Annotated in this window: 197 protein-coding genes, 6 tRNA genes, 3 rRNA genes and 2 pseudogenes (2 of these 208 running past the window's edge); 137 read left to right on the forward strand and 71 right to left on the reverse strand. The window is 40.6% G+C overall.

Going from position 1 to position 230,686, the window contains the following annotated elements; genetic code table 11:
• The 3 genes from NDN11_RS02955 to NDN11_RS02965 form a co-directional block, all read left to right on the forward strand.
• A protein-coding gene (locus tag NDN11_RS02955; protein WP_251110727.1) for a response regulator crosses the window boundary here: on the forward strand, nucleotides 1–162 show its final stretch. The gene continues 474 nt to the left of window position 1, outside the view; only the last 162 of its 636 coding nucleotides appear in the window; its start codon lies beyond the left edge, outside the window; it ends in the stop codon at nucleotides 160–162.
• An 8-nt stretch (nucleotides 163–170) separates the two neighbouring features.
• Nucleotides 171–3,788: a transporter substrate-binding domain-containing protein gene (locus NDN11_RS02960; RefSeq protein WP_251110728.1), complete on the forward strand. Its 3,618-nt coding sequence runs from the start codon at nucleotides 171–173 to the stop codon at nucleotides 3,786–3,788.
• A 423-nt stretch (nucleotides 3,789–4,211) separates the two neighbouring features.
• The gene (locus NDN11_RS02965; protein WP_251110729.1) at nucleotides 4,212–4,496 is read left to right on the forward strand and encodes a hypothetical protein; all 285 of its coding nucleotides are present in this window, start codon (nucleotides 4,212–4,214) and stop codon (nucleotides 4,494–4,496) included.
• Between the two features lie 199 nt (nucleotides 4,497–4,695).
• Here the strand turns inward: NDN11_RS02965 and NDN11_RS02970 are convergent, their stop codons facing one another.
• Together NDN11_RS02970 and NDN11_RS02975 are read right to left on the reverse strand one after the other, a co-directional pair.
• Nucleotides 4,696–5,889, reverse strand: coding sequence for an MFS transporter (locus NDN11_RS02970; protein ID WP_251110730.1), 1,194 nt, complete (start codon nucleotides 5,887–5,889; stop codon nucleotides 4,696–4,698).
• 19 nt (nucleotides 5,890–5,908) lie between these two features.
• Nucleotides 5,909–6,329, reverse strand: a pseudogene (locus NDN11_RS02975) (RidA family protein).
• 867 nt (nucleotides 6,330–7,196) lie between these two features.
• Here NDN11_RS02975 and NDN11_RS02980 point away from each other — a divergent pair.
• From NDN11_RS02980 to NDN11_RS02995, 4 genes are all read left to right on the forward strand, one after another.
• On the forward strand, nucleotides 7,197–8,324 hold the full coding sequence (locus NDN11_RS02980) for a Re/Si-specific NAD(P)(+) transhydrogenase subunit alpha (RefSeq protein ID WP_251110731.1): 1,128 nt from the start codon (nucleotides 7,197–7,199) through the stop codon (nucleotides 8,322–8,324).
• Between the two features lie 11 nt (nucleotides 8,325–8,335).
• Nucleotides 8,336–8,659 (forward strand): proton-translocating transhydrogenase family protein, encoded by a 324-nt coding sequence (locus NDN11_RS02985; RefSeq protein ID WP_004655717.1) that lies wholly within the window; start codon nucleotides 8,336–8,338, stop codon nucleotides 8,657–8,659.
• Between the two features lie 3 nt (nucleotides 8,660–8,662).
• Entirely contained in the window at nucleotides 8,663–10,117 is a 1,455-nt protein-coding gene (locus tag NDN11_RS02990; protein ID WP_004655715.1) for an NAD(P)(+) transhydrogenase (Re/Si-specific) subunit beta, read from the forward strand.
• Between the two features lie 216 nt (nucleotides 10,118–10,333).
• Nucleotides 10,334–10,912, forward strand: coding sequence for a hypothetical protein (locus NDN11_RS02995; RefSeq protein WP_251110732.1), 579 nt, complete (start codon nucleotides 10,334–10,336; stop codon nucleotides 10,910–10,912).
• A gap of 92 nt (nucleotides 10,913–11,004) precedes the next feature.
• Here the strand turns inward: NDN11_RS02995 and NDN11_RS03000 are convergent, their stop codons facing one another.
• The 7 genes from NDN11_RS03000 to NDN11_RS03030 all read right to left on the reverse strand — a co-directional run bounded on the left by NDN11_RS03000 (nucleotide 11,005) and on the right by NDN11_RS03030 (nucleotide 18,722).
• A complete protein-coding gene (locus NDN11_RS03000) occupies nucleotides 11,005–11,826 on the reverse strand; it encodes an SDR family NAD(P)-dependent oxidoreductase (protein ID WP_251110733.1) in 822 nt (273 codons plus the stop codon).
• Between the two features lie 180 nt (nucleotides 11,827–12,006).
• Entirely contained in the window at nucleotides 12,007–12,627 is a 621-nt protein-coding gene (locus tag NDN11_RS03005) for an NUDIX hydrolase (RefSeq protein ID WP_251110734.1), read from the reverse strand.
• A gap of 180 nt (nucleotides 12,628–12,807) precedes the next feature.
• Entirely contained in the window at nucleotides 12,808–13,206 is a 399-nt protein-coding gene (gene rsfS / locus NDN11_RS03010) for a ribosome silencing factor (protein WP_004655709.1), read from the reverse strand.
• A gap of 81 nt (nucleotides 13,207–13,287) precedes the next feature.
• Nucleotides 13,288–14,082, reverse strand: a complete 795-nt coding sequence (locus NDN11_RS03015; protein WP_167251215.1) for a hydroxypyruvate isomerase family protein — start codon at nucleotides 14,080–14,082, stop codon at nucleotides 13,288–13,290.
• 23 nt (nucleotides 14,083–14,105) lie between these two features.
• Complete coding sequence (locus tag NDN11_RS03020) at nucleotides 14,106–14,972, reverse strand: NAD(P)-dependent oxidoreductase (protein ID WP_167251213.1); 867 nt, start codon at nucleotides 14,970–14,972, stop codon at nucleotides 14,106–14,108.
• A gap of 21 nt (nucleotides 14,973–14,993) precedes the next feature.
• Nucleotides 14,994–15,782, reverse strand: coding sequence for a crotonase/enoyl-CoA hydratase family protein (locus NDN11_RS03025; RefSeq protein WP_251110735.1), 789 nt, complete (start codon nucleotides 15,780–15,782; stop codon nucleotides 14,994–14,996).
• A 129-nt stretch (nucleotides 15,783–15,911) separates the two neighbouring features.
• Nucleotides 15,912–18,722 (reverse strand): GacS-like sensor histidine kinase, encoded by a 2,811-nt coding sequence (locus NDN11_RS03030; RefSeq protein ID WP_251110736.1) that lies wholly within the window; start codon nucleotides 18,720–18,722, stop codon nucleotides 15,912–15,914.
• 148 nt (nucleotides 18,723–18,870) lie between these two features.
• Between NDN11_RS03030 and cysM the strand changes: the two genes are divergently transcribed.
• The 4 genes from cysM to NDN11_RS03050 all read left to right on the forward strand — a co-directional run bounded on the left by cysM (nucleotide 18,871) and on the right by NDN11_RS03050 (nucleotide 24,477).
• A complete protein-coding gene (gene cysM, locus NDN11_RS03035) occupies nucleotides 18,871–19,794 on the forward strand; it encodes a cysteine synthase CysM (RefSeq protein WP_005184808.1) in 924 nt (307 codons plus the stop codon).
• 104 nt (nucleotides 19,795–19,898) lie between these two features.
• Nucleotides 19,899–20,720, forward strand: a complete 822-nt coding sequence (locus NDN11_RS03040) for a 3'-5' exonuclease (protein ID WP_251110737.1) — start codon at nucleotides 19,899–19,901, stop codon at nucleotides 20,718–20,720.
• 9 nt (nucleotides 20,721–20,729) lie between these two features.
• The gene (gene rlmD, locus NDN11_RS03045; protein WP_251110738.1) at nucleotides 20,730–22,139 is read left to right on the forward strand and encodes a 23S rRNA (uracil(1939)-C(5))-methyltransferase RlmD; all 1,410 of its coding nucleotides are present in this window, start codon (nucleotides 20,730–20,732) and stop codon (nucleotides 22,137–22,139) included.
• Nucleotides 22,140–22,170: 31 nt separating this feature from the next.
• Complete coding sequence (locus NDN11_RS03050) at nucleotides 22,171–24,477, forward strand: RelA/SpoT family protein (RefSeq protein ID WP_167251203.1); 2,307 nt, start codon at nucleotides 22,171–22,173, stop codon at nucleotides 24,475–24,477.
• Nucleotides 24,478–24,523: 46 nt separating this feature from the next.
• On the opposite strand, the gene NDN11_RS03055 is transcribed toward NDN11_RS03050, so the two are convergent.
• Complete coding sequence (locus NDN11_RS03055) at nucleotides 24,524–25,297, reverse strand: SDR family oxidoreductase (protein ID WP_251110739.1); 774 nt, start codon at nucleotides 25,295–25,297, stop codon at nucleotides 24,524–24,526.
• 102 nt (nucleotides 25,298–25,399) lie between these two features.
• Here NDN11_RS03055 and mazG point away from each other — a divergent pair, with 102 nt between their 5' ends.
• The 9 genes from mazG to yjgA all read left to right on the forward strand — a co-directional run bounded on the left by mazG (nucleotide 25,400) and on the right by yjgA (nucleotide 32,058).
• Complete coding sequence (gene mazG / locus NDN11_RS03060; protein ID WP_251110740.1) at nucleotides 25,400–26,206, forward strand: nucleoside triphosphate pyrophosphohydrolase; 807 nt, start codon at nucleotides 25,400–25,402, stop codon at nucleotides 26,204–26,206.
• Nucleotides 26,175–26,603: a ComEA family DNA-binding protein gene (locus NDN11_RS03065; RefSeq protein WP_251110741.1), complete on the forward strand. Its 429-nt coding sequence runs from the start codon at nucleotides 26,175–26,177 to the stop codon at nucleotides 26,601–26,603. The genes mazG and NDN11_RS03065 overlap by 32 nt, the downstream gene beginning before the upstream one ends.
• Before the next feature lie 140 nt (nucleotides 26,604–26,743).
• The gene (gene pcnB, locus NDN11_RS03070) at nucleotides 26,744–28,201 is read left to right on the forward strand and encodes a polynucleotide adenylyltransferase PcnB (protein WP_167251195.1); all 1,458 of its coding nucleotides are present in this window, start codon (nucleotides 26,744–26,746) and stop codon (nucleotides 28,199–28,201) included.
• On the forward strand, nucleotides 28,198–28,686 hold the full coding sequence (gene folK / locus NDN11_RS03075) for a 2-amino-4-hydroxy-6-hydroxymethyldihydropteridine diphosphokinase (protein ID WP_251110742.1): 489 nt from the start codon (nucleotides 28,198–28,200) through the stop codon (nucleotides 28,684–28,686). The genes pcnB and folK overlap by 4 nt, the downstream gene beginning before the upstream one ends.
• A gap of 39 nt (nucleotides 28,687–28,725) precedes the next feature.
• A complete protein-coding gene (gene panB, locus NDN11_RS03080) occupies nucleotides 28,726–29,535 on the forward strand; it encodes a 3-methyl-2-oxobutanoate hydroxymethyltransferase (protein ID WP_005184787.1) in 810 nt (269 codons plus the stop codon).
• A gap of 3 nt (nucleotides 29,536–29,538) precedes the next feature.
• Complete coding sequence (gene panC / locus NDN11_RS03085; RefSeq protein ID WP_251110743.1) at nucleotides 29,539–30,384, forward strand: pantoate--beta-alanine ligase; 846 nt, start codon at nucleotides 29,539–29,541, stop codon at nucleotides 30,382–30,384.
• Nucleotides 30,385–30,404: 20 nt separating this feature from the next.
• A complete protein-coding gene (rapZ, locus tag NDN11_RS03090; protein WP_251110744.1) occupies nucleotides 30,405–31,256 on the forward strand; it encodes an RNase adapter RapZ in 852 nt (283 codons plus the stop codon).
• Nucleotides 31,253–31,522: an HPr family phosphocarrier protein gene (locus NDN11_RS03095; RefSeq protein ID WP_004637957.1), complete on the forward strand. Its 270-nt coding sequence runs from the start codon at nucleotides 31,253–31,255 to the stop codon at nucleotides 31,520–31,522. The genes rapZ and NDN11_RS03095 overlap by 4 nt, the downstream gene beginning before the upstream one ends.
• 2 nt (nucleotides 31,523–31,524) lie before the next feature.
• Nucleotides 31,525–32,058, forward strand: a complete 534-nt coding sequence (yjgA, locus tag NDN11_RS03100) for a ribosome biogenesis factor YjgA (protein ID WP_167251187.1) — start codon at nucleotides 31,525–31,527, stop codon at nucleotides 32,056–32,058.
• Nucleotides 32,059–32,123: 65 nt separating this feature from the next.
• On the opposite strand, the gene NDN11_RS03105 is transcribed toward yjgA, so the two are convergent.
• The gene (locus NDN11_RS03105) at nucleotides 32,124–33,194 is read right to left on the reverse strand and encodes a hypothetical protein (RefSeq protein ID WP_167251185.1); all 1,071 of its coding nucleotides are present in this window, start codon (nucleotides 33,192–33,194) and stop codon (nucleotides 32,124–32,126) included.
• A 266-nt stretch (nucleotides 33,195–33,460) separates the two neighbouring features.
• Nucleotides 33,461–35,104 (reverse strand): acyl-CoA synthetase, encoded by a 1,644-nt coding sequence (locus tag NDN11_RS03110; RefSeq protein WP_251110745.1) that lies wholly within the window; start codon nucleotides 35,102–35,104, stop codon nucleotides 33,461–33,463.
• A gap of 264 nt (nucleotides 35,105–35,368) precedes the next feature.
• On the opposite strand from NDN11_RS03110, the gene thrS reads away from it, so the two are divergent.
• From thrS to NDN11_RS03145, 7 genes are all read left to right on the forward strand, one after another.
• Complete coding sequence (thrS, locus tag NDN11_RS03115; RefSeq protein WP_167251181.1) at nucleotides 35,369–37,291, forward strand: threonine--tRNA ligase; 1,923 nt, start codon at nucleotides 35,369–35,371, stop codon at nucleotides 37,289–37,291.
• Nucleotides 37,292–37,296: 5 nt separating this feature from the next.
• Entirely contained in the window at nucleotides 37,297–37,848 is a 552-nt protein-coding gene (gene infC / locus NDN11_RS03120) for a translation initiation factor IF-3 (protein ID WP_081400781.1), read from the forward strand.
• 159 nt (nucleotides 37,849–38,007) lie between these two features.
• On the forward strand, nucleotides 38,008–38,328 hold the full coding sequence (locus tag NDN11_RS03125) for a DUF7709 family protein (RefSeq protein WP_167251179.1): 321 nt from the start codon (nucleotides 38,008–38,010) through the stop codon (nucleotides 38,326–38,328).
• A 127-nt stretch (nucleotides 38,329–38,455) separates the two neighbouring features.
• Nucleotides 38,456–39,076: a glutathione S-transferase N-terminal domain-containing protein gene (locus NDN11_RS03130; RefSeq protein WP_251110746.1), complete on the forward strand. Its 621-nt coding sequence runs from the start codon at nucleotides 38,456–38,458 to the stop codon at nucleotides 39,074–39,076.
• Nucleotides 39,073–39,516: a hypothetical protein gene (locus NDN11_RS03135; RefSeq protein WP_167251174.1), complete on the forward strand. Its 444-nt coding sequence runs from the start codon at nucleotides 39,073–39,075 to the stop codon at nucleotides 39,514–39,516. Before NDN11_RS03130 ends, NDN11_RS03135 begins: the two co-directional genes overlap by 4 nt.
• Nucleotides 39,517–39,636: 120 nt before the next feature.
• The gene (locus NDN11_RS03140) at nucleotides 39,637–40,488 is read left to right on the forward strand and encodes an arylamine N-acetyltransferase family protein (protein ID WP_251110747.1); all 852 of its coding nucleotides are present in this window, start codon (nucleotides 39,637–39,639) and stop codon (nucleotides 40,486–40,488) included.
• A 64-nt stretch (nucleotides 40,489–40,552) separates the two neighbouring features.
• Nucleotides 40,553–40,978, forward strand: a complete 426-nt coding sequence (locus NDN11_RS03145) for a YqaA family protein (RefSeq protein WP_251110748.1) — start codon at nucleotides 40,553–40,555, stop codon at nucleotides 40,976–40,978.
• A gap of 33 nt (nucleotides 40,979–41,011) precedes the next feature.
• Here NDN11_RS03145 and NDN11_RS03150 read toward each other — a convergent pair whose 3' ends face one another.
• Nucleotides 41,012–42,265: an MFS transporter gene (locus NDN11_RS03150; protein ID WP_167251169.1), complete on the reverse strand. Its 1,254-nt coding sequence runs from the start codon at nucleotides 42,263–42,265 to the stop codon at nucleotides 41,012–41,014.
• A gap of 237 nt (nucleotides 42,266–42,502) precedes the next feature.
• Here NDN11_RS03150 and rpmI point away from each other — a divergent pair, with 237 nt between their 5' ends.
• The 5 genes from rpmI (at nucleotide 42,503) to NDN11_RS03175 (ending at nucleotide 44,762) form a co-directional block, all read left to right on the forward strand.
• Nucleotides 42,503–42,697, forward strand: coding sequence for a 50S ribosomal protein L35 (rpmI, locus tag NDN11_RS03155; RefSeq protein WP_004804484.1), 195 nt, complete (start codon nucleotides 42,503–42,505; stop codon nucleotides 42,695–42,697).
• 11 nt (nucleotides 42,698–42,708) lie between these two features.
• Nucleotides 42,709–43,068 (forward strand): 50S ribosomal protein L20, encoded by a 360-nt coding sequence (rplT, locus tag NDN11_RS03160; RefSeq protein ID WP_004664213.1) that lies wholly within the window; start codon nucleotides 42,709–42,711, stop codon nucleotides 43,066–43,068.
• Between the two features lie 92 nt (nucleotides 43,069–43,160).
• Nucleotides 43,161–43,739, forward strand: a complete 579-nt coding sequence (gene ybiA, locus NDN11_RS03165) for a riboflavin biosynthesis intermediates N-glycosidase (protein ID WP_251110749.1) — start codon at nucleotides 43,161–43,163, stop codon at nucleotides 43,737–43,739.
• Between the two features lie 342 nt (nucleotides 43,740–44,081).
• Nucleotides 44,082–44,459, forward strand: coding sequence for a hypothetical protein (locus tag NDN11_RS03170; RefSeq protein ID WP_251110750.1), 378 nt, complete (start codon nucleotides 44,082–44,084; stop codon nucleotides 44,457–44,459).
• A gap of 105 nt (nucleotides 44,460–44,564) precedes the next feature.
• Nucleotides 44,565–44,762, forward strand: a complete 198-nt coding sequence (locus NDN11_RS03175) for a hypothetical protein (RefSeq protein WP_167251163.1) — start codon at nucleotides 44,565–44,567, stop codon at nucleotides 44,760–44,762.
• Between the two features lie 61 nt (nucleotides 44,763–44,823).
• Here NDN11_RS03175 and NDN11_RS03180 read toward each other — a convergent pair whose 3' ends face one another.
• Complete coding sequence (locus NDN11_RS03180) at nucleotides 44,824–45,825, reverse strand: hypothetical protein (RefSeq protein WP_251110751.1); 1,002 nt, start codon at nucleotides 45,823–45,825, stop codon at nucleotides 44,824–44,826.
• Nucleotides 45,826–46,100: 275 nt separating this feature from the next.
• On the opposite strand from NDN11_RS03180, the gene pheS reads away from it, so the two are divergent.
• From pheS to NDN11_RS03195, 3 genes are all read left to right on the forward strand, one after another.
• Nucleotides 46,101–47,081, forward strand: a complete 981-nt coding sequence (pheS, locus tag NDN11_RS03185; RefSeq protein ID WP_005146537.1) for a phenylalanine--tRNA ligase subunit alpha — start codon at nucleotides 46,101–46,103, stop codon at nucleotides 47,079–47,081.
• 129 nt (nucleotides 47,082–47,210) lie between these two features.
• Nucleotides 47,211–49,592: a phenylalanine--tRNA ligase subunit beta gene (gene pheT / locus NDN11_RS03190; protein ID WP_251110752.1), complete on the forward strand. Its 2,382-nt coding sequence runs from the start codon at nucleotides 47,211–47,213 to the stop codon at nucleotides 49,590–49,592.
• On the forward strand, nucleotides 49,589–49,885 hold the full coding sequence (locus NDN11_RS03195) for an integration host factor subunit alpha (protein ID WP_000126166.1): 297 nt from the start codon (nucleotides 49,589–49,591) through the stop codon (nucleotides 49,883–49,885). Before pheT ends, NDN11_RS03195 begins: the two co-directional genes overlap by 4 nt.
• A 97-nt stretch (nucleotides 49,886–49,982) precedes the next feature.
• Here NDN11_RS03195 and NDN11_RS03200 read toward each other — a convergent pair whose 3' ends face one another.
• From NDN11_RS03200 to trxA, 3 genes are all read right to left on the reverse strand, one after another.
• Complete coding sequence (locus NDN11_RS03200; protein WP_251110753.1) at nucleotides 49,983–50,225, reverse strand: hypothetical protein; 243 nt, start codon at nucleotides 50,223–50,225, stop codon at nucleotides 49,983–49,985.
• Between the two features lie 386 nt (nucleotides 50,226–50,611).
• Nucleotides 50,612–51,880: a transcription termination factor Rho gene (gene rho, locus NDN11_RS03205; RefSeq protein ID WP_167251157.1), complete on the reverse strand. Its 1,269-nt coding sequence runs from the start codon at nucleotides 51,878–51,880 to the stop codon at nucleotides 50,612–50,614.
• Nucleotides 51,881–52,209: 329 nt separating this feature from the next.
• Complete coding sequence (gene trxA, locus NDN11_RS03210; RefSeq protein WP_251110754.1) at nucleotides 52,210–52,536, reverse strand: thioredoxin; 327 nt, start codon at nucleotides 52,534–52,536, stop codon at nucleotides 52,210–52,212.
• 273 nt (nucleotides 52,537–52,809) lie between these two features.
• Here trxA and ppx point away from each other — a divergent pair, with 273 nt between their 5' ends.
• The 5 genes from ppx to NDN11_RS03235 are packed head-to-tail and all read left to right on the forward strand — an operon-like array spanning nucleotide 52,810 to nucleotide 57,940.
• Complete coding sequence (gene ppx, locus NDN11_RS03215; protein ID WP_167251155.1) at nucleotides 52,810–54,330, forward strand: exopolyphosphatase; 1,521 nt, start codon at nucleotides 52,810–52,812, stop codon at nucleotides 54,328–54,330.
• A gap of 28 nt (nucleotides 54,331–54,358) precedes the next feature.
• Nucleotides 54,359–55,183, forward strand: coding sequence for an acetyl-CoA carboxylase carboxyltransferase subunit alpha (locus NDN11_RS03220; protein WP_005146510.1), 825 nt, complete (start codon nucleotides 54,359–54,361; stop codon nucleotides 55,181–55,183).
• 56 nt (nucleotides 55,184–55,239) lie between these two features.
• A complete protein-coding gene (gene tilS / locus NDN11_RS03225; RefSeq protein ID WP_251111479.1) occupies nucleotides 55,240–56,511 on the forward strand; it encodes a tRNA lysidine(34) synthetase TilS in 1,272 nt (423 codons plus the stop codon).
• Between the two features lie 3 nt (nucleotides 56,512–56,514).
• A complete protein-coding gene (proC, locus tag NDN11_RS03230) occupies nucleotides 56,515–57,354 on the forward strand; it encodes a pyrroline-5-carboxylate reductase (protein WP_251110755.1) in 840 nt (279 codons plus the stop codon).
• Nucleotides 57,355–57,370: 16 nt separating this feature from the next.
• Nucleotides 57,371–57,940, forward strand: a complete 570-nt coding sequence (locus NDN11_RS03235) for a YggT family protein (RefSeq protein WP_005184711.1) — start codon at nucleotides 57,371–57,373, stop codon at nucleotides 57,938–57,940.
• Nucleotides 57,941–57,982: 42 nt separating this feature from the next.
• On the opposite strand, the gene NDN11_RS03240 is transcribed toward NDN11_RS03235, so the two are convergent.
• Both NDN11_RS03240 and polA read right to left on the reverse strand, forming a co-directional pair.
• On the reverse strand, nucleotides 57,983–59,113 hold the full coding sequence (locus tag NDN11_RS03240; RefSeq protein WP_251110756.1) for an acyltransferase family protein: 1,131 nt from the start codon (nucleotides 59,111–59,113) through the stop codon (nucleotides 57,983–57,985).
• Nucleotides 59,114–59,240: 127 nt separating this feature from the next.
• Nucleotides 59,241–62,006: a DNA polymerase I gene (gene polA / locus NDN11_RS03245; protein ID WP_251110757.1), complete on the reverse strand. Its 2,766-nt coding sequence runs from the start codon at nucleotides 62,004–62,006 to the stop codon at nucleotides 59,241–59,243.
• Nucleotides 62,007–62,194: 188 nt separating this feature from the next.
• Between polA and NDN11_RS03250 the strand changes: the two genes are divergently transcribed.
• The gene (locus tag NDN11_RS03250; RefSeq protein ID WP_251110758.1) at nucleotides 62,195–65,062 is read left to right on the forward strand and encodes a DUF2339 domain-containing protein; all 2,868 of its coding nucleotides are present in this window, start codon (nucleotides 62,195–62,197) and stop codon (nucleotides 65,060–65,062) included.
• Here the strand turns inward: NDN11_RS03250 and NDN11_RS03255 are convergent.
• Both NDN11_RS03255 and NDN11_RS03260 read right to left on the reverse strand, forming a co-directional pair.
• A complete protein-coding gene (locus tag NDN11_RS03255) occupies nucleotides 65,059–65,976 on the reverse strand; it encodes a mechanosensitive ion channel family protein (protein ID WP_167251145.1) in 918 nt (305 codons plus the stop codon). The two genes, NDN11_RS03250 and NDN11_RS03255, sit on opposite strands and share 4 nt — an antisense overlap.
• A gap of 9 nt (nucleotides 65,977–65,985) precedes the next feature.
• The gene (locus NDN11_RS03260; RefSeq protein WP_251110759.1) at nucleotides 65,986–66,807 is read right to left on the reverse strand and encodes a DUF432 domain-containing protein; all 822 of its coding nucleotides are present in this window, start codon (nucleotides 66,805–66,807) and stop codon (nucleotides 65,986–65,988) included.
• 93 nt (nucleotides 66,808–66,900) lie between these two features.
• On the opposite strand from NDN11_RS03260, the gene gspE reads away from it, so the two are divergent.
• The gene (gene gspE / locus NDN11_RS03265; RefSeq protein WP_167251141.1) at nucleotides 66,901–68,391 is read left to right on the forward strand and encodes a type II secretion system ATPase GspE; all 1,491 of its coding nucleotides are present in this window, start codon (nucleotides 66,901–66,903) and stop codon (nucleotides 68,389–68,391) included.
• Between the two features lie 59 nt (nucleotides 68,392–68,450).
• On the opposite strand, the gene NDN11_RS03270 is transcribed toward gspE, so the two are convergent.
• From NDN11_RS03270 to NDN11_RS03300, 7 genes are all read right to left on the reverse strand, one after another.
• Nucleotides 68,451–68,885: an organic hydroperoxide resistance protein gene (locus tag NDN11_RS03270; protein ID WP_251110760.1), complete on the reverse strand. Its 435-nt coding sequence runs from the start codon at nucleotides 68,883–68,885 to the stop codon at nucleotides 68,451–68,453.
• Nucleotides 68,886–68,972: 87 nt separating this feature from the next.
• On the reverse strand, nucleotides 68,973–69,410 hold the full coding sequence (locus NDN11_RS03275) for a MarR family winged helix-turn-helix transcriptional regulator (protein WP_167251139.1): 438 nt from the start codon (nucleotides 69,408–69,410) through the stop codon (nucleotides 68,973–68,975).
• A 141-nt stretch (nucleotides 69,411–69,551) separates the two neighbouring features.
• Nucleotides 69,552–69,914 (reverse strand): DUF4951 domain-containing protein, encoded by a 363-nt coding sequence (locus tag NDN11_RS03280; RefSeq protein WP_167251137.1) that lies wholly within the window; start codon nucleotides 69,912–69,914, stop codon nucleotides 69,552–69,554.
• Nucleotides 69,915–70,126: 212 nt separating this feature from the next.
• Nucleotides 70,127–70,951 carry a carbon-nitrogen hydrolase family protein gene (locus NDN11_RS03285; protein WP_251110761.1) on the reverse strand — a complete coding sequence of 275 codons (825 nt, stop codon included), beginning with the start codon at nucleotides 70,949–70,951 and terminating at the stop codon, nucleotides 70,127–70,129.
• Nucleotides 70,952–70,979: 28 nt separating this feature from the next.
• The gene (gene gigB / locus NDN11_RS03290) at nucleotides 70,980–71,501 is read right to left on the reverse strand and encodes an anti-anti-sigma factor GigB (protein ID WP_167251133.1); all 522 of its coding nucleotides are present in this window, start codon (nucleotides 71,499–71,501) and stop codon (nucleotides 70,980–70,982) included.
• 102 nt (nucleotides 71,502–71,603) lie between these two features.
• Nucleotides 71,604–72,572, reverse strand: coding sequence for an RsbU family protein phosphatase GigA (gigA, locus tag NDN11_RS03295; RefSeq protein ID WP_005184685.1), 969 nt, complete (start codon nucleotides 72,570–72,572; stop codon nucleotides 71,604–71,606).
• 137 nt (nucleotides 72,573–72,709) lie between these two features.
• A complete protein-coding gene (locus NDN11_RS03300; RefSeq protein WP_167251131.1) occupies nucleotides 72,710–73,597 on the reverse strand; it encodes an MlaA family lipoprotein in 888 nt (295 codons plus the stop codon).
• Nucleotides 73,598–74,161: 564 nt separating this feature from the next.
• On the opposite strand from NDN11_RS03300, the gene NDN11_RS03305 reads away from it, so the two are divergent.
• The 10 genes from NDN11_RS03305 to hisG all read left to right on the forward strand — a co-directional run bounded on the left by NDN11_RS03305 (nucleotide 74,162) and on the right by hisG (nucleotide 84,019).
• A 16S ribosomal RNA gene (locus tag NDN11_RS03305) occupies nucleotides 74,162–75,699 on the forward strand.
• Between the two features lie 59 nt (nucleotides 75,700–75,758).
• Nucleotides 75,759–75,835: transfer RNA gene (locus NDN11_RS03310), tRNA-Ile, on the forward strand.
• A gap of 55 nt (nucleotides 75,836–75,890) precedes the next feature.
• Nucleotides 75,891–75,966: transfer RNA gene (locus NDN11_RS03315), tRNA-Ala, on the forward strand.
• A 364-nt stretch (nucleotides 75,967–76,330) separates the two neighbouring features.
• Nucleotides 76,331–79,221 (forward strand): 23S ribosomal RNA (locus NDN11_RS03320).
• Between the two features lie 159 nt (nucleotides 79,222–79,380).
• Nucleotides 79,381–79,495, forward strand: a 5S ribosomal RNA gene (gene rrf, locus NDN11_RS03325).
• The 16S, 23S and 5S rRNA genes sit together here with 2 tRNA genes alongside, the layout of an rRNA operon.
• 219 nt (nucleotides 79,496–79,714) lie before the next feature.
• Nucleotides 79,715–81,163: an RNA polymerase factor sigma-54 gene (locus NDN11_RS03330; RefSeq protein WP_251110762.1), complete on the forward strand. Its 1,449-nt coding sequence runs from the start codon at nucleotides 79,715–79,717 to the stop codon at nucleotides 81,161–81,163.
• A 171-nt stretch (nucleotides 81,164–81,334) separates the two neighbouring features.
• Nucleotides 81,335–81,676 carry a ribosome hibernation-promoting factor, HPF/YfiA family gene (gene hpf, locus NDN11_RS03335; RefSeq protein ID WP_004655596.1) on the forward strand — a complete coding sequence of 114 codons (342 nt, stop codon included), beginning with the start codon at nucleotides 81,335–81,337 and terminating at the stop codon, nucleotides 81,674–81,676.
• A gap of 139 nt (nucleotides 81,677–81,815) precedes the next feature.
• The gene (gene ibaG / locus NDN11_RS03340; protein WP_005228821.1) at nucleotides 81,816–82,067 is read left to right on the forward strand and encodes a BolA family iron metabolism protein IbaG; all 252 of its coding nucleotides are present in this window, start codon (nucleotides 81,816–81,818) and stop codon (nucleotides 82,065–82,067) included.
• Nucleotides 82,068–82,073: 6 nt separating this feature from the next.
• Nucleotides 82,074–83,333: a UDP-N-acetylglucosamine 1-carboxyvinyltransferase gene (gene murA, locus NDN11_RS03345; RefSeq protein WP_251110763.1), complete on the forward strand. Its 1,260-nt coding sequence runs from the start codon at nucleotides 82,074–82,076 to the stop codon at nucleotides 83,331–83,333.
• Nucleotides 83,330–84,019 (forward strand): ATP phosphoribosyltransferase, encoded by a 690-nt coding sequence (hisG, locus tag NDN11_RS03350; RefSeq protein WP_005151374.1) that lies wholly within the window; start codon nucleotides 83,330–83,332, stop codon nucleotides 84,017–84,019. Before murA ends, hisG begins: the two co-directional genes overlap by 4 nt.
• A 45-nt stretch (nucleotides 84,020–84,064) precedes the next feature.
• On the opposite strand, the gene NDN11_RS03355 is transcribed toward hisG, so the two are convergent.
• Nucleotides 84,065–84,937 carry a sigma-70 family RNA polymerase sigma factor gene (locus tag NDN11_RS03355; RefSeq protein WP_251111480.1) on the reverse strand — a complete coding sequence of 291 codons (873 nt, stop codon included), beginning with the start codon at nucleotides 84,935–84,937 and terminating at the stop codon, nucleotides 84,065–84,067.
• Nucleotides 84,938–84,942: 5 nt separating this feature from the next.
• Entirely contained in the window at nucleotides 84,943–85,374 is a 432-nt protein-coding gene (locus NDN11_RS03360; protein WP_251110764.1) for a carboxymuconolactone decarboxylase family protein, read from the reverse strand.
• Nucleotides 85,375–85,627: 253 nt separating this feature from the next.
• Between NDN11_RS03360 and hisD the strand changes: the two genes are divergently transcribed.
• On the forward strand, nucleotides 85,628–86,917 hold the full coding sequence (gene hisD / locus NDN11_RS03365) for a histidinol dehydrogenase (RefSeq protein ID WP_251110765.1): 1,290 nt from the start codon (nucleotides 85,628–85,630) through the stop codon (nucleotides 86,915–86,917).
• A 61-nt stretch (nucleotides 86,918–86,978) separates the two neighbouring features.
• Nucleotides 86,979–88,064, forward strand: a complete 1,086-nt coding sequence (hisC, locus tag NDN11_RS03370) for a histidinol-phosphate transaminase (RefSeq protein ID WP_251110766.1) — start codon at nucleotides 86,979–86,981, stop codon at nucleotides 88,062–88,064.
• A gap of 14 nt (nucleotides 88,065–88,078) precedes the next feature.
• On the opposite strand, the gene pabB is transcribed toward hisC, so the two are convergent.
• Complete coding sequence (pabB, locus tag NDN11_RS03375; RefSeq protein WP_251110767.1) at nucleotides 88,079–89,422, reverse strand: aminodeoxychorismate synthase component I; 1,344 nt, start codon at nucleotides 89,420–89,422, stop codon at nucleotides 88,079–88,081.
• Between the two features lie 509 nt (nucleotides 89,423–89,931).
• Here pabB and filA point away from each other — a divergent pair.
• The 6 genes from filA to filF all read left to right on the forward strand — a co-directional run bounded on the left by filA (nucleotide 89,932) and on the right by filF (nucleotide 98,328).
• Nucleotides 89,932–90,981 (forward strand): putative pilus system protein FilA, encoded by a 1,050-nt coding sequence (gene filA / locus NDN11_RS03380; RefSeq protein ID WP_251110768.1) that lies wholly within the window; start codon nucleotides 89,932–89,934, stop codon nucleotides 90,979–90,981.
• Between the two features lie 360 nt (nucleotides 90,982–91,341).
• Nucleotides 91,342–92,175, forward strand: coding sequence for a putative pilus system C39 family peptidase FilB (gene filB / locus NDN11_RS03385; protein WP_251110769.1), 834 nt, complete (start codon nucleotides 91,342–91,344; stop codon nucleotides 92,173–92,175).
• A 45-nt stretch (nucleotides 92,176–92,220) separates the two neighbouring features.
• Nucleotides 92,221–93,369 carry a putative pilus system protein FilC gene (gene filC / locus NDN11_RS03390; protein WP_251110770.1) on the forward strand — a complete coding sequence of 383 codons (1,149 nt, stop codon included), beginning with the start codon at nucleotides 92,221–92,223 and terminating at the stop codon, nucleotides 93,367–93,369.
• Nucleotides 93,370–93,384: 15 nt separating this feature from the next.
• Nucleotides 93,385–95,049: a putative pilus system OmpP1/FadL family transporter FilD gene (gene filD / locus NDN11_RS03395; RefSeq protein WP_251111481.1), complete on the forward strand. Its 1,665-nt coding sequence runs from the start codon at nucleotides 93,385–93,387 to the stop codon at nucleotides 95,047–95,049.
• Nucleotides 95,049–96,320: a putative pilus assembly protein FilE gene (gene filE / locus NDN11_RS03400; RefSeq protein ID WP_251111482.1), complete on the forward strand. Its 1,272-nt coding sequence runs from the start codon at nucleotides 95,049–95,051 to the stop codon at nucleotides 96,318–96,320. The genes filD and filE overlap by 1 nt, the downstream gene beginning before the upstream one ends.
• A 19-nt stretch (nucleotides 96,321–96,339) precedes the next feature.
• Nucleotides 96,340–98,328 carry a putative pilus system protein FilF gene (gene filF, locus NDN11_RS03405; RefSeq protein ID WP_251110771.1) on the forward strand — a complete coding sequence of 663 codons (1,989 nt, stop codon included), beginning with the start codon at nucleotides 96,340–96,342 and terminating at the stop codon, nucleotides 98,326–98,328.
• Nucleotides 98,329–98,364: 36 nt separating this feature from the next.
• Here filF and NDN11_RS03410 read toward each other — a convergent pair whose 3' ends face one another.
• Nucleotides 98,365–98,913 carry an NUDIX hydrolase gene (locus NDN11_RS03410; protein ID WP_167247886.1) on the reverse strand — a complete coding sequence of 183 codons (549 nt, stop codon included), beginning with the start codon at nucleotides 98,911–98,913 and terminating at the stop codon, nucleotides 98,365–98,367.
• 129 nt (nucleotides 98,914–99,042) lie between these two features.
• On the opposite strand from NDN11_RS03410, the gene NDN11_RS03415 reads away from it, so the two are divergent.
• The 8 genes from NDN11_RS03415 (at nucleotide 99,043) to NDN11_RS03450 (ending at nucleotide 105,749) form a co-directional block, all read left to right on the forward strand.
• Complete coding sequence (locus NDN11_RS03415; protein WP_032864536.1) at nucleotides 99,043–99,648, forward strand: CoA pyrophosphatase; 606 nt, start codon at nucleotides 99,043–99,045, stop codon at nucleotides 99,646–99,648.
• 23 nt (nucleotides 99,649–99,671) lie between these two features.
• Nucleotides 99,672–100,199 carry a gamma carbonic anhydrase family protein gene (locus NDN11_RS03420; RefSeq protein WP_251111483.1) on the forward strand — a complete coding sequence of 176 codons (528 nt, stop codon included), beginning with the start codon at nucleotides 99,672–99,674 and terminating at the stop codon, nucleotides 100,197–100,199.
• A 132-nt stretch (nucleotides 100,200–100,331) separates the two neighbouring features.
• Nucleotides 100,332–101,030 (forward strand): tRNA (adenosine(37)-N6)-threonylcarbamoyltransferase complex dimerization subunit type 1 TsaB, encoded by a 699-nt coding sequence (gene tsaB / locus NDN11_RS03425; RefSeq protein ID WP_167247887.1) that lies wholly within the window; start codon nucleotides 100,332–100,334, stop codon nucleotides 101,028–101,030.
• 8 nt (nucleotides 101,031–101,038) lie between these two features.
• The gene (locus NDN11_RS03430; protein ID WP_167247888.1) at nucleotides 101,039–101,860 is read left to right on the forward strand and encodes an undecaprenyl-diphosphate phosphatase; all 822 of its coding nucleotides are present in this window, start codon (nucleotides 101,039–101,041) and stop codon (nucleotides 101,858–101,860) included.
• Complete coding sequence (locus NDN11_RS03435) at nucleotides 101,860–102,669, forward strand: class I SAM-dependent methyltransferase (RefSeq protein ID WP_251110772.1); 810 nt, start codon at nucleotides 101,860–101,862, stop codon at nucleotides 102,667–102,669. The genes NDN11_RS03430 and NDN11_RS03435 overlap by 1 nt, the downstream gene beginning before the upstream one ends.
• A 209-nt stretch (nucleotides 102,670–102,878) precedes the next feature.
• Nucleotides 102,879–104,324: a C13 family peptidase gene (locus tag NDN11_RS03440; protein WP_251110773.1), complete on the forward strand. Its 1,446-nt coding sequence runs from the start codon at nucleotides 102,879–102,881 to the stop codon at nucleotides 104,322–104,324.
• On the forward strand, nucleotides 104,293–105,132 hold the full coding sequence (fghA, locus tag NDN11_RS03445) for an S-formylglutathione hydrolase (protein ID WP_251110774.1): 840 nt from the start codon (nucleotides 104,293–104,295) through the stop codon (nucleotides 105,130–105,132). The genes NDN11_RS03440 and fghA overlap by 32 nt, the downstream gene beginning before the upstream one ends.
• 143 nt (nucleotides 105,133–105,275) lie before the next feature.
• Nucleotides 105,276–105,749 carry a VHS/ENTH/ANTH domain-containing protein gene (locus NDN11_RS03450; RefSeq protein ID WP_251110775.1) on the forward strand — a complete coding sequence of 158 codons (474 nt, stop codon included), beginning with the start codon at nucleotides 105,276–105,278 and terminating at the stop codon, nucleotides 105,747–105,749.
• 198 nt (nucleotides 105,750–105,947) lie between these two features.
• On the opposite strand, the gene NDN11_RS03455 is transcribed toward NDN11_RS03450, so the two are convergent.
• The gene (locus NDN11_RS03455) at nucleotides 105,948–106,226 is read right to left on the reverse strand and encodes a DUF2218 domain-containing protein (RefSeq protein WP_167247892.1); all 279 of its coding nucleotides are present in this window, start codon (nucleotides 106,224–106,226) and stop codon (nucleotides 105,948–105,950) included.
• A gap of 180 nt (nucleotides 106,227–106,406) precedes the next feature.
• Between NDN11_RS03455 and rpe the strand changes: the two genes are divergently transcribed.
• The 14 genes from rpe (at nucleotide 106,407) to NDN11_RS03525 (ending at nucleotide 116,188) form a co-directional block, all read left to right on the forward strand.
• Nucleotides 106,407–107,093: a ribulose-phosphate 3-epimerase gene (gene rpe / locus NDN11_RS03460; RefSeq protein ID WP_251110776.1), complete on the forward strand. Its 687-nt coding sequence runs from the start codon at nucleotides 106,407–106,409 to the stop codon at nucleotides 107,091–107,093.
• A 369-nt stretch (nucleotides 107,094–107,462) separates the two neighbouring features.
• A complete protein-coding gene (locus NDN11_RS03465) occupies nucleotides 107,463–107,882 on the forward strand; it encodes a hypothetical protein (RefSeq protein WP_167247893.1) in 420 nt (139 codons plus the stop codon).
• A gap of 76 nt (nucleotides 107,883–107,958) precedes the next feature.
• Nucleotides 107,959–109,857 carry a copper resistance system multicopper oxidase gene (locus tag NDN11_RS03470; RefSeq protein WP_251110777.1) on the forward strand — a complete coding sequence of 633 codons (1,899 nt, stop codon included), beginning with the start codon at nucleotides 107,959–107,961 and terminating at the stop codon, nucleotides 109,855–109,857.
• Nucleotides 109,844–110,740 (forward strand): copper resistance protein B, encoded by an 897-nt coding sequence (locus NDN11_RS03475; protein ID WP_251110778.1) that lies wholly within the window; start codon nucleotides 109,844–109,846, stop codon nucleotides 110,738–110,740. The genes NDN11_RS03470 and NDN11_RS03475 overlap by 14 nt, the downstream gene beginning before the upstream one ends.
• Before the next feature lie 82 nt (nucleotides 110,741–110,822).
• Nucleotides 110,823–111,323, forward strand: a complete 501-nt coding sequence (locus tag NDN11_RS03480; protein ID WP_251110779.1) for a cobalt transporter — start codon at nucleotides 110,823–110,825, stop codon at nucleotides 111,321–111,323.
• A 1-nt stretch (nucleotide 111,324) separates the two neighbouring features.
• On the forward strand, nucleotides 111,325–111,873 hold the full coding sequence (locus tag NDN11_RS03485; RefSeq protein ID WP_251110780.1) for a hypothetical protein: 549 nt from the start codon (nucleotides 111,325–111,327) through the stop codon (nucleotides 111,871–111,873).
• 166 nt (nucleotides 111,874–112,039) lie between these two features.
• Nucleotides 112,040–112,357 carry a DMT family transporter gene (locus NDN11_RS03490; RefSeq protein WP_167247898.1) on the forward strand — a complete coding sequence of 106 codons (318 nt, stop codon included), beginning with the start codon at nucleotides 112,040–112,042 and terminating at the stop codon, nucleotides 112,355–112,357.
• Nucleotides 112,358–112,374: 17 nt separating this feature from the next.
• Nucleotides 112,375–112,863 (forward strand): methylated-DNA--[protein]-cysteine S-methyltransferase, encoded by a 489-nt coding sequence (locus tag NDN11_RS03495; RefSeq protein WP_251110781.1) that lies wholly within the window; start codon nucleotides 112,375–112,377, stop codon nucleotides 112,861–112,863.
• A gap of 349 nt (nucleotides 112,864–113,212) precedes the next feature.
• A complete protein-coding gene (argJ, locus tag NDN11_RS03500; protein WP_251110782.1) occupies nucleotides 113,213–114,433 on the forward strand; it encodes a bifunctional glutamate N-acetyltransferase/amino-acid acetyltransferase ArgJ in 1,221 nt (406 codons plus the stop codon).
• Between the two features lie 142 nt (nucleotides 114,434–114,575).
• Nucleotides 114,576–115,640 (forward strand): quinolinate synthase NadA, encoded by a 1,065-nt coding sequence (nadA, locus tag NDN11_RS03505; protein WP_005151304.1) that lies wholly within the window; start codon nucleotides 114,576–114,578, stop codon nucleotides 115,638–115,640.
• Between the two features lie 133 nt (nucleotides 115,641–115,773).
• Nucleotides 115,774–115,850 (forward strand) — tRNA-Pro (locus tag NDN11_RS03510).
• Between the two features lie 68 nt (nucleotides 115,851–115,918).
• Nucleotides 115,919–115,995 (forward strand) — tRNA-Arg (locus NDN11_RS03515).
• Nucleotides 115,996–116,031: 36 nt separating this feature from the next.
• Nucleotides 116,032–116,107 (forward strand) — tRNA-His (locus tag NDN11_RS03520).
• 4 nt (nucleotides 116,108–116,111) lie between these two features.
• Nucleotides 116,112–116,188 (forward strand) — tRNA-Pro (locus NDN11_RS03525).
• A 138-nt stretch (nucleotides 116,189–116,326) separates the two neighbouring features.
• Here NDN11_RS03525 and NDN11_RS03530 read toward each other — a convergent pair.
• Nucleotides 116,327–116,782, reverse strand: a complete 456-nt coding sequence (locus tag NDN11_RS03530) for a hypothetical protein (protein WP_251110783.1) — start codon at nucleotides 116,780–116,782, stop codon at nucleotides 116,327–116,329.
• Nucleotides 116,783–117,036: 254 nt separating this feature from the next.
• On the opposite strand from NDN11_RS03530, the gene NDN11_RS03535 reads away from it, so the two are divergent.
• Nucleotides 117,037–118,641 (forward strand): GMC family oxidoreductase, encoded by a 1,605-nt coding sequence (locus NDN11_RS03535; RefSeq protein ID WP_251110784.1) that lies wholly within the window; start codon nucleotides 117,037–117,039, stop codon nucleotides 118,639–118,641.
• A gap of 33 nt (nucleotides 118,642–118,674) precedes the next feature.
• Here the strand turns inward: NDN11_RS03535 and ntrR are convergent, their stop codons facing one another.
• From ntrR to NDN11_RS03550, 3 genes are all read right to left on the reverse strand, one after another.
• Complete coding sequence (ntrR, locus tag NDN11_RS03540) at nucleotides 118,675–119,430, reverse strand: ADPR responsive transcriptional repressor NtrR (RefSeq protein WP_251110785.1); 756 nt, start codon at nucleotides 119,428–119,430, stop codon at nucleotides 118,675–118,677.
• A 332-nt stretch (nucleotides 119,431–119,762) separates the two neighbouring features.
• Nucleotides 119,763–121,250, reverse strand: coding sequence for a nicotinate phosphoribosyltransferase (locus NDN11_RS03545; RefSeq protein ID WP_251110786.1), 1,488 nt, complete (start codon nucleotides 121,248–121,250; stop codon nucleotides 119,763–119,765).
• Nucleotides 121,251–121,274: 24 nt separating this feature from the next.
• Nucleotides 121,275–121,985: a phosphoribosyltransferase family protein gene (locus NDN11_RS03550; RefSeq protein WP_251110787.1), complete on the reverse strand. Its 711-nt coding sequence runs from the start codon at nucleotides 121,983–121,985 to the stop codon at nucleotides 121,275–121,277.
• A gap of 353 nt (nucleotides 121,986–122,338) precedes the next feature.
• On the opposite strand from NDN11_RS03550, the gene NDN11_RS03555 reads away from it, so the two are divergent.
• Nucleotides 122,339–123,514, forward strand: coding sequence for a zinc-binding dehydrogenase (locus tag NDN11_RS03555; RefSeq protein WP_167247906.1), 1,176 nt, complete (start codon nucleotides 122,339–122,341; stop codon nucleotides 123,512–123,514).
• A gap of 71 nt (nucleotides 123,515–123,585) precedes the next feature.
• Here the strand turns inward: NDN11_RS03555 and NDN11_RS03560 are convergent, their stop codons facing one another.
• The 4 genes from NDN11_RS03560 to betI all read right to left on the reverse strand — a co-directional run bounded on the left by NDN11_RS03560 (nucleotide 123,586) and on the right by betI (nucleotide 128,309).
• On the reverse strand, nucleotides 123,586–124,365 hold the full coding sequence (locus tag NDN11_RS03560) for a TorF family putative porin (protein WP_251110788.1): 780 nt from the start codon (nucleotides 124,363–124,365) through the stop codon (nucleotides 123,586–123,588).
• Between the two features lie 66 nt (nucleotides 124,366–124,431).
• Nucleotides 124,432–126,126: a choline dehydrogenase gene (gene betA, locus NDN11_RS03565; RefSeq protein ID WP_251110789.1), complete on the reverse strand. Its 1,695-nt coding sequence runs from the start codon at nucleotides 126,124–126,126 to the stop codon at nucleotides 124,432–124,434.
• Nucleotides 126,127–126,217: 91 nt separating this feature from the next.
• Nucleotides 126,218–127,690: a betaine-aldehyde dehydrogenase gene (betB, locus tag NDN11_RS03570; RefSeq protein WP_167247909.1), complete on the reverse strand. Its 1,473-nt coding sequence runs from the start codon at nucleotides 127,688–127,690 to the stop codon at nucleotides 126,218–126,220.
• Nucleotides 127,683–128,309 carry a transcriptional regulator BetI gene (gene betI / locus NDN11_RS03575; protein ID WP_004655490.1) on the reverse strand — a complete coding sequence of 209 codons (627 nt, stop codon included), beginning with the start codon at nucleotides 128,307–128,309 and terminating at the stop codon, nucleotides 127,683–127,685. The genes betB and betI overlap by 8 nt, the downstream gene beginning before the upstream one ends.
• Nucleotides 128,310–128,573: 264 nt before the next feature.
• Between betI and NDN11_RS03580 the strand changes: the two genes are divergently transcribed.
• Entirely contained in the window at nucleotides 128,574–130,181 is a 1,608-nt protein-coding gene (locus NDN11_RS03580; RefSeq protein ID WP_251110790.1) for a BCCT family transporter, read from the forward strand.
• Between the two features lie 120 nt (nucleotides 130,182–130,301).
• Nucleotides 130,302–132,362 (forward strand): choline transporter, encoded by a 2,061-nt coding sequence (locus tag NDN11_RS03585; RefSeq protein WP_251110791.1) that lies wholly within the window; start codon nucleotides 130,302–130,304, stop codon nucleotides 132,360–132,362.
• A gap of 50 nt (nucleotides 132,363–132,412) precedes the next feature.
• Here NDN11_RS03585 and NDN11_RS03590 read toward each other — a convergent pair whose 3' ends face one another.
• The 3 genes from NDN11_RS03590 to mqo form a co-directional block, all read right to left on the reverse strand.
• Nucleotides 132,413–132,868, reverse strand: coding sequence for a hypothetical protein (locus NDN11_RS03590; RefSeq protein WP_167247912.1), 456 nt, complete (start codon nucleotides 132,866–132,868; stop codon nucleotides 132,413–132,415).
• Nucleotides 132,869–132,906: 38 nt separating this feature from the next.
• The gene (locus NDN11_RS03595) at nucleotides 132,907–134,148 is read right to left on the reverse strand and encodes an MFS transporter (RefSeq protein ID WP_251110792.1); all 1,242 of its coding nucleotides are present in this window, start codon (nucleotides 134,146–134,148) and stop codon (nucleotides 132,907–132,909) included.
• Between the two features lie 76 nt (nucleotides 134,149–134,224).
• Nucleotides 134,225–135,865, reverse strand: coding sequence for a malate dehydrogenase (quinone) (gene mqo / locus NDN11_RS03600; RefSeq protein ID WP_251110793.1), 1,641 nt, complete (start codon nucleotides 135,863–135,865; stop codon nucleotides 134,225–134,227).
• Nucleotides 135,866–137,030: 1,165 nt separating this feature from the next.
• Between mqo and NDN11_RS03605 the strand changes: the two genes are divergently transcribed.
• Nucleotides 137,031–138,284, forward strand: a complete 1,254-nt coding sequence (locus NDN11_RS03605) for a DUF8225 domain-containing protein (protein WP_251110794.1) — start codon at nucleotides 137,031–137,033, stop codon at nucleotides 138,282–138,284.
• Between the two features lie 4 nt (nucleotides 138,285–138,288).
• Complete coding sequence (locus tag NDN11_RS03610; protein WP_251110795.1) at nucleotides 138,289–139,515, forward strand: Dyp-type peroxidase; 1,227 nt, start codon at nucleotides 138,289–138,291, stop codon at nucleotides 139,513–139,515.
• 126 nt (nucleotides 139,516–139,641) lie between these two features.
• Here the strand turns inward: NDN11_RS03610 and NDN11_RS03615 are convergent, their stop codons facing one another.
• Nucleotides 139,642–140,487: an aKG-HExxH-type peptide beta-hydroxylase gene (locus tag NDN11_RS03615; protein ID WP_251110796.1), complete on the reverse strand. Its 846-nt coding sequence runs from the start codon at nucleotides 140,485–140,487 to the stop codon at nucleotides 139,642–139,644.
• A gap of 7 nt (nucleotides 140,488–140,494) precedes the next feature.
• Nucleotides 140,495–140,746, reverse strand: coding sequence for a hypothetical protein (locus tag NDN11_RS03620; RefSeq protein WP_251110797.1), 252 nt, complete (start codon nucleotides 140,744–140,746; stop codon nucleotides 140,495–140,497).
• Nucleotides 140,747–141,038: 292 nt separating this feature from the next.
• Here NDN11_RS03620 and NDN11_RS03625 point away from each other — a divergent pair, with 292 nt between their 5' ends.
• The 4 genes from NDN11_RS03625 to NDN11_RS03640 are packed head-to-tail and all read left to right on the forward strand — an operon-like array spanning nucleotide 141,039 to nucleotide 147,503.
• Complete coding sequence (locus NDN11_RS03625; protein WP_251110798.1) at nucleotides 141,039–144,764, forward strand: ATP-binding protein; 3,726 nt, start codon at nucleotides 141,039–141,041, stop codon at nucleotides 144,762–144,764.
• Nucleotides 144,757–145,395 carry a condensin complex protein MksE gene (locus tag NDN11_RS03630; RefSeq protein WP_251110799.1) on the forward strand — a complete coding sequence of 213 codons (639 nt, stop codon included), beginning with the start codon at nucleotides 144,757–144,759 and terminating at the stop codon, nucleotides 145,393–145,395. The genes NDN11_RS03625 and NDN11_RS03630 overlap by 8 nt, the downstream gene beginning before the upstream one ends.
• 14 nt (nucleotides 145,396–145,409) lie before the next feature.
• Nucleotides 145,410–146,627: a hypothetical protein gene (locus NDN11_RS03635; RefSeq protein ID WP_251110800.1), complete on the forward strand. Its 1,218-nt coding sequence runs from the start codon at nucleotides 145,410–145,412 to the stop codon at nucleotides 146,625–146,627.
• Between the two features lie 9 nt (nucleotides 146,628–146,636).
• Complete coding sequence (locus NDN11_RS03640; protein WP_251110801.1) at nucleotides 146,637–147,503, forward strand: DUF7281 domain-containing protein; 867 nt, start codon at nucleotides 146,637–146,639, stop codon at nucleotides 147,501–147,503.
• Nucleotides 147,504–147,715: 212 nt separating this feature from the next.
• Here NDN11_RS03640 and NDN11_RS03645 read toward each other — a convergent pair whose 3' ends face one another.
• The 7 genes and pseudogenes from NDN11_RS03645 to NDN11_RS03675 form a co-directional block, all read right to left on the reverse strand.
• Nucleotides 147,716–149,449 (reverse strand): ATP-binding protein, encoded by a 1,734-nt coding sequence (locus tag NDN11_RS03645; protein ID WP_251110802.1) that lies wholly within the window; start codon nucleotides 149,447–149,449, stop codon nucleotides 147,716–147,718.
• 9 nt (nucleotides 149,450–149,458) lie between these two features.
• Nucleotides 149,459–150,472, reverse strand: a complete 1,014-nt coding sequence (locus NDN11_RS03650; RefSeq protein ID WP_251110803.1) for an SIR2 family protein — start codon at nucleotides 150,470–150,472, stop codon at nucleotides 149,459–149,461.
• Between the two features lie 371 nt (nucleotides 150,473–150,843).
• On the reverse strand, nucleotides 150,844–152,814 hold the full coding sequence (locus NDN11_RS03655) for a TniQ family protein (RefSeq protein WP_251110804.1): 1,971 nt from the start codon (nucleotides 152,812–152,814) through the stop codon (nucleotides 150,844–150,846).
• A 2-nt stretch (nucleotides 152,815–152,816) separates the two neighbouring features.
• Nucleotides 152,817–153,377, reverse strand: a pseudogene (locus NDN11_RS03660) (TniB family NTP-binding protein); the annotation flags it as partial.
• Between the two features lie 135 nt (nucleotides 153,378–153,512).
• Complete coding sequence (locus NDN11_RS03665) at nucleotides 153,513–154,796, reverse strand: ribonucleotide-diphosphate reductase subunit beta (RefSeq protein WP_251110805.1); 1,284 nt, start codon at nucleotides 154,794–154,796, stop codon at nucleotides 153,513–153,515.
• Nucleotides 154,797–154,932: 136 nt separating this feature from the next.
• Nucleotides 154,933–155,064 (reverse strand): hypothetical protein, encoded by a 132-nt coding sequence (locus tag NDN11_RS03670; RefSeq protein WP_004804753.1) that lies wholly within the window; start codon nucleotides 155,062–155,064, stop codon nucleotides 154,933–154,935.
• 93 nt (nucleotides 155,065–155,157) lie between these two features.
• Complete coding sequence (locus tag NDN11_RS03675; RefSeq protein WP_251110806.1) at nucleotides 155,158–158,001, reverse strand: ribonucleoside-diphosphate reductase subunit alpha; 2,844 nt, start codon at nucleotides 157,999–158,001, stop codon at nucleotides 155,158–155,160.
• A 544-nt stretch (nucleotides 158,002–158,545) separates the two neighbouring features.
• On the opposite strand from NDN11_RS03675, the gene bfmR reads away from it, so the two are divergent.
• Together bfmR and bfmS are read left to right on the forward strand one after the other, a co-directional pair.
• On the forward strand, nucleotides 158,546–159,262 hold the full coding sequence (bfmR, locus tag NDN11_RS03680; protein ID WP_000076440.1) for a response regulator transcription factor BfmR: 717 nt from the start codon (nucleotides 158,546–158,548) through the stop codon (nucleotides 159,260–159,262).
• Nucleotides 159,263–159,366: 104 nt separating this feature from the next.
• Complete coding sequence (gene bfmS, locus NDN11_RS03685; protein WP_216076265.1) at nucleotides 159,367–161,007, forward strand: sensor histidine kinase BfmS; 1,641 nt, start codon at nucleotides 159,367–159,369, stop codon at nucleotides 161,005–161,007.
• Between the two features lie 116 nt (nucleotides 161,008–161,123).
• On the opposite strand, the gene NDN11_RS03690 is transcribed toward bfmS, so the two are convergent.
• Nucleotides 161,124–161,480: a hypothetical protein gene (locus tag NDN11_RS03690; protein ID WP_167247917.1), complete on the reverse strand. Its 357-nt coding sequence runs from the start codon at nucleotides 161,478–161,480 to the stop codon at nucleotides 161,124–161,126.
• Nucleotides 161,481–161,572: 92 nt separating this feature from the next.
• Nucleotides 161,573–162,991, reverse strand: a complete 1,419-nt coding sequence (locus NDN11_RS03695; protein WP_167247918.1) for a GGDEF domain-containing protein — start codon at nucleotides 162,989–162,991, stop codon at nucleotides 161,573–161,575.
• Between the two features lie 398 nt (nucleotides 162,992–163,389).
• Here NDN11_RS03695 and ndhC point away from each other — a divergent pair, with 398 nt between their 5' ends.
• The 16 genes from ndhC (at nucleotide 163,390) to NDN11_RS03775 (ending at nucleotide 182,013) form a co-directional block, all read left to right on the forward strand.
• Complete coding sequence (ndhC, locus tag NDN11_RS03700; RefSeq protein ID WP_005292010.1) at nucleotides 163,390–163,941, forward strand: NADH-quinone oxidoreductase subunit A; 552 nt, start codon at nucleotides 163,390–163,392, stop codon at nucleotides 163,939–163,941.
• Nucleotides 163,942–163,947: 6 nt separating this feature from the next.
• A complete protein-coding gene (locus NDN11_RS03705) occupies nucleotides 163,948–164,625 on the forward strand; it encodes a NuoB/complex I 20 kDa subunit family protein (RefSeq protein WP_004655450.1) in 678 nt (225 codons plus the stop codon).
• Between the two features lie 88 nt (nucleotides 164,626–164,713).
• Nucleotides 164,714–166,501 carry an NADH-quinone oxidoreductase subunit C/D gene (gene nuoC / locus NDN11_RS03710; RefSeq protein ID WP_004804769.1) on the forward strand — a complete coding sequence of 596 codons (1,788 nt, stop codon included), beginning with the start codon at nucleotides 164,714–164,716 and terminating at the stop codon, nucleotides 166,499–166,501.
• Nucleotides 166,502–166,513: 12 nt separating this feature from the next.
• Complete coding sequence (nuoE, locus tag NDN11_RS03715; RefSeq protein ID WP_005151248.1) at nucleotides 166,514–167,023, forward strand: NADH-quinone oxidoreductase subunit NuoE; 510 nt, start codon at nucleotides 166,514–166,516, stop codon at nucleotides 167,021–167,023.
• Nucleotides 167,020–168,345 (forward strand): NADH-quinone oxidoreductase subunit NuoF, encoded by a 1,326-nt coding sequence (nuoF, locus tag NDN11_RS03720; RefSeq protein WP_167247919.1) that lies wholly within the window; start codon nucleotides 167,020–167,022, stop codon nucleotides 168,343–168,345. Before nuoE ends, nuoF begins: the two co-directional genes overlap by 4 nt.
• An 11-nt stretch (nucleotides 168,346–168,356) precedes the next feature.
• Nucleotides 168,357–171,041 (forward strand): NADH-quinone oxidoreductase subunit NuoG, encoded by a 2,685-nt coding sequence (nuoG, locus tag NDN11_RS03725; RefSeq protein ID WP_251110807.1) that lies wholly within the window; start codon nucleotides 168,357–168,359, stop codon nucleotides 171,039–171,041.
• Nucleotides 171,042–171,044: 3 nt separating this feature from the next.
• On the forward strand, nucleotides 171,045–172,061 hold the full coding sequence (gene nuoH / locus NDN11_RS03730) for an NADH-quinone oxidoreductase subunit NuoH (protein ID WP_004804775.1): 1,017 nt from the start codon (nucleotides 171,045–171,047) through the stop codon (nucleotides 172,059–172,061).
• Between the two features lie 18 nt (nucleotides 172,062–172,079).
• Nucleotides 172,080–172,622, forward strand: coding sequence for an NADH-quinone oxidoreductase subunit NuoI (gene nuoI, locus NDN11_RS03735; protein WP_004655439.1), 543 nt, complete (start codon nucleotides 172,080–172,082; stop codon nucleotides 172,620–172,622).
• On the forward strand, nucleotides 172,622–173,140 hold the full coding sequence (gene nuoJ, locus NDN11_RS03740; RefSeq protein ID WP_171061079.1) for an NADH-quinone oxidoreductase subunit J: 519 nt from the start codon (nucleotides 172,622–172,624) through the stop codon (nucleotides 173,138–173,140). The genes nuoI and nuoJ overlap by 1 nt, the downstream gene beginning before the upstream one ends.
• Nucleotides 173,140–173,448 carry an NADH-quinone oxidoreductase subunit NuoK gene (gene nuoK, locus NDN11_RS03745; RefSeq protein ID WP_004655436.1) on the forward strand — a complete coding sequence of 103 codons (309 nt, stop codon included), beginning with the start codon at nucleotides 173,140–173,142 and terminating at the stop codon, nucleotides 173,446–173,448. The genes nuoJ and nuoK overlap by 1 nt, the downstream gene beginning before the upstream one ends.
• On the forward strand, nucleotides 173,445–175,340 hold the full coding sequence (gene nuoL, locus NDN11_RS03750; protein ID WP_251110808.1) for an NADH-quinone oxidoreductase subunit L: 1,896 nt from the start codon (nucleotides 173,445–173,447) through the stop codon (nucleotides 175,338–175,340). The genes nuoK and nuoL overlap by 4 nt, the downstream gene beginning before the upstream one ends.
• Before the next feature lies 1 nt (nucleotide 175,341).
• Complete coding sequence (gene nuoM / locus NDN11_RS03755; protein WP_251110809.1) at nucleotides 175,342–176,940, forward strand: NADH-quinone oxidoreductase subunit M; 1,599 nt, start codon at nucleotides 175,342–175,344, stop codon at nucleotides 176,938–176,940.
• Between the two features lie 3 nt (nucleotides 176,941–176,943).
• Nucleotides 176,944–178,440, forward strand: a complete 1,497-nt coding sequence (nuoN, locus tag NDN11_RS03760) for an NADH-quinone oxidoreductase subunit NuoN (RefSeq protein WP_004804782.1) — start codon at nucleotides 176,944–176,946, stop codon at nucleotides 178,438–178,440.
• A 106-nt stretch (nucleotides 178,441–178,546) separates the two neighbouring features.
• The gene (upp, locus tag NDN11_RS03765; RefSeq protein WP_017402053.1) at nucleotides 178,547–179,182 is read left to right on the forward strand and encodes a uracil phosphoribosyltransferase; all 636 of its coding nucleotides are present in this window, start codon (nucleotides 178,547–178,549) and stop codon (nucleotides 179,180–179,182) included.
• 123 nt (nucleotides 179,183–179,305) lie between these two features.
• Nucleotides 179,306–179,596 (forward strand): cold shock domain-containing protein, encoded by a 291-nt coding sequence (locus NDN11_RS03770; RefSeq protein WP_005191262.1) that lies wholly within the window; start codon nucleotides 179,306–179,308, stop codon nucleotides 179,594–179,596.
• Nucleotides 179,597–179,952: 356 nt separating this feature from the next.
• Nucleotides 179,953–182,013: a TonB-dependent receptor gene (locus tag NDN11_RS03775; protein WP_251111484.1), complete on the forward strand. Its 2,061-nt coding sequence runs from the start codon at nucleotides 179,953–179,955 to the stop codon at nucleotides 182,011–182,013.
• A 49-nt stretch (nucleotides 182,014–182,062) separates the two neighbouring features.
• On the opposite strand, the gene gigC is transcribed toward NDN11_RS03775, so the two are convergent.
• The gene (gene gigC, locus NDN11_RS03780) at nucleotides 182,063–182,947 is read right to left on the reverse strand and encodes a LysR family transcriptional regulator GigC (RefSeq protein WP_251110810.1); all 885 of its coding nucleotides are present in this window, start codon (nucleotides 182,945–182,947) and stop codon (nucleotides 182,063–182,065) included.
• Between the two features lie 112 nt (nucleotides 182,948–183,059).
• Here gigC and NDN11_RS03785 point away from each other — a divergent pair, with 112 nt between their 5' ends.
• On the forward strand, nucleotides 183,060–183,821 hold the full coding sequence (locus NDN11_RS03785) for a ferredoxin--NADP reductase (protein ID WP_167247923.1): 762 nt from the start codon (nucleotides 183,060–183,062) through the stop codon (nucleotides 183,819–183,821).
• Nucleotides 183,822–183,843: 22 nt separating this feature from the next.
• Here NDN11_RS03785 and NDN11_RS03790 read toward each other — a convergent pair whose 3' ends face one another.
• Nucleotides 183,844–184,266 (reverse strand): hypothetical protein, encoded by a 423-nt coding sequence (locus tag NDN11_RS03790; protein ID WP_004804795.1) that lies wholly within the window; start codon nucleotides 184,264–184,266, stop codon nucleotides 183,844–183,846.
• A gap of 204 nt (nucleotides 184,267–184,470) precedes the next feature.
• Here NDN11_RS03790 and NDN11_RS03795 point away from each other — a divergent pair, with 204 nt between their 5' ends.
• The 3 genes from NDN11_RS03795 (at nucleotide 184,471) to NDN11_RS03805 (ending at nucleotide 186,888) form a co-directional block, all read left to right on the forward strand.
• On the forward strand, nucleotides 184,471–184,671 hold the full coding sequence (locus tag NDN11_RS03795; protein WP_251110811.1) for a hypothetical protein: 201 nt from the start codon (nucleotides 184,471–184,473) through the stop codon (nucleotides 184,669–184,671).
• Nucleotides 184,672–184,900: 229 nt separating this feature from the next.
• Nucleotides 184,901–186,496 carry a mechanosensitive ion channel gene (locus tag NDN11_RS03800; protein ID WP_167247925.1) on the forward strand — a complete coding sequence of 532 codons (1,596 nt, stop codon included), beginning with the start codon at nucleotides 184,901–184,903 and terminating at the stop codon, nucleotides 186,494–186,496.
• Nucleotides 186,497–186,708: 212 nt separating this feature from the next.
• A complete protein-coding gene (locus NDN11_RS03805; protein ID WP_004804800.1) occupies nucleotides 186,709–186,888 on the forward strand; it encodes a hypothetical protein in 180 nt (59 codons plus the stop codon).
• A gap of 48 nt (nucleotides 186,889–186,936) precedes the next feature.
• On the opposite strand, the gene NDN11_RS03810 is transcribed toward NDN11_RS03805, so the two are convergent.
• Complete coding sequence (locus NDN11_RS03810; RefSeq protein ID WP_167247926.1) at nucleotides 186,937–188,133, reverse strand: BaiN/RdsA family NAD(P)/FAD-dependent oxidoreductase; 1,197 nt, start codon at nucleotides 188,131–188,133, stop codon at nucleotides 186,937–186,939.
• A 141-nt stretch (nucleotides 188,134–188,274) separates the two neighbouring features.
• Between NDN11_RS03810 and NDN11_RS03815 the strand changes: the two genes are divergently transcribed.
• On the forward strand, nucleotides 188,275–188,640 hold the full coding sequence (locus tag NDN11_RS03815) for a DUF4870 family protein (RefSeq protein WP_167247927.1): 366 nt from the start codon (nucleotides 188,275–188,277) through the stop codon (nucleotides 188,638–188,640).
• 43 nt (nucleotides 188,641–188,683) lie between these two features.
• Here NDN11_RS03815 and NDN11_RS03820 read toward each other — a convergent pair whose 3' ends face one another.
• The 4 genes from NDN11_RS03820 to NDN11_RS03835 form a co-directional block, all read right to left on the reverse strand.
• The gene (locus NDN11_RS03820) at nucleotides 188,684–189,550 is read right to left on the reverse strand and encodes a 1-aminocyclopropane-1-carboxylate deaminase/D-cysteine desulfhydrase (RefSeq protein WP_167247928.1); all 867 of its coding nucleotides are present in this window, start codon (nucleotides 189,548–189,550) and stop codon (nucleotides 188,684–188,686) included.
• Nucleotides 189,551–189,616: 66 nt separating this feature from the next.
• Nucleotides 189,617–190,684 (reverse strand): HlyD family secretion protein, encoded by a 1,068-nt coding sequence (locus NDN11_RS03825; protein ID WP_251111485.1) that lies wholly within the window; start codon nucleotides 190,682–190,684, stop codon nucleotides 189,617–189,619.
• Nucleotides 190,685–190,809: 125 nt separating this feature from the next.
• Nucleotides 190,810–192,456 carry an MFS transporter gene (locus NDN11_RS03830; protein ID WP_167247929.1) on the reverse strand — a complete coding sequence of 549 codons (1,647 nt, stop codon included), beginning with the start codon at nucleotides 192,454–192,456 and terminating at the stop codon, nucleotides 190,810–190,812.
• Nucleotides 192,457–192,469: 13 nt separating this feature from the next.
• Nucleotides 192,470–193,018: a TetR/AcrR family transcriptional regulator gene (locus NDN11_RS03835; protein WP_251110812.1), complete on the reverse strand. Its 549-nt coding sequence runs from the start codon at nucleotides 193,016–193,018 to the stop codon at nucleotides 192,470–192,472.
• A gap of 186 nt (nucleotides 193,019–193,204) precedes the next feature.
• Between NDN11_RS03835 and NDN11_RS03840 the strand changes: the two genes are divergently transcribed.
• Nucleotides 193,205–193,882, forward strand: a complete 678-nt coding sequence (locus tag NDN11_RS03840; RefSeq protein ID WP_167247931.1) for a DUF1345 domain-containing protein — start codon at nucleotides 193,205–193,207, stop codon at nucleotides 193,880–193,882.
• A 100-nt stretch (nucleotides 193,883–193,982) separates the two neighbouring features.
• Complete coding sequence (locus tag NDN11_RS03845) at nucleotides 193,983–194,741, forward strand: class I SAM-dependent methyltransferase (protein WP_251110813.1); 759 nt, start codon at nucleotides 193,983–193,985, stop codon at nucleotides 194,739–194,741.
• A gap of 55 nt (nucleotides 194,742–194,796) precedes the next feature.
• Here the strand turns inward: NDN11_RS03845 and NDN11_RS03850 are convergent, their stop codons facing one another.
• Nucleotides 194,797–196,419: an oleate hydratase gene (locus NDN11_RS03850; RefSeq protein ID WP_251110814.1), complete on the reverse strand. Its 1,623-nt coding sequence runs from the start codon at nucleotides 196,417–196,419 to the stop codon at nucleotides 194,797–194,799.
• 401 nt (nucleotides 196,420–196,820) lie between these two features.
• Here NDN11_RS03850 and NDN11_RS03855 point away from each other — a divergent pair, with 401 nt between their 5' ends.
• Complete coding sequence (locus NDN11_RS03855; protein WP_251111486.1) at nucleotides 196,821–197,402, forward strand: LysE family translocator; 582 nt, start codon at nucleotides 196,821–196,823, stop codon at nucleotides 197,400–197,402.
• 62 nt (nucleotides 197,403–197,464) lie between these two features.
• Here the strand turns inward: NDN11_RS03855 and NDN11_RS03860 are convergent, their stop codons facing one another.
• Nucleotides 197,465–198,436, reverse strand: coding sequence for an MBL fold metallo-hydrolase (locus NDN11_RS03860; RefSeq protein ID WP_251110815.1), 972 nt, complete (start codon nucleotides 198,434–198,436; stop codon nucleotides 197,465–197,467).
• A gap of 188 nt (nucleotides 198,437–198,624) precedes the next feature.
• On the opposite strand from NDN11_RS03860, the gene NDN11_RS03865 reads away from it, so the two are divergent.
• Nucleotides 198,625–199,659, forward strand: coding sequence for a hypothetical protein (locus tag NDN11_RS03865; RefSeq protein WP_251110816.1), 1,035 nt, complete (start codon nucleotides 198,625–198,627; stop codon nucleotides 199,657–199,659).
• 49 nt (nucleotides 199,660–199,708) lie between these two features.
• On the opposite strand, the gene metG is transcribed toward NDN11_RS03865, so the two are convergent.
• Nucleotides 199,709–201,766 carry a methionine--tRNA ligase gene (metG, locus tag NDN11_RS03870; protein WP_251110817.1) on the reverse strand — a complete coding sequence of 686 codons (2,058 nt, stop codon included), beginning with the start codon at nucleotides 201,764–201,766 and terminating at the stop codon, nucleotides 199,709–199,711.
• 204 nt (nucleotides 201,767–201,970) lie between these two features.
• Here metG and NDN11_RS03875 point away from each other — a divergent pair, with 204 nt between their 5' ends.
• A complete protein-coding gene (locus NDN11_RS03875) occupies nucleotides 201,971–202,438 on the forward strand; it encodes a hypothetical protein (RefSeq protein WP_251110818.1) in 468 nt (155 codons plus the stop codon).
• 27 nt (nucleotides 202,439–202,465) lie between these two features.
• On the opposite strand, the gene NDN11_RS03880 is transcribed toward NDN11_RS03875, so the two are convergent.
• Nucleotides 202,466–202,963 carry a hypothetical protein gene (locus NDN11_RS03880; protein WP_251110819.1) on the reverse strand — a complete coding sequence of 166 codons (498 nt, stop codon included), beginning with the start codon at nucleotides 202,961–202,963 and terminating at the stop codon, nucleotides 202,466–202,468.
• Nucleotides 202,964–203,072: 109 nt separating this feature from the next.
• Between NDN11_RS03880 and NDN11_RS03885 the strand changes: the two genes are divergently transcribed.
• The 4 genes from NDN11_RS03885 to NDN11_RS03900 all read left to right on the forward strand — a co-directional run bounded on the left by NDN11_RS03885 (nucleotide 203,073) and on the right by NDN11_RS03900 (nucleotide 206,660).
• Nucleotides 203,073–203,609 (forward strand): GNAT family N-acetyltransferase, encoded by a 537-nt coding sequence (locus tag NDN11_RS03885; protein ID WP_251110820.1) that lies wholly within the window; start codon nucleotides 203,073–203,075, stop codon nucleotides 203,607–203,609.
• A gap of 187 nt (nucleotides 203,610–203,796) precedes the next feature.
• Nucleotides 203,797–204,246: a hypothetical protein gene (locus NDN11_RS03890; protein WP_251110821.1), complete on the forward strand. Its 450-nt coding sequence runs from the start codon at nucleotides 203,797–203,799 to the stop codon at nucleotides 204,244–204,246.
• Between the two features lie 158 nt (nucleotides 204,247–204,404).
• Entirely contained in the window at nucleotides 204,405–205,634 is a 1,230-nt protein-coding gene (apbC, locus tag NDN11_RS03895) for an iron-sulfur cluster carrier protein ApbC (RefSeq protein WP_251110822.1), read from the forward strand.
• A gap of 147 nt (nucleotides 205,635–205,781) precedes the next feature.
• The gene (locus NDN11_RS03900; protein ID WP_251110823.1) at nucleotides 205,782–206,660 is read left to right on the forward strand and encodes a 5'-methylthioadenosine/S-adenosylhomocysteine nucleosidase; all 879 of its coding nucleotides are present in this window, start codon (nucleotides 205,782–205,784) and stop codon (nucleotides 206,658–206,660) included.
• Between the two features lie 25 nt (nucleotides 206,661–206,685).
• On the opposite strand, the gene NDN11_RS03905 is transcribed toward NDN11_RS03900, so the two are convergent.
• Nucleotides 206,686–207,243, reverse strand: a complete 558-nt coding sequence (locus NDN11_RS03905; RefSeq protein ID WP_251110824.1) for a DUF2062 domain-containing protein — start codon at nucleotides 207,241–207,243, stop codon at nucleotides 206,686–206,688.
• A 317-nt stretch (nucleotides 207,244–207,560) separates the two neighbouring features.
• Between NDN11_RS03905 and NDN11_RS03910 the strand changes: the two genes are divergently transcribed.
• The 11 genes from NDN11_RS03910 (at nucleotide 207,561) to NDN11_RS03960 (ending at nucleotide 225,494) form a co-directional block, all read left to right on the forward strand.
• Nucleotides 207,561–208,154, forward strand: coding sequence for a LysE family translocator (locus NDN11_RS03910; RefSeq protein ID WP_167247943.1), 594 nt, complete (start codon nucleotides 207,561–207,563; stop codon nucleotides 208,152–208,154).
• A gap of 106 nt (nucleotides 208,155–208,260) precedes the next feature.
• The gene (gene dcd / locus NDN11_RS03915; RefSeq protein WP_003653416.1) at nucleotides 208,261–208,830 is read left to right on the forward strand and encodes a dCTP deaminase; all 570 of its coding nucleotides are present in this window, start codon (nucleotides 208,261–208,263) and stop codon (nucleotides 208,828–208,830) included.
• Nucleotides 208,831–209,210: 380 nt separating this feature from the next.
• Nucleotides 209,211–212,189 (forward strand): two-partner secretion domain-containing protein, encoded by a 2,979-nt coding sequence (locus NDN11_RS03920; protein WP_251110825.1) that lies wholly within the window; start codon nucleotides 209,211–209,213, stop codon nucleotides 212,187–212,189.
• An 86-nt stretch (nucleotides 212,190–212,275) separates the two neighbouring features.
• Nucleotides 212,276–213,979, forward strand: a complete 1,704-nt coding sequence (locus tag NDN11_RS03925) for a ShlB/FhaC/HecB family hemolysin secretion/activation protein (RefSeq protein ID WP_251110826.1) — start codon at nucleotides 212,276–212,278, stop codon at nucleotides 213,977–213,979.
• Between the two features lie 434 nt (nucleotides 213,980–214,413).
• Nucleotides 214,414–216,756: a hypothetical protein gene (locus NDN11_RS03930; protein WP_251110827.1), complete on the forward strand. Its 2,343-nt coding sequence runs from the start codon at nucleotides 214,414–214,416 to the stop codon at nucleotides 216,754–216,756.
• Nucleotides 216,757–216,768: 12 nt separating this feature from the next.
• Complete coding sequence (locus tag NDN11_RS03935; protein ID WP_251110828.1) at nucleotides 216,769–217,521, forward strand: DUF6160 family protein; 753 nt, start codon at nucleotides 216,769–216,771, stop codon at nucleotides 217,519–217,521.
• A gap of 23 nt (nucleotides 217,522–217,544) precedes the next feature.
• Nucleotides 217,545–220,028: a hypothetical protein gene (locus tag NDN11_RS03940; protein ID WP_251110829.1), complete on the forward strand. Its 2,484-nt coding sequence runs from the start codon at nucleotides 217,545–217,547 to the stop codon at nucleotides 220,026–220,028.
• 17 nt (nucleotides 220,029–220,045) lie between these two features.
• Entirely contained in the window at nucleotides 220,046–221,866 is a 1,821-nt protein-coding gene (locus NDN11_RS03945) for a hypothetical protein (RefSeq protein ID WP_251110830.1), read from the forward strand.
• A 78-nt stretch (nucleotides 221,867–221,944) separates the two neighbouring features.
• Nucleotides 221,945–222,808, forward strand: a complete 864-nt coding sequence (locus NDN11_RS03950; protein ID WP_251110831.1) for a DUF4735 domain-containing protein — start codon at nucleotides 221,945–221,947, stop codon at nucleotides 222,806–222,808.
• Between the two features lie 34 nt (nucleotides 222,809–222,842).
• A complete protein-coding gene (locus NDN11_RS03955; protein WP_251110832.1) occupies nucleotides 222,843–224,264 on the forward strand; it encodes a hypothetical protein in 1,422 nt (473 codons plus the stop codon).
• Nucleotides 224,265–224,420: 156 nt separating this feature from the next.
• Nucleotides 224,421–225,494, forward strand: coding sequence for a DUF6160 family protein (locus NDN11_RS03960; protein ID WP_251110833.1), 1,074 nt, complete (start codon nucleotides 224,421–224,423; stop codon nucleotides 225,492–225,494).
• A gap of 75 nt (nucleotides 225,495–225,569) precedes the next feature.
• Here the strand turns inward: NDN11_RS03960 and NDN11_RS03965 are convergent, their stop codons facing one another.
• The 3 genes from NDN11_RS03965 to NDN11_RS03975 form a co-directional block, all read right to left on the reverse strand.
• Nucleotides 225,570–226,499 (reverse strand): tRNA dihydrouridine synthase, encoded by a 930-nt coding sequence (locus NDN11_RS03965; protein WP_251110834.1) that lies wholly within the window; start codon nucleotides 226,497–226,499, stop codon nucleotides 225,570–225,572.
• 74 nt (nucleotides 226,500–226,573) lie between these two features.
• Complete coding sequence (locus NDN11_RS03970; protein ID WP_251110835.1) at nucleotides 226,574–227,077, reverse strand: hypothetical protein; 504 nt, start codon at nucleotides 227,075–227,077, stop codon at nucleotides 226,574–226,576.
• 16 nt (nucleotides 227,078–227,093) lie between these two features.
• Nucleotides 227,094–227,903 carry a cytochrome C assembly family protein gene (locus NDN11_RS03975; protein WP_251110836.1) on the reverse strand — a complete coding sequence of 270 codons (810 nt, stop codon included), beginning with the start codon at nucleotides 227,901–227,903 and terminating at the stop codon, nucleotides 227,094–227,096.
• A 147-nt stretch (nucleotides 227,904–228,050) separates the two neighbouring features.
• On the opposite strand from NDN11_RS03975, the gene ffh reads away from it, so the two are divergent.
• Together ffh and NDN11_RS03985 are read left to right on the forward strand one after the other, a co-directional pair.
• Nucleotides 228,051–229,460, forward strand: coding sequence for a signal recognition particle protein (ffh, locus tag NDN11_RS03980; RefSeq protein WP_167247953.1), 1,410 nt, complete (start codon nucleotides 228,051–228,053; stop codon nucleotides 229,458–229,460).
• Nucleotides 229,461–229,612: 152 nt separating this feature from the next.
• Nucleotides 229,613–230,200, forward strand: coding sequence for an RBBP9/YdeN family alpha/beta hydrolase (locus NDN11_RS03985; RefSeq protein WP_251110837.1), 588 nt, complete (start codon nucleotides 229,613–229,615; stop codon nucleotides 230,198–230,200).
• Here NDN11_RS03985 and NDN11_RS03990 read toward each other — a convergent pair.
• Nucleotides 230,170–230,686, reverse strand: the 3' portion of a protein-coding gene (locus NDN11_RS03990; protein WP_167247955.1) for a pantothenate kinase. It continues 227 nt past the right edge of the window; the window shows 517 of its 744 coding nt (coding positions 228–744); its start codon lies beyond the right edge, outside the window — the gene reads right to left on this strand; the stop codon is at nucleotides 230,170–230,172. The genes NDN11_RS03985 and NDN11_RS03990 overlap by 31 nt on opposite strands.

Here is a 230,686-nt window from a genome sequence, read left to right on the forward strand (position 1 = left end):
CTGCTTTATTTAGCTAAAGGTGAGAAAGTGATTGATATCGGGGTGCTCATGCATATCAGTGATAAAACAGTGAGTACCTATAAGAGTCGCATGATGCAAAAGCTTGAGCTGAAAAATATGATGGAACTGTATGACTTTGCCCAACGTAATCATCTGGACTAAGGAATCATATGCCAAAACTGTGGATATTTGGTTATTTAGTCTTCTGTCTTTTCTGCAGTGCTGTACGGGCAGAGTCGCCGCAACTGATGAAAGTTTTCAGTCGGGAAGCACCGATCCAACTTGAATTTGAATTACACGATAAAGACTGGCGTTCGTTAGGGAAAAAACAAGAAATAAAAGTAGCTGTTTATGACCCTAAAAATCCACCTTTTGCTTTGTTATTAGAACCCGATATTTTTGAAGGTATTGCAGCTGATTATACCTTGTTAATCGCCCATTCTTTAGGCGTTCGCGTTAAGGTTCTACGCTATTCTGATCGAGATGCTGCAATTGATGGGTTGAATCAAGGGCAGGTCGATATGCTGGTTGACTATGCCAACGATATTACTGACGAAGCACATTTTAAAGCAAGTATTCCTTTTACTCCTGATGCAATTGCATTGGTTAGCCGAGAAGAAGTTCTAACACGGAATTTAAAAAAACCTCAGAAGATACGGATCGCTTTGCTGAATGATTCTTTATCTGATGAATGGGTTGCAAAATATTATCCTCAAGCAAAGACAGTGCGTTATGCCTCACCTGCAACAGCATTATCATCTGTCGCTTTCGGAAATAACGATTATTTTATAGGTAGCTTTGCTACCGTTAGTTATTTAGTCGAACGAAATTACGATAATTTGTTATCGATCGCTGAAATCCTGTCAACCGAAGAAACTGGACCGCATTTTTTATTTAGAACAGATGAGAATGTGTTACAGCACACAGTAAATACTGTTTTGGCGGCGATTCCTCCTGCACAGCGAAAAGCGATTTCACATCACTGGAGTTCAGGGTCTGATTTATGGGAATTCCAGTCACGCTTGGCACTCACCGAGCGGGAACAGCGCTGGTTAGACCAAAATCGTGAAGTACGCGTTGTTATTAATCCGCTCTATGCACCATTTACCATGCTTGATGCAAACGGACAATTTTATGGGATTAGTGCGGATGTCCTACGTTTGATTCATTTACGCACAGGCTTGCATTTTAAGGCTGTTGAGGCAGATAACGTTGCTGAGATGTTTCAGAAGGTTAGCCAAAATGAAGGGGATATCATTGCTGCAATGAGTTACAGTGACGAACGAGATAAACAACTTATCTTTACTCGCCCTTACATTCAACCTCCTTTTGTCTTGATCGTCAAAAATAGCACTACAGCACCGAAAGGATTATCGGATGTTAAAAGCTTGGCAATTACGCCAGGTAACTCCTTGTGGGAATGGATAAAAATACAATATCCGCATATTAAATTGGTAAAAGCTGAAAATGCCAGTTTGGCAATGCAGTGGGTTAAAGAGAAAAAAGTAGATGGTGCTGTACATAATCTGATTGGCGCCAATTATATGATTGATAGTTATTTCCGTAATGAACTTAAGATTGCCTCTCGAATCGGAGATAACCTTTCACATATATCCTTTGCTGTACAACGGGATGAACCTGAACTTTATAGTATTCTAAACAAGGCTTTAGCAGATATCTCTCCTCGAGATATTTCAATGATTGCGTACAAGTGGCAAGGAACGCCTACGGTCAAATTAAATACATGGACAGTATATCGTTGGGAGTTTTATTGGCTGGCTGGGATTTTTGTTGCTTTGGTTCTGATTTCTTTGAGTTGGAATTACTACTTACGTCAAAAAATGAGTAAACGTAAAAAAGCACAAATAAAGTTAAAGGAACAGGTCAAATTTAGAGAAACATTATTTAATAGTATGTTGGTACCCGTCTACGTGGTTGATCGAGAAGGAAATATTCTAAGCCGCAATCAGGCTTGGGAGGATTTTTTTAAGTTAGACATAAAGTCTTTAGATAAATTGGCACTTAATTCATCGTCACACCCACTCGCAATCGTATATTCGACGTTAAAAGAGATGCTTAATGATTCATATGGCTCACCGCTATTAAGACATCGTTATAATATTAAAAATGGTGATGAGATGTGTGTAATCATCCATCAGGCAGTTCCGTATAAGGGGTTAAATGGAGAAATTGTTGGATTTATTTGTAGTTGGCAGGATATTACCGAGCACGAGGCATTGTTACTCGAACTGTCATCTGCACGAGAAAGGGCAGAACAGGCAAATCGAACTAAAAGTACATTTCTAGCGACAATGAGTCATGAGATACGAACGCCAATTAGTGCCATTATTGGTCTACTTGAACTTACGGTGACCAATAAAACGTTTACTAAAAATGATATGGAAGCGGTACAGGTTGCCTATGAGTCAGCTAAATCGCTCATGGATTTAATCGGTGAAATTCTAGATATGGCTAAAATTGAGTCTGGAGAGCTTGAATTAGCCCCCAAATGGACTGATTTTGATGAGTTAGTGCGACCTATTGTCAGAGTGTTTGAAGGATTGGCGCGGCAAAAGAATCTGACTTTATATAGTCATATTGATGCTCGGCATCCAGATGAAATATTTATTGATCCGATGCGTGTGCATCAGGTGCTGTCTAATTTAATTAGCAATGCAATCAAATTTACTGAGCAAGGTTCCATTGAAATTGGGATGAAATGTTTACGTAAGAAAGATCAGCATATGATTCTGGAGTTGGTTGTTTCTGATACTGGTGTTGGGATTGCAGAAGAAGATCAAGGGCAAATATTTACACCGTATAAGCAATCTGATGCTGGAAAAATGCAAGTTGGTACTGGATTGGGCCTAGCGATATGTATGCAATTGGTCAAAATGATGGGTGGCGTAATCACTCTACGCAGTGAGCAAGGAAAAGGAACGCATATTACGGTACATTTGCCTGTTGAGCATCGGCAATTTCAGCCTGCATCGACTGAGAGTATTACGACGATCATAGATCGTATGCAACCATTGAAAATTCTTGCTGTGGATGATCATCCTGCGAATCGATTATTACTCAAGTCACAACTCACACGCTTAGGGCATTTTGTTGTAGAGGCTGAGAATGGAGAGCAAGCCTTACAATTATGGCGTAAAAATGATTTGGATTTGGTGATTACTGATTGCAATATGCCCGTTATGGATGGAATCACTTTGACACGTTTGTTGCGTCAGGAAACAGCCAGACCAGTGACAATTTTTGGACTCACCGCAAATGCTCAAGCTGAAGAGCGGGCGCGTTATTTGGCCGCGGGTATGGATGATTGTCTGTTTAAACCATTGCAGTTAGCACAGTTAGAAGCACTTTTAAATAAAGTGGTTCGCCGTGTCATTCAAAATAAACCCACACAGAAGCAATTAGGGAGTTTGGTTGACTTAAGTGCTCTGCGTCATTTAGTGAATGATAATACGGAGTTGTTACAGCAGCTGTTACTGACGACACGAAATGAAAATGTTAAAGATATACAACAGGTCCGTTTATGCATCGAAAAGCAGGATAATGCGGGATTAGCTCGATGTTTTCATCGTATTGCTGGTGCGGCACAGATTCTAGGTGCATCTGATGTAGAAAGACATTGTCGCGAACTAGAAAGTTATGCTGAAAATGTTGCATATTCTGAATCGCTTAGACAAAAATCCGAGCAAGTATTAGAGCTTGTTACGCAGCTCAATGATGCAATAGATGATTTTCTGATTAATGAAAAACCTGATGAAGGACTGATTTAAAGATGGATTCAGTTGTATAACTGAATCTATGCATCAGATACATCGATAAGAGTCAATTGAGTGACTGTATTCAATGATATTTAAAGGGATATAACTGTCATATTTTTCTAGATATTTTTGGTTTTTTTATAAGATGCTGTTTTATATTGATAAAAATAAATATTTGTATGTATGGTGGTATGCTGAAAATTAAAAAATTACTCTAATAGCTTCTACATATCCCAGTTTGTAGTCGAAGCCCTACAGTGAAATCATTATTGCACTACGTGATTTACATCATCGGATGATATATCTCCTCATTTAACCTATTCATAATTTTACTCTTAGTAATGGGGTAGGCATAATCTAACAACCTAATCTATTGCTTCGGGTCGCACATTAGTGCCGTTCAGAAATTCATAGCTAAAATTTCGAGATGCAATAATGGAAAAGTGGGTCTGTAAAGAATGTGGTTTATATCAAAGAGCTAATCATAAAAAGATTAAGGCTGGACAGCGAGTTTATTTTTATAAAAATAAAAATCATATCAATCGATTTTTTGAACAAGTCGAGAGTAATGTAATTAGAGGTGTCGTTTTAAATAAGCGTGGCAATCTTATTACTGTATTAGCAAGTGGAAAGGTATCAAAAGTGCTGAATATTGATGTCTATCCAGAATGCGCTCCAATGCATTTTATTTATAATATGTTTGGTACTTGCGAATGCTAATTTATCTTTTAAATAGAAATATTCCCAATTTATCTTTGCTATTTATTATAACTTACGCGTCATAGCCATAGATTGGCTCCATGAGGTTGCAGAAGAGCTTTCTGATTTTAATTCACACATGATAATAATTTGAATCTTGATATCTATTTACAACGGCGCTCATCTCTAAAGCTGAGTTTTTAGAGATGAGGATTAGTATTCATGAACTTAGGATGCTATTTCTCTTCGTCAAAAGGTAATCAAACAAGCTAAACAACATACAGGCAAAGACTAGACTGATTCCAGCCAAACAAGTCATGCTCCAGCCGCCGTGATTCCAAGCAAAAATACCAAGTGCTGAACCACATGCTCCACCAGTAAAATAGGTAGTCATATAAATCGCATTGATACGAGACTTCGCATCAGGACGTAAACGGAAAATCACACTTTGGTTACTGGTATGGACTAAGGCGAGAGCCAATTGGATGAGTGCAAAGCCGAGAATATAACTTAACAAGAGGCTTTGTCCGAAATAGAAACAAATCCAACTCACGATAAATAAGCCACAGCCGATCCAAGTCAATTGGCTGGTATAACCTTGGTCAGCATATTTACCGACATACTGCGTAGAGAGCGCGCCAAAGATCCCAACCAAAGGTACCATACCAATTAAAAGATCTTGAAGATGATGTGCTGAAGTTAGCAGTAGGGCAATCGTAGAATATAAAATACTGACTGCCGCAAAAGCAAAGCCGCCCGCAAGTGCACGTAAAACTAAACGTTTTTCTTGCTTTAACAGTTGTGCCATTGAAGCGAAGACTTGGCCATAATTCATTTTCATGCGCATGGCATAAGGTAAACGGCTTTTTAAGGCATAAGCCAAAATCAACATTAATATGCCGCTGACCACATAAATCACTTTCCAGTGAAATAAATTCGAAAATAAGCCTGCCAGACTGGTTGAAAGTAAAATACCTACCAGCAATCCACTCATTAAAAAGCCAATTACTTCACCTGTTTTTTCTGGTTTTACGGTCATGGTTGCGAGGGGAATCAACACTTGTGCAGCAACTGAGAATAGTCCAGCCATGACCGTACCGAGCCAAAGCATAGGTAAGTTGATAGAGAAGGCACTAATAAATAGGCCAACAGCACATAACACCATCAATAAGGGAATGAATTTAGTCTTATTGACTACATCGCCCATTGGCACAATAAACAGCAAACCCAATGCATAAGAGACTTGGGCAAAAGTTACAGTTAGTGCAGCTTGACCTTCAGTCACGGCAAAGTACTGTTGAATGGAGTGAATGAGCGGTTGACTATAATAGTTGGCACCCGCACACAAACCACATGCTGCAGCCATAAACCAGAGTAAGGTTTTATTTTGACTAATATCTTTAGGGGCAGACATAATTTTCTCTATTGCTGGTTTAAGCGGTATAGGCCGTTGCTTCAACTTCGATTAGCATGCCTTCCAATGCCAAACGTGGGACAGGAATGAGCGTACATGCTGGGAAAGCATGGTTTTTCCATAAATCTTGCATGATTTGGATCAAAGCCTGATGCTTTTCAGCATCATGCTCCACAATTAGAATGCGTAAAACAGCGATATCCACAATTTGAGCATGGACTGAAGCTAGAGCGTGTTCAATATTATAGAAGACTTGTTGTACCTGTTGGTCAAAATATTCTGAAAGCTCACCATTTTTATTTTCCCCACCTTGGCCTGCGATATGAATGGTACGCATATTGGGGGGGGACAACCGCAATATGACTATAACCATTACCACGTGGATTATACAGTTCATTCGGATTGATGATTTTAAAGATAGGAGTGTTGATCTTATTCATAGCGAAAAACATCATGCTGAATATTGAGATAATTGAGTATCAAAGCTCAAGTTAGCTTGAGGTCAAGCGGATTTTGAAGCTAAAGCAACAATCAATGACCATAAAAAGCCTATTTTTTAGAATTTTAAGTTTTATGCAGATCAAAGGTTGTTTGAACTTAGAGGGGTGGGTATTTATTGCACCAATATTGTGCAATAAAGAAGCTTTTTCTAGACAAAACTATACAAATATCACTTGAAAAAATGCCTATCTAAGTTTTTTTAACTCTTTTTGATTTTTCTGAAGCATTTGCTGAATGCAATTCAGATTAATTGATAAGGAGAAATAAGTGCTCATGCTTATAACTCACTTGAGTTCTATAAATTAACTAATAAAAAGTAGCCGAAAAGACCAATAAAAGTTCAGACAAGCCAATCCCTCCTAACAACTGCATGATTATGATGCCGATTCAACCCATCTATCATTACTAGATAAAAGAAGTGATCCAATCTGGTGAAACGAATTTAGTCTATTGGTAATGGAGATAAGGGCGATCAGTAGGTTTATTGAGTGAATACCGCTTTTATCTTTCTTATGAGAAAGGGAAATGCAAGAAAATAGATGGATTGATTACGAGAATGCTTGAGTTCTCACATTTATGGAATATGAAAAACAAGGTCTGACTGATCAAAAGGCAAACCTGCGGATCATACAAGTTAAAAATGTGAATGTGAATCATCAGTTCAAAATATAGGTATTTATTAAATAAATATTGGGTGGAAATTTAAAATACTTCCATTAGAATCCAAATTTCTACAAAGAATACTCCTGGGGGAAACATTGCTATTTGCGATGTTTACTTAAGAAAAACTAGCTTGAGGAACGCTCATGCAGATCGGAATCCCAACCGAAACTGTTGCAGGTGAAAGTCGTGTAGCGGCTACACCAGAGACAGTTAAGAAGTTGATTAACGCAGGTCATAGTATTGTCATTCAACGTGGTGCTGGTGTTAAAGCTGCATACATTGACAGTGCTTATGAACAAGTTGGCGCAACCATTACGGACGATGCTTATACAGGCAGCCAAATTATTTTGAAGGTACGTGCCCCTAAAGGCGATGAAATTCAAAAGCTTGCGGCGAATACTACTGTCATAGCAATGTTTGACCCTTACCGCAATCCAGAACTAGATCAGTTTGCTAATCAGCAAGTGTCTGCTTTTGCTCTAGAATTACTTCCACGTACGCTTTCTCGCGCACAAAACATGGACGTACTTTCTTCTCAAGCAAACTTGGCAGGTTATAAGTCTGTATTGTTAGCTGCGGCTGAATATCAACGTATGTTCCCAATGTTAATGACGGCTGCAGGTACTGTAAAACCTGCGCGTGTTGTGATTATGGGTGTTGGTGTTGCGGGTCTTCAAGCGATTGCGACTGCGAAACGTTTAGGTGCGGTCGTAGAAGCAACTGACTTACGTCCAACAGCAAAAGAACAGGTTGAATCTTTAGGCGGTAAATGGCTTGATGTGCCAATGTCCGATGAAGAAAAACAAAAAGCTGCGGATGCTGCTAAAAATGGTTATGGCTGGATGCCGGGTGAGCAATACATCAAGGACCAAGCCGCGATTGTAGATAAAGCCGTGTCAAATGCTGACATCGTGATTACCACTGCATTATTGCCAGGTCGTGATGCGCCACGTCTAATCAAAGCGGAAACTGTTGCCAAGATGAAACCGGGTTCTGTCATTTTAGATATGGCAGTTGAAACGGGTGGTAATGTTGAAGGTTCTAAAGAAGGCGAAACAGTCACAACTGAAAATGGCGTGAAAATTTTGGGTATTCCAAACATTCCAGGCACAGTTGCAACTGAAGCATCTGCATTGTATGCACGTAACGTTTTTAACTTCCTTGAGACATTATTCGACAAAGACAAGGCCTTTGTGATCAATCAAGAAGAAGAAATCCAAAAAGCGTTACTCGTGACTCATGGCGGTCAAGTACTGCTCAAGCGCGGTTAAGGAGAGTTCTCATGGTTGAAACGATTACAATTTTCGTCCTTGCCATCTTCGTTGGTTATTACGTGGTGTGGGGTGTAACACCTGCATTACATACACCATTAATGGCAGTAACCAATGCGTTGTCTTCAATTATTGTTGTTGGCGCGATGATCCAAACTGTTGGTATGCCAGCGATTGGTGTAGATGCTAATGTTGCATTCCAAAGTGTAAACGTGGTGAGTATCCTTGGTGCGATTGCTGTGTTTTTGGCAAGTATCAACATCTTCGGTGGCTTTGCTGTAACTGCTCGTATGCTTGAAATGTTCAAGCCGAAGCAAAAGAAAAAAGAGGGCTAAGCAATGGAATTCATTCGAGACTATGCGGATTGGTTCTACCTGATTGGTGCTGTCCTCTTTATCTTAACTTTACGCGGTTTGTCTGGTCCTAAGACTGCAATTGCAGGTAACCGCTACGGTATGATCGCAATGGCGATTGCTGTCGTAACCACCTTCTTTGTTGCTGAACATCCAGTGGTTTGGATGATCGGTGGTGCAATGGTACTGGGTGCTGTTGTTGGTATCGCGCGTGCGAAAACAGTGCCAATGACACAAATGCCAGAGACTGTAGCATTGATGCACTCTCTCGTTGGTTTGGCTGCAGTATTGATTGCAATTGCGGCGATTCTGCACAATAACCAACTCACTGCATTATTTGAACAAAATGAAGCCGCGTTAACAGCTGCTGGTGTTCAACATGCACATATGAGTTCAGTTCATTTATTTGAATTGTTTGTTGGTTGCTTCGTTGGTGCGATCACATTTACTGCATCTGTATTTGCTTACGGTAAATTGGCTGCGAAGAAATGGGCAAAAACAATTTCTGGTGCATGGGTTAAACCAGTTCAAGCAACGATCTTTATTGCGATGCTTGCATGTGGTTTCTACTTCTTCACCACAGGTAACATGACTGCATTTTGGGCAATGACAGCACTTGCACTTGCATTTGGCTGGGTATGGATTGCACCAGTCGGTGGTGGTGATATGCCAGTTGTGGTCTCACTTTTGAACTCATTCTCTGGTTGGGCTGCGGCAGGTATTGGTTTCACCCTTGAAAACAATATGTTGATCGTTGCTGGTTCACTTGTAGGTTCATCTGGTGCGATTCTTTCTTACATCATGTGTAAGGCGATGAACCGTTCAATCATCAACGTTTTGTTTGGTGGTGCAATGGGTGGTGCAGCAGTTGCATCGGCAGATAAGGGTGAGCAAGTTCAACGTAACCACCGTTCTGGTTCAGCAGATGACGCAGGCTTCCTGATGTCAAATGCAGACAGTGTTGTGATTGTACCGGGTTATGGTATGGCGCAAGGTCGTGCACAGAATGCGGTTAAAGAATTGTGTGAAATCTTGAAAGAGCAGGGCGTAAAAGTTCGTTTCGCAATTCACCCTGTTGCAGGTCGTATGCCTGGTCACATGAACGTATTGTTGGCTGAAGCAGATGTTGCTTATGAAGACATCTTGGAAATGGATGAGATCAACTCAGACTTCCCTGCAACAGACGTGGTACTAGTGATTGGTGCAAATGACGTTGTTAATCCTGCAGCGAAAGACGATCCGACATCACCAATCTACGGTATGCCGATTCTTGAAGCGCATAAAGCACGTACCATTATGGTGATCAAGCGCTCTATGGCGACAGGTTATGCTGGCTTAGACAATGACTTGTTCTACAATGAGAAAACTATGATGATCTTTGGTGATGCTAAGAAAGTTGTGGAAGATATGACTAAAGCAATCAATGGTGGTGGTCACTAATCTGACCTCAATCAGGATTGTAAAAGCCACCCTCGGGTGGCTTTTTTATAAAGATATTGTGCTGTCGTAACGTGGAATTTATCTAAGAATAAAGTGATGTGATTACTCTGAATTGATTTAGGTTAATAGGGGCAATAATCTTATTGCTTGAAAAAATAAAAATATCTTATAGACTAAAAATACTGATAATAATGCGCTCATGCATATTTTTACATCATGATTGAAGTCACAGTTCAAGAAGCATATGAAGACTATCCAATAAAAAAGATTATATTGAATGATTTAGATGTTGGTATGGAACGATCTATTTGGGTGTCTTCCAAAATTACCTGCTTAGATAAAGATAATAATTTTATCTATGAAGAAATAACCATAATTAATCGTTTAAATCGTATAGGTACAATTGAAATCTATGCGGGAGAAAAATATAACTTAGTGGCTTATACTGAACAATACTCAAGTCGAGAGGCCAAGAATAACGTTGATGTTTTTACTGTAGATCATTATATTTTAATCAATAATCAATTTGTATTGATGGCTAGAGATATAGATGAACATGATCTAAAGGGCGGTAGAATTAATCATTTCGACAAAAATGGAAATTTGTATTTTTATCGAATTGTTAATTTTGATCTATTCCCCCCTGAATCCCATAAAGAATATGACAAGGATGGTGGTGAGTTAGGTTTTTGGAATTTACACTTTATGGAAAATGAAGATATTTATAGAACTACAGGTAGTGTAACTCGTGAATTAGAACAGGCTGTAATTGAAAAATATAGAATTGATAATTAATTTTTACAGCAAAAAATAATGGATATTACCAAGCTGGTCTCAATCAGGATTGTAAAAGCCACCTTCGGGTGGCTTTTTATTTGGCTTGTTTTTTAAAGAAATTTTTCGACCAGTTGCATAGATTGCTGATATAGGTCGCGTGCCAATTGCTGATTCTTGGCATGTGAAGATTTCCAGTCAGGCATATGTGCGCTGACATATTCTCCATTGCGGTTTGCCCATTCATCTCCAATCGCCATTTTGCTAATGAGATTAGCAGGAACGGAAGTAGGAACTAAGCCTAATTTCATGGCGGCATAGACTGGTTTTGGTAGGTCACGATAAATATCAGAAGCGACGCCACCTGGATGCAGTGCATTATTGGTGATTGTACTACCTGCCAGTTGTTCTGCCAAAGCATTGCTGAACAGTAAATTCGCGAGCTTGGATTGTCCATAATAAAACAGCGGATTATAAAAGCCTTCTGCACGGAATTTATTAGGTTTGATTGAGCCTGCCCAATGTGCAATCGAGGCCAAATGGACAATACGTGCTTGAGGAGATTGTTTTAAAACGGGCAGCAGTTTTTGGGTCAATAAAAAATGACCGAGATAGTTGACGCCAAACTGTTGCTCAAAACCATCAACAGTCAGTTGCTTGGTTTTGGCAAATAAGCCTGCATTATTGATTAAAACATCTAGATTGCCATAGCGATCTGCAATTTCATCAGCTGCTTTTCGAGTCAATTCAAGGCTGTTTAGGTCGAGGGAGATGAGATCGACTTGCCCTTGATCGAGCGCCTGTAATTTGCGTTGTGCTTGTTGTGCTTTCTGTGGGTTTCGGCAAGCTAGAATCACGTGTTGCCCTTGTTTGACCAACTGCTCTGCTGTGGCAAAACCAATGCCTGTATTGGCACCTGTAATCAGTATTTTCACTTCCTGTACTCCAGTTATGCTATTTATTGGTGGGATTGCAAGAATCTGTATAGTGCTGCAATTTTGACAATTTGTCATGTCAAATTTAAAGTTGGGAGATGACTGGCATTTGCTCGTCCTTAGATGGCAAAGATGTTTTCCTTGGGGATTATGCTTGTTGATGGATTTTAGAATTGAGCATTAGTCGAAATAAGTATTCTCAGGTAATCCTTGTAATAACTCAAAAAATTGATGGATTTGTGCTTCGGTAACACGTGCTGTTGAAATTGGAGGTAATTCATCCTTGCCAAAGAAAGCCACCTCTGAGGTTTCGATGCTTGGCTTGAGTTCACCACCAATCAGTTCACACCAAAAAAAGGCTTTATACACGTGCAAGAACATGGCGGGGTGAGGGTGCTTTCTACGATCTGTGAGTGCGAGGAGTCTAACGGCCTTCACCTCTAACCCAGTTTCTTCAAGGACTTCTTTTTCAGCATTTTCTGCAGCGGAATATCCAACATCTGCCCAACCTCCAGGAATAGACCATAAGCCATCCTGTGTCTCTTTGGCTAATAGAAGTTTATCGTCCTTAAAGACAACAGCGCGCACATCGATTTTAGGTGTTGCATAGCCAATATCTTGTAGTACATTGGGGATAAAAAGAGTGGTATCAATTTCTTTTAATTCAATCAAGGTGCGGACATGATCAAGTAATTGCTCATAACGCTCTTTATCGTACACATCTTTGCTGTAGTGCAAACCTGATTGAGCTAATCCTGTAATTTTATTGAGTGTTTCAATCCATGCGGCTGAATCTTTCATCTTATTCTAGCTGTACTTGAAGAGAAGATTTAATACTAGCATTACGATTATATTTTACAACGAATGGTCGGAAATTTAGGGTTAAATCGGCTTGTGCTATGCCCGTATTTAGCGCCACCTCTTTGCTTACATATCCCATATAAAAAAAGCGACCTATTCGGTCGCTTTTTTTGAAGAGATTTACGCTACAGATTCGGGCGCACGCCATAGGCTTTCTAAGTCGTAGAACTTACGCGCGGTTGGTAGCATTACATGTACCACAACGAAACCGAGGTCGATTAAGATCCATTCAGCATCGCGTTCACCTTCGACACCGATTGGGCGGAAACCTGCTTTACGTGCTTCATCAGCAACATTGTCTGCAAGGGCTTTAACATGACGAGTCGATGTGCCGCTTGCAATCACAATTGCATCGGCAACATTACTGATCGTACTTACGTCAAGTTCAAGAATATCTTTGGCTTTTACATCAGTGAGAGCTTCATGTACAACGTTTAGGCACGCTTGTACATCTTTGTTCGCTGTTTTGATTTTTAGGTCGTGAGAATTAGAAGCGCTGGGCGATGGTTCTAAATTCATAGAGGGTATATTTTCCTGACAATTGCTCATTGTCAAATATACCGTTTTTCTCTAAAAAGTTCAAATTTTAGCAGTAACAGTTTATGTATTCACATCATTGGAAAAGTACTTCTTTTTCCATGCAAAAGATTGATCTGACTGAGTTTTTGGTCTGTATTCTGCTGCAATGAGACCTCGATAGTCACTTTGTAGTAACCAGTCAAAGATTTGTTTATAGGGGATATTTCCCGTATCTGGTTCGTGGCGGCCTGGACAGTCGGCAAATTGGATATGTCCAATTTGATGCAAGTTTTCCTGTAAACCAGCCAAAACATCTTCACCCATCATTGCCATGTGGTAACAGTCATATTGCATTTTCAGGGCAGGGTGGTTGATGGCTTCCAGCATTTCTTGTGCTTGAGCAATATTTTGAACTAAGAAACGTGGCATATCGTTGCCATTAATCATTTCAAAAACAGGTTCAATACCTTGTTCAGTTAACATATGACAAGCCAGTTTTAGATTGTTGGATAGGGTGTTAAGACAGGGGAGTAGATCTGCATCAAGAGGCTGTTTACCTGCCAGAATATTCACACGTGGAACATTTAATGCATTGGCATAGGTAATGGCGAGTTCAAGTGCTTGGTGAAATTCGACTTCACGACCAGGTATACCTGCAAGCCCATTGCCGCCTTGCATTAAATCGCCCGCAGGAACATTAATCAGGCAGAGAGATAAATTATATTGTTCAAGTTGGGTTCGAATATCAATAATGTCGAGTTCATAAGGAAATTGAATTTCCACATGCTGAAAACCGTGAGCTTGCGCTAAGGCAAAACGCTCAATTAAAGGGACTTCAGTAAAGATCATGGATAAATTGACTGCAAGATGGCTCATTTTCAGACTCCCCGAATCAATAATTATTGTTCTATATATTGAATGATAGTCGCTAAATCCTTATCGGCAAAGCCATTTTCTTGGTGAGCTTGTAACTGTAATAAGGCTTTTTGTGCCACAGGTATCTTTAAGTTAAAACTTTGCGCTAGATGTAACGCATTGTTTAAATCTTTTGATAAGGTTTGCACTTTCCATTGTACTGGCTCAAAAGTATGAGTTGCCATACGCGGTGCAAGGATTTGAAAGGGTTTAGAATCAGCAAAACCACCTGCGAGTGCAGGAGCAAGTAAACTTGTATCTACACCTGCTTGCTCTGCAAGGGCAACGGCTTCGGCGATCAGTGTGCTGTTGGCTGCAACAATCAATTGATTACAAATCTTGGTGGCCTGCCCCGTGCCTGACTCTCCCATACGGGTAACGCGCTGTGACAAGACATTGTAAATTGGAGTGAGCTGTTGAATAGTTGCAGCATCTCCACCAGCAAAAATAACCAATGTACCTTGTTCAGCTCCCATAGTTCCGCCTGATACAGGGGAGTCAATCCATGTGACCTGTTGTTGTTGCGCAGATTGAGCCAATTGTTGCGTCGCAGACACCGATAAGCTCGAGAAATCAACGATGATCTGCTCAGTTTTTAAATAGGGTTGAATTTGCGAGAAAACACTTTGCACCGCTTGATCGTCAGCTAAACAGGTCAAAATAACAGGATAGCTTGCGATATCATTTAGTACTAATAATGAAGCACCTTGTTGCTGCAAAGGTTCACATGCAAGTGGGCTACGGTTCCAGACCGCCACAGGATAACCTGCTTGCAATAGTCGGCTGGCCATACGTGTGCCCATTAAACCCATACCTAAAAAAGCGATTGGTGTTTTTTGATTCGCATGCATGTGAATGTACTCAAGTCGTGATTATTTATATTGGCGCGGTAAAAATTGAACTTCTGGATTTTTGTCTTTTTTACGTGCCAGGCTGCTGTTTTTACCTAAAATTAGTTTTAATTGCCAAAGTTTTTCTAAGCGTAATGCTTTTTCAGGTTGGTGTTCCATCGCATCCAAAACACGCTTGGCTGCCATAATTGCATCAGGTGAACGTTGTAAAATCTCTTCGGCAATGCTGTTTGCTTTGGCTAATGGATTAGCATCCAAATGTGTCACTAAACCAATTTCTTTGGCGTATTCAGCATCAAATATACGTGCCGTTAAGGTCAATTCTTTAGCCAAATCAACACCAATGAGACCTTTTAATGAGCGTGTCAGTCCCATATCGGGTACAAGACCCCAGCGACTTTCCATAATTGACATTTGCGTACTTGGTGTCGCGATACGGATATCTGCTGCCAGAGCCAGTTGCATGCCTGCACCAAAGCAATAACCTTCAATTGCTGCGATGACTGGGATTGGTAGGTTTTGCCAGATCAAGAATGCTTTTTGGAATAAGCTTTGACCTGGTTTGATTAGTTCCCATGCGGCAAATGCGGTGTTTTTAGGATTGTTTAAATCAGAAAGGTCGATGCCTGCACTAAAGACTTGTGCTTCACCAGTGAGAATGACACAGCGGATTGAACGGTCTTTTTCAATTTTTTTTGCAGTTGCCACCAGCTCTTTGAGTAAGGCAAAGCTCATTGCATTACGTTTATCTGGACGGTTTAAGGAAACTGTTGCGATTCCATTGTTCTTTTCAACGCGTAAAAGTGCCATCTGCCTTACTCTTATTGTGTTTGATGAGGCAGCATAGCATGAGTCTTTAGGTTGAAACATGACAGGCCAGTCACAAAAAGGACTGCCCGTATTTTAATCATTGATTATCCAATATCCCAACTTGCTGCGTTAGGAGTCGTGGGCATGTAGGATTAAGTTAGCAGCTTGTCTCACTTGTTCAATCGCTGTGCTAAGTTCATTGAAACGATGGGTGGTTTCACGAATAAACACATCATCTGCTTTACGGCGTTCTTTGCGTAAGGTCGAGACAAATTGTTCAAATTCACCTGAGACTTGCTGTAAATTTGGGGTACCAACATAACGGGTTGCGCCATAAAGACGATGTAGGACATGCTCCAATTGTGGAAAATCTTCCATCTCAATCAGTTGCTGCATTTCCGCCAATTCCGTATCAAAACTATCCACCAGCATATTTAATAAATCTTGTGCCAGATCTTCTTTGTTGGCTGCAAGTTGCACGCTTTGTTGCCAATTCAGGATTTGAGGGTCAATTGATTCAATTGGTCGCTTAGGTTCAATGCTCGCAGGTTGGGCACTGAAATTATTTTTGGTCCAATGCGTCAGAATTTGAATGATTTGCTCCATCTGAATTGGCTTGGTTACATAATCATTCATACCAACTTTGAGCAGTTTCTGCTTTTCATCCGCCAAAGCATGTGCTGTGAGGGCAATAATTGGCAGTTGCATCCCGTTATCAAGTGTTGATTCCAATGAGCGAATGGCGCGAGTGGTATCAATCCCTGACATCACTGGCATTTGAATGTCCATAAATACCAAATCAAACGGTGGCGATTTTTGTTCTATTCGCTCTTGAATAATGTCGATGGCCTTTTGTCCACTTAACGCTTTGGTGGTGGTGACATTGAGCTCACCGAGTAAGGCCTCAAGTACAATCAAGTTAGGTAGGTGATCATCTACAGCCAAGATGTGTAAACCTTGACCATTAAAGTCTTCTGGTTCTTGTTCAAAAACAGGCTCATTGCCGAGTAGCTGTACCAGCTCACGACGACTTAACGGTTGATAGAGTGGGCGAGCACGATACTCATTGAGCATGTTTGGCTCAAGACTCATCTGATAACCATAAACAGCCAAGTTACCATGATAACGCTGACGAATCTCTTTGAGTAAAGCCTCTGTATCACCACTATGATCTACAATCAGCCACGTATTTTCTTGTTGATTCAGATGATTCAAACGGCTGAATAAATCCAGAATCGATTGGGTCTCAATATGTGAGACATGGTAATTTTCGAGGTATGAACGCAATACGCTGGCCGTTGCTGGGTGGGCAAGATAAGAAACCACTTGCAAATGCTCGAAACGTGGATGCTCCACAAACTCATCTTGCTCCTCAACTTTAAATGAAGCCGTGAACCAGAAGGTTGAGCCTTTTTCGGTTGGAGCACGTTCTTGGTTATCTTCAAAGCCAATTTGACCATGCATCAAATGCACCAGCTGTTTGGAAATGGCCAGACCAAGCCCTGTGCCACCGAATTGACGTGTCACCGATGCATCGCCCTGAGAGAACGATTCAAATAACTTTTTACGATCTGTACCACTTAGACCAATACCGCTGTCTTGTACACTAAAGTGCAGTAGGCATTGTCCGATCTCATCATCTTCCATGCGCACACGAACAATGATTTCCCCATCAGGCGTGAATTTGATCGCATTGGAAATCAGATTGGTCAGAATCTGTTTAAAGCGTAGAGCATCACCGACCACATGTTTTGGAATATTCTCTGCATAGTAGAAGGCCATATTGATATGCTTTTGTGCCGCCAAAGGCGAGAGCATATCCATTACATCAAAAATGGCTTCTTCAAGGTCAAAGGGTGCCGTTTCAAGCTCGAGTTTACCTGCATCAATTTTAGAGAAATCCAACACGTCATTGATCAGTGCCAACAGATGTGCCGATGATTTTCGGATGGTTTGCAGGTAGAGGTTTTGCTCATTGCTTAGGTTTTGCTGACGTAATAATAAGTGAATAAAGCCATCAATACTGTTCAGCGGTGTTCTGAGTTCATGGCTGATGTTGGCCAAAAAAACCGACTTCGATTGATTGGATGAAATCGCTTGGTCACGTGCTTGGCGGTAGGTAATGTTCTGGACTTCTAATGTATCGAGTGTTCGACGTAAATCTTCTTCGGTTTGCTCGGTATGTTCTTTTAATTCTAGGAAACTAAAGTGCAGACGCTTCACCACATTGGCGATATCACGCTGTAGTAAACGCAGTTCACCGGTACTATTCACCACAATATGCTGATCGAGGGTATCGGCATTAAGGCGTTGCATTTGCATGCGGATTTCATACAGTGGCGCAAGCCAGCGACGAGAGAATACATTTAAACAGAACAGTAGAATCAGTATGGTGATCAGTCCAGTCACGACCAAGGACAGCAGAATTTTATAACGGGCCAATTCCAGAGGTTGATTATCTAATTCAATCATCAACCAAACAGAATTTGGGTCGCTACTGTCGAGTTTCGAACCATAAATGCTGTTGTGATTATGCGAAATTGGGCCAAAGAAATTACTGTTTTCTGGAAAATTCGGCCAAAAGCGATTGTTTTGATAGCCAACGCTTAAATAAGTCTGACCACGGTTATCAATCAGAACGGCACGCTGTAAATTTTTTTCATCAAACATTTTCTGCATGATGTTTTGGGCGCGATCATATTGATCAGGCTGTTCTTGTACCAAGCGTAATAAATCATTCGCGGTTTGATGGTAACGTGCCAAAATCGCAGAAGCATCAGAGCGTTGTTGTGATTTTGCAGAGCTAGTGGTTTCGGATAAAACCCAAAGAATGCCAACACCTGTCAAGATGGCAATTGGCACTAAAATAAGTGCAATTAACTGCCCATAAGCATGATTGAGGCGTAAGCGTTTCGATATGGTCTTATTGAAATTTGACATAGTACGGTCAGATTTATCATTCTGCGCAACATCTTAGCACGCTTTGTGAAAATCAAGGACATCTGCTTGCCAATAAAAAGCATAGTGAAAAGGTGCAGTATCTCTATTTTTTTCATACAATAGCGCCACCTTGATATCGGTGTCGATCATGACGAATACGCAAACTGATTTTTTAGCAGATGATTTTTTACTGGATTACTATGTCGGTAAAACCCCTTTGGTGCGTTTGCAGCGTTTAGCGTGTCATACCCAAGCCACGGTATTAGCAAAATTAGAAGGCAATAACCCTGCAGGTTCGGTAAAAGACCGTCCAGCTTATAACATGATTGTGCAAGCGGAAAAGCGTGGACAAATTCAACCGGGTGATACCTTGATCGAAGCGACCAGTGGTAACACAGGTATTGCTTTGGCGATGGTTGCAGCAATGCGCGGCTATAAAATGAAACTGATCATGCCAAACAACATGAGTCAGGAACGTAAAGATGCAATGTTAGCCTATGGTGCCGAGTTGATTGAAGTTACTCAGCAGCAAGGTATGGAAGGCGCCCGTGACCTTGCTTTACAAATGCAGGCGGAAGGCAAAGGCTTTGTACTGAATCAGTTTGGTAATCCTGATAATGTCGAGGCACATTACCTGACCACAGGTCCAGAAATCTGGAAGCAAACAGGTGGCAAGATTACCCATTTTGTCAGTTCTATGGGAACAACTGGAACCATCATGGGCGTCTCTAAATATTTGAAAGAACAAAATCCTGATATTCAGATTGTCGGCTTACAACCTTCTGATGGTTCAAGCATTGCTGGGATTCGCCGTTGGCCTGAAGAATATTTGCCGACGATTTTTGATCGCAGTCGTGTAGACCGTATTATCGATATTCCACAGATTGAAGCAGAAAAAACCATGCGTAAACTGGCACGTACGGAAGGTATTAGTGCGGGGACATCTTCAGGTGGTGCGGTTTGGGCATCGATTAAAATTGCTGAAGAAAATCCTGATGCGGTGATTGTCTGCATTATCTGTGATCGCGGTGATCGCTACTTATCCACAGGATTGTTCTCAGTACAAGATTAGAATCTCCTTTACGGAGCTATAGCCGCTCCTCACCTCTTTTTAAAAGAAGGGGGATTCCTCCCTTTATAAAAGGGAGGTTGGGAGGGATTTGAAGAGATGTTAAGATGAATTTACGGTTCCCAATTTTAGTTTTTGATATTGAGACCCTGACCGATTTAAAGTCTGGTGCACATCTTTATCACCTTGATTTACCTGAAGCAGATGTAGAGCAGGCGCTCACCAAAATTCGTCGCCAAGAGTCGGGGATGGATTTTCAACGTCTGCCTTTGCATGAAATTGTCTGTATTTCTGGCTTATGGATTGATGAAAAAGGCTATCGCCTGTTTTCATTTAGTCAGGAACAGCATAGCGAAGCTGAAATGTTGTCAAAATTCTTATCGATCTTTGATAAGAAACAACCAACACTCGTTAGTTGGAATGGTTCGCAATTTGATTTGCCTGTCATTTTATTTCGTGCCATGTATCATGGTTTGTCTGCACCGAGCTTGTTTGATCAAGGTGAAATCGATCAGCAAAAGCGCTTTAACAACTATCAAAACCGTTATCACCATCGTCATGTTGACTTGATGGATGTGATGGCAATGTTTAATGGTCGTAATTTCCAGAAATTGGATGATATGGCTTGTTTACTTGGTTTTCCTGGCAAGCGCGGAGAAGCAGGGTATCATGTGCCTGAATATGTCCGTAACAAACAATGGTTAGAATTGACAAGCTATTGTGAAGGTGATGTGTTGAATACATGGTTGGTCTATCTTCGCTGGTTATTATTAAAAGGCCAGTTGAATCAACAGGATCACCAATATTTACTGCAATCCACCATTGATTATTTACAAACGCAAACGCAACAAACAGATTTTTTACAGGTATGGCAGCAAACATCGCAATATACTGTATTCACCGCAGATACTTTTGCGCCAAAAAATTAGGTTCATCTTTTGAAACACAAAGCGAAACAACGTCCAACGCAATATCCAAGCTATACCTTTCAAATCGAGGCATTTTCTCATGAGGGGCGAGGCATTGCGCACTATGGAACGCATCCAGATCATCCTAAAGAAAAACACGGCAAGAAAGTTTTTATCCGTTATGCCCTTGTTGGTGAAACGGTGCAGGCCAAGATTACCAATCAAACTTCACGCTTAGAAGAAGCGGACATGGTCAAGCTAGAAAGTGAGGCCGCTGAGGGGCGAGTTGATCCTATTTGTCCACATTTTGGGGTGTGTGGTGGTTGTAGTCTGCAACATATTCATCCTGATGAACAGATTCTATTAAAACAGAATGTTTTAAAATCTCATTTACAACATTTTGCAGGGTTACAGCCTGAACAATGGCTCGATCCGATTCGTTCGGTTAAGCCAGATTATCGTCGTCGTGCCCGAATTGGGGTACGTTATATTGCCAAGCAAAACCGATTGGTAATGGGTTTCCGTGAGCATCATAGTAATCATTTAACTGCAGTACAGCAGTGTAAAGTGCTTGATCAAACCTTATCCGAAAGTTTACCAGAACTTAAAAAACTACTCGAAAGTCTTACAGGCAAAGCCCACATTGGTCATATAGAATTGGCCATGGGAGACAGCGAGGTTGCATTGTTAATTCGTCACTTAGATGAATTAAATGTGTCGGATGTCAACCAATTACGTCAATTTACGTTACTCAAAGGATGGCAATTGTATTTGCAACCAAAAGGGGCGGATAGCTTACATCGCATAGATGATTCACAAGCCGAAATGCGTTTGCATTATAGTTTGGATGATTTTGCAGTCAAATTTGCCTTTTCGCCCTTAGACTTTACCCAAGTCAACAGTGGTGTAAATGCGCAGATGATTCACTTGGCATGTGAATTGCTTCAATTACAGAAAGGGGAAAGAGTACTAGACCTATTTTGTGGGCTAGGTAATTTTTCACTCCCGATTGCACGTTGTGTGGGTGAGGTAGGTCAAGTGGTCGGTGTTGAAGCGAGTGATGAGATGGTTCGTAGGGCAACTGAGAATGCGCAAGCAAATCATTTGTCTCAGGCGGTGTTCTTTTCACAAGATTTAACAAAAGACTTTTCGCATCATTCTTGGGCGAAACAAGGATTTGATGCATTATTAATTGATCCTCCAAGATCGGGTGCGTTTGAAGTTATGCAATATGTACCAAATTTTGGAGCGAAAAGAATCGTTTATGTTTCATGTAACCCATCAACACTGGCAAGGGATGCAGGTGTACTGGCACAATATGGCTATCAACTGAAGAAAGCTGCGGTCATGGACATGTTTACGCATACTGAACATGTTGAATCGATTGCCCTGTTTGAAAAAGTTGAGCGGCTTGAAAAAATCGAAGAGATAAACGATTAAAAAATGAGTTACATATCCAGAGGAGAAAGGTATGGTCACAGTACGTGAGCAGTTACCTGGACGGCTTCAAGAGCTGTCTGAGGAAGCGACTGTAGAACATGCCGCTGAAGCGCAAAGTAGTCTAGTCTCTTGGCTAGATCGAGTGCGTGGTATTTTGGATGGGGCAGAGCTGAAGCAACTTCAACAGGTTGCGGAGCTGACCTTAGCAAAAGAGTTACAAGCGACGGGAAATCATCGTATCAATACCTTTAGTACAGGGATTGGTATGGCGGATATTTTGGCCCATTTACATGTCGATGAAGACACGCTTTCAGCGGCAGTGTTATATCGTAGTGTACGTGAAGGTTTGATTACCTTAGAGGATATTCAACAACAGTTTGGCGAGCAGGTTTTGGGTCTGGTGAAAGGCACACTTGCGATGGGTAAACTGTCTGAGTTGATTGAAAAGAACAAACGTTTAGAAGATCACTTTAATAATAACCAGCGCGAACACTTAAACGGCATTTACAAAATGTTGATTTCTGTGACGGAAGACGTGCGGGTTGTATTGATCAAACTGGCAGAGCGAACCTATGCACTGCGTGAATTGGCAACCGCAAGTAAAGAACGTCAAGAACGTGTAGCACGTGAAATTCTTACCATTTATTCACCACTAGCGCATCGTTTAGGGATCGCCCAGCTTAAGTGGGAATTGGAAGATCTCGCCTTTCGTTATTTAGCCCCAGAACGCTATAAAGAGATTGCTTCTTTACTCAATGAGAAGCGTTTGGAGCGTGAGCAGTATATTCAGTTTGTCATCGATAAATTGAAAACTGAACTGGCGGCCTATGATATTCAGGCTGAAATCACAGGGCGTGTGAAGCACATTTATTCGATTTATCGAAAAATGAAAAGCAAAAATCTAAGCTTCGATCAGCTTTACGATATTCGCGCAGTGCGTGTATTGGTGAAAAGTGTCCCAGATTGTTATCACGCTTTGGGTATCGTACATCAGATATGGCGGCATATTCCGAACCAGTTTGATGACTATGTCACCAATCCGAAAGCCAATGGTTATCGTTCATTGCATACCGCTGTGATTGCTGAGAATAAATCTCTGGAAGTACAAATTCGTACCTTTGAGATGCATAACGAAGCGGAATTGGGTGTGTGCTCGCACTTTAACTATAAAGAAGGTGCCAAGAATACCGATCATTCCTTTAATGATCGGTTACATTCATTACGTGCTGTGCTTGAGCATTATCAAGAGCGTACTGAAACCACACCGCATGGTGAAGATGAAGAATCGAATGGTATTGATCAAATTCAAGATTTTGAGAATTTTGAAAAGATCTATGTATTTAGCCGTGATGGGGATATCAAAGAATTACCACGTGGTTCAACTGTTTTAGACTTTGCGTACCATGTACATACCGAAGTGGGGAACAAGTGCTATGCGGCACGTGTCAACCAACGTTATGTGCCTTTAACCTATACTTTAAAGACAGGTGAGCAGGTTGAGATTTTAACCAAGAAAGATCGTGAACCGAACCGTGACTGGTTGGTGAACTCCTTGGGTTATATCAAGACCGCACGTGCGCGTGACAAGCTACGTCATTGGTTTAGACAGCAAGATCGCAGTAAGAATGTTGAAGTTGGGCGTGAGTTACTCAATAAAGAGTTAGCCCGTTTAGCAATTCACCCAAAAAGTATTGATCTGAAAGATTATTCATCACATTTTAACTTGAAATCTGGTGATGATATTTTGGTTGCATTGGTCAGCGGTGATATCAGTCTGCATGCCTTGATGAATCAAGTGAATCGTCAGATGCACTTGGATCAGGACGAACCAGAGCTGGTATTAAAACCTGCCTTAAACCCGCGTGCTAGTCATACTTTATCGGCACATGGGATTCTGATTGATGGGTTGGATAATGTTGAACTGCATATTGCGCAATGTTGTCAGCCTGTGCATGGTGAGTCGATTGGCGGTTATATTACTTTGAATCGTGGTGTCAGCATTCACAAAATTGCTTGCCCAGATTACTTACGGATGACCACCCAAGAGCCTGAGCGTGCTGTTGAAGCCGATTGGGAAATGCAGCCAACACGCGGACAGAGTGTGCAGATCGTGGTGGAAGCTTATGATCGTCGTGGTTTACTCAAAGATCTGACGCAGGTGATTTTCTCAGACCAAATCAATATTCGTCAGGTCAATACCATTTCTGAGGCAGATGGTATTGCCAATATGAAATTGTTGATTGAAGTCAAAGGTTTGGCACAATTGTCTCGTTTATTGGCTCGTCTAGAGCAGCAACCAGGGATTATCAGTGCTAGACGTTTGGTTCAAGGAAGCTAGACAATAAAATAAAAAAAGCTGCATTTCGATGCAGCTTTTTTTATATCTAACGTTTCGCTAAAAAGATATTTGTGAGTCGGTTTAAGAATTGCGGACTAATGCTCGATAACTGATACATCAGTTTGGTTTTTATCCCCACAGGTGTATGAGTTGGGATTAAGGCGTGATCTTTTTGTTGTGCCAAATGCAGCACTTGTTTTGCGACATCGGCAGGGGTTAAATCCACACCAATATTTTGAATGCTGCCTGCATCCATGTCTTTCACCATATTGGTTTGTACAAATAGCGGCATGACGTCTAAGACACGAATATTATATTTTTGCCATTCCACATCCAAGGCTTCTGTTAAACCACGAACAGCAAACTTACTGGCTGAATACGAGGCAAGATCGGCTTGACCATAAATGGCTGAGGCTGAGGACAGGTTAATCACTCGCGCAAAGCTGGCTTGTTGTAGATATGCTAAGGCTGTGTGACAGCCATTGAGAACACCCTTAACGTTAATATCAATGGTGCGATGATGTGATTGAATCGAGGTATTCTCAAATGCTCCAGAATAGAGAATCCCTGCATTATTGACCAAGATATTCAGTTCACCTGCCCAATTCTTAAACTCCTGTAGTGCGATCTGCCATTGACGGTGATTGCTGACATCGAGGTAGCCTGCTTTGGCATTATCTCCCAGTTGTTCTGCTAAGACCTGAGCTTGTTCTTCGTTGATATCATAGATGCCGACTTTAAAGCCTTTTTGGTGAAATAAACGTGCGATTTCAGCACCAATTCCTTGTGCAGCCCCACTTATAAAAACACTATATTGCATTGCGTTCCCTTGCTTTATATTGATAATTTTTGCGTGCGTGTATATTACGCATAAGCTTGTTCAAGCTGCAACAATTTGGCTAACCTAGTTTTGGAGATCACCATGGAAAAGTTATTGGCAATCATGCAAGAATTAAGACAAAAATGCCCATGGGATCAACAGCAAACACCTGAAAGTTTAACCCGTTATGCCATTGAAGAGGCGTATGAGGTTGAGGCTGCAATTCGCTCAGGGGAGATCGATGACATCCGCAATGAACTCGGCGATTTATTGTTACAAGTGGTTTTTCAATCTCAAATGTTTGATGAGAAAGGATTATTTAACTTTCAAGATGTGGTAGAAGCCATTTGTGAAAAATTAATTCGTCGTCATCCGCATGTATTTCAGGCTGAAAAATATCAAAATTTGGATTCTGAGCAGGTCGGTGAGTTATGGAAACAAATCAAACAGCAAGAAAAACAAGGTAAGATACAGTCAAGGCTAGATGAGATTAAACATGCACCAGCTTTGGTTCAGTCACATGAAATTCAGAACAAAGCAGCTCAGTTAGGCTTTGATTTTGAAAGTGTGGATGATGCTTATGCCAAATTAGATGAAGAGTTAGAAGAATTACAACAGGCGATAACAAGCCAAGATGTTGATCATATTCAAGAAGAGTTTGGTGATTGTTTATTTTCTTTAATCAATGTTGGGCGAAAGTTGGGGCTGTCGAGTGAGACTGCACTACTGGCAACAATTCATAAATTTAGAAGCCGTTTTGCTTTTATTGAACAACAAGCTCAACATCAACAGAAAGACTTGCAAAATATGAGTTTGGCAGAAATGGACGAACTCTGGGAGCAAGCCAAACAACAATTAAAATCTCAGGAGAAAGACAATGAAGTTGCCGCATCAGCGCAGCAAACTTAAATTTTTTATAGGCTTTATTCTCTGCTTGGGAGGTGTTACACACCTCCACGCACAGCAATTTGATCAATCTTATCAGCAGTGGAAGGCACAGCAACAGGCACGTGATCAGCAATTGGCTAAACAGTCTGACAATAATTATTATTTAGCTCGTCCCACACAACAGCAAAATTCTAATCAAGTTTCATCATCTGTAAATATTCAAGGCGGTAAAATTAGCTTAAATCAAGCGAGCTTACAGCAGTTACAGACGCTCAGTGGTGTTGGTGAAAAAAAGGCACAGGCGATTATGGAGTATCGGCAAAAAAATGGTGGTTTTAAAAGCATCGATGAATTAATGAATATCAAAGGGATTGGGCCAAAACTACTTGAAAAAAATAAGAGCAAGCTCATGTTGTAAACTTGAGAATGTAAAAATCGGATTGATTAGATAGACTGAACTGTTGAAACTTCCAACAGAATAAATTGCCCTTTGTGTGTGTTAGAGCTATGATTAGCGACAAATTGTTATTTACGTCCTGACGTAGGAGACAGTGTCTTTTGCAAACTTTGCGTGCGTCAAAATGTGGTTTGTCCACAACTCAACTTCCTTCCTCAATTTTAGATGTGATTGATAGTCTGACGAAAGCAGGCTACGAGGCATATATTGTGGGTGGCGGTGTTCGAGATATGATGTTAGGTCTTAATCCAAAGGATTTTGACGCGGTTACTAATGCTACACCAGCTCAAGTGAAAGAGGTTTTTGGTCGACGTTGCCGAATTATCGGACGACGTTTTGAGTTAGCACATGTATATTCTGGTCGCGAACTGATTGAAGTTGCGACATTTCGCGCCCCACCGAAAAAAGCAGTCACCAGTGCATCTGGTATGATTCTTCGTGATAATAACTGGGGAACGATTGAGCAAGACTTTGCTCGTCGAGATTTTTCGATCAACACATTATATTACCAACCGCGTAAAGGCATCGTTCTTGATTTCTGCCATGCGGTAGATGATATCAATACGCGAACTTTACGTTTCCTCGGCGAACCTGCACAGCGTTTTGAAGAAGATCCTGTGCGGATGTTGCGCGCTTTGCGCTTTGCTGCAAAATTAAACTTCCAGATTGATCAATCCATTCTTGATGTTTTTGATGTTGAGATGACGCAATTATTGCGTGATGTCTCGCCACATCGTTTATATGACGAATCGCAAAAACTATTTACTATGGGACATCTGACGCGTGTTCTGCCGATGTTGATTGAGTTTGGTGTTTGGAAACAACTCTTTGCTGAAATTCCACCAAATCTTACTGCATTTATTGAGCGCGCAGCACGAAATACGGATCAACGAATTCAAATTGGTAAAACCATTAATCCCGCATTTTTCTATGCGGTGTTGTTATGGAAACCTTTCTTGGAACGCTGTGAGTTCTATCTGAACAAAGGCGTTGTGCCAGCGGAAGCACGTGCACAAGCAGGTTTGGATGTGCTTAAGCGTCAAGCAACACGAACCATTATCCCTCGTTTTGCTGAAACTTTTATTCGTGAAGTTTGGGAAATGCAAACGCGTTTGTTGAATCCTAAACCACAGCAGATTGAAGCCTTGGCAGGACATGCACGTTTCCGTGCAGGATTCGACTTTTTGTTATTACGTGAAAAAGCGGGTGATAGCAGTACTGAAGGGATGGGTATTTGGTGGGAAGCTTACCAAGAAATGACCACAGACCAGAAAGAAGCTGCAATTCGTCAATACAACCGTCAACGTAGTAAGACACGCCGTAAGGTGGCAGTTGAGGTGGATGAACCGAAGACAACTGAAATCGAGCCTTTGGTCAATGTACCTGAGCCGAGAAGTCGTCGAGGTAAAAAAGAGCGTGTTAGAGTCGATGAATCAGCGACTCGTTTTATTGAAAAAGCATCTTCGACTTCAGGTCAAATCAATGCTGATCATCCGATTCTCAAGCGTAAACGTGTACAACGCGATTTAAGCCATGTTGTTTTCGGACCGACACAATGACCATTCGTACCTATATTGGTCTTGGTAGTAACTTAGGTGATTCGCAACAGATTCTGAGTGAAGCTGTTGCGAAGTTAGCGGGTTTAGGTCCTGTCACAGTATCTCGACTCTATCAAAGTCCACCGATGGGCCCACAAGATCAACCCAACTATTTAAATGCTGTCGTTCAACTAGATACTACACTTGCACCGCTTGATTTACTTGATCAATTACAACAATTTGAGCAAGAGTCTGGACGTGTCCGGTTACGACGTTGGGGAGAGCGTACGCTTGATCTGGATTTACTGATCTATGGTCAAGAGCAGATTCAAAATGAACGTTTGACCGTGCCACACATTGGTCTTTTGCAACGTGATTTTGTGATCATTCCCTTATTAGATTTAGATGCTCATTTACAATTGAATGGTCATTTTTTAAAAGATTTAGAACTGGTACAGCAAGCAAACTTGACTGTAATAGCAGACCAGTCTTGGGCAACCGCTTAAGACTGTTTCGTTCTGGAAACGCCTGTAGAGGACATCATCATGATTAGTCTAAGTGACTTAAGAAAGTTTAAAGCCGAAGGACGCAAGTTCTCATGTCTTACTTGCTACGATGCAAGTATGGCTAAAGCTATGGAATTGGCTGAAATTGATACGATTTTAATCGGTGACTCTCTAGGTATGGCGATTCAAGGCAGAGACTCTACACTTCCTGTCACTGTCGAAGATATGGCTTACCATACCGCAGCTGTACGTCGTGGTAACTCACATGCCTTAATCATGACTGATCTACCATTTATGAGTTATGCAACGCTTGAAGATGGTTTGAAGAATGCCAAGACTGTGATGCAAGTCGGTGCGCAAATGGTCAAGATCGAAGGTGGTGCATGGTTAAGTGAGTTGGTTACGGTGTTGACTCGCAATGGTATCCCTGTGTGTGTACATTTAGGTTTGACACCACAGTCGGTACATGTGTTTGGTGGTTATAAACTTCAGGCCAGAACACGTGAAGCGGCAGATCAACTGATTGCAGATTGCCAAGCTGTGGTTGACGCAGGTGCAGCGGTTTTATTACTTGAATGTGTCCCTGCTCAGCTCGGTAAAGAAATTGCTGAATTATTCCCAAATACACCTGTGATTGGGATTGGTGCAGGGAATGAAACTGATGGCCAGGTCCTTGTTGTACAAGACATGCTTGGCTTAACCTTTGGCCGTGTAGCACGTTTTGTTCGTAACTTTATGAAAGAGCAAGCGGGTGAAACTGCAATTGTGGATGCATTTAAATCGTACCATGCAGCAGTTCAAGATCAGTCTTTTCCTGCCAAGGAACATACTTTCCAAGTTGAGCTTTAATTCATGAAAACTGAAACAACAATACAAGGCTTAACTGCGTCACTTGCACCTACGCGTAGTTCAAAGAAATTAATTGGTTTTGTACCAACCATGGGGAATTTGCATGAGGGTCATTTGACCTTGGTGCGCGAAGCAAAAAAACTTTGTGATGTGGTCGTGGTGAGTATTTTCGTCAACCCAATTCAATTTGGTGCGGGTGAAGACTTTGATAGCTATCCACGTACTTTAGAACAAGACAGTCGCTTATTGGCAGATGTTGGTTGCGATATCATTTTTGCACCTTCGGTTGAGCAAATGTATGGTACCCATCCGCGTTTGACCAATATTAGTGTGGGTCAAATTACGGATGATCTCTGTGGTAAATCTCGCCCTGGTCACTTTGATGGTGTTGCGGTTGTTGTGACCAAGCTATTCAACATTGTGCAGCCAGATTATGCCTTTTTCGGGCAAAAAGACTATCAGCAACTGGCCGTGATTCGTCAGTTGGTGCAAGACTTAAATATGCCGCTGGAAGTCATTGGTGTGCCAATTATTCGTGCTGAAGATGGTTTGGCTTTAAGTTCACGTAATGGCTATTTAACCGAACAGCAACGCGCAGTTGCACCAACAATTTACCAATTACTCAAACAGGCTGAACAGCAGCTGCATGAAGGGCGGGCACTTACACAAGTGTTAGAAAATATCTCTGCTCAATTGACACAGGCAGGTTTTGTTGTGGATTATGTTGAGGCGCGTCAAACCAACTTGCAACCGATTCAGCAATTTGACCAAAACTTGGTGTTATTTATTGCAGCGAAGCTGGGTTCAACACGTTTGATTGATAATTTGCAAATCGATTTTAAAACATAAAAAATGAAGGTAAAAACGCCATGAAGCGTATTCTTATCGTTACAGGTCAGTCAGGTTCAGGAAAATCATCGGCATTACAAGTACTTGAAGACTTGGGCTACTATTGTATAGATAACTTACCTTTGGCGTTATTGCCTGAAATTGTGGCGAAGTTAGATCATGAGAATAATCTGGAGCAACTCGCACTTGGGGTGGATATTCGAAGCACCCGTGCGGATATGCAAGAGTTTGATCATGTTTTTGAGCAATTAAAAAGACATGGTTCGGTCGATGTGATCTACCTGACCACTCAGGATCAGGATTTGATTGCGCGCTTTAGCGCATCACGTCGACCGCATCCTTTGGCCAGTCGTTTCAATAGTTTGCTGCAATGTATCCAAGAAGAGAAGCAATTACTCATTCCGATACAATTCCGTTCAACAGTACATATTGATACGACTGATAAAAGTGTTCATGATTTAAAACATATTTTATTGTCTAAGCTTGGACAGTCAGATAATTTAATCGTCATTTTACAGTCCTTTGGTTATAAGCATGGTATTCCGTTGGACGCAGATTATGTTTTTGACGTACGACATTTACCAAATCCACATTGGGATTTAGAATTACGCCGTTTTTCAGGTTTAGATGAACCTGTACGCCGCTTTTTAGAAGGTAGTCAACAAACTAATGATATGTTTGAAGATATTTATACTTTTCTAGACAAGTGGTTGCCTGCTTTTGCAGAAGGGCACCGCCATTACATGACTATTTCTATTGGGTGTACAGGCGGGCAACATCGTTCGGTTTATATCGTAGATAGACTCAAACAAGCCCTTGAGGCAAAATGGGCTGTCCAAATCTTACATAGAGAAATGAAGCACTGGTCATGATAGACACAACAATTGATGTAATTAATAAACTCGGCTTACATGCACGCGCATCTGGTAAACTCATTGAGGTGACGACCAAGTTTCGTTCTTCTATCCAAATTGGTAAGGGCGATAAATTAGTCGATGCAAAAAATATTATGTCATTGTTGATGTTGGGTGCTGGTAAAGGCACTACATTGAGATTGGTAATTGATGGTGCTGATGAAGACAAAGCACTAGAAGAAATTCAAACGCTGTTCGCAGCAAAATTTTACGAGGCAGAGTAATAGTGGCACGTGGTACCCAACGTTATACCGATGAAGATTTTGAGTCATTAGAAGGACGTGCGAGTAGGACTGAGCAAAAAAAAGCTGTGCAACGAATGGCAGCTTTAGGTGAGCAATTGGCTCAACTAAATAAAAAACAGATTCAGAAACTTCCTGTTGATGAGCGTCTCATTGATGCTTTACTTGAGATACAAAATATTAGTGCGCATGAAGCACGCCGTCGTCAATTTTTACGTATCGGTAAACTATTGCGAAATGAAGATGAAACTATCATTTTATCTTATTTAACACCTCAACAAGGTGCTAAAAAGCAAATGCAATTAATGCGTTGGGTCGATCGTATGATTGACCAGGGTGATCCCGTTATCAATGAGTTTAGTAAGGTGTTTAATGCATCTGAACGTCATACCTTACGTCAGCATGTATTACGTATTCATCGAGATATGAAACAGCAGGTCAGTGAAGAAGATCTTGCTGCATCTAAGCTTAAATTTGTGAATTACGTACAACAAGTCGCTTTGTTATCTGAACAGTAATAATCAAAGTTTTACTCAATAAAAAAACCTCGCTAGCGAGGTTTTTTTGTTTTAAATGCTAAAGCTTAAAGTACACGATTGAGTGCATCTGCCATGGTCTGTACCGCAGCCTTGTTGAAATAGGTTTCAGACATATCCATACTTTCATCAGGTAGACGCTTCGGATCTTGAGCTAGATCACCTTCTGCAATCAGATAAGCTGCATAGATTTTCCCATCAAGTTGTACACCAGTGTAGGCATCTGTAAATGTAATACGTTTTCCTGTTGATGAGTCGACAGGATAGGTTACGTTGTAATTAGCAAATTTATCATCTTTCCAACGATAGCCTTTAGGGATGTCAGTCCCTTTTTTGAATTGTTCTAAGTCTCGAAAATCAGTTTGGTCAGATTTTGAAAAGAAAATTTCTGGAACTGTAGAAATTTGTTGATCTACATAACTTAGTATTGAACCTTGTGGAAATTTGGTCTGATCATTGAGTAATTTTTTTAACGCATCTTTATTTGTACTTTCTAGGTTATAAACAACTCCTGAACTGATATAACGCTCAGTTTTAGTGGTTTGAGGGAATTCATAATATTTGAATAAGTCACTGATGGTTTTATTTGAAATATCAATTTTCTTAAGACGCTGATTAATTTGTTGTTCGGAGTGAATACTACATGTGTCATTAAAGCGATTCAGTTGTAATGTATTTTCGCTTTGTGAAATAGCATAGCCAATGGGTAAGCCAGAGCTTGTTTTTTTGTATTGGAAAGCAGTCGTAAATGTATTTGGTGTTAAAACATAATCATCTAAATAGGCTGTGTCATTGTTAACAGCAGATCCTTTAATTAAATTAGTTGTATTTTGATACAAGATACCATCGATGATTTTATTCGAATAAAAAACGGCAGCAGCTTCTTCACGATCATCACCTTCTTCTAAAGAAAACCACTCATCATCAAAAATACCTGTTCCTTGTGTTTTTAAGTTCTTGGGAATGCCATTGACACAGGTGATTGCTGATGCTGTGTTGGAAGTGAATGAAGCTGGGCTGGAACTAGAATCAGATGAGCCACCTCCACATGCTGTAAGAGATGCAGCTAATAACAAATAGACTGATAGAGTAATAGGATTAAATTTGAATACTTTCATTTTATAAATTTCTAAAGTAAAAAAAGAAATAAATTTACCATAAAATAATTGGCTGGTTTTGAATCGCCTAGTTCGAATTGTTATTGAATTGTTTAAATTAATATTGAAATTTCAGGAAGTAATGTTGATTAATATACTTGGTTAAATTGAATGTTGATTATTTATAATTTATATTCAAGTTTAATTTTATATGGATAAAAATGTAAAATGAAAAGCTTAAAGTTAAAAAGAAGTTTCTAAGGAAACTTCTTTTTTTATAGCAGGTCTTAATTTCCGAGCTCACTTGTTGCTCGTTCCTTTGCCCATTCTCTTAAAATAAACTTCTGTAATTTTCCTGTCGATGTTTTCGGGATCTCGGTAATCACCACATCTTTGGGTACTTTGAAACGTGCTAGCTCTTGTTGACAATGGGCTATGATTTCTTCAGCGGATGCCGTTGCTCCTTGTTTAAGTTCAATAAAAGCACACGGCACTTCTTGCCAACGTTCATCAGGTTTTGCCACAACCGCAGCTGTGAGTACCGCAGGATGGCGGTAAAGCACATCTTCAACTTCTAGGGATGAGATATTTTCACCGCCTGAAATAATAATATCTTTGGAACGATCGGTGATCTTGGCATAGCCATCAGGATGACTCACTGCTAAATCACCTGTGTGAAACCAGCCACCTTTAAATGCTTCTTCTGTGGCTTGGGCGTTTTTCAAATAGCCTTTCATCACGATATTGCCACGGAACATGATTTCGCCCATGGTTTTTCCATCATTGGGAACAGGTTGCATGGTTTCTGGGTCAAGCACACGCATGCTGTCTTGCAAAGGATAAGGTACACCTTGGCGAGAGTGTAATTGCGCTTGCTCCTGAATGGATAAATCACTCCAGCCAGCCTGTGAAGCACATAAGGCAGAAGGACCGTAGGTTTCAGTCAAACCATAGACATGATTGACGTTAATACCAATATTGCGCATCCCCTCGATGATCGCCACAGGTGGTGCAGCACCCGCTACCATGACTTCGACGTGATGATCAAAAGCGATTTTTTGTTCAGTTGGGGTGTTGATCAGCATAGAGAGTACAATTGGTGCACCGCAGAAATAATCCACTTTATATGCTGAGATGTATTTGAAAATTAATGCGGGGTCGACACGACGCAGGCAAATATTAGTACCGCCACTAGCAGCAATGGACCAAGCAAAGCACCAACCATTGCAGTGGAATAGCGGCAGTGTCCAAAGGTATACCGCACGCGGTTTCATACCGCAGGCCAAAATATTGCTGGCTGCATTCAGGTAAGCACCACGATGATGATAGACCACACCCTTAGGGTTGCCTGTGGTGCCTGAGGTATAACTCAGGCTAATGGCATCCCATTCATCTTGAGGAAGTAACCATTCAAAGGTAGGGTCACCTTGTGCTATCCATGCTTCATATTCAAATTGACCAATTGCAATTTGTTCACCATCAAACTCAGTATCAAAGACGTCAATGACAATAATCTCTTGTGGAGCAAGCTTGAGTGCTTCTTCTGCAACCTGACGAAATTCAGGATCGACCAATAGCACTTTAGCTTCCGCGTGTTCCAGCATAAAGGCAATGGTCTTGGCGTCGAGACGGGTATTCAAGGTGTTGAGTACCGCACCTGCCATTGGCACGGCAAAATGTGCTTCAATCATGGCAGGGGTATTGGGCAATAGCACGGAAACAGTATCGTTCTTTTGGATACCTAAACGGCTTAACTGGTGCGCAAACTGGCGGCAGCGTTGATAAGTCTGCTGCCATGTGATTTGGCGTTCGCCATGAATAATTGCAGCCTGATTGGGATAAATATAAGCAGCCCGTTCTAAGTAGCGTAAAGGTGATAAGGCAACAAAATTTGCTGGGGTTCTCGGTAATTCATCATATGCACTCACCATGTGTCTTGCTCCATTTCTGTTCTTTTGATTTATTGCTATTAAGCTAGTCTGTCATCGAGTCTAAATCATTTAGGCTTTAGTCGGAGATGAATCTGAACTGATCTCGGGTTTTTCTGGTTCAGAGGTTTCATCCATAGCTAAACCCGTGTAAAATCTTGGGTACTTTTTTATCCGCCGTTTTTTATTTTTTGAGGCTTGCCTCAATACATAATCTCGCGGTGATATGCTCCTTCGTATAGGGCATCACTCCTTAAGGATTTTATTATGCCAATCATTACTTTACCAAATGGTGATCAGAAACAGTTTGATCAACCGATTTCCGTAATGGAACTTGCTCAAAGTATTGGTCCGGGTCTTGCAAAGAATACAGTTGCTGGCCGTATCAATGATCGCTTGGTGGATGCTTGTGATTTAATCACAGAAGATGCGACAGTTCAGATTATTACTCCTAAAGATGAAGAAGGTTTAGAAATCATTCGTCACTCATGTGCGCACTTGGTAGGACATGCGGTTAAGCAATTGTTCCCAGAAGCGAAAATGGTGATCGGTCCCGTGATCGAAGAGGGTTTCTACTACGACATCTGGATGCCACGTCCATTTACTTTGGACGATATGGCTGCGGTTGAAGAGCGCATGAAAAAGCTCATCGATCAAGATTATGACGTCATCAAAAAGATGACTCCACGTGATGAAGTGATTGCAGAATTCACAGCACGTGGCGAAGAATATAAGTTACGCTTGATCGCAGACATGCCGAATGAAACCCAAATGGGCTTGTACTACCATCAAGACTATTTGGATATGTGTCGTGGTCCGCACGTACCAAACACTAAATTCTTAAAATCATTCAAACTCACTAAAATCTCTGGTGCTTACTGGCGTGGTGATGCGAAGAATGAACAGCTACAACGTATTTATGGTACTGCTTGGGCTGATAAAAAGCAGTTAGCTGCTTATATTAAACGTATTGAAGAAGCTGAAAAGCGTGACCATCGTAAAATTGGTAAAGCATTAGACCTGTTCCATATGCAAGAAGAAGCACCGGGTATGGTGTTCTGGCATCCGAATGGCTGGACCATTTATCAAGTGCTTGAACAATACATGCGTAAAGTTCAACAAGACAATGGCTACCAAGAAATTAAGACACCACAAATCGTAGACTTTACGCTTTGGGAAAAGTCAGGGCATGCAGCGAACTATGCTGAGAATATGTTTACGACTCACTCTGAAAGTCGTAACTATGCAGTGAAGCCAATGAACTGCCCATGTCATGTACAGGTCTTTAATCAAGGCTTAAAGTCTTATCGTGACTTACCAATTCGCCTAGCTGAGTTTGGTTCTTGTCACCGTAATGAACCATCAGGTTCTTTACACGGTATTATGCGTGTTCGTGGCTTTACTCAAGACGATGCACATATTTTCTGTACCAAAGAACAGATTGGTAAAGAAGTTGCTGACTTTATTAAGCTGACTTTAGATGTGTATAAAGACTTCGGCTTTGAAGAAGTGCAAATGAAATTGTCGACACGTCCAGAAAAACGTGTGGGTGATGATGCGCTTTGGGACTTGGCTGAAAAATCTTTAGCGGATGCTTTAGATGATGCTGGCTTGGCTTGGGACTTACAACCAGGTGAAGGCGCATTCTATGGTCCGAAAATTGAATTCTCATTGAAAGACTGCTTAGGTCGTGTATGGCAGTGCGGTACAATCCAATGTGACTTCAACTTGCCAATTCGTTTAGATGCCTCTTATGTCACTGAAGACAATGATCGTGATCAACCAGTCATGCTTCATCGTGCAATTCTTGGCAGTTTCGAGCGTTTTATTGGTATACTAATTGAACACTATGCGGGCTTCATGCCACCATGGCTTGCACCAATCCAAGCTTGTGTCATGAATATTACTGATTCACAAGCTGAGGCAAGTGAGCAAGTGGTCGCAAAACTCAAAGAAAATGGTCTTCGTGCTATTTCTGACTTGAGAAATGAAAAGATCGGATTTAAGATTCGTGAGCGTACCCTAGAGCGTATTCCTTACCTTCTTGTTCTCGGTGATCGAGAAGTTGAAGAGGGTACAGTTAATGTGCGTACTCGCTCAGGAAAAAATTTAGGTACTATGTCAGTAGATGCATTTATTGACTTAGTGAAATCTGCCGTTGCCGAACGTGGCCGGTATATCGTGGAGTAATAAAGATTAAACAGCCTGACCGTAACCAACAACAAGGTGCTAAAAGTAACCGTCCTGCAATTAACGATGAGATCCGTGCGAAAGAAGTACGCCTCGTCGCTGCAGATGGAGAACAAAAAGGTGTTGTTTCATTAAATGAAGCATTGCGTGCTGCAGAAGAAGCTAATCTTGACCTTGTTGAGATTGTGGCGAATGCAGAACCACCTGTTTGTAAAATCATGGACTACAACAAGCACTTATTTGACTTAAAGCAAAAGCAAAAAGATGCGAAGAAAAAACAGCATCAAGTGCAAGTGAAAGAAATCAAATTACGTCCTGCAACGGATGTAGGTGATTACCAAATTAAATTGCGTGCAATTTTACGTTTCCTTGAAGAAGGAAATAAGGTAAAAATCACTTTGCGATTCCGTGGTCGTGAGATGGCACATCAACAGCTTGGTTTGGCTCAATTGCAAAAAATTGAAGCTGACGTTGCTGAGTTTGGCGTTATTGAACAAGCGCCGAAGATGGAAGGTCGTCAAATGGGCATGTTAATTGGTCCGAAAAAGAAAAAGTAATTTTTCTTACAAAAAAGCACCGCACTTAGCGGTGCTTTTTTATGTCTAAAATAATGCATTGTTCCATTCAAAACTTTCTAAGTGTCATCCACAGGCATCCGAATCAAAATATGATAGGGTAGGTTGAAGATTGATACGAATTAAAAATAGGAAAATGACATGTCGACAATTACAGGTACTGAGCAACTCTCTGAAATTAATCAAAAGGTGGTACAGGACGGAGAGGTACTACCGCAAGTCAAATTGAAAGACGGCAGTCGTGTCCAGACGGGGACTGTCGCGACCATGCTGCATAATATTCATTTATATAACGCAGGGGTTCGAGGTACTGTAGAAGAAGAACTGGCTTTAGCTGTGCCAACCTTATTTAAAGTAGGAATGTTTGATTTATTTTCCGTGGAGGAGTGGATCAATGGCAGTAATGCAGGTCGTAAATTTGTAGGTGAAAAAGCCAAAGAATTCTTGGCAAGTCAAGCTTAAGGTTTTGCAAGATTACCTTTGAAAACACCGCTTTATTGTTTCTTTTCGTGCTTATTTGCTGATCGATATGGGTGAAGTGTGCTATAACGCAACAACAGTCAAGATAACGATGAATAGGACAATATAAATGATTGACTTATATTACTGGGGTACACCCAATGGGCATAAAATAACAATTGCCTTAGAGGAAATGGGGCTCGACTACCAGATTTTTCCCATCAATATTTTGGAAAATGATCAGTTTCAACCCGACTTTTTAAAAATCTCTCCCAATAATAAAATTCCAGCGATTGTCGATCAAAATGGCCCACGTGGTGAACCGATTTCTGTGTTTGAGTCTGGTGCAATTTTACAATATTTAGGCCGAAAAACTGGCTTGTTCTATCCGACTGATGAACAAGAACGTGTAGAAGTGGAACAATGGCTGATGTGGCAAATGGGTGGTTTTGGTCCGATGTTGGGACAGAATCACCACTTCAACAAGTTTGCGCCTGAGCATATTCCTTATGCGATTGATCGTTATATTAATGAAACCAAACGTCTTTATAATGTTTTAAACAAACAGTTGATTGGTCAGAAGTTTGTGGCAGGTGAATACTCGATTGCGGATATGGCAATCTTACCATGGGCATTACGTTACGAATGGCAGAGCATTCAGCTTGAAGACTATCCCTATGTGAAAGATTATATTGAACGCTTAACAGCTCGCCCTGCGATACAAACAGCCTTATCGATCAAAGTTGGATGAATCAAGGGGTTGAGCGAAACAGCTACTTAAAGCATTGGGCGATTGCGATGGGATTGTTGTTGATCACGGCAATTTCATGCAGCCTCATGCAGTATTTTCTTGGAATTGATATTTTCTGGTTTATTGTTTTAGCCTTTATCGGAAGTCTCAGTTTAATTTTTTCATCTTTATTTGCGTGGTTGCAGCTTGAAACTGGAAACTCGTATTTTAGTTCAGGGGTGTTTGTTGGATTTTTAAGTGTATATCTATTGTTATACATTTATCTTGACCTTACTGTGTCTATTGACTGGGCAGCAGTCTCTGCGGGTGAAATGCAGCTGACGTGGTACCAAAAAATGGTCAAGTCTGATCTTACATTTTGGATCGCATTTCTTTTTCCATTCATTTTTTCAGTCGTGCATTTTTCCATTCGATCTCAAGTGGCTAAAAGAAAAAAATAATCCTTGGCCAAGCCATGCTTTCAATCGTGTAAGCCTGACTATTTTATAATTGTGTAATTTTTCATCTAGTCTATACATGTTCAAGCTACGATAATTCAAGTTCATCAAAGATAAAGCATCATGCAAGCAAAAATATCAGCCCTTTATTTAAAAAAGCTTGGTTTTGAAGGAGATTTCTCTCCAACTTTGGCTAATCTAAAAAGCCTATTAAGTCGTCATGTGCAAGCTATCCCTTTTGGTAACTTATCCTCTTTTTTAGGAGATGAGGTTTCATTAGCGTCAGACCAACTTGTTCAAAAATTATTGATTGAAAATCGTGAAGGCTATTGTCTAGAACACAGTACCCTAACCAGAATTGCCTTAACTGAACTGGGTTATGAGGCATATAACGTACTCGGTCGAGTGTATTATCAAAGCTCGCCTTCCAGTACTCCAGTGAGAACTCATTTGGTCACACTGGTATGTATTGATCAGCAATTGTTTTTGTATGATCCTGGATTTGGGGGGATGACCCCGACCACGGTTTTATCACTTGATCAAATTGGTGAAACACAGCAGACACCACTAGAACCTTTTAGATTTGTTGAAGCTGCACAGAGTGGTTTGGATACGACAGTGCTGACGGAAATGACATATATGCTGCAAGTCTATATTCATGGTCAATGGGTAAATGTCTATGCGATTAACTCCGAGCAGCAAATTGCAGATGCAGATGCTCTCGTTGCAAATTGGTACATTTCGACCTCGCCTGAATCCTTATTTACTCAGTATTTAATGTTATCTACTGCTAATGCAGAGGTGCGAATTACCTTAAAAGATCGTGTTTTAAGAACGCATGGTAAAGGAAATTCTGATAAGAAAGAGTTATTCACTTTGGATGAGTTTGAACAAAGCATTAAAAGCGTTTTTCGGATTGATATTTCACAGGAGATGCTTGAAGCGACTTGGGCAAAATTAACCTTGAATCTATAGCATTCACGTTATATGGTCTGCTCTTGATGCTGTGTTGCTGCCTGTTTGAGAGAACCTTGTTTTGATGTCTTATTTGTTATTATTTCTCTCTGCCTTTGGCGCTGCTACCTTATTGCCTTTACAGTCTGAAGCAGTATTGATGACATTATTGGTACAAGGGCTTTCTAATCCTATTTACCTGATTTTGCTTGCGACGATTGGCAATGTCTTAGGTTCCTGTGTGAACTGGTGGCTTGGGCTAAAAATCGAACACTTTAAAGATAAGAAATGGTTTCCTGTTTCAGAACAACGGTTGTTACAAGCACAGCAGATTTATCATAAATATGGCTTTTATTCTTTATTGCTGAGTTGGACCCCTGTGATAGGTGACCCAATTACTTTAATTGCAGGTTTGATGAAGGAGAATTTCTGGCGATTTCTATTGATTGTCACCATTGCCAAAGGTGGGCGTTATTTGACGTTATATGTATTGTATTTGGGTGTTTTTTAAAATAGGGAAAGGAGAGAGCCTCTCCCCATTGATTTAATGTTCTGAGCCTTTGGTAATATCGACTTTGAATAAATCACTGGTTTTAAACCAGCAATAACTTACTACTGCTAAGGTCATACATCCACCGAGAATTGTTGCACTAATAGTGCCTAAGTATTTGGCAGCCAGACCTGATTCAAAGGCACCCAATTCATTACTCGATGAAACGAACATTCCATTTACTGCTGCAACGCGACCGCGCATATTTTCGGGTGGGAAAATTTGCAACACAGTTTGACGAACCACCACGGAAATACTGTCACAAGCACCTGTCATTGCGAGCGCAAACAGAGACAGCCACATATTGTTTGAGAAAGCGAACAGGATGGTAAAAATACCAAAACCAGCTACAGCCAATAACATATTCCGCCAAGCATGTTGCATTGGAGGGAATTTGGTCAACACGATCATGGTGAGTAGTGCACCGATTGATGGTGCAGCACGTAAATAGCCTAAACCTTCAGGACCAACTTTTAAGATATCTTCTGCAAAAATGGGCAGGAGTGCAATCACGCCACCAAATAACACGGATACTAGATCAAGCGAGATCGCCCATAAAACGATTTTGGTTTTCCAGATAAAACGGAAACCATCAGTCAGGCTTTGCAGTACATTTTCAGTTTCCATTTTTGGGAACGTACGTTGCTGTAAGCAGTTAATGAGAATAAAGCAGATCGACAACAATACTGTAACTGCAAATAGACTATTTTCTCGACCAAGATAAGCCAGCATAAAACCACCCAGCATTGGGCCAATAATGACTCCACTTTGCCAGCCAATCGTGGTCCATGTCGCACCATTGGCATACAGTTCTCGTGGAATCAAAAAAGGCTTGAGTGAAGTTGCAGATGGATTATAGAAGCCGCGAATGGTTCCTAATGCAAAAATAACAGCATAGATGCCCCAAGAGAGGGTGCTAATCCCAATTTTCTCTAAACCATGTAAATGGAACAGTCCCCAAAGGATCAAAGGCAAAGGAATAGAGAAAAATAAGCAGACCTTCATGATGCTCTGTTTATTTAGCTTATCCGCAAAATAACCACCCCATAACGAGAGTGTGATGAATGGGATAGCCTCTGCCAGACCAATGAAACCTAAGGTGAGCGGATCACGAGTAATTTGATAGAGTGAATAAGCGACAATAATTTCCTGAATCAAGATTGCTAGGGTTAAGCAGAATTGATTGAGGGTAACGATAGAGAAATCCCGATACCGCAACGCGGCGAAAGCATCATTCTGTATATTCATATAGATTGAGATTTAAGAATTTGTCATTATTATATGCGCTTATTTTGTGCATATTTCTCATAATTTGAGAATTAATTATGGAAAATAACGTTTGGCGAAAATAATGGAGTTGCTATCAAAAAATGAGCATTTTGCTTTTGTTTTGAATGAAGATGCTTTAGAATATCGGCTCCCTTACCTGCAGGTCGTTTTTGCAATGGTGCAAACGTTCCGAACAGGTGTTCAAAAGAGGTTGTTATGCCTAAGATGAAAACTCGCCGTGGTGCAGCTAAACGCTTCAAAGCGACTGCAAACGGCTTTAAGCGTAAACAAGCGTTCAAACGCCACATTTTGACCAAAAAATCTGCTAAGCGTATCCGTCAATTGCGCGGCTGTGTAATGGTTCACGTAAGTGACGTTGCATCAGTTCGTGCTATGTGCCCATACATCTAAGGAGATTATAAATGGCTCGTGTAAAACGTGGTGTAGTGGCTCATCGTCGTCACAAAAAAATTCTTGCTCGCGCTAAAGGTTACTATGGTGCTCGTTCACGCGTTTACCGCGTAGCGTTCCAAGCGGTAATCAAAGCTGGTCAATACGCTTACCGTGACCGCCGTCAAAAGAAACGTCAATTCCGTGCTTTATGGATTGCGCGTATCAATGCTGGTGCTCGTCTTAACGGTTTGTCATACAGCCGTATGATCGATGGCTTGAAAAAAGCTCAAGTGATCATCGACCGTCGCGTATTAGCTGACATCGCTATGCATGATGCAGTTGCATTTGCTGCTTTAGCTGAAAAAGCTAAAGGCGCATTAGCTGCATAAGCTTAGAGATTCAAAGAAGACCGCTTTTTAGCGGTCTTTTTTATTTTTAGTGAATTGGTTTTTTAATAATAGATAATAATCAGAGATAGATAATGCAAGACGAACAATTTTTAAATGATTTAATTCAACAAGTCCAACAAGGCTGCCCATTTAAATATTTATATTTCTGGGGGCATACCCCAAAGCAAACCGATCATGTAGACAAAAGCTGTTTTAGCCAGTGGTTTCCATCGCCATTCAAACAGGATGGTGTTGAATATCTCACAGCGGAACATTATATGATGGCGCAAAAAGCAAAACTCTTTAATGATGATGAGAGATTTAATCAGATTTTGAAGGTCACGCATCCGAATGAAGCAAAACAGTTAGGTCGAAAAGTAAATAACTATGACGAACAACTGTGGCAGGAAAAGCGTTTTGATATCGTGGTACAGGCAAATTTGGCTAAATTCTCACAGCATCCAGAATTAAGAGATTTCTTGATTGCCACGCATGATCGTATTTTGGTTGAAGCATCGCCTGTCGATAAGATTTGGGGGATTGGTATGGCACAAGATCATCAGCATATCCAAGACCCGAGCCAATGGCAGGGATTAAACTTACTTGGTTTTGCACTCATGCAGGTGCGCGCTCAGTTGCTACATGCACAAAATAACAAGGCCGCTTTTTAGCAGTCTTGTTATGCTTTGTATTCTACTTTCTGGACCAAATCATCAGAAAAATAATTACGCCGAGCGTTATTACCATAAATTTGGCGAATTCATAATGGTTAACCAGCCAGAACACCCCGTAAAGTAGCCCGATGACAATAGCTAGAAAGAAGATCAGATAAAGCGTCGAGGCCGTAGCAGATGTTGGCTTTTCTTCTGTATTGTTATCATTATTAAGTTCAGGATTGGTCTGAGGTTTTTGTTGAAGCGAGTGTGGAGGAATATAAGAAAAATCTTCTTTTACATATGTTTCTTGATAACTATAAGCTAATGATCATAGCTGAAATATACAGAGGTTAAAACGTGCGTAGACAATATCACTTTAGACAAGTTGGCGAAGATACATATATTTGGGATGTTCATCGCTTGGTTGCATTGACAAATAATTTCGTTACCAAGAAAGTTGCGCTTGCTGATATTCAAGAACTCAATGAAGCCTATTGGTTTCCAGATCAGTATCCGACCACACAGCAAATCATTGAGCACTTTCAATTGGTGCAAGATGCTGATCTGCATTATCCGATTATTCTATGCGCGCAAGGGCGAGTGATGGATGGTATGCATCGTGTTGCTAAAGCAAGTTTACTAAAGCAAACTGAGATTCTAGCGGTACGATTTGAACAAACCCCTGAACCTGATTTTATCAATATTGATGAAGATGACTTGGATTATAATGAGTAAATCAAGTTGTTGATTGATTGTGAAATTACATAACCCAAACATGTTTAATTAGACTTTTGTTCGGAAATCTTTTTACAGTAAAGAAAACAGCATCAGGATAAAAATATGTTAGTCAGTGTAGAAGGATTGCAGCAAGGTGCATTTGAAACAGAACTGAGTATTGTGCCTAGAAAGGGTGAAACCATCCGAATTTTCTATGGGCCAGACGCTGAAGTTGAGGGTGAAATTGAAAATGTGCATCACATCGTCAATCAACATGATGGTGGGCATAAAGTGATTATAAAAATTAGACCAACTTTTTAATCGATAAAAGTAAAGAAACCTAGACGTTGGGATTTAGGTTTCTTTATGCATAGCGGTATTGTTATAGACCAAAATAATAAGCAACCAGACAGATAATCACCGTAAGAACAATCAATTTAATCACGCCGGATGTGCCAACCTTGTGATGTTGAGTCTTATCAGGATGATGTGGCACTTCCATGGTCCGGTCAATGATTTCTGGCTCCTCTGCTGTCAGTTGGGCAGTCTGATAATGGTTTGCTGTTTTGACGATCAGCTTGGCAAATAAATCATCGGTCTTCTGTGAAAAATTACGTAAATTAATTTGTTCTTCTGGGCTAATCAATTGACCAGTAGCACTGTAAGGATGCTGTCTTTGTTGCTCCAAATAATCAGCCAAAGCTTGGGTGCGGTGTAATAAGCGATGTGCGCAATCCGCAGGGTAGTCTGTTGGAATTAATGCAAGCTGTTGTTCTGATAGCACTGTTGGATCAATGTCGTGTCCGTAAAATGGAAGGTCTTGTTGTTCTGGTTCTGAAAAATGTTCCGCATATTTACTGTCAAAAAGCTCTTTTTCCAAGAAAATCGCAACCTGATTCCAATTCACTTTCTGTAAGTCAGCATCAATTTTCTTTGTAAACTTATCACTTAACTCATAACGCCAAAGCACCTCTTGGTGGGTTGTACTTTGTTGACTTTGAGGTGTGATAAATTCTTGATCACTGTTATACCATTCAGCCAGTTCATGCCCGCAGATCCAAGCTATTTTTTTGTTGGCTTGGTGGCTGACAATAAAATGAGCGAAGGGGAGTAACTCAACATTGGCATTTGGGTTTTGTTCGTCATTTAATACGCTTGAGAGGTGTAGGCTGAGTTTCTTCACACCTTGTTTTTTCAAGCCTTCAAGCCAAATTTGGAAATGTTGTGCCAACAGGTGTTGGGAGAGTAAATCCCGAAAAATTAGTCGATTTTGATTAAAAATCGGATGCTCAACCCAGCGGCTAAAATTGAGATCGCCCGCAAGAAATTCATTGCCATAGGTGACAAGTGTAAGCTGTTGTTTCCAGATTTGATTAAGCGCCATCGTTATTCTTTCTCATTGACGAATTCGGGTTTATTGATATTTCATAGATGCTTGAAATGTCAATAGACCTTAGTATCTTATACATTTTATCCAATTATTGATTAATTTTTAATAAAAATTAAGCCATCTGCTTCATATTCTTGTTGTTTTATCTTTAAATTAAAACTGAAAAAGTACTCTATTTAAGCAGTCGTTTATCTTCATTAAATAGGTAAAAAGCTGATAAACTATAGCGTTTTATTCTATTTCTATATTTTGTTGCTTTGAGAGTTACTATGTCACTGGAAGCCCTGACCACTGAAGCGCTTGCTGCCATTGCAGCGGCTCAAGACCTTGCTGCACTCGATCAAGTCCGTGTGCAATTTACAGGGAAGAAAAGCCAGCTTGCAGAGCAGTCGAAAGCACTTGGAAAAATGGATCCTGAAGAGCGCAAAGTACAAGGTGCTGCGATTCATGCTGTTCGTGAAGCAATCAATACGGCTTTGACTGAACGTCAACAAACATTACAACAAGCTGAGCTTGCAAAAAAATTAGCAAGTGAAACGATTGATATTACTTTACCTGGTCGCGGTCAGCGTATGGGAAGTATTCATCCTGTTACTCAAGTACAAGAACGGATTTGCCAGTTCTTTACTAAAGCTGGCTTCCAAATTGCTTATGGTCCAGAGGTTGAAGATGATTATCATAATTTTGAAGCCTTAAATATTCCGGGTCACCATCCAGCTCGTGCTATGCATGACACCTTCTATTTTGATGCAACACATTTGCTTCGTACTCATACCTCGGGCGTACAAATTCGTACTATGGAAACTAGTCAACCGCCAATTCGTATCGTGTGTCCGGGCCGTGTATATCGTTGTGACTCGGATCAAACCCATTCGCCAATGTTCCATCAGATCGAAGGTTTATACGTTGCAGAAAATACCAGCTTTGCTGAATTAAAAGGTTTATTGATTAACCTACTCAATGAATTTTTTGAAAAAGATTTGAAAGTACGTTTCCGTCCTTCTTATTTCCCATTTACTGAGCCAAGTGCTGAAGTAGATATTATGGATGAGCGTGGTCGTTGGTTAGAAGTTTTAGGTTGTGGCATGGTGCATCCAAATGTACTACGTGCTGCAGGGATTGATCCTGATAAATACAAAGGCTTTGCTTTTGGTTTAGGGGTAGAGCGTTTTGCAATGTTGCGTTATGGCATCAATGATTTGCGTATGTTCTACCAAAATGACGTGCGTTTCTTACGCCAGTTTGCCTAAACAGTTTATAGATTATTGATTAAAATCCCCCTAAATCCCCCTTTGTGAAAGGGGGACTTTCACGAATTGATGTTTTGTGTTTCCCCTCTTTGTTAAAGAGGGGTTAGGGGAGATTTAAGGAAGAAACAAATGAAAATTAGTGAAAATTGGTTACGTACGTGGGTGAACCCAGCAATTGATAGCGAAGCACTTTCTGATCAATTGACCATGCTAGGTTTAGAAGTTGATGAATTAGCACCTGTAGCAAAACCATTTACAGGTGTGGTGGTTGGAGAAGTTCTGACCGTTGAACAGCATCCAGATGCCGATCGTTTACGCGTCACCACAATTAATATTGGTTCTGGTGAGCCATTACAAATCGTATGTGGCGCGCCAAATGTTCGTGTCGGCATGAAAGCACCTGTTGCGACGATTGGCGCTGTACTGCCAGGCGATTTTAAAATTAAAAAAGGCAAACTGCGTGGTGTGGAATCACAAGGGATGTTGTGTGGTGCTTCTGAAATTGATTTAGAAGACAAAATTGATGGTTTGTTGGAATTACCTGCTGATGCACCAGTCGGCGCAAATATTCGTGACTATTTAAAGCTTGATGACAATGTCATTGATATCAGTATCACACCAAACCGTGGTGACTGCTTTAGTATTCGTGGAATTGCACGTGAAATCGCAGTGATCAATCAGTTGAAGATGAATGAGCCTGAGATTCAGTCTGTACCTGCATCAATTAATGATGAGAAAACAGTAACGATTAGCACAGAAGGTACGCCACGTTATTTGGGTCGTATTATCAAAAATGTGAATGTTAAAGCGGCAACTCCTGAGTGGATGGAACAAGCTCTCGCACGTTCAGGTATTCGTACACATAGCATTTTGGTCGATATTACCAACTATGTGTTGCTTGAGTTGGGCCAACCAATGCATGCCTTTGATTTGGCAAAAATTGAAGGTTCAATCCAAGTTCGTCAAGCCAAAGCTCAAGAAAAATTGACGCTGCTCAATGATCAAGAAATTGAATTACAAGATGACATGATGGTCATTGCAGATGATCAAAAAGTTTTGGCCATTGCAGGTATTATGGGAGGCTTGGATACTTCTGTAACAGATGATACCCAAGACATCTTCCTTGAAAGTGCATTCTTTGCGCCTTTAGCGATCGCAGGTCGTGCGCGTCGTTTTGGTTTACATACGGATTCATCACAACGTTATGAACGCGGTGTAGATTTTGAATTGCCAATGATTGCCATGCACCGTGCTTCTGAGCTGATTCAAGCCTTTGCTGGTGGTGAGTTTGGTCCAGTAACCGTTGCTGAGCAAGTAGCTTTGTTGCCAAAGCGCGAAGCAATTGAGTTAAAACAAGCTCAAGTAGACCAATTGCTCGGTTATCAAGTGGCAGGTGATTTTATTGCCGATGCTTTGACGCGTCTCGGCTGTGTGGTTGAAAGTAAAGCTGAAGGTGAGTGGAGTATCGTCCCTCCATCACATCGCTATGATATGGCAATCTATCAAGACTTAATTGAAGAAGTTGCCCGTATTGATGGTTATGACAATATTCAGATTAGTTTGCCGAAAACTGATGCGAAATTAGAGAAATATCAAGACCGTTTTGAAGTTGCGCAACTACGTCAAACCGTTGCAACATTAGGCTATCAAGAAGCGATTAGCTTTAGTTTTGCCGATGCAAAACTTGAGAAGCAATTGAATCCAAATGTACAGCCATTGATGTTGGCGAATCCAATTTCAAGTGATTTGGCTGCAATGCGTAGTACGTTGTTATCAAGTCTGATTCCATGTGTACAGTACAACTTAAATCGCCAACAGCAGCGTGTACGTTTCTTTGAATTAGGTTTACGTTTTGATTATCAGAATGCACAAAGCATTCACGACCTTAAACAGATTCCGACTTTGGCATTGATTGCTGTAGGTTCACGTACACCAGAATCTTGGCATGCAAAACCACAGGCAATGGATTTCTTGGATTTCAAAGGTGAGGTTGAAGAAATTTTAGCAGCTGGACGCATCAGTGTTGAATTTGCTCGTACTGAGCGTGCATGGTTACATCCAGGGCAATCTGCAGAGATTTTAGTGAATGGACAATCGATTGGTTATTTAGGTCGCTTGCATCCATCATTGGAAAATGAACTGAATTTGGGCATAACCTGGGTTGCAGAGCTGGATCAACAGGCAGTTTTGCAATCTTATGTATCTAATTTTACAGAATTATCACGTTTTCCATCGGTTAGACGTGATATTGCGCTTTTAATCTCTGATAATATTGAGGTAAGAGATATTCAGCGGTTAATTGAGCAGACTGGTGGTGAGTTACTCGACTCAACATGGTTGTTCGATGTGTATACGGGGCAAGGGGTTGAACAAGGCAAGCGCTCTTTAGCTTTTGCAGTGTTATGGCAACATCCAACTCGTACGCTTGAAGATGCTGAAATTAAATCTGGTATGGATAACATTATTCAAGTGTTGGAAGACACTTACCAAGCGACATTGAGGGCCTCATGACAGCATTAACTAAAGCAGATATGGCGGACCATTTAAGTGAGCTTACTAGCTTAAATCGCCGCGAAGCAAAACAAATGGTCGAATTATTTTTTGACGAAATCAGCCAAGCATTAATTGCGGGTGAACAAGTCAAACTTTCTGGCTTCGGTAATTTCGAGTTACGTGATAAACGTGAACGTCCAGGACGTAATCCAAAGACAGGTGAGGAGATTCCGATTTCTGCACGTCGAGTGGTGACCTTCCGAGCAGGGCAGAAATTTAGACAGCGTGTTGGGAATGAGCAGATCGATTGATCTGCTTTTTTATGCCTAAATTCCATGAGCATGGATAAAACTTAGGCATAAAAAAAGAGAACCGCGAGGTTCTCTTTTTTTTAATCTAAAAAATAGATTAGTGTGCAGCAGAAGCTTCAGTAGTAGCAACGTCAGAAGCAGCAACAGCAACGTCAGAAGCAGCAGCAGCAACGTCAGAAGCAGCAGTTTCAACAACAGCAGTAGCTTCAGAAGCAGCTTCTACAGCTTCAGAAGCAGCAACAGTAGCGTCAGTCGCTGGAGCTTCTTCTTTCTTAGAGCAACCAACGAAAGCTAAAGTAGTAGCAATAGCAGCAACAACAGCGAATTTTTTGAATAACATGGCATCACTCTCATAAAATTGTGAGATTAAAAAAAACCTGAGCTAGTCTGTTTGTGCTTTTATTATTCCTAAACGCTTTAGGTAACAACGCAGGGAGCAGCCTAACTGGTCTGTAGCTATCCTATCAAAGCAATTCATGAATTACTACTGTTCTGTCCAACAAAACGACAAAAATGGGTAGAATTTGGCTATTTTTTGATAGAAAATAACTATAGATTATATAATTTGAATCGGTAAGTTGAAAAAACAACACCTGTTCTTTTAATATAATTATATAAATCAATAAATTATTTATCGTGATGTTTTTTTGAAGAATATGTAAATATTCTGTAAGTATGTCAACCAAATAAAAAAAGCTACCATTAAGGTAGCTTTTTAGTTGAAATTTAAGTTGATGCCTTTCTTTTCATTTGATCGAAGAAGTCATCATTGGTTTTGGTTTCTTTCATGCGATCCAATAAGAATTCCATCGCTGCAAGTTCATCCATTGGATGTAATAATTTACGTAGAATCCAAACCTTACGAAGATTTTCTTCGCTCATGAGGCGTTCTTCACGGCGAGTACCTGATTTCTTGATATTCATTGCAGGGAATACACGTTTCTCAGCAATACGACGATCAAGGGTAATCTCTTGGTTACCAGTACCTTTAAATTCTTCGTAGATGACATCATCCATTTTACTGCCTGTTTCAATCAAGGCAGTTGAAATAATGGTAAGTGAACCACCTTCTTCGATATTACGTGCAGCACCAAAGAAGCGTTTAGGACGTTCTAAAGCATGAGCATCTACACCACCAGTTAATACTTTACCTGATGATGGAATTACCGTGTTGTAAGCACGTGCAAGACGGGTAATTGAGTCAAGTAGAATCACCACATCTTTTTTGTGTTCAACTAGACGTTTCGCTTTTTCAATTACCATTTCAGCAACTTGAACGTGACGGGCTGGTGCTTCATCAAATGTAGATGCAATCACTTCACCACGGACTGTGCGTTCCATTTCTGTTACTTCTTCAGGACGTTCGTCAATGAGAAGCACAATTAGGAATACTTCTGGGTTATTACGCACAATTGACTGAGCAATGGTTTGTAATAACATTGTTTTACCCGCTTTCGGTGGTGCAACAATAATAGAGCGTTGACCTTTACCGATTGGTGCAATCAGGTCGACAACACGGGAGGTTAAATCTTCTGTTGTACCGTTACCAAGTTCCATAACCAATTGCTCAGTAGGGAATAATGGAGTGAGGTTTTCAAAGAGAATTTTATTACGTGAATTTTCGGGCGTATCGTAGTTAATTTGGTTTACTTTTAATAAAGCAAAATAACGTTCACCTTCTTTTGGCGGACGAATGGTACCTGTTATGGTATCGCCTGTACGGAGGTTGAAACGACGAATCTGTGATGGGCTGACATAGATGTCATCTGGCCCAGCTAAATATGAACCAGCTGCAGAGCGTAAAAAGCCAAAACCATCAGAAAGAATTTCGAGAACGCCATCACCAAAGATTTCTTCGCCATTCATGGCATGGCGTTTTAAAATGGCAAAAATAATATCTTGTTTACGGTTACGTGCCATGCCTTCAAGGCCCATAAACTCCGCAATTTTAATGAGTTCGCCAATGGGTTTTTTCTTGAGTTCAGTTAAGTTCATAAGTGGTCAGACAGAATGGAATAAGTGGAGGACTACGTTAGGGAAAGAATAAAAAATCGACCGCATACATACATGCTGATGTAATTGTATTTACACAACCACGATTCAGTAGTCTGGTTCATTGTTTCAGAGAGAAATGTGAAAACAATTGTTATTGCCGAGCGGCGATCTTATGTTTTGTGTCTTTTAAGAAGCGCAATGAAGTAGATTCCATTCAAAGCTTCTTGATCCAGAAATATAGAGGAAATCAAGCAAATTGTCAATTTTTACTAAGAAATACGCTATTCAATAAGTAGCGTATTTCTCAGATTGACCATTTAACAATTGTATTAGATGTTTTGGTCAATGAATGCTGCAAGTTTTGAACGTGGTGCTGCGCCAACTTGTTGAGCAATAACTTCGCCATTTTTAAACATCAATAATGCTGGAATATTACGAATGTTGTATTTTACAGCAGTATCTTCACATGCAGTCACGTCAACTTTAACGATTTTTACTTTTCCTGCATATTCAGTTGATAGGTCTTCAAGAACAGGTGCAATTGCTTTACAAGGTGCACACCAGCCAGCCCAGAAATCAACAAGTACAGGGGTTTCAGCATCTAAAACATCTGCTTGGAAGTTTGCATCAGTTGTATTAACAATAGTCGCAGACATAAGGTTGCTCCAAATTTAAGAAATAAAGTGCGAATTTAATCATCATCACGATGAATATTACATTGCCGCTTTATTCAATGTAAGGGTTTGTTCTGATTATTCAAGTTTGAAAATGAAAAGTCTAATGGATGCTCACGATGTTGATCATCGACTTCTACAATCATTTATCAAGTAAAAGCGCAAATACAGTACTTTTATTGCTTAAAATGACTTTAAAATTGTAAGCATGTGAATTACTCTAATGCGTGAATTGAGCATGGGTTTATATGAATAATGTCTGATTTTCTGATTGATGAAGAATTACTTGCTGCGATTGATATGGGATCGAATAGTTTCCATCTGGCAATCGCTCGTGTTGATCACGGTGAAGTTAAGAAAGTTGCTTCAATGTCAGAAAAAGTACAGTTAGCAGCTGGGCTTGATGAAAATAAAAATTTAACAGAGGCAGCACAACAACGTGGACTGGCTTGTTTGGCGCGTTTTGTTGGGCGTTTAAGTTCAGTTCAACCTAATCGTTTACGTATTGTAGCGACCAATGCCTTAAGACAAGCAAAAAATGGTCATGAATTTATTCAAAAAGCAGCTGAAATTTTACCAAAACCAATCGAAATTATTGCAGGACGTGAAGAAGCACGTCTGATCTATTTAGGTGTTTCACATACCATGGCCAATGGTGGTCGCCGCTTAGTTGTTGATATCGGTGGTGGCTCAACAGAATTTATTATTGGTGAAGAATTTGAGCCATTGCATACAGAATCTTTGCAAATGGGCTGTGTAGCATTTAGTAAAACTTATTTCCCAGATGGTGAAATTACAAGTAAAGCCTTTGATAAAGCAGTGGTTGCTGCCCGTAAAGAACTCTCTGCGATTGCCAATACCTATAAGTCTGAAGGCTGGGATACGGTTGTTGGTTCAAGTGGAACTATCAAAGCTTGTCGTCAAATTTCAGTTAATTTAGGTTTAAGTGACGAACAAGAGAATCTGACTCGTGACGGTTTATATAAATTAAAAGATCGATTACTTAAATTTAAACATATCACTGAAATTGATTTTGAAGGTCTACGTGAAGACCGTCGAGCAGTTTTGCCAGCTGGTCTTGCCATTTTATATGCGATTTTTGAAGTCTTAGATATCGATAAATTGGCATATTCTGATGGTGCATTACGAGAAGGTGTGATGTACGACTTGCTAGGTCGTTTCAAGCATGAAGATGTTCGTGACCGTAGTGTACAGGCGTTAATGGGGCGTTATAATGCAGATCCCAAGCAAGCTGAACGTGTGGTCAATACGGCACAAGAATTGTTTGATGGTGTTGCTAATGCATTAAATTTAACGACTGAAGACAGTGACTTACTGCGTCGTGCTGCATATTTGCATGAAATTGGATTGGCAATCAGTCATGGTGGTTATCACCGTCATGGGGCCTATTTATTGCAACATTCAGATATTCCTGGTTTCTCACAAATTGATCAAAATCATCTCTCGCATTTGGTTTCACACCATCGTCGTAAGTTACGTGCAGATGCAAAAAATGACGTTTTAAAGGTTGGCGGTAGCCATTTACTTTATCTTTGTTTATTGCTCCGCCTTGCAGTTTTGCTGAACCATAGTCGTAGTGATCAGATGCTTCCTGCCATTGAACTGAGTGTTGTAAATGATCAACAATGGCAACTCAGCGTTTCTGGCGATGCTAAACAATGGCCTTTATTGGTTGCAGACTTGCATGATGAGCAGGTGCAATTTAAGCATTGGGACATTGAGTTAAATATTCAGTCAGACAAATTTGTTGATTAACCATATTATTATGGACCATTCTTGACTTATGAAAAATAAAGCGACTCAGTCCAAGGCTTGGGCTACGGTTCAAATTGCACGACACCCTGAGCGTCCGCAATTTCTAGATTATGTCAGTGAAATTTTTACTGAATTTGATGCACTTCATGGCGACCGTCTATTTGGTGATGATGGTGCTATGATCGGTGGTTTGGCGCGTTTTGACGGACAACCTGTAATGGTGGTTGGTCAACATCGTGGTCGCAGCACACGTGAAAAGTTACAGCATAACTTTGGGATGTGTAATCCAGAAGGGTATCGTAAATCACAACGTTTGCTTGATATGGCGGAACGTTTCAATTTACCTGTGTTCACCTTCGTCGATACCATGGGTGCATATCCAGGTGTAGGGGCTGAAGAACGTGGTCAAGCAGAAGCGATTGCAACCAGCTTGGCACAACTTTCAAGTTTGAAAGTGCCTGTTATTGCGACAATATTGGGTGAAGGCGGTTCAGGTGGTGCGCTCGGTATTGGTGTAGCCGATCGTGTGATTATGCTGTCACATAGTATTTATTCGGTGATTTCACCTGAAGGTTGTGCGTCTATTCTATGGAAAACCGCAGATAAAGCAGCACAAGCGAGTGAAGCACTTTCTTTAACTGCAGATAAACTTCAAGCTTTAGGCATTGTTGAATATGTTGTGGATGAAGGTGACGGTGCGCATTTGCAGCCTGAAAAAGTCATGCATGATTTGAAAGATGTGCTAAAACAGGCTTTAGATGAATTGCAACCGATGGATGCACAAGAACGATGCGACGCACGTTATCAACGTTTAATGAAGTTTGGCAGCAGCAATTTAGGCATCGCGTCTTAGCACAAACTCAGCATTTTTCTGAACAAACTCAATTCTTGATTGGGTGTAGCGGCGGCATGGATTCCATGCTGTTGCTGTTTCTAATGTCTGAACTTTTTCCCACGCAAGCCCGTGCGATTTATGTTGATCATCAACTTCAAGCGATGAGTGCTGAATGGGGCCGTGTTGTACAGCAGCAGTCCGATGCCTTAAATATTCCGTGTATTATTCAGCAAGTAGACGTTGCGACAGGTAATTTAGAGCAGCAAGCGCGGCAAGCACGTTATCAAGCATATCAACAGCATTTACAATCCAATGAAATTCTAGTCTTGGCGCATCATCAGCAAGATCAGGCTGAAACGCTATTATTACGTTTGTTTTCTGGAGCAGGTGTACATGGATTAGCTGCGATGCAGCAAATTGATATCCGTCAAGACATGACCATTTGGCGACCATTTTTAGATTTGAGCCGTGAGCAAATTGAACAATGGTCGAAGCAACTTGGTTTTGACTATGTGACAGACCCAACCAATCACGATACGCACTATGATCGGGCGTGGTGTCGAGAAAAATTATGGGATGTCTTACAAAAACGCTTCCCAAAGATGCAGGCTGCTGTGACACGAACCAGTTCTCTGATGCAGGATGCTGCGGAAATACTGGATGAAGTGTTGCAGAGGGATTGGAAACAATGTGCGACCGATCGTGTACTTGATCTGATCAAGTTGCAGCAACTCTCGGCTGCACGACAACGTCAATTGTTATCGACTTGGATGAAGGGGGCGGATCAATATCGACCAAGTTATGATATGGTGCAGCGATTGCAGCATGAGGTCATTCTTGCAAAGCCTGATGCGCAGGCAACCTTACATATCAATCAACATTATTTCGTTCGCTATCAGAAGACGTTATATCGTTTAACTCATGATGAGCTATACGCAGAAAAATTATTCTCCTTTTCAGATACGTTGTCACAACAGTTTGATATGGGCGAAACCATCCATGTTGCGGCTGGACAATTTAAGATTGAACCTCAAACGATTGGTCTTTCTTCACAGCTTTTAGGGCGAGAGTTAACGTTGCTTAAACGACAGGGGGGTGAGATAATTCATCTTTATGGTCGTGTTGGACATTGGCCTCTGAAAAAAGCCATTCAAGAGCTACAGATTTTGCCTTGGTTACGTCATACAATTCAAATATTAGTCGTAGATAATGTTATGCTTGGGGTTTTTAGCCCAAAGGGTTTTTGGTTGGCGCAATCTGATTATTTAGAGCAGGGCGGTTGGCAACCAAGTTTAATTTCTGACTGTAATGACGTTTTTCAGCAGTCTTTTTCGTATGATGAGTAGGACATGGCGACAACATTGAACCAAAATATTTGTTTTATTGGCGGCGGTAACATGGCACAAGCCTTGATTGGCGGGCTGCTATCTCGTGGTTTACCCACAACCCGTATTACGGTTTCTGATCCTGTAGAACAAATTCGTCACATCTTAGAAGAAAAAAATATTCAAACCACAACTGATAATGTAGACGCAATTAAAAATGCGGACGTTGTGGTATTGGCAGTCAAACCCCAAGTTTTGGCAACGGTATTACAACCATTAAAAGGTTTATTGTCAGATAAACTCGTGATCTCAATTATTGCGGGTGCTGAAATTCAAACGATTTCAGATTTAATTGGTGGTAGTCAACGCGTTGTCCGTGTCATGCCGAATACACCAGCGTTAGTCCAAACAGGTGCACATGGTATTTATGCATCTGAAGCGGTGAATGCTCAAGATCGTGAGTTAACCAGTCAAATTTTAGCAGCGACAGGTTTAACCATTTGGGTGGAAAGTGAAGCTCAAATTGATGCAGTAACAGCAGTTTCTGGTTCTGGCCCAGCATACTTCTTCTATTTGATGGAAAGTATGATTCGTGCTGGCAAAAACTTGGGGCTCGATGAAAAAGTGGCGACGGCATTGACCTTGCAAACAGCGTTGGGGGCGGCACAAATGGCGATTACCAGCTCAAATTCTCCAGCAGAATTACGTAAAAATGTGACCTCTCCAAATGGCACAACACAAGCAGCTTTAGAGGTGTTTGATCGTGCGCAGATTTCACAAAATATTCAAGCAGCGCTTGCAGCAGCTCAGAAGCGTAGCCAAGAGCTAGCGCAAGAGTTGAGTGACAAGACTAAATCGGTTTAAGTAGGATAAGACAATTATGGGTGCAAGTTCTGCGCTAATTTTTGGTGTTTTGATCAATGTTGCAATTTTATTGGTCTTTTTCCGTTTTTTAATGCAATTGGCAGCAGTCAGTCCATACAATCCAGTGGTGCTTTCAACCGTGAAAGCTACCAAGATTGTGGATGTGTTTAGCCGCATTTTTCCGACGATAGGTAAAGGCCGTGTCAATTTAGCGGCAGTTGCTTTGTTGGTGGTGCTGTATCTCCTGAAAATGTTTGGTCTGATGTATTTGTCTGGACAGATGCCGCATAGTGCGGTGTATCTGGTGATCACAACATTTGTGACCATGATTCAAGATTTGATTCGTTTCTGTCGTTATTTGATTTTTGCAACGATTATTTTAAGTTGGGTGGTGATGTTTACACAGTCGCGTTCACCTTATATTGAAGTGATTCAAGAGTTGGCTGAACCATTGCTTGCACCATTCCGTCGCTTATTGCCGAACATGGGGATGATTGACTTGTCTCCAATTTTGGCGTTCTTGGCTTTGTACGTGGCTGAAATTTTGATGAATGAAGCAGCTAAAGTCCTGTTAACGGGTCTCTAAGCAAATCTGATTCAATAAAAAATGGGCGTAATGCCCATTTTTTTATTTCTTGATCAAACGTTGCCGTATTGCTCGATTTAACGGATTCGAAAAATAGTGCGCAATGAAAGCACCCAGTGCAATTGCAAGGACGAAATAAATCAATAATAAGACCAGTTTAATGTTGCCCTCGGTAAGGGCTGGTGTGTAAAACAGTTTAAAGAAACCTAAAATAATCAGATGGAATAAATAAATTTCATAACTGTTCTTACCAATTTCTTGTAACCACTTAAAACGCTGTGTTTGCACGGTGGTGTGTTCATTTGCCACATTTGCAACAATCACGATCGCTGTCGCAAGTGCAAATAGACTGATGCCCCAAATACAGTTTTGTTTAATCGGTGCAGAAAAATAAATGATCAACATTGTCGCAATTGCAATATATTTCAACCCCAACCAGGTTTGGGCTTGCAGCTTAACTTGCGGTGCAATCAGTGCTGCAATACAGCCAAAGGCAATCCCATCAAAACTAGAGAAGTAATGATAGAGGTACGCACCACTTTCTTCACCAGAATGTAAATATCTAAAATACGGTGCAAATAGAATCAGCGCGAAACAGACAAATAGAAAGTAGGGCTTCTTGTTAAATAGCAGTGCTGTCAGTGGGAAAAGTAAATAAAACACTTCTTCCACAGATAAAGACCATAACACGCCAAGCGCGTAGTTGACCCAACCATTTTCAATAATCAGGATGTTCATCCAAAAGGTCAACGCTGCTAGGTTAACTGTTGACTGAGCGACGACAATGCCATTGGGTGCCTGAGTCATAAAAGGTTTAAGCTCAAATGCAGCTAAGAGATTGACCAGACAGATCAGCAGAATCAAGGTCGGCATGATGCGAGCGAATCGTGAAATATAAAAGTCGCGTGTATTGATCTGATGTAACGCACCCCAGCGTTTGATGGTGTGTGAGGTGATGAGATAGCCCGAGATTACAAAGAACATGGTGACACCATAGTTACCATTTCGGGCTAAAAGCGCGGTGATGTTTTCACCAAAAACCTGAAAATTGATCGAGGTGTCAAAGAGCTTATATGGGATATTAAAGTGGTGCAGTAACACCAAAAAGATTGAAATAAAACGGAGTGTATCAATGGAACGGTGACGGTTAAATTGGACTTGATTAAAGGACATTTTGCATTCCTTTCTCCTATACGAATTAATTTTTATCAGATATTCTTGATTTTCAGTTTTCTTGTAGCGCAGGGGAATTTATCCCCTGTCTGCAAGAAACATTTTTGTTTTCTAGTGTGTGGATGGCTTAGTGGGCAGCATCCCAGTTCTGACCTTGTCCAACTTCTACCACAAACGGTACTGAAATTTCCAATACCGATTGCATGACTTCAGCAATTTGTTTTGAAAGTTCATCTGCAATTGCAGCATCCGCTTCAAACACAAGTTCATCGTGCACTTGTAATAACAGCTTGGCTTGATCTTTCGGCAACATTTTATCGACTGCAATCATCGCAAGTTTAATGATATCTGCCGCACTGCCTTGTAAAGGTGCATTGATTGCCGCGCGTTCAGCTGCTTGTTTGATCATTTTATTGCTTGCCATAATGTCTGGTGTATATAGACGACGGCCTAAAATGGTTTCAACAAAACCTTGCTCACGCGCAATTTGACGAGTACGTTCCATATAATCCAATACGCCCGGATAACGCTGGAAGTAACGTGCGATATAGCTACGTGACTCTTCACGGCTAAAGCCAAGTTGACGTGTTAAACCAAATTCAGACATACCATAGAGCAGACCAAAGTTAACCGCTTTGGCTTGACGACGTTGGTCATTGGTCACATCTTCAATGGCAATGCCAAGCACTTCAGATGCTGTGCGACGGTGTACATCCTGACCTTGTTGAAAGGCATGAACTAATGCATCATCTTGAGAGAAATGTGCCATCAAACGCAGTTCGATTTGAGAGTAATCGGCTGCCAATAACACACGACCCTCAGGTGCAATAAAGGCTTTACGGATTTGACGCCCAATCGGAGTACGGATTGGAATGTTTTGCAGGTTTGGATCGGTTGAAGACAAGCGACCTGTTGCAGTTAAGGCTTGATGATAGCTGGTATGTACACGATGTGTTGTGTCATGCGATTGTTCAATCAGGCGATCGGTGTAGGTATTTTTGAGTTTTGCCAAGCCACGATGTTCCAAAATGACTTCAGCCAATGGATGTTCGATTTTCTCTAAAATACTTTCACTGGTACTGTATTGACCTGTTGCAGTTTTCTTACCGCCTTTGAGTCCTAGCTTTTCAAACAGGACTTCACCGACTTGCTTTGGTGAGGCAACATTAAAAGCTTCACCCGCCAGTTCCGCTGCCTGCGCTTCAAGCGTTTGGATGGTTTCTGAAAACTCGACACTAAGTTGATCGAGGAATTGATGATCCAGCTTAATGCCATCTTCTTCCATGCCTGTGAGCACGCGAGCAACAGGCATTTCAATATTATGTAGAATATTGACCAGTTCTGGATGAGCTTTTAGTTTTGCTGCAAGTACTTCATACAAACGATAAGTGACATGCGCATCTTCGGCTGCATAATGCGCTGCGACTTCAAGTTCGATTTGATTAAAGGTTTTTTGCTTTGCACCTTTACCCGCGATTTGTTCAAACGTCGTGGTCAAATGACTAAGATAAAGACGTGCAACATCATCCATACCATGTCGCGTCGCAGCGGCATTCAATACATATGAAGCCAGCATGGTATCGAAATACCAACCTTGAATGGTGATACCGTGATTGGCAAAGATGTGAGCATCGTATTTGAGATGATGACCAATTTTCTTCACTTGTTCATTTTCAAGAATCGGTTTGATCTGAGCGAGAAGCTGTTCACGATTCAGTTGCTCAGGCGCACCTTCATAATCATGTGCAACAGGAACATAATAGGCATCTTTGGCATCAAATGCGACCGAGAAACCGACCAGTTCCGCTACACGATAATCGAGGTTGGTGGTTTCTGTATCAATCGCAAAATGATCGGCGTGCTGCATACGCTGCAATAAGGCACCCCAATCTTGTTGGCTCAAGATCGTATGATAAGTCGCATTACCGAGTTGATCATCTTGACTAGACAGATTGGCATGATCTTCAGCAACCACGGGTTCTGCTTTTTGTTCAGCTTTGGCAATACTTTTCGAGGTCTGTTGATAAGCAGGACTATTGGGATTGTTCGGGTGATCCAAAGACTGTAACTGATTACGAAACTCTAATTCAGTATAGAGCTCACGTAACTGATCCACATTAGGATTGGCGAGTTTAAGGTCATGCCAATCTAAAGCAAGATCTAGATCACAGACAATACTGGCAAGTTGATGGTCAACTTTGATGTTGTCTACATTATCTTTAATATTTTGGCTGAGTTTGCCTTTAAGCTGATCAGCATTGGCAATAATATTGTTTAATGTGCCGTATTCATTCAGTAGCTTCGCCGCGGTTTTTGCGCCAACACCCGGAACGCCCATGATGCCGTCAGACGCATCGCCCATCAGGGTGAGGTAATCAATGATTTGATTTGGATGCACACCGAACTTTTCAAAAACACCCGCTTCATCTAAAACACGTTCTTTAAAACTGTCTTCCAGTTTGACATGTTCATTGACCAACTGCGCCATGTCTTTGTCACCCGTCGAGATGAGGACATGATGACCTTCTGCCAAGGCACGCTTGGTTAAGGTACCAATAATGTCATCCGCTTCTGCACCTGCGAGAAAATACAAAGGTATCCCTTGTGCTTTGATCAACGCATGTAAATAAGGAATCTGTTGAGATAACTCCTCAGGCATGCTTGGGCGATCGCCTTTGTAGATTGGCGATAATTTATGACGGAAGGTTGGTTCTGGCGTATCAAAAATCACAGCCATATGGGTAGGCTGAGTACGACGCATCAGTTTTTGGATTGCTGAAATTGCACCACGTATTGCATTGGTATGTAAGCCAGTAGACGTGGTTAATGGTGGTAAAGCGTGAAAAGCACGAAATAAGAAATAAGACCCGTCTACCAAGACAAAAGGTGGCATTGCGCAAATCCTAATTATAAATTAATAGGTATTTTACGTGAAAAAGCCGTGGCTGTCTTATCTGAACGTGGAAGAGTACGGCTAGCTGTGTCGTTGAAAATTTGCAGTATTTTGTATGTAATAATACCTGCTTATCTAGTGATCAAGTAAGATGGCTACAATGAAGCTGTCATAATTGATATAAGTCTATGTATAAAAAAGACAAACAGGGACTCATCGTTGTTTTAATTTCCTTAGCTGTGTTGCTAGCGGCTGCAATTGCCTTTAAGTGGCAAGGGACGATTGTCGCCGCTGCAATTGGCCTGACTGTTGTAATTGTGCACATTCTGTCTGAAATTCATCAGCGTTTGCTTCAACTCGAACAAGCAGTGCCGAGCAATTCTGTATTAGGGGCTGGTATTGGCGTACAAAAAATTGTGATATATGGCGCGGCACTTGTCGCACTATTTGCCTATGCCAATACATGGATGTGGTTGGCGGGTGGTGCTTTATTGGTATTGTTGTTGTGTTTGATCCAAACCATCAGTTCTTTTCAAACGCGATTGCTGCATTTAGAGCAGGTTACAACACAATCACTCAATCCAGATATTTCAATTCAGCCACAACAACAGTCTGCTGATTTTGGTCAAGCGATTGAATTAGCACCAATGACAGCTTCACACTCTCCAATTGCGGAACAACAACAACCAGCATGGATGCAAGCTCGACCTGAATCAGTTCAAAGTCCAATACTTCAGAACTCTACCTCTGCTGCTCATCCTTCTGAGTCTAAACAAGCTGCTTGGTGGCAGCCAGCATTGGACTGGATGATACATGGCAATCCAATTCTCCGTGTTGCTGTGGCCATATTAATGGTTGGGGTAATCTTATTATTACGTTTTGCCAGTGAGCATTGGCAACTTAGCTTAGGTGTGAAACTGGGTTTTATTGCGGTTGCGGGTGTAGCCACAACTGTTGCAGGATATTTACTGCAAAAGAAAAATCAATTATTTGCGGTGGCTCTACAAGGTGTCGGCCTGGCAGTTGTATTCTTGACCTTGATTTTTTCACATCATTTTGCTGTGATTGCCAGCTTAAGCATCGCCAGTATTCTGTTTGTCATTTTATTATTGGCAACGGTTTATCTAAGCTTAAAACAACACGCTTTGTATTTAGCCATGTTGGCATTGACCATGGCCTATCTAGCTCCGCTGGTCATTCCACAAAATCATCCTGATGTGATTTTCTTGTTTAGTTATTATTTTGTCATAAACTTAGCCGTGGCAGCGTTGAACTTTATTCAACCCTGGAAAATCCTGCATCAAATTGCGTTTTTTGCCACCATGTTCATTGGTGGTTCTACCATTGGAATTTATGCCAAAACAGCGCAGTTTGATACTTTGGATATGATCCTGTGGTTGCATATCGCTTTATTCATTTGGCTCAGTATCCGTTATAGCCAATTAATGTTACGTGCTCAAAATGAGCAGCAACAAACAGCCCAGACATCTGAGCGTTTACAACCTATTTTAGATGTTGGTCTGATTTTTAGTGTCCCTGTACTGGGCTTTTCGCTACATGCCTATTTAATGCATAACTCGACCTCAGCACTTACTTGGGGAGCAGTTGCACTCGCGATTGTCTATATCAGTTTAAATATCTGGATTAAACGCCAGCATCCACAATTATCAATTTTGGCAAAAAGTTTCTTTATTCTGGCTGTGGTATTTGTAGCCTTAATTTTTCCGTTGGCCAAAGGAGCACATTGGACTTCTACAGGTTGGGTAATTCAGGGAACTGCACTGATTGTCTGGGGCGTTACTGAACGATATCGTTTAAGCCGTTATGTTGGCGTGGCACTGGTGTTATTAAGCTCAGTGGCATTACTGTTCCAAGTTTGGTCAAATGATCATTTCCCAATTTTAAGTACCGCGATTTTTGCGCTTGCTCAATTTATTTCTGCTTTTTACTTATTGCATTATCAAGAGGTCGAGAAGTATTTCAGTGCACGCATGTTGAGTGGGGTTTTTCTGGCGCTTGGTTTGTATTCAGGCGCGATTGCTGCTGTTGAATTGATGCAGTGGCAGCACGATGGACTGAGCCCTTATCTCGCTGTTGCTGCAATATTATTGGCATTGTTTAGTCTGGCGGTGCATGTTAAATCACGCTTACAGTGGGCTAATGTGCAACTCATCTTATTGGGAGCTTTGTTGGCTTTACTTTATGGCGAAAGTTTTGCTCAACATGTGTATGTGGTTTGGCACTGGTCAAGTCGCTTAGATCAAGTGATGTTTGCCATAGCATCAATCACGATTACGTTGATATTGACCAGCTTGAGTACTCACACATCTAAAGCAGCTCTTATGCTGTGGTCCGCATTACTTTGGCTCAGCCTTGCCAGTATAGGATTGGCTATTTTTCCAATCATGCCACTTGTCGCGTTTGCCATTGTCCCAGCTATTTATAGTATTTGGCGATTTACATCCAATAAAACTGAGTTGCTGCATCAGTTGCCAATCTGGTGTTTAACGCTATTTTGGTTGGTATTGGTCAGTCTAGATCCATATTCAGCTGAACAATATTATTTTATACCACTGCTTAATCTGACAGATATTCTGTCTTTACTGATGTTTTTTGGTCTGATCTGGATTATTTATCATCATGACTTTAGTGCAGAGCGTTCGATTGAGTGGGGTTTTAAAGTGACCACCATTTTGATTGGCCTATTGGTGCTGAGTAGTGTGGTGGTGCGAGCCATGCACCATTATTTGGGTACACCATTCTGGAGCGCAGCAATTTGGTCGAATGGTGATGTACAACTCAGCTTGACGCTGTTGTGGGTGATCCTTGCTTTTATTCTGATGACATTTTCCAGCCGACGTCATATTCGACAAATCTGGTTTGTCGGTGCAGCTTTGTTAGCAATTGTCGTAGCGAAATTATTGTTATTGGATCTATCGCAAAGTGGCACTTTAACCCGTGTGATTTCATTTATCGGTTCAGGTGCCGTCATGTTGGTGATCGCTTACCTAGCACCGTTACCGCCTACGCTTGATGAGACTCGGAAAGAGAGTTAACTCTCTTTCTGTTCTTTTTTGAGTTCTTTCTGATTGGCATATTGATCGACTTCATCATTTTCTAAGGGGAGAGGTCGATCAATCAGTCCCATTTTCGGTACAGGAATTTCAATCTCGTTTTCTAAAAAGCCGTTACGAATGCGTTCCTGCATTTCATCGCGTACTTTGAGTGAATTTTCTTGGCGGCACCACACCGCAAATAACAGCTCAATTGAAGATTCTCTAAAGGCAGTCACCGTAACAGTCGCTTTGGGATCATCCATAACCAATGGGTATTTAGCAGCAACCTCTAATAGAACGTGTCGAACTTTAATAATGTCTTCGTGGAAGTTAATCGCCAAGGTGATTGGAATACGCCGTATCGGATACTTGGATAAGTTCATCACGGGTGTTCGTATCAGCTGTTCATTTGGTAAACGAATATATACATTGTCCAATGTGAGCAGTTTTACTGAAAGTAAGTCAATTGAAATCACTTCACCTTCGATGGTTTGTCCGCGAATTAAAGTAATTTGAATGGTATCACCGACTTCAAAAGACCCTTCACCAATCAAAAACAAGCCACTAATCAAGTTACTGGCAGAGGTTTGAGAGGCGAAACCCAGCGCGACAGTTAATATCCCTGCCGCACCTAAAAATACGCTGAGTTTAAAACCTGCCTCTCTTAAGCTGGTCATAATGAACAGCAGGAAGATGAAATAAAAAATACCTCGACGCCACAGTAAGCGTTGATGGGCATTAAAGCGACTACCAATGGTGCGGATAAAGGTATTTGAGACTAAACGTGCAATCACAAAGCCGATAAAGCACAGAATAATAGCGACTACGATTTCGCTAAGCCGCTCAAAGTTAATGTTGGTGAAAAAACTGGTGAGACTGCCAGCCAGATCTTTTGGAATATTTGAATTTGGCATCGCGACCCCTTAAAAAAATGAATCAAACATATTAAATAAAGTACTGCCTGGTGCACGAGGGGGATGCACATAGGTGACTTCACCCGCTTGAGTTGGGGTCTTATTTTCAATACGAATACGTGCTGGATGATCAGTACCTTCATAATAGACTTTGATTTGAGAAGTCCATAAGCGTCCTGTACTTTCGCTATAAAATAATGGCAGTGCAGGAACTGGTACATTCATGCGATCAAAACGCAATTGATGATGGCTGGTGTTGTGAAACTCAATCGGGGTCACCGCACGGAAAGCACGCGGTTTGAGTAGATTCAAATCGATACGACCATCTACAGAGGTTGCGTAGCAAATCTCACCATTTTGTGGGTCTTTACCAAACCAAGTATCTTTCGGTTGAATCACGGGAATATCAAATAGCGGTTCAGAAAGACCGTCAACCAAACCCGCAATCCACAAGGGGGTACTGATATATAAGGTTCCACGCTGGCCCGCAGGAATATAAATCGGGTCAACAGGTCGAATCACCACGGAACGATCAGCCAAGCGTGGCATCAAATGAAAGCTGCTATTGGTCTTGTGGAACATATAGCGTTCGATTTTAGCAGGAGGCGGCATGGCAAATTCGATATCATTTAATATTCGCCACTGCTGCTCGTAGTCATACTGAAATTGAGGACGATGATATTCCAAACGCCATTCTTTGATGCCGCGAGTCAGACGAAAGAGCAATGAACCGAATTGCCAAGCTTTGGCCTGTTGAATTTCGAATTGTTGTTCGCCCCACCATTTCAAAGTATCGGACTGGGGAGCTTGGTATTGATTATTTTGAGACAAGATGCAAAATTCCTTTGTGAGTATGCTAAACAGACTTCACGCTGTAATCTGCTTAGAGTACACTCAATACTTTCTCTTATCATTATTTGTGTGATGCAAATACTTAAACAAATACAAATTCCTTATAGTTTTGCTAAACGACATGGCGTTTTGTTACGTTATGAAGGCGATCAAGTTTTTATTGTACGACGCAAGGACACCGCGCGTATTGCTTTGCAGGAAGCTCGTCGAATTTTGGGGAAATCTGCTCACGATCAATTGTGTACCGATCAAGAATTTCATGCCTTACTCAGTTCGAGCTATGCAGGGGATACAGGTGAGTCACAACAAGTTGCGGCAGGCTTGGAAGATCATCCCGATTTATTGAGTTTAGCGGATCAAGTGCCTGAAGCTGAAGACTTAATGGATCAAGAAGATGATGCGCCGATTGTTCGTCTAATCAATGCTTTATTGTCCGAAGCGATTCGTGTGAGTGCTTCAGATATTCATATTGAAGCGTTTGAGAAAAAGCTTTCAGTACGTTTGCGTGTCGATGGTCAGCTGCGTGAAATTGTCCAGCCACGTCGTGAATTGGCGCCATTATTGGTGTCGCGTATCAAAGTCATGGCGAAACTGGATATTGCGGAAAAGCGTGTTCCTCAGGATGGCCGTATCTCATTGCGTCTTGCTGGACGTGAAGTGGATGTTCGTGTTTCGACATTGCCATCTTCGCATGGCGAACGTGTAGTAATGCGTTTGCTGGACAAGCAAGCGGGGCGTTTGAACATGACTCATTTAGGCTTGATGCAAAATGATTATGATCGTTTAACGCAACTGGTTCATCGACCTCATGGCATTATTTTGGTGACAGGCCCAACTGGTTCGGGTAAGACCACAACCTTATATGCTGCTTTATCTGATCTGAATGACAATACCCGCAATATTTTGACCGCTGAAGATCCAATCGAATATCAATTGGAGGGTATTGGACAAACTCAGGTCAATACCAAAGTAGATATGACCTTTGCGCGTGCACTCAAGGCGATGTTACGTCAAGATCCTGATGTGGTGATGGTCGGAGAGATTCGTGACTTGGAAACTGCGGAAATTGCCGTACAGGCTTCTTTAACGGGTCACTTGGTGCTATCCACATTGCATACCAATACCGCGATTGGTGCGGTGACGCGATTAAAAGATATGGGCATCGAGCCATTCTTATTGGCGAGTTCCTTGATTGGTGTGATTGCACAGCGTTTGGTGCGTACTTTGTGCCCGCATTGTGTGACATGGCGAAAAGCAGATGACTTTGAACGCCAAGTATTTCAGCATCTCAAGGTTGATGAGCATATGGAGTTGCCTGAACCACATGGCTGTGAAAAATGTTCACATGTTGGCTTTAGTGGACGTACGGCAATTTATGAAATTGTGCCAGTCGATGAATCTATGCGCCGTTTGATTCATGGTAATGCTGCTGAGTATGAGCTGGAAAATCATGCCCGTCGTCATGCAGCTTCAATCCGTGATGATGGTCTGTTAAAAGTATTAGCTGGAAAAACCACATTGGAAGAAGTGTTGCGTGTGACCAATGAAGCTGCGGAAGAGTAAGCTTTTCATTTAAAAAAAACAGCATGGTTTAACCATGCTGTTTTTTTTGAGTATTAGAATTATGCTGTCGTCACGATATTGAACGTAACGTCGATATTGTTACGCGTTGCATTTGAATAAGGGCAAACAATATGTGCAGCAGCAACCAATTGCTCTGCTTCAGCTTGTTCCATTCCAACTAAATAAACATTCAGTGTTACTTCGATACCAAAGCCATTCGGAATAGGACCAATGCCGACTTCACCTTCAACATAGGCATCTTTGCTAATCTTGAATTTATCGCGGTTTGCAACGAACTTCATTGCACCTAAGAAACATGCAGAATAACCAGCAGCAAACAGTTGCTCTGGATTAGTGACTGCACCACCAGCACCGCCCATTTCTTTAGGCACGCCTAATTGCACATCTAAAACACCGTCAGATGAGGTTGCACGCCCATCACGACCACCTGTTGCTTTTGCTTTTGCACGATAAACGACTTGTTCTAGAGACATGATTATTGTTCCTAAATAATATTGAATACAATTAAATCGTACACGATATAAATAAAAAAACAAGTTACTGTTGTGTAAATTTTAAACTTATTTGTTTAGGTTGGCACGAAGTTCAGAAAGTTGATCTTTTAATGTCAATAATGCTGTTGATGAGCAGGATGCAGCCTGAGCCAATTGATTTGGAATATCAATCGCTTGCAATTGTAAAGCTTGGCCTTGTGTGGTCAGGGTAATAATCACTTGTCGTTCATCTTTATTTGAACGTTGACGAGTAATTAAGCCAGCTGCTTCAAGTTTTTTAAGTAATGGCGTGAGTGTAGATGATTCTAGAAATAACCGTTCACCAATATCTGAAACCGTGAGCTGATCTTTTTCCCATAACACCAACATCACCAGATATTGTGGATAGGTTAAGCCAAGTGGGGTGAGTAATTGGCGATAAACTTGATTCAAAGCAAGATTGGTCGAATAAATCAGAAAACATAACTGATTATCTAATAACAGTTGTGGATGTTCTTCGCCCATGCAGTTCTCAAATAATAATTGAATAGTATGAGTATATCGTGGTCTGTTTAATTGATTAAGTAATTTACTGACCAATTCTAATGAAGAAGTCCAAGCTGAAACTGGACTTATACTTTTGAAGAGCAGGTGTTGAACTCCAGTTTACCAAAGTTCAGCAATTTTCTTCATCAAACGTGCTCGGTAGCGCGCGGTTGGATTACTCAGATTATTTTGAGCTTCGAGTTCAAAATGTTGTTGCCACGCTTTGACCATTTCTAAGGTGGTACCTTTTTGTTTGATGACCACAACGTCCTCGCGTTGGATATTATCTAATCTTTGTCTTGCACCTTCAGCACCTGTTCCCCAACCAATAATCCATTGCCCAAAAGCATTCAGCGATAAATTTTGTGGCGTGGATAGAACACGAGATGATTGAGTTGATTCATCACTATCTACATCCACAGATGTCGCGTGAAGTTGTACAGCTGTCCCCAAAACAAAGAAAATCAGAATAAATCTAAACATGAATAAAGCTTAATAAGAATTAACGGATAATGTTACATCATTCATAGTCTAAAATCGTTTGAGCTTGTTCGACTATGATCAATAATATGTATTAAATCATGATTCTATGTACTGAACATTTATAAAAGTTGACCATTGCAGTCAGATTGACCTTGTGTGTCTATATTTTGTACAGTAGTGTGTTTAAATTGGTGTAAAGATGGAGAAGGAGATTAGTAGGTAATAATTTTACGATGCTGCATTAACGGCATTGCAAGACGAAGCTTATTTTGCGCCTCAAGCTCAAATTCACTGCTAATTAAACCATATCCATCTGTATCGATACTTTGCAGCAGTTGTCCACGACTATTAGCTATGCCAGCATGTCCCCAAGTTTGACGCTGTTCGCCGTGCCAACCTTGCTGCGCAGCACCTAAGACATAGCACTGGCTGTCCATGGCCCGTGCTTGTAGCAATAACTGCCAGTGGAGCTGACCTGTGGTGTAAGTAAAAGCCGCAGGAGCAGTAAGGATATCTGCACCTTGTTGACGTAAGCTCAGGGCAAGTTCAGGAAAGCGTAAGTCATAGCAAACCATGAGGCCGATATTGCCAAAAGGTGTTTTGGCCACGGTCACTTGATCACCTGGTTCAAAGAATTTTGATTCTTGATAACCCCCTACAGCATCACCGACTTGTACATCAAACAAGTGGATTTTGTCGTAGCGTGCTTCAGTTCTTTCTGGACTAATGCAAAGACTTACCGTTCGCACACGACCATCAGAAATGATTGAACCATCTGGACGGAAAGGGCATGGGAGTGTACCTGCAACAATCCAGATTTGGTAACGATGTGCCAATTGTTCTAAACGTGCTTGAATCATTTCGAATTTTGCAGCAGTTTCGCGTTGTTTCCCTGCTGCAAAGCAAACAAAATTCTCAGGAAAAACGATTAAATCAGCACCCTGAGCCTTACTCTGTTGCATTAATAACTCAATGACATCGAAGTTTGCTTCGATATCATTTTGAGAATTCATTTGCGCAACAGAAAGTAAGGTCATAAGGAGATCACGATACTGAGTTCAAAGATCAAGCGTTTTGTTTTTGTGAATCAAGGTTCATGCAATCTTGTTCTTTTTGCAATTGCTTCACCAGCGGTTCAAACATATTCTGGTTGTTTTCATTTAAACGCATTAGCGTTTTGTGTGCGTCGAGCACTGTGTTAAGCATAGCACTGTGTGTGACATGTTCATCTGTAAGCTCTAATGTGCATACATTTGGGTCACCGCAGTAATTTAAAATCACAAAAACTTGCCCTAGCCCCATACTGTTGGCCAAGGTAGTAATATCTGGATTTGTCGAGAGCATAACTGCTTGTATGTGATGAACTTGCTTAAGCTTTAAACCTAATTTTGCCAGTATGCCTAAAACAGTACTGTCGATAAATGTGGTTTCAGTTAAATCAACAATTGCGCCAACAACATTTTGCTGTTGTTCAATTCTGTTGAGTAGTTTGTCTAGACTTATACAAGAGTGAGCACGCACTTCGCCAATAAGCTTGAAAATATGCGTTCCGTTCAAACTTGCATATTCAACATGACCTGTTGACATATAAATGCCATTTTCAGAGAAAGGATATCAAATTATCCCATAGTGATATTAGAGACACAAGTGGTAGAGAAGTGTGATTTGATTAAAGTATTGATTTTAAAATTAATTCATTCGACATATGCTCAAAATTGCAATGTCATCTGCTACGTGTTCAGGGGCTTTGAATGAGTCATTTTTAAGGTGTTCGACCAATTGGTTAAACTGATCATTCAGACCACCATCGAAGGGCTCTAGGGCGCCATCAGAACATAAAATGAACCGCGCATGACGACTTAATTTACAGTGGTGCTCTTCGACTTCAAGCTCTTCAGTTAGGCCGAGTGGAAAACTACTCGTCGTTAAAATTTGAGGTGGTTGATTCGGTTCAAAAATAATGGGGGGAGGGTAATGTCCTGCACTTGACCAACGCACTTCATGAGTGACTAAATTTAAGATCCCAGCAACCATGGTAATGTGTTTTTCAATATTCTCTTGCACCAACATTGCATTCAGTTTTTGAATCAATTGACTTGGTGTTTTGGATCGGCCATGAAAGGCTGCCATCCATGAGGTTAATAAACTGCTGGTGACACCATGTCCTGAAACATCAGCTAGATAGAACAATACTTCTTCATCATTTAAACGCCAGTAATCATACCAGTCGCCAGATAAATAGGCAGATGGCTGAAAAAGGGATTCAAATTGATAGTTCGGTAACTCGATTGGATTTGGTAAAAGACGCTTTTGTAACTCGGCAGCAGAAGGTAGATCTCGGCTATCTTGATTACGTTTGTATTGAGCATCTATTTTAAACAAAGAATGAATTGGATTTTTTGGCAGACTATCCCAAATCCAACCTGCTAATGCACCTTGTTCCCATGCTTGCGCTAACGCTGTACCCTCATGTTCAAATGCAAGCACAATTGTTGGAAGTTTCCACTGATACTTTAAAAAGTCCTGTACATCGGCAATCGCAATGATGGTTTGATCATACAAATCCAAATCGTCAATTTGAATGATCTGCAAACTTGGTAACTCAGTTAAAGCTTGATCTAAACAAGGTACGGAACGCGTGGGTTGTATGAAATACATAGATGAATAGCCAATCCTTTGTATGGTCATTTAAAATTCATCACAGATGAAAGATGACCTTATACATAGTATTGCCAGAGTTTAAATTCTCTGGCAATACATTAATTTGTAAAACATTATTTTAGATTTTAGTTTAATCATTTATCGTCAGAAGACGCATCATCAACATCATCTGCATCGCCAATGAAGGATATATCATTTGAATCACCGCGTTTTTCTGCAATTTGGAAAGATTTACGCTGTAAATAAAAATCACGAATCATTGCGTATTTGTCGCCTTTTAAGCTTTCTTCAATATCAAGAATCTGAGAGCGTGCATCAATGGCTTGCAATACATTAGTAGACCAGTAAATACCATCTTGATCATCTAATAAGTATTTTTGTGGGCGACCGAAACTATCTGCGGCTAAACCAAAACCATCACGGAAAGTACTCGGGCCAAAGAAAGGCAGCATCACATAAGGACCAGATGGAACACCATAATAACCTAATGTTACACCGAAGCTTTCTTCTTCAGTGTTTAAACCTAAACGACGTGCGGGATCAGCAAAACCTAAAGTTGTTAATGTATTTACAGTAAAACGACCTAAACTTTTTGCGGCGCGAGTAGGTCGACCTTGAATTAACTGGTTTACTGCATTCCATGGCTCACCTAAGTTTTTACGAAACTGGCGATATGGGCTACGTACAGGTTCTGGAACTTTAGCAACATATTGAATCGCAACTGGCTTTAATAAGTTACGATCTAACATATCATTGAATGCATAGATTTGACGGTTCAATGGTTGCAGAGGATCTTTAACAGAATCGGGTTGTGCTGCATTGGCGTTAACTTTTAGGTCATTCTTAGTGAGATGCTTTAAATCTTTAATGGCTTGAATGGTTGACGTCTTTTGTTCTGTAGTGACTTGGGTTCCTACAGCATTTGTTTGATTGGCTGAGTCGCTAGGAGTCTCTTGTGCGAATACTGATGAACATGCTCCAGCAGTTAACAACCCAAGCAAGATAAAATTTGAGTAATGCATATAAGTCCTTAATCGCTGTTAGAGCGAAATAATACAGCCATTAAAATGAGTGCGTCACTGAACGCAAAGCATAAAGATGAGCATATAGTTTAGTTGTTCTTCTATTATTAAAACAAATTCGGTCGAAAAATATAAGGAAAATTGTGAATTTGGTTTAAAAATGTTCACTTGAGTAAAAAGATTGAAAAATGGGGTTGTGTCTGCCCTGAAATGCTGTAGAATGCACATCCATCGGCGGTGATGCAGATAAAAACTTGTTGAGAAACAAGGATTTGGCTAGAGAGGTTAGATTCTTGGTTTGATTGATAAGTTTGCTAAATATCTAAATTACCTGTTGACTTTGAAGAAATTTAGAGTAATATAGCCGACCTAGCTTGATGATGACGAATCATCGAGAAGATCATTAAGAGAATAGAAGAACAACTTGTGTGGATTTTTACTGATTGATCGATCGAAAATATTTCATTGATTGAATGGTAGAAATTTCTCGAAGTTTATTTGAGCGAATTTTTAGTCAGAAAATTGATGAGCCAAGATTTGTAGCCATAAGCTACTAATGATTTTAAACTGAAGAGTTTGATCATGGCTCAGATTGAACGCTGGCGGCAGGCTTAACACATGCAAGTCGAGCGGGGAAGGGTAGCTTGCTACCTAACCTAGCGGCGGACGGGTGAGTAATGCTTAGGAATCTGCCATTTAGTGGGGGACAACATTCCGAAAGGAATGCTAATACCGCATACGTCCTACGGGAGAAAGCAGGGGATCTTCGGACCTTGCGCTAAATGATGAGCCTAAGTCGGATTAGCTAGTTGGTGGGGTAAAGGCCTACCAAGGCGACGATCTGTAGCGGGTCTGAGAGGATGATCCGCCACACTGGGACTGAGACACGGCCCAGACTCCTACGGGAGGCAGCAGTGGGGAATATTGGACAATGGGCGGAAGCCTGATCCAGCCATGCCGCGTGTGTGAAGAAGGCCTTTTGGTTGTAAAGCACTTTAAGCGAGGAGGAGGCTCTTCTAGTTAATACCTAGGATGAGTGGACGTTACTCGCAGAATAAGCACCGGCTAACTCTGTGCCAGCAGCCGCGGTAATACAGAGGGTGCGAGCGTTAATCGGATTTACTGGGCGTAAAGCGTGCGTAGGCGGCTTTTTAAGTCGGATGTGAAATCCCCGAGCTTAACTTGGGAATTGCATTCGATACTGGGAAGCTAGAGTATGGGAGAGGATGGTAGAATTCCAGGTGTAGCGGTGAAATGCGTAGAGATCTGGAGGAATACCGATGGCGAAGGCAGCCATCTGGCCTAATACTGACGCTGAGGTACGAAAGCATGGGGAGCAAACAGGATTAGATACCCTGGTAGTCCATGCCGTAAACGATGTCTACTAGCCGTTGGGGCCTTTGAGGCTTTAGTGGCGCAGCTAACGCGATAAGTAGACCGCCTGGGGAGTACGGTCGCAAGACTAAAACTCAAATGAATTGACGGGGGCCCGCACAAGCGGTGGAGCATGTGGTTTAATTCGATGCAACGCGAAGAACCTTACCTGGTCTTGACATAGTAAGAACTTTCCAGAGATGGATTGGTGCCTTCGGGAACTTACATACAGGTGCTGCATGGCTGTCGTCAGCTCGTGTCGTGAGATGTTGGGTTAAGTCCCGCAACGAGCGCAACCCTTTTCCTTATTTGCCAGCGGGTTAAGCCGGGAACTTTAAGGATACTGCCAGTGACAAACTGGAGGAAGGCGGGGACGACGTCAAGTCATCATGGCCCTTACGACCAGGGCTACACACGTGCTACAATGGTCGGTACAAAGGGTTGCTACCTAGCGATAGGATGCTAATCTCAAAAAGCCGATCGTAGTCCGGATTGGAGTCTGCAACTCGACTCCATGAAGTCGGAATCGCTAGTAATCGCGGATCAGAATGCCGCGGTGAATACGTTCCCGGGCCTTGTACACACCGCCCGTCACACCATGGGAGTTTGTTGCACCAGAAGTAGGTAGTCTAACCGCAAGGAGGACGCTTACCACGGTGTGGCCGATGACTGGGGTGAAGTCGTAACAAGGTAGCCGTAGGGGAACCTGCGGCTGGATCACCTCCTTAACGAAAGATTGACGATCGGTAAGAATCCACAACAAGTTGTTCTTCGAAGATGTATCTGAGGGTCTGTAGCTCAGTTGGTTAGAGCACACGCTTGATAAGCGTGGGGTCACAAGTTCAAGTCTTGTCAGACCCACCAAATCTGATTGCAGTAGCTTAGATTGAAAGATATGTCGTTCATTAAATGATAAGCTGGGGACTTAGCTTAGTTGGTAGAGCGCCTGCTTTGCACGCAGGAGGTCAGGAGTTCGACTCTCCTAGTCTCCACCATACATTACGAAGTAATGTAGAAAACGAAAGTTAAATTCCAAGATAGCTTATAGAAATTAATAAATAAGAAGATCGAAAGATCTTAGTTTATTAACTTCTGTGATTTATCACAGTTTACTACTCACCGACGAGGTGGTAGTTAATCATTAACAGATTAGAAAATTGAGTCTGAAATAAATTGTTCACTCAATTCATTCGAAAGAATGAAATTGAGAACTAGCAAAAACACTGAATCAAGCGTTTTGGTATATGAATTTAGATTGAAGCTGTATGGTGATTAAGTTCACAGACAACAAACCAGTAGCAATTAAGTTTGCAACGATAACACTCACTTGTATGTGTTAACGACTGTTTGGGGTTGTATAGTCAAGTAATTAAGTGCATGTGGTGGATGCCTTGGCAGTCAGAGGCGATGAAAGACGTGATAGCCTGCGAAAAGCTCCGGGGAGGCGGCAAATATCCTTTGATCCGGAGATTTCTGAATGGGGGAACCCACCCGCTATAAGGCGGGTATCATAAGCTGAATACATAGGCTTATGAAGCGAACGAGGGGAAGTGAAACATCTCAGTACCCTTAGGAAAAGAAATCAATTGAGATTCCCTTAGTAGCGGCGAGCGAACGGGGAGCAGCCCATTAAGTTGTGTGTGTTCTAGTGGAACGCTCTGGGAAGTGCGAACGTAGAGGGTGATATTCCCGTACACGAAAGGGCACACACAATGATGACGAGTAGGGCGAGGCACGTGAAACCTTGTCTGAATATGGGGGGACCATCCTCCAAGGCTAAATACTCCTGACTGACCGATAGTGAACCAGTACCGTGAGGGAAAGGCGAAAAGAACCCCTGTGAGGGGAGTGAAATAGATCCTGAAACCGCATGCATACAAGCAGTGGGAGCCGACTTGTTCGGTGACTGCGTACCTTTTGTATAATGGGTCAGCGACTTATATTCAGTAGCAAGGTTAACCGCATAGGGGAGCCGTAGAGAAATCGAGTCTTAATAGGGCGTTTAGTTGCTGGGTATAGACCCGAAACCAGGCGATCTATCCATGAGCAGGTTGAAGGTTGGGTAACACTAACTGGAGGACCGAACCCACTGTCGTTGAAAAGCCAGGGGATGACTTGTGGATAGGGGTGAAAGGCTAATCAAGCCTGGTGATAGCTGGTTCTCCCCGAAAGCTATTTAGGTAGCGCCTCGGACGAATACCATTGGGGGTAGAGCACTGTTTCGGCTAGGGGGTCATCCCGACTTACCAAACCGATGCAAACTCCGAATACCAATGAGTACTATCCGGGAGACAGACTGCGGGTGCTAACGTCCGTAGTCAAGAGGAAAACAATCCAGACCGCCAGCTAAGGCCCCAAAATCATAGTTAAGTGGGAAACGATGTGGGAAGGCATAGACAGCTAGGAGGTTGGCTTAGAAGCAGCCACCCTTTAAAGAAAGCGTAATAGCTCACTAGTCGAGTCGGCCTGCGCGGAAGATGTAACGGGGCTAAAACTATGTGCCGAAGCTGCGGATTTGACATTAGTCAAGTGGTAGGGGAGCGTTCTGTAAGCCGATGAAGGTGTATTGAGAAGTATGCTGGAGGTATCAGAAGTGCGAATGCTGACGTGAGTAACGACAAAACGGGTGAAAAACCCGTTCGCTGAAAGACCAAGGGTTCCAGTCCAACGTTAATCGGGGCTGGGTGAGTCGACCCCTAAGGCGAGGCCGAGAGGCGTAGTCGATGGGAAATTGGTTAATATTCCAATACTTCTGTGTAATGCGATGAGAGGACGGAGAAGGTTAAGTCAGCCTGGCGTTGGTTGTCCAGGTGGAAGGTTGTAGGCATGTATCTTAGGCAAATCCGGGGTACTCTATGCTGAGAACTGATAGCAAGCTGTACTTGTACAGTGAAGTGGCTGATACCATGCTTCCAGGAAAAGTCTCTAAGCTTCAGTTACACAGGAATCGTACCCGAAACCGACACAGGTGGTCAGGTCGAGTAGACCAAAGCGCTTGAGAGAACTCTGCTGAAGGAACTAGGCAAAATGGTACCGTAACTTCGGGAGAAGGTACGCTGCTGACGGTGATGGGACTTGCTCCCTGAGCTATTGGCAGCCACAGAAACCAGGCCGCTGCAACTGTTTATTAAAAACATAGCACTCTGCAAACACGAAAGTGGACGTATAGGGTGTGATGCCTGCCCGGTGCTGGAAGGTTAATTGATGGGGTTAGCGTAAGCGAAGCTCTTGATCGAAGCCCCAGTAAACGGCGGCCGTAACTATAACGGTCCTAAGGTAGCGAAATTCCTTGTCGGGTAAGTTCCGACCTGCACGAATGGCATAATGATGGCGGCGCTGTCTCCAGCAGAGGCTCAGTGAAATCGAAATCGCTGTGAAGATGCAGTGTACCCGCGGCTAGACGGAAAGACCCCGTGAACCTTTACTGCAGCTTGACATTGAACTTTGACCTTACTTGTGTAGGATAGGTGGGAGGCTTTGAAGTTGGAACGCTAGTTCCAATGGAGCCGTCCTTGAAATACCACCCTGGTAATGTTGAGGTTCTAACTCTGCCCCGTAATCCGGGGCGAGGACCATGTCTGGTGGGTAGTTTGACTGGGGCGGTCTCCTCCTAAAGAGTAACGGAGGAGTACGAAGGTGCGCTCAGCGTGGTCGGAAATCACGCGTAGAGTATAAAGGCAAAAGCGCGCTTAACTGCGAGACCCACAAGTCGAGCAGGTACGAAAGTAGGTCTTAGTGATCCGGTGGTTCTGTATGGAAGGGCCATCGCTCAACGGATAAAAGGTACTCTGGGGATAACAGGCTGATACCGCCCAAGAGTTCATATCGACGGCGGTGTTTGGCACCTCGATGTCGGCTCATCTCATCCTGGGGCTGAAGCAGGTCCCAAGGGTATGGCTGTTCGCCATTTAAAGAGGTACGCGAGCTGGGTTTAGAACGTCGTGAGACAGTTCGGTCCCTATCTACCGTGGGCGCTGGAAATTTGAGAGGATCTGCTCCTAGTACGAGAGGACCAGAGTGGACGAACCTCTGGTGTACCGGTTGTGACGCCAGTCGCATCGCCGGGTAGCTATGTTCGGAAGGGATAACCGCTGAAAGCATCTAAGCGGGAAGCCTACCTCAAGATAAGATTTCCCTAGGAATTTATTCCTCTAAAGAGCCGTTCGAGACTAGGACGTTGATAGGTTGGGTGTGGAAGCACGGTGACGTGTGAAGCTGACCAATACTAATTGCTCGTGAGGCTTGACTATACAACACCCAAACAGTTGTTGTATTCAAGATAAATTCAATACATAACTTGATTTAGTGTGAAATCTAGTTACAATACCGACTCAATTAACTAATCCGTTAATAACTCTTTCGGTACTAAGTGGCAAAAAACGTAAGACCACCCAAAACCAAAACAGTTTGCTGGCGACAATAGCAAGAGTGAACCACCTGATCCCTTCCCGAACTCAGAAGTGAAACCTCTTAGCGCTGATGGTAGTGTGGCACTTGCCATGTGAGAGTAAGTCATCGCCAGCTTTTAAATCTAAACACCCCAATCTCGAGAGAGGTTGGGGTGTTTTTTATTGCGCGGAATTAAATGGCTCGTGGAGAATCAATCGAAAAATTAGACGTATGCTAGTTTTTTGAACAGATAAGTCAGTCGAAACGTATTTTCCTTGTATGCGGAAACATTGCTTTATGTTATAAATATTTTTATAGGCATGTTTTTTGCTTATTTTAATAAAAGGAAAGACTATGAAATTATCTGTTGGATTGAAAGTTGCGAACAGTTTATCGTTAACTCCTCAATTGCAGCAGGCCATACGTCTTCTACAGCTCTCAAGTTTAGAACTAGAACAAGAAATTCAAATTCAATTGGATAGTAATCCTTTATTGGAAAAAATCGAAGATTTAGGCACAACCGAAAGTCTTTCAACTCTAGAAGCAAAAGAGACAGGTGATTTAACTACTGAACTGAATGCGGATCATCTTCCAAATGATTTACCAGTTGATACTGAATGGGATGATATTTATACCCATCAATCGACTGCACTGGCTTCGCCAGAGTACGAAGAGCGAGAGGATAACCGTCAGATACAACTGAGCCTCAAAGAGCATATTTTAGATCAAGTCAATCTTTTGCATTTTTCGACTGTAGATAAGTTGATTGCATATTGCATCGTAGACTCTCTGGATGATAAAGGATTCCTAGATGCAGAGTTGGATGATATTTTACTTGCAGTTTCACGTCTCTTACAGGAGATGGAGAGCGAGGAAGAGGTTGAGCAAGATGAAGTGATTGTGGTTTTAAAACATATTCAGCGTTTAGATCCTGTTGGTGTGGGTTCAAGAAACTTAGCGGAATGTTTAAAAATCCAACTTGAAAGCTTTAATGAAAAAGTTCCTTATCTTGCAGAGGCTAGGAATTTACTGAAGTATTATGAGTTGTTGATTTCGAATGATTTGAATAAGTTGTTAAAGCAAACAGGGTTATCTAAAGAACAATTAAAAAGTGCTGTTGATTTGTTAAAAACTTTAAAACCTTACCCTGGTTTGGAATTTAATCAACAAGAATCTGAGTACCAAGTTCCAGATGTTGTGGTGGGGAAAAAAGATCAGCATTGGCAAGTTCAGCTCAATCCAGATGTCATGCCTAAGCTACGTATCAATTCTTTTTATTCAGGTATGATTCGTCGTGCTGATCAAAGTGATGATAACGTTTATTTGCGTAATCAAATGTTGGAAGCGAAGAATTTTATCAAGAGTATTGATGAGCGACATAAGACTTTATTAAAAGTGGCAACTTGTATTGTTGAACATCAACGCGCTTTCTTGGAGCAAGGGCCAGAAGCGATGAAACCCTTGGTACTCCGTGATGTTGCCGAAGAAGTTGAGTTACACGAATCAACGGTATCCCGCGTTACGACCAATAAATATATGCTCACACCACGTGGTTTATTTGAGTTGAAATATTTCTTTTCCAGTCATGTGGGTACAACAACGGGTGGTGAAGCTTCATCGACAGCGATCCGTGCCATGATTAAAAAACTGGTGTCGAATGAAAATCCACGTAAGCCTTTGTCGGATAATGCAATTGCTGAGATGTTGAAAGATGAAGGGATCGAGGTGGCTCGACGAACGGTCGCAAAATATCGTGAATCGTTACATATTCCTTCATCTTCTGAAAGAAAAGTCTTGATCTAAATTTTAAGGTATGACTATTCTAGAGGTTCATTATTACGAAATAATGAATTTTTTTAATGATCACTAGAGGAATCGCTGAAATGATTTAATGGATATTGGCCTCAGATTGATGTGCATTAAATTTGCTTGAGCGATTTTCTTGTATCCTGAGAAAAGGTGAGGGATAGAATTATGCAAATAACAATTCGTGGACATCATTTAACCATTACACCAGCCATTGAAGAAAATATAAAAGAAAAGTTTAGTCAAATGACCAAGCATCTAGATCAGGTCAATAGTATGCAAATCAAACTCGCTAAAGATCATCAGATTGATAAACGTTCACACAAAGGAAGTGCAAACCATATTGCTGAAGCGATTATTCGTTTGCCGGGGGTGGAACTGTTTGCACAGGCGACAGCCGATGATATGTATACTTCGATTAGAAAACTTACAGATAAATTAAAACGTCAGCTTGCAAAGCATCGAAAAATTCAATGTTCGTATCAGCATGAACTGGCACTTTTGAGTTAGCTTTTATTTTTATAAAAGAGGCTTTTGATAGAGCCTCTTTTTTTTTATTGATAAAAAAAGAAACTGCTTACTGAATTATGTGAAAAAGTTATAGTAAAATAGCTCGTTTTACGCCAATGGTTGTATAAGAGGTCTTGGAATGAATAGTGAGCAGCTCACGCAAATTTTAAAAGAAGCTTTCCCTGAAGCAGAAGTAGCGGTGAGCGGACAAGCTGGGAAATTTGACCTTCGTATTGTTGATGATCAGTTTGAAGGTAAACGTACCGTTGCTCGTCAACAATCGGTTTATGCACCTCTAAATTCTTATATTGCGAGTGGTGCAGTTCATGCTGTAACGATTCGCGCAATGACAAAAGACGAATGGCGCAAAGCAAGCCTTTTCGGAGCTTAAATATTAATGGATAAATTTTTAATTACGGGCGGTGTTAAGCTCGAAGGTGAAGTACGCATTTCTGGTGCTAAAAATGCGGCTCTACCTTTACTTGCAGCAATGATTCTTGCTGATTCTCCGATTACCTTGACGAATGTTCCAAATTTAAAAGATGTAAACACATTGGTTAAGTTGATTGCAGGTCTTGGCGTAACCATGAGCTATGAAGGTGAAACGGTTCGTGCTGATGCTTCGACATTAGATAATCAATTCGCGCCATATGAACTCGTAAAAACCATGCGTGCTTCGATTCTCGTGCTTGGTCCATTGTTGGCACGGTATGGTAATGCCAAAGTATCTTTACCTGGTGGTTGTGCGATTGGTTCACGTCCAGTCGATCAACACTTAAAAGCTTTAGAAGCTTTAGGTGCGCAGATTGAAGTTGAAAATGGCTATGTCCATGCTTCAGTTGATGGTCGTTTAAAAGGTGGTGAAGTTGTCTTTGAGATGGTAACCGTTGGTGGTACCGAGAACATTTTGATGGCTGCTGCACTTGCTGACGGTGTGACTACGATTCGTAATGCTGCTCGTGAACCAGAAATCACCGATCTTGCGCAAATGTTGATTAAGATGGGCGCTAAAATCGAAGGTTTAGATACGGATACTCTAGTTGTTACTGGTGTTGAAAGTTTACATGGGTGTGAATATGCAGTTGTTGCAGACCGTATTGAAACAGGTTCATATTTAGCTGCCGCTGCCATTACTGGTGGGCGAGTGAAAACCACCCATACTGATCCTGCATTATTAGAAGCAGTATTGGATAAGTTTGAAGAAATGGGTGCCGAAGTCACGCGTGGTGATGACTGGATTGAATTGGATATGCAGGGTAAACGTCCTAAAGCTGTGAGCTTTAGAACATTGCCGCATCCAGAATTTCCGACAGACATGCAAGCGCAAATTATGGCAGTCAATGTGATTGGGCGTGGCTTTGCAACCATTTCTGAAACCATTTTCGAAAACCGTTTTATGCATGTACCAGAACTTTCACGTATGGGTGCTAACATCCAAGTTGAAGGACATGATGCGGTCGTAACAGGTGTAGAAACACTTCAGGCTGCACCTGTAATGGCAACGGATTTACGTGCTTCATTTTCGCTTGTTTTAGCTGCTTTGGTTGCTGAAGGTGAAACACTAGTTGATCGTATCTACCATATTGATCGTGGTTACGAACATGTGGAAGAAAAATTGCAAAGTTTAGGTGCTCAGATTAAGCGAGTGAAAGGATGAATGACTTAAGAAACGATGATCCAAATTTTGACGTAATGGGCAATTTTGATCATGGTTTAACTTTAGCACTCAGTAAAGGTCGTATCTTAAAGGAAACATTACCATTGCTTGAAAAGGCGGGTATTAATTTACTTGAAGATCCAGATAAATCACGCAAATTGATTTTTCCAACCACGCACAAAAAAGTTCGTATTTTGATTTTACGTGCTTCTGATGTTCCGACTTATGTTGAGAATGGTGCAGCAGACTTTGGTGTAGCGGGTAAAGATGTATTGATGGAACATGGTGCGCAACATGTTTATGAGTTGCTTGACCTAAAAATTGCCAATTGTAAGTTGATGACGGCGGGTAAAGTCGGCATGGAACGACCAAAAGGCCGTTTAAAGATCGCAACCAAATACGTCAACTTGACTCGTCAATACTATGCAAGCCTTGGTGAGCAGGTTGATGTCATTAAGCTATACGGATCAATGGAACTTGCACCTTTGGTTGGGTTAGGTGATTACATTGTCGATGTGGTTGATACGGGGAATACTTTACGTGCCAATGGTTTGGAACCATTAGAAGAAATTTGCAAAGTTTCTTCACGTTTAATCGTCAATAAGGCGAGCTTTAAGCGTAAGCAAGCGGTGTTAAATCCGATTTTGACGCAACTTGAACAAGCCATTAAAGCACGTCAAAACTAAGTTTTAGATTGAATTGAATAAATAGGTCAGCTTCGGTTGGCCTTTTTATTTGAGTTTATCTGGATTACGTAAAGAATAAATGCTTTGCAGTTGTTGCTGATCATTGAAAGCAAAAGTCAGTACCATGACACAATAATGGTCTGAGTTATAGAGTTTAAAACCGACACTGCCATTGATATGGCACATTTCCCAAGAGAGTTCATTCCACGCCTGAAAAAGCAAGCGTTCAAAGAAACGCAATATTGGCGGTTGGCCAATGAAAGGTTGACGAATAGCTGAGACTTTACCACCACCATCTGCAGCAAATTGGATATCTTCACTGAGTAATTGTGTGAGTTGATTCAAGTCATGTGAATGAATGGCGACCTTGAATGCATTGAGTAATTTGATTTGCTGCTGCGTAGGGTGATTGGTGAGAACGTTGGGTTCATCTGCAATACGCTTTCTGCTACGGGCCACCAATTGTCGGCAATTACTTTGTTGTTCTTGAAGGATTTCCGAAATTTCAAAGTAATCCAGATTAAAGATATCATGTAGTAAATATGCTGCACGCTCTTTGACTGAAAGTTTTTCAAGAATCAAAAGGAAAGCGGTGGAGAGTGTATAGTCAGATTCAACCGAGAATGTTTCTGTATGATGATAGGGTTCAGGTAACCATGTTCCAGTATATTCAGTTCTAGATCTATGGTGAGCACGCAGCAGATCAATACAGTGGCGTGTACATACAGAAGTTAGCCAAGCTTGAGGATTGAGAATATCTTGCTTAGGTTGCTGCTGCCATTTTATAAAAATATCCTGTAAAACATCTTCCGCATCACTTGTTGTTCCCAATAGTCGATAAGCAAGACCGAACAGAAATGTTCGGCTTGTCTCAAAAATCGTTAAATCATGTTGGCTAATCATGCCTGATGCTTTCATAGATGTTAATGCTGTGAAATTGCAATTCGATTCCATAAATTAATCATGCCAATCAGTAAAGTTAAAGCTGAAATTTGTGGCTCACTGAAATATTTTAACAGTGTTATACGTAACGGCTCATAATCAGCGAGCGGGTGCAAAGTCGTGAGTGCTTCAACCCAAGCAAAGGCGGCTTTTTCCTGATCCGTATAATCATTGCAATGTCGCCATACGACCAAACGGTCCAAACGTGATTGTATTTCACCATCTGCTACAGCTTCTGCAATATGCATCTTCACACAAAAAGCACAGCCATTGATTTGTGAAGCGCGTAATAGAACAAGGTGATAAAGAGAGCGATCTATCAGGGCTGAATCGAGAATGTTTTGATGAACTTGATAGAGGTGATGAATTGACTCTGGCAAATGTTTTTTAGGATGAATGTTGAGCGTCGTCATCATAGTGTTCCTGATTAAAATCAAAGTAGGTACTCATTTGACGACTCAGCCTTTTGTTTTGTGACAAATGGAATAAAAAATTTAACTTTTGTTCTGGTTGCTAAATATTTTGATTAAGGAGATAAAAGTAAAAATTGTAGATTGATCGAAGAACCCTCTCTTTCCGATTGATTTTTTTAGCCTATATTGTGCCCACAAGTACACTGAAAAAGAGTAAACTTAGCGCTCTCTTATTCGCCTTGTGGGTAAATTGATGCGACGTTTATCGACTCAGGATCAGAACTTTAAACAGACTTTTGCTGAGCTTTTGGCTTTTGAAACTGTGAATGATCCTCAATTAGTACAAACTGTAGACCAAATCATTGCTGATGTCCGTCAGCATGGTGATGATCATGTACTTAAATTAACGCAACAGTTCGATCGACATCCAGCGCATCAATTCTCTGACTTAGAGCTGACTCAAACACAGCTTAAAACCGCATTTGATGGTTTAAGTGTTGAAATCCGTGAGGCATTAGAACTGGCTGCAAAACGCATTCGTTCTTTCCATCAGGCACAAAAGCAGGAAGGTTGGACCTATGTCGACGAGTTGGGTAATACCCTAGGTCAAAAAGTCACACCGCTGGATCGTGTTGGAATTTATGTACCTGGCGGATTAGCCTCTTATCCATCATCAGTACTTATGAATGCTTTACCTGCACATGTAGCAGGTGTACCTGAAATCATTATGGTGGTTCCAGCACCAAATGGTGAGTTGAATCCATTGGTCTTGGCAGCTGCTTATTTGGCAGGCGTAAGCCGAGTGTTTACTATTGGTGGTGCACAGGCAGTTGCAGCATTGGCTTATGGAACACAAACCATTCCAGCGGTCGATAAAATTACGGGGCCGGGCAATCGATTTGTAGCAGCCGCAAAACGTGCGGTCTTTGGTCAAGTTGGTATCGACATGATTGCAGGACCTTCGGAGATTTTGGTCTATGCCGAAGGGGAAAATAATGCTGAATGGTTAGCCATGGACGTATTGTCTCAAGCTGAGCATGATACGGTTGCACAAGCGATTTTCATTACTCCCGACGAAACGCTGTTAAATGCAGTTGAAGCAGCGATTGAAAAGCATTTAACTGAATTACCAAAAGCCGAAATTGCCAAAACATCGATTCAAAATCGTGGTGCATTGGTGTTGGTAAAAGATCGTGCAGAAGCAGTTGAACTGATTAATCAGATTGCACCAGAGCATTTAGAATTATGTCTTGATGATGCTGAATTGATGAGTCAGGAGATTCGTCATGCGGGTGCAATCTTTATGGGACGTTATACCCCAGAAGCCATTGGTGATTATTGTGCTGGTCCAAACCATGTCTTACCGACATCGGGGACTGCACGTTTTTCTTCACCGCTCGGTGTTTATGATTTTCAAAAACGCTCTAGTTTGATCATGTGCTCTCAAGAGGGTGTGAAAAGCTTGGCAAAAGTAGCTGATGTTCTGGCAGTACAAGAAAATCTTGATGCCCATGCGCGTTCAGCCCGTTATCGTTACCAATAACTGATTCAAAGATTGATAGGGGCTGGTTAGCCCCTTTTTTAGGATACATGAGAGTAGAACAATGACGTTTACAGCAGAGCAAATGCGTTTTTGGAGCCCAGAGGTTCGTGAGTTAGAACCTTATGTACCAGGTGAGCAACCTAAAATTCAGAACTTACTCAAACTGAATACCAATGAAAATCCTTATCCACCATCACCAAAAGTGGTAGAAGCAGTCCAAGCTGTTTTAGCAGATCATGCTGATGCGTTACGTCTGTATCCCGACCCAGATGCGATGGCTTTAAAGCAGGCGATTGCCAAGCAGCAGCATGTTGATGTGGGACAAGTCTTTGTTGGTAATGGGTCGGATGAGGTATTGGCGCATATTTTTAAAGCGTTTTTTATTCAAAAAGAGCCAATTCTTTATCCCGACATTACCTATAGTTTTTATCCTGTTTATAGCCAATTTTTTGCAACGCAAACCAAGCAGATTCCTTTGAATGAAAAATTCGAAATTGATGTATCGGATTATGAGCAGGAAAATGGCGGGATCATCATTACTAATCCAAATGCGCCAACCAGCATTGCATTAGGATTAGCACAGATTGAGCAGGTGCTTAAGGCAAATCCAGATCGTGTGGTCGTGATTGATGAAGCCTATGTCGATTTTGGTGCTGAGTCTGCGGTGCAATTGGTCAATCGCTATGAAAATTTAGTGGTTTGCCAAACGACATCTAAGTCTCGTTCACTGGCGGGCTTACGCGTTGGTTTTGCCATTGCACAAGCACATTTGATTGCGGCACTTGAAGCAGTCAAAAATAGTTTTAACTCCTATCCAATTGATCGTTTTGCAATAGCCGCCGCCGTAGCTTCATTCGAAGATCAAGCTTATTTTGAAGCGCAATGTGCCAAAGTGATTGAGAGCCGAGAAAAATTAGTGACTGACCTCACTGCCTTGGGCTTTGAGGTATTACCTTCGAAAGCCAATTTTATCTTTGCTACACATCCGCAACATGATGCTGCTCAGTTGTCTCAACAATTGCGTGAACAGGGGATTATTGTGCGTTATTTCAATAAGCCGCGCATTAATCAATTCTTGCGTATCACGATTGGTACAGATGAACAAAACCAGCGTTTAGTCGATACGCTTAAAACACAAATTTTATAAATCTGTATTGAGTCTTATTGTTCAGATCTCTGCCATGTATTGAGCAAATCAAGCATGGCAGAAATTTTATCAAAGCATTCTTGATACTCTGCTTCTGCATCAGAAGCAATGGTGATGCCACCACCCGCCCACATGGATAATTGATTTTGATATTTTTGAATACTGCGAATCAAGATATTCCAACTACCTGTACCATCGAAATTAAAATAACCTAAGCTGCCACAATAAGCACCACGCGGCGCACCTTCTAATTCTTCAATGATTTGCATGGCACGAATCTTCGGTGCACCTGTGATTGAACCACCGGGTAGTGCAGACAATAACATTTGCATTGGATTGATTTCAGCTTTTAAGGTCGCGGTAATCTCGCTGACCATGTGATGAACTTGATTAAAGCTTTCAATTTCAAATAATTTGGTTGTTTCAACAGAGCCTGTTTCCGCATAGACACTCAAGTCATTGCGGAGCAAATCTACAATCATGACATTCTCTGCCTGATCTTTTTCAGATTGACTGAGTTTGTCCTTTGAGATCTGATCTTGCTGTGGATCATCAAAGCGTGGCATCGTGCCTTTAATTGGGCGCGTTTTAATTTCTCGATTGTTTTTAAACTCAATGAAGAGCTCAGGAGAGCAACTAAGCAATTCAAAATCGTTGATTTTGAGATAACCAGCATAAGGTGCTTGGGTGAGTTCCCATAAATCATTAGCACGGCTTAAGAGAGAACCTTGTACATGTGCTGTAAATTCTTGAGTGAGGTTAATTTGATAACAATCACCTGCTTTGATGTATTCCTGTACTTGATGAAAAGCATTTAAATATTCAGATTTAGACCAACGAGGACGGCATTGTTTGTCTAAAGAAAGTGCTGGCATTTGTTTGGGCTCATTGACCCGATTCAAAATTTCTTGATAAATATACTCAGCTTGATCTTCATTACTATAAAAGTACCAAGCATCTTCTTGAAATTTTAAAAAGCTTGAGTATTGACCCAAGAAAAAACTTGGCTGTGGATGTGCATCAATCTCAATGAATTGATCGGCACTATAGTCATAGCTAAAAAAGCCAATGTATCCACCATTAAAGCTATTATTACGATTAGATGTTGGCGCGTGGTGAAACTTAGAAAACTCTATCAGTGAAATTGCTTCATTGTTGCGTCTATATTGATTGAATTGTATTTGTTGAAATTGCTGAAGCTTAGCTTGTTGAAAAATTAAAAAAACTTGAGGTAAAAAGGCAATGACAGGTGTGCCTTGGTCATGCAAATAAACCAATCCAGTTAAATCATACAGTCGGGACAGAAGCTCAAATGCAGAAGTGAGTTGCGTATTAAGCTTTTGCTGAAAATAAGACATAAAAAGGGAATACTTGCGCTGCATTTAGAGAGCGAAATTGTACTACATTCAAAAATATCAAACTTATGTTTAGCCTGCTGTTTGATTAAAAAACTGATGTTTCTAAGGTTCGATTGCGTAGATGGAATAAATGATGTATTTATCAAATTAGTATAAATAAAGCATTATTGTTAACACTTCCGATCTGAACTTTAGCGACGATAAATGGTGAATAGATTAGAGTTTAGATTTGATGTTCAAAAAATTATGATAAAAATCATCAATAATTACATATTGTTGTAATATTTTTTTAAAATAGTTGCTGTTGAGTGTTTTATATGCCGTTTGTCGGTTTGTGGATAAAAAGCAGTTAACAGGAGTTGAACATAAAATAACAAACAGGTAATTTAGTAATTGCTAAGCGAACTACTCAAGGATTGGAAGTTCAAGTTGTCATTTAAGAATAAAACGACCGTGGACAGTTTAGAGTAGTGTAAGTCAAAAAATAAATGCTCTTGGGAGAGTGCTCAATGAAAATGTTTACTAAACTAGCTTTAGTTTCTTCAATGGCGATTAGCGCAAATGCAATGGCTTTGCAGTCAATGGATGATGCTGCACTAAGCGCTGCAACAGGTCAAGATGGTATTAATCTTGGTATCGGAATTTCAAAAATTGAAATCGATAAAGTCTTAATTCATGATAATGATGGTTTAGCTACTAGCGCAACAATTGGCGGTGGTACATCTAGTCCAACAAACCCTACGATTACTGGTGGTTCGGCAACTGCTGGTGCGATTATTGTCAATAATATTAAAATCTCGGCTCCGGAAGCAGTTGATGCGAATGGCGTGGGTACTGGTAGCTATGATACATCACGTATGTTAGCAACTGGCAATTTAGCAGATATTCGTATTGACTCAGATGCTGGTACGGGTACTGGTAATACAGCATTCTTGAATGTTGCTGCAAAAGTATCAGGTTTAGATATCAAAATCGGTGAAATTGGTGTTTCTGCTTCAACTGGTGGTAATACTGGTACAGCAGGTGCTTCTGGTACAGGCATTCGTCGTGGTAATGATACTGCTAACTATAATGCAATTTTATCTGGTTTAACTTTAAAAACTGGCCAAATGAATGCAAATATTCAGTTGGGTGCCGCTCCTCAAGGTGCGATGATCGTATTAAATACCAAAATGGTTGGTGGTTTAGAAATTAAAGATCTTGGTATTTTAGATAACTCTACAAATGGTGCTACGATTGCGACAGGCGTAACGACTACTGCTGCTGGTGAAATTCGTCTTGATAGTATCAAAGTTGCTGATGCAAGTGGTGCGGATTTGTCTGTAGATGCTAAAGTGAGTGTTTATGGTCAAAGCGCTGCGAATGCTGGCTTCTTGAAAATTGTGACAGGCACAACAAGTCCTGGAACAGACGTTTATATTAAGGGTGTTCATTTAGGTAGTGCTACTGCTGCATCAATTGGTGATGTAGAAGTTCAAGGTATGCGTACTTATTACAATCCATCTCATACTTTTGGTGGTGATACGACGGGTACAGCAATTACAATTTCTGGTCACTAATCTGTTACCAAAACAAAAAAAGCGCATAAAGCGCTTTTTTTGTTTTTATTTAAGTAAAATGCCAATAAATAAATTAACGAACGAGTTATTTGCAAAATCGATAACAAAGTTTAATAGATTAATTTTCTATTTTTTCAAGTCTTAGAAATAATTCATTGTTGTAAAAAAGTTTCATTAAAGAATGGAATTGTTTAATTGTGGGCTTATTTATAAAAAAAATAACATTCCGTCAAAAAAAACTAAAAAAAAGATGTATTTTTTTATAAAAAAAGGTATCTTCAACTTGCAGGGATGGAGTGTCGTAGACACTAAAAATAAAATGAATAAGGCAAGTGCTGCCATTGTTAGAAAAAGAGACTTATGTTAGAGATCGCTTTAGGCTCGGCATTGATGTATTACTTTACAACGCAAGCCTTTGAAATAGAAAAAAAACCAGAAGGGACTGTATTCTATACAGAAACTTTGGATTCTCGTAACCCCTCGTTTACACGAAACCATCGTGAAGCAGTTGTGATTAAACCGGCTGTAGAGGAGCAATTCCGTGGAATTGTACGCCAAGCTTATGATTATAGCTGTGGTTCCGCTGCATTAACGACCTTATTAAATGGTTATGGCGGTTTACAATTAACTGAACAGCAAACAATGAGCGGTCTACTCCAATATGGAGAGTATCAGCGTATTATCGAGCGTCGAAGTTTCTCCTTATTGGATATGAAGCGTTTTGTCTCTGCTTTAGGGATTAATAGTGGCGGCTATCGTGGGGAATTCTCTGATCTTACCTCGTTGAAACAACCAGCGATTGTTCCTATTACCTATGCTGGCTTTAAACATTTTGTAGTATATAAAGCGTATAAAGATGGAAGGGTTTATGTTGCAGATCCTGCATTAGGAAATATTAGTTTCGATGAAAATCGATTTAAAGAAATTTGGGATAACAATACATTATTTATTGTTGATATTCCTCAGCAATATCAAAAGAGCTTATTAGCATTGCAAGATGCTGATATGCGTCATGTAGAGGACGCAACAGTAAATCGCTATGCCCTTGCTGAAATTCAGTTTCCAACTCAAAAATTGGAGCGCCTTGCCGATAAGGCTTCAACGATGCGTAGAGTATTGGATGCCGATCCTAAGTCAGCAACTTATAACCAACCAATTACGACCTATATGCGCTTATATTACAAGCGGAAGTAAGTTTATAAAAATCAGTAAAATTAATGTAATAGGATGCAAAGTAAAATGAATCATACATGGATGAGAATGAGTGTGTTAGCCTTAAGTTTAAGTGCGATCACATCAACACTTTACGCAGCAGAACAACAACCTACTACTGACTCTGTAGCATCTGGTGCAGATCAAGTGTCGGCAGCGGAAGGACAGGGGAATGCGGTTGCTGAACATTCAGCAAATCCAGTTGTGGAAACTAGCTCGGTTGCTGAAGGAAGTCAGGCTGATCAGGCTGCGAGTGCTTTACAGAAAAAAGAAAGTGATGCAACTCAAGAAACAAATTTACAAGAAGTATTCACTTCCAATGAACGTCAATATTCATTAATTAAGAAAGGTATTTTTTCGTCTTATTATGATTTGGACTATACCTACTATCGTGATAGCCGTCTTGATTTAGCATTAAATGATAGCAATAGTTCACTGTCGAGATTGCGCATAGAAGAGGATGCAAATCACACTTTAACCAATACGTTTACGGTTCAGTATGGTTTATTGGACAATGTGACATTATCTGCTTCATTGCCTTTTGTGGCAAAAAAAGATCTGTTGAACGATCAAACAACGGCTGGCTTAGGTGATATTAATTTTGGCGCACGTTGGGAGCCATTTCCTTTAAAACAAGGGCGTTTGCCATTAGTTTTATTCGGAAGCCTATCATCTAAAACTGGCGATAGCCCTTATGAAGTAGGTGCCACTGAGTTATCAACGGGTAAGGGATATTATTCTGTTGGCGCTGGTGCGAGTACACGTAAATATATCGATCCTGTAGTGTTATTTGCCTCAGTTTCTACAAGTTACGGTCTAAAAGAGTCTGGTTTAAACCAGCTTCGTGGTGAGAGGATCTTGGAAAGTTTTGATCCAGGGTTAAGTGGTGGATTCTCTTTTGGTTTTGCTTACTCCTTTAACTATGATGTGTCTTTGACTATGTCATATCAACAAAGCTTCAATACTGGGGCGAAATTCTATTTTAAGGATAATTCGAGCTACCAATCTGCCGATCAAAGTAGTGCAATGTTGTCATTTGCTTTGGGCGTGCGTGTATCTCCAGAGACAATTGTAAATGGTACTGTAGGGATTGGTCTAACTGAGGATGCACCTGATGTTTCATTAGGTTTATCTTTCCCGCTTGATATCATAGGTTTTGGTAAAAAAGTTCGTTAAGGAGATGTAATAATGGTGAAACACCTTAAATTATGTCCATTAACGATAGCAATCTTTTTTGCTGGGCTATCGAGTGCCACACATGCACAACTCGGACAAGACTTATCGGTAGATTTACGTTCTTTGGCGTTAGGTAATGCTGTTACTGCGGACCCTCCTGGAATTAGCGCAGTTCACTTTAACCCTGCCGCACTTGCTAAATTAGATGGTTTGCAAACAGATGTGCAGGGGATTCTGGCTAATTTTGCAATTAAACGGGATTATTCAGCACCAGGTGGGTATAACGTCTTTGGTTATTCAGATGATCCACTTGTATGTAATGACGGTCCAGAAGTCGATGCAAATATTTGTACTGATTTTAAAGGTACTGTGAGTGGTGATGTTGAATATGCCAGTATTTATGTACCTGTTTTAAAGAAAATCGTAGATTTAGGACCGAACTCGCCTTTAGCTGCGCCGACGGCAGGTATTTCTTATAAACCTCCTGGCTCTAAAGTAACTTACGCAACGGCTATTTATGCACCGCTTGTTGCTGGTTTTGGTGCCGAAGATGGTAATCCAAGTAACTATATGGGACAGCAGGTTGCATTAGAACGTATTACTTATTTGTCGCCTTCATTTGGTTATCAGGTAAATGATAATCTATATCTAGGGGCATCATTTGGAATGTCCTACCAAGCCATTGCGATGAAAACTGATTTACGTTTCCCTAATGAGTTAATTGGGGTATTACGTATGGTTGATGAGGTGGTCTGTGGACCATTCAAAGAAAATGGCGATATTATTACGGATTTGTTACTTTTTGGTATGTGTAATGCTAAAGAGGGAATGAACCCGTTTAGTAAAGTTGGTGCTTTAGATGTATCACTTGAGCAGTCATTAAGCCCAAGCTATAACTTAGGCTTGCTTTGGGAACCTACGGATGATTTTAGTTTCGGTATGGTTTATCAGAGTGAAGCAAAAATGCGTTTGCATGGGAAATACTTAATTAATGTGGCCCAAGCACCTCGAGATTTGATTGCGGGATTAAACTCATCTGCAACAGGCCAAATTCTGGCGGCAATTCTAGGATTCCCAAGTTATGCGCCTGCCGTTGAGTCTGGTTTATTAGCAATGGATTTTAAATATCCGCAACATTTTAAAGCTGGGATTAAGTATAAGATATTTCCTGATTTACAAATGAATTTTGATTTGGGATGGACGGATTTCTCGGCATGGGATAAGTTTAGATTTGAATTCGATCGGCAAATTTCACTATTAAAAGTTGCTAAATTATTGTCAGCAGACGTAACGGATCGATCACTGGCTTTACCATTAAAATTTCAGTCTTCTTGGCGTTGGGGGATTGGCTTTGAGTACTCTGCAACAGATCGTTTGAAGTTACGTATGGGTTATGAACCTCGAACTAGTTCAATCCCTGACGATAAACGAAATACGATGGTACCGATTAATAATGCACAATTATTTGGTCTAGGTCTTGGATATCGTTTTGATCAGGATACAGATATCGATTTATCTATTGGTTTCTTACGTAGTCGTGATGATATTCCTGCAAATACAAGTAGTCTATCCAATAAAACAGGGGTCGATAACTTGTTATTAAACCCTTATGCTGGCTTAAATGTGAAAACAAATACAAAAGTAACTTTACTTGGAATTAACTACAGAACTCGATGGTAATGCAAAATAAAAGGACTCAACAATCAGCACTTGCTATTTCATTATTATTTTTAATGGTATCAAGTGTCTCGACTGTTTATGCGGATGGTTTCTATACGATTATTGGTCCAGATGGTCGTCCAATGGTTGTGCCTATGAAATTGGGGAAAAAAGAAGCAGAGCCTCGTAAGCAGCAACAGGAACTTCATGTTGAAAAAACATCGCAACCAACTATTGATAAGACCAACACAATAGAGAGAGTAATTGTACCTCTTGAACAGAAACGGGCGGTAGAATCGCCTAAGTCACTTCAAACCAAGCAAGCTCAACAGAGTACAATTACAAAAAATATAATTGAGCCAGAAGTCTCACAGCCTAAAATAGTGCCCAAAGTTATTGAGCAAGCAGCTGATTCATCTAAAGCAATGAAGATGATCAATAAGGATTCTGAAACAAAATCTTCAACACAAGCGAAGAAATTCAATGAGACTCGGGCATCTTCAAGCTCCTTACCGACAAAGATACCAACAATTGAAAAAGCACCAACAGTTGTAGAAAAAGTACCATTAACTAAAAGTGCTCCAATTTCTTCAAATCAAGTTGCCTCAGCAGTTGGATTTAATCAGATTGATGGTGTTGACTATGTCAATAATGAATATTTAGAAAATCAAGAATTTAATTTAGATGGTAAAAAACGTTTTTATACCATGCCTGATGGCACAGGTCGTTTGGAGACGATTGAACGTAAAAAAGGAGTGAGTCGTTCAGTTCTAGATAAACTGTTGAATCGTTCGCAACAGTCGGCAGCTTCAATAGCTTTATCAGGGACCTATGTGCGTTTATCGAGTGAAGATTTAAAAGCTGCCTTTGAAAATGATCGTTGTTTTTTAGATGGTTATAAGAAGTCGATCAAAACACTTGCACTGAAAAAAGATGTTGGGCTTTGGCCTCGCAAGCCACTTAAGGAAAAGTTTGAATATGAATTGGTCAAACTGGCTCCCTCAATTCAATATATGCAAATTGATTCATATGCTTCTAACACTCAAAAACCAGTTTATTACTGGCCTTTAGTTGTATTCTTAGATGATAAGGGCTGTATTGAAGAAGGTGTGAGTGGATTTAAAAATAGTGCAACTGCTGCGACTGTGTTACAACATTCAGGTATCCAAGGTGTGATAAAAGTACCGGAAGGTGTCCATTATATGCTGATGACCCCATTAGCATCAGCCGTTGATGTTTCTGAACAAGAACTTTCAAATCAAGGACAGATAAAAATTTCTGTTTTACAGTAATCATGGATAGGATTAACCAATGATGAACAAAAAAATATTATTGCCATTTGCATTTTCAACTTTGGCTATTCTGTTACATGGTTGTGGTGGTGAAAGTAGTAAAATCAATGAAGATCCAACAAAAGGTGTAACAGGGGTTACCTCGAATACGAGTTGTAATGTGACAGCAGATGATTGTCTACAGTTTGTATTGGACTATCCTATTGCTGGGTTAAACTTTGATTGTAGTAGTGATAAGGTCAATCACTTTGCAACAAAATTGGATGGTAATATTGTTACAGGCGCTTGTAAATTAGGCGACAGTGTTACTTTTTATATTCAAGGTGCCCAGAGTCCTCGAAAAATTAGTTTAGGCACTATTCAGTTAGATAATATTTCTAAAATTAAATTAGCATTGTATCCACGTATCCGTGTTATAGACTTCGCTGCTGCTCTTACGGGTAAACAAGCTTCATTAAATATAAATGATGAAACCATACGTGTTGCTATGGCATTAGTGAAAATTTTTCAAAGTGTTGGACTAGAGCAAGACCATAATGTTGTAGGAGATATTCAACCAACAGCAATTAGTGATGAGAAAAAGCAGAAATTATCTGCTATAAGCAAAGATGTTGGGGTTGCTGAACTCGCGAGTGGTGAATATGTTGATATTTTGAAACCTTGGTTGGATGTAAGCCCTGTTTCTAATGAGCAAGCCTTTACAATGGTGACTCAACTTTTAAATTTGAGCAATGCCGGAATTTGGCAAGCAGATTTACCAATTTACAAAGCAGGTAGCGATGGTACGGTTACTCAGACCCTGAGTGGTAGTGGCGTACGACCAGATGGTTTCTTTGGGTGTAATAAAGCCGTCTATTTGGATTGTATGAAGGCAAGCAGTAGCTTATTACATTCTATGGGACGTTTCTTTTTACTCTCTGACCGTCAGGGTTACACACTTGGTTCTGGTCAACAATGGCGTGGTTCTGCGTCGCTAATAGGTAATTATGTAACGTTGCCATATATTCTAACAACCAAGGTTAAACCAATTAAGATGCAGATTAATGCGCAAAATGCGTGGTTTAATTCTATTAGCCAAGATATAAATTCAAACCAACCTTTACGTTTAAGCTTAACTGCAAATGCAGTAGATGATGTACTGATTAATCAAGGTAAATTGATGAATGGCAATACGATTGCTGGTACAGAAGCAGTTTATAAACAGTTGGTAAAAGCCAAGGATACGGACACGGTTGATAGTAGTCGCTTAGGTGTGTGGCAGCAAACGATTGATGGTAATGCTTATAAAGGAACCATTGATATTTTTAGAGTGAATCCAGCAAGTTATTTAGACAAAAATATTTTCCAGACTGAGGCGAATGTTAAAGCTGGAAAACCATACCTTTTTCCACTGTATGCAACTTTGACATTTAAATTTAATAAAGATACAACATTTCCTGCAGTCGATATCGGAATTATGATTGATGAGCATGGTGATATTCGTACTGATATTAAAAAAGATTCTACCTCCACAGATATGTCAGGTAATTGTGCAAGAACACAGACAAAAAATGCAGATGGTACAATCACAGATGAATTTGGTGAAACACAATATCGTATTGGTACAACTGGTGCGACATTATTTTCAACAAATGATAAGTCAATTACAGTACGTATGATTTTGTCTAATCCAAAGTTTGGAATGCTTGATGGCAATATGTTTGGTTTGAACCTCACGGAAACTACCGGGGCTAAAATCAATATTCATAATTTATTAAATGGACAAGCAACGGGAATTAACCTAACAGATTTTTCTAATAGTACTGTACCTTGGGCAAATTTTTATGCTGCAGCTCAGGCATCATATATAAAAGTTTATGATGAGTTAGCAGATGATACAGCAAGGAATGCATATGTGAAGCCAACTGATGAAGAGCGTGCATTGGCGAAACGTGCATCTGGTACAGTGAGTATTAAAATTGCGGATCAAAAAATCCCAGCATGTAATGCCATTAAAATAAAGTCATAAGTAAAAATAAAAAGACCGCAGATGCGGTCTTTTTATTTAGCCTGTATGATCTAGTCTTGTCCCTAGCGTTTCTAAATGTGTTGGAAATTCGCCATTTTTACGATCAGAAAAATAATGTCTAAGTGTCTGTTCTACACTAGGAAATGCCAGTTCTGTCCAAGGGATTTCATGTTCTTCAAATAGACGGCATTCAATGCTTTCTTCACCAGCACCGAACAAGCCCTGTTTTAATTGTGCTTTAAAAAGTACATAAATTTGTCCAATACGCGGAATATTGTACATACAATATAGTTGTTCGATCTCAACTTCAGCCTCAGCTTCTTCGCGAGTTTCTCTTGCAGCACCTTGCTCCATGGTTTCAAATAGTTCCATGTAACCTGCAGGTAAAGTCCATAAACCATAGCGAGGTTCGATTGCCCGACGACACAGCAAAACTTTATCGTCCCACAGTGCTAATGCGCCACAAATGACCTTGGGATTTTCATAGTGAATGTTGCCACAATGAGTGCAGACAAGTCTTGATTTATGATCACCTAGTGGAATTTTTGCTTCAGTCTGATGTCCACATGCAACGCAAAAGCTCATAATTATCATCGGCTGTAGAGATAGCTCAGCATAACTGAATTTTGATGACTTCGCATCATGATCTATGATTGCACTGAAAAATTCGGCTATGATGTTGATTAAGGAAAAAGAGAAAAAGAGAAGAGTCATATGGAAGAACCATCGTTAATACAGCTTTTACAACAACGGTTGCGTTTTTCCAAACGAATCCAGCAGGCGGATGCTGCAGTTTTGATTGCAATTACCCAAGAAATTCAACCAAAAGTTTTACTAACCCGCCGTTCTATGCAGCTGTCTCAACATGCAGGAGAAGTGTCTTTTCCTGGGGGAAAACGTGACCCAAGTGATACCAGTAATATCGTCGTTGCTTTGCGTGAGGCTCAGGAAGAGACTGCGCTGAATCCATTTGATGTCAAACTTTTGGGTGATTTACCCATACAGCGCGCACGAAGTGGTTTATCTGTCAAACCCATTGTGGGCTTAATACCCGCTCAAGTCGATTTAATTGCTCAACCTACAGAAATTGATCGAATTTTTTTTGCGCCATTACAAGAGTTGATGGATGCTCCCCCTTTGCCTTATGAAGTTCGCTTGGCACGACAGTCGCTTTATTTTCCAAGTATGCAGGTAGAAAGTGAAATTGTGTGGGGACTTACAGCTCGCATGTTAATTTCTTTATTTCAATATGGGTTGGGCTATCAAAAAAATTGGCCATTCTTGGTGAATCCGCCTCATTTTGGTTTATCTAAATTCTAATTTTTTAAGAGTTATTTATCATGATGTATACCTATCAGGGCTTGAGTCCAAAAGCGTTACATGAACCTTGGGATGGTTGGGTTGCTCCAACAGCAACAGTAATTGGTCAAGCAGAATTGGGTCGTCAGGTGAGTATTTGGTTTGGTGCTGTGGTTCGTGCCGATAATTATGTGATAAGAATTGGCAACTTTTCCAATATTCAGGAAAATGCAGTGCTGCATACCGATGCGGGTATTGAGTTAAATATTGGCGAATATGTCACGATTGGACATAAGGTGATGCTGCATGGTTGTACGATTGGTGATAATTCCTTAATTGGTATGAATGCTGTAATCCTCAATAATGCAGTGATTGGCAAGAACTGTATTATTGGCGCGAATGCACTGATTCCTGAAGGGAAAGTGATTCCAGATAATTCTGTAGTGATGGGTTCACCAGGTAAAGTGGTGAAAACATTGGATGAGCAGGGCGCTGCACGATTACGTTTAAGTGCCTTACATTATGCGGAACATTATAAAAAATTCTTAGATTTAGAGCCGTTTCAGTTCTAATCATTTCAAATTAATCAGCCAAGTTTATGCTTGGCTTTTTTATGGCAATAAAAAGACAATAACTCGCCTATCGCGTTTGAGTGGAGTATCATACTCGACGTTTTTTATCTCTTTTTTCGCTAAGGTTTTTGCATGAAGTTGCTTGCATTGGAAACTGCAAATGAGCAGTGTTCGGTTTCATTAATTGATGATACTCAAGAGCTGTATTTTCAGTTGGATGAGCGGACTAAAGCACAAACCCAAACGATTCTGCCTTTAACCGAACAAGCTTTACTACAAACAAAAACTCAATTGGCGGATTTAACCGCAATTGCATTTAGTCGTGGACCGGGCTCGTTTAGTGGTGTTCGTATCAATGCGGCTGTAGCGCAGGCACTCGCGTGGTCTCAGGATTTACCAGTGATTCCTGTATCAAGTCTACAGGCTTTGGCACAGGCGGCCTATCGTCTCAATGGCTTAGAGCAGGTGACGGCTGTTCTCGATGCACGTATGCAAGAAGTCTATATTGCCAATTTTAGTCTTGATGAGCAGGGCATGATGCAGGCGATTGATGATGAAAAGTTATTAGGTTATGAGCAAGCGTCTGCATATTGTAAATTTACCGTAATTGGTTCTGGTTCAGAATTAATTAAGCCAACTGAAATAGACTCAGAAGCGGCTTCCAATGCGCACACGTTAAATGTAGACATCAAGGCAACAGCACAGGATATTGCAGCGATTGCACGCGTTTACGCTGCACAACAAAAATGGGTAGATGCTGAACATGCATTGCCAGTGTACTTACGTGATGATGCTTGGAAAAAAATTCCAGAACAAGGTAAGGCGAATTAAGGTTAATTATGGATCTTTTATTGCTATTTAAAGCAGCGATCATGGGTTTGGTAGAGGGGATTACTGAGTTTCTACCGATTTCAAGTACAGGGCATCTTATTTTAACAGGTCAATTACTTGATTTTTGGACTGTTGAAAAAAGAGATATGTTTGCCGTGGCTGTTCAGATTGGTGCGATTGCAGCGGTTATTTATGAATACTGGGGTAAATTGTGGGGGGCGCTGATTGGTGCACTCACAGGACAAGAGCAAGGCCGCCGTTTAAGCCTGAATCTGATTATTGCCTCGATTCCAATTGTGATTATTGGTTTGACTTTCGGTGATGTGGTCAAGGCTTATTTATTTAATGCGATTACTGTTGCAATAGCCTTGATTGTCGGTGGCTTTATTATTTTATGGGCAGAGCGTCGCCCACATCAGATCGTTACTCAAGAAGTGGATGATCTCAGTTTTAAACAAGCGACCTTAATCGGTTTGATTCAGTGTTTGGCTTTGATTCCAGGGACTTCTCGCTCAGGCTCGACCATTATTGGCTCATTATTTTTAGGCGTATCACGCAAAGCGGCAGCTGAGTTTTCCTTTTTTTTAGGGATTCCAGTGCTGATGGGTGCAGGCTTATTAGATATGTACAAGATGCGCCATGAGTTGCACAGTAATGATATGGCAGTGTTAGCTGTTGGAATCATTGTTGCCTTTGTTTCAGCTTTGGTGGTGATTCGCGCTTTGATCCGTTATGTATCTAAGCATGACTTCACCGCATTTGCATACTATCGTATTGTGTTTGGCTTATTTATCTTGGCAACATGGTGGACAGGTTGGGTGCATTGGTAATGCAAATGCGATGTTGGTGTCCAGCGGAATGTGAGCAGCAATTTCTGCAATTGCAAACACGTTTGGCTGAGCTGAATGTACAGCTCAACGGGCAGGTGGTTGAAAAAATTAATGCACGGTTTTTACGTTTGAATCCTGACATGGCATTGGTTTTGGATGAAGACGGGCTTAGTCTCGCAGCCAATGGGATGAAAATGCAACCTGATTGGCGCGCGGAAATTCCTCGTCTAAAAAGAGCCAGTTTAAAATCTGAAATGATTGCCAGAGCCTGTCAACTGGGTGAGAAGCCAACATTAATTGATGCGACTGCTGGCTTAGGTCATGATAGTTTACTCATGGCCTATCTTGGTGCAGATGTACGTTTGGTTGAACGTCATCCGATTCTGTTTGTGTTACTGGAATATAGTAAAGCCCATGCTGAGCAAGATCCTTTCCTACAAACATCTATGCAGCGGATTCAACTAGTCTTTGCAGATTCAAATACTTATTTACAGCAGTTGGGTCAGCAAGGCGAGCAGGTGGATGTGGTGTATTTAGATCCAATGTTCCCGCAGCGTGATCAAAATCAGCAGGCTGTAAAGAAACAGGCACAAGTCAAAAAGCAGATGCAATTATTGCATATGTTATTGCCAGAAGATGGGGAAATGGATTTAGGTGATCAGCTATTGCATTTAGCGCAACAGATTGCCAAGCGCGTGATTGTGAAACGTCCAAGACATGCAGTTTATCTGGCAAATCAAACGCCTGATCATCAATGGCTAGGTGATGCATGTCGTTTTGATGCATATTTTCCAAAAGGTAAAATTTAACTCAAAATGAGATGATTGTTTGGCTTGCGTCAATGCTCAGTAAAGATTTGTGATATAGTGCAAAAGCATGATTGCTAAAAAATTCTTGTCGAGCTTACACTACAGTCGCGCATCGCGTTTTTTAGGAAAAGTACTGTCCATTCCATGACTAGAATGAGAATGGCATATTTTCAGTTTAGGCTTGAAAAGAGAAACTCCCGAAGAATTTTATGATAGACCTTAAACCCTCCATCAATATCTGGCATGATTTTAAAAGTAACCAAATTGCTGGAATGTGGTTGTTCTTGGGGTCTCGTCGCTCCTTACGGGTAGTACATCCTTCAATTACCCAACTCATTATCTGGGGTATTCTCGGAGGCTGTACTAACTCTTTGTATAGCTGGTTAGTGGCAGGTCAAGTCGGAGAGTTTAACTCGCAAGGTTTGATTGGTTACGCACTTTGGCCTTTTATTGCCCTCATTGTGGGTATTTTCCTTTCGCAACGTATGAACCAACCGCGTTTGATGTTGGTGCCTGCGTTGTTGTGGTTAGTACTTGATACCAATATTTTGCTTTTACAATGCATCATTCAGTATCTTGGCTCAAATGGCTATCTCAACTTTATTCCTGATAGTATTTATAACGGTTTCTTACCGCCATTGTTTGTGGGGCTATTTGTTTGGCAAAGTCTGGCTGTCATTTGGGTTTTTTCACGCGCCTTAAACTGGCCGTGGTGGGAACGTGCCTTAGTTTTTGTAGCAACCATTGCGACCATGGTGGTTTGGCAACTTTCAGTGAAAGATCAGCCGATTTGGAAAGTCGAAGAAACACCGCCTAGTTTTGCCGAAGATGCTTTCTACGCACAAAGCCATTTGCTAGATAAAGCACTTGATCAAATTCAATATGGTGATATTGCTAAAAGCCACTGGTATTTTATGGGTGTGGCAGGCGATAGCTATGTGGATGTGTTTAAATCTGAAATTGAGCGTATAAGAGAGCAGTTTGATACGCGTTTTGGAACATTTGGTCGTTCTATTATGCTGATTAATAATCCAGCGACGCGTTTAGAGGTGCCAATTGCATCTAAAACCAGTATGGAATTGGCTTTACGCCGTATTGGTCAGCAAATGAATCGTGATAGCGATGTGTTGTTTCTGTATATGACTTCACATGGTGAACGTAATCATTTTGAAATTGAAAATGCGCCCTTGGATTTAGGTCAAGTTGATCCAAAATGGTTAAGAGAAACACTGGATAAATCTGGGATTCGTTGGCGAGTGATCGTGATTTCAGCCTGTTATTCAGGTAGCTTTATTCCAGCATTGCAATCACCTGATACCTTAATTATTACCGCTTCTGCTGCGGATAAAACCTCGTTTGGCTGTAACAATGAGGCAGACTATACTTATTTTGGTCGAGCATTCTTTGATTTGGCAATGCGTGAACAATATTCAATGAAAAAAGCATTTGAGCAAGCCAAACAAACCGTGACCAAGTGGGAGGTGGCACAAGGTGTAGAGCCTTCTGAACCACAATGGTCTATGGGACGTAATATGGAACTCATGCTACCGCAGCTGGAGCCGTATTTATTCCCAACACAGAATATAGCAACCACAGATATTACAAAAACACAGGATGATGAACATGCAGCTACTGCAAAAAAATCGTTGTTTTGAGGGTGAGCAACGGATTTATCAGCTTGAATCTCAACATCTGAAAGGGACGAGCAAGGTTGGGGTATATTTACCGCCTGCTGCCTTAGAAGGAAAAGCATGTTCAGCCTTGTTTTATCTGGCAGGTTTAACCTGTACTGAAGATACCTTCGCCATTAAAGCACATGCCCAACGGATGGCTGCTCGATTAAGTCTGATTTTGATTACGCCTGATACTTCTCCACGCGGTGAAGGTGTTGCACAAGGGGATCATTGGGATATTGGGCAAGGCGCAGGTTTTTATATCAATGCGACGCAACAGCCTTGGGCTGAACATTACCAAATGGAATCTTATTTGGTAGATGAACTGTATGCCCATGTATTACAAGAGTTTCCAATCATCGAAAGTCAAATTGGTATCTTTGGACATTCGATGGGTGGGCATGGTGCTTTGACCTTGGCGTTTAAATATCCTGACCAATTTAAATCAGTCTCTGCTTTTGCTCCGATTTGTGCACCAAGTATTTGTCCTTGGGGCGAAAAGGCATTTAGCCAATATCTAGGAGCAGATCAACAGCAATGGTTAGCGCATGATGCGACTGCATTGGTTCAACAAAACGGCCGAATTTTCGATGAAATTTTGATTGATCAAGGTGTGGATGATCAGTTTTATGATCAATTAAACCCTGAAAACTTTAAACAAGCCTGCTTGGATGTTGGCCAACATCTGACTTTGCGTTTACATAAGGGTTATGACCACGGTTATTACTTTATTCAAAGTTTTATTGATGATCATCTGCAATTTCATGCGATTCAGTTAGAAAAGCAGTAAGACTATTTTGTAGCCTGTTTGATTATGTGGGTTAAATTGTTGGGTAGAATAATACTGCTAAATTAGAAGTAAAACTGTGCGATATCTTTTTTAAATTATATGGTAGTTATGCCATATAACTGTAGGTAGGAGCTTTAGTACCCATGGCTGAGTTAATAAAGAGAATTAGAATAACTTACAAAATAAAAATTCTTGGAATGTCTGAAATTGCATTTCCAATAGACATTATATCTTTATCACGAGAAATTGCTGATCTTAAGTCGACAGAAGATTCACACAAAATAATTGAGGCTTTCAAAGCTCATAAAAATGCTTTTGTGCGTAGGGTCATCGTCACTGCTATTCGCTTCATGGGACAGAATTCATCTTTAAAATATATCGGCTACCTCCTTGAAAAGATAGAAGATGAAGATGATTGGGTAAAATATGATGTAGCATGGACACTTGGAGAGCTTGATTGCAATGATAAGAGAGTAATCAACTCTCTAACTCACTTAGCTGAAGAATACTTTCATCTTAGCAAAGAGGAGCTTGAAAAAATTGAGCCAAATGATGCATGTATTTATGCAAAAAAGCGAGCTGCGGAAAGTCTTCATGAGCTTTCAATGCGCTTCTAGCAAGTCGTTTGGGATGAACGCTTCAGCATACCACCTTAACTTCAACGTTATGGCTTATTGATAAAGATATGACATTAGGTATTTTTCAAAAATTAGATAGCTTTTGGATTAAAAATGATTGCTTACAGTTCCATATCCATACAATTTAACTGGAAAAAGTTGCAGGTTAAAAAAAGAAGCTCATATGAGCTTCTTTTTTTAATGATGCTGCCATTCAACAATAAATTCTTGTTGTGCCATACGATTTAAATGATCAATAACCACCTGTTCTAGACGAGCAACATCTTCTTGCTGATTTTCAATCAGCACATCTAAGTGTTGTTCATGTGGCGTAAGAGTTACCGTTGCTGTCGGCATGAAAATTTTTGAATGCAGCTCAGTCTCTAATACTTCAAATTTATGCTTCCAGTGATTCACTAAACGTTTACTGATCCGTTTTCCTTCATTTGTCGTGATTTTAGTGCTGCTATTGGTCATTCAAAGTCATCCTCTTGTTCTAACGATTAACATAGCAAAGCTTGCAACAGATAAAAATAGCCTAGATGCAACGTGGTGTTGCAAGTTTGCAATGCCGTAATAATGACTTTGTAACAGACTTAGGCGGTCTAAGTTTGTTATAATCAAGGCATTATTTTCTCAGAGTTTGCCAGGTCGTCCATGTCCAAGCCTTATTTAATTGCGCCTTCGATTTTATCTGCTGATTTTGCACGTTTAGGTGAAGATGTAGAAAAAGTTTTAGCTGCAGGTGCAGACGTTGTGCACTTTGATGTGATGGATAACCACTATGTGCCGAATCTAACCTTTGGTGCTGGTATCTGCAAGGCACTGAAAAATTATGGCATTAAAGCACCGATTGATGTGCATCTTATGGTTTCACCAGTTGATCGTATGATCGGTGATTTCTTGGAAGCAGGTGCAGACATTATCACTTTCCATCCTGAAGCAACGGATCATATTGATCGTTCTTTGCAGTTAATCAAATCTGGCGGTGCGAAAGCAGGTTTGGTTTTTAATCCAGCAACGCCGTTACATCATCTTGATTACGTTTTAGATAAAGTGGATCAAATTTTATTGATGAGCGTAAACCCTGGTTTTGGTGGGCAGAAATTTATTCCGATGACTTTGGAAAAGCTGCGTCAAGCACGCAAAATTATTGATGCGAGTGGTCGTGATATTCGTTTAGAGGTTGATGGTGGTGTCGGTCCGGCAAATATCCGTGAAATTGCCGAAGCAGGTGCCGATATGTTCGTTGCAGGTTCAGCAATTTTTGGTCAACCCGATTATAAAACTGTGATTGACCAAATGCGTGCAGAGTTGGCAAAAGTTGGTGCAACAGAAATTTAGTGTTTTCATCCTATTTTTCACATAAGCTTGTGGATAACTTTGTTTATAACTGGGTGGATAACCATGTTGATAAGCAGGTGGATAAGATGTTGTTAAAATAAACAAAATGATTTCAGTTGTTTATATTCACAACAAAATGATGAAAAAAGGACAATTTTTTGTCCTTTTTTTGTGCATTAACTTCTTCATTTTGCTTTGTTTTTGCCCATCGATGTCGAAGTGTCGATTCGTTTGATAAAACAGCAGTTTGAGGCGGGTTGGGGATGAATTTATCGAAATTCAAACACACAGATCATTGTGTATAACCATAAAAGAAATTATGCTAAGCAGACTAAATTAATTTTTGATGATTGAAACAAGGAATATTAAGTGCAACTCCGCAAGCAATACAAACATCTGTGGTTTGTATTCCTGATGATATTTTTCATCGGGGGAAGCAGTGTGGCTGTTGCAGCAGTTCAAACCCTTCAATCTGATCAAACGACCTCTACAACACTTCAAACCATGTCTTGTCATGACCAGCAAATGATGGATCAACATCATCAAATGCCACATGCCCATTCGGGTAATTCTGTGAAATGTCATGAAGGAATGATGCAAGATACAGTGCACTGTCAGGACTGCAATAGTTCTTCACATTGCCAAACGGTTAATCTTGCTGTGGATCAACAGACACCAAGTCTGTCCTCTTCACCTTTTCTAGAGCTCAGTACGCATATTAATACGGCCTATCAGGCTCGACATCTTGCTGGCTATTGGCAAGAGATTTTACGCCCTCCTAGAACCTGATCTGTCTTTACAGGCTGTTTCTCTATATCCCAGAGAAACGAGCAATTTGAAAAGTTAACAGATTAGGAAAAATATCATGTCCTCAAAAATATATGCTGGTGTCATTGCTAGCTTAAGCCTATTGTTTGCACCTTATAGTTTGGCTGCAATTAAAGAATATCATCTGAATATCAATCAAGGCACGGTGAATGTCACTGGAAAACCAGTGAAGCGCATCACTGTAAACGGCAAATTTATTGCGCCGCTTTTAGAGTTTGAAGAAGGTGATGAAGCGGTCATTCATGTGCATAACCAATTGAAAGATCAAGACACTTCACTGCATTGGCACGGATTGTTGTTACCTGGTTTGATGGATGGTGTGCCTGGTTTTAACGGTTTCAAAGGCATTAAACCGAATGGTAGTTTTGAGTATCGTTTTAAAGTTCGCCAGAACGGAACTTACTGGTATCACGCACATAGCAAAGGACAGGAGCAAGATGGCTTATATGGCGCTTTGGTAATTTATCCGAAAGGCAAACAGCCCGTCGCTGCACATGAAAAGGCTGAACGTGATTATGTGGTGATGTTGTCAGATTTCCATGAAACCGAAAGTGACAAGATCATGGCGAATCTGAAAAAGTCTGCTGAGCATTATCAGGACCAACGTGAAACTGTTGGCGATGTCTGGAAACAGATAAAACAGCAAGGTCTCAAAGCGACGTGGCAAGACCGTTCGATGTGGAATCAGATGCGAATGGCCAAAACTGATTTGGCAGATGTGACGGGTTATACCTATTTAGTCAATGGTCAAACACCACAGCAGAATTGGACAGGCGCTTTTAACGCGGGCGAAAAGGTTCGTTTGCGTTTTATTAATGCCTCAGCAATGTCTTTTTTTGATGTACGTATTCCAAATTTAAAAATGACTGTGGTCAGTGCCGATGGTCAGCCTGTGAAGCCTGTTCCAGTGGATGAGTTCCGTATTGGTACAGCGGAAACCTATGATGTGTTGGTGGAACCTAAGCAGGCGCATTACCAAATTGAAGCAGAGTCAATTGATCGTTCTGGATTTGCAATTGCTTCATTGCACAATAGCGCGATTCCGAATACACAAAAGGTTCAGATCCCTAAAGCACGTCCACGTGCACTATTGACGATGGAAGATATGGGGATGGATCATGCTTCGCATGGTCAGATGGATATGAGCAACATGGATCATGGCTCAGATCAGTCAATGAATATGGCCAATATGGATCATAGTCAGCATCAGATGCCACAGGATAAAGCCCAAGTTGCACCGACGCAACAAGCAGCGATGGATCATAGCTCGCATGAGCAGATGAACATGGCTGATATGGACCACAGTGCACATGCTCAGATGGATATGTCTGTTCCAGTAAGTTCTGACCATAGCCAGCACCAGATGGTGGCTTCTCCTGAAAAAGGAAATTCAGATACTGTTCAAGGTTGGGCCAATGCTGCAACACCAACAGGTCATAAAGCTTTAAGTTACGCAGACTTGAAATCATTACAACCACAACCTGACAGCTATAGCCGTCCTGCAGAGCGTGAATTGGTGATTCGTTTGGGCGGCACCATGGAACGTTATATCTGGACCATTGATGGGAAGAAATTTAGTGATCCTGACTTTAAGCCTTTAACCGTTCGTTATGGTGAGCGTATTCGTCTTAAGTTTGTCAATGACAGTATGATGGCGCATCCGATGCATTTACACGGCATGTTTATGCAATTGGAAAATGGTCAAGCACCGCAAGATATGCCAAATAAACATACTGTTATTGTGCCACCAGGCAAAACAATTACAACTTTGTTGACTGCGGATGAAATTGGCGAATGGGCAATCCATTGTCATTTGTTGTATCACATGAGTGCGGGCATGATGAGTAAGTTAATTGTCGCAAATGTTGATGAAAGCAAAGCAGTACCAGCAACATCTGTTCAATCTTCACAAGGAGTGAGCCATGCAAATCACTAAGCTATCTTCGAAAATGAAGCGTTATACGCAATTACTGGCGATGGGGGGTGTGGTTACTTCTTTGAGTGCATTTGCGTATGCGCATGAAGGACATGACCAGATGATGCAAATGGATATGCCAGCCAAATCTAGTATGCCAATGAATACCTCTATGGATCATTCGCAACATCAGAGTTCAACTGTTTCTGTGCACACACAAAATAAAGATGAACATGCTGACCATTACAAGGAGCATGGTGGACAAATCTATCAGGCAACACAGCTAGATACACAATGGCTGCTTGATGAAGATGGACAGGGCACGCTCAAATCCAAATTAAAAACTTGGGTTGGAACCGATGAAAATAAATTATTCATCATTGCGGATTATGCCAAGGCTGAATCAGAAAAGTCTGAACAGAGTCTTGCGGCACTTTATAGTCGTAATATTGCTGACTTCTGGGATGTACAGGCCGGTGTGAATTACCGTTATAACGCTGAGCGAGAGTTAGATAAGGAACAATTCGAAGGTGTTGTGGGTTTACATGGTATGGCACCTTATTTCTTTGAAACAGATGCACATGTTTATTTCGGGCAAGATCAGCAATGGCGTTTTGTACTCGAAACTGAGCGCGATTTATTATTGACTCAAAAGTTGATTATGCAGCCTTATCTGGAAATGGAATGGGTCATTCGAGATGAGTCGAAGTATGCCGCCAAAACAGGTCTTGCTGATGCAGAAGTAGGGATTAAAACCCGTTATGAAATCGTCAAGAACCGAGTCATGCCTTTTATTGATGTTGGTTATGGCTATAGTAAAGGACGTAAAGAGACCAATTGGCAAACCGCCAGTGACTCCAAAACGGGTTGGGTCTATGGTGCTGGCCTTTCGCTAAAGTTCTGATATTTTGTTTAAAATGTCATTTTTTCGAGATACTGTTGGTTTATACTAACAGTATCTTTTTTGAGTCATTCATGGTGCATAAATGGCTTTAGAACAACAACACAATGCAATAACAGATAAAACAAACTCGCATGCCCATCTGAAAGAAAAAACGGAGAGATCATCTTTATCTCAACTTGAGCTGATTCCTGCTGATGGCAGTATGAATGTGAGTTTTTATTATATTCCGCATATGAGCAGCCCTGTAGAAGCACAGCGGGTGAGGAAAGCATTAATCCCTTTTTCAGAGCTATTGATTGAGCACTGTATCGATTTAGAAGCACGACATTTAGCACTTTATCATCAAGACCCTGTTTCAGAGGTTACGGCAGCATTGCAGCGTTTGAATCTTGGTGCGGAACTACAACAAACCATGCCGCATTATGAACCAATGGAACTGGCGACCTCTAAACCACAAGTCGCTCAGAATAAATATCAGCAGCAAGATGAAAATCTCTTAAGTCTGATTCAGCAATTTATTTCAACTGTTTTAGCACGATTTAAGCAATGGATAAGAGCCTTACAAAATAAACGGGATAAGTAACATGCCAAGATGGATGTATGGCTTGCTGGTGATTGCACTAGGCTGGATGCTGTGGACAAAATGGATTAAGCCTACACCTGATATCAGCCAGATTACGACTCAGCAAGGTGTGCAAGTTGTAGCATTAGAAAATTATGAAGGTTCATTCCGCGTGCTTTCAAGAGAAGACTATAACTTGGGGCGTGAAGCTGAATTTTCTCCTATGGATATTGCCGTTGGCTGGGGTGAAATGGCCAATCCTCAGGTCTACAAACAGATTGATATTTCTCAAAGTAACCGTTGGTATCGTTGGTCTATCGATCATGAGCCTCCGATCTCACTTCAGCAGATTGCAACACACAGTGCCAATATGCATCTTGTACCAGCCAATGCCACAATTGCAGCACAAATGAAAAAAATTAAACAAGATGATTTGGTGTATTTAAAAGGCTCACTGATTGAGATTCAAGCCAAAGATGGTTGGCGTTGGAAAAGCTCTTTATCTCGAGAAGATACGGGCAATGGTGCGTGTGAGTTGATGCGGGTCGATCAAATTATCTGGCAGCAGTAGAATTAAATAAAGAACTTCATTTTTTCAAAAGCTTAGTCAATATAGATACAGAACAAATCACATATTTTTAAAATTCCACAGTACACTACTGCACCTAGGAGGACGACCTCCCTCGAAAAAATCACGTTGGGACGACCCGACACTTGATAAAGTTGAGCGTAATAAAATGGCGTGGGCAATTTTAATTTTGGCAGGTATTTTTGAAGTTATTTGGGCATATTCCATGAAGATGTCTGAAGGATTTACCAAGTTAACGCCAAGTATCGTGACCATTGTTTTCATGATTTTAAGTGTGGTATTACTTTCGATGTCGATGCGGACACTTCCACTTGGAACGGCTTATACCATTTGGACTGGAATAGGAGCAGTTGGCTCATTTGTTGTTGGCATTTTGATCTTGAATGAACCGATGACAGCGATGCGCATGATCGCAGCAGTCTTAATCGTTTCAGGTCTTGTACTGATGAAGTTATCATCAAATTAATGGTTTAGGAGAGCGTGATGCAACTGGTGTATATGTACATGGATTCTCCTGTGGGTGCATTAAAACTGGTTGCTCATGATCAGGCACTTGTCGCTGTGATGTGGGACAATGAAGACCATAAGCGGGTACGACTGTCTGAATTAGTGGAAGATCTACAGCATCCAATGCTGCATCGCGTTAAACAACAATTAGAACAATATTTTGCAGGACAACGTCAGCAGTTTGATCTGCCTTTGGACTTTCAGGGGACTGCGTTTCAGCAGCAGGTCTGGCAGGCTTTATTGACGATTCCTTATGGGGAAACACGCAGTTATAAAGACATTGCCATTCAGTTGGGTAATGTAAAAGCCGTACGTGCGGTTGGAGCCGCTAATGGTAAGAATCCGATTTCGATTATTGCGCCGTGTCATCGGGTGATTGGTTCGAGTGGGGCTTTGGTGGGTTTTGCAGGTGGTTTGGATAAGAAGCAGATTTTACTGAGTTTAGAGCAAAGCCAAATTCCATAATCTGTAGTGTTAATACTCGATTTTCATTTCTTTTTGGAATAAGCTACTTAACAGATATGAATCGACATATTTTATGACTTGAACCGTAACTCAGTTATTAGCGAGGCGGTGTCTTGCTTAGTGTAATTCAATATTAGGAATAACCTTCGGTTCGAGTTACTTTGGTTTCGCCCAAAGTAACCAAAGGCATTGTCATCTACAAAACCTGTTCACTTGTTGCATTTGTTTTATCTATCGCAGAAACGGGATATTACAAATACCACGCAGGTTGTAGATGACCTTTCCGAGTCTCAAATATAGGGTATGTATTCATTTTCTTTTTCATAACAAATTGAATGGAAGTTTAAAAATGGCTGTTGGTGACGTAACAATGCCACTTATGCATGTGGTGCAGGGTGTAAAAATTGGCTCAACTGAGGCGTATGTACGTTATCCAAATCGACGAGATCTAGTCATTTTTGAATTTGCTGAAGGCTCAAATGTTGCAGGGGTGTTTACTCAAAGTGCCTTTGCAGCAGCTCCAGTTCAATTGAGTAAAAAGCATTTGGCAGAAAACACACCACGTTACCTGATCATCAATACGGGTAATGCCAATGCTGCAACAGGTACGGTAGGCTATAAAAATGCAGAAGCGACTTGTGTCAAGTTAGCTGAATTAACGGGTGTTCAAGCCAATCAGATTTTACCGTTTTCAACTGGTGTGATTGGTGAGCAACTTCCAATTGAACGTTTAGTACAAGGCATTCAACCAGCATTAAATGATTTAAATGCAGATCGTTGGGTAGATGCTGCATCTGGCATCATGACCACAGACACTACACCGAAAGGTGCATCTGAACAGTTTGAGCTGGATGGTGTGACCTATACCATGACGGGAATCAGTAAAGGTGCAGGCATGATTCGTCCGAATATGGCGACTATGCTGAGTTTTGTGGCAACCGATGCCCCGATTAGCCATGAACTGGTACAAAACCTATTGCAAACCACGGTTGAGCATTCATTTAACCGCATTACCATTGACGGCGATACCTCAACTAATGACTCTTGTATCTTTGTGGCGACAGGTTTAGCCGGTGGTGCTGAAATCCAGAGCCAAGAGGATGCACGTTATCAGCAAGTATTAGAGGTACTTGCTCGTATTATGGATCGTTTGGCACAATTGATCGTACGTGATGGTGAGGGTGCAACCAAGTTCATCACGGTTCTGGTTGAAGGCGGAGCCAATACTCAAGAATGTTGTGATGTTGCCTATAGCGTTGCTGAGTCGCCACTCATTAAAACGGCTTTATTCGCTTCAGATCCAAACTGGGGACGTATTGTGATGGCAATTGGTAAGGCGGGTGTGCCAAACCTAGATAGCAGCAAAGTTCAAGTTTGGCTTGGTGATGTACAAATCTGCTTGGATGGTGGTGCAAACCCTGACTATACCGAAGAAGCAGGTGCAGCAGTGATGGCAGAGAAGGAAATTAGCATTCGTATTGATCTCGGTCGTGGTACAGCAAAAGACACGGTTTATACCTGTGACTTTTCTTATGACTATGTCAAAATTAATGCCGATTATCGCTCATAAATTTGCGTTATAATAAAGCCTCCACAGTGGGGCTTTTTTTATAAGCTGGTTTGTGGACGAGGTGATTTATCCCAAATGATCGCCTATTACCCACGTTAAAAGTTTGCAGTGATGCAAGCACGCAGGATAGAGAAGACGTTTTATGAATAATGCGAATTTAATTGCGAACGAAGCCAAAAATATTGTGCAGACGCATTTAGATCGTTTGGGTGAGCCTAAGGACAACAGTCTTAGCCCAGAAGTGAAACAAGAAAAGTTTGCCCAAATCGCAGCAGAGCTTAAAAAACGCAATGCAGTACTTGTGGCACACTATTACTGTGATCCTGACGTGCAAGAGCTTGCAGAGCTGACAGGTGGTTGTGTTTCTGATTCATTAGAAATGGCGCGTTTTGGTCGTGATCATCCAGCAACGACATTGGTGGTTGCTGGGGTTAAATTTATGGGGGAAACCTCAAAAATCTTATCACCTGAAAAAACGGTGTTGATGCCAACATTGGAAGCAACCTGTTCGCTTGATTTGGGTTGTCCTGTAGATGAGTTCAGTGCATTCTGTGATCAACATCCAGATCATACCGTGGTGGTGTATGCCAATACCTCAGCAGCAGTCAAAGCACGTGCCGATTGGGTAGTGACTTCAAGCTGTGCGGTAGAGATCATTGAGCATTTAGATAGCTTGGGTGAAAAAATTATTTGGGCACCAGATCAGCATTTAGGTCGCTATATTCAAAAGAAAACAGGCGCGGAAATGTTGTTGTGGGATGGCGCATGTATCGTGCATGAAGAATTCCGCGCGCGTGGGATTGCGCAGATGAAAGCGTTATATCCAGATGCAGCTGTATTGGTCCATCCTGAGTCACCTGAATCGGTGGTAGATATTGCGGATGCTGTTGGTAGTACCTCGCAACTGATCAAAGCAGCGCAGACTTTACCGCATAAGCAAATGATCGTGGCAACGGATCGAGGCATTTTTTATAAAATGCAGCAAGCGGCACCAGATAAAGAGTTATTTGAAGCACCAACCGCAGGTGAGGGGGCAACTTGTCGTTCATGTGCACATTGTCCATGGATGGCGATGAATGAACTTGATGGTATCTTGCATGTATTACAACATGCTGATCAAGAAATACACGTTGATCCAGCCTTGGCAGAACGTGCGAAACTACCTTTAGATCGAATGTTGAACTTTAGTGCTTCGCTAAAGCGTTAATATGCTTGTTAAATATACATTTGATAAGGAAAAATCACTTTTTTTAAAACTAGGTGTTGACGTGATGCAACGTCAAGCCTAGAATGCACACCGTACCGCACGATGTGCGATACAATAAAAGCTGAAAAGAAATCGGAGCATAGCACAGCCTGGTAGTGCACCTGGTTTGGGACCAGGGGGTCGTAGGTTCGAATCCTACTGCTCCGACCATTTAAAATATGTTGAAAAACATAGTTTTAAATATCGGCGAAGTATCGTGATAGTATTATCATCGTTATGCGCCTGTAGCTCAGTTGGATAGAGCATCCGCCTTCTAAGCGGATGGTCACAGGTTCGAATCCTGTCAGGCGCGCCATTTGGCAGCTTGGTATATAGAATCAAAGTTTTGATGGTGGATGTAGCTCAGTTGGTAGAGCCCCGGATTGTGATTCCGGTTGTCGCGGGTTCGAATCCCGTCATTCACCCCAATTTCGGAGCATAGCACAGCCTGGTAGTGCACCTGGTTTGGGACCAGGGGGTCGTAGGTTCGAATCCTACTGCTCCGACCATCATCTTAAAAGATGAGATAAAATACCGCTAAGTTAGCGGTTTTTTTACGTCTGGTTTTTTTTATTTTATTCAGGCTTAATCTGTTTTAACGTCGTATTAAGGGAAAATACTATTTTAAACAACCTTATCCAAAATAATTAGCAGTTTGAGTTGGGTTGTGTTTCCATATACTCTTCAATGATTTCAAAATCTCCGTTCTCCTTAGGTTCAATCATCATATAGTAGCTTTTATCGGTATAGCATTTTTTTGTTGAATAACGATCTGCCTTAATTTTATATTTTTTAGTTAAAGGTGTGATTTTTATATTTGAGAACTTACTGCGATCATCGCTAGCTTTGGCAATTGGCATGACTTTAGCAATCAACATTTTCCATTGTAACCCTGTAAGTTCCATGCTTCTTTCTAGACCATGAGGATATTTTCGGTAGGTATGTATTTTTGCAGAATCTGAATATAAGCCTGCAAGTGCAGGATCAAAATTCTCTCCTAATGTTATGTAGTCATTAAAGAATTCTTTGGGACTTGGATTGGCAAATGCGATGTTGGTTATAAGTATACAAGGAATAAGACATATTAATTGCTTAATTTTCATGAAGTATCAACTCGAATTAGTTTCATTATCAACATATTCTAGAATGTTTAATAATAATAATAAAAGCTAAAAGATTCTTAAGGAAATCTAGATAAATTCTTTTGATGTATTTTTAAATTAATTATTGTGATTGTAGGTATATCCAGTTAAGTTACTTTTATTGATATGAATTGGTTAGACAACTACAACAGTGTTTAAATGCCGTGTTCGGCATAATGCTTCCACTTTTTAAAAAGAAAAAACAGAGTATAGCGATGACAGAAACAGCTTTTGATTTTGTAATTATAGGTGGTGGTTCAGCAGGATCGGTACTGGCTGGGCGATTATCAGAAAATCCAAATATTTCGGTATGTTTATTAGAAGCTGGTGGTGATGGGAATAGCTGGTTGGTGAATACACCTTCAGCAGCGGTCATCAGTATCCCGACTAAAATTAATAACTGGGCGTTAGAAACCATTCCCCAAAAAGGGTTGAATGGGCGTAAAGGTTATCAACCGCGTGGTAAGTGCTTAGGCGGTAGTTCTGCCATCAATGCGATGGTATACGTTCGTGGACATCACAGTGATTATGATCATTGGGCTGCTTTGGGTAATACAGGCTGGTCGTATCAAGATGTATTGCCATATTTTATAAAATCAGAACATAACGAGCGCATTCGCAACGAATATCATGGACAGCATGGTCCCCTCAATGTTAGTGAATTACGTTCAGACAATCCTTATCAAAAGACCTTTATTGAAGCGGCGAAACAGGTGGATTATCCGCTCAATGATGACTTCAATGGTGCTGAACAAGAAGGGCTTGGGGTTTATCAAGTTACGCAAAAAAATGGCGAACGCTGGAGTGCTGCCCGAGGTTATCTGTTCCCATATTTAGGCACGCGTCCAAATCTACAGGTGATTACGCAGGCCAGTGTTTCTCGCATTGTGATTGAAAATGGTCGTGCTGTCGGGGTTGAATATAAACATAAAGGCCAAACCACGGTTGTTCAAGCCAATAAAGAGGTTCTTTTATCAGCGGGTGCATTCCAATCGCCACAAGTGTTGATGCTGTCTGGTGTTGGTCCACGGCAAGAGCTTGAAAAGCACGGTATTCCCGTTGTTAAAGATTTAGCAGGTGTGGGTGAAAACCTGCATGACCATCCTGACTTTATTTTTGCTTATAAGACCAAGCAAATGGATGGAACCTTTGGGGTGTCAGTGGGTGGAAGCCTAGATCTAGTCAAGCAGATTGGACGTTATCGTAAAGAGCGTCGTGGTTTGATTACCACTAACTATGCAGAATGTGGTGGTTTCTTAAAAAGCCGTCCTGAGCTAGATAAGCCTAACCTACAACTGCATTTTGTCATTGCTGTAGTAGATAACCATGCGCGAACCATGCATATGGGACATGGAATTTCATGCCATGTGTGTTTGTTGAATCCGCGTGCGCGTGGTTCGGTCAAACTCAGTGGTAAAAATGTGGATGATCCATTACTGATTGACTTTAAATTCCTTGAGGATGAGCAAGATCTTCAGGATATGGTTGATGGCTACAAGGTCACACAAAAGTTAATGAACGCACCTGCTTTAAGTGAAAAAATTAAAGCGGATATGTTTACCGCCAACGTGCAGTCTGATGATGAAATTCGTGAGATTTTGCGCCAACGTGTCGATACGGTGTATCACCCAGTCGGCAGTTGTAAAATGGGTGTGGATGAGATGGCCGTGGTTGATCCTGAACTGAAAGTGTATGGTGTTGAAGGTTTGCGTGTGGTTGATGCGTCAATTATGCCAACCGTGGTCAATGGTAATACCAATGCACCGACCATTATGATTGCTGAAAAAGCGGTGGATTTGATTCGTCAAACGTGGAAGTAAGCTATGCGTTATCAGAGCTAAGGTAGAAATATCTTAGCTCTTTTGATTTTCAGCGGAGTTGCGTGGTGTTTCCAGCATACGCGGGAAGGTGAAGTTGTAATTTTCCAGTGCATAGCGAAACAATTGAGCGGGGCGCTTACCGACAATTTTTTGCTGTCCCGTTTCTTCAACTGCACCTGCTTCCTGCATACGCCGTCTGAATGATTTTTTTTCTAATGTATGACCTAAAATAGTTTCATAAATGGTTTGTAATTCGGTCAGGGTAAAAAGCTCAGGCATGAGGCTGGCGGGTAGAGCGGTGTAACGGGTTTTATTGCCAAGGCGATCATACGCGAGTTGGAGTAGCTGTTGGTGATCAAAAGCTAAATCCAGCTGTAATGCCTGATCGATCGGAAGCCATTGACTATGCTCAGTGGTGTGACTTGCTTGAATCTCAAACTTTTCAAAATCAATCAGGGCAAAATATAAAGCGGTAATCGACCAGCCGCGTGGATCACGATGTTGATTGCCAATGGTTTCGACTTGTTCTAGGTAAGGGAAATGAATCCCTGTTTTTTCAAGCAGTTTGCGGTGTGCCGTTGCCATTAAATCTGGATCGGTTTTTAAATCGACAAAGCCACCCGGTAGCGCCCATTTGCCTTTTTCGGGAAAGTTGGAGCGCTGAATCATTAAGACTTGTAATTGACCTTTTGCTACAGAAAAAATTGCCATATCGACCGTAAACAGTGGGGTGTCATAGTCTGTTTTTTGGTAGTGGGCAAGGTATTCCTGTTCGGAGTTATAGGTCATTTGGCGTTATCTCATGGATGAGTGAATCAAGTATAAAGGTTTTGTATAGATTTGAATGCGCTGTTTATAAATGAAAAAACAGTTGAGTTTGTTTCAGCGTAGCGACAGCAGTTATCGAGAAATCAAAACTTTTGTGTATTGGCAATTGTATACTTTTAGGGATAAAGCCTAAGCAGAAATCTTTCATTGCGACTGATTAGCCGATGCTACATCTTCAGCCAAGTTCAAAATAACATTATGAACTTCATGCAAGATCGTTAAATGGGCGACATCCATGTCGCCTTTCATGATGTAACGCAGATGAACTGCAAACTAGCGATCTTGAGATCGTTTTAGACCAATCTCTCCCGAATTTGATCAAGTGAGCATTCTCTTAACAGTTGACCATTTTCAAATACTGTTTGCAGTGCACCCATCTTCTCCTGTTCAAAGCTTTGTTGATCAAATAACTCAAAACCATTCTCGGTTTGTTCAACCCGTAATAATCCCTTGGCTGATTTTTTAACACCTGAATCAGTTATTGGGTCTTTAAACAGTTCGCGACCGACACCATTGACCTGACCCCAAGTGGCTTTTACAGCAAAACCAAAACTATCGCGAGTCAAATAGTTATAGGTATAGCTGCCAATTCCAAAAACTAGATTATTGGAAGCAAAGCCTTTGGCTTCCAAACCTTTTAAGATATTTTGTGCACGTTCTAGGGTAATCGAGTCACCATAGATCAAGCCAACACGCTCATTCAGTACTTTATAGCCTTGCGCTGTTTCGGTACCGCCAAAAATTTCCCACAAACATTGCACTGCACCTTTATAAGCAGGACTATCTCGCTCTGCATCAGGATCGCCACAGATAATTTTCACGGGATCACCTGAGTCAGGGCGAAACACCACTTTGGCGAGTCCGAGGGCATTCGGTTGGCGTTTTAAAATTTCTGCTTTTAATTCCAGGCTAAACTCGGTAATCACACGCCAGAAATCCCAAGTATCTGAAACGATACTGACTACCCCAGCAGGATAAAGTTCACAGATCAGACGTCTAAAGGTCTCGATTTCACTTTCTTCACGGCCCATACACATCACGCTATGTTCTGTTGCAGGCACTGAAACGCCTACGACACCTGTTGCATTGTAATATTCTTCTGCATAGTCAATTGAAGCAACTGAGTCGGTACCGATAAAACTGGTCAAGTGCCCCACACCTGATTGGGCTGCATCATAGATCCCACTCATCCCACGGCTACTAAAATCATGGCCTTGAACCGCAACAAAGTCTAAAGGTGCACCTGTTTTTTCTGCATATTGGGTCAACAAGCGTTTGTATTCATAGGCAATGCTGGCGGTGGTACAGCTTTTCCAGAGCTCGGCACTGAGCACGGTTTCAATATAGTTGGTTAACCAAAAGAAATTCGGATCCGTATTGATGATGGTCAATACCGGCACTTTGATATTGACCCGGCTACCTTCTGGCAAAGCTTTAATTTTTAATGGTAAATAACCAAGATCGTGCAAGGCTTCGATGTGCTCGACAGGCACCGCACCTTCACCTAAAGCGTTGTCCATACGGCGTTTATAGGCTGCCACCACTTTGGCTTTAGGTTGATTGAAGAAGCCTTCATTCCAAGTTTCAATCAAAAAGTGTTTGATAAAGCCTTGCAGACCAAAGAACACAATCTTGTCATCAAAATCAGGCAGCATTTTGGCTAAACGTGATGAACGAGGGGTAAAATTGGCATAGACGTATTCAGTTCCCACTGGATACTGGCGACGGTGGTCTGCTTTATAGAAATCAATTGCATTGAGTGGGTTAATTTTAATACTCATTTTTATCGGCCTCTTGCTTTAATCTTAATTTTGAAAATTGATGATATTGAGTTTGCTTGCTTCTGCTTGTGGCAGGCTATTGCTGGTAAACACCTCAGGGCTATCCACCGTTGTTGTTCTGATTTTGCCAGTGCTTGGATCGCGTTTCTTTTCACAGCGAATCACTTCAATGGCTTGTTGGCGTTGCGGATTGATGCCATTTGCAATCGCTTGGGTACGTTGTGCTGCACCTGCATCAGGGCAGATCAATACGGTATTGTCAGCACTTAAAATCTGCATCAATGCTGGGCTTTGCTGGATAATCTCAATCGGTTCGATATTGATCACTTCTTGGAAGCTGGTATTTTTGCGTAACAGCTCAAGCGTCACTGAGCTATGACAATCCCACACCACAATTTTCTGACGCTGTCCTGCAAATTTTTCGCTATTGCTATTCAATAACTTGGTCATTAAATTCAGAGAGAAGGCCTGACCTTGTGCACAGATACGATCTTGACGTGCATAGGGAAAATAGGGGATTTCTACCGAAAGACGAGTGCCTTGTTCTAGTAACACATTTTCCAGTAATAGATAATCCATCACATCTGCGCTGTTCTGTAGTGAGGCTTTGATCTGAGTGTCAGCCTGTAATTGGTTTAGTAACTCAGGCTGTAGTTGAATATGACGCTCACCACCTGAAAACTGCAAAAACTCGATGGGAACATTGGCTTGAGCTGTCATAAGTTGAATCGTCATTTTAACTTCTCTTTTATAGTGGCTTAAAGCCAGTAAATATATATTGGCATAATGACACTATTAAATGCAAGGTTTAAATTTGATCATTTTAATAAAAATAGGGAAGTTATTTAGAAAACTAGATTTATCTACTTGAAGTTAAAAGAGAATAATTTTCAAATTTTTTTTAATCATTGGAACTATTCTAAAATGGACCAACTGCTGACTTTATTGCTGCGATATATTGATATTTAGGTCATAGTTTTTGACAATTATCCTTGTCAGGATTGAGGCATGTATTGTTGGCTTGGCATTACAACAGGTCAAAGTGCTAACAGCGAACAATGGGAATAAAACAAAAAGGAAAGCATTCAATGAAATCTCTGATTTGTCATAACGCTGAGTTAAAACTGGAAGACAGCCTTCAATTGGTTCCTGCAAAGGGGCAAGTCTTACTTGAAGTGGTACGTTGCGGTATCTGTGGTTCTGATTTACACATGCAGCATCACTGTGATCATATGCATGATTTGGCAGCACGAGTTGGATTCAATGGGGTGGCAAAGTCCTCGGATAAATTGGTTTTCGGGCATGAATTCTGCGGTAAAGTCTTGGATTATGGTCCAAAAACACGGCGTAAATTGAAAGCGGATACTTTGGTCTGTGCCATGCCCTTGTTAAATGTTGATCCACAAGGCTATGTACCGACTGGACTATCGCCAAGTGCTTCTGGCGGTTATGCAGAACAAGTCTTGGTACAATCGAGTCTGATGTTTGAAGTGCCGAATGGTTTAGATGCGGATCGTGCCGCGCTGACTGAACCAATGGCGGTTGCCTTGCATGCGGTACGTCGTAGTCGAATCAAGAAAAACGAGCCTGCCATTGTGATTGGCTGTGGTCCTGTCGGTTTGGGCGTGATCATTATGCTCAAAGCAGCAGGTGTTAAAACCGTGATTGCCAGTGATTTTTCACCGAACCGTCGTCGTTTGGCTGAGCAATGTGGTGCGGATGTCTTGATTGATCCTAAACAACAGTCTCCATTTGGTAGTTGGAAAGAGCTTGGCTTATTGGGCAATGTCTCTGAAGCAGTGAATATGGGCATGGGGATTTTTGATAAAGTTCAAACTTACTCATTACCGTGGGTGAATGCCATGCGTGTGGGGGATAAACTTGGGATATTGCCGAAGCGTCCGGTGATTTTTGAATGTGTGGGTGTAGCAGGGATCATGCAGCAGATCTTGGAGGGGGCACCACTATTCTCACGTATCGTGGGCGTGGGGGTTTGTATGCAAAGCGACAAGATCGAACCTGCGTTGGCGATTAATAAAGAGCTGGAAATCCAGTATGTGCTGGGTTATACCCCACTTGAGTTCCGTGACACGCTGCATATGATTGCGGAAGGTAAAGTCGATTGTTCACCATTAATTACAGGTGTGGTCGGTTTGGAGGGTGTTGGCAATGCCTTTGAAGCGCTGCGTGATCCAGAGCAACATGCCAAGATTCTGATTGATCCAAAACGCGTAGGCTCAACGATTGAATTGATCAAGCCATAACATCCAAGATTTTAAAAAGCCGCTTTCAATGAAGCGGCTTTTTTATGTCAGAAGACTTGATCCAGTGAGGATTAGAAGCTTTTGGTTAACGAAAAAGTCACGGTTGAATCAATCGGATTAGAGACTTTGGCATTGGGATTGCCATTGCTGTATTGCTGATAAAAACCGTCTTTATCCCATGCTTTGCTATAGGTCAAACTGCTAGAAAGATTGTAGGGTAGTTCTTTGTTGACGGCAAAACTGGCATCTTGGAAACTGGCTTCAGAAAAGTTTTTAATGCGTTGATTACCATAATGCGCATCGACCGACCAACCTTGCGTAATCGGTTGATGCCAATTGACATCCAAATACCCCGAGCCACGTGAATGCTTATTGTTGCCGACGCCCAAAGTATCCGAGTTATTACCAAAATAATCTTGGGTATAGGTAATCGCATATTTAACGCTGAGTGGTCCATAGCTGATCTCAGGGATAATTTCCCCATAATCAAAACGGGTATTGTCTGTATCCGCAGTGGTTTTTGCCCCGGGATAATAGTAATAAGCGACTTTAGTGCCAACGGTGATATCACCAAAACTGCGGCTAAAGCCTGTATACACATCCCATTCTACTGAAGCATCACGAATAAAATGATCACTTACAGTCGATGCCCAAGTCCCTGCATAAAAACCACTAGCATGATTATAATCCAGTCCGCCTTGTAAGGCAGGTTTACCCCAAGTTTGTTGAAAACCGCGAGAAACGTATTGGCTGGCCGCTATGATATTGGCTGAGTAGGGTGAGGTAGCTTCTGTGGCATGCGTGCTTTGAATGTAAAAAGCCAAAGGTGCAATCAATAATAATTTTTTCATCTTATTTTCCCTGAATGAAGTGAAACCCGAAGCTGAGCTTCGGGTATCCACTGAGGAATATCTTCCTTATAGTATTGGACGTAACGGCGCTTGACGTACAGGTGCTGTACCCGCTTTGTAATAACCCGCTTCTGAGCGAGGGAGTTTTTGACCACGGATTTTATCGGCAATTTTTTCTGCGATCATAATTGTGGTGGCATTCAAGTTGCCTGTAATGATCAATGGCATAATTGAAGCATCAACCACACGTAAGCTTTGTACGCCATGAACACGACCTTGACCATCAACTACAGCCATGTCGTCTTCGCCCATCTTACAACTGCATGAAGGATGGAACGCTGTTTCCGCATGTGTACGGACGAATTCATCCAGCTCTGCATCAGTTTGGATATGTTTACCGGGACTGATTTCTTCACCACGATATGGATCAAGTGCAGGCTGAGCCATGATTTCACGGGTGATACGGATCGCATCACGGAATTCACGCCAGTCTTGTTCAGTTGACATGTAGTTGAACAGAATACTTGGATGCTCAAACGGATCTTTGGATTTCAGCTTGATGCGACCACGTGACGGTGAGCGCATTGAACCGACATGGGCTTGGAAGCCATGTTCTTTTACCGCATTACTACCGTTGTAGTTAATCGCCACAGGTAAGAAGTGATATTGGATATTCGGCCAGTCAAACTCTTTTGAACTACGGATAAAGCCACCCGCTTCAAACTGATTACTTGCACCAACGCCTGTACCATTAAATAACCATTCTGCACCAATTGCAGGTTGGTTATACCATTGCAGCGCAGGGTAGAGTGAAACAGGTTGCTTGCATTGATATTGCAAATACATTTCCAAGTGATCTTGCAAGTTCTCACCGACCCCTGGCAAGTCATGCACTACATCAATATCCATCGATTTCAGGAAATTGCTTTCACCGACACCTGAACGTTGCAAGATTTGTGGTGAGGCAATCGCACCTGCACAGAGCAACACTTCACGTTTGGCTTGTGCCTGTTTCATATTGGCTTGGTCTGCGCCAATAATATATTCCACACCCACCGCCTGTTTTTGATTAAACAAGATTTTATTGGTGGTGGCATGCGTGACGATGGTTAAATTCGGGCGACCTTTGGCCATATCTAAATAACCACGGGCTGTACTAGAACGGCGACCTTTTGGGGTCACAGTACGGTCCATTGGGCCAAAGCCTTCTTGTTGATAGCCATTTAAGTCATCGGTACGTGGGTAACCCGCCTGTACGCCTGCTTCAACCATGGCATGGAACAAGACATTGTTGCCATTTTTAGGGGTTGCGACTGACACAGGACCTTGGTCACCATGGTAGTCATTACCACCGATATCACGAGTTTCAGCTTTTTTGTAGTAAGGCAAGCAGTCTGCATAGGTCCAGTCTTCCAGACCTTTCATGGTTGCCCACTGATCCAGATCCATGGCATTACCACGGATATAGCACATGCCATTGATCAGGGAAGAACCACCTAAACCCTTACCACGACCACATTCCATACGACGATTGTTCATGTATGGTTCAGGATCGGTTTCATAGGCCCAGTTATAACGACGGCCTTGTAATGGAAAAGCCAAAGCAGCTGGCATTTGAGTACGGAAATCTAAACGGTAGTCTGGACCACCTGCTTCCAAGAGTAAAACAGTCACGTCTTTGTCTTCAGTCAGACGTGTTGCGAGCACATTTCCGGCAGATCCTGCGCCAATGATAATGTAGTCATATGCTTGAGTATTCATCGTTATCCCTTTTTCTATTCTTGAGGATGCCGATGCAATCATGGGATTGCTCGGCATAGAGGATTAATTTTGAGGGTGAAAGGTGAGGGCATTAGAAAATGCTGTGATACTCACCTAACTCAACTTGAACGGATTTGATACGGGTGTAATGACCCAAAGTGGTTAAGCCATTTTCACGGCCAACACCAGATTGCTTGTAGCCACCGACTGGCATTTCCGCAGGCGATTCGCCCCACGTATTAATCCAGCAGATACCTGCTTCAATTTGATGGATAATACGATGCGCTTTGGTGATGTCTTGTGTCACGACACCAGCAGCCAAACCAAAGGTGGTGTCATTGGCACGACGAATCACTTCTTCCTCAGTTTCATAGCTGAGAATGCTCATCACTGGGCCAAAGATTTCTTCTTGTACAATCGCCATATCATCTTGGCAGTTGCTGAATACTGTCGGGAGTACATAAGCGCCTTTGGCAAGATCACCTTCAGTGGCACGGCCACCACCGATTAATAGTTTTGCACCTTGCTGTTTGCCTGACTCAATGAAAGACAATACTTTTTCCATATGCGGGAAACTGGTAAGTGGTCCGAAATTGGTTTGCTCGGCCATTGGATCACCGATACGGATACGTTTTACACGTTCCACTACGGCTGCTTCAAAATCCGCAAGCAAGGTTTTTGGTACAAACACACGGGTACCATTGGTGCAGACTTGACCTGAACTAAAGAAGTTTGCCATGACAGCGATATCCGCAGCACGGTCGAGGTTGGCATCATCACAAATAATCAGGGGTGATTTACCGCCCAGCTCCATGGTGACTTCTTTTAAGGTCGAACCCGCAGCACTGGCCATCACTTTCTTGCCAGTCTCAACACCACCGGTGAACGAGATTTTTTCAATCACAGGATGTTCAGTGAGCCATTGACCGATGTCACGACCTGCACCTTGGACCACGTTAAATACGCCGTCTGGTACGCCCGCTTCAGTATAGATTTCAGCAAGTTTAAATGCAGTCAGTGGGGTAGTTTCACTAGGTTTGAAAATCATGGCATTTCCCGCTGCTAGGGCAGGTGCCGATTTCCACATGGCGATTTGAATTGGATAGTTCCACGCACCGATACCAGCAACCACACCAAGTGGTTCACGACGGGTATAGAAGAAGCTTGATTCACGAAGCGGTACTTGCTCACCTTGAATCGCGGTTGCCAGACCAGCGTAGTATTCGATCACATCAGCACCTGTCACGATATCCACGGTTGAGGTTTCGCTGTAGGCCTTACCAGTATCAAGTGTTTCGAGTTGGGCAAGTTCATCATTACGTTCGCGTAAGATATCAACCGCACGACGTAAGATGCGTGAACGCTCCATTGCGGTCATCGCTGCCCAGATTTTTTGACCTTGTTGTGCGCTTTGAACAGCCGCTTCGATGTCTTGTTGTGACGCTTGTTGAAGTGTTGCGATCACTTCACCGTTGGCAGGGTTAATGCTGTTAAATGTTTGACCACTGGTTGCTGCGACATAACGTCCGTGGATATATAACTGGTGAACTTGTGCATCACTCATTCTGTTTCTCCTGCAAAGGTTTGTTCGCAAATTGCAATTGCGTTTTTACATAATCGTAAGCAATGGAACGTGCCAACTGGCTGTCAAACTCATCATGACTGCTTAAACTGCCACGTAACCATAATCCATCAATCAAAGCCGCCAATCCGCGAGCGGCAATGCTGGCCTGTTGTTTATCATCCACCAACATGAGGAAATAATGTTTCAGGTTGGAGTACAGGCGTTGATCATTAATTCGTTGTAAACGTCCAAGTTCGGGGAGGTGCATACTTGCCGACCAAAAGTCTAACCAGACCCGCATGGCTTGTTTGTTGACCTGACTGATATCGAAGTTGGAATCAATAATGGCCTTGATCTGGCTTTCTGGATGCGCATCTGCTTCCGTTTTGTATTGGTCAGTCTTTTGACGCAAAACGTTGAGCATTTCCTGCATACAGGTATTGATCAATCCCTGTTTGTCACCGAAATAGTGACTCACAATACCAGTCGATAGTTCAGCCTTTTTTGCAATCTGTGCAATGGTGGTATTGGATAACCCCACTTCAGAAATTACATAAAATGCGGCGTTAATAATTTCTTCACGTCGCACATGCTCTGGTTTTACTCTACGCTTTGTCATGCTTATCCATTTAAAGCCCTGCCAAGGTGCTTTTTATTCAACATTTCTCGATGTAGAGCATCATAACATTTTTTTATCATACTTTTTATTGATTGAACGTTCAATCAATAAAAAGTATAATCTGTAAAAATCAATGAATTTTTGATTGGCAAGAATAGAAGTAGTGTAATAAATCAAAGATTCTTATGGATAAGGCGATAAGCAGAATTGAATACTTATCACATTATTTTTTAAGAAAAAACACCAATTGCAAGGAGCAAGAACATGGTGTCAGAAAGTAATGAAGGGTCCCCATCTGAACCTATACGTTTAAATTTGTTTGTTTTTTGGAGCTCCGCAATCAGTATCGGCATTTTTGGCCTATTGTTTGTATTATTTCCACAGCGCAGTCAGTTCTGGCTAACCTATATACAAGGGCTGGCAAACCAATTATTTGGCTGGTACTACATGCTGGTGATTGTGGTTTGTTTAGGTTTTGTCGCATGGTTGGCTTTTTCTCGGGTGGGGCAGATTCCTTTAGGTAAAGATGACGATAAACCTGAATTTGGTTATCTGGCTTGGGTGTCGATGCTGTTTTCCGCAGGGATCGGGATTGCACTCTTGTATTACGGTGTAGCTGAACCCGTCGACCATTTTATTCGACCGCCAGAAGGTCAGGGTGGAACGATTCAAGCCGCACGTGATGCGATGATGTATAGCTTTCTGCATTGGGGCATTCATGGTTGGGTGTTGTATGCCTTATTGGGTGTGACACTCGGTTATTTTGCTTTTCGTCAGAACTTGCCATTGGCGTTGCGTTCTGCGCTGTATCCGATCTTTGGTGAACGTATTCATGGTTTGATCGGTGATTTTGTTGATGGTTTTGGGATTTTAGCTACCGTTATTTCTTTGGTGACCAATCTCGGTATTGGTGCTTTGGTACTGGTTTCGGGGGTACATTATCTCTTGCCTGAGATTCCAAATAACCAAACCACCTTGATTACGGTGGTGTTGCTGATGATGTCAGTCGCGACCATTACCACTGTGGTCGGGATTGAAAAGGGTTTGGCTTGGTTATCGCGTATCAATTTGCGTTTGCTCTATGCGCTCTTGCTGTTTGTATTTCTCACAGGACCAACCAACCATTTGCTCAATGGTTTAGTGCAGAACGTGGGTGATTATCTCGATCATTTTCTAGCGAAAAGCTTTGATATGTACCTCTACAATGCCAAAGCAGGCGAGTGGTTAGGTTCATGGACCGTGTTCTATTGGGCATGGTGGATTGCATGGGCACCATTTGTCGGCATGTTTATTGCGCGTATTTCTAAAGGCCGCACGATTCGTGAAGTTGTGCTCGGGGTCTGTCTAATTCCACTTGGTTTTACACTGGCTTGGATCTCGATTTTTGGGAACACCGCAATCTATTTTATTTTGGAACAGAAGCAAAAAATCTTAGGTGATCTGGTGTTAACCGATCCTGCTTTGTCCCTATTTAAGCTTCTCGAATTTTTACCGTTCAATCCTTATGTTGCTGGGATTGTTGTTGTGATTTGTTTCGTATTGTTTTTGACCCCTGTGGGTTCTGGTACACTCATGATCGCAAATCTGTCCTCGAAAGGGGGTAGCAATGAAAGTGATTCACCGATTTGGTTGCGAATTTTCTGGTCTGTGGTGATTACCATTGTCAGTATCGGGCTGCTGTTGGCAGGGAGTTTTCACTCCATGCAAAGTGCGGTGGTACTGTGTGGTTTACCATTCTCCGTTATTATTTTGCTGTATATGTTTGGCTTAGCCAAAGCACTTAAACAGGATCAATTTAGTCCTACGCCACCGCAAGTGATAACGCAGGTAACTCAGTCATCACATCACACAACTGAAAAATCAGAAACATAGTAATTCGGGCGAATGACTTTTATTTTTCATTTTTTATTCGGGCAGGTCTTTTCATTGATTAAATGATGAAAAGACTTTGTTGAATATTTTCTTTTTCTTCTCTAATTCCTTGAGGATTGTATGGCAACAGATAATCCAAGAGCGGTTGATGATGCTACATTAGCGAATAAAGATCATTTAAATCGTGTGGTCTTTTATGTTTCAGCTCTACTTATTTTAACATTTGCACTTGTTACGATTCTATTTAACGATTTTGCCAACCACTTATTAAATGTGGTACTGGCATGGGTCAGCGATAAATTCAGCTGGTATTACCTCTTAGCAGCAACCTTGTATCTTGTCTTTGTGATCTTCATTGCGTGCTCGCGTTATGGCGATATCAAACTTGGTCCCAAGCATTCCAAGCCTGAGTTTAGCTTACTGAGCTGGTCGGCCATGCTGTTCGCTGCGGGGATCGGGACGGACTTGATGTTCTTCTCGGTTGCAGAACCTTTATCCCATTATATGAATCCACCTGTAGGTGAGGGGCAAACTTATGAAGCTGCCCGTCAGGGTATGGTGTGGACGCTGTTTCATTATGGTTTAACCGGTTGGGGCATGTATGCCTTGGTTGGGATGGCATTGGGATACTTTAGTTATCGGTATAACTTACCTCTGACCATTCGTTCAGCACTCTATCCAATCTTTGGTAAGAAAATTGATGGGCCGATTGGGCATACTGTCGATACAGCTGCCGTCATTGGTACGATTTTTGGTATCGCGACCACTTGTGGTATTGCGGTGGTGCAGATCAATTATGGCTTGCATGTACTGTTCGGCTTACCTGAAAACCTGTGGATTCAGATTGCCCTGATTGGCGTGGCCGTGATTGTGACCATTATCTCGGTCACTGCTGGGGTGAATAAAGGCATCAAGGTACTGTCTGAAATCAACATTTATGCTGCCATCGGCTTGATGTTGTTTGTACTGTTCTTGGGTAATACTGAATTCCTGCTCAATGCCTTAGTGCAAAACTTTGGTGACTATATCAGTCGCTTCCCAAGTTTGGCACTGGAAAGCTTTGCTTTTGACCGACCGAAAGAGTGGATGAACAGTTGGACCTTGTTCTTCTGGGCATGGTGGGTGGCGTGGTCGCCATTTGTGGGACTGTTCTTGGCAAGGATTTCACGTGGTCGTACCATTCGTGAGTTTGTTTGCGGGACGCTGATCATTCCATTGTTGTTTACCATCACGTGGTTGTCTATTTTCGGAAATAGCGCGTTGTATAACGTGATTTTTGAAGGCAATACCGCTTTGGCACAAACCGTTTTGACCGATCCTGCACATGGTTTTTATGATCTATTGGCGCAATATCCAGGCTTTGCTTTTATTGCGGGGGTCGCAACCATTACGGGGTTATTGTTCTATGTAACTTCGGCCGATTCTGGTGCGCTGGTTCTTGGTAACTTCACCACCAAGTTCTCCAATGTCGATAATGATGCACCGCGTTGGCTTAGAATCTTCTGGGCAACCGCAATTGGTTTGTTGACGATTGCGATGTTGATGGCAAACGGAATTACCGCACTGCAAAGTGCCACCGTAATCATGGGCTTACCGTTTAGTTTTGTGATGTTGCTAGTCATGGCGGGTTTATATAAATCCTTGCGTTTAGAGGATTATCGTAAAGCCAGCCGCAGTCTGAACGCCGCACCTGTAGTCGGAAACGTCGACATTCTGAACTGGAAGCAACGTTTATCTCGAGTGATGCATCATCCGGGCAGTAGTGAAACGCAGCGCATGCTTGATAGCGTGTGTAAGCCTGCGGTGCAAACCGTGGCGGATGAACTGATCAAGCGCGGTATGAATGTTGAAGTCACACAGGGTGAATTGGAAGACAGTGATACGCTGTATCATCTTGATCTCACCATTTACATTGAAGAAGAACATAACTTCGTGTACCAAATCTGGCCTGTGCGTTATATTGCGCCAACCTTTAGTGAGCGGGGTAAACGTGGTAAGCAGTTCTACTATCGTTTAGAAACCTTCTTGTATGAGGGTTCTCAAGACAATGATCTAGTTGGATATACCAAAGAACAGGTGATTAATGACATCCTTGATAAGTATGAACGGCATATGACCTTCTTGCATATCAACCGTATTAGTCCCGGTAATCGTCCTTTGTATCCTGATTCACAAGATTAATGGGTCAAATAAAAAACCTCACATACTGTGAGGTTTTTTTATGGGTTCAACTATAAAGCGCCATATTTCTGCCAAGTTTCACCTGTATCGTAGGTGGCATAATGGCTTTTGAGTTCATGCAATGATTGAGTTTGATAGATCGCGAAGATGATCATAATCAAAAATAAACTAATCAATTTAATCATGCGCTTATTTTTATATTCACCTGAGTAGAGGTAGAAAATGCAATAAAAAGCGATCATTAAATAAGTACAGAATAAGGAATGGAATAGCAGGTAGATCAGCAAGGCGACCGTAATCACCAAGGCAATCCGATTTTTTAAGATATTAGGACGTAGGCTCAGAATATTAAGCACCAAAAGACCAAGTGAGGTCCAAAATAGATAGGCATCACCACCAATCACGACGATATAGGTGGATTGCAGCCACAATAACACCAGCCATACAAAAATGGAAAAAATAATAAATTTAGATAGGCCTGAAGACGTGGGCAAAGTATGTTTCATATCACATTTGATTTTTAAATAACTGTTTGTTTGGATGACTAAAAACGAAAATTAAATAAAGCTTTGGTTCTTGCCTTGGTTAAGACAACGCAGAGCAAAGAAAGTGAGCCACCAATCAACATTGCTGGAACCACGCTAAAAAAACGGGTCATCACACTGGACTGCAATGCACCCAGTTCATTACTTGAGGTGACAAAGATGCCATTAATGGCTGCCACACGCCCAAGCATGTCTTTGGGAGGGATAAGTTGCAGAATCGTTTGACGGATAACTATGTTGATGCTGTCACATGCTCCCATAATAATGAGAACTGCGACAGAAAAATACAGTTGTCTGGTAACAGCAAATAACAAAGTGCAAACACCAAAGCCTGTGACGGCAATCAGCATCATTTGCCACGGCTTAGATTTAGGGGGATAGCGCACCAAAATCACCATCATGATCAAGCCACCAAAGGCAGGTGCAGCACGTAATAGACCAAAACCATCGGCACCAATCTGTAAAATATCTTGGGCAAAAATTGGCAATAGCGCGATGATACCGCCAAAAAACACGGAGCCAAGATCGAGAAACATCGCCCAAAAAATAATTTTAGTTTTAAAAATAAATTGCAGTGCTTCTTTCAGACTTTGCGTCACAGATTCGGTTTGGATTTGCGGGAAATGTCGTTTTTGTAAACACCACAGTGCGATCGTTCCTGTGAGAAAAAGTGCCACGATCACAGCAAAAGTAATATCTAGGTCGAGATGAGCCAATAGAAAGCCACCGATCACGGGAGCAAGAATGCCACTGGCTTGCCAGCACATACTGGTCCATGTTGCTGCATTGGTATAATGATGTTCTGGTACTACAAAAGGCCGTAGCGAATTAAAGCAGGGGCTATAAATCCCGCGAATACAGCCAAATAAAAACAGAATGCTAAAGGTGGAAATCAGTAAGAAATTGGTACTCAACGCTTGAGTGTTGTATAGGTCAAAGCAGACCCATAAGGCAATCGATAGGGGAATCGCAAAGCTAAAACTGATTTGCAAAATACGCTGACGATTAAAACGATCAGCAATATAACCACCCCATAAAGACAGCGCCAGAAAAGGTAAAAAATCCATAATCCCGACTAAACCCAGGAGAAGTGGATTTTTGGTAATTTGATACAGATGAAAGGCAATCAGCACTTCTTGAATCAGCACCGCAAAAGTCAGGCAGCATTGATTGAGGGTCAATAACTTAAAGTCACGACTGGCAAATGCAGCAAAAGCAGAGTGGGGTGCAGCAGAAGGCATAGTATAAAAATAAAAGACAAAATGAGAAAAAGGGAAGAGCCGAAACTCCTCCCTTTTTATTTAGACTGAAGGTCGCTTATTGGGCAACAGCTTCAGCTTTTTCTACTTTCTTAGCAGGAACTAAGTTTGCAGGTGTCGTATAGTTCAAGCCCAAAGTTGAACTTGAGTACTGACGGATCTGATCTAACAACGCTGGATCGGTTGAAAGGTCTTTACCATAAGAACGTACGATCTCATGCAATTTGTTATTCCATACACCTTTAGTTTGCTCAGGGAATGCTTTCTCAAGCAAGTTAAGCATGATGTAAGGTGATGTAGACGCACCCGGAGAAGCACCTAGCAATGCAGTTACAGACTTATCTTTAGATGCAAAGATTTCTGTACCGAATTGCAATTTAGCAGGTTTGCCTGGCTCTTTTTTGATGATCTGAACGCGTTGACCACCTTGTTGTAAATGCCAGTCTTTTGGATCAGCTTCAGGGTAGTATTTTTTCAACTCATTGAAACGATCTGCATCAGACATCAATACTTGGCTTACGAGGTACTGAACAAGATCAGCATTTTGTAGACCAATTGCAGCCATAGGCAACACGTTGTTTTTGTTGGTTGATGCAAGCAAATCAAGCTGTGAACCATTTTTCAGGAACTTGTTTGAGTAAGTTGCGAATGGGCCAAACAATACATATTTTTTACCGTCGATATAACGGGTATCGATATGTGGAACAGACATTGGAGGCGCACCAAGATCAGCACGACCATAGACTTTAGCAGTGTGTTTTGCCGTTACTGCTGGGTTGTCAGTCACAAGGAACTCACCACCTACAGGGAAACCAGCATATTGTTGCGCTTCTGGTAAGCCAGTCATTTGCAATAGTTTAATTGCAGCACCGCCCGCACCAATAAACACAAAACGTGTTTTTACATGATCAACTTTGCCAGATTTCAAATCTTTGAAAGCTACAGACCAAGTGTTGTCATCGTTTTTGCTGATACCCGTCACTTCAGTTGAAGTGCTAAGTTTGAAGTTTGGACTCTTTTCAAGGTTGCCAATCAACTGCTTGGTGATTGCACCGTAGTTCACGTCAGAACCAACGTCCATACGGGTTGCAGCCACTTTTTGTTGAGGATCACGACCGTCCATTACCAATGGTGCCCATTGTTGAATTTCGGCTTTGTCTTCACTCAACTTCATGCCAGCGAATAACGGGTTTTGAACCATGGCAGCATAACGCTTTTCCATGAAGTTCACGTTATCGCCCCATACGAAAGCAATGTGTGGTACTGGGTTAATGAAGGTATTTGGTGTTTCTAATACACCTTGTTTCACTTGGTATGCCCAGAATTGCTTGGCAATTTCAAACTGACCAGCCACATTTACAGCTTTAGAAATGTCCATTTTACCGTCTTTTTCTTCGGTATAGTTCATTTCCATAAAGCCTGAGTGACCTGTACCCGCGTTGTTAAAACCGTTTGAACTTTCTTGTGCGACAGCATCAAGACGTTCATACATGCGGATATTCCAGTCTGGTTGTAACTCGTTGAGGTAAGTACCTAAAGTGGCACTCATGATCCCGCCACCGATCAGTACAACATCGACAGTTGGTTCGTTACTCGTAGTTTTAATTGCCTTAGACGCAACTGGTCTAAAAAGAAAGGCAATTGCAATAATAATTAATACTACGACTAGTACTAATAAATATTTCCAAAATTTTTTCATTCAATTTACCTTAAAAATTAAATGACGCTCCATATCAAAAGCGACATAGAGAGAAAGAATTTAAATGATGTTACAGGCGCAATAAAGGCACATCAGTACGGCAAGGGATCGCCTTAACACTGATGTTGAAGAAGTTAGTTCATGAATTTTACTTTAATTTAGACGGTATTTTGGTTGAACTAATGTTTCAAAATGTACAAATCAAGCCAACTTTGATGATTTATTGTGTGAAAGTTGTAGAAAGTTCTAGTAAATCCTAGACTTATGGTTTAGAGAGATTAGTCACATTTTGATCAAATATGATGACTTGAATAATAAAAAAAGCTGTCCGTAGACAGCTTTTACTTTTTATTGCGTCACGCGACACATATGCTGTCATTTTCCATTTCAGAAATTCAAAAGCTTAGCGATTCTTGCGACGCATAATGACACTAGAATACGACACAACCAATGACATTTTGATAAGAAAAAGACACATCTGATGTCATTTTCTTAAAAGTAGTTTATTGAACCATTTTTAAGTTAGTACCCATTAGCAGCTTACTAGATAGTTAGAAATTTTTCTTTTTAAGAAATGCTTTCTGTTTCGTCGATTGAAGTGACGCGTCACACGATACATAAGTTGTTATTTTCGATTTTAGAAATTCAAAAGCTTAGTGATTCTTACTGCACATAATGATAATTTTAGCGACACAATTTGTGTCGTTATAGAATACAAATGACGCAACCCATGTCATTATGACGAGCATATAGATGTAATAAATTCTTTGGAAGATGCTTTTAGATACTCAAATTATTTAAGCTTAAAGTCATCTCAAGATGGATACAAAATCAATAACTACTTAGATCAGAGTGGATATTTGTCTGTTTTAGAATTAAGTGAGACTACATGGAATTGTGAAAATTGATCAATAAGTAGTCGTGAAACGTGATAAATCATTAAAAAAGCCCAGGCACTATGAGTTGGACTTTTTATTAAAAATAAGGCTATGATTTATATAAGATAAAAATTCGTATAAGACTTATTGTATTGATTTTATGATTTTTTTAAATAATTTTTAGTAATGCAATATGAGGCTTGAATTATTAACTTTAAAAGTTATATTCTAGAAAAATATGGAACCCCAAGATTCCTGTAAAATAAATAAAATAGAAGGTAGCAAACATGGTAAAAATAATTTTCAATACACCTGGACAAGCAGATGACTTATCGCCTCTACTTTTGGAAAAGTGGAATGAAGAAATTAAAAAGCAGTATGAATCCCATGTTAAAATGGAGATAGCCTCAGGCGTTACATTAGGGTCTAGATTCTTTGCTTTTGATCCTACTACTATCCCAAATTCAATTACAGTTAATAGTGTCAAGTGGTTTGGTGATCCTGCTGAACCTGCATTTTGCCAAAATTCAGATGTAGCACAAAAACTTTCTGATTGGGGCATTAAGGGCAGACACCATTTTCATAATGAGTATTGTGAATATACGGTAGAGTATAAAATAGATTCTACTGGTAAACAAAGACCTAAAAGAGTTCAGATTACAACAGAACTGAGAGAATACTGGGTAACAATTGCAAAACATGACCCAAACTTTCTAAAACAATTAGCTTCAACAGTACTTGGAATACCTGTTACATGGGAAGATTTATATGGAAATGATCCTACAAATATGACCATAGAAGAAAGAGAGCTAAGTTTTTCTACACAAGTTGCAGGAAATGGAGATGGTAATAATCCCTCACAACCCGTTGGAAAATTAAATACGGAAAATGCATTGTTCATGACCCATCCTATTAACGGATTAGATGACTTAATTTATATAGTTATGTTTGGTGCAAAACCCTACGCAAGAAAGAATGGATCTCAATTTGAAAAAGTAACGAAATATGCAATTTTTAAAGAATATAACGTTGAACACTTAGCTTGCCGCCATGCAGACCCTGCTGCTGCTATGGGTGCATATGGCGCAGTTTTTGAGGGTAGAAAAATAGCATTCAACCAAAATCTTGGAATGTATATTCTTTCTTTTGCTAAGAATAATTTTTTATATAACGGAAATTCGATTCCTGATTCCTGGGTTAGATTCTCAAGAGGGAAAAACAATTTACATCAACGATTAGTCTTTGGACCTTCGGATGAAGAGAATGTTTTTTTAGATGATATCACCGTTGAAAAAGGAGGAAATGATGTTCCAATTAAAGGTGGATTTGAAGTGTTACAACACATTGAAGTTGGTCCAATAATTCAAATTAGTCAACCTTCTGAAGTTAATTCAAGTGATTATCAATTGATAACGGAAAGCGATGATTCATTACAATGCGATAAAGCCAAGATTTGTTCAAATATTGCTACCTTTTGGACTGAATATAATCGTGGTTCTTTAATTCGAATTGCTCCAAGAACAACGAAAATAGGAAGTTAATAATATGCAAGAAGGGATCTTTTATCAGCAAGGAGCAACACCTGGAAAGCATTGGGGATTATTATTTTTACGCATAAACGAGGGATACGATTCAACCAAAATTTACGAAGGATTAAATTCACTTTGGGAGGTTCTGCAGGCCTTAAAAGTTGGAAAAATAGAAGACTTACCAAATATAACAGTTCCTGTTCCTCCTTCAGGACTTCAAATTACAATTGGATATGGTAAAAATATATTTAACAAAACGGGTATTAAAAAATTTGTTCCAACTGCTATTACAGATTCTAATTTTCGTCCGCCTCTCGCAACTGGTGGTGGAAAATTACTTGCTGCCTCTGGGCTTAGTTATTCTGAAACATTAATTAAAAACCCTGCAACAGAAGATATTGCTTTACAGTTTATATCTGATTCTGAACTTCTAATTTATAGATGTTATTTAGAGTCATACAAATTATTGACTACAGCCAATAATGAATTTCCTTTTGAAATAGTTAAATTTTATACTGGCTTCCAAAGAGAGGATAAACGAAGTTGGATTGATTTTCATGATGGAATATCAAACCTAAAAAGCGGAAAGGATCGATTTGAAGCCATCCGAATTAAAGAAAATAATATACCAGAGGAACAATGGATAATCGGTGGCACTTTTATGGCTTTTATGAGAATTGAAGTCGATATTGATAAGTGGATTAAACTTGATAGAGCTACTCAAGAATTATTGGTGGGTAGAGATAAAGTAAGTGGATGCCCATTAGATTCTGTAATGGATGATAGACCTATTATCATTAGTAAATGCCCTTTTTCTGAGACTACAACTATTGTTGACCTAGATTCAAAAGGAAACTTTATAAATGAAGACTTTTTTGAGCCATCTAATACATCCGATCCAATAGTTTTGGCAAGTCATGTTCAAAGAGCTAATCATCATAAGCAAGTTATAGGAGATAGAGACTCTCTAAGAGTTTTTAGACAAGGGTATGAATTTTTTGAAGCATCAGATCAAGCGGCTAAGATTAAAATTGGATTGAATTTTGTTAGTTTTCAAGATACACCTGAAAGACTCATTAGAATGCTTACACAAGAAACATGGTTAGGCAATGTTAATTTTGGAGGTCTTGATAATCATCAAACACCAGAAAACAATATTTTAAAAATATGGGCGGCAGGTATATATTTAATACCTCCAGAAAATAATTTAAATAAAATACCAGGCTATGAGTTGTTTGAGTAGCTACCAAAAATTTAAACACACATAGCCCATTTGTGGATTTTTATCACTTTTTAGATACATTTAGTTTGCATAGGAGATAACATTGTTTATGGAAAATAAGAGTCTGTAAATAAGTTCTAATAATATCTAACTAGCCTTTGAAAGGCTGTATATATTCTCATAAATATTTAAAGAGACACTTATCATTTCTTTTAAAAGATTATAACCGTTAGTACTCATAATCTCTTTTTTGTTCTTTAATTCATTTAATGATATGATTACTCCATCCAAATATAAGCGAGCATTATCTATTTTATTCAGAAAAACTGACAACTCAGCTAATACTATAGCAACTGCCGCTGCGTGATAAGCTTGATCAAAATAACGAGGTACTCTCCGAATAGCACTGATAACACAATTTTCTGGTTTTGCCATCTCCGCAGCAGATATTGAAAATAAAGAATTTGTCATTTCCTCTAAAAACAATATATTATGAACATACTCATGTATTAAGTTCTCAAGGTAATTCATTTCATCCCAATCTTCTTCTGGAGATAACCAAATAAAACCTATAGCATTAGAAACACTACCTCCTGAGTATAAATCTCTATAGGCGTAAAGAACTCTTCCAATCAATGTGTTGTAAATACTGTAATCATTGGGAAATTTTTCACTCCAAATTTCCTCAGCTTTTATAGCTAAACTAACCTGTTTATCAAATATAGTTTTATTAATAAATTCAAAAGAATCGGGGAATATTCCTCCCATTAAACCTGATAAAATAAACTTCAGATATGATAGGTTATTTTCTATTACTAGTTGATGCCTTGAATCACTACTAAAACAATTATTTGGAGTTTCCAAAAGTATGGTCATTACTTCAAATGAAGACTTATCAGTAGTAATTCCTTTTATATCTTTTATTAGTTGTATATTTGATGAAATATGAGCTGTATTTAAAAAAGATAACTGGCTAAGGTGATGTCCATACATAACTAGCCTACTCCTGATCATCAGTAAACTGTTTTAAACTTTTATATGCGAGTCTTGCAGAACTTTCTACTAAATCTCTCATTTCTTTATTTAAATCATCCGCTATCTTCATCACTCTATTAACTGGATTTACAGGTCCTAAAGCGAACTCTTTATGGGCTTCTATATAATTACGAATATTGCTTGCTGCCAACTCAGCTGCAGTGGCAGCAATTTTCGCTATTTCAATTTTTTCTTGTTCTTTGTCGTGATCGCTCATGTTTTTTCCTATTTTGTATTATTGTTTATTGATAATAATATTTATTTGCTTACCAAAGTTGAATTTAATTATTTCAAAATGTTACTAAAAATTATCTATTTAATATAATGGTTTTATGTGAAGTATAATTTAAAAATTATTATTCAATAATTTAATAATTGTGAATAGCATCCTGATTAATCATCAATTAACACGACGTGCTATGTCGCGTTAATTGATAGGTAATAGTCATATATCTAATTATTTCTGATAATGTTTAGAATGACGATCACTTAGCTAAATGGATATTTTTATGCAGAGCAATATCAATAATTATGGCTTAAAAAACATTGTGTTGCATAACTCTTACATTAGAAGTAAGCGCTCATTGGTTAAGTGTGATGGTCACACAAACATTACCGGTGCTAATGGTGCTGGTAAAACCTCACTGCTACACCTAATTCCAATCTTTAATGGAGCAAAACCAAATCAAATGGTCAGCAGGAGTGCTGGCAAAAGTAATTTCTTGGATTATTACTTACCTAATTATCAAAGCATGATTGTGTTTGAGTATTTGCGTAAATCAGGTCTGTGTTGTGTTGTTATGTATAGACATAGTAGTGAGAAGCATTGTTATCGCATTGTGCAGGGAGGATTAGACGAAACTTTATTTTCCGAAAAATATAATGTTTTGTTTACTGCGGGTGCTGATGCATCAACAATTTTGAATACGATTAGAGCTGATGGAATTAAAGTCAGTAATCAATTCGATAATAGTTTGGATTACGCTGCAATCTTGCATAATGATAAAGAGCGTCTGCGAAGGGAGCGAAGCTTACGAGTCGCTGCTGCTGACTTTTCGATTTGTGATACGAAACATGAGTTAAAGTTTCTTGGCGAGTTCTCTCGTGTTCCAGTTAATAAGGGGCAGTTGATCGCCAGTTTTAAGAACATGCTTGTCGAATCCTTTTTAAGTGATGATGTTTCAATAACAAAAAAACCAGAACATGAAAAAAATATAACAATTATTCGTGATATTAGGAGTTTAAATGCATTCAACAAAGAAAAAGTAAAGCTAGAAGATGGTATAAAACAGCAGCATGTTATTAGAACAACTTTAAGTGATTTGGCCACGGCTCGAGCTCAATCACAACAAATGCAAGTTCAATTCGCTGAAGAATATTCTGATAAAGAACAACAAATCACAGTCATCAAGCAGAGGGCAGATGAAGAATCTCAACAATTGTTGCAGGAGAAAAATAGGATTAGTTCAATGACCGCTGATTTAAGTGGTAAGTTAACTAGTTGCTCGAGAAATTTAATTTTACTTGAAGAACAACAACATGAATATCAACGGATCAATATTCTCCAAAAAATAACCGAATATGACTCACTGCAAGTATACGAACAAGAGTTGAGAGAGGCCAAAACACATTTACAGCACTTGCAGGAGTCGCATCAACAAATTATCAATAACTTTGAAAGCAACAAAAGTACAGTGCTTCAGAATAGCATCACTTCGATAAAAGCTATTCGTCTTAAAGTTGATGATTTGAAGGACAAAAAGGAGGAGGTAATTCGTCAACGTGATGCTGCACTTGATGAGCGCCGCGACTTGAATGCTGGAGAGTTAAAGAAGTTAGAAAATGTGCAAGAATTGGCACTGGAAACAGTTTTAGAGCGAATAAATAAACTCTTCGATGAGATTGAGTCTAATCAGAAGTCAACTGATGAAGAAGCCCAGCAAATTACCAAGTCTAAAATGTTAGCGCAGCAACGTTCAATTGAATATTTGGAACAACAATCCAAACACCAGAAATTAACTGAGCAAGTTGAAGCAACAGGAAGAGCGGTGACTTTAACACAAAGGGACTTTGAAATTGCTGAACGGGTTTATAAACAACATGAAATTAAAGTAGAGGAATTACGTAAAGAAATTAATTCTGAGAACACTTTAATTAGCTTTCTACGAGACAGTGAAGATCAGAACTGGAAACATACTATTGCAAAGGTTATTTCGCCTGAATTATTGGCGCGTAAAGATCTAAAACCCGAGTGGGTGATAAATGGTTTAAATGATTCTTTTTATGGTCTAAATCTGGATACTAGTTTACTTCCTATTCCTCGACAGGCTGAGTCAATTGATGAGTTGAAGATACGTTTAAATCGTCAGATCGAAATCACCCAAATTGCTAAGAAAACTAGAGATGATAGTGAAATTATTGCTAAAGCCAGATATAAGGAAAAAACTGCTCTAGATACAGAGTTGACAGAGGCTAGTACTGAATTACAACGTAGGAAAAGTCGCGTTGATGAGGCTGAACAAGCAGTTAAAACTTTACAGGAATCCATATTCAGGCAATGCACATTAAGAAGTAGTGAATCGCGCAAAGCATTAAAACAAGAACAAGAAAATGAAAAGCTGATGCGTAACGACCACAAAAATGCAAAAGCAGAACTGGAGTTTAGCCATAAGAAACAATTGGAGCATTTAAAAGTATCTTTTGACAATTTGAATATGGCCAATGACAATAATCTAGCTATCCTACAAACTCAAATAATCAGTATAGAGACGAATAAAGAACAACAAATTAAAGAGTTGGAACAAGCTAAAAAACGTGCATTGAAAACTGAATCAGCAGATACAGATGCTATTCAGAATGCCGAAAATAGGCAAATTGCTGCGCATAAAAAAGTCGATTTGGTAATGTCATATGCCGCTAAAATTACTGAATATAAAAAGTGGCTGGAAACTGAGTTTTCTCAAAAAAATGACCTAGAAACTAAGAAATTTGAATTTGAAACTGAATTAAAACGTCTGGTTGTTAGGGTGGGTGCAATTGACCAGAAACTTAAGGACATAGAAGAAAAGGCTGGCTTAGAAATTAACACAATCAATAATAAGCTTGTTCAAATAGATACTAACCAGAAAAAACTGTCGAATTTGGTTAAATTAATCTCCGAGAAACTGGATGATTTTCCAGAATTTAAAGCGATTCATGACAACCTACCTTTAGATTTTGAATGGTTTATTGATAACACTCATGAAAAGTTGGATAGTTTTAAGCTGCAATTGAAAGCGCTCAAAGATGCTTATTATGCTGTATTGAAAGCATTAAAAGCGGCCACAGGTAGTGAACTTGAACAACAGTGGCTAAATCGAATGTCGAAATATGTTTTTAGAGTAGACAGTGCTCCGTATTATCTGAGTGCAATGAGTGAAGTTGAGGAAATGTACCATTATGATATTCCTCAGAAAGTAGAAGTAGTCATCCATGTATTTGAAGTGATCTCAAATTCCTTTGTCAGTTATTATCAGTCTTTACGCCAGTTTAAAAATAAGGTGGAAACAGTATCGCGTGAGCTAAGCAATCAAATTAACGGTACTAACCCATTTACTTTTTTGGACGAAATTAACATTAAACTGGAACCAAAGATTGATAGATGTGGTTTTAACAGCGATTTAAAACAATTTGTGATGGATTGGGAACCGTCAGCAGATAACTTTAATGCCCTGCCAGATGACTCACTTCTTGATTCGTTTGATAGGGCGTTACGTGTGTTAGATAGTTCTAAGTCCATAACGAATGATATTGGCTCTTTGGTTGAGTTAAATATTAACTTCACTGAAAATGATCGATATGTTGAGGTAAGAAATGATAATGACTTTGAAAACTCTAGTAGTACGGGCATCTCACGTTTAGCTATTTTGGTGATTTTTACCGCCTTAGCAAGAAAGTTATGTCCTGATCCAGATGTTATTATTCATTTACCAATCGATGAGTTGGGTCAGATTGACACGGTAAATTGCGGTAAATTGCTAGATTTCATGCGTGAGCGAAACATTAATTTGGTTTGCGCTCAACCCAAAATGGACGATATTTTAGGGAAATATTTCACTTGTAAGAATGACATAGATAAAAAAATGGGTGTCCGACACTACATTGCTAGGTCAATTGTTCAAGATAATCCATTATTAAATCAGCATCAATCTAGCAATAAAATTAATACTCAAATCATGGAGATCGCTGATGAATAACGAAGCTTTTTCCGAGATTGTTCACCTACTCATTAGTGGTGAAGTTATAGATAACCTTTGCTTTACGCTACATTATCAACGGCTGCTAGATAATGTCTTTTTTGATGAGATGAATGATTTTCTGCACAAGATTGACCGTAAATGCGTAAAAACTCATGATGGATATGGGTTTTATGCAGTATATCTGAATGTCCAACAGCGTAAGGTTCAAGATAGCATAGAGTCACATTTTAATGCTTTCGTCAGCAAAATTGAACCACTTGTAGAATGGGTACGCTTGTGCCGCTCTCTGCACTCAGAAAGTAAACCTCTTGCTTATAACGATATTATAACTAAAGGCCATTTACTCTCAGCGATTGAGCAATCAGAGTATCTACAAAGTCGTTTGAAAGAAATTATTAAAAAACTAGGACGTTCCAATACTGCTAGTTCATCTCAAGAGCACTTGGAGAGCGTGCTGAAATATCTGACCGCTGAAAATTATTTATTTAATACTGGTAGTGACACTGGTTCAGTTTATGTCGCTACGGCTAAATGGTCTTTGTTCTATGAACAGTTAGAGTATATTGCAGTATGTGAACAAATTAAGTCAGACTCAGATAGTCAACTAAAGCAAGATGCTCTTTTATAATACAGGATTGAATTATGTCAGATCAAAATCATCCAGCGTTAGTGCCATGTCGTTTATTAACAAATAATATTGATTTAATAGGACATGCCATTAAACACCAACATGGCATCATCGACTGTACTTATGATATTGAAAATAAAATTGAGTCATTAGCTAAAGCTGGATTAGGCTATCGTGATCTTGATGGTTTTATCATTCAAAGTAACGTATTACGGTTTGTATCTCATTTTGATCGCAGAGGACGTATTAAGAATAGTCCTGGTCAGATTGCATCGCTCATAATCCGAATAGAGGAATGCGCACACTCGTATGCTTTTTCTAAACAGAGAAACTATGAAGATGCAAAATATGACCAAGGAGAATTAATCGATGCGCTCCTAGAGCTGTCTAATGTACTTGTTGAAGACTATGTTCATTTTTCTAGCCAAGTTCATGAAAAATTATTGATTATTAGTGATCTGGAAGTCCGCATTAGAGCTAATGAAAAAGCAATTCAGGATTTAAAGCCATTAAGCGATATTATGGTTCAGCTGTCACCAGACAAACTGGCTCAACTTGGTGTTGGAGACAAAGAGATTGAACGTCTGATTACCAAACGGTTAACACCGATCGTTTTTAAGTGCCATAAAGAACTGATTAATGCAGGGCATGTATTGAATGAATATCTACTCCGATGGAAGAAAGATTTAGAAATTCAGAAACGTAATTCCATGATTGATGCTGTACATAGTTTTTTGGCTGGTAAACAGCTAAATTCTATATTAGATCAAAGCACTGCACCTAGCCCTTTTTTTCGAGTTTATAAACCACAATTCACGGCCTATGCTGATTTAGGTTCATACAGAGCACAGGAAACATTGGAGCTAATCGCACGAAAAGCGAGTGAAAATAGAGAGAAGACAACAAAAGAAGCTGAAAAAGAAATTGTTGAGGTAGAAATACAGTTAGATGCAGAAGTTCTGGTAGAACCCTCAGCGCTTGAGGTTGCATCAAACCATTTTTTTGAGGCGTTGATGCATCCTCAAGGGCCAGTTGAGCTCACTGCTGTACAATGTTATCAAGACTTAAAGCCAGAAGTTGAAATCAATTCTTGGATATTGCATCTTGTCAGTTCGTATCGTGATAATTATGAATATTATGCTGGGGTATTAGATATGCATTTTATCGAAAATATCATTCCTAATTATAACGGCAACTGGTTAGTTCAAGATGTCGTAATTAAACGTATTTAACAGGTTGTCATGATTACTGGTACTCAATTAAATGTTATTCAACAAGCATTGCTCAATAGAACGAAAAAAGTATCGTTGAATAATACGTGGCGAATGCTACATGACTCTGAGGCAATTGGCAGGGTTAGAGGCCGTGATTTGCATCTAGATGATTTAGACTTTGTGAGGTTAGATCAGATTTATAAGCAATATAGGAAAGTTGAAGCTGATATTAAAATTCCAAAGGGATTATCTCGATTTGAACATGTTAAATACAGTATTAATGAAAAGGACACTAATAAATCTGTTTTTTCAGATTATCTAGTCTTTGCATCTGTCAAAGCGGCATTACCTCTGAAAAGTGGTATGTTAGATATATCACATCCAAAGTTTCTAGCCACAATAGATATTAACGAAGTAGATACTAGTGCTATTAAACAACTGGTTATTGTAGAAAATGGCGACATGATGGTCCACTTATATAAATGGCACCAGTATTTGCCAGAGCAATGGCAGGGTAGCCTCTTTCTATATCGCGGACAAGGAAAGAATATTAAGTTGGTTAATGAGCTGTTAGAAAGATTAGCTGATACAGCTAAAATTGCAGTTTACTCTGATTTCGATCCTAGTGGGCTTTTGATAGTTTTAAATTACATCTCAAGCCGTGATATATACATCGTCGTGCCAAAGGATTGGCAAAACTTAGATGAGGAACATTCATCAAATGGATTGCAAATTTATCTTAAGCAGATATCACAATCTATAAATTTTGATGAAACTTTTGCCAAGTATACTGTTTTGAATAATATTTTTCAGCATATGAAACACCAGAAATTGGCGATTATGCAGGAGAACGTTCATCTAATGAATGGCTTGGAGGTCATAAGGGTAATTTAGATTTGGAGTCTCTTAAAAAGCGAGTAGGGTGATTGTTAAGCTTTAAATAGGTAGTTTTTTTGCGCTCAGTGATCTAGTCACTAAGATCCTAAACACATGGCAGCTTCATTTCATAAATATCTCAGAGTCCTTTTTATAGGATGAGTTTTAGATCATGAATAACGCTATGCTATGGTTGAATTGAGGGGATGCTTTCTCCCCCCAAATCTTTATTATTGAATACTTTGCTTACGCCAATTATCAACGGCAGTTGATAGGCGCTTTTCCTTGACTTGCGTCTGCCATTCATCCCAGAAATTGACAGTACCACTATTTGGTTTATTTTGAGGTTCATCGATCCTAATTCGACTTGGTAGTAAGCTGGCATCACCAACGACTAATGCTTCTCCAGTGTCGAGAGTCGGAAGAATATCACTAAAACCACCGAGGCTATCAGGAAGAAGGCGTTTGATAACTCCTTGATCTTCAGCATTAGTCAGTCGCATGGAAACGAAGTTGCTACATTGGCTTAACAGTGTTTTATTTACTTCAGATGGGCGTTGGCTGATTACAACTAAGCTGACACCATATTTGCGTCCTTCTTTGGCGATGCGTTCGAAGATATCCAATGAAATATCATCAGCAGAATCTGCCATATTGCGCTGTGGCATATATAGATGAGCTTCATCACAGAGAAGGGCAATAGGGTGACGAAGTTCAGATGGGGTCCATTGTTGTACGGAAAATGTGACTCGTGCAACAAGGGAGACGATCAGGGGAAGAACATCAGAGGGAACTTCAGAGAAGTTGATGATCTTGATGCCTGCCTTACCATTTTCATCTGTGCTGCCGAGTGCAGCACTAGCAAATTTCTCAAGCCAAGCAAAATTAAGAATATCCTCACCACCATTAAACATGAAGCCGAGACGTCTATCAGAGACTTTGTTTTCAAGTCTAGAAATCATGCGCGCGAGCTTTCCAAAGAAATCACCCTGTTTTTCAGTTCCAGCTTTAGCGCCAGGAACCATTTCGACGTTAATAGAATTCAGTCGCTCCAAAAGAAAATTCAGATCAAATGGAACGGGGCTATCAACAGTAAAATGCTTTAGTAAATCATGTTGCCCATTGTCTTCTAGGTACTTTCTTTTTGCTTGGTTAATCTCACGAGCCATGATCATGGCTTGATTGGGTGCATTTTGATCGCTACGATCGACAAACATGGATACTAGCGCCTCATAAGAAAGGAGCCAATAAGGGAGATAAAGTACATCATCAGAAATGGTACTTTTAGCTTCCACATCTGCTGGCCCTGCAACCTTGAAGTGCTGAATGCCTGCCCCTGTTAATGGAGCGTATTCACCGTGAAGATCAAAGACGATAGCATTCGCACTAGAAAGCCCTGACATCTGTTCAATAATTTTGGCAGTTGTCCACGACTTTCCAGAACCTGTACTTCCTCCGATAAAAGCATGGCGTTGGAAAAATTTGTTGCCATTGAGATAGGCTACTGCGTTCTCATCCAGCGTGTACTTACCTAGCATCAAGGCATTTCCATCTGCTGAAACACTAGAAAGCGTACGCATAAATCCAGTGAGGTTCTCGCCTTCGAGCGAAAAGCAGTTTGCATCTATTTCAGGAACACTTTCGAGTGTTCGACGGAAGACATTCTCCTTGGAACCATCACGATCTAACATAGTTCCAATTAATGCAATACGACACAGATTTAATTCTGAATTTTGGTCAACGATGCCATCATCGGATAGATTCTCTACGCTTCGTTTTCTAGTCACTTGCGTAATAAGGCCAATGAGATGCTGTCCAGGCCTGCTGCTTTGGAGTACGGCAAGATGATTAACTTGTAGTTTTTTTAGATGAGCAACATTCTCTACATCCACTATGACATTAGTGGTGTCAACTGAGGCAACCTTCCCGAGTGCATCTCCATCCTTAAAATTGAATATTGGCATTTGTCCTCTCTACATGATAAGTGATAAGTAGCCGTCAAGGCTCCAGATGTTTTTCTCTACAGTGAACGAAGATTTACTTAGTGAAGAGTAGACAATAGACTGGTCATCAGTCGCCCCTCGCTCTATTGCTAAATAATTTTGTGCTTTGCCATCAATAATCAGTCTTTTGGCCGAATCAGAAAGCGCATATGTGATGATTGTGACTGGTGCTCCTTGCCGCTGACATTTGACCATAAGTTTTGGTTGAATATGCTCATCATTGAATCCGTATCCGATACACAAGTATGAACCTGCCTCATTAATAGCTATGTCGGCGTTATTAATGATAGAACGGAATGGCTCATGGTGCGTCTTTTGGTACTTTTGAGTGCCAGGTGTCACAATCTGAGGGTTGTAATTTTTAGGAATTTCTTGTGTACCTGAAATTGCAATATTGTCTTCTAGTGGAGACTTAAACCAGTCGAGAGAGCCATGTACCTTCCAGATATTCACTCTGCGGGAGCAGGTTAATTCATCGGGTGTGGCTAGTTGGCGAAAAAAGCCGTGCGTAAACCCAGTGTAGTGATGGATTCTACTTTGTTCACATGCATACTCTGCCAAGCGATCATAATTTGTCGTGACAATATTTATTTTTTTTATGCTTGTTCTGAACATATGTTGAAGTAGACGACTCAACGGAAACATCGAAATATTATGCAAGCTATTTTTGAAGATGTTGCAATCTTCAAAGTTGATGAGTGACCAAGTGGAATTGATGATCCTGCAAGTTAGTTCTTCAGACACATTTACCTGATGGAGTGCTGTTTCAAGATCCACGCCTTTTGCAAGTGTCTGGCAGAAGTTACCCCAAGATTCCATGTCTGCATTAGATAATTCTGAAACATCTGTTTCTTTAGTCAAATGCTGTGCAAGTGCCGCCATGCCAGACATTCCATGTGCTGCTGAGGCTCCACTACCCAAAATTATGATGGGAGCCTTCCCATAATAATCCTGAGCCTGTTTTTCATAATTAATATTAGACAAGATATTATCCTTTAATATTCTTGAGTTAGTGTTTTTTAGTTGGTTCAAGTGTAAAGATGTATCTTGTTGTAACTTACAAAATGAGATAAGTCAAATATACATTTATGCCAGCAATAAAATTTAATTGAATGAAAAAATTAGTGATCTAATAAGAGGATATTTATATAGTCTTGGAGAGTGGTAACAATATAAAATTTGAAAAAATTTTTTATTATATGGGGGTATTCAATTATTTATTTTATCCATAAAAAATGGTACTCAAAAGAGCACCATTTTTTACTCAAGCAAATAGCTGAAGCAATTTTTCAATCCGCGATTAAAGGTTGTGGAACACCTAATTTTCCTACATTGTACCCCTATTTTTGAAAACTTCAACTCGTCGTAGATAGTAAGATTAATACATCCTCTCGCTTAAATAGTCTGATTTTATGATCCGTTTTACCCATGTAATAAGGCTTGATCAGCTTCTGCTTCTGTAAGTTCGTAATATGTGAATGAGGCATACCGAGTAGGTTGCTGGCTTCAGCTCCTGTTAAATATTCTTCTTTTAACTTAAGGACCTCATTTAGTTCGTCTCTTTTAACCAGACTCCAATAGACTAGTTCTTCAATTGTTAGAAAGCCTGTTTTGCACCAATATTGGCGTAACCAATTCAATGAACAATTTAACGTCTCAGCTGCATCTTCAATACTAATAAGGTCATCACTTTCAATTTTATCCTTTATCAGATGTAATGATCTTCTATCAACTCGTACCGAGATTGGATTCTCTGAATTTCTGCTCAAATAGCCTTGATGTACTAAATATAATACTTGTCTTAAGCTTATTCTCAATAAGCAAGCTGCTTCATATAAAGAATAACAGTGATCCTCTATTGAATTATTTATCCCTTTCCTATGTCTTCCTGTTCGAGTTTGATAGTGGGAAATTTGGTTAAGATCTATCGGCTCGATATCCTTTACAGAAGACTGTTCATAAAAGTTAATTGATAGGCCATCAATATGTGGTCCACTTACTGGGGCTATCCCAATACTTAGCAGCTTCTCTACTAAATTTGTGGGGTTAACTTTAAGCTTTCTTGCCAAGGTTGATGCTGTGACATAATTTTCATGAAATGCTTCAAGTTTTTCGTATGAGATTACCTTTACAATGGATTGATTATCATCAAGAAGCCAGTGAGTTTTGCTCAATTTTCTTGCTGTTTCAAAATTGATATCCAATTTTTTTGAGATTTCCGTGATTGTTGGTTGTACGGGTTCCTTTTGAGGCTTAGCTTTAGGAGGTATAAATATTTTATGATCAATAAACTTATTTTTTTTAATCAAAAGCTTTTCAATTAATAAGCTCTGAAGGTTTTCAAAATCATAATGTTTTTTACGTAATTTTAAGAAATCACTTGCTATAAGGCTTTTGAACCGTCTTCGTCCAACATTTAAAATGAGTCTTACTTCTTCTTGTAAAAGGGGGAACTCTTTTGATCTAGCAGTGATCTTATATCTTGAGCATCTTTCTTCTACTAATCTTAAATAATTACCAAAGTAGTTAAACTTCTCTTTTTCCTTTAAAAAGGGAAGAAGTTGGACTCTTGGGTGGGCTAGATAAATCCTATTGTTTATCCAAGTACTTAATCTTTTAATCGAATTGCTAGGGTCTGTAAAATATTCATAAGTTGCTTTTGTATATTCTTCATTAGAGAAAGGCTCCTGAAGCTCAGCAAAACTTTCTAATGCTGTCCAGTATGAGGTGAACTCCTGAAAAAACTCGTGATTTTCTTCTTTTAGAATTCTGGTGAACCAGTGAATGATATGGGTTGTCTTACAATGAACTTTTGGAGCATGAGTGAGATCAGCATTACAAAAAGGGCATATCGTAATACAACCTTTTGCAAGTGTAATTGCCTTACCACATTCATGGCACTTATTTAAAAGTAATAATGAGTGTACTAGGCAAGCATAAATTGGCTTAAATAGCCATATTTTTTTAAAATAAGGATGCTCATCAAGACATTGAGGACAAAATGAAAATTCACGAAGTCGTAGTAAATTTTCATTAACTTTTAACTCTCCCCACTTTCTAGGAGAACGATTGGTGGGGCCCACGCGTTCTAAAGCTAAATGTTGATAAGAAGAATCCAGATCTAAAACTTGTAGAACAAATTTAAAACGGGGTAGATCAGTTAAATCACAATTAGGTGCTTGCTTGGCAAGGTAGGAGTAATTTTCTTTACCTAGGAGTGTATATACTGATGAATGCCTATTAAGCTGTGCAGCTCTGAGCAAATAGCTAGCAGCTGTTTCTTCTTCAAAGGGAATTGGTTGTATAAGCAAACTTTTATTATTCATTCTTAAACTCCTCTTATGCCTGAAGCTAATTGGGTAAGACTCATAACAAATGGATCTTGTTTAAAATCACTAATAAATAGAGTTATTCCAAGTTTCCATGCTTGGCTGAAATCATTTTGCGTAACAGTTTCTCTTCCATCTTCTAATGCAATCACAATACTTTCACGTATAAGACTCATCACATAGGAGTGATAACCTTTAGTTGCTGCAAAGATTTGCATGCCTAAAAGATAACTATCTAACTCAGGATTAAAAGCTGTATCGTGTTCGAGGGCTTTATTAGAGATTTCATGCAGAAATAGGTAGATTGTCCCATATGTATCTTTTGTACCTAGGGTAAGCGGAGATAATTTATATTGAAAAGGAAATCGCCTAGCAATTTGGGTATCAACTTGGATGAGTTTTGCGAATGGAGGAAGTCCTACAAGACAGAAGCTAATTCCTGTTTCATTCACTAGGGTTTTTATCCAGTTTCCTACCGTAATATTCATTCTTGTAGATGTTGCTTTCCGATCAAAAAGATGATGGAACTCATCTAGAAAAACCAGCTTTGTTTCGCATTGTAAAGACTAGATCGTACTTCTTTAAAAAAACCGCCATGAATGGCGGTTTTCTCAATGACAACTTATGTGTCGCGCAATGACATTTTATGTGTCGCAAATGACAACTTATGTGTCGCGTGACGTATTGTTTTCCATTTACCAGCTTAACGCACCACCAGTTTGGTAATCCGTTACACGCGTTTCAAAGAAGTTCTTCTCTTTACGCAAGTCCATCATCTCAGACATCCACGCAAACGGGTTGGTTACACCAGCAAACTGCTCAGGTAAACCAAGCTGCGCTAAACGACGGTTACAGATGAACTTCAAGTATTCTTCCATCATGCTTGCATTCATACCCAATACACCACGTGGCATCGTGTCACGCGCATATTCGATCTCAAGCATGGTGCCCTCAAGAATCATTTGAATCACTTCTTCTTGGAACTCAGCCGTCCATAAATGCGGGTTCTCGATCTTGATCTGGTTGATCATGTCGATACCGAAGTTCAAGTGCATAGATTCATCACGTAAGATGTACTGGAACTGCTCAGCAACACCGTTCATCTTGTTACGACGACCCATACTCAAGATTTGAGTAAAGCCACAGTAGAAGAAGATCCCTTCAAGAACGCAATAGAACGCGATCAAGTTACGCAATAAACGTTGGTCGTTTTCAGGCGTACCAGTGTTGAAAGTTGGATCACTTAAAGATTGAGTGTACTTCAAGCCCCACGATGCTTTACGCGCAACACTTGGAATCTCGCGGTACATGTTGAAGACTTCGCCTTCGTCCATACCCAAAGATTCGATACAGTATTGATAAGCATGCGTGTGAATTGCTTCTTCAAATGCTTGACGCAAGATGTACTGACGGCATTCAGGATTGGTAATGTGACGGTAGATCGCCAAAACCAAGTTGTTTGCAACCAATGAGTCTGCAGTCGAGAAGAAACCTAAAGAACGCATGATGATCGTGCGCTCATCTTCAGTTAAGCCATTTTCAGACTTCCAAAGCGCGATATCATGGTTCATGTTCACTTCTTGCGGCATCCAGTGGTTTGCACACCCGTCAAGGTACTTCTGCCAAGCCCATTCGTATTTAAATGGAACAAGCTGGTTTAAGTCTGCGCGACAGTTGATCATGGCTTTATCATCAACTTGAACACGCTGTGCACCCATTTCAAGCTCTTCCAAGCCAGGTGCAACGTCTAAGTGTTCTAAGGCAGCAGATGCTCGTGCCAACGAATCGGTTGGATCTGTTGATCGCACGGTACTGGTTCCAGCGGGTTGTGCAGTAGCCACGCGCGGCGATGATTGCTCTGAATCAGATACCACTTGCGTATTAACCGTTTTTTGCGAGTCGAGGGACGCAGACTTGTGTTCAGGTGCAGTCGGTTTTTGCGAATCATCTTCAAAATCGTCCCAACTTAGGATAGACATTTTTCGTTCTCTCTTCGTTGTGTATAGCTGTTATAGACACCTAAAGAGATGTCTTAGAATATACGCTTAATGTGTAAGCAAAATTAAGTTTTATTGATTGAGTTTTTAAAAAGAGACGAATAGACGTCGCCAACCCCTAAAACTTATTTTGCTTACGCTGTTGCTTACGTATTTTAAAAAATGCGTAAACCATTGGAATGTAAAACACTAGAAAGGCACAAATCAGAACAATCACACCAAATTGATAATTATGACTGAGATGGAACATGATCGATGCCTCTATAGAAACCTCTCTTGCGGAGCTTTAGTCGCTCTTCACCTCTCCCAAAAGGAGAGGGAATTTATGGAGAGAGGAATAAAATTACTGACAAGCTTCGCAGTCTGGGTTGTCAATTGAACACGCCAATGGCACTGGTGCTGCTGTCGTGAAACCATCTTCTTCAACCGCAGTTTCAGGTTTCTTCTCAGCTACAACTGCCGCTGGTGCTGCCGCAACTACAGGCGCTTCAACCGATGCTGGTTTAACTGCATTCAGTGCACCCGTATTAATGGTTGATTTCTCAGCCGATGTTGCACCTAAAGCTCGGAGGTAATAAGTGGTTTTAAGACCGCGTAACCATGCCATCTTATACGTGATGTCAAGTTTCTTACCATTCGCACCAGCGATGTAAAGGTTCAATGACTGTGCTTGGTCGATCCATTTTTGACGACGTGACGCAGCATCTACGATCCAGCGAGTATCCACTTCAAATGCAGTCGCGAAGATTGCTTTTAATTCTTCAGGAATACGTGCAATCTTTTGAACTGAACCTTCGAAGTGTTTTAGGTCATTGACCATCACGGTATCCCAAAGACCACGTTCTTTTAATGCACGAACAAGGTAAGGGTTGATGACAGTGAATTCACCAGAAAGATTCGATTTCACATACAAGTTCTGGAAAGTTGGCTCAATTGATTGAGACACGCCACAAATGTTAGAGATGGTTGCAGTCGGTGCAATCGCCATCACATTTGAGTTACGCATACCGTCTTTTTGAACTTTAGTACGTAAGCTATCCCAGTCTAAACGTTGAGTACGATCAACTTCGAACATACGCTCTGGACGAGATTTTGCAACGATTTCTAAAGAGTCGATTGGTAGAATACCTTGATCCCACAATGAACCTTTGAATGTTGAGTAAGCACCACGTTCGATTGCAAGGTTGCTTGACGTTTCGATTGCGTAGTAGCTGATCACTTCCATTGATTCATCAGCGAAGTCAACCGCTGCATCTGAACCATAAGCAAGATTCATTTCATACAATGCATCTTGGAAGCCCATGATACCCATACCCACAGGGCGGTGTTTCAAGTTTGAGTTCTTCGCTTGTGGTACAGCATAGTAGTTAATGTCGATCACGTTATCGAGCATACGTACCGCAGTTTTTACAGTGCGTGCAAGCTTCTCACGATCTAACACACCACCTTGAACGTGTTGTACAAGGTTGATCGAACCTAAGTTACATACCGCGATTTCGTCTTGGTTTGTATTTAACGTGATTTCTGTACACAAGTTAGATGAGTGAACTACGCCCACGTGTTGTTGTGGTGAACGTAAGTTACATACGTCTTTGAACGTGATCCATGGGTGACCTGTTTCGAACAACATCGAAAGCATTTTGCGCCATAAATCTTTTGCACGTACTTTCTTGTGTAGCATGTTTTCTTGTTTTGCTACAGCTTCGTAGTGTGCATAACGCTCAGCAAATTCAGCACCTGTTAAGTCATGCAAGTCTGGTGTTTCAGAAGGCGTGAACAGTGTCCATTCAGCATCTTCAAATACACGTTGCATGAATAAGTCAGGAACCCAGTTTGCAGTGTTCATGTCGTGGGTACGACGACGGTCATCACCCGTGTTCTTACGTAGCTCTAGGAATTCTTCAACGTCCAAGTGCCAAGTTTCTAAGTACGCACAAACTGCACCTTTACGCTTACCACCTTGGTTTACCGCAACAGCGGTATCATTGGCAACTTTAAGGAATGGAACTACACCTTGTGATTTACCGTTAGTGCCTTTGATATAAGAGTTCAAAGCACGTACAGGAGTCCAGTCATTACCTAAACCGCCCGCCCATTTTGAGAGCATCGCGTTGTCACGCATTGCACCATAAATGTCGTACAGATCATCACCGATGGTGGTCAAGTAGCAGCTTGATAATTGTGGACGCAAGGTACCTGAGTTAAACAGGGTAGGCGTAGACGCCATATAGTCGAAGCTAGACAATAAGTCATAGAATTCGATTGCGCGGTCTTCTTTATTTTCTTCGTTAAGTGCCAGACCCATCGACACACGCATAAAGAATAATTGTGGTAATTCAAAACGCACGCCATTTGAGTGGATGAAGTAACGGTCAAATAAAGTTTGTAGACCTAAGTAGGTAAATTGGTTAGAGCGTTCTGGTTTGATCGCTGCAGCCAATTTTGCAAGGTCAAAGTCAAGCAGGTCTTTAGAAAGAAGATCAAGCTCAATACCTTTTTTCAAGAAGGTTTCTAAAGCATCGCCTTCTAGCGTATCTGTAGGTAGACCTAAGAATTCTAAACCTGTGCTAACAAGTTCGCTACTGAGTAAGCGCGCAGTCACATAAGTATAGTTTGGCTCTTGTTCGATACGGGTACGCGTTGCCATCATCATGGTGGTCGCGATATCGCTTTCTTTTACGCCGTTATATAAGTTCTTAACCGTTTCATCCAAAATGGCTTGAACATCAATTCCTTCTAGACCTTCACTTGCAGTTTGAATGGTTGTTGTAAGCGCATCCAAATCCAATGGTTGGAGTTGACCATTAGCATCTGTAATTTGAAGAGTAGGGTGATGGTTCGCACCAGTTTGCTGACGGGCACTTGCGCGTTGGTCACGATAAATCACATAGGCACGAGCAACTTTCTGCTCGCCTGTGCGCATCAATGCCAATTCAACTTGGTCTTGGATTTCTTCGATATGAATCGTACCGCCAGAAGGTAAGCGGCGATTAAAGGTGTTCATTACCATTTCAGTCAATTGAGTAATGCGGTCATGGATACGACTTGAGTCAGTACCTTGTTGACCTTCAACTGCTAAAAATGCTTTCCCAATCGCAACAGAAATTTTCTCGGCATTAAATGTCGCAATCTCACCGGTGCGCTTAATGACCTGAAGTTGGCCAGGAGTAGAAGTGATGATGCTCATGTCAGCATAGCTCCATTATCATCTATTTTTATGTTCATGGACCGTTTGAATCGAGCAAAAAGTATGCCACGATGTTTGAGGGATAAACACAATACTTAGTGGTTAAAGTTTATTTTCAACACAAGATACGGGATTTTTTGCAGTAGATCAATCCTTGACATTTTACTAATTTTTTTTTCATGTGTTAACTGCTGAATTCACAGGGACATAGCATAACAAAGCCGTTAAAAAAGGCTTATAGATAACTCTGTGGATAACTCAAAAAACAGACACTTAAATTGTTTTGGGCGAATAAAGAAACAAATTGTTTAACATTGGCACAAAATCTATACTAAATATTCATCCTGTCGGAAAAAGCATAGAGAACTGAAAAATATATTAAAATTCATAATTTTAATAAAAAGATAACAAAAGGGCTTAAGCGTGTATCAGTTTGGTGAACGCCTACTTGTTTACAATGTAAACGTGTGTATATTGCAAAACATAAACCAATGTATCTGTCAGATTTCATAGACAGATTCACTCAGATTTTAGGGGCAAACAAATGAGCCAAGAAGAAAAGTTACCGAAGATTTTGATCGTAGAAGATGACGAACGCTTAGCACGTTTAACACAAGAGTATTTGATTCGTAACGGTTTAGAAGTTGGAGTCGAAACTGATGGTAACCGTGCCATTCGTCGCATTATCAGCGAGCAACCAGATCTTGTTGTACTGGATGTGATGTTACCAGGTGCAGATGGTCTAACCGTTTGTCGTGAAGTACGTCCGCATTACCATCAACCAATTTTGATGTTGACTGCACGTACTGAAGATATGGATCAGGTTCTTGGCTTAGAAATGGGTGCAGACGACTATGTTGCGAAGCCTGTTCAGCCGCGTGTTTTATTGGCACGTATCCGTGCTTTATTACGTCGCACTGACAAAACAGTGGAAGACGAAGTAGCACAACGTATCGAGTTTGATGACTTGGTGATTGATAATGGTGGTCGTTCAGTGACTTTAAATGGTGAATTGGTCGATTTCACTAGCGCTGAATATGACTTGTTATGGTTATTGGCATCGAATGCAGGTCGTATCCTGTCTCGTGAAGATATTTTTGAGCGTTTACGCGGTATCGAATACGATGGACAAGACCGTTCGATCGACGTACGTATTTCACGTATCCGTCCAAAAATTGGTGATGATCCAGAAAATCCAAAACGTATCAAAACAGTGCGTAGTAAGGGTTATTTATTCGTTAAAGAAACCAACGGACTCTAAAGTCTCTAAAGCCTCCTTTTTAAAGGGGGCTTTTCCCTTGATAGAGGGCCTGTGCAGTATGGCTGTTCAGGAGAGATTTTAACTAGCTTGGAATTATTTACCCTATGGTAAGTCGAGTACTGAAAAACAGCATATTCTTGCGTATCTATGCTGGTTTGGTGGTTTTGGTTGTTGTGGTTGCAGCATTTTGTTATTTGCTGGTGCAGATCATTAACTATCAACGGGCGCAAGAATATCGTGAATCTCTTACTGATGGCATTTCTTATGTCATTAGTGAAGGGGTGTCTCGTCAGCCAGAAAAGCAACAAAAGTTAGATTGGATTTCCGATGCATCTGATTTGCTGGAATTGCCGATCTACTATGTAGATGCGGAACGGGTAGAATTATCCCGTACCGAGAAAAAGCGCATTGCTGAGCAAAAATCAGTGGTTCGTTATGATGCCAATAATGGCATTGGTTATATTATTATCGGTCTAAAAGACGACCCTAAGCATTTCCTCTATATCAAAGTCGATAAAATTGGCGAACGCCAAATGAAAGCGCTTCCGATTTTTGTGCTGGATTATTTGATTTTTTATCCGGGGCAGGAGCGTGAATACTTAGATAAAATTAAAAAGCATTTCTATTATCCGATTGAAATTTCAGATATTAAAAATATCAATTTAGATTCAGAGCAAATTGGTCGTTTGCGTCAAGACCAAAGTGTGTTGCTGTATAAGGATAGTGCAACTGTACGTGGTACCACCATTTCGATTGTTTCTCCAATGCCTAACCACCCTGCACAAGTGCTGATTTTAGGTCCTGTTCCAATGTTTAATTGGATGCCGTTCCAGCTTTCAGCGGGGATTACCTTATTTAGCTTATTCTTGTTGAGCTTGGGTGTTTATGGTCTGATCTTACCGTTAGAGCGTAAAATTCGTCAGGTACGTTATGCTTTGAATAAGATGAAGTCAGGTGATTTGTCATTACGTGTGCCAATTGAAGGTACTGATGAAATGGCAAACTTGGCATCCAGTTATAACAATATGTCGGATCATATTCAGCGGTTGATTGAAGCACAGCGTGAATTAATGCGTGCGGTATCGCATGAGCTGAGAACACCTGTCGCGCGAATCCGTTTTGGTATGGAAATGCTGGCTGAAGAGGATGATTATAATTACCGAATTCAGCAAGTGGATATGATTGATAAAGATATCGAAGCACTCAATACCCTGATTGATGAGATCATGACCTATGCCAAGCTGGAGCAAGGTACACCATCTTTAGATTTCGAAGACATTGTCTTGGTTGAGGTGCTTGACCAAGTGGCAATGGAAACGGAAGCTTTGAAGACACAAAAAGAAATTGAGTTGATTGCTCCACCATTGGCTTTGAAAGTGGATGCTGAGCGTCGTTATTTACATCGTGTGGTACAGAACCTTGTGGGTAATGCGGTTCGTTATTGTGATAATAAAGTTCGTATCAGCGGTGGTATTCGTGCTGATGGTAATGCCTATGTTTGTGTCGAAGATGATGGGCCGGGGATTCCTGAACAAGAACGTAGTCGTATTTTTGAGGCTTTTGCCCGTTTAGATGACAGTCGTACTCGTGCTTCGGGTGGTTATGGTTTAGGTCTGTCGATTGTGAGTCGTATTGCCTATTGGTTTGGTGGAACGATTCAAGTCGATCAGAGTCCAAACTTGGGTGGTGCGCGGTTTATCATGACGTGGCCTGCCAAACGTTATAAACAAGTGATGAAAAAATAACGAAAGAGTAAAAAGGAATGATGTATCTCATTCCTTTTTTATGTGCAGCTATAAAAAAGCCAAAGCAAGATACTTTGGCTAAGTTAGGCCTTTCGGTGACCTCGGGTGATCACGGTCTATTCGTGAAGGGATGGATCTGGTTCAATTAGTGGTTTCCCTGAGCGAAGACCTTGTAACGCATCTGCATTAAAATCAATGAGCAGCGCATTATTTTTAATATCGATTTTATAGCCTTTGATCAGGGCTTGATCTCCATTTAAGGTTTCGACTTTATAGCTATCTGCAATATTGAGAATACTTTCTAAATTGGTGGTTGTGGCGGCAAAATCCTCTCTAAATACTTCGTATATATCTCTTAAATCAAAAATTGCATTATCAGCATCTGGATGTTTTCGAACATAACTTTCTATATGACGCATCAGCAGTTGTGAAAAAAAGAAATAATCCGAAGCGTGTGTGTATTCTAGATGCATATTTTTCTCCTTTTGTGCTCATTCTAGAATACTCATCTATTGTGTTCGCTGTGTATAAAGATAATTAAAGTATTTAGCTGAATTGCAACATATTATGTCGAAATGACAACTTGGTTTCGACCTTGCCGTTTGGCTAGGTAAAGGGCATCATCGGCTTGTTTAAATAATTGCTCAATTGAATGTTGGTTTTCAGGAATACAAATACAAATACCAATACTCATTTGAATCGAGAAGCTTTGTTGTATTTCATATTCAATTGGGGTTTGGCTGATCTGTAGGCGGATTTTTTCAGCACAAAGATAGGCGGCATCCGCATCGGTGTCGGTCATGAAAATGGCAAACTCTTCGCCACCTAAGCGTCCCAATAAGTCTTGAGGTTTGAGTAAGGTTTGAATGGTTTGTACACAGCTTTGTAAGGCACGATCACCCATTTGATGCCCATAGTTATCATTGACCTGCTTAAAGTGATCAATGTCGAGCATGAGGAAAGCGGTGGTGTGACCAGAGTAGGTGGCCTGTTGTTGCAGCAGTTGCACCGATTGCAAAAATTGACGTCGGGTTAAACTTGATGTGAGTTCATCATGCGCAATGGTATGTTGCAATTCTTGGATCAGCTTGGATCTCACCATATTAATGCTAGACACCGTGAGTGGGGCAATGGTCATCATAATCAGTCCAAGGCGGATCGAGATGGCGTTGTTTAAAAATTGTTCTGGGTAAAGTAATAGATAATTTTGCGAGACATGATAGATCACAAAAGCACAACTGATCGAGGTAATGATAGCCACTGAAAAATGGCGATAGCTCAATGCACACCAGATCAAGGCAGCAATCGGGTAGAGCAATGACCCTGGGCCCGCATCATAGTAGCCAATTGCAATTGAGAAAATAACCGCAAATAGCGGTAAACTTTGTTGAACTGTCTGTGTTTTAAATTCTTTTAGTTGCTGTTTAAACTCGCTCCAAAGTGGTGCGCTGATGATGGCGGGAAGTAGCAACAATGCATTTTGAATTTCAGCGGTAAACCAGTAGCCGAAATCAATCCAAAATGAACCTAAGGCAAATTTAGTGTTGAATAATGGCAGGGTAATGGCTGCAAAAAACGAACTGGCCAAACCGCCAATACAGCAAAAACTAAATAGAAATAAATAAAAATAACCATGATGCATTGAACGGATAAATGCATTAAATTTGATATACAAGGTCAATGTCGTGATGACATACAGTAGGTTTGCAGAGGTGAGACAAATATTGAGTAAAAAAGGCGTATCTTGTGAGGTGTCGGCTACTAGATAACCTACGATTGCTCCAATAAAACTGATTGGATGGCGTGTTTGCGGAAAACGAATCAGTAAACCAAGTAGAACTGAGTTGGCTGGCCAAAAAGAGGCTAGAAAGGTGAGATGTCTAGTTGCGATACCGAGTAGGCAGCACAATAGAATTACCCCACTAAAGAGTAAAAATAATTGTAACAGTGAGCGTGGTTTTAATGCTGCATAGGCTTGGGGCATTCTGACGCGGTTCTATGGGGGAGATAAGGTCGCGCTATTATATAAATTCTGTTTAAATTTTCATCATAAATTTGTATCAATGCAATGATTTAGTTCGTGCTGCAATATATTGGGGCGAACCACTAAAAATTTAGTTTTTTTCATAATGTAGAAAAAGAAAAAAATGATCAATATGCTGTTCTTGATTAGATAATTCGATTTTTAGGGGTGAATTAACCATGATCTTGGATATATCGGTAAATTTAAGGACAAAATCATCCGAAAGACTAAAGCGCTTCAACTAGCATGAGAAATTAGAAATCAGGTACAATTGGCGGGATTAATTTTGTGTTTGGTGTATTTGAAGGCCAATACATACATTCTTTGTTAAAAATAGGCCTGCCAGGAGTTATCCCCGCATGAGTGCCATTACTCCATACGAATGGGCAATAATTGCCTTCGTGATCGGCGTTACATTTCTTTGCGTTTTTATGCTGACAGTTCCCTTACTCCTAGGGGGTAAAGCATGGGGACGTGCAAAGCAAGAGCAGTTTGAATCAGGTGTAGTTGGTGCGGGCGGTGCTCGTATCCGCTTGTCAGCCAAGTTCTATTTAGTTGCAATTTTCTTTGTGGTTTTCGATCTAGAAGCCCTCTATCTCTACGCTTGGGCAACTTCAGTTCGTGAAGTTGGTTGGGTTGGTTTTGCAACTGCTGCCGTCTTTATTTTAGTTTTATTAATCGGTTTGATTTATGAACTTTCTACAGGTGCGCTCAACTGGGCTCCTTCAGATCGTCGTAAAGCGGCTGGAATTAAAACCAAAATTGGTTCGCCAAATATGAACATTGCTGACATTACGCGATTCAATAACATTGAAGAGTTAGTCGTCGATCCTACTGGTCATATTCCAGCACAGTCTTCTGGTCGTGTTAAATCAAAAACACCGACTACATCATCATTTGAACAGGAGTAAGTCGGGATGAAATATACTTTAACCCGTGCGAATCCGGATGCAGATCAATATCCACTACAAGATCGTCAAATTGTTACTGATCCACTTGAAGAAGAAGTGAATAAAAGCGTAATGATGACGCGTCTTGAAGATGTGTTGCATACAGCGGTGAACTGGGGGCGTAAAAACTCTTTGTGGCCATTTAACTTTGGTACTTCATGCTGCTACGTTGAATATGCAACAACATTAACTGGCGTACATGACTTATCTCGTTTTGGTGCTGAGGTTATTCGTGCTTCACCACGTCAAGCGGACTTGATGATTGTTGCTGGGACTTGCTTTGTCAAAATGGCACCTGTAATTCAACGTTTGTATGAACAAATGCTTGAGCCTAAATGGGTGATCTCAATGGGTGCTTGTGCAAACTCAGGTGGTATGTACGACATCTATTCAGTAGTTCAAGGTGTAGATAAAATTATTCCTGTTGATGTGTACATCCCAGGTTGTCCACCTCGCCCAGAAGCATTAATCCAAGCATTGATGTTACTTCAAGACCAAATTCAACTAGAGCGCCGTCCACTTTCAGCGGTTATTGGTGATGATCTTCAGCCTGTGTATAAGCCAAAGATGATGCCAGAACGTGACCGTAAAAATGCTGAACGTATTGCGGTGAAAAACTTACGCTCTATGGATGATATTAAATAATTTTGACGATGAGTTTTTGACATGTCCCGTGATGGGTATGGTCATCGGAAAAATTGCCAGAATTTGTATTAAATAGGAAGCCAAGCCAATGGCTGAAACTGACATTGCTATGCCAGAATCAACACCAGTTGATTCCCGCCCTGCATTTGCAATTGTAGAAGAGCTCAAAACCAAATTTGGTGAGAACTTCTACGTGCAGACGACTTTTGAAGAGTTTCCAACAGTCTGGGTTGAGCGCGCACGCGTGCAAGAAGTCCTCATGTTCCTCCGTAAAGTGGAACGTCCTTATGTGATGTTGTTTGACTTGTCAGCGGTAGATGAGCGTTTACGTGTTCACCGTGATGGTTTGCCAGCATCTGACTTCACTGTGTTCTATCACTTGTTATCGCTTGAGCGTAATAGTGATATTCGTATTAAAGTTGCGTTGAATGAAAATGATTTAAGCATTCCAACTGCAACCAACATTTGGCCAAATGCCAACTGGTACGAGCGTGAAGCTTACGATATGTTTGGTATCGATTTCGCAGGGCATCCAATGCTCCGTCGTATCTTGTTGCCAACCTATTGGGAAGGTCACCCATTACGTAAAGAATATTCAGCGCGTGCGACAGAATATACCCCGTATATGCAAGACCAAGCAAAGCAAGATTTCGAACAAGAACACTTACGCTTTGTACCAGAAGACTGGGGTCTAAAACGCGGTAATGACGACGAAGACTTCATGTTCCTGAACTTGGGTCCTAACCATCCATCTGCGCACGGTGCTTTCCGTGTGGTGTTACAGTTGGACGGTGAAGAAGTGAAAGACTGTGTACCTGATATCGGTTATCACCACCGTGGTGTGGAAAAGATGGCTGAACGTCAAACATGGCATTCATTCATCCCTTATACGGATCGTGTTGACTACCTCGGTGGTTGTGCGCAAAACATGCCATATGTGATGGCTGTTGAGCAGCTTGCTGGTATTAAAGTACCTGAGCGTGCGCAAGTCATTCGTGTGATGTTGAACGAATTATTCCGTATCAATAACCACTTGTTGTTCTGTGGTACAGCGATTCAGGATGCGGGTGGTATGACCCCTGTATTCTATATGTTCGCAGACCGTCAAAAAGTCTATGACATCGTTGAGGCGATTACGGGTTACCGTATGCACCCAGCATGGTTCCGTATCGGTGGTACGGCACATGACCTTCCAAATAACTGGCAAAAACTTGTTAAAGAGTTGCTAGAGTGGATGCCGAAACGTTTGAACGAGTACTACACTGCTGCACTTAAAAACTCAGTATTTATTGGTCGTACCCGCAATGTTGCGCAATACGATGCTAAATCTGCGTTGGCTTGGGGTGTAACGGGTACTGGTTTACGTGCGACGGGTATTGATTTTGATGTTCGTAAATATCGTCCATACAGTGGTTATGAAAACTTTGACTTTGATATTCCTGTGGAATACGAAGGCGACGCATATGCACGTGTCTTGGTTCACTTCCGTGAAATCACGGAGTCGTTGAAAATCATTCAACAGTGCTTGGACAACATGCCATCTGGTCCATATAAAGCGGATCATCCATTGGCTGTTCCACCACCGAAAGATAAGACATTACAAGATATTGAAACCTTGATTACGCACTTCTTGAGCGTATCTTGGGGTCCAGTAATGCCTGCTGGTGAGTCATCATTTATGACGGAAGTGGTGAAAGGCGCGAGTACTTATTATTTGACTTCAGACAAGTCAACCATGAGTTACCGTACCCGTATTCGTACACCGACATTCACTCACTTACAGCAAATGCCTTCAGTGATTAACGGCAGTTTGGTTTCTGACTTGATCATTTATTTGGCGACCATTGACGTGGTTATGGCTGACGTGGATCGCTAGGGGTAAACGATTATGATGATTTTGACTGATAAAAAACCTCGTGTGAATGTTGAAGGGATTTTGACTGCTGAAGAAATCCATGAAATTGAACATCACATTGGTCACTATCCGTACCCACGTGCAGCATCGCTTGATGCGTTGAAGTGTGTACAAGGCCGCAATGGTTGGGTAGATGATGCGCAAATGAATGCAATTGCACAATTGCTGACGATAAGTGTGGCGGATTTAGAAGGCGTAGCGACGTTCTATAACCGAATCTATCGCCAACCTGTGGGTCGTCACGTGATTTTATTATGTGACTCAATTGCGTGCTTCTTGATGGGTTCAGAAACTTTAGCTGAAGCATTTCAGCGTGAGTTGGGTATCCAGTACGGACAAACCACAGCAGATGGTCGTTTTACCTTGCTCCCAATTTGCTGCTTAGGCAACTGTGATAAAGGTCCAACTTTAATGATTGATGAAGATACTCACGGTTTAGTGGAAGTGTCATCAGTCAAACAGTTATTGGAGAAGTATGTATGAATACTGAACCAAAACCAATTTATGGCGACGGTAACCCAGAAACGCATCCATTAACTTGGCGTTTGAGCAAGCAAGAGCACGTCCGTGCTGCTGATGATTACGAAGCGCTTGAAGGTTATGCTGGCTTTAAAAAAGCACTCGGTATGCCGCCAAAAGATGTGCTTGAAGTGATTAAAGCTGCGACGGTTAAAGGTCGTGGTGGTGCAGGCTTCCCAGCAGGGATCAAGTGGTCATTGATGGCACCAAATGATGGTGGTCCACGCTATTTGATCTGTAATGCCGATGAAATGGAACCAGGTACCTTTAAAGACCGTTTGTTGATGGAAAAACTTCCACATCAATTGATCGAAGGGATGCTGATTGCAGGTTATACCCTTGAAGCGACTCAGGGTTATATCTTCATCCGTGGCGAATATATCGAAGCGGCTCAATACTTAAATGAAGCATTAGAGCAAGTCCGTGCCAAAGGTTACTTGGGTGACAATATCCTTGGAACAGGTTGGAACTTTGAGTTGCACGTGCACACAGGTGCAGGTCGTTATATTTGTGGTGAAGAAACTGCATTGATTAACTCGCTTGAAGGTCGTCGTGCCAATCCGCGTACTAAGCCACCATTCCCGCAAGTTGCAGGGGCATGGGGTCGTCCAACGATTGTGAACAACGTTGAAACCTACAATAACTTGCCAGCGATCATGTTGCGTGGCCCAGAGTGGTACATCAATCTTTCTGCTGGTAAGTCGAAAGATCCGGGTACCAAGATCTATGGCGCATCAGGCAAAGTCAAATTCCCTGGTCTTTGGGAACTTCCATTCGGTACAACAGCGCGTGAAGTGATTGAAGAACATGCTGGTGGTATGCGTGATGGTCTCACTTTGAAAGCATGGTTGCCAGGTGGTGCTTCGACTGACTTTTTAGCAGCTGAGCACATTGATTTGCCAATGGATTCTGAAACAATCATGAAAGCGGGTTCACGTTTAGGAACCTGTTTGTTGATGGTTGTGGATGAAACTCAATGTATGGTTTCTGCTACACGTAATTTAGAAGAATTCTTTGCACGTGAATCATGTGGTTTCTGTACACCATGCCGTGATGGTTTACCTTGGGCAGTTAAAGCGCTTAAAGCACTGGAAGCAGGCGAAGGTAAGAAAGAAGATATCGATCATTTACAAGAGCTTACTCGTAAATTGTGGATTGGTAAAACTTTCTGTGCTCACGCACCAGGTGCGATGGAGCCGCTTATGGGCGCACTTAAATATTTCCGTAACGAGTTTGAAGCAAAGGTTAAAACCCATGCTCCTGCTCTAGACGTAGAACAAGCTTAAGGAATTCGACTATGGCTACAATTCATGTCGATGGAAAATCGTATGAAGTCAACGGCTCAGAAAACTTGCTACAAGCATGTCTTAGCCTTGGCATCGACATCCCGTATTTTTGTTGGCACCCATCCTTAGGTTCAGTTGGTTCTTGTCGTCAATGTGCGGTGACTCAGTATGCGAATCCTGAGGATACACGTGGGCGTTTGGTCATGTCATGTATGACACCAGCTGCCGACAATACTTTTATCTCGATTGAAGACAAAGAAGCAACGGATTTCCGTGCATCGATTGTTGAATTCTTGATGACGAATCACCCACACGACTGTCCAGTCTGTGAAGAAGGTGGTCACTGTCATTTACAAGATATGACTGTGATGACTCAGCACGATCGTCGTCGCTATCGCTTTACTAAACGTACTCACCACAACCAAGAGTTGGGTTCGTTTATTGCGCATGAGATGAACCGTTGTATCGCGTGCTATCGTTGTGTGCGTTATTACAAAGATTATGCTGGCGGCACTGACTTTGGTGTCTATGCCAATGCATCACGTGTTTACTTCGGTCGTCCAGAGTCAGGCACTTTAGAGTCTGAATTCTCAGGTAACTTGACTGAAGTTTGTCCAACAGGTGTATTCACGGATAAGACGCATTCAGCACGTTATAACCGTAAATGGGACATGCAATATGCGCCAAGCGTATGTTTCGGTTGCTCTTCAGGTTGTAACATCTCTCCGGGTGAGCGTTATGGCGAAATCCGTCGTGTTGAAAACCGTTTCAATGGTTCAGTGAATCAATACTTCCTTTGCGATAAAGGTCGTTTCGGTACAGGTTATGTGAATCGTGAAGATCGTCCACGTCAACCGCAGTTCCGTAATGGTGAAACTGTTGCAACTGTGAGTGTTGATCAGGCACTTGATCAAGTGATTGCTCAGCTTCAAGGCAAGAAGGTATTAGGGATTGGTTCTCCACGCGCGAGCTTGGAATCTAACTACGCACTTCGTGAATTGGTTGGACAAGACAACTACTCAACAGGTATGTCTCAGAAAGACCAAAACTTGGTTGAGTTAGCTGCATCAATCATGCAAACACAGGGTATTTACAACCCGAACATGCGTGAAATTGAAAGCTATGATGCGGTGTTGATCTTGGGTGAAGACTTGACTCAAACTGCGCCACGTATGGCTTTATCGGTTCGCCAAGCTGCGAAAAATAAAGCTAAAGAAATGGCTGCTGCAACACGTACACCAGACTGGCTGGCTGAACCTGTACAACGTATCGGTCAAGATGCAAAATCACCAATCTATATCCTTGCTGCAACACAAACGCGTTTAGCGGATGTTGCGACAGGTGAAGTGGTCGCATCTCCAAATGACATCGCACGTTTAGGTTTCGCAGTTGCTGCTGCTGTTAAAGGTGAAGCGCTTTCTGGTTTAGCGGATGATGCAAAAGCATTTGCGCAAACCATTGCAGATACTTTGAAAGCGGCGAAAAAGCCATTGATTATCTCTGGTACGAGCTTACAAGATTCTGCAATCATGGAAGCTGCAGCTCAAGTTGCACAAAACTTAGGTGAACATGCGGGCTTATCATTGACTGTTCCTGAAGTGAACTCAATGGGCTTGGCGCTGTTTGGTGGCTTAAGCTTAGAACAAGCCTTTGCACAAGATTATGATGCAGTGGTTGTGATTGAAAATGACTTAACTCGTCGTTTACCAGTTGCTCAAGTGAAAGCTGCATTTGACAAGGCTGAGACTGTGATCGTACTCGATCATAGCGAAACTGAAACCTTGAAACTTGCGGATATTGTACTTTCAGCAGCAAGTTTCGCTGAAGGTGACGGTACTGTCGTGAGCCAAGAAGGCCGTGCACAACGTTTCTATCAAGTGTATGACCCAAGCTACTACAAACCTGAATATGCGATCAAAGAATCATGGCGTTGGTTACATGCCATTGAGACTGGTCTCAAAGGCAAAGCAGTGGATTGGACATTGCTTGATGATGTGATTGATGACATCGTGAAAAATGTTCCTGTGCTTGCTGCAATTGAAGACGTTGCGCCAGATGCTGGCTATCGTATCCACGGTTTGAAAATTGCACGTGAACCACGTCGTTACTCAGGTCGTACTGCAATGCGTGCGCCGTTATCGATTCACGAACCTAAGCAACCGACGGATATCGACTCTGCATTAACATTCTCTATGGAAGGTTATGTGGGGAATCAGACAGCATCTTCATTGGTACCTTTCGCATGGTCTGCGGGGTGGAACTCACCACAAGCTTGGAACAAATACCAAGATGAAGTGGGTGGTCACTTAAAAGGTGGTGATTCGGGTGTACGTTTATTCGATCGTTTAGCAAAACGTCCTGCGCGTAGCTATGTTGCACCTTCAGCTGTTGTTGTGAATCCTGAAAGCTTCCGCCTTGTGCCAATGCACCATATTTTTGGTTCTGGCGAATTCACCATTAAAACACCTGCGATGGAATCTCGTATTCCTGAAGCAATGTTTGCAGTGGGTGAGCAAGATGCGACACGCTTAAATGTTCAAGACGGTCAACGTATTACAGTGAAAGCGGGTGAAACGAGTATTAGCTTGCCAGTACAAGTGATCGAATATTTACCAACAGGTTATATTGGTTACCCAATTGGTTTAGCACCAACTGTTTCATTGGCAGAGCCTGTTTCTGTGGCGGTAGGAGTGTAATTCATGAATCAAGAAATTATACGTCAAACGCCACTTTGGGCTGAGAACTGGCCAATCGCTTATTCAGTGATTCAGGCGATTGTGATCTTGCTGGTGGTGGTTTTAGTTGCTGCTTTGATGTCATTTATTGAGCGTCGTCTCTTGGCATTATGGCAAGACCGTTATGGTCCAAACCGTGTTGGTCCGGGTGGTATGTTCCAGATCGTTGCCGACATGCTCAAGATCATGTTCAAAGAAGACTGGACACCAAAGTTTGCTGATAAGCTGACTTTCCGTTTAGCACCAGCAGTTGCGATGGCAACTGCGGTACTTTCGTTTATGGTGATTCCTGTAAGTCCTACACTGGGCGTTGCGGATATGAGTATCGGCCTATTGTTCTTTATGGCAATGGCAGGTATTGCAGTTTATGCAGTGTTATTTGGTGGTTGGGCATCTAACAACAAATACTCATTACTCGGTGGTCTTCGTTCTGCTGCTCAAACCATTTCTTATGAAGTGTTCTTGGGTATCTCGTTGATGGGTGTGGTTGCGATTGCAGGTTCATTCAACCTTCGTGAGATTGTTGAAGCACAACGTGATATGTGGTTCATCATTCCTCAGTTCTTAGGTTTCTTGATCTTTGTGGTTGCGGGTGTTGCGGTAACTCACCGTCACCCATTCGACCAACCAGAAGCTGAACAAGAATTGGCTGAAGGTTACCATGTTGAATATGGTGGTATGAAGTGGGGGATGTTCTTCGTTGCGGAATACGTCAACGTTGTTTTGATCTCTGCTTTGATCGTGACTTTATTCTTCGGCGGATGGCTTGCACCATTTAACTTAGAAATTCCATTTGTTCCACCATTATTCTGGTTCGTGATTAAAACAGCATTCTTTGTAATGATGTTTGTCTTGGCGCGTGGCTCGTTAATGCGTCCACGTTATGACCAAGTGATGAACTTTGGTTGGAAAGTTTGTTTGCCATTGGCGTTGGTCAACTTGTTAGTGACTGGTGCTGTGATTCTGATGAATCAGGCCTAGGACAGCAGGGAGTACAAAATGTATAAAATTCTAGCTGGCTTTGGATCGATTGTACGTTCGTTATGGATGGTGTTCAGCCATGTAACACGTAAACGTGACACGATCTTATATCCAGAAGTACCAGGTGAACAAATTGCGCCTCCACGCTATCGCGGTCGTATCGTATTAACGCGTGATCCAGATGGTGAAGAGCGTTGTGTGGCATGTAACCTTTGTGCGGTTGCATGTCCAGTGGGCTGTATTTCATTGCAAAAAGCGGAAAAAGAAGATGGGCGTTGGTATCCAGAATTTTTCCGTATTAACTTCTCACGCTGCATTTTCTGCGGTATGTGTGAAGAAGCATGTCCAACGACAGCGATTCAGATGACACCAGATTTCGAACTTGGTGAATATGTACGTCAAGACTTGGTATATGAGAAAGAAAACTTACTCATTTCTGGACCTGGTAAATATCCTGACTACAACTTCTATCGCGTAACAGGTATGGCTGTGAGCGGTAAAGAAAAAGGTCAAGCACAAAAAGAAAGTGCACCAGTAGATGTACGGAGCTTATTACCATGATGTGGCCATTTTATTTGATGGCACTTGTGGCCATTGTTTCGACAGTACGTGTTGTGACCAACACCAATCCTGTGCATGCATTACTTAGCTTGATCGTTTCTCTTCTTGCGGTTGCTGGCATTTTCATGATCGTGGGTGCGCCGTTTGCGGCTGCCCTTGAGATCATCGTTTATGCGGGTGCGATCATGGTCTTGTTCGTCTTCGTTGTCATGATGTTGAACCTTGGACAAGATACCATTGAACAAGAAAGCAAATGGTTGACTTCAGATGCTTGGGCTTTTCCTGCACTTATGAGCTTTTTATTGGGCTTAATCTTGGTGTGGATGCTCGGTGGTGAATACACCACGATTTCTGCGCCAATGGGGACAGAAGTTGTTGGTCCTAAAGCCGTTGGTCAAGCACTATTTACTCACTATCTATTATTGGTAGAAGTTGCCGCGATGTTATTGCTTGCAGCACTTGTTGCAGCATTCCACTTAGGCAAACGTGAACCAGGTGCAGAAGAGGATAAAGAATAATGGGACACATCCCTTTAGAACATGGTTTGATCGTTGCAACCATCCTTTTTGCACTGGGTTTTTACGGTGTAATGGTGCGACGCAACCTTTTATTTATGCTAATGAGCCTTGAGGTGATGATGAATGCTGCTGCGTTGGCATTCGTCTTGGCAGGTAGTGTTTGGGCTCAGCCAGATGGACAGATCATGTTCATTTTGATCCTGACGCTTGCTGCAGCAGAGGCATGTATTGGTCTTGCGATCGTCCTTCAGTTTTATCATCGCTTCCATCACTTGGATGTGGATGCTGCTAGTGAGATGCGCGGATGAGTACATTATATTTAACCGTTTTATTTCCGCTCATTGGTTTTATCCTTTTAGCGGCAGGGCGTGACAAACTTTCTGAAAATGTAGCTGCCATTATTGGCGTCGGTTCAGTGGGTTTATCTGCGTTATTTGCTTTAATTGCCGGTCTTGCATTTACCAGCAGTGGTCAAGCCGTTTTTGTTCAACACTTATGGACTTGGTTCAGTGTTGGCGGTTTTGAGCCAGGTATCAGCTTACATTTAGATGGCTTGTCATTATTGATGACAGGTATGGTCACAGGTGTTGGCTTCCTGATTCACATCTTCGCATCATGGTATATGCGTGGTGAAGAAGGTTATGCGCGTTTCTTCTCTTATTTCAACCTATTCGTTGCCAGCATGTTGTTGTTGGTATTGGGCGATAACTTGGCGTTATTGTTCTTAGGTTGGGAAGGCGTAGGTCTGTGCTCTTACTTATTGATTGGTTTCTACTACTCAAACCCTGCAAATGGTTGGGCGGCAATCAAAGCATTCACAGTAACACGTGTGGGTGACGTATTCTTACTCATCGCATTGTTCTTGCTTTATCAACAATTTGGTACTTTGAATATTCAGTACATTGTTGAAAATGCAGCGACGGTTATGACACAAAGCTCATCATTGTCGATCTGGACAGCATTGATGTTGTTCTTGGGTGCAGCGGGTAAATCAGCGCAAATTCCATTACAAACTTGGTTAGCTGATGCGATGGCTGGTCCTACGCCAGTATCTGCATTGATCCACGCTGCAACAATGGTTACAGCGGGTGTGTACTTATGCTGCCGTATGTTCTCTGTGATGGAAATGGCACCAGAAGTAATGCAGTTCATCTCGATTACAGGTGCTGTGACTTTGCTGGTTGCTGGCTTTGCCGCATTGGTGCAAACCGATATCAAACGTATCTTGGCTTACTCAACCATGAGTCAGCTCGGTTATATGTTTATGGCAGTGGGTGCTGAAGCATACCAAGCTGGTTTATTCCACATGTTGGCTCACGCATTCTTCAAAGCGTTATTGTTCCTTTCGTCAGGTGCAGTGATTCTTGCATGTCATCACGAACAAAACATTTTCAAAATGGGTGGATTACGTCACAAGATTCCATTCGTATTCTGGTGTTTTGTAATCGGTGGTGGCGCATTGGCAGCACTTCCAATCGTGACCGTTGGCTTTTTCTCTAAAGATGCGATCTTGGGTGCAGTCTATGCACAGTCTACAATTGCAAATCTTCCGCTTTACAATACGTTGTATTGGGTGGGTGTTGCGGGTGCATTCTTAACGTCTATCTATACTTTCCGTTTAATTTGGGTGGTATTCTTTGGCGAAGAAAAAACCCATGCACATGCGATTCATGGCGTCACTTACTGGGGTCCACTTGCGATTCTTGCTACGTTATCAACAGGTATCGGCTACTTCCTGCAAGCGCCAGTTGCAAAATTATTGACTGCGGCAAGCATTCCAAGTTTTGTTGTTCCTGAGAGCTTAGAAGCAGCTGTTGCACATGCTGAACATTTAGCAAGTGGTGTTGCCCTTGCTGGTTTAGCTGTGGGTATCTTCTTGTTTGCTTTTGCATACGGTGCAGTAAAAGCTTTTGCTCAAACATCTTTGGGTTCAGGTTTAGCGCACATTTGCCGTACAGCATTTGGTTTCGATGCTTTGTATGACATCGTATTTGTAAAACCTTATTTATTGATTGCGAAAATTTTAGGTCGTGATCCAGTTGACGGTTTATGGTTAGTACTCCCTGCAATTGTGAAGGGTGGTAATAGCTTTACAAGTTCGCGTCAAACAGGTTCATTACGTGAATACGCTTCAAGCATGTCACTCGGTGTAGTGGTGTTATTGATGATCTTGATCGTGATTCAGGTTGTGGGGAAATAAAATGGAAAACAATTTAATTTTACCCGCACTGATTTTAGTTCCTTTCATTGCTGGTTTTATTTGTTGGTTAGTCGATAAATACGACCAACATTTGCCGCGCTGGATTGCCTTGATTGGTATGTTGATTACCTTCGGTTTAGGCATTGCACTGTGGCAAAGTGGTACATTTAGCTACGAGTTGGGCGGTAAAGTCCCGACTTGGGCGGCTGAATTCCATCTTCCATGGATTCAGACTTTAGGCATTAGCATTCACTTAGCGGTGGATGGTTTATCTCTACTTATGGTGTTGTTGACTGCATTACTGGGTGTACTTGCAGTTGGCTGTTCATGGGGTGAGATTCAAAAGAACGTTGGTTTCTTCCATTTAAACTTACTTTGGAGTTTAGGTGGGGTCATCGGTGTATTCTTGGCGATTGACTTATTTTTGTTCTTCTTCTTCTGGGAGATGATGCTCGTACCAATCTACTTCTTGATTGCGTTATGGGGACACTCAGGGTCGAATGGTCGTTCGCGTGTTTATGCTGCAACTAAATTCTTCTTATATACTCAAATTGCTGGTTTGATCATGTTGATCGGTATCTTAGGCCTTGTGGTCTATGGATACATGATGACAGGTATGATCGGTTTCGATTACAACTATCTATTGGCTGTTGCGAACCACTTACCACCTGAAGTTGCTTATGCATTCATGCTGTGTTTCTTCATTGGTTTTGCGGTGAAGTTACCAGTATTCCCATTACACGGTTGGTTACCTGATGCACATGCTCAAGCACCAACAGCGGGTTCTGTGGATTTAGCGGGTATCTTGATTAAAACAGCTGCGTACGGTTTGCTTCGTTTCGTAATTCCATTCTTCCCGGCTGCATCAGCACAATTTGCTGATATCGCTATTATTTTGGGTCTGATTGGTATTTTCTACGGTGCATTCTTAGCGTACCAACAAACAGATATGAAACGCTTACTTGCGTACACGTCTATTTCACACATGGGTTTCATCTTACTTGCAATTTATGCAGGTAATATCCTGACCTTCCAAGGCCTCATGATCATGATGTTGGCACATGGCTTGTCATCTGCTGCATTGTTCATTATGTCGGGTCAAGTGTATGAGCGTTTACACACACGTGATTTACGCTTGATGGGTGGTCTTCGTGGTCAGCTGCAATACTTGCCATTCTTCTTGATGTTCTTTGTTGCAGCATTGGTTGGTGTACCAGGTCTAGGTAACTTTATTGGTGAATTCCTGATCTTGATGGGTTCATTCAAAGCTTATCCAGCGTTCACCATCATTGCAGCAGTGAGCTTGGTATTTGCCGGTCTTTATGGTCTGATTCTGATTCACAAAGCATTATTTGGTGAACCAAACTCAGAGCAAAAACAGCACTATACCAGTCCGCTTAAAGATCTATCTGCACGTGAAGTCACTATTTTGATGATCTGTGCGATCGGTTTGGTTTGGTTAGGTATTTACCCGCAAACATTCTTGGATATGTCTCATTCAAGCATGCAATGGTTAGTAAATAGTTATATGCCAGTACAAGAAGTTGTCGAAACTGTTCAACAGGCTGCAACTCAACTTGAACATGTGGAGATGCAATAAATCATGAACTTCACAATTTCTTTTTCTGAGCTAATGCCACTTGCTCCTGTGATGATTGTGGCTTTGACCGCAATCGTCGTGATGTTATTAACTGCGATTAAGCGTAATCACAATCTGATTGCAACAACTTCGGTTGTGGGTTTAAACCTTGCTGCAATTTATATTGGATACACCATGTTTAGTGGGCACTTTGCACCAGTAAACGTGATGGGCATGTTCATGGTTGATCCATTTACCATGCTCTATCAATTCCTGATTCTAATTGCCGCTTTAGCGTGCTGTACTTTATCTCATGCTTATATTGAGACCTATAAGGACAACCGCGAAGAGTTGTATATCTTGTTACTGTGTTCAGTGACAGGTGCAATGTTGTTGGTTTCAAGCTCACACTATGCAGCATTCTTCATCAGCCTAGAGTTGATGTCGATTCCTGTATACGGCATGTTGGCATATACCTATCAACGTAGTCAGTCTTTGGAAGCGGGGATTAAATACCTTGTACTTTCAGCGACTGCTTCTGCAATGTTGCTCATGGGTATGGCGTATATCTATGCATATACAGGTTCATTGTCGTTCTATGACTCTGTTCAGGCATTGTTTACTGCAATCAAACAACCAATGGTGTTATTGGGCTTAGGTTTAATTATCTTTGCTGTTGCATTCAAACTTTCACTTGCACCATTCCATAAATGGACGCCAGATGTATATGCAGGTGCACCAGCACCTATGGCAACCTTCTTGGCAACGGCTGCGAAAGTTGCGACGATTGGTTTATTTGTACGTTACTTACTGACTTCTGGTGCAATCTTGGTTGAATCATTAGTGACAGTCATTACCATCATTGCGGTATTGTCGATCGTGGTGGGTAACCTACTTGCAGTTCGTCAAGTCAACTTGAAACGTATCTTGGGTTATTCATCGATTGCACACTTCGGTTATTTGTTGATTGCTTTAATCAGCATGACTTATGCAAGTCTTGGTAGTGTGACTGTTTATGTAATTACCTATGTATTGACCACAATCGGTGCATTTGGTGCGGTTGCATTAATGTCGAGCCCATATAACAACGTCGATGAAGCACAAAGCCTTGCAGACTACCGTGGTTTGTTCTGGCGCCGTCCGATCTTGACTGCAACTTTAACCGTGATGATGTTGTCTTTAGCAGGTATTCCATTAACAGCGGGCTTCATTGGTAAGTTCTTGGTGGTGATGGCTGCGGTGACAACGCAACACTGGTTCTTGGCTGCAATGATCGTGGTGGGTAGTGGCATCGGCTTGTACTACTACTTACGTGTGATGGTAGTGATGTATATGACTCCACCAGATGTACCACGTATTGATGCTGATGCCCATTGGGGAAGTAAGGTCGGTGGTCTTATGGTCCTTGCTGCTGCGTTATTGGTATTGGTGATGGGTGTTTATCCAGATCCAATGATTAACTTGGCATTGAAGGCAGAGATCCTTTCTCCATTGCACTTTATGTTGTCTCAACAACAGTAATCGTCGGATTTGTACAAAAAAGCCTCCAAAGTTGGAGGCTTTTTTATTGATGAGTAAAAAAACACTTTATAATGGAGTGAGATTAATATTACCTAGGTACTCATTCGTGTCGATTCAAGAAATCCGTCATCCGCTTATTCGCCATAAACTTGGTTTATTACGTCGTTCAGATATTAGTACCAAGAACTTCCGTGAATTAGCGCAAGAAGTCACGATGTTACTGACTTATGAAGCAACAAAGGATCTTCCTGTTGTTGATCATGAAATTGATGGGTGGGCAGGGAAAGTCTCAACTCAGCGTATCGCAGGGAAGAAAATCACAATTGTTCCGATCTTGCGTGCTGGTATTGGTATGCTTGAGGGCGTTCTTAGCCTGATTCCAAGCGCGAAAGTGAGTGTCTTAGGTTTAGAGCGTGATGAAGCAACTTTAGAAGTGCGCACCTACTATAAAAAGTTGGTTCCTGATGTTGCCAATCGCTTAGCCATGATTATTGATCCAATGCTTGCAACAGGTAATTCTTTAATTGCTGCAATTGATGTATTGAAAGCAAGTGGCTGTAAAGATATTCGTGTCATGGTCTTGGTTGCTGCGCCAGAAGGTGTTGCGAAAGTAGAAGCTGCACATCCTGATGTGCTGATCTATACCGCATCGATTGACCAAGGTCTGAATGAAGAAGGTTATATTGTTCCTGGTCTGGGTGATGCTGGCGACAAGATTTTTGGTAGTGTTCAAAAAGACTGATTTTTGAAACATTCATAAAAAGAGGCTTGATCTCATCCTGAAGCTGTTTTGGGGATAGATTGAAAGTCTCTTTTTTATTTTTATATACTGTGATGATCAGATTTGCAAAGTAGGATAAATGTCATGAAGCAAGAGTTCTATCAGGGAAAAATTAAACAATATAATCCAGACAAAGGTTTTGGCTTTATTGGGACCTCTGAAGGGGATGTGTTTTTTCATATTTCCGAGTATCCAGCTGGTGGCGAACCGAAAAGAAATGAAAAAGTGAAATTTGTGGTCGTTGAAAATGACGGAAAGTACAAAGCCACAAAAATAGAGCTTGTTGATCCAAATCCAGCGAAAACCAGAAAAACTAAAATAGCAACGCACAATAATTCGATTACAACCGAGTTGTTATCAAATTTCAGACGCTAATTTTTTGTGATGGCTTGATTTAAACTTGGTTTTAAATTTCAAGAGAGAAGAGGCTTTTAGCCTCTTTTTCTTTCTATAGGATCTAAATACGATCGCCTCTTCATTGCTTTATTGTGGCTAATCAACTGTTGAAGTAAGTCCGAGAGGCAAAAAGCATTTCATCGGTTATTAAGCTAAGAATAAATTATGTGAATTCTCATCATGAGATTTTTATATTTATTAAATAAATGGGTATTATTTTGTTAATGATTTTTATTATCATTTGTTGGTTTATCTTATATACTGTGGTCAAATTTTTATCGGGGTTTGATCACTTGAAAAAGAATATATTATTTTTATCTCTCATTGCTTTACCTATGTTTGCTGTTGCTGAAGACAATACCGTTTTACCAACGATTACGGTAAAAGCTGATCAACAAGAGAGTTATGCTGCTGGTAAGCTCAAGAAAAATTCAAATTTGGGTAGCTTAGGCAATAAATCTACTATTGATACCCCGTTTTCTGTTACGACTTATTCGGATAAGTTGATTCAAGATCAGCAAGCTGCAACTGTTTCAGAAGTATTAAGAAATGATCCAAGTATTCGTGAAACAACCAATGCTGGACATTTAAATGAAAATGTTCAGATTCGTGGTTTTAGCGTTGGATTTGAAGACTATAACCTAAATGGCCTGTTTGGAATGGCGCCGACTGGGCGTATTCCTACAGATATTCTTGAGTCAGTCACTTTATTAAAAGGTCCAAATGCTTTAGTTGCTGGGATGGCACCAGCAGGTAGTGTTGGTGGCGTTGTAATGGTTCAGACTAAACGTGCCAATCAAAATCTGACTCAAGTTTCAGCGAGCTATGAAGATGGGGGATACTACAAATCAGGTTTTGATGTATCCCGTCGCTTAGGCACAAATAATGAATTTGGTATCAGAGCGAGTGGCTCATATGGTACAGGGGAACATCTTATTGATGGAATGGATGATAGCAATGCAACTGGCGTACTTGCACTTGACTATACGACAGATAAATTAAAGTTAAATTTTGATGCATATACGATGCGAGATGATCGTGAAGGTGGTTCACCGGCAATGGTGTCAATGGGAACAATCAAACAAGTGATTGCAGCTCCTGATGGTAATAATAACTATTTTCCAAAAATTGAAGGAAAGCAGAATAGCCAATATGTGGGGCTATCTGGTGAATACAAGTTCAGCCCAGATTTAAAAGTGTTTGCAGGAGTTGGATATACTGAAAAAGAATATTCAGGCCATCTTTTTGGTACGCGAATGATTGTACAAAATGCTGAAACAGGTGCTGCAAAATCGCAATATTATCGAGTAGGGACTCAGGAACACAATGTTGCGGCAAACACTGGTCTTGAAGCGAAATTTGAAACAGGGAATATCAAACATACTGTTGGTATTCGAGCAGATTATTTAACTCGTAAATATTGGCAGCACGGTGCGGCAACAGTGTCGGCCTTTGATACTAATTTATATGATCCATTAAACACTGGAGCAATGCCAACCAGCTATCCTAAAATAGTACCTTACGGGGACAACAAGTATGTGAGTTATACATTGACTGACCAAGTTTCAATGTTGGATGATCGGTTACAGTTAATTTTAGGAGCGCGCTATCAAGATATTGATACCAAAAACTTATTCAGAAAAACTAATTACTCTGCAGATAAGGTTTCACCAAGTATAGGTATTGTTATTAAGCCTTTTGCTGAAAATCTTTCTTTTTACGCGAGTTATGTTGAAGGTTTATCTGAAGGTGTAACCGTTTCTGATATTACTTATCCAACTGCGAAAAATAAAGGTGAAACTTTAGCACCGTACCAGACTAAGCAATATGAAATTGGTGCGAAGCATCAAATGGGTTCTTGGTTAAATACTTTAGCGCTGTATCAAATTGAAAAACCAGAAGCTTATTTAGACAGTGCTACATCAATTGTTAAAGATGATGCTGAAACTCGTTCACGTGGGATCGAGTGGTCATTCTCAGGTAATATTACTGAGGATTTAAGCTTGCTTGGAAATCTGGCTTATATCGATGCTGAGTATATTAAGTCTGGAACCCCTGCTCTTGAGGGAAAAACAATTTATGGCATACCTGATTTCACTGCTGGTTTGGCCTTAGATTATAAGATTCCACAAATTGATGGCTTGAGTGTAAATACACGTGCGACCTATGTGAGTAAACAGTATTTAAATAACACAAATACTTTGGAATTACCTGATTACACTATTTTTGATTTAGGTGCTAAGTACAAAGCAAAAATTGGTGGTGTGGATACAACATTTAGGGCAAATATTGATAATGTTGCGGACAAAAAACATTGGGCCGGTGTATTTAATAATGACTATGCCATTATTGGTGCAGGTCGTACCTATAAATTGGGTGTGAGTTTCGATTTCTAAATGAAAATAAAAAACGCTTCCTAGTGGAAGCGTTTTTTATTGGAGTGAATTACACCTGACGTTCGCAAAATTGTAAAAAGGCTTTCAGTCCAGGCCCTTGATACTTTTGACGATGCACTAACATATAGAGCGGGCGGGTCAATTGCCAGAATGGGGTATCCAAGATGACCAGTTGGCCTTTTTCTTGTAGCGGTTCAATCGCTAGTCTAGAAACACAAGACATACCTAAACCACCCGCGACAATTTTTAAGATCGCTTCATTATGACCCAGTGTTAAACGGATATTGGCATCGGGTAAATCTTGCAAAATGGCATTATCAAACACTTCACGAGTGCCTGAGCCTTCCTCACGTAGAATCCACTCCACATCTAGAAAATCAGTTGGACTCACCGGGCGATTCAATTGTGCTAAGGGATGATCAGGCGCACAGCATACGGCTAGCTCATCATCACGCCAATGGATACATTGCAGTTGAGGTAAATGACAAGACCCTTCGATCAAGGCTAGATCTAATTGGAATTGATTGACTGCTTCAATCATTTGGCGGGTATTGCCCACTTGCAGTTGCAGATGTGCTTGTGGATGACGTTGTAAAAAGTCAGCCATCAAATCTGGCATTAAATAATCACTAATTGTAAGCGTTGCACCTAAGCGTAGGTCAATACTTTGGAGTTCCCCTTTAGCTGCTTGCTCAAACGATTCACAGCGACCTAAAATTTCCAAAGCTTGCGGGAGTAAGAAACGTCCCAAATCATTGAGTTGTAATCGTTTTCCTAAACGGTCAAACAGCGGTGCACCTAGTCCATCTTCTAAATCAGCTAAAGCCATACTTGCCGCACTTTGTGTGAGTCGGACAGCATCACTCGCTTTGGTAACAGTTCCTTCCTGAGCGACCGCCACGAAAACAGCCAACTGGCGTAATGTCATGCGCATGTTAAAAGCCTTAACGTATTGAGGATCTCATCGATTTAACAGATCCTAAGAGTATTCATGATTTATCTGATCATGCTAACATGAGCGCACTGTTTCGTGCCACGTTCTCATCATGTCAATTGAAAAATTTAGCGTAGAAAAGGTTTTATCTGTACACCGTTGGACTCATAATCTTTTTAGCTTCACCATGACTCGTCCAGCACACTTTAAATTTACCGCAGGGCAGTTTGCTCGTATTGGTTTAATGGTTGAAGGGGAACTGGTTGTTCGTGCTTATTCAGTTGTATCTTCACCCTTCGATGAAACTTTAGAATTCTTTTCAATTGTTGTGCCTGATGGTGCTTTTACTTCGAATCTGCAACACCTCAAAGTTGGTGATGAGTTGTATCTGGAAAAAATTTCCTATGGTTATTTAACGCTGGCACGTTATCAACAGCCATTACCGCAGGATTTATGGTTATTGGGAACAGGGACGGGACTTGCGCCGTTTTTATCGATGTTACAAGATTTTGAAACATGGAATAAATATCAGCAGATCAATCTGGTGTATAGCGTACGTACTGAATCTGAGTTGGCTTATGTCGAGCGTATCCAAGAGATTGCAGCCGTATTTGGCGAAGGGCATACGGGCTTTAAGTTCATTCCAATCATTACTCGTGATCCGAATGCAGCCCTGCATGATCGTTTGCCTGTTTTAATTGGCAATGGTGAATTAGAAAAAGCAGCAGGACTCTCTTTTAACCGAGACAGTAGTCATGTGATGCTATGTGGTAATCCACAAATGGTGGAAGATACCAAAGAAGCGCTGAAGCAACGTGGTTTAATTATGAATCGTCGTGGTGAAGGGAATATTGCCGTAGAGAATTATTGGTAGAAAAGTGATAAATGGATATGTCTTAATGTACAAACATATCCATAAATTCACGAATTTCTTGAATGGCGGTATCGACATCTGTGGTTAACCAAGTGGGTTCAAACAAGCCGATATAATGCTCTAGACGATCTTGTGGGACGACCAGACGGACAGGGCAATCCTCTTCGAGTAACCGCCAAGGTAGAATTGGAACTTCATTATCCAAAAATGGTTGTACATTGCGAATATCGACAATCATGGCATTGATACAATCAGGCAATGGCATTACCGAAAACTCTTCTGTACGACGACGAAAGTATTCTAAATCGCCCCATTTCAGAATATAGCTCGGCTTATTGAACTCAATAATTCCAATCAAATGTTCATCGCGTGTGTGATGTAAAAAACATTGATGAGTAACATCAGTGTCTAATTCAAGAGAAACGCTTTGTTGGCTATAGGACATAAAGCAGAACGGCTGAGAAATGAGTCGCGTATTATAGCTTATTTTTATCGTATTCTAAAACCGACTATATTTTAAACAAAAAATAAATAAAAAAAAGTAGAGTTATGCAACCAGTGCAACGATAGTCCGAAGCTTTTTCACACAATGCAACACTGGGTATTGCTAAGATAAAACTTGAAAAGTAAAAGGATGAGGGCTGCTATCATGCATGATTTTAGTAAGCCACAGCCTCATGTGGCTAGCAAAGAAGAAATAACCAAAAAGAGAAGATTACCCGTTTATATTCTGATTTTAGTGGGAATCTTCCTGATTGCATTACTTGTATATATGGTTGCTGATCATTCAGCCAATCCAACTGCTCAAGTGGTCATGTCACATACGCAGTCGGCCATTCTGAATGCTTAAGTAAGCATATCTTTAGACCAAAACCAATTCATCATAAAGCTCATTGATGTGAATCAATGGGCTTTTTTGCAAAATTATGAGACCTTTTTGTTGTATTAGTGCAGCCATTGATTGATTGGAAAATAGACAAAAATTAAGGTGGAAGCATCCATAAATCATGTTCTTCTTTGCAGAACGTTCTTAGGTGGATGTGTATCAAGATTTAAAAACACAATATAAGGATAACAACATGAATGATTTTTTTAGTGACCCCTCCAATCGTGGAGGATTTGATGCAATGTATTATTGGGATCAGTTTCATCCTATTTTTGCTGCAGTTGTCATCCTACTTGTAGGGTGGATTGTTGCTTTAGTGATTGCGGCAGGTGTTAAAAAATTACTGCAAAAGCTTGATACCAATCATAAATTGTCTTCTGCAACAGGCCGTACTCCAAATATTGAAAATCTAGTCTCCAAACTGGTGTTCTGGTTTGTGATGATTCTTGCTGTCGTAGGCGCTCTTAATGTTCTAAATATCAGTGGTGTTAGCGATCCATTTAGCAATATGGTTGGCCGAGTGCTGGCTTATATACCTAACTTGCTGGCAGCAGTCGCTGTTGGATTCATTGGTTGGATTATCGCGCGTTTAGTTCGTGCAGGGCTGACCAATGTACTGTCTAAAACTGAACTCGACGAGAAGCTGAGTGGTGAAGTTGGTGTGAGTTCTCTCAGCACCAATATTGGTGAGATTTTCTATTGGTTAGTACTATTACTGTTCTTGCCTATTGTCTTATCAATTCTAGGTTTAACAGGGCTTTTAATTCCTGTGCAAAACATGGTGAATGAGGCAATTGCTTATCTACCTAACCTGTTTATTACGGGTGTGATCATTTTCGTGGGCTATGTTTTAGCGAAAATTGTAAGAGGTATTGTTGAAGGGTTAAGTAATAGTTTGGGCTTACAGGCACAAGCTGAAAAAGTTGGCTTATTTAAAAACTCAAATGTAGCTAAGTTCTTAGGTTCATTTGTATTTGCCATCATTATTATTACGACTTTAATTGTGGCCTTTGAAGCCTTGGGTATCCAGGCGATTTCTCAACCAGCAACCGCAATGCTCAATCAAATCATGTATGCAATTCCACAAATCATTGCTGCTGGCTTGATTCTAATAGTGGCTTATATTGTATCGCGTTTTGTGGGACGTTTAGTGGCTGAGTTGATTTCGGGCGCTGGCGTAGATGAAATTCCAATGAAGCTGGATTTACAACGTTTCCTTGGACAAACCCGTGTTTCTGACGTAATCGGTTGTTTAATCGTTTTCTTTACCATGTTATTTGCGGTTTCAGAGGCTGCCAATCGACTTGGCTTAGAGCAGGTCAGTGTACTGATCGCAATGTTTATCCAGTTTGGTGCAAGCATCTTACTTGGTGCTGTGATTCTAGTGATTGGCTTCTGGTTGGCTAATGTAGTCGCCAATATTGTACAACGTGGTGAATATAACAGCTCACGTTGGTTAGGCAATCTGGTTCGTATTCTCATTATGGGCTTAGTGATTGCGATGGGTCTAAAAGCCATGGGTATCGCTGATTCCATTGTGAACTTGGCTTTTGGTTTAACACTTGGCTCAGTCGCTGTGGCTTTTGCCTTGGCATTTGGTTTAGGTGGACGTCAACCCGCAGAGCGTTTACTTAGTGATTTGCTAGATAAAGCAAAAACTGAAGGCAATAAACCAAATCCGTTGCATAAGGATGAGGTTAAGCCAGTAGTTCCTGTGAGCCCGACACCAACGTCATCTGATACTCCGACGAATCCAACGCCACCAACACGGCCTTATTCGGATGAATAGTAAAAATAATCTTTGATTTTTCTGATCAATTCGACCACTCTAAGCAGGGTGGTCGTTTTGTTTGTATCAGCGCTATTGGCCTCTGTTTTGGATTGTGATTGGACATTTTGAGTAAGGTTAGAGGGTTTAAATAACAAATTTGACCTCAAAAGCAATTCATTTATAGCTAAAGTATCAATAGTCTCTAAATAAAAAGTCTATAGGAGAATGAAATGAAGAGGCCAAATCGAGTATTCGCACCGATTATTATTGCAGGTATTACTGTTGGATTTTTAGCGAGTGCTTATAAGTTTGTTGTTGCTAAATCAAACTCTTCTAAAGAGAGACCTATTGAAAATACACAGCAAATCGCAACTTCAGAAGCTGCTAACTCTTCAGACCACCAAAACTGAAACAGACTGAATTGAAAAGTCCGAAGTGCTGTAATTGATAAGGTCATATCAGACAAATTGAGCTGCTGCCTGTGCAGAAGACCATGCCCATTGGAAGTTATAGCCGCCTAAGTGGCCAGTAACATCCAGCACTTCACCGATAAAATATAAACCTTTCTGTTTTTTACTTTCCATGGTTTTGGAAGAAACTTCGCTGGTATCTACACCACCCAATGTTACCTCAGCAGTACGATAACCCTCAGTACCTGACGGTTTTACCGTAAATGCATGCAATTGTGCTGCTATATGCTCGAGCTGTGCATCACTGAGGTTACCAATGGCTGTTTCGCTTTGCTCAGCCCAAATCAGTTGTTGTAACTCCAGTACGATACTTTTCGCTGTAAATTCACTGATTAAAGTGCGTAGCAGAACTTTAGGCTGTGATTTTTTCTTATCTTTAAAGAATTGATTGAAATCTTGGCTTGGGAAGAAATCAATCTTGAAGCTTTCTCCAATGTGCCAGTAGTTGGAAAGTTGTAACGAACTTGGACCACTGAGACCACGATGGGTAAACAACAAAGCTTCAGTAAATTGATGACGATCATTGACCAAGGTTGCATCTAAGGCATTGCCGCTTAAACGTGTAGTCACTTCTTTAAAATGATCGGAGAAGGTGAATGGAACCAGACCTGCACGGGTTGGATAAACATGATGTCCAAACTGCTGTGCAAGTTCATAACCAAAGCCTGAACCGCCGAGGGTTGGAATAGAGAGTCCACCTGTTGCTACTACTACAGATTCACAGTGATAAGTCCCTTGACTGGTTTCAATGATAAAACTTGAGTCCCCTTGAGCTTTGACTTGTTGAACTTCACAATGGGTTTGAATTTGCACCCGTTTGGCTTTGTCACATTCTGAAAGCAAAAGTTCCAGAATCTCTTTAGATCCTTTAAGGGTAAATAATTGCCCATGTTTACGTTCTTCGTATTCAATACCGTATTCACAGACCAAACCAATAAAATCCCAATTGGTATAGCGGGTGAGGGCTGAAATGACGAAATGTGGATTTTCAGAAAGATAATTAGCAGGTTCGACATCCAGATTGGTAAAGTTACATTTACCACCACCTGACATTAAAATCTTTTTACCAACTTTATTGGCTTTCTCCAAGACTACAACTGAGCGCCCACGTTTGCCTGCTTCTGCAGCCAACATCAAGCCCGATGCACCTGCACCTAAAACAACAACATCAACTTGATGAACCATGGGAGAAATACTCGAGAGAGGAAAAGCGGGCAATTATAAAAGATTTAAAGCCTTTTGAGTATGTTGATTGTTTGATTAAAAAATATACTTTTAAAATCAAAGCATGTTATAAATTTGGTCTCTATAGAGGGGATTAGAATAATGAACGATAAGATATTTTTAGAGAATACACCGCCAGAAAGGCAAGATCAGTTACGCCAATATACTTTGATCATCTATGTATTGTATGCAGTCAGTATTTTTGTCGGCTTGACCAGTATCGCTGCCATTATTATGAATTATATGAAACGTGATGAGGTACAAGGGACATGGTTGGCCAGCCATTTTGAGTGGCAAATCAAAACTTTCTGGGTCACTTTCATTACCGCGATCATTGGTTTTATTTTGTCCTTTGTATTGATTGGTATTCCTATTCTATTTGCGATATCGATTTGGTTTATTTATCGCATCGTCAAAGGCCTAGTGCTGTTTATGGACAATAAGGCAATTGGTGATGGTTGGTTTTAATCATCCCGTTTAATTGGATCGAAAGTCACTTGAGAGTGACTTTTTATTTTAAGCGGCCTTGTAGTCCACCTGTATGAATTGCCAAAATACGGGTATTTTCAGGAAAATGCTGGTTTTGAATTAAGTCGAATAGCCCCATCATCATTTTAGCGGTATATACCTGTTCTAATGGAATTGCATATTGCTGTTCAAAATACCGCATAAATTGTAGGAGTTCTGGATTGGTTTTAGCGTAGCCACCACAGCAATAGGTATCGGTTAAAGACCAGTTGCGTTTATCTGTCCATTGTTGAATATCTTGCTTTAAAAAGTCGCCCTTCAATGCAGAAAACCCTAAAATCTGTTGTTGATCTGAACTACTTTTAATCAGTCCTGCAATGGTTCCACCTGTTCCAACCGCACAACAAATCACATCATAATTTTCCCGATCATCTTCGCTTAAAATTTCCTGTGTTCCTTGTAGTGCAAGTGCATTGCTGCCACCTTCTGGAACAATAAAGGCTTGCGGATATCGCTGTTGTAGTTGTTGTAAATAGTCAGCTTCATAACGCAGTCGGTACTCGGCTCGGCTGACAAAATGCAATTGCATGCCAAAATCGTGTGCAGTTTGCAGTGTAGGATTTAAGTCTTGTGAGCCAAGTTCTTCTCCACGAATGATACCAATACTTTGAAAGCCAAAGCGCTGCGCGGCATAGGCGGTTGCAGCGATATGATTTGAGAATGCACCCCCAAATGTCAGTACTTGGGACAAACCTTGTTGTTGTGCTGCAAGGAGGTTGTATTTCAACTTATAAAATTTATTACCTGAAATATGAGGATGAATCAGGTCCAGACGCTTAATGCTCAGTTGAACTGAATAGGGAAGTTGTAATGTTTGATTGGGTGTGGGAAAAGCAATGTGATCAAACATTTTCGAACAAGGGAAATGGATTTGATCACATTGTAAATGTATTTGATTGAGAATGTCAGTCTTGTCTTAAGAGTCGGTATCCACGGAGGTAATTACAGACATTCCAGGACGTAAGTTTTCGACGCCTTTTTGATTTGGATCTATCGCAATACGTACTGAAATGCGTTGTACCACTTTGGTGAAGTTGCCTGTCGCATTATCAGGTTTGAGCACACTAAATTCAGAGCCTGCTGCTGGGGAAATCTGCTCAACATGTCCAGTAAATTTTTGGTGATTCATGGCATCGACGGTGAAATAGGCTTTTTGTCCAATTTTCATATTGGCAATTTGAGTTTCCTTAAAGTTGGCGATCACCCACGTTTGTTTTGGAATCAGATAAAGCAATTGTGTTCCTGCCGCAACGTATTGACCGACACGTGGGTTAACTTCACCCAACTGACCATCCAGTGGTGCAACAATGGTACTGTAATCCTTGGTGGTATTGGCTTGATCAAGTTGAGCTTGCGCGCTATTCACCTGTGCTTTTAAACCTGATTGTGCTACCTGAGCTGTTTTCAAAGCTTCTTGCGCGACTAAGATATTGGCTTCAGCTTGTTTCAGTAAAGCATGATTATTCTGTGCATCGGCTGCTGCTTTATCTTGTTCAGATTTTGAAGCGGCGCCGCTATCGCCAAGTTGTTGATAGCGTTTTAACTGTGCCACAGATAGATCATATTGTGCTTTGATCTGATCAAGTTTGGCTTGGGCTGCTGTGACATCGGCCTGACGTTGCGCAATGGCTTGAGTCTGATTGGCAAGACTATTTTCTGCCTGCTCTACACCAGAAACTGCTTGCGTCACTTTTTGATCATATGTGGTTGCATCGATATGCATCAATACCTGACCTTGTTTGACTTGATCAAAATCTTTGACCAAGACATCTTTGATATAACCATTGATCTGTGATGACAGGATGGTGGTTTTACCTTTCACATAACTATTGTCCGTTTGCTCAACCGCTGTATGAAAGGGGCCAATGCGCCATGCCCATAAAATAATGGTGATTCCAACCAACAGCACCAATAGCATCCACCAAAGTGTTGAGCTTTTGGTTTTGATGAGCTTACTGGTGGGTGGTGGAGGCGGTGGTGGCATTTGCACGACAGCTTCTGGTGCTTTTACAGCTTCGGATGTTTCTTTTTGCTCGTTGTCTGGAGCTGAATTATTTTCGGGTTTATCTTGTTCAGACATAATGTTTTCTCAATCAAATACAATAAGGATTAACTGGTTGCTTGTAGGCTTCTTCGGGCTTTGTACTTGTTGCGTACATATTTGAATAATCCCCAAACTAAGAGCACTACAGCAAAAATACCGTTCAATACGATCACATCGTTGTAAGCACGTACCTGTGCTTCACGAGTCACCACTTTATTCAGGTTTTGCAAAGCTTGATTATTTTGTATAACAGGGTCATTGCTATTGACCACGGCACTATGCTGATAAGTTTGTAGACGCTGTGCCACAATTGGATCGGTCGGATCAAGATTACTGTTGATTTCGACTTTATAGTCATAGGTATGACGTTGTTGGTAGGTGTTGAAAAAGGATGAGCCGACCAGACCACCAAAATTTTGAGTCGCAGAAAACAGCACAATAAAGGTCACTACATATTGAGGACCACGTTGTAAGGTACGCATAAATCCCATGAGTAGTAGTGGACCAATAAACACACCACCAGCGAAGCTGACTAAGAATTGACTACGATAGAAATTGGCTGGGCGCACATCACTGGTCAGGTGATAATCCAGAGCACAGGCAATCAAAATCAGGATTTCAGCAAGGAATAAATTCAGAATCAGCCTTTCACGATGAAAGGTCAGTGCACTAAACACCGAACCCGCAATCGTGCCACAGAAGATCACCACATACAGCGGCACGAATTGATCTGGTCCCATGCCCATGGTTTTAAGAAAATTCACAGCAGCATAGCTTTGCTCTGACATGAGTAAGCGTAAGGCAAAGGCGCTCACCACAAAACTGAGTAAATCTCCCGCCGCTAACCAACGGGTCATAATCAGTGGATTGCTACGATAATGTTCGTAGCTTAATCCCAATACAATCAAGCAAAAACCGACAATTAAGGTATAGGCCAACCATGGACTATCAAACCACCACAAAATCGGACCTTGGGTCAATACAATACACAGGCAGGCAAAACCAGGGGCGAGCAGTGCAAAGGTAAAGAAATCCTGTTTTTCGAACACTTCCAAGCGCAAGCTACGTGGCAGTTTTAATGCAACGACCATAGCAAAACAGCAAATCGCCAAACCCAATTCAAAGGTATAAATCACGTCCCATTGATTGGCGCTGAGCAGAAAAGGGGAAATAATCCAAGCCAAAGGCAGACCGAGTTGCTGAAATCCAAAGGCTAGATAAATCCCTTTGGCCATATCGGCTTTGCCAAACGCTTGCATGGTGTAATACATGCCTAAGGAGCTTAGCGGTGCAGCTGCCAAACCTGCAATAAAACGGACAAACAGGGCCATCTCATAGGTTTTGACAAAGATATGTAATACCAATACAGCGATAAAAGCTAACAGACCAATTTCTGAAAATAGGCGTAAACCATATTGTTGCCGTGCTTTAAACAAAATCAGGTTAGAACTGACATTGGCCATCACATAGGCAGCAGGGAGCCATGCTGCTTGTGAGGGCGTTAAGCCATATTCGCCTTGGAAAATCGGTAAATTGGCAACGATAAAACCATTACTTAAACTGGCTGCAATACAAATAAACAGGCCAATAAAAAAGTAGGCAAAGCGTTTTGGTCGAGCATGTGCAATTGCAGCAGGCGAGCCGGGTAAGGTTGGGCGCTCATCAGCAGACCAATCTGGAGGTGTTTCAAGATAGCGAGGGCTTTTATCCATGTTATTCCTCGAACTAAACTTTTATGCCATTTAATAATAATTCTATTGCCCGTTTGGCTAAGCGAACCTGATCCGAAGCATGATGTCCTTGAAATGACGAACCTAGAATTGCCGTAATCATGGCAAAATCTTGCGGTGTTAAATCTGGTCGACATAATTTGTGTTTTATGGCGCGATCAATCAGTGGTTGTAATGCTTTATCACGGCGCTGATAGATGTTTAGCATGATTGGGTCTTGCCGATCAATAATGCGCCAGTAATCAATCAGTACCACCAGATGTGGTAACTGTTCAATATGACCTTCGATTAAACGAATAAAACCATCATCAAAGTTTTGTAATGCAATGGTACGTTGTTCTAAACGATCAATTGCACGTTCAAGCAGTGCAGTCATCAGCGCTTTACGATCGCTAAAGTTACGATAAAACGTTGCACGTCCCACGCCAGCATGATCAATAATCGCTTGTAACGGTACATGTACCCCTTGCTTACGGAAGATTTCTTCGGCGGCGTTAAGGAGTTCATCACGATTATGCGCTGCCAATTGCTGACGTTTTGCCATGGCTAAAATTTCTTGGGAGATTTAAGGTGAATTAAACGGACATTTTTGTCCGAAGTAAATATCTACAGAATCTTTATTTTGTTTAATTTCGGTAAAATCGCAGTAATAAGCTATTTTTATAAGACGATACAGTGTTAAAAAATAAGGCTAAATTGCTCATTCATAAAAAATACAAACAGGTGAAAAATGCAAGGACTGATACATCGTTTAGTTAGAGGAATAAAATATCGGCCTTATTTGTCTGCGACATTTTCTTTAGGGCTTTTGATTTATGGGGCTTTACATCTATTCACTCAATGGCATTGGGCGACTTGCTTACAGCTGGGGTGGAATATTGCCATTTGGCTGTACTTATTTCTAACCTTGAAAATGATGTGGCATCTGGATGCAACCCATATTTTACAACGCGCCAAGCAACAGGATGAAGGCAAGTGGATGATCTTGATCGTGGTGCTGATTGCGATAGTGATCTGTTTTATCTCAATTGTGGTGCAATTGGGACATGTGCCTAAAGATCAGCCGATTTTAAAAAGTGCCTTGATTTTACTCACCATCGGGACGATTTTTTCTACTTGGCTATTACTGCATACCTTATTTGCGATCCATTATGCCCATGATTACTACCTTGCCAAAAGTCGTCAGCAAGACGCAGGTTTAGATTTTCCTAAAACCGATCAACCTGATTATCTCGATTTTATTTATTTCAGCTATATCATTGGAACATCTGCGCAGACGGCTGATGTCTCGATTACCAGCTCAGAGCTCAGGCATCTCAATATTTTTCATTGTGTTTTGGCCTTTATTTTCAATACCGTGATTTTGGCTGTTGCGATCAATGTCGCAGCCAGCTTGATTGGCTTATAATTGATAACTTATTTTTATTAATTTAAATAAAAATGATCATTTTTATTTTTTATTGATGTTGGCTATTTTAAATATAGACCGACATCGCAAGGATAAAAATATGAATACCCAGCATCAAGTCAATCAACAACAATATCAGGATAAATCTCAGGCCTATTTAAATAGCAGTGTTCATGCACAAGGGATCGAATTTGCAAAAATGCAGCACTTGATTCAGTCACATCAATTGAAGACCGTGTTGGACTTAGGTTGTGGCGGTGGGCATGTCAGCTATCAGATCGCACCATTTACCGATCAAGTAACAGCTTATGATTTAACTCCGTCGATGGTGGAATTGGTGGCACAACAGGTCAAGCAAAAGGGCTTGAATAATGTGATCGCTCAGCAAGGGGCTGCCGAGAGTTTACCCTTTGCCGATCAATTCTTTGATTGTGTGATTACCCGCTATTCAGCACATCATTGGCAAAATGTCGCACAGGCGATGGCGGAAATTCGCCGTGTATTGGCGCCTCAAGGCAAGGTGATTATTGTCGATATTTTAGGGCACTCAAATCCAGTGATGGATACCTTCTTTCAGAGCATTGAAACCATTCGAGACCCAAGTCATGTACGCAATTATAGTTTGCAGGAATGGATGCGCTTTGCTGAATCTGCAGGTTTTAGGGTCGAGACTGTTGAAAAGCAATATTTGGATTTAGACTTTGGCAGTTGGACTGAGCGGATGCAAACCCCTGAATATGCGATTCAGACTATTCGTAACCTACAGAAAAAGGCATCGGATCAAACCCAACAGTATTATCAAATTCAAACCGATGGTTCATTCACCAGTGAAGTATTGTATTTGGTTCTTTCTCGATGAGAGCAGTTGAAGTAGATCATCGAGACCTACTTCATTTTTATCATTTCAGAGGCATTTAATGAAATACGGTTTCTAAGGCTTTTAAGCCGACTTTGGGATCAAGCAGACCGTTATAGATTTCAGGAACTTCACGATCAACACCGAAGAATTGATAAATGGCGAGCATGGCGCCACGAATTGAATATTCCACAGTAAACACCACATCATCCTCCAGTTCGACGAATTGACCCAAGAAGGCAAAATTCGCGGCATTCTCTGGAATCAATAGGGGGCGATCACCCGCTTTACGACAGGCAAACAGGGCAGAGGCATAAGGCATCATCACGGTGGTAATGTCACTATGTGCCAGTACATGCTCTAGAATATCGTCGAACCCCAATTGGTGAATCAACTCAATCAAAATTTCTTGACCCGTGGCTTCACTCATTGGTTTTTTGATGTAGTCACCCATGTGATCAATTTCGAAACCATAGCCCCATAAAGTGAATTTACCTTCAGGTAAATCTGCAAAATGCGGTTGTGCGGGGACCACAATTGATAAATGCCAGCCCGACTCAAACCATGTCATCAGTGCGCCCGTTCCGGGCTCATTGCCTGTGTAATCAATGATGCGTTTCAGTAAGACATCATCATGCAGGGTCAGGGTAAAAGACTTCCATTTATGCTCATCGATATTGCCATAGAACGTCATTGGACGACCAAAATCAGGTGCTTTTTGTGCAAGGGTCTCCCATAAGCGCCAGCCATGATCCTGTCGATCACGAATTAAGGCAGGCACATCATTTTGACCACCATATCGTGAATCCGCTGTGATTGAACCTAGGGTAAATAATGCAAGATCATGTTCACCTACGATAATCTGCTCAGTACCTTCTGGAAGGTTGAGATAAAGCTTGCTTGCCTTACGTTCTTTAGTCTGTGCATCTTCAACAAAATCAGCGTCGGTAACATAGTTACCAAAACGGACATCCACACCTTGTTCGACTAACCAACGTTGCAAGGGATAAATCATCGAATCATATTGATTGTACTTGGTGCGCTTAACGCCCTCCAAGGTATGGATACGGGGTAATTCTTGAATAAAGCGTAAGAAATAGCGACGTAATTCAGCTGCACTATGCCATTTCTGGAAGGCAAAAGTGGTGCGCCACATCCGCCAGAAATTGCTTTGGAAAAATGCATCATCAAAAAATTCATCAATACGACGACTGCCAATCCGTTCTTCTTTAAGCGCCAACAGGCGCAGCATCTGCGCACGATTCAAGGTGGATAGGCCAAGCTTTTCGGCTTCTGCAATGACATGGTTCGCATCGATTAAACGGGCTTGGGCATGGGTTTTAATCTTGTCATTAAATTCGCGGCATTCCTCACGGACAGAAATGTTTGGATCTTCCAGTGAGGGGATGCTGGAAAATAGATCCCATGTGCAGAGGTAGGTTTCATCGGTCAACATTCTTCCACCACGAGTCACCCATGCATGGTTGGGATTGAGTGGATTATGTCCACCATCCATTGAACCGCCTGAGACTTCAAGTTCTTCTAAAATATGAATGTTTTGGGCAGGTACTTTGGCGTCACGAATGGCAAAGGCTGCCGCCGCCATACCAGCAATACCACCGCCAATAATCCAGAGATGTGATTGTGATGGGTCTAAATTTTTCAATTTTTTAGTTTGCATCTAATGTGCCTCGGTTATCGTTATTGATGAAAATGAATTTAATTCCATAAATTTATTATGGGATTTGAATAGCCAAAAATAAATGAAAGTTACACTAAAATGGATGACAAATTTTGATCATAAAATTAGTTTTATAGAAAAATCGGATACTCGATCCATGAGGGAGATGAATATGCTATTTTTAAGTGTTTGATATTCATTGTAAATTGAGTCTTTACTCTAGCTAATGACCTTCTAATCAGCTTCTATTGCTTAAAGCTCATAAAAATTGCTGAGATTAGTCAAAATTTTTATATCTTCTAGCTCTGCTTTTTCAGTAAAATTAATATTTGAAAATTATTCTAATCTAGAGGTTTCACTTGGAATCGTTATTGATTTTAGGCTCAATTGCTTTGGCGTTAATGTTGGGTGCAATCAGCCCTGGTCCTACATTTATTTATGTCGCCAAAAACTCAATTGCGATTTCACGTAAACATGGTTTATTTACCGCCTTGGGAACAGGCACAGGCGCAGCTTTATTTGGTTTGCTTGCTGTGATGGGGTTACAGGCAATTTTATTGGCAGTGCCATCTGCTTATATCGCGCTAAAAATATTTGGTGGTCTGTACTTACTTTGGCTGGCGTATAAAATTATCAAACACGCCAAAGAACCAATGGAAGCGGTGAATGGCACTGTGAATCAGATGAGCTATGCACAAGCCTTTCGTTTAGGGCTGATTACCCAGCTTAGTAACCCGAAGATTGCTATTATTCTTGCCAGTATTTTTACCGCCTTATTACCGAAAGAAATACCAAGTTATTACTATGTGGTGTTGCCGATGCTGTGCTTCTTTATTGATGCAGGTTGGTATTCGCTGGTTGCGGTGGCATTGTCAGCAGAAGGCCCACGCAAAGTTTATTTAAAATCTAAATCGCTGTTTGATCGCATCGCAGGTGGTGTGATGACCTTGCTTGGACTAAAGCTGATTTTTGGTATGAAATAATGCAGCAGATAAAAGCGACCCAATCGGTCGCTTTTTTATTGCTTAGAACCAACGTATGCCGCTTAATCTTTAAAATGCACAGGAATCCATTGATAGCTCTTACCATCTGCTGAATAAATATGACCAATGCCTGGGAATGGTAAATGGGGTGCAGCAAGGGTTTGTCCATTCTTGGCGAAATCAGCAAACTGTTTTAAGCGGGTAGCGACCGCTTTTTTCGGGTCAATATCATATTCAATCGCAGTTTCTGGCTTATCAAATTGCACGGTATGTGAATGTACGATATCTCCAATAAACACCACGCTTTCAGCTTTGGTTTTTAATTCATAGCTAAAGTGACCAGGGGTATGTCCCGCTGTGTTAATGACTTTAAAACCCTGAATTTCATCACCGAGTTTATAGGTCTTAAAGCGTTGTTTGGCTTGGTATGGGGCAATCGCCTGTTTAATATGCTTTACGGTTCCTTCATAACCCGCTTGTTTGTCTTTAGGAAGCTTGGCTGCCTGTTTGGGATCTAACCAATAACTGGCTTCATCACTGGAAACGTACACAGTTGCGTTGGGGAAATTAGCAACGCCATCTTTACTGATACCGCAAACATGGTCGGGATGTAAATGGGTGAGTAAAATGGTATCGACCTGTTCAGGTTTATAGCCTGAAGCCTCTAGATTTTTTAGAATCGAGCCTAAATGTGCACCAAAACAACTGGCTGCACCGCTATCCACTAAAACCAATGATTTTCCTGTATTAACGAGGAAAGCATTGATGGAGGTCTGTACGCCTTTATCCTGATCGGCATAGTATTTCTTTAAGATTTGCTGCACTTGTTGTGGTGAAATATCTTTAAACAAGCTTGGTGACATAAAGTTAGTGCCATCGAGCAGGGCGGTAATTTGTACATCACCGACTTGGTGTTGATAGTAGCCTGTTACCTGTTTTTGTTGTTCAATGATCGGCAGGGTTTTGCTTGTTTCTGCATGAGTAAGTGGGGGAAAGTATGAACTCAATAGAGCCAAAGCCAGCATTTTTTTCATTTATAAATATTCTCAAAATTAGTTGAATTGTCTATTTTTTAGCACACGAGATGGATTTTTTCATCTGTTTTTTATTAGGTCAAATAATATGGTGTACTAAGGAAGATAGTAAGGCGGTAGTCTATCCATTTTTAATATAAAAAGAGTAATATGAAGATTGAAAAATTAATTTAAGAAAACAATCGTATATGAAAGAAGATAATAGTTATTCAGGTAAACCTTTAGCATATCTAGACCAAAATATTTTAGATCTATTCGTGAAAAAATTTGATGAGAATCATAGTGTTTATAATTTTTTCAAAGATAACTATCAAGTGGTATATTCAAATACTACTCTAAGTGAAATTTATAAAGCATTTTTAAATTCACACGATATGAGTAATTGTGAAAAATATTTAAACGTTTTGACGTGGCTGGGTGCACATCATATTCGTATTGCTTGCACAGAAAAATTTATCTTTTTAAACCAATGTATTATTTCCCCTTTACCTGTTTCTCAATGGTTTGACCAATATATTGAAAATAAAAAAGAATGGAGTTTCGGGGATCTTCATATCTATAATCAATTATTGTTGAGTTATCAAAAAGAGAAAGATTTTGATGAAATTAAGCGAGAAGCATTAAAGGTCTATGATAAAAATTTAGAAGTAATGTATAAAGCATATGATGAATTAAAATTATTTCCTTTGTTTAGTGAACAATCTGGCATGATGCTTAAACAAGTTATTGATCAAAAAGAGGTATATGAAAAAAGTATAGATTTTATGCTTTCTATAATTAGAAAATATGCAGATAACGAAAAAATGTCTGAAATATTTAGGAATGAAGTAGGCGTTTATCCAAAGCATTTGAATAATATTAAAGCTCCTAATGTAATAGAGAAAATTTGGGGTTTATATAAAGAAAAAGAATGCTATAAAAACTTTAATATAAATGATTTCTGGACAATTACACTTAATGAAAAAATTAAGGGAAGAGAACTATATAATTATGAAAAAGTAAATATATTTTATAATATGATGAATTTTATTGGATTTGAACAAGATACTAAAATAGATCAAATTGACGGAATACAAAGATCCATGAGTGATTTTACTCACGCTCAAGTTGCATCCTTTTGTGATTTTTTCTTTACTCATGATAAAAGATTAGAAATAAAGACAAAAGCTATTTATGATTATTTAGGTATAAATACAAAGTTTGGTAGTATTAATTTAAGATAAAAAAAGCCCCTACATTAGTAGAGGCTTTTCTTGTCTAGCATTTAAGGTATTAAGACACTTTATCACCCGGTTTTGCGCCAGATTCAGGTGAAATCACCCAAACACCTTCACCATTACCAGCGGCAAGTACCATACCATTTGAAATACCAAAACGCATTTTACGAGGTGCAAGGTTAGCCACCATCACCACCAATTTGTCTTTTAGGTCTTCTGGCTGATAAAACTCACGAATACCGCTAAACACATTACGCGGTTCAGCTTCACCTACATCTAAAGTCAATTGCAGCAATTTATCAGAACCTTCAACTTTTGCAGCTTCCAATACTTTTGCTACACGAAGATCAATTTTCATGAAATCTTCAATACCAATGATTTCAGCTTCACCTACTTTTGGCTCAGGCTTCTTCTCGGCTTTCTTTTCTTTTTTCTTCTCTACTTTTGGCGCTTCTGCCGCAGCAGCTAAAGAATCTTTAGATGCATCGACCATTGCCGCAACAGCTTTGGCATCAACACGTTGCATCAATGGCTGGAATTGAGCAATTTCATGACCAACCAAGATCTGTTGACGTGATGCAAAGTCAAAGCTTTCAAGTTGTAAGAAGGCTTGAACTTGAGCCGCAAGCGTTGGCAATACAGGTGCCAAGTAAACTGCAAGTTGACGGAATAAGTTAATACCGACTGAACAAACATCATGTACTTGTTGTTCTTGGCCTTCTTGTTTCGCAAGTGCCCACGGTTTTTTCTCATCAATATACTGATTGGCACGGTCAGCCAATGCCATGATTTCACGGATTGCAGCCGAGAACTCACGTGCTTCATAGGCTTGTGCGATTGAATCACCCGCATCAATAAAGCTTTGAACCAATTCAGACTCTGCACATGTATTCGACAAAGTATTATTGAAGTTGGTGTTAATGAATTTTGCACAACGGCTGGCAATATTCACTACTTTACCCACAAGGTCAGAATTCACTTTCTGAACGAAGTCATCTAGGTTCAAATCTGAATCTTCAACTTTGTCAGACAGCTTAGACGCAAAGTAATAACGTAGATATTCAGGATTCAAATGTTCTAAATAGGTTTCAGCTTTAATGAAAGTACCGCGAGACTTCGACATCTTCTGACCATTGACCGTCAAGAAACCATTCACGAATAAACCTGATGGGGTACGGTAGTTGGCACCTTCAAGCATTGCAGGCCAGAACAGCGCATGGAAGTAAACGATGTCTTTACCGATGAAGTGATAGACTTCTTTATCGCTGTCTTTTTTCCAGAAATCATCAAAGCTTAAATCTGGACGTTTGGTTTTGATGTAGTTTTCAAAACTCGACATATAACCAATCGGTGCATCGACCCAAACATAGAAATATTTGTTTGGCGCATCTGGAATTTCAAAACCAAAATAAGGCGCATCACGCGAAATATCCCAATCTGATAAACCCGCCTCAAACCATTCATCGAGTTTGTTGGCAATCGAAACAGGCAAACGACCTTGGTCACGGGTCCATTTCTGTAAGTATTCTGAGAAATTCGGAAGTTTAAAGAAGTAGTGATCTGATGATTTTTCAACAGGAGTCGCACCGCTCAAGGTAGAGCGTGGGTTTTCTAATTCGGTGGCGTTATACGTTGTACCACACACTTCACAGGCATCGCCGTATTGATCTTCCGACTTACATTTCGGGCACGTGCCTTTAATGAAACGGTCAGACAGGAACATGCCTTTTTCAGGATCGAATAACTGCGTTACAGGACGAATTGCAATATTGCCTGCTTCGCGGTTTTTGATATAGATTTCTTCTGAACGTGCTTTGTTCTCGTCGCTATTGGTTGAGTCATAGTGATCGAAATGTACGCCAAAACCGTCAAAGTCACGGATATGTTCTTTCTGAACATTGGCAATCTGTTGTTCTGGGCTAATTCCATTGGCTTCAGCACGTAGCATGATTGCTGTACCGTGAGCATCATCCGCACATACATAAGTCACATCATGGCCCATTGCACGCATCGCACGAACCCAAATATCTGCTTGGATATAACCGAGTAAGTGACCCATATGGATAGGACCATTGGCATAAGGTAGGGCATTGGTGACTAAAATTTTACGCACGGATATTGTTCTCTCATTCGTATTTGCAAGGCAGATGATTTTACATGACTTAGCCTCGACTTGCACAAGGGATTCAGTGAAATCTTTTCAAGCTGAGTGATGCTTCTATTTTGACGACTTCATGCAAGCTTCACTTGTACTTCAATCAAAACACATTTCCTTTACTGATAATGGCTGTATGGTCAGTAAATAAAGGAAACAATCATGAGATCTTGGCATTTGCTCTGTGCATCTATGTGTGCAAGTGTGGCATCGGTTTTTAGTTTTGTGATTCCCTATTGTTTGTTCTTAAACTTTCAACAGCACCATTTATTGCATGTGGTCAGTAATGCGATGCAAGTGATGTTGTACCTCACTCCATTTCTGATTGTGCTCGCTTTTATTTTCTACGTGATTGTTTTATCAGTACTGAAATTGCCCAGCAAAATTTTTGATTTGATGCAGTTTTTTAAAATAAGTCTGATCTTTTTTACGGGGTGGATATGCTTAGTGCTGATGATTTTGTTTGAAGATCAGGTTAATGGCTTTGATTTTGAAACTTTAGCCATGAGTCTTTTCATTTTTGTTGCTGTTTTGCCTGTGCTTGCAGTGGGGTGTATCAGCGCCAATAGTTGTTATGTGTTGATGTGCAAAAAGAAGTATGATTGCTTAAATCAATTTGAGAGAATTTAGAGGGAGAAAAGTATGCATCCCGAAGGATTACATACTCTGCATTTGTTTCACAGTGATGCTGTGCTTTGAATTCTTTCTTAAAGAGATAATCTTTCCTTTAGACAGGAAATGGATGTGATAGCTCTTTAAGCCGTCCGTTTTCGGATCAAGGGTAACTTCTGCAAACATCGGTGTTTGCCAAAGTTCATCACTACCTAAAATACCTAACCAAGCCTGTGCTTTTAAGGCAACACTAAATTCATCTTTTACTTCAAGATCAGTAATACTGAGTTCACTGCACCAATGTTCGGTTTTAGGAAATTCGGTTTTAGAAAATTTCCAGCAGATCGTAAGCGCCAGACTACTTTCAACGGGTGCTTTATCATCACTCTGTTGATCAATAACAGGGATTAACTGTTCAGCAAGGTCTTTTTCAAAAGAAAGAAGCATCTTTTGAATTCTTTTTTTACTGGAAAGAATGTACTTCAAACGTTTTTCTTGGGCCTGAAGCTCATGCTGAATTTCTAAAAGTTCATTTTCATTCATATTAGGTAATTCTGACAACGAGGTCTATGATTGAGATATTTCGGAAGTATATCCGAACTATCTCCTTATATTGTTAATAGTTTTTAATACAAATTTATTGGTTGTAAAAATGATCGAAACAGCTCGACTACGCTTAAGACAATGGCAAGAAGAGGACTATACCTCCTTTGCCGCAATGGGTAACAATCTACAGGTGATGGAGTATTTTCCAAAACTCCTGACCCGAGCTGAAAGTGATGCCATGATTGATAAAATGAAGTCGATTATTGAAACACAAGGCTGGGGCTTATGGGCGGTTGAATTAAAGCACAATCGGCAGTTTATTGGTTTTGTCGGTTTGCATGATCAACCCACGCAATTTTCTTTTTCACCTTGTGTGGAAATTGGATGGCGACTTGATCAAGTGTACTGGGGACAGGGCTATGCGCCCGAAGCTGCACAAGCCGCACTTGCATTTGCTTTTGAACAGTTAAAACTGGATAAAGTGGTTGCCTTTACGACGCTAGAAAATGCTAAATCACAAAAGGTGATGCAAAAATTACAGATGAAAAAAGTGTCCGAGTTTCAGCATCCTGCTTTAGCTGCAGATCATCCTTTAAGCTGGCATGTGCTATATGAGATTTTAAGATCTGATTTTATTGAATAAAGGGGATGTTATTAATTTATATGATTTTTATATCTAAGAATTAAGAAGTTTATCAATCCGCAATCATTTGAATCTTCCTGTATCCCATTTGTTTCAATTTGCAGCGATGCACAAAAAAAGCTTCTAAACACGGTATAACTAAGATTGCTCCAAACAATATGTTTTTTACCTATAGTGAGGAAATATCATGACAAACGAAAAACTTGATGAGTTAAAAGACCAAGCTGCAGAATTGGGGAGTGACTTAAAATACAAAGCAAAAGAAGCTCAGCTACAAGGTGAAAAAGCAGTTGATGACTTAAAACACTCTGCTGAAGAATTAAAGTTAAAAGGCGAAAAAGCGCTTGATGATTTAAAGAAAGATGTCTCTGAGCAAAATGCAGAAGGTAAAGAGGCTGTTTCATCTAAAGTGGATGATATCAAAGCCAAACTTGAAGATACGCAACACGCGGTTCAAGATAAATTTGACCACTTCAAAGAAGAGGCTAGTCATAAGTTAGATGATGCCAAAGCAAAAGCATCTGAACTAAAAGATGAAGCTGCTGCAAAGTTTGATGATTTGAAAGCTCAAGCAAGTCATAAGTTGGATGATTTAAAGAAAGCAGCAACAGATACCATCAATAAATTCAAAGGCTAAGCTTTGTATAAATGCTAAATAATGGATGCTCATATCTAGAGAAGAAAAGTTGCTATAAAAAATGAGCAATTATCTACTTTGATATGAGCGTCAATTCTTCAATACTGCTAAACTAGCCAGACTCAGTGATATGTTGAACTGTTTTTGGAGTAAACAAAATGTCGTGGCTTTCTTCCTTAAAATCTGTTTTTTCACCAGCGCAAGAAGTGAAGGAAGACGAGATTCAAACAGTTCTACAAAATTATATATTGCCGCATTCTGAAAACAGTTTAAAAGATCGTATCAGCCAAGTGAATGTACAAGGCCGAATTTTACAGCTTACAGTGAATACCTTTCCCCAAGAAAAGGACCATTTACAACAGATTCACGATGAGTTGGCCGAAGCTTTAGAAAAGTGTGGTATCCAAGAATTAAACTTACATATTATTCAACAGAAACATGCAGCGCATGGTGAAGCAGGTCATAGCTGCTCATCAAAGCCAAAAGCAGAGAACACCAATTTACCCCCTGTAATGGATGCTTCGCCTAAAGCAGAAGCTGATCCGAATAATCCCCCGATCCAAAAAGCGGCACCACAACAACGCGATGTAGCGGCACATCCACGCATCCAAAATGTGATTCTGGTTTCTTCTGGTAAAGGTGGGGTAGGTAAATCAACCACGACGGTCAACCTTGCACTCGCGTTACAACAACTCGGTTTAAAAGTTGGTGTTTTGGATGCAGATATCTATGGTCCAAGTATCCCAACAATGTTGGGCAATGCAGGCAGAACCCCGCAGATTGAAAATGAACACTTCGTACCTTTAGATGCTTATGGCATGGCGGTGCTGTCGATTGGACATTTAATTGGTGCGCACAATACACCCGTGGCTTGGCGTGGTCCAAAGGCGACAGGTGCGTTGATGCAGTTGTTCAATCAAACCTTATGGCCTGATTTAGATGTGTTGGTGATTGATATGCCACCAGGCACAGGAGATATTCAGCTGACTTTGGCGCAACGTATTCCAGTAACTGGTGCAGTGATTGTAACAACACCACAAAATGTTGCGTTGATGGATGCAACCAAAGGTATTGAATTATTTAATAAAGTGAATATTCCTGTTCTCGGTGTGATCGAAAATATGTCGACCCATATTTGCTCGAATTGCGGTCATGAAGAACAGATTTTTGGTACAGGCGGTGGTGATCAACTATCTGAGCAGTATCATATTCCATTGCTCGGTCATTTACCCTTAGATGCAAAAATCCGTGAACATGCAGATCAAGGTACACCAAGTGTGATCGCAAAGGATGCAGCCGCAGACAGTTATCTCAATATTGCACAAGCCGTGTTGCAACAAATGGATAAATTACCGAAACGTCAGAAAGACGATAAGCGTATCTTTTAAAATGCTTAAAAACCCAGCATATCCTGCTGGGTTTTTACTATTTGATTAAAATAAGTTTTTATTTTTACGCTTTAAAAATAAATTAAAAAAACAAAAAATGGTATGTTGCTTGCTTATCACTTGTTTTGATTTTTTGAGTATAGATCAATGATGCAATTTAAAGGCCTGATGGGTATTGTCAGTGTTTGTGCGGCTTTAGTTTTAAGTGCTTGTAATGGAGATAGTTCTTCAAATAGTAATAATCAGGTACAAGAAAAACCCAAGTTACAACCGATTGTGATCCAAGGCGCATTGCCTGTTGAATCAAAAAGAATGGCCTCAAAATTAGATAATGCAAGCTACGAAATCATTGGTGGTTGGGAATTTTGGAAAGGTACCTATAAAGGTTATCCAATGGTGATCTCTAAAACCCGTATGGGCATGAGCAACTCGGCCGCAGCGACAGCCATTGCAATTCAGCATTATCAGCCGATTGCGATTATCAATCAGGGAACCTCTGGCGGACACGATCCAGACTTAAAGGTATTTGATATTGTGCTAGGCAAATACACCACCAATATTGGCGCATTTAAAACACCAAATAAACCGATTGGTGGTGGTTCAAATGCGTTGGAATGGAATGAAGCGTTCGATGTGTTGCCTAAGGATGAGTCTGATCCAGAACCGATTGCAATTCGAAAATTTGAAGGTGATAAGGAACTTTTAGTTGCGGCTTACAAAGCTAAAGCACATTACACCAAGGGACAAGTGGTAGAAGGTACCATCGGTTCGGCAGATACGTGGAATAATGAACTTGATCGTATCAACTTTTTCCATACCAAATATGGAACCTCTGTAGAGGAAATGGAAGCTGCATCGGTTGCACAAATTGCGCAACAATTCAAAGTGCCATTCCTTGGGGTCCGTATCTTATCAAATAATATTACCAATAATGGTGCTTATAACCCTGCGACAGGAGAAGCTTGTCAGGACTATGCACTTGAGGTTGCAGAACAGTATATGAAGGCAAAAGCCGAAGCTAAATAATCTGTTTTCATAGAGAAGAAATCATTTAGATGGTTTCTTCTCTTTTATTTTTATAGCGATTTTTCCAGCTTCTAATCACCACCCAACGCCAGAGTAAATGTGTACTCAAATAAAATATAATGGCAAATAAAATAGCTTCGATAACGAGTCCAGAAACCAAGATCTTGGCTAAACTAAAATCAATATGACCATGCCCGAAGTTCTTAATCCAGTTTAAAATTTGATGTAACACACCAAGCAACATCTCCTTATTAATCATATTGACGTGATAAATTTTTGTCCCAAACCAAAAGCCTAAATACAGAATCGGTACCACGGTAAAGGGATTGGTCAACCATGCCATACAGAGGCCAATCGGTAAATTCACCTCAAAAAACAACACAGTCAAAATAATAAACAGACTATGGAAAGGGACAGGCAAGATTCCCCAGAAGGTGCCTATAAACATGGCTTTTGCAATCGAGCGACGATTCACATACCAAAGCAAAGGATTTAAGGCGCGGTCACCAAAAATTTTCATCAGCTTTAAGCTCGCGACTTTCTCTGATGAAGGCAGCCACTTGTGAAAGAATTGCTTAGGCATAAAAGGAGTAAATAGACTCGATAAGTCAAAGAAGTTTATGATTGTATATAAAATAGCATTATTTACTTAGTGAAAACTTAAAACAAGTGCAAACAATATCGGACTTAAAATAAGTCTTGTACCGATACGTTACATTTATTGTATTTTAAATATACGCTTTTTATGCTGTGACTGCCGAGTAGAGTTGACTTGAAATCTATAAAGTAAATATAAAACAGTTGCTTAATCTATGTTTGGTCATAACTGTTTACAGTTAATTTTTTGCTATGGCTTGTGAATTGGATTAATCTGAAACTATCTTCTAGTGAGGTCATTCAATGATTTCATGGTTCTTTATTGGTTTAGTCATTACCATTCTGTTGACTCCTGGCCCAACCAATACCTTATTGGCATCTTCTGGTATTCAGGTTGGATTACGTCGATCTTTATTATTGATTCCAGCAGAAGCAGTCGGTTATATCATTGCAATTACTGCATGGGGAATGCTGATTGGCAAAGTCTCTACAACTTTGCCTGCATTGCCGATTTTTCTGAAACTATTAAGCGCAGGGTATATCGTTTTTCTAGCGGTAAAACTGTGGCGTACTGCAAACCAAGAAGTGGCCTTAAATCAACCCACGATTCGACCTAGAGAATTGCTATGCGCGACTTTGCTCAATCCTAAAGCACTGTTATTTGCTTCAGCAATTTTTCCTGTTGCAGCATGGAAAAGCCAAGAGCTTTATTTGGCGCATATGAGTAGCTTTGTTGGACTGATTCTTCCTATTGCATTGTTTTGGATTTCTGTTGGGGCAATGTTAGCAACCAATAAGGTGAAATGGCTGTCTCAATCAAAATTACAACGCACAGCCTCTGTCGTTTTGATGGCTTTTGCGATCCCAATTAGCTATTCAGCACTAATCAATCTATAACTTTCACAGTGCGATCCTTAATAAGGGATGGCACTGTTGTTTTCATTGATACCATTTTACGTTAAAGTACTCGCCAATTATTAACTTCGTCTATGGATAAAAAGTCATGGCAATAAAATCTGATCGTTGGATTCGTGAAATGAGCGAAAAACACGGCATGATTGAACCTTATGCAGAGAATCAAGTTCGTTTTGATGAAAACGGAGAAAAGTTGATTTCTTATGGGGTATCGAGCTATGGCTACGATGTCCGTTGTGCGCGTGAGTTTAAGGTATTTACTAACGTACATTCAGCAATTGTTGATCCAAAGAACTTCGATGATAAAAGCTTTATCGATATCGAATCTGATGTTTGTATTATTCCGCCAAACTCTTTTGCGTTAGCACGTACCATCGAATATTTCCGTATTCCACGGAATGTTTTAACCGTTTGCTTAGGTAAATCGACTTATGCGCGTTGCGGTATCATTGTAAACGTTACGCCATTAGAGCCTGAGTGGGAAGGTCACGTTACCCTTGAGTTCTCAAATACAACTAACTTACCAGCACGTATCTATGCCGGTGAAGGTGTTGCACAGATGCTATTCTTTGAAAGCGATGAGGTGTGTGAGACATCATATAAAGATCGTGGTGGTAAATACCAAGGTCAAACTGGTGTGACTTTACCGAAAACCTAATCTTTAATCGTTACAAACTCTTTAACCATTGATCATTAGGTCAATGGTTAAAACATTCTAATTAGATGCTAAATAAAATTCTTTTACGACTACCATAAAGTTCATTAGCTGTGAAAAATAATAATTTTTGAATACTTTCTCTTTTTAATATATTTAATTCTATAAATTTAAATAAGACGCTATCTTTTTAGATTTCCCTTGCTCATCTTTCAACTCAATATAAGCAAATAAAGAGAGTTACTTATATGTAATTTATTTTATGCTTTGATGATGTTTTAACCATTGGTCAGGAAAATATATAAATTAATCAAATAATAAAAAAGATATGCTAAAAATATACCGCAATTTTTTAAAAATATTAAAAACAGGTGGGAATAATTGTGAATAAGATCTATCAAGTGGTATGGAATGCGACACATCTTTGCTGGCAAGCAGTAAGTGAAATGGCGAAAGGGGGCGTTGTTGCAACGCAATCAACAACGAAAATCAAATCTAAAACCTCTGTTGCTTATACAGCAAAAGTAACAGCCTTCTTTGCTGTGAATATTTTAAGTGCAAGTATTGTATTTGCAGGACCAACAGGTGGGGTGGTTAGTTCGGGGACAGCGAACATTTCAACAGCAGGAACAACAACAACCATTAATCAGTCCACCGCAAAAGCCGCGATTGACTGGAGTAGCTTTTCGACCAATAGCAATGAAATCGTGAATTTCGTGCAGCCGAATAGTAGCTCAATTACGTTGAACCGAGTCACAGGTACAAGTGCTTCAAACTTAAATGGTCAACTCAATGCCAATGGACAAGTCTTCATTATTAACCCAAACGGGGTGCTATTTGGCAGTACTTCACAGGTCAATACTGCGGGTTTAGTCGCATCGACCTTAAACTTAAGTAACAATGACTTTAATAATAATCTCTTTAACTTTAACAATCCTGATAATAATAAAGGTGTAGAGAACCGTGGCAAAATTACCGTGCCGACTGGTGGTACAGTGGCTTTAATTGCGCCGACAGTAAAACAGACTGGCACGATTAAAGCACCACAGGGTAATGTATTATTGGCAGCAGGTGGTGATATTACCCTGAATCTAAATAATGGCAGTTTGTTGGGTTACACCATTAATCAAGGTAAAGCACAGGCTTTGATTAATTCAGGTGGAATGATTCAAGCCGATGGCGGTAAAGTTGTTCTTACCGCAAAAGGCATTGATGAGTTAAGCAATGCAGTGGTCAACAGTGTTGGGGTGATTCAAGCACAAACGGTGAATAATGTTCGTGGTGTGATTGAGCTCGGCAGTGATCTAAGTAGTGGTACCGTAAATGTTAGTGGTACTTTAGATGCATCAGCGCCGAACGGTGGCAATGGTGGACAAATCAAAACTTCTGCGGCAGAAGTACATGTCAATTCAGGCACCAATATCACGACACAGCGAAATAGTACGAGCAGCTTACCTCCGACGACCAGTGGCTGGGAGTTGAAATCCAAAAATGTCGATGTCGATTTCTTTGGTGGCACTGTCAGCAGTACCACTTTGGGTGATGCTTTAAACAAAGGCAATGTTAGCTTGAATGCGATTGGTACGGCAGAAGGCCAAGGTAATATTAATGTTAATGATGCAACTAGCTGGAATGCTAATACCGCACTGACACTGACTGCAAACAAAGATATTAATTTTAATAGTGATTTAGATTTAAGTGGAGATAAGGCTAAGCTTGCCATGAACTATGGAGCAGGCTCGGATTATAACTTAAATAATGGTGCCAAGATTAATATCAGTGGTTCATCTCCAACCTTATTAATTAATGGAACTTCTTACATTGTGATCAATGATCTAGGTGAAGAAGGCGATGCCAATATCAATACTTTACAAGGGATGAACAATAACCTGACTGGGAATTATGCTTTAGGTAGCAATATTGATGCCTCTGATACGGTCAATTGGAATAATGGAAAAGGCTTTGAGGCGATTGGTCAGTTATCTGTAAAAGTCGATGGTGATATTCTACAAGCAGCTGAAGGTGGCTTGCCTCCAGGAACTCCAATTTTCCAAGGAAACTTTCATGGCCTAGGGCACAAAATTGATGCGTTAACAATTAATCAACCACAACTACATGGGGGACCAATCAATGATCAGGTTGCGACTCCTCAAGGTCTGTTTAGTATTACCTATGGCAGTGAATTAAGAGATGTAGGTCTTACCAATGTATCAATAAAAGGGCATGCTTATATGGGAGCTCTAACTGGCATACATTTTGGTGGCAATATTAAAAATGCCTATAGTACAGGTCAAGTCCATGGTTTGTATTATGTTGGAGGTTTAGTTGGTGTAGCTAGTGGGCAAAATATTAATGCCAGCTTGGGTAAAATAAGCCAAAGTCATTCTGAAGCACAGGTTAAAGGAATACTAAATGTGGGAGGATTGGCTGGGGTAAGTCTGCTTCCCGTTTACGATAGTTATGCTACAGGCAATATTTCTTTAGCAGATTTATCTATGACGCTAGAAGAAGAACAAAACCTTGATCCTAATGGCACCGGAGGGATGGGGGTCGGTGGTTTATTAGGTACTGGACAAGGTGTTTATAACAGTTATGCAACAGGGAATATACTAACTGGTACCTATGTGAATGGCAATTGGCATCCAGAGTTAGGTTTCTTCGGTGCAGGTGGTTTAGTGGGGCTTTTGATGGCTCAGGAAAATAGTTCACATTATATCGATCGTAGTTATGCTACAGGCAACGTGAGTGGTTTAACAGGCTTAGGTGGATTAGTTGGTGCAACAGTTTATAGGAGTTCTGATCGGACGCCTCGTTTATATATTAATAACAGCTATGCCACAGGTGATGTGATTGCAAGTGATTCGGTTCAAAGCCAGCATATAGGTGGTCTTGTTGGAGGCAATGCGCCAGATAATATTATCAATGCCAGTTATGCGACTGGGCGAGTCAAAGGCAATAGCAATGTAGGTGGCTTGGTAGGAAATAATAATGGCGGTATTGTAACGAATTCATATTCAACCAGTGCAGTGGAGGGGGAAACCTCTGTCGGAGGGCTAATTGGTTACAACAATGGAACAGTTGAAAATAGTTATTCGAATGGGGGAGTGACTGGTGTAAATCATGTCGGGGGACTCATTGGGGAACATAGCCTCTATGGGGGGGCAGTTACGAATAGCTATTGGAATACTGAAACATCAGGACAATCTAGCAGCGCAGGTGGTATTGGAAAAACCACTGCAGAACTGCAAAAAATCCTGACCTTTGCAGGATGGGATATTGCCGATGCCTCTGACCCAAATTCAAGCTCGACCTGGGTGATTGATGAGGATAGTACGACCCCATGGCTCCGTTATAACCATTAAGATGAAAAGACATTATTAGAATATAAGACCAGAGGCTGATCCTTCTGGTCTTAAACAATAAGATATTGATTAAATTTAGAGAAATAATGAAATTTTATTTATATAAACAAGCAAGGATGTACAACAGAGTATTTCTTCAAATAATGGGTGGGGTGAATATCCTCGTTATTGCTTCTTTTATTACCCATGCAGAAGTTGTTATTCCTGATAGTGGTACCATTACCAAACAATTGAATTCTGAGCAATTCAAAGAAACACCTAAAACAGACCAACAATACTTTGGCACTGATTCATCTCGGCAAAACTATAGTCAGGATCAAACCCCCATTTGGGTCACAAAAATCCAGATAGAAGGGAATCAAAAAATTGCTACAACCGTTTTGCATGGTTTAGTCAAGTCACTGGAAAATAAAAACAATGTATTGGCTGATTTACAGCTTGGCGCAGAACAAATCACCCAATACTATAAAAAACAGGGTTACTTTTTGGCGAAAGCCTATTTACCCAAACAAAAATTAGAAAATGGAATATTGGTGATCCGAATTTTAGAAGGACAACTGGGGCAAGTCATTTTAAGCAACCAGTCTAAAATTAAAGATACAACGATTACGCGCTATACCGATCAAATTCCTCATCATCAGGCGTTACAACAACTGCAAAGCAATAAAACCTTATTATTGATTTCAGACCTATCTGGTATTGGGAAAATTCAGGCAAACCTACAGGCCGGTGAACAGACAGGGCAAACGGATCTTGTTTTGGACATTCTGGGACAACCAACTTGGGTGGGGCGAATTGGTATTGATAATGCAGGTAGTAGCTATACGGGCAAATATCGACTTTCAGGCTATCTCGAGAGTAATAGCTTGCTAGGATATGGAGAGAAGTTATCTGCTCAATTACTCGGAAGTAATCAAGATTTGGTTTCAGGAAGCCTAAATGTCCGATTACCTATAACAGGAACGGGGCTATGGCTGGGCGGTGGTTATAGCAGAACTGAATATGAGCTGGGAGAGCAGTTTAAGCAATTAGATGCGACAGGGACTTCTGAAAACTATAATTTAAATCTCGTTTATCCATTGATACGCAGTCAGAAAACCAATTTAGATTTGAAATTATTGCTTGAAAAAAGAAAGCTCTTTGATGAAATCGCAGTAACAGATACAGAGACATCCAAGCATATAGACGCGAGTCGAATTACACTGAATTTTAGTCGAATGGATGATTGGGGGATTGGCGACATGAAAGGTGGCATTAACCAGCTCGAATTCATCACTACCGTTGGTAATCTGAAAATTCAAAGTCCATCAGCCCTAAATATAGATCGATTGTCTGCAAAGACCCAAGGCAGTTTTTATAAGCATGAGCTGAAACTTTCCAGACAGCAAAGGTTAACAGCATCTTCTTGGTTTAGCAGTGAATTGTATGGGCAGCTTGCCTCTAAGAATCTCGATTCAGCGGAAAAGTTTTCTTTGAACCCGATGCGTGCCTATCCAATAGCCGAAGGGCTGGGTGATCAAGGTTGGGGCGCATCAATCAATGTGTATCACCAGTTGACACCATTTTTAAATGCTTATCTATTCCAAGATGTTGGTAAAACACAACAAAATAAAAATCCATATCTTACAGATAAAAACAGTCGCTCTTTAGCAAGTACAGGTATTGGTATCGCTGGTGGATATAAAGGCTTTGACTACAATGCAAGTATTGCATGGCGTGATACTTCTGCTGCAAAAAGTGATGAGGATCAACAACCGCGCTTGCAGTTTGGAGTCGGATGGAGGTTTTAATTTAACACGTGAATCTAGAAGGGGTTAGTTTCTGCAGGTTATATATCTGGTTGTAACGATAAAGATTGATATTCAATGGTTGTGAGTTTGCCTAAGGCTTTAGAGATGACTTACATTTTGCAACAATAGATTATGAATAGGTGGTTGTTGTAATTTTACTTTATAGAAAATAACAAGTAGAGAAAAATCATTGATCTAAATAGATAAAAGATCTTTAAAAATCTATTTCACTCATCGGAAAATAGACCATTTACCTAAATTATTTTGCTTTTGTGTAAATTATCAGCATAATGAAGAATGAGATTATGTAGGCATATTGCCTGTATTTGAGTGAAGCGTAAATACGGTTTTCCTTGTGGTTTTATAAGGATTCACTCAAAAGGATGTTAGAAAAAGAATGATGATGCGGAGCATCAGGTAATAGGAAGGTCAAGATGACTAGATCAACTTCTACGGTTTTATTCAAAAGAACTGTTTTAGCAAGTTTTATTAGCTTGTGCGTAAGTCAATCTATTTTTGCACTACAAGAAATTTCCGATGATGCTTTAAGTGAAACCACAGGTGAAGGGATTGCATTTCTTCCAGAAGGTTTTTCTATGCGTATGAATGGCGCAGATGATGTGAACGATACAGGTTATCTGCGTTTGATTCCTATTGGTCCCTTGCAAGGAAATAAAAGAACAGGAACTCCCGGGAATTATACCTACACGCCAAACTATACTTATAATACAACAGATGGTGAAGTGTATGATGCAAATGGAGCTGTTATTAGAAAGGCAGATATCTTTTTATATGGTTTAAATTTGTCACAATCAAAGGCTGACTGGGGAACAGGCAGAAGCTCCTCTAATTGGGATATGAGTTTTGGTCGTCCAATTAATAGTTGGGGGACTGCAAACAACCCTTGGATTTTCCAGACTAATACCGATAAGGTTCAACAGTTTAATGATACCGCGGCAGGTCGAGATGTTACCTATTTTAATTTCGAAGCACCTCTATACAAAACCTTAACTGCAGCAAATAGTTATAATGATATTGCAGGTTTAAGCGATGCAGAAAAGTCAGCATATAATTTGCGCCTCAGCCTATGGGGCGATGCCTTTATGCGTGATGCAAGTATTGTGGAGGGCACAAAGACTGCTGATGCTTATAATGGTTTAAGTAACCAGCTACGTTTTAATATGGTGTGGGATGGTTTTAGTGTTAATGGTTCAAATTTTAAAATGTTTCGAACTTTAGATGGTGTTATTGGCGGAAGTACAACAGCCCAAGCTGGTTTAAGTAAGGCATATAATAATACTTTGGGGATGGCAGCAACGCTACGCTTAAATTCAGTACCAACGCAAGGTTCAGATTACCGTGCAATAGTTGATACAACTACAACAAGAACTTGGCAAACCTATGATGCTAGCTCTATTGGATTTAAGGCTAATGCCTTTACAGCAACAGAATTAGCGCAATTAAAAGCGGGTAATTTTAGCTCTATTGGCGGAACAAATAAGGTTGTTATTTCGGATGGAACGGGTAATGTTCCTGTCGGTACTGTGATGTGGAATGGTCCAGTAAGCTTAACAACACCTGGCACAAATAACCCAAGTGTAATCAATGTTGCAAATCCAGCAGATAATTTGGTTATTAAATCTTATGTTCCACTGGGCAACAGTCAGGGCAATGCCACTGTTGATGATACGAATGGCCCACGTTTAGTCCGAGGGACGGGTGCTGATCGGATTTGGGAAAATTACCGTATTTATAAGCAATCTGATGGCTCTTCTGCTTGGTCAATTAAAGCAATTTGTGGCGCAGCGGCAGGAAATACAGGGCAATCAAGTACAACTAGCTCAAACAATCCAGGTCAGTGTGTAACACAAGAAGGCTTTCGTGTCATAACAGCAAAAGCGAGTAGTACGAATAGTTGGAAACTTCCTGAAAGTGCTAAAAAAAGTATGCTAAGAATCAATGCTGAAACAGTACTTAATGCGGCGAATAACTTTACAACCGATACTCCTGCTTTAGGTGGTGCGGCGCCAAATTTTGATAGCAGTAAAGGTTTATTTATATATGGTTTAAATGCCAATATTGTTCTGGGGACATTGTATCAGCCTGTGATTTTTGATGCCAAAGGTGGAAATTTTAGTATAGAAGTAACACGTATACCAAATGATGTAGACGTTTATAGTAAAATTTATACACGCTATGATTTTGATAATGGCTTAAATGGCGCAACAATACCAGATTCAAGTGTGAGCTATTTAGGTTCAACCTGTAATATCTACCGTTGTAGTGGAGCTAATAATGGAAGCCCAACTAACATTGCCTTAGGTGGAGTCAATTATCAAACTAGTGGGGCTACACATAGTAGTATCACCATTGGTTCAACGAACTATGACGCAACGAAAAACTTACTTTCCGCCTACAATGGTGTGGAGGCATTTGGTATTTCATTTGGTGAATTACAAGATGCAACTAATTTAACCAGTGAAAAGCAAATTGATTATATACAAACTTTTCAAAGACGACGTTGCGCAAGCAGTAATTGTGCGTCTGGCAGTTGGAATCCATCAGGAACAGGCGCTTGGCAAAATTGGACACAGACGCCTAAAACGAGTTTTACTCAAAATACCAACTCTCAAATTGTAGGTCGTCAAACCAATGTTCCAACAACATTTCCAAGTAGTTTAAGTTCAGCGGGGACAGTTGCAAATAATATGGGCTCAGCTGTAATTGATGGTTTGCTTATTCAGCATTTAAAATTGACCACGACTGGTATTAATTAAGGAGCAAGTAGGATGAAAGGATATCACTCATTATTTGCTTTATGTGCACTATTACTTGCTAACCCAAGTTTTGCAGAATTAAGTGATTTAACCGATGCTGAATTACAAACAATGACGGGGCAAGCTGGAGCAGATCTCAATTTAGCCTTAAGCTTAAATCAAAATAAGATCACGGGAGCAGCTCCAAGCACGACCTTGTTAGCCATGTATGACCCTGCGCGTACACCTCAGTTTGATACCTCTTTGTGCCGAAAGGATGCATTAGAGTTTTGTCGCTTAGCAATTGCATTAAATAACCGTTCTGTAGATGCGTTAGGTAATCCACTGGGTAGCAATGCGGGCAAAAAGCAATGGATTACCCTAAAAGGCATCCAAGGGACAGTTAATATTCCAAAATTAGGAATAGATGGGGTGAATGTGTCTTATGGTAATGTCACAAAAGCCGCTTTAATGTTTAGTTTTGATCCCAAAGTTCCTATTCAAGTGCGAAATCTTGGATTTCAGTCACTCGCAATTGAAAACGATGCAAATGCAAATGCAGATGCAACACCAACTGCTGTAGATTCGAATACTGCAACCCGTGGTTACTTAAATAAGGGGCAATATACAGCGAGTGATGGTGCATTTGATGCCAATAATCCTAATTATAGTGAGGTTGTTGGGCGGGAAAAAGGCTTTTTAGGTGTCAACATGAATGCCAATTTATCGATGACAGGTTCAATTAAAATGTTTAGTTGCGCTGGTGGCACACACCCCCGTTGTTAAAATAAAAATAAGGAAGCATTGAGATGAAAAGGAAGCTAACATCTACACGTCATTTTGTTTTAACAGTATTGGCAAGTAGTATTTTATTGACTCAGAGTTCATATGCTTTGCAAGAGCTACAAGATAGTGATTTGAGTTTAGTGAATGCTCAGGACGGCTTGTATTTGCAGACTGAATATAAGCAAATGGATTTTGATCAGCTTTATTGGCAAGACAAAGCAGGGACTCCAACAGGTGAGAAGGATTTAAGAGCAACAGCTAATGGTGTACAAGTTCGTAAAAATACGAACTATAAAGGTGGAAACTATCAACTTGGTACAAATTATAAGATCCAGTCTGGTACTACGGTCAATAATGGAAAAGCAACTGCTGGTCTAGATTTTGAGATAGAGTCGTTACCTTCTACGATTTCAGTTAAAGGCTTTCAGGTCTGCAATCAAACAGCAAACACGTGCGATAATCTTATTGGTAATGTCGCAGTTCAAACAGACTCACCGCAAAATATTCGCTTTCAAACTAAAAATGGTTTATTTGACCCAAATTCTCAAGCCAGTTTGGGTCTCAATTTACGAAACCTAAATCTGTATTTTGGATTGAATGATGGTGCTGCTACGAGTAATTATTACAATCAGTTGATTTTAAAAAACTTTAATTTTAACTTCGATGGTAAGGGGGTAATTTATGTTGACCCTGTGAAAGGTTTAATGTTGCAAACCAATAGTGTCAAAGACAGTGCAGGCGGTACTGTTCTTCCTGCGACCATACAGCAATCGCCAGATGCGACACATGGCTATATTGATTTTACTAGGGTACCAATACCCAATATGAATGCAGCGCAGAGTGCCAATGCAACCTATCGTGAGCTAGATACAAATCAAGCGTCACCAACTTATAATCAAGTGGTTGCAACCAGTTCTGGTTTAAATATTGAACTAATGACTAAAAAAAGGGCTTATGTTGATCCTACAAACCCTGTTTATGCTTTGGCCATTGGAGCAAATGAGGCAGATGCTGCCAAAGGGCTTATTCGTGTTGGGGCGAGTGGACGTATGGTCAATAGTTATTTGCAGATTCGTGGAGTCAATGCAAGTGGACAAACAAATAATATTCTAGGTTATGCAACCAGTGCCGATAGTGGTGATCCATCAACGTCTACAGGTACAGATGGATCAATATTGGGTTCTACAGGGATTGGCGTTCGTTTACGTGGTGAATTTACCAGCGATGGCGATGGAATGCTTGGGACAGGCGGTAAGGCAACTACTTTAGAAATTGGCGGTGCAGGTTCAAATACCTTTGGCTTTGAATTTAGTAAACTAAGTCCACTTATTTCTAACTCGAATGAACGTGCTTATTTTGATAGTGGCAATGTTTACTTAGGCCTAGCAAATACGCGTCATTTGCTTTTACCTCAAAATAGTGTCTTGAATAGTGCGCGCTTAGGTGGGGCAAGTGGTACTTTAACTACAGCAGCAGACTATAAACAACAAATTGCAAGTAATGCTACTCCAAATAGTTTAGTGGTCGCAATTCGTGGCGGTGATTTCCAAGCAGTTTCAAAACGTGGTCGTTTTACTTCAAGCAGTGGTGTTTCAACTGGAAATACAATTGGTCCAGAAGCTGGAAAGGACAATACTTGGGGATTGGGTTTACCATACTATAATCTAAATAGTAATATTGCAGTGTACGCAACCAAATATTCAGGTTCAATCTATGGTTTAGATAATGCCAATAATACTGTAACGAAGTCGACTGTGACTGGAGTGGATCGTTTAGGTTTGGCACTTGGTTTAAGTGTGCAAGGGCGTAATCCAGAAGGAACAAAAACTACTTCTATTATGGTAGTAGATGCAAATAATAATTATTATATTGGATTGCGTAATATTGACATGCTATTGCGTGGTTATGGGACGATGGGTTTTGAAAATGGAAATGTCAATGTATCTCTTAAAGACCTATTGATGGTGATGGCTGCGGAAATTGCTGGGGGATATTTGCCAAGTTATAATGCCGCAGGTACACCATCATCAGGTATAAAAAATCCATTTAATACTAAAGATGATGTTTTATATGGATTGAAACTGAAAATGTTCGGTGACATGGATTTTAGTTTGGTTCCTAATAATGAAATCAATGCCAATAATCAGGCACGTTTATCTATTGTTGGGCGTTATTTGCTTAAAGATGGTGCAATTCAGTTGAGCGATCCAGTCGATGACTCCATGATTGGTTTTGATAATATTTCTGGTCTTATCCAGTTTAATAATGCTATTGCAGTGAATAAGGATAATGTTGGGTTTAATTATAGTTTTAATATTAATCCGGATCGAGAAGCTTTAAATGTCTTACGGGTGAGAGATATTAATTTATATCCACCAGCAAATTTAACTAATCCAACGTTGAGTCCACCAGGACAACGTTTAGGTGAAATGGTTATGACTGGTGGACGTATTGATGCCAGTATGGGAATAACACCTCGAAATGGCGGCTTCACAAGACTCCCATGAGCTAAGGAAATAGAGCAATGAAAAAATATGGAATATTGGGTACTTTGACTCTAAGCATATTAGCAGTTCAGAGTTTTGCTGCCTCAAGTTTACATAGTCTAGATGATGAACAAATGCGTCAGGCAACTGGACAGGCATTACTTTATATGGGCACGACTGCTGGAAGTAGTATCGACACCAATTATAATTCTAAATATGGCAATATTAGTTTTTATAAAATGGGTTTACAGGCCGATTTAGAAGCCAACCTGAATATTAAAAAATTACAGTTGGGTTGTGGTGGAATCAATGGAGCCAATGGTTGTGATATTGATATTGAAAACTTAGCTTTAACTGGAGTCCCGACTTCTGTGGCATCAGATGGAACACCGATTTGGAACTACAGCGGTACGCCAGGTGTAAATGAACGTGCGGCTAGTAGTGCAATATTAAGGAACCCTTTTATTGAATTTGCAATTAAAAACCCGCAAAGTGCCTCTACTCGAGAAATGACAGGAGTACGCCTAAGTGCCGAAGGCATTATGGGCTATATGACGGCAGGTACCAATAATGATCAACCGAATACACCTGCATCACAATTAAACCAAGGTGGGATTAATACCTTTAGTGGTTATATTGTTACTGATCCTGTAGATGTAACAGCCAGTACACAAGCTGCTAAGTTTGGTTTAACTCGAGATCAAATGATATATGCACCAGTTTATATTAATGCCTTAGGTCTTATTTATGGATATCGTACGGCATATACCGCTGTTGATAAAATGAATCCAAGTAGTAGTAACTATCAAGCTCCACCTGAGGGTGTATCTAGCTGGGGGATTAATATTGCTCAAAAAGATATCAAATTTATCTTTCCTCAGACTGTCGTGACTGGTAATCGTATGTCCCAACTAAATCTAAAAGTGGATAATGTCCCTGTTGGGCGAATTGCAGTAGGAGCATCAGATGGTCCAATTTATATGCAGATGGATGATAGTATTGCGAGTGTAAACAATGCTACTTTTTATATGGGGGAGAAAGGGAGCCGTTCTTGGACCGTACGCGCTACAAATGATCCATGGCTAACCACAAACTCAGATGGTTTAACACCTGCTCAGAAACAACAATACAATACTACACTTCGTAATTCTGGTGTTCCTACTGGTCAAATGGGCTGTCTAAATAGTAGTAATGCCGCGAGTAGCACAGCGTGTACTTTTATTGATAATTTAGCAGCGAATGTCTCGGTACAGCAAGATTTTAAACGAATGCATAACTTACCCGTGGCGAAAGCTATAAAAGATGCAAGTGGTAAAATCACAGGCTATGACTTTAATAAGGGATTTTATCTATCGTTGCAAAAGGAGGCACTTCGTTGGCCTGGTAGTAATTCTGATGATATTGCTCAAAGAGGATGGTGGATGTCATTTTCAGAGCCATTGAATTTCGGTGCCTTAGAACCACAAACCAAAGTTTCTATGGATGATGTACTGCCTCAAGTCGCAACATTTATTAATAATTTCTTTAGTCAACAAAAAACAGACTCGGCTGGTAATCCACTATATGCAAAAAATAATAGCTGTTTTTTAATTTGTTCTTGGCAACAGCAAGACGGTGTAAATTTGGATTATCGCGAACAAACAACAACTGCATCAGGTTCTTTGGGACCAATTGGTAAAAATTTTATTGCTTTAAATACGGGTGATGCGTTGAATGCTTTGTTTGGTGCTCCATTATATAAATCGATTGGTATTATTGATGTAAAAGGGGTACCCGCAGTTATGGGATTGTCTGACTTACCTTTAAGTAACTATCAGGCGGTTGTACCTAACTGTTGGGGAGGATTGAAATTCTGTTAGGTTTGAAGTTAAAGAAAGAGGCTATTAAATTAGCCTCTTTCTTTAATTGATTATTATCAATAGATGGTGTGTAATCATATGTTGTATAAGTTATTTATATTTTTTTTAACTACTATTTTTTTTTGTTCGATTACATCGGCTGGAAATAATAAAAATGATTATAATCAGAGTATAAGGTCTTTTGAGAAAGCAATTTCTGGTCGGGAAGTATATGCAGATGTTGCATTTTTAGCTGGGCAAGCTGCTATTTTAATGAAAAAACCTCCAGTTCTAATAAAACCCTTACCGCATTATATTGAGCAGTCAAATGGTTTTCCTGAGTTTGTTGAATATTATTTATGGACTATCAGAGATAAAAAATTGAACATTGAAAAATCAGATTTTTCAAGTTTTAAAGATATTGCTTTTAAACCTGAGCTAGCGCTTCGCTTAAATACATTTCCTTTAGAGAGTGAGGAATATAATAGACAGGTAAAAAAGTCATTCTTAATGATGGGCTATGCAATAACGTGTAGTGATCATTTTGATGAAAATCCGCTTATTTATCCTCTAGATTATGGATATGTAACCACTCATCAAATTTTGGCATTAGTGATCGCCAAAGACAAAGGTTGTGTTGATAATCAACACTATCAACAAGCTTTACCATTATTAATCAACCGTTTAAAAGCGGAATTTGATGTTGAAACAAAGCTAAACGATCTTCAGATAGAAAGAGCAGCAATACTTGCATTGATTGGAAGAGTAGATTTGGTTCCTACTGAATTTATTCAACGAATAGTCGACACTCAAAGATCAGATGGATATTGGTTGTATCATGATGAAATAACACCACGAATTATACCAAAGGAGCATACTTCAGCTTTAGCATATTTTTTATTGGCGGCATATCGGGATAACATTTTACAAAAAAAAGAATCAAAATTAAAAAATAATGATTAAACTTAATTAGATTCTGATGTTAAGGATATATTCAGTGAACAAATCAATAATCGCTCAAACAATGATCGTTTCAGCTATGTTAGCATTAACAGGCTGCGGTGGGGGTGGCAGTTCTACTAGCGCAACACCTACTCCGACGCCAACACCTACTCCGACGCCAACACCTACTCCGACGCCAACACCTACTCCGACACCAACACCTACTCCGACGCCAACACCAACACAAAATGCGCCGTGTCAGGTTACTTTTGAGCAATGGAAACAACTAGCAGCAAATGATTCAGTTGAACAAGTCAACAGTAAATTAAATTGTAATGGTTTTCAGGGGGCTGTCTATGAGAGTTATCCAAATATTAAGCAAATCACCTCAGTCTGGGGTACAGATCTAACGAAACCAACAATAGTTGCTTATTACGATAAAGGAAAGTTGAGTAATACGGTATATACTCCAATCAAATCAGAAACAGCCACATGCTTACCAACAAAAGAATTAAGTGATAGTCTTGCTTTTGATCAGAGTTTGAATGATGTTGAGAAAAAGCTAGGGTGTAAAGGAATCTATCAATACAGCTCTAAAGAGAGTAATAATCGTATATATACTTATTATTCATGGCAAAATGTGACTAGCAAAGATAGTTTGATTGTCATTTTTGATGAGAATAATAAATTAATCGATAAGGTTTACAGAGTAGCGACACCTGAGATTAATACATGTATTCCTGAGCGTGAAAAATGGGATGCGATTACAGTAGGGGATCAATATGATAAAGCTGTAGAAGCTTTAGGTTGTGCTGGCACCTTAACACAAAGTCGTGTGATTAATGGTGTTCCCGCAGAAGTTCGGGAGTGGGGGAAGCTAGATAACTTAGCAAATCATGTAATATTATCAATTTTGAATAGTCAAATCTTTTCCAAGCAATTTATTTTTAAAGATAAAAAATCTGCTTGTGTCCCAAGTTTAGAAAAGTGGCAAGCACTCAAACTAGATTCTTCTTATGAAGATGTCAAAGCTGGAATGCAATGTGAAGGGGTCTTACAAATGTTAAGCACTGCTTCAAAGGATGCTAAACAGTTGCAGTCTACTTATGGCTGGAAAAACTTTTTAGCTACCAGTGATGTTGGAACACCTACGAATCAAATTTTTCATCAACTTGTTTTCGTTGGAGATAAATTGCAAGAAAAAGTTTATACTAACAATAATCAACCTTTTTCTGAGTGTACGCCAACACAACAAGGATTTGATAAAATTAAGATTGGTGAAGAATGGACAACGGCCCAAAATGCTTTTGGCTGTGCAGCCTCTTTAAGTTCAACATCTCAAAATCAAAATGCAATTGCGAAAGAGTATTCTTGGGGACGTTTACAAGATAATACTGTGACGACCTATGCCTATTTAGTTTTGAATAATAGTGGCACTGTTGAGAATAAATTTATTCGCTTTGCCCCCCCTAACTAGATATCAATAAATGTGTGATGATCCAAGCGTCTTGGTGACAAGATACTTGGGTCATGACATACTTTATCTTGTAGGTTATCGGTTTTATCTTGTGAATTATAAAAATTGTGCTAGTCTTTTGAGTATATTTTAAACATTTGTCTATGGATTAGGGCAATGGGAAAAAACAAAAAAATAGGATGCTTATCGCTGTTATTGTTCAGTCCATTGGCGGTGGCAATGCAACCTCTTGATGATCAGAGTCTTTCAAGCACGACAGGTCAGAATGGGCTAAATATAGGCGTACAAGTTTCAAAAGTTGATTTTAATCAGATTGCGATTATTGATAAGGATGGGTTCGCGAAGAAAGGAGAAACAGCTTTACCGAAAGCTGCATTAGTGGTGGCTGCTAATCAAGGTGGTGTAACACCAGGGGTTGATTTTGTCCAAACTTTCAATGCCAACGGGACTATTCAAAATAATACATCTGAATTATTAAATGCAATCATTGACGCTGATCGAGGAACGGGTACAAAAGGTGCTTTTGCAAATATTGCAGTGACTTTTGGTAATAATGTAAACGGGATACGTATACGACCGCTTTCGGTGTATTTAGTGCCAGATGATCCTATTAATGTTGATGCACTTTCTTCATTAAATGGTTCATCTTACATAAGGAAATCTATTTTTAGTTCCGGTACAACACTGAAACAGAATATTAAAGAACTATTAAGGACTAGTAATATTGATATTGAGTTTATTACGAATAATAAACCTAATATGAATATTCAACTAGGAGCGGCTCCTCAAGGACATATGATTACGTTTGGAGGAGCATTGAAGTCAATTTGTGGACCGACAGCAGCAAATCCTGATGGGTGTAATATTAATTTGGTTTCTGGAACAACAGGGGCCAAGTTTGATTTACAGATGACAGGTAACAATGCGAATGGCTTTTCTTTAAATGGCTTTCATGCTGGAATTGAAAATGAGGCAACTGATGGTACAAAAACAACTCCAGGAGGTGTTGTTTTTGGGAATTTTAATAGTGCTTGTGCAACGGATCCTACCAAATGTATTACCTCTGATAAATTTAATTTATCTTTAAATAATGTAAAGATGGGGGATACTATTCCTGCTGCAAATTTGGATGTAAATACATTTAATGGATTGCAAAATGGTTCTATGGGGAACTGGGGAATTAAAGGGGCTTCCATCACTGATTTTAAAATGAAGGTGAGTGGATTATAACTATTCAAATAGGGTTGCTATGATTTCCAAAGCGGCTTAGGCCGCTTTTTATTGTAGCGAGAAAGGTATGGAAATCTAACTCTGTTTTAAATACTGAATAATTTCATCTAATTGTTTGATCTTCTTCACCTGACCCCATAATGCTTGTGCTTCAGGATAAGCTTTGGTCATCATGCCCAGCCACTGCTTGTAACGCCCCACCATGCCAATTTCAGTCTTATATTGGCCGCTTAGGAAGCGTAGTTGTAATTCAACTAAATCCTGCCAAGACAGCACTGCCTGATCCATATTCTCTCGAATACACAGGGTTAAATCTGGTGTGGTGACTGCGCCACGTCCAATCATAAGGTCTTGGCAATGCGATTGTGCTAAACACGCTTTTGCATCCGCATTATTCCAGATCTCACCATTGGCAATCACATTGATTTTTAATGCTTCGGTAATCGGTTGAATTTTTTCCCAATAGGCTGGTGGGGTATAGCCATCAGCTTTGGTTCGTGCATGTACAGTAAGCCAGCTTGCACCTGCATCTTGAATCGCATGAGCATTATCGAGCGTATGATTTTCATCCAGATAGCCCAAACGCATTTTGGCAGAGACAGGAATATGTGCAGGTACAGCATCGCGTACCGCTTTTACTAGCAGATGTACTGTTTCAGGCTCATCTAACAAAACAGAACCACCACGATGGCGATTCACCGTTTTGGCTGGACAACCGAAATTTAGATCAATAGCTGGCGCGCCAAGTTCTACGACTTTTGCTGCATTGGCAGCGAGCATATCAGGGTTGTTACCAAGAAACTGTACATGTACAGGTGTACCTGCTGCGGTTTTGCCGCCATTTTTTAATTCAGGGCAAAAACTATCGTAGATATGATCAGGCAAGATGCTATCGGTAATACGGATAAACTCAGTCACGCACCAATCAAAACTGCCAACATGGGTGAGTACGTCACGCATGATCGGATCAGTCAGACCTTCCATTGGGGCGAGTACAAGTTTCACGATTTTTTACCTAAATAAGCGAAAACAGCGTTATACGCATTTTTTATTAAGATGTCTAGAAAATGTAGCGTGTTCTAAACATGCTGATCTTGAGCGTTTATAGAAAAGTTAATCCATAAGTTTTGATCATCAAAGTTTTGCACGTAAAGCTTAATTTTTTGTTGAGGATACATATTTTCTGATCCTAAAATAAATTCGCAGTCTTTGTAGTTTACGAGACCAAAAAAAATTTCACTATATTGAACAATTACCCCTTGAGGGTAAAAGCAAACAATTTCTGAATCAATACATTGATTAATCTGAAATTTAGTCTTTAAGCGATTCCATGCATCTAAATATTGAGATGTTGATATACTCCAAAAACTTAAAAACTCTTCCTTTGTAATAAGAGATAATTCTTCTAAATGTTCTTCAAAGCATCCTTCAGGTAGAAAAAAATTAGATTGTTCATTTATAAAAGCTGTATTTAAGATTATTGATGGTGTGATATAGATTGCTCTTAAGCAGTAATGTATTTGATCTAATTCATACAGGATTGTTGATGCATCTATATCTGTATATTTATAGTAAGAATACATCATTATCCCATTTTAATTAGCGACCTAAAATCATTTCTAAAACAAATTTACTGCCCATAAAACCAATGGCGAGCAGGACAAAACCAGTAATGGTAAAACGAATGGCTTTGCGACCGCGCCAGCCAAATTTGTAATGGCCAATAAGTAAGGCGCCATATAAGAACCATGAAATAATACTAAAGGCCGTTTTATGTGCCAGATGCTGTGCAAAGAAGTTATCAATGGTAAAGAAGCCAAATAACAATGCTGCTGTCAATAAACCAAAACCCGTGATAATCAGGTCAAACAACAAAGATTCCATGACTTGGAAAGGTGGCAACAGATTGACCCAAATACGTTTTTTCTGCTTCTTTTTGAGTTCTCGATCTTGAAACCAGAGCAATACTGCATGAATGGTTGCCATTAATAAAACTGCATATGCAGATAATGACAAAATAATATGTAAATCTAAGCCTAAGCTATGTTGTTCAATAATTTGATTGGGTTGGCTAAAGGCAAAGCCTAATATTAAACCAAAAGCAGCAACAGGTGTCCCGATCAGGTTTAAAGGAAGGATCGGGCGAATCAAACTTAAGATTAAACTCAGAGCTAACATCAGTCCTGAAGTGAATGACATTAGATTAAAGACATCATAATTCACCCCAATTGGTGTCATCATGTCCTGATAGAGCACGGTACTATGCAGTACTAATCCTAATCCAACCAAAAGACCATAGCACCAAAGATTTGGAGTACGTTTTGACATCAAATGAATAAACAAATACCAAAATGAACTGGTATAGGCGATGAGTGCCAAAATTGTGTAAACCAAGGGGAGACTGATCATGTCAAACCTTTTGAAGGAGGATGAATAATATTCACCATATAAGATATAAATTCGCTTCGAACTACAGTATCCTATAGCATCTTACGCATAAATTTTCTATTTTAAGAAAGATTTTTTTGCAACTAGCCATTTTAAGCGGATTTCGCAATGTTTGATACCTTAACAGAACGACTCACACAGAGTTTAAGAAATGTTACTGGCTCAGGGCAGCTGACCGAAGACAATATTAAAGATACCCTACGTGAAGTACGTATGGCACTTCTTGAAGCCGATGTGGCGTTACCTGTAACTCGTGAGTTTATCGCGAAGGTTAAGGAAGAAGCGCTAGGTCAAGAGGTGATGACTCAGCTTTCTCCTGGTCAGGCATTTGTAAAGATTGTCTATGATGAACTCACCAAGATGATGGGTGAGGCCAATGAAACACTAGATTTAAGCGCAAAACCACCTGTTGTTGTACTGCTTGCTGGTTTGCAGGGTGCGGGTAAAACCACAACTGCTGCAAAATTAGCGCGTTTCTTAAAAGAGCGTCAAAAGAAAAAAGTCATGACTGTTTCTGCTGACGTTTATCGTCCAGCAGCAATCAAGCAGTTAGAAACAGTATCGAATGAAGTTGGTGTCGGTTTCATTCCATCTGAAGCGTCTGAAAAGCCAATTGATATTGTCAATCGTGCGATTGAACAAGCGAAAATCCAATTCGCTGATGTTTTGATTGTCGATACAGCAGGTCGTCTACATGTCGATGAAGACATGATGGACGAGATTATAGAATTACATGCAGCGGTTAAGCCAACCGAGACTTTATTCGTTGTTGATGCAATGACCGGTCAGGATGCGGCCAATACAGCGAAAGCATTTAATGATGCTTTGGCTTTGACAGGTGTGATTCTGACTAAGACTGATGGTGATGCACGCGGTGGTGCAGCACTTTCTGTTCGTGCGATCACAGGTAAGCCAATCAAGTTCTTGGGGATTGGTGAGAAACTGGATGCACTTGAGCCATTCCATCCAGATCGTGTTGCGCAACGTATCTTGGGTATGGGTGACGTCCTTTCTTTGGTCGAAGAAGTTGAACGCAAGATCGACAAAGAAAAAGCCGAAAAAATGGCGAAGAAATTGCAGAAAGGCGGTACCTTCAATTTTGAAGATATGCTGATGCAATTTGAGCAAATGAGCAAAATGGGCGGCATGATGGGCTTCTTGGATAAGTTGCCTGGTATGAGCAATGCTGGCATTCAGGATGCAATTGAAAAAGCCAATCCTGAAAAGCAAGTTAAGCGTATGGAAGCCATTATTCAGTCGATGACGATCAAAGAACGTCGGAATCCTGACTTGATGAATCCAAGCCGTAAAAAACGTATTGCTGCTGGCTGTGGTATGGATGTTGCCGAGGTCAATAAATTGATCAAGCAACAAGCACAAATGGCGAAAATGATGAAGAAATTTGCTAACCCATCGGGCATGAGCAAAATGCTGAAATCATTAGGCAATATGCAAAAACAATTTGGTGGTGGCGGAAATATGGGACCTTTGTTTGGTAGCAATGACCAGAAAAAGTAAGTTCTATTGTTCTTAAAAAAAGGCGCTTGATGCGCCTTTTTTAATGCGAGCGTATTGTATAAATTTAATACAAAACATCAACATTCAACTGAGTTTAAAAATAAGAAAATTAAAAATAAGTCTATGTTTTACATTAAAAAGTAGTGTTAAATATGTCGCATAATTCAAAAAATAAGGTGTTTATTGTACATTGTGAACATGCAGATCCAGAACAACATTGGTATCACTGGCTAGAACATCATCTACAAAATGATGAGCTTGAGGTAGAGCGGGTTTTCCTTGCTGATGCGGGTCATCCTGAAGTGGAGATTTGGCAAACTTGTCTGGATGCACAGTTAAAAGGACTCAATGAGAAGAGTATCGTGGTGGCACATGGTTTATCCTGTGTTGCGGTGGCTCGATTTCTAGCAAAGAAACTGAAGCAAACCACTTTGAAAGCAGGGGTGTTTATCGCTGGTTTTAATGATCGGATCTCACCAGATTCTGAATTCAATGCATTTATTGAACATTCAGCTTTTGAGAGTGGCTTATTACGTGCCAACATTCAAAGACGTCTGGTTTTCTTTTCCAGTAATGATCCTGTTGTACCAGTGCCGCTCACCTTCAAATTCTCAAATTTACTCAATGCCCAATTGATTGAAGTAGCTCAAGCTGGGCATTTCCGAGCAGAAGATGGTTTTAGTGAATTTCCACAACTATTACAAGCAATTCAAACTTTAGTGAAAGCTGAATTGAGTTGAACATAATGCCTTAAGCCTTTAAGCAATAAATCTGATTCGACTTGGGGCTGATAATGGCTGAGGAATTTGGCGAATAGAGTGGCATCACCACCTGTTAAAATTAGTTTTTTAGGCGATTGCTGCATAATTTGGTCAATGGTGCTGATCAGACCAAGTAAAATACCGTGATGTACAGCATCAACTGTATTGTGACCGGGTTTTAAGTTATCAAAAGCAGAGTCGGGAATTTTAATGCCTTTGGTATTTTGAATCAGTGAATCTCGTTGCAGGTACAAGTTTGGCAGAATATAACCGCCTAGATGTTGCAATCCTTCGACCAAATCAATGGTCAGGGCAGTGCCACAGCCAATCACACAAAAATTTTCATTTGGCTTCGCCATCGCCAAGACTTGTAACCAACGATCAATCCCCAGTTGGCTTGGGACATCATAGCCACAATGTAAACCTGCATATTCAGCATGGACTTTGGCAAAAATAATCGGGATA

Source organism: Acinetobacter sp. C26M (assembly GCF_023702675.1).
Classification (GTDB): Bacteria; Pseudomonadota; Gammaproteobacteria; order Pseudomonadales; family Moraxellaceae; genus Acinetobacter.

What these genes read in the sequence shown, in the direction of transcription:
- trxA (WP_251110754.1), bottom strand. Translation starts at nt 52,536, where the DNA reads ATGTCTGCGACTATTGTTAATACAACTGATGCAAACTTCCAAGCAGAT.
- ffh (WP_167247953.1), top strand. Translation starts at nt 228,051, where the DNA reads ATGTTTGATACCTTAACAGAACGACTCACACAGAGTTTAAGAAATGTT.
- NDN11_RS03530 (WP_251110783.1), bottom strand. Translation starts at nt 116,782, where the DNA reads ATGAAAATTAAGCAATTAATATGTCTTATTCCTTGTATACTTATAACC.
- NDN11_RS03240 (WP_251110756.1), bottom strand. Translation starts at nt 59,113, where the DNA reads ATGTCCTTTAATCAAGTCCAATTTAACCGTCACCGTTCCATTGATACA.
- NDN11_RS03960 (WP_251110833.1), top strand. Translation starts at nt 224,421, where the DNA reads ATGGGAAAAAACAAAAAAATAGGATGCTTATCGCTGTTATTGTTCAGT.
- NDN11_RS03910 (WP_167247943.1), top strand. Translation starts at nt 207,561, where the DNA reads ATGATTTCATGGTTCTTTATTGGTTTAGTCATTACCATTCTGTTGACT.
- NDN11_RS03140 (WP_251110747.1), top strand. Translation starts at nt 39,637, where the DNA reads ATGCAAGCAAAAATATCAGCCCTTTATTTAAAAAAGCTTGGTTTTGAA.
- NDN11_RS03545 (WP_251110786.1), bottom strand. Translation starts at nt 121,250, where the DNA reads ATGAGTATTAAAATTAACCCACTCAATGCAATTGATTTCTATAAAGCA.
- fghA (WP_251110774.1), top strand. Translation starts at nt 104,293, where the DNA reads ATGCAGCTACTGCAAAAAAATCGTTGTTTTGAGGGTGAGCAACGGATT.
- NDN11_RS02970 (WP_251110730.1), bottom strand. Translation starts at nt 5,889, where the DNA reads ATGTCTGCCCCTAAAGATATTAGTCAAAATAAAACCTTACTCTGGTTT.
- NDN11_RS02965 (WP_251110729.1), top strand. Translation starts at nt 4,212, where the DNA reads ATGGAAAAGTGGGTCTGTAAAGAATGTGGTTTATATCAAAGAGCTAAT.
- nuoF (WP_167247919.1), top strand. Translation starts at nt 167,020, where the DNA reads ATGAATACTGAACCAAAACCAATTTATGGCGACGGTAACCCAGAAACG.
- NDN11_RS03330 (WP_251110762.1), top strand. Translation starts at nt 79,715, where the DNA reads ATGAAATTATCTGTTGGATTGAAAGTTGCGAACAGTTTATCGTTAACT.
- NDN11_RS03200 (WP_251110753.1), bottom strand. Translation starts at nt 50,225, where the DNA reads ATGTTATTCAAAAAATTCGCTGTTGTTGCTGCTATTGCTACTACTTTA.
- nuoG (WP_251110807.1), top strand. Translation starts at nt 168,357, where the DNA reads ATGGCTACAATTCATGTCGATGGAAAATCGTATGAAGTCAACGGCTCA.
- NDN11_RS03785 (WP_167247923.1), top strand. Translation starts at nt 183,060, where the DNA reads ATGTCAATTGAAAAATTTAGCGTAGAAAAGGTTTTATCTGTACACCGT.
- NDN11_RS03150 (WP_167251169.1), bottom strand. Translation starts at nt 42,265, where the DNA reads ATGAATATACAGAATGATGCTTTCGCCGCGTTGCGGTATCGGGATTTC.
- NDN11_RS03815 (WP_167247927.1), top strand. Translation starts at nt 188,275, where the DNA reads ATGAACGATAAGATATTTTTAGAGAATACACCGCCAGAAAGGCAAGAT.
- NDN11_RS03030 (WP_251110736.1), bottom strand. Translation starts at nt 18,722, where the DNA reads ATGTCAAATTTCAATAAGACCATATCGAAACGCTTACGCCTCAATCAT.
- NDN11_RS03855 (WP_251111486.1), top strand. Translation starts at nt 196,821, where the DNA reads ATGTTGGGTGCAATCAGCCCTGGTCCTACATTTATTTATGTCGCCAAA.
- NDN11_RS03355 (WP_251111480.1), bottom strand. Translation starts at nt 84,937, where the DNA reads ATGAAAGCATCAGGCATGATTAGCCAACATGATTTAACGATTTTTGAG.
- NDN11_RS03020 (WP_167251213.1), bottom strand. Translation starts at nt 14,972, where the DNA reads ATGCATGCGAATCAAAAAACACCAATCGCTTTTTTAGGTATGGGTTTA.
- rpe (WP_251110776.1), top strand. Translation starts at nt 106,407, where the DNA reads ATGTCCAAGCCTTATTTAATTGCGCCTTCGATTTTATCTGCTGATTTT.
- NDN11_RS03810 (WP_167247926.1), bottom strand. Translation starts at nt 188,133, where the DNA reads ATGGTTCATCAAGTTGATGTTGTTGTTTTAGGTGCAGGTGCATCGGGC.
- ndhC (WP_005292010.1), top strand. Translation starts at nt 163,390, where the DNA reads ATGAGTGCCATTACTCCATACGAATGGGCAATAATTGCCTTCGTGATC.
- NDN11_RS03015 (WP_167251215.1), bottom strand. Translation starts at nt 14,082, where the DNA reads ATGAGCCATCTTGCAGTCAATTTATCCATGATCTTTACTGAAGTCCCT.
- folK (WP_251110742.1), top strand. Translation starts at nt 28,198, where the DNA reads ATGACCATTCGTACCTATATTGGTCTTGGTAGTAACTTAGGTGATTCG.
- tsaB (WP_167247887.1), top strand. Translation starts at nt 100,332, where the DNA reads ATGAAGTTGCTTGCATTGGAAACTGCAAATGAGCAGTGTTCGGTTTCA.
- hisD (WP_251110765.1), top strand. Translation starts at nt 85,628, where the DNA reads ATGCGACGTTTATCGACTCAGGATCAGAACTTTAAACAGACTTTTGCT.
- NDN11_RS03975 (WP_251110836.1), bottom strand. Translation starts at nt 227,903, where the DNA reads ATGATCAGTCTCCCCTTGGTTTACACAATTTTGGCACTCATCGCCTAT.
- ppx (WP_167251155.1), top strand. Translation starts at nt 52,810, where the DNA reads ATGTCTGATTTTCTGATTGATGAAGAATTACTTGCTGCGATTGATATG.
- panC (WP_251110743.1), top strand. Translation starts at nt 29,539, where the DNA reads ATGAAAACTGAAACAACAATACAAGGCTTAACTGCGTCACTTGCACCT.
- nuoI (WP_004655439.1), top strand. Translation starts at nt 172,080, where the DNA reads ATGTATAAAATTCTAGCTGGCTTTGGATCGATTGTACGTTCGTTATGG.
- NDN11_RS03645 (WP_251110802.1), bottom strand. Translation starts at nt 149,449, where the DNA reads ATGCCAATATTCAATTTTAAGGATGGAGATGCACTCGGGAAGGTTGCC.
- NDN11_RS03820 (WP_167247928.1), bottom strand. Translation starts at nt 189,550, where the DNA reads ATGTTTGATCACATTGCTTTTCCCACACCCAATCAAACATTACAACTT.
- NDN11_RS02990 (WP_004655715.1), top strand. Translation starts at nt 8,663, where the DNA reads ATGGAATTCATTCGAGACTATGCGGATTGGTTCTACCTGATTGGTGCT.
- NDN11_RS03825 (WP_251111485.1), bottom strand. Translation starts at nt 190,684, where the DNA reads ATGCCACCACCGCCTCCACCACCCACCAGTAAGCTCATCAAAACCAAA.
- NDN11_RS03455 (WP_167247892.1), bottom strand. Translation starts at nt 106,226, where the DNA reads ATGACCAATAGCAGCACTAAAATCACGACAAATGAAGGAAAACGGATC.
- tilS (WP_251111479.1), top strand. Translation starts at nt 55,240, where the DNA reads ATGGATTCCATGCTGTTGCTGTTTCTAATGTCTGAACTTTTTCCCACG.
- NDN11_RS03595 (WP_251110792.1), bottom strand. Translation starts at nt 134,148, where the DNA reads ATGCCTTCTGCTGCACCCCACTCTGCTTTTGCTGCATTTGCCAGTCGT.
- NDN11_RS03945 (WP_251110830.1), top strand. Translation starts at nt 220,046, where the DNA reads ATGAAAAAATATGGAATATTGGGTACTTTGACTCTAAGCATATTAGCA.
- NDN11_RS03110 (WP_251110745.1), bottom strand. Translation starts at nt 35,104, where the DNA reads ATGGTGAGTGCATATGATGAATTACCGAGAACCCCAGCAAATTTTGTT.
- NDN11_RS02980 (WP_251110731.1), top strand. Translation starts at nt 7,197, where the DNA reads ATGCAGATCGGAATCCCAACCGAAACTGTTGCAGGTGAAAGTCGTGTA.
- betA (WP_251110789.1), bottom strand. Translation starts at nt 126,126, where the DNA reads ATGAATACTCAAGCATATGACTACATTATCATTGGCGCAGGATCTGCC.
- betI (WP_004655490.1), bottom strand. Translation starts at nt 128,309, where the DNA reads ATGACAAAGCGTAGAGTAAAACCAGAGCATGTGCGACGTGAAGAAATT.
- nuoH (WP_004804775.1), top strand. Translation starts at nt 171,045, where the DNA reads ATGAATCAAGAAATTATACGTCAAACGCCACTTTGGGCTGAGAACTGG.
- NDN11_RS03415 (WP_032864536.1), top strand. Translation starts at nt 99,043, where the DNA reads ATGGAAGAACCATCGTTAATACAGCTTTTACAACAACGGTTGCGTTTT.
- nuoJ (WP_171061079.1), top strand. Translation starts at nt 172,622, where the DNA reads ATGTGGCCATTTTATTTGATGGCACTTGTGGCCATTGTTTCGACAGTA.
- NDN11_RS03585 (WP_251110791.1), top strand. Translation starts at nt 130,302, where the DNA reads ATGGCAACAGATAATCCAAGAGCGGTTGATGATGCTACATTAGCGAAT.
- hisC (WP_251110766.1), top strand. Translation starts at nt 86,979, where the DNA reads ATGACGTTTACAGCAGAGCAAATGCGTTTTTGGAGCCCAGAGGTTCGT.
- NDN11_RS03860 (WP_251110815.1), bottom strand. Translation starts at nt 198,436, where the DNA reads ATGAAAAAAATGCTGGCTTTGGCTCTATTGAGTTCATACTTTCCCCCA.
- NDN11_RS03925 (WP_251110826.1), top strand. Translation starts at nt 212,276, where the DNA reads ATGAAATTTTATTTATATAAACAAGCAAGGATGTACAACAGAGTATTT.
- filC (WP_251110770.1), top strand. Translation starts at nt 92,221, where the DNA reads ATGAATCATACATGGATGAGAATGAGTGTGTTAGCCTTAAGTTTAAGT.
- NDN11_RS03620 (WP_251110797.1), bottom strand. Translation starts at nt 140,746, where the DNA reads ATGAGCGATCACGACAAAGAACAAGAAAAAATTGAAATAGCGAAAATT.
- NDN11_RS03280 (WP_167251137.1), bottom strand. Translation starts at nt 69,914, where the DNA reads ATGTTTAGATTTATTCTGATTTTCTTTGTTTTGGGGACAGCTGTACAA.
- NDN11_RS03440 (WP_251110773.1), top strand. Translation starts at nt 102,879, where the DNA reads ATGATAGACCTTAAACCCTCCATCAATATCTGGCATGATTTTAAAAGT.
- mazG (WP_251110740.1), top strand. Translation starts at nt 25,400, where the DNA reads ATGGAAAAGTTATTGGCAATCATGCAAGAATTAAGACAAAAATGCCCA.
- hisG (WP_005151374.1), top strand. Translation starts at nt 83,330, where the DNA reads ATGAATGACTTAAGAAACGATGATCCAAATTTTGACGTAATGGGCAAT.
- NDN11_RS03865 (WP_251110816.1), top strand. Translation starts at nt 198,625, where the DNA reads ATGAAAGAAGATAATAGTTATTCAGGTAAACCTTTAGCATATCTAGAC.
- NDN11_RS03135 (WP_167251174.1), top strand. Translation starts at nt 39,073, where the DNA reads ATGAATCAAGGGGTTGAGCGAAACAGCTACTTAAAGCATTGGGCGATT.
- nadA (WP_005151304.1), top strand. Translation starts at nt 114,576, where the DNA reads ATGAATAATGCGAATTTAATTGCGAACGAAGCCAAAAATATTGTGCAG.
- nuoK (WP_004655436.1), top strand. Translation starts at nt 173,140, where the DNA reads ATGGGACACATCCCTTTAGAACATGGTTTGATCGTTGCAACCATCCTT.
- NDN11_RS03970 (WP_251110835.1), bottom strand. Translation starts at nt 227,077, where the DNA reads ATGTATTCTTACTATAAATATACAGATATAGATGCATCAACAATCCTG.
- rpmI (WP_004804484.1), top strand. Translation starts at nt 42,503, where the DNA reads ATGCCTAAGATGAAAACTCGCCGTGGTGCAGCTAAACGCTTCAAAGCG.
- NDN11_RS03670 (WP_004804753.1), bottom strand. Translation starts at nt 155,064, where the DNA reads ATGTTCCATCTCAGTCATAATTATCAATTTGGTGTGATTGTTCTGATT.
- NDN11_RS03985 (WP_251110837.1), top strand. Translation starts at nt 229,613, where the DNA reads ATGTCGCATAATTCAAAAAATAAGGTGTTTATTGTACATTGTGAACAT.
- NDN11_RS03940 (WP_251110829.1), top strand. Translation starts at nt 217,545, where the DNA reads ATGAAAAGGAAGCTAACATCTACACGTCATTTTGTTTTAACAGTATTG.
- NDN11_RS03435 (WP_251110772.1), top strand. Translation starts at nt 101,860, where the DNA reads ATGCAAATGCGATGTTGGTGTCCAGCGGAATGTGAGCAGCAATTTCTG.
- NDN11_RS03790 (WP_004804795.1), bottom strand. Translation starts at nt 184,266, where the DNA reads ATGTCCTATAGCCAACAAAGCGTTTCTCTTGAATTAGACACTGATGTT.
- NDN11_RS03495 (WP_251110781.1), top strand. Translation starts at nt 112,375, where the DNA reads ATGCAACTGGTGTATATGTACATGGATTCTCCTGTGGGTGCATTAAAA.
- NDN11_RS03905 (WP_251110824.1), bottom strand. Translation starts at nt 207,243, where the DNA reads ATGCCTAAGCAATTCTTTCACAAGTGGCTGCCTTCATCAGAGAAAGTC.
- NDN11_RS03050 (WP_167251203.1), top strand. Translation starts at nt 22,171, where the DNA reads ATGGTCACAGTACGTGAGCAGTTACCTGGACGGCTTCAAGAGCTGTCT.
- NDN11_RS03555 (WP_167247906.1), top strand. Translation starts at nt 122,339, where the DNA reads ATGAAATCTCTGATTTGTCATAACGCTGAGTTAAAACTGGAAGACAGC.
- NDN11_RS03175 (WP_167251163.1), top strand. Translation starts at nt 44,565, where the DNA reads ATGTTAGTCAGTGTAGAAGGATTGCAGCAAGGTGCATTTGAAACAGAA.
- nuoM (WP_251110809.1), top strand. Translation starts at nt 175,342, where the DNA reads ATGGAAAACAATTTAATTTTACCCGCACTGATTTTAGTTCCTTTCATT.
- NDN11_RS03690 (WP_167247917.1), bottom strand. Translation starts at nt 161,480, where the DNA reads ATGCATCTAGAATACACACACGCTTCGGATTATTTCTTTTTTTCACAA.
- nuoE (WP_005151248.1), top strand. Translation starts at nt 166,514, where the DNA reads ATGATGATTTTGACTGATAAAAAACCTCGTGTGAATGTTGAAGGGATT.
- NDN11_RS03040 (WP_251110737.1), top strand. Translation starts at nt 19,899, where the DNA reads ATGAATTTACGGTTCCCAATTTTAGTTTTTGATATTGAGACCCTGACC.
- thrS (WP_167251181.1), top strand. Translation starts at nt 35,369, where the DNA reads ATGCCAATCATTACTTTACCAAATGGTGATCAGAAACAGTTTGATCAA.
- NDN11_RS03605 (WP_251110794.1), top strand. Translation starts at nt 137,031, where the DNA reads ATGGTAAAAATAATTTTCAATACACCTGGACAAGCAGATGACTTATCG.
- NDN11_RS03885 (WP_251110820.1), top strand. Translation starts at nt 203,073, where the DNA reads ATGATCGAAACAGCTCGACTACGCTTAAGACAATGGCAAGAAGAGGAC.
- NDN11_RS03420 (WP_251111483.1), top strand. Translation starts at nt 99,672, where the DNA reads ATGTATACCTATCAGGGCTTGAGTCCAAAAGCGTTACATGAACCTTGG.
- NDN11_RS03410 (WP_167247886.1), bottom strand. Translation starts at nt 98,913, where the DNA reads ATGAGCTTTTGCGTTGCATGTGGACATCAGACTGAAGCAAAAATTCCA.
- ibaG (WP_005228821.1), top strand. Translation starts at nt 81,816, where the DNA reads ATGAATAGTGAGCAGCTCACGCAAATTTTAAAAGAAGCTTTCCCTGAA.
- NDN11_RS03840 (WP_167247931.1), top strand. Translation starts at nt 193,205, where the DNA reads ATGCAAGGACTGATACATCGTTTAGTTAGAGGAATAAAATATCGGCCT.
- NDN11_RS03535 (WP_251110784.1), top strand. Translation starts at nt 117,037, where the DNA reads ATGACAGAAACAGCTTTTGATTTTGTAATTATAGGTGGTGGTTCAGCA.
- NDN11_RS03430 (WP_167247888.1), top strand. Translation starts at nt 101,039, where the DNA reads ATGGATCTTTTATTGCTATTTAAAGCAGCGATCATGGGTTTGGTAGAG.
- gigC (WP_251110810.1), bottom strand. Translation starts at nt 182,947, where the DNA reads ATGCGCATGACATTACGCCAGTTGGCTGTTTTCGTGGCGGTCGCTCAG.
- NDN11_RS03640 (WP_251110801.1), top strand. Translation starts at nt 146,637, where the DNA reads ATGATTACTGGTACTCAATTAAATGTTATTCAACAAGCATTGCTCAAT.
- dcd (WP_003653416.1), top strand. Translation starts at nt 208,261, where the DNA reads ATGGCAATAAAATCTGATCGTTGGATTCGTGAAATGAGCGAAAAACAC.
- NDN11_RS03930 (WP_251110827.1), top strand. Translation starts at nt 214,414, where the DNA reads ATGACTAGATCAACTTCTACGGTTTTATTCAAAAGAACTGTTTTAGCA.
- proC (WP_251110755.1), top strand. Translation starts at nt 56,515, where the DNA reads ATGGCGACAACATTGAACCAAAATATTTGTTTTATTGGCGGCGGTAAC.
- NDN11_RS02985 (WP_004655717.1), top strand. Translation starts at nt 8,336, where the DNA reads ATGGTTGAAACGATTACAATTTTCGTCCTTGCCATCTTCGTTGGTTAT.
- murA (WP_251110763.1), top strand. Translation starts at nt 82,074, where the DNA reads ATGGATAAATTTTTAATTACGGGCGGTGTTAAGCTCGAAGGTGAAGTA.
- NDN11_RS03900 (WP_251110823.1), top strand. Translation starts at nt 205,782, where the DNA reads ATGATGCAATTTAAAGGCCTGATGGGTATTGTCAGTGTTTGTGCGGCT.
- NDN11_RS03475 (WP_251110778.1), top strand. Translation starts at nt 109,844, where the DNA reads ATGCAAATCACTAAGCTATCTTCGAAAATGAAGCGTTATACGCAATTA.
- NDN11_RS03470 (WP_251110777.1), top strand. Translation starts at nt 107,959, where the DNA reads ATGTCCTCAAAAATATATGCTGGTGTCATTGCTAGCTTAAGCCTATTG.
- NDN11_RS03450 (WP_251110775.1), top strand. Translation starts at nt 105,276, where the DNA reads ATGGCTGAGTTAATAAAGAGAATTAGAATAACTTACAAAATAAAAATT.
- pheS (WP_005146537.1), top strand. Translation starts at nt 46,101, where the DNA reads ATGTCACTGGAAGCCCTGACCACTGAAGCGCTTGCTGCCATTGCAGCG.
- NDN11_RS02995 (WP_251110732.1), top strand. Translation starts at nt 10,334, where the DNA reads ATGATTGAAGTCACAGTTCAAGAAGCATATGAAGACTATCCAATAAAA.
- nuoN (WP_004804782.1), top strand. Translation starts at nt 176,944, where the DNA reads ATGAACTTCACAATTTCTTTTTCTGAGCTAATGCCACTTGCTCCTGTG.
- filB (WP_251110769.1), top strand. Translation starts at nt 91,342, where the DNA reads ATGTTAGAGATCGCTTTAGGCTCGGCATTGATGTATTACTTTACAACG.
- NDN11_RS03625 (WP_251110798.1), top strand. Translation starts at nt 141,039, where the DNA reads ATGCAGAGCAATATCAATAATTATGGCTTAAAAAACATTGTGTTGCAT.
- NDN11_RS03560 (WP_251110788.1), bottom strand. Translation starts at nt 124,365, where the DNA reads ATGAAAAAATTATTATTGATTGCACCTTTGGCTTTTTACATTCAAAGC.
- betB (WP_167247909.1), bottom strand. Translation starts at nt 127,690, where the DNA reads ATGAGTGATGCACAAGTTCACCAGTTATATATCCACGGACGTTATGTC.
- NDN11_RS03285 (WP_251110761.1), bottom strand. Translation starts at nt 70,951, where the DNA reads ATGACCTTACTTTCTGTTGCGCAAATGAATTCTCAAAATGATATCGAA.
- NDN11_RS03300 (WP_167251131.1), bottom strand. Translation starts at nt 73,597, where the DNA reads ATGCATTACTCAAATTTTATCTTGCTTGGGTTGTTAACTGCTGGAGCA.
- NDN11_RS03220 (WP_005146510.1), top strand. Translation starts at nt 54,359, where the DNA reads ATGAAAAATAAAGCGACTCAGTCCAAGGCTTGGGCTACGGTTCAAATT.
- NDN11_RS03270 (WP_251110760.1), bottom strand. Translation starts at nt 68,885, where the DNA reads ATGTCTCTAGAACAAGTCGTTTATCGTGCAAAAGCAAAAGCAACAGGT.
- NDN11_RS03255 (WP_167251145.1), bottom strand. Translation starts at nt 65,976, where the DNA reads ATGCCAAATTCAAATATTCCAAAAGATCTGGCTGGCAGTCTCACCAGT.
- NDN11_RS03630 (WP_251110799.1), top strand. Translation starts at nt 144,757, where the DNA reads ATGAATAACGAAGCTTTTTCCGAGATTGTTCACCTACTCATTAGTGGT.
- argJ (WP_251110782.1), top strand. Translation starts at nt 113,213, where the DNA reads ATGGCTGTTGGTGACGTAACAATGCCACTTATGCATGTGGTGCAGGGT.
- NDN11_RS03180 (WP_251110751.1), bottom strand. Translation starts at nt 45,825, where the DNA reads ATGGCGCTTAATCAAATCTGGAAACAACAGCTTACACTTGTCACCTAT.
- NDN11_RS03615 (WP_251110796.1), bottom strand. Translation starts at nt 140,487, where the DNA reads ATGTATGGACATCACCTTAGCCAGTTATCTTTTTTAAATACAGCTCAT.
- nuoC (WP_004804769.1), top strand. Translation starts at nt 164,714, where the DNA reads ATGGCTGAAACTGACATTGCTATGCCAGAATCAACACCAGTTGATTCC.
- ntrR (WP_251110785.1), bottom strand. Translation starts at nt 119,430, where the DNA reads ATGACCTATAACTCCGAACAGGAATACCTTGCCCACTACCAAAAAACA.
- NDN11_RS03795 (WP_251110811.1), top strand. Translation starts at nt 184,471, where the DNA reads ATGCATGATTTTAGTAAGCCACAGCCTCATGTGGCTAGCAAAGAAGAA.
- rapZ (WP_251110744.1), top strand. Translation starts at nt 30,405, where the DNA reads ATGAAGCGTATTCTTATCGTTACAGGTCAGTCAGGTTCAGGAAAATCA.
- NDN11_RS03005 (WP_251110734.1), bottom strand. Translation starts at nt 12,627, where the DNA reads ATGAAAGATTCAGCCGCATGGATTGAAACACTCAATAAAATTACAGGA.
- pabB (WP_251110767.1), bottom strand. Translation starts at nt 89,422, where the DNA reads ATGTCTTATTTTCAGCAAAAGCTTAATACGCAACTCACTTCTGCATTT.
- NDN11_RS03025 (WP_251110735.1), bottom strand. Translation starts at nt 15,782, where the DNA reads ATGGCACTTTTACGCGTTGAAAAGAACAATGGAATCGCAACAGTTTCC.
- NDN11_RS03800 (WP_167247925.1), top strand. Translation starts at nt 184,901, where the DNA reads ATGAATGATTTTTTTAGTGACCCCTCCAATCGTGGAGGATTTGATGCA.
- NDN11_RS03805 (WP_004804800.1), top strand. Translation starts at nt 186,709, where the DNA reads ATGAAGAGGCCAAATCGAGTATTCGCACCGATTATTATTGCAGGTATT.
- NDN11_RS03235 (WP_005184711.1), top strand. Translation starts at nt 57,371, where the DNA reads ATGGGTGCAAGTTCTGCGCTAATTTTTGGTGTTTTGATCAATGTTGCA.
- NDN11_RS03550 (WP_251110787.1), bottom strand. Translation starts at nt 121,985, where the DNA reads ATGACGATTCAACTTATGACAGCTCAAGCCAATGTTCCCATCGAGTTT.
- NDN11_RS03360 (WP_251110764.1), bottom strand. Translation starts at nt 85,374, where the DNA reads ATGACGACGCTCAACATTCATCCTAAAAAACATTTGCCAGAGTCAATT.
- NDN11_RS03275 (WP_167251139.1), bottom strand. Translation starts at nt 69,410, where the DNA reads ATGGGCGAAGAACATCCACAACTGTTATTAGATAATCAGTTATGTTTT.
- NDN11_RS03665 (WP_251110805.1), bottom strand. Translation starts at nt 154,796, where the DNA reads ATGTCTATCCTAAGTTGGGACGATTTTGAAGATGATTCGCAAAAACCG.
- NDN11_RS03875 (WP_251110818.1), top strand. Translation starts at nt 201,971, where the DNA reads ATGAGATCTTGGCATTTGCTCTGTGCATCTATGTGTGCAAGTGTGGCA.
- NDN11_RS03105 (WP_167251185.1), bottom strand. Translation starts at nt 33,194, where the DNA reads ATGAAAGTATTCAAATTTAATCCTATTACTCTATCAGTCTATTTGTTA.
- NDN11_RS03950 (WP_251110831.1), top strand. Translation starts at nt 221,945, where the DNA reads ATGTTGTATAAGTTATTTATATTTTTTTTAACTACTATTTTTTTTTGT.
- apbC (WP_251110822.1), top strand. Translation starts at nt 204,405, where the DNA reads ATGTCGTGGCTTTCTTCCTTAAAATCTGTTTTTTCACCAGCGCAAGAA.
- NDN11_RS03830 (WP_167247929.1), bottom strand. Translation starts at nt 192,456, where the DNA reads ATGGATAAAAGCCCTCGCTATCTTGAAACACCTCCAGATTGGTCTGCT.
- cysM (WP_005184808.1), top strand. Translation starts at nt 18,871, where the DNA reads ATGACGAATACGCAAACTGATTTTTTAGCAGATGATTTTTTACTGGAT.
- gspE (WP_167251141.1), top strand. Translation starts at nt 66,901, where the DNA reads ATGCAAATACTTAAACAAATACAAATTCCTTATAGTTTTGCTAAACGA.
- gigB (WP_167251133.1), bottom strand. Translation starts at nt 71,501, where the DNA reads ATGTCAACAGGTCATGTTGAATATGCAAGTTTGAACGGAACGCATATT.
- NDN11_RS03480 (WP_251110779.1), top strand. Translation starts at nt 110,823, where the DNA reads ATGGCTTTAGAACAACAACACAATGCAATAACAGATAAAACAAACTCG.
- NDN11_RS03125 (WP_167251179.1), top strand. Translation starts at nt 38,008, where the DNA reads ATGTCGACAATTACAGGTACTGAGCAACTCTCTGAAATTAATCAAAAG.
- filE (WP_251111482.1), top strand. Translation starts at nt 95,049, where the DNA reads ATGCAAAATAAAAGGACTCAACAATCAGCACTTGCTATTTCATTATTA.
- rsfS (WP_004655709.1), bottom strand. Translation starts at nt 13,206, where the DNA reads ATGAATTTAGAACCATCGCCCAGCGCTTCTAATTCTCACGACCTAAAA.
- NDN11_RS03490 (WP_167247898.1), top strand. Translation starts at nt 112,040, where the DNA reads ATGGCGTGGGCAATTTTAATTTTGGCAGGTATTTTTGAAGTTATTTGG.
- NDN11_RS03095 (WP_004637957.1), top strand. Translation starts at nt 31,253, where the DNA reads ATGATAGACACAACAATTGATGTAATTAATAAACTCGGCTTACATGCA.
- NDN11_RS03195 (WP_000126166.1), top strand. Translation starts at nt 49,589, where the DNA reads ATGACAGCATTAACTAAAGCAGATATGGCGGACCATTTAAGTGAGCTT.
- panB (WP_005184787.1), top strand. Translation starts at nt 28,726, where the DNA reads ATGATTAGTCTAAGTGACTTAAGAAAGTTTAAAGCCGAAGGACGCAAG.
- nuoL (WP_251110808.1), top strand. Translation starts at nt 173,445, where the DNA reads ATGAGTACATTATATTTAACCGTTTTATTTCCGCTCATTGGTTTTATC.
- NDN11_RS03485 (WP_251110780.1), top strand. Translation starts at nt 111,325, where the DNA reads ATGCCAAGATGGATGTATGGCTTGCTGGTGATTGCACTAGGCTGGATG.
- NDN11_RS03065 (WP_251110741.1), top strand. Translation starts at nt 26,175, where the DNA reads ATGAAGTTGCCGCATCAGCGCAGCAAACTTAAATTTTTTATAGGCTTT.
- ybiA (WP_251110749.1), top strand. Translation starts at nt 43,161, where the DNA reads ATGCAAGACGAACAATTTTTAAATGATTTAATTCAACAAGTCCAACAA.
- NDN11_RS03635 (WP_251110800.1), top strand. Translation starts at nt 145,410, where the DNA reads ATGTCAGATCAAAATCATCCAGCGTTAGTGCCATGTCGTTTATTAACA.
- NDN11_RS03580 (WP_251110790.1), top strand. Translation starts at nt 128,574, where the DNA reads ATGGTGTCAGAAAGTAATGAAGGGTCCCCATCTGAACCTATACGTTTA.
- NDN11_RS03590 (WP_167247912.1), bottom strand. Translation starts at nt 132,868, where the DNA reads ATGAAACATACTTTGCCCACGTCTTCAGGCCTATCTAAATTTATTATT.
- NDN11_RS03835 (WP_251110812.1), bottom strand. Translation starts at nt 193,018, where the DNA reads ATGGCAAAACGTCAGCAATTGGCAGCGCATAATCGTGATGAACTCCTT.
- bfmS (WP_216076265.1), top strand. Translation starts at nt 159,367, where the DNA reads ATGGTAAGTCGAGTACTGAAAAACAGCATATTCTTGCGTATCTATGCT.
- NDN11_RS03880 (WP_251110819.1), bottom strand. Translation starts at nt 202,963, where the DNA reads ATGAATGAAAATGAACTTTTAGAAATTCAGCATGAGCTTCAGGCCCAA.
- hpf (WP_004655596.1), top strand. Translation starts at nt 81,335, where the DNA reads ATGCAAATAACAATTCGTGGACATCATTTAACCATTACACCAGCCATT.
- filF (WP_251110771.1), top strand. Translation starts at nt 96,340, where the DNA reads ATGATGAACAAAAAAATATTATTGCCATTTGCATTTTCAACTTTGGCT.
- NDN11_RS03775 (WP_251111484.1), top strand. Translation starts at nt 179,953, where the DNA reads ATGTTTGCTGTTGCTGAAGACAATACCGTTTTACCAACGATTACGGTA.
- NDN11_RS03145 (WP_251110748.1), top strand. Translation starts at nt 40,553, where the DNA reads ATGTCTTATTTGTTATTATTTCTCTCTGCCTTTGGCGCTGCTACCTTA.
- NDN11_RS03655 (WP_251110804.1), bottom strand. Translation starts at nt 152,814, where the DNA reads ATGAATAATAAAAGTTTGCTTATACAACCAATTCCCTTTGAAGAAGAA.
- NDN11_RS03250 (WP_251110758.1), top strand. Translation starts at nt 62,195, where the DNA reads ATGTATAAAAAAGACAAACAGGGACTCATCGTTGTTTTAATTTCCTTA.
- rho (WP_167251157.1), bottom strand. Translation starts at nt 51,880, where the DNA reads ATGAACTTAACTGAACTCAAGAAAAAACCCATTGGCGAACTCATTAAA.
- NDN11_RS02960 (WP_251110728.1), top strand. Translation starts at nt 171, where the DNA reads ATGCCAAAACTGTGGATATTTGGTTATTTAGTCTTCTGTCTTTTCTGC.
- NDN11_RS03675 (WP_251110806.1), bottom strand. Translation starts at nt 158,001, where the DNA reads ATGAGCATCATCACTTCTACTCCTGGCCAACTTCAGGTCATTAAGCGC.
- NDN11_RS03610 (WP_251110795.1), top strand. Translation starts at nt 138,289, where the DNA reads ATGCAAGAAGGGATCTTTTATCAGCAAGGAGCAACACCTGGAAAGCAT.
- filA (WP_251110768.1), top strand. Translation starts at nt 89,932, where the DNA reads ATGAAAATGTTTACTAAACTAGCTTTAGTTTCTTCAATGGCGATTAGC.
- NDN11_RS03130 (WP_251110746.1), top strand. Translation starts at nt 38,456, where the DNA reads ATGATTGACTTATATTACTGGGGTACACCCAATGGGCATAAAATAACA.
- pheT (WP_251110752.1), top strand. Translation starts at nt 47,211, where the DNA reads ATGAAAATTAGTGAAAATTGGTTACGTACGTGGGTGAACCCAGCAATT.
- NDN11_RS03705 (WP_004655450.1), top strand. Translation starts at nt 163,948, where the DNA reads ATGAAATATACTTTAACCCGTGCGAATCCGGATGCAGATCAATATCCA.
- NDN11_RS03770 (WP_005191262.1), top strand. Translation starts at nt 179,306, where the DNA reads ATGAAGCAAGAGTTCTATCAGGGAAAAATTAAACAATATAATCCAGAC.
- polA (WP_251110757.1), bottom strand. Translation starts at nt 62,006, where the DNA reads ATGCCACCTTTTGTCTTGGTAGACGGGTCTTATTTCTTATTTCGTGCT.
- bfmR (WP_000076440.1), top strand. Translation starts at nt 158,546, where the DNA reads ATGAGCCAAGAAGAAAAGTTACCGAAGATTTTGATCGTAGAAGATGAC.
- NDN11_RS03935 (WP_251110828.1), top strand. Translation starts at nt 216,769, where the DNA reads ATGAAAGGATATCACTCATTATTTGCTTTATGTGCACTATTACTTGCT.
- rplT (WP_004664213.1), top strand. Translation starts at nt 42,709, where the DNA reads ATGGCTCGTGTAAAACGTGGTGTAGTGGCTCATCGTCGTCACAAAAAA.
- NDN11_RS03890 (WP_251110821.1), top strand. Translation starts at nt 203,797, where the DNA reads ATGACAAACGAAAAACTTGATGAGTTAAAAGACCAAGCTGCAGAATTG.
- NDN11_RS03695 (WP_167247918.1), bottom strand. Translation starts at nt 162,991, where the DNA reads ATGCCCCAAGCCTATGCAGCATTAAAACCACGCTCACTGTTACAATTA.
- gigA (WP_005184685.1), bottom strand. Translation starts at nt 72,572, where the DNA reads ATGTATTTCATACAACCCACGCGTTCCGTACCTTGTTTAGATCAAGCT.
- NDN11_RS03845 (WP_251110813.1), top strand. Translation starts at nt 193,983, where the DNA reads ATGAATACCCAGCATCAAGTCAATCAACAACAATATCAGGATAAATCT.
- mqo (WP_251110793.1), bottom strand. Translation starts at nt 135,865, where the DNA reads ATGAAAAAATTTTGGAAATATTTATTAGTACTAGTCGTAGTATTAATT.
- NDN11_RS03850 (WP_251110814.1), bottom strand. Translation starts at nt 196,419, where the DNA reads ATGCAAACTAAAAAATTGAAAAATTTAGACCCATCACAATCACATCTC.
- NDN11_RS03055 (WP_251110739.1), bottom strand. Translation starts at nt 25,297, where the DNA reads ATGCAATATAGTGTTTTTATAAGTGGGGCTGCACAAGGAATTGGTGCT.